This window comes from Lysobacter panacisoli (assembly GCF_009765165.1).
GTDB lineage: Bacteria > Pseudomonadota > Gammaproteobacteria > Xanthomonadales > Xanthomonadaceae > Lysobacter_J > Lysobacter_J panacisoli.
On sequence record NZ_VLNU01000001.1, the window covers coordinates 500,648 to 730,432 of the forward strand.

Below are 229,785 nucleotides of genomic sequence, written 5' to 3' on the forward strand. Positions count from 1 at the left end.
GCAGCGCTTCGACCTCGCCCTGCGCGTAGCTCAGATCCTTGGCGTCGGCGACGGTCATCGCGATCTGCATCACCGCGCCCGACGGCAGGCCCATCGCACCCATCAGGCGACGACGCGCGGTCTGCAGCGGCACCATCACCACGTCGTCCTGGTCCTGGCCGAAACCGCCCTGCCCCTTAGGCTTGAGCGTACCGACCACGGTGAACGGCACGCGGCCGAGGCGGATCGTCTGGCCGATGCCGGACTCTTCGCCGAACAGCGTGCGTCGCACCGTCTCGCCGAGGATCACCGACTTGGCGGCGCTGGTGTAGTCCTGCGCGTCGAAGCCGTCGCCGTTGGCGACGATCCAGCCGTTGATGTCGAAGAAGTCCGCCTGCACGCCCTGCCAGCTGGTCGATGCGTTGTTCTCCGCGTACACGACCTGGGTGTTGCCGCGCAGTGCGCCGGCGACGTACTGCACTTCCGGGATCTCCGCTCGGATCGCGTCGACGTCGCCCTCGTTGAGGGTGAAGAAGCTCGCCGAACTCATGCGCACGCCACCGCCGCCGGGACCGCGACCCGCGCCCGGACTGATGTCGAGGCGCTGCGAACCCAGGCCCGAAACCATCTTGTCGATTTCCTGCTGCGTGCCCTGGCCCACCGACACCATCACGATCACCGCGGCGATGCCGATGATCACGCCCAGCGAGGTCAGCGCGCTGCGCATCCAGTTGCCGCGCAGCGCGTAGACGGCGGTGCGCAGGATGTCGGAGAAGTTCATGCCGCGCCCTCCGCGTGCAGTTCGCCGTCACGCATCACGTAGATACGGTCGGCGTGCGCGGCGACGTCGGCGTCGTGGGTGATCAGCACGACCGTGTGATCCTCGTCGCGCAGGTGCTTGAACAGCGACAGGATCTCCTCCCCGGTGCGGCTGTCGAGCGCGCCGGTGGGTTCGTCGGCGAGCAGGATCGGCGGTCGGTTGATCAGCGCGCGCGCGATGGCGACGCGCTGCTGCTGGCCGCCGGAGAGTTCGGTGGGCCGATGCCCGACGCGCTCGCCCAGGCCCACCGCGACCAGCGCCTCGCGCGCACGATCGAGGCGTTCGTGTGGTGGCACGCGCGCATAGCCCAGCGGCATCGCGACGTTCTCCAGCGCGGTCATGCGCGGCAACAGGTTGAAGCCCTGGAAGACGAAGCCGATCTTGTCGCGCCGCAGGATCGCCAGCTCCTCGGGATCGAGCGTGGACACGTCCACCCCGTCGCACTCGTAGGTGCCGGCGGTGGGCGTGTCGAGGCAGCCGATCAGGTTCATCAGCGTGGACTTGCCCGAGCCCGACGGACCCATGATCGCGACGAATTCGCCGCGATCGATGCGCAGGTCGACGTCGCGCAAAGCCAACACTTCGGCTTCGGTGTGCGCCGAGTAGGTCTTGCACAGGCCGCGCGTGCGGATCACCGGCACCGCGATTTCGTTCGCCACGGCGGACACGCTCATTCCTTCGCCCGTTCGCCGGTGACCACTGCATCGCCCGGCTTGAGGTCGCCGCCGGAGATTTCGGTGCTGGTGCCGTCGCTGGCACCGATGCGCACCATCACGCGCTGCGCCTTGCCATCGACCAGCCGATACAGCGGCGCGCGCTTGGCGGTGAGCTGCGCCGACAGCGCGGCGTCCCATTGCTTCTTCTGCGCGTCGTCGAGCGTGGCGCGGAACGTGGCGAAATCTTCCTTCAGGCGTTCGGCCATGCGCTGGCGCATCTGTGCCTGCATGTTGCCCGCACCACTGCCTCCCATCACGACCATGCCGGGCGGACCGCCGCGACCACCGCCACCACCACCGCCGAACAGGCGATTGCCGCCGCCCTGCTGTGCGGCCTGGGCCTGGCGCGCTGCCTGGCGTGCGCGGATCGCTTCGGCCGCGGTGTCGAACGCGGCCTGCTGGTCGGCGTTCAACTTCAGCGTGGACGCGGTGCGTGCGAGGTCGTCGATCACGCCCGAGCCACCACGCGGACCGCCAGCCTGCGGCGTCGCATTGGCCGCAGCGTCGCCTTCATCGGCGGGCTTGTAGCGCAGCGCCGCGTTGGAAACCTTGAGCACGTCGTCGCGACGGCTGACTTCGATTTCGGCGTTGACCGTCAGTCCGGGCAGCAGCGTGCCGTCGCTGTTGTCCACGGTCACCACCACGGGGTATGTCACGACATTGCTCGTCGTCGTGGCCGACAGGCGAACCTGTTCGACCGTGCCGCGGAACTGGCGATCGGGGAAGGCATCGACGGTGAACGACACGTTCTGTCCCGTGCGCACCTGGCCGATGTCGGCCTCGTCCACCGCCAGTTCGATTTTCATCTTCGCCAGGTCTTCGGCGATGGTGAAAAGTTCCGGCGCCTGCAGGCTCGCGGCGACGGTCTGGCCGGGCTCGATGCTGCGCGTGAGCACGACGCCGTCGACCGGCGAGCGGATCACCGTGCGATCGAGATTGACCTGCGTGGTCAGCGTGGAGGCCGACTGCTGGCGGATCGAGGCCTGTGCCGCGTTGACCTGCGCGCGCGCCTGGTCGAGCGCGGCCTTGGCCAGATCGACGTCACTGCGCGCGACCAGCTGGCGCGCACCGAGATCGGCCTTGCGCTGGTAGTCGAGCTCGGCGTTGAGCAGTGTCGCCTGCGCCTGCGATAGCGATGCGCGCGCGCTGGCGATCTGCGCGTTGCCCTGCGCGATCTGCGCTTCGTAGGTCTTGGGATCGATGTGCGCGATCACCTGGCCCTTCTTGACCGGGTCGTTGTAGTCGACGAGCACGTCGGTGACCTGGCCGGAGACCTGGCTGCCGACGGTGACCGTGGAGATCGCGCTGAGCGTGCCGGTGGAGGAGATCGCCACGCGGATGTCGCCGCGCTCGACCGGCACCGTGCGGAACGCGCCGGATTCGACCGCGGCTTCGCGCTTGCGGTAGGCGTAGACGCCGCCCGCGGCGAGCACGAGCACGACGGCGGCGACGATGCCGTGGCGGATCCACGGCGTGGGCTTGCGGGGCGTGCGGGAGGCGGGGCGGGCTGCGCTCATGAGACTCGTTTGTAGGGTTATGCCGGCGCTAACGCACCGGCGGCGCCACGGTTGACAGCGTCGGCGCCGGATCGTTCAGTCGGCGCATCGTGTCACGGGGCCGTGGGCGGACCAAGGTCTGGATGCGGGATCGGCCGCAAGCGTCGCAGCGCGGCCCGACGCGGGACTCAGCGCGAGAAGCGGATCACCGCGGTGGTGCCCTGCCCCGGCGCGCTGGCCAGGCTCACCGGCCAGCCGAAGCGCTCGCCGAGCCGGCGCACGATCGACAACCCCATGCCCTTGCCGTCGCTTTCGGTGTGGTCACCGCGGAAGAACGGATCGAAGGCCTTGGCCAGGATTTCCGGCGACATGCCGATGCCGCTGTCGCGGATCACCACGCGGTCGGGCATCAGGCGCACGTCGATGTTGCCGCTTTCGGTGAAGCGCACCGCGTTGCCGAGCAGGTTGCTGACCATCACACGCAACACGTGCGGCGGCGCCACCAGACGCGGCGAGCCCTCGTCGTGCACGCTCAGTGTCACCGGACGATCGGCAAGCAGCGGACGCACGCGATCGACTTCGGCGGCGACGATGTCGCGTACCTCGAACTCCTCGCTCTGCGGTGCCACGTCGGCTTCGCGCGCGAGGATCAGGAAGGCCTCGATCACCGATTCCATGTCGCGGCCGGCCTGCTGGACGCGCGCCAGCGATCGCTGCGCGCGCGGGCTGTTGTCGGGATCGGCCAGCATCAGGTCGGTGGCGACGCGGATCACCGTCAGCGGCGTGCGCAGTTCGTGGCTCGCGTCGCGGGTGAAGTTGCGCTCGCGCTGGACGAAATCGCCCACGCGTTGCGACAAGCCGGTCAACGCACGCGAGAGTTTTCGCACTTCGTCGCCCGCGTCCGGCGGCAGGTGTGCGGGCGCGATGGCGCTGGCATCGGGGTCGCGCGGATCCCAGTGCGCGACCTGGTTGGCCAGCCAGGAGACCGGTGTCACCAGTCGCTTCGAGGTGCGATACGTCAGCCAGATCAGCACGCCGCTGGTCACCAGCGACAGCACCAGCGATACCAGCCCGGTCAGCAGCACCGACTGGTCGGCGAGCCACGCCGAGAACACCAGGTACAGCGTGCCCTGCGGGCGGCGGTCCACGTACACCAGCCGACCGCTGTCGCGCAGGCGTTGCACGCCGTTGCCGGTGACGCCGCGCAGCTCGTCCGGCAACGCGGGCCCAGCGACGCCGGGGATCACCACGTAGCTCGACATGGTCGAGCTGCTGGGCATGCGATGGTTCGGATCGCGGCCATAGGCGTCCCAGAAGGCACGTGCCTCCTGCTCGACCCGCTTCTCCACGACCTTCTGGCGCACGATGACGCCGGTGAGCAGGATGCCCACCGTGATCACGATGCTGCCGATCAGTGCTTGCGTGATGAAGGCAAGTTTGATCTTGCGCGGAAGTCCGTGCGCCATGATCTCGCGCACCGCCTAGTCCGGCGGCTGTGAAATGTCCGCAACCCGGTACCCCGCGCTTTGCACCGTATGCAGCAGTTGCTTGTCGAACGGCTTGTCGATCGTCTTGCGCAGGTTGTAGAGGTGGCTGCGCAACGTGTCCGAATCGGGCAGGCCGTTGCCCCAGATCTCGCGTTCGATTTCCTGGCGGCTGACCACGCGCGGCGATTCGCGCATCAGGATGGTGAGCAGGCGCAGGCCGATCGGCGAAAGTTGCAGCTCGCTGCCACCGCGGGTCACGCGCAGGCTGGCCGGATCGAGCACGAGGTCGGCGACCTTGAGCACCTCGCCGCCGACCTGGCGGCGTTCGCGACGGATCAGGGCGCGCAGGCGCGCTTCCAGTTCCTGGATCGCAAAGGGTTTGGTGAGGTAGTCGTCGGCGCCCGCCCCCAGGCCGGTGAGCTTCTCGTCGAGCGTGTCGCGCGCCGTGAGCATCAGCACCGGCGTCGACTTGCGCGCTTCCTCGCGCAGCTTCTTGCACAGCTCGACGCCATCCATGCGCGGCAGCATGAGGTCGAGCACGATCACGTCGTAGTTGTTTTCGGTCGCCAGGCGGTAGCCGTCGAGGCCATCGCTGGCGTAGTCCACCTCGAAGCCGCGTCCTTCGAGGTATTCGCCGACCATTTCCGAGATGTTGCGGTTGTCCTCGACAATGAGGACCAGCCCGCCGTCCCTAGTACTGGTGCCCTGCATGCAGACCTCCCAAGCTTCAGCTTTGTGAAGGCTGCCTAGGACCCCGTAGAGGTTCCGTGAAGGCCGCCGCTGGACCTGAACAAGCCCCTTTCCCTACCCGCGAACCGCGCCCATGCCCGTCGAACGCTTCTACCCGATCCTGCTGCTGCTCGGCTCCAACATCTTCATGACCTTCGCCTGGTACGGCCACCTGCGCTACAAGACGGCGCCGCTGGCGGTGGCGATCTTCGCCAGCTGGGGCATCGCCTTCTTCGAATACTGCCTGATGGTGCCGGCCAACCGCATGGGCAGCGCGGTGTATTCGGCCCCGCAGCTCAAGGGCATGCAGGAGGTCATCACGTTGCTGGTGTTCGCCGGCTTCTCCGCCTGGTACCTCGACCAGCCGCTGAAGTGGAACCACTGGGCCGGGTTCGCCCTGATCGTGGTCGCGGCGTGGCTGATCTTCCTCGACTGAGATCGCCTAGAACTTCAGCTTCCCGCTGAGGATGTCCTTGAACATCACCCAGTCGCCGGCGAACGAATAGAACGGGTACTTGAAGGTCGCCGGGCGGTTCTTCTCGAAGAAGAAGTGGCCGACCCAGGCGAAGCCGTAGCCGCACAGCAGCGCCGCCAGCAACCACCATGCGTTGCCGCGCGCGATCGCGACGGCGACCAGCACCAGCACGCCGCAGCTGCCGATGAAATGCAGACGCCGGCTGGTGCGATGGCTGTGTTCGCTGAGGTAGAACGGATAGAACTCGCGGAAGCTGGCGAAGCGTTTCATCGGTCTGTTCCCTCCGCCCCCATTGTGCCTGCGCGCAGGGCGCGCCGGCGATGCCGCGCGGCCGTCCGTCGGCACGCCGGACTCAGCCCTTCTCGGCCGCCTTGGCGCGATCCCACAGCCGGTCCTGCTCGTCCAGCGACAACGCCGACAGCGTGCCCCCCTCGGCATCGGCCAGCGCTTCCATCGCGCGGAAACGGCGTTCGAACTTGAGGTTGGCGCGACGCATCGCCGCGCCGACATCGACCTTCGCGTGCCGTGCCAGGTTGGCGCAGACGAACAGCACGTCGCCGATCTCGTCCTCGAGCCGGTCGCGCGCGCCCGCGTCGCCGGGATCGGCGTCGAGCGCGGCGAACTCCACGCGCACCTCGTCGATCTCCTCGTGCAGCTTGGCGATCACCGGCGTCACGTCGGGCCAGTCGAAGCCCACGCGCGCGGCGCGCTTCTGCAGCTTCACCGCACGCTGCCATTCGGGCAGACCGCGCGCGATGCCGGCCAGCGCGGAGCGATCCTCGTGCCCGTTGGCTTCGCGCTCGCGGCGCTTGTGTTCTTCCCACGCCACGGTCTGTGCCTGCGCGTCCTCGACCGCTTCCGTGGACGCGCCGAACACGTGCGGATGGCGGCGCACCATCTTGTCGCTGATCGCGGCGACCACGTCGCCGAATCCGAATGCGCCCTGCTCGCGCGCCATCTGCGCATGGAACACCACCTGCAACAGCAGGTCGCCCAGTTCGTCCTTCAGATCGTCCAGGTCGCCGCGGTCGATCGCGTCGGCGACCTCGTAGGCTTCCTCGATCGTGTACGGCGCAATGGTCGAAAAGTCCTGCTCCAGATCCCACGGGCAACCGCCCTGCGGATCGCGCAGGCGGGCCATGATCTGGAGCAGGCGGCCGATGTCGTGGTCGCTCATGGAATCGTCGGGTCCGTTGCGGTGTGCCGTCACGGCGTGTGCCAGTCGGTCTCGCCCATCCACTGCCGCCACGGCAGCGCCGTATCGCCCAGCGCGATGAAGTCGCCGTTGAGGATGCGGTCGCGCTGGTTGTAACGGAATGGGCGGCCGTGCGGGTCGAGCACCGCGCCGCCCGCACCTTCCAGCACGCATTGGCCGGCGGCGGTGTCCCATTCGCTGGTCGGACCGAAACGCGGGTACACGTCGAGCCCGCCGTCGGCGAGCCGGCAGAACTTCAGCGACGAGCCGAGCCCGACCGGTTCGGTCGCGCCCATGCGGTCGATGAAGGCCTGCGTGCGCGTATCGCGGTGCGAGCGGCTGGCGGCGACGCGCAGGGGCGCTGACGCCGGCGCGCGCACGCGCAGCGCGGTTTCGGTGCCGTTCTCGCGGCGGAATCCGCCGAGCGTCGCGCCGCCGTGCCAGAGCGTGCCGGTCACCGGCGCCTGCACGACGCCGAACACGGCCACGCCGTCCTCGATCAGCGCGATGTTCACGGTGAACTCGCCGTTGCGCTTGACGAACTCGCGCGTGCCGTCGAGCGGATCCACCAGCCACAGCCGCGACCATTGCCGGCGCTGTGCGGTCGACACCTCGTGCGCGGATTCCTCCGACAGCACCGGGATGTCCGGGGTGATGCGCGCCAGCCCATCGACGATGCAGCGGTGCGCGGCGAGGTCGGCGGCGGTGAGCGGCGAATCGTCGTCCTTGTGCTCGACCGCGAAGTCGCTGTCGTAGATGCCCAGGATCGCGGCCGCCGCGTCCTGCGCGAGGGCGATGACGTCTTCGCGGAGCGCGTGCGGGATCATGCCGGCTGCGTCCTCAGCCATTCGCGGGCGATGAACAGCGCGGCGATGCTGCGGCCTTCGGAGAAGTCCTCGCGCAGGATCAGCTGGTGCAGGTCGTCTAGCTTCCACGGCACCACTTCGAGCTCCTCCGGTTCGTCGCCGGGCAGGCGCTCGGGATACAGATCGCGTGCCAACACCAGGTGCGCCTGGTGGCTCATGTAGGTCGGCGCGAGCGTCAGCGCGCGCAGCACGGTGATGTCGCGCGCGCCGTAGCCGGCTTCTTCCTTCAGTTCGCGGTCGGCGGCCTGCTCCGGCGTTTCGCCCGCGTCGATGCGGCCCTTCACCAGGCCCAGCTCGTAACGATGAACGCCGGCTGCGTATTCCCGCACCAGCAGCACGGTGTCCGCGTCCAGCATCGGCACCACCACCACCGCGCCGTGGCCGCGGCCGTGCAGCCGCTCGTAGTGGCGGCGCTCGCCGTTGGCGAACTCCAGGTCGAGGCGTTCGAGCCGGTACGGGCCGGCGTCGTGCTCGGTGATGCGGTGGATCGTGGGCAGGCGACGGGACATGCACTATCCGGAAGGGGAGCGGCGGACCGGGCGACGGCGACCTGCGGGTCGCGGCGCACGGGCGGACGACGGTGCTGGGGCCTCGACCCGGCGATAATGGGCGGATGCAGCACTCCGATCCCCCGATGATAACGAACGTCGGCGTCGATGCAGACGCCTGGCGCGCGCGCGACCTCGACGTCCTCTGGCACCCGTGCACGCAGATGCGCGAGCACCTCGACGGCCACACCCTGCCCCTGCTCCCGGTCGCCCGCGGCGAAGGCGCGTGGCTCATAGGCCCGGACGGCCGGCGCACGCTGGACGCCATCAGCAGCTGGTGGACCAACCTGTTCGGCCACGCCGAGCCGCGCATCGCCGCCGCCATCGCCCGCCAGGCGAACACGCTGGAACACGTGATCCTCGCCGGCTGCTCGCATGCGCCGGCGGTGGAACTGGCCGAGCGGCTGCTCAAGATCGCGCCGCGCGAGATCGGCCGCGAACCGCTGGCCAAGGTCTTCTACGCCGACAACGGTTCGGCCGGCGTGGAAGTCGCACTGAAGATGGCCTTCCACTGGTTCCGCAATCGCGGCGTCGAGGGTCGCACCAAGTTCATCGCGCTCGACAACGGCTACCACGGCGAAACGCTGGGCGCGCTCGCGGTCGGCGACATCCCGCTGTATCGCCGCGTGTACGCGCCGCTGCTCGCCGAGGCGCTGTTCGCGCCCTCGCCCGATGCCTACCTGCGCGAACCCGGCGAAACCCCGGCCGATCGCGCACGCCGCGCCGCCGACGGCCTGCGCGAACTGCTCGAACGCCACGCCGGTGAAGTCTGCGCGCTGATCCTGGAGCCGCGCGTGCAGTGCGCCGGCGGCATGCGCATGCACGACCCGCTGTACCTGACGCTGGCACGCGAACTGTGCGACGAGCACGGCGTGTTCCTGATCGCCGACGAGATCGCCGTCGGCTTCGGCCGCACCGGCACGCTGTTCGCGAGCGAACAGTCGGCCGTGCAGCCGGACCTGATGTGCCTGTCGAAGGGACTCACCGGCGGCGCGCTGCCGCTGGCCGCGGTGCTGGCGACGCAGACCATCTACGACGGCTTCCTTGACGCCTCACGCGAGAAGGCCTTCCTGCATTCGCACAGCTACACCGGCAATCCGCTGGCGTGCGCGGCGGCACTGGCGTCGCTGGACATCCTCGAACGCGACGACGTCATCGTCCGCAATCGCAACACGTCCGCGCGGATGGCATCGCTCGCAGCGCCACTGATGGACCACCCGCATGTCGCCGACGTACGCCAGGCCGGCATGATCGTCGCGTTCGAACTCGCCCGCGACGGCCGCGCTCGCACGCCGTTCGATCCGTCCGAACGCATCGGCCTGCGCGCCTACCGTGCCGCCCTGCAGCGCGGCGTGCTGCTGCGTCCGCTCGGCGACGTGCTGTACTGGATGCCGCCGTACTGCATCGACGAGGACGCGCTGCAGCTGCTCGCGCGCACCACGCGCGAATCCATCGACCACGCCATCGCCGAGGCGAACGCATGCGCCTGACCCGCGTCCACGTCGAACAACCGCTGCGCGCCGGCAGCGAGACCGCCCTGCCCGAAAGCGCGGCCGCCCACCTCGTACGCGTGCTGCGCCTGGGCGTGGGCGATGCCTGCGTGCTGTTCAACGGCGACGGCCACGATTACGCCGCACGCATCGTCGCGGCGAACAAGCGCGAACTGCGCGTGGCCGTGGAGTCGGTCGCACCGGTCGAACGCGAATCGCCGCTGCAGCTGGTGTTGCTGCAGGGCGTCGCGCGCGGCGAGAAGATGGACCTGATCCTGCAGAAGGCGACCGAACTCGGCGCCGCCGCGTTCCATCCGTTGTGGTCGCAGCGCAGCGAGGTGAAGCTCGATGAAGCGCGCGCGGAAAAGCGCCTGGCGCACTGGCGCAGCGTGGTGTCGTCGGCCTGCGAACAGAGCGGCCGCGCGCAGGTACCGGCCGTCGCGGCACCGCTGTCGTTGACCGCGACGCTGGCCACGCTGCCCGCTGGCGGCCTGCGCCTGATCCTCGATCCGGAAGGCGAACTCGCCTTCGACACGCTCACGGTGGATGCGGACGCACCCGTGTACCTCGCCATCGGCCCGGAAGGCGGCTGGTCCGACCTCGACCGCGAACAGCTGCGCGCCGCGGGTTTCCGCGGCCTGCGCCTGGGCCCGCGCATCCTGCGCACCGAAACCGCGGGGCTCGCGGCGATCGCGGCGCTGCAGGCGAGGTTCGGCGACCTCGCCTGACGCGGCGTGCGCTCGTCCGTGAGGACGGATCGCTAGGCGGCCATGTCGAGGACGATTCGACCTTCGATCTCGCCCTTGTGCATGCGGGCGAAGATGTCGTTGATGTTCTCCAGCTTCTCGGCGGCAACGGTGGCCGCCACCTTGCCCTGCGCGGCGAACTCCAGCGATTCCTGCAGGTCCAGCCGGGTGCCGACGATCGAACCGCGCACCGTGATGCCGTTGAGCACGATGCCGAAGATGTCCAGCGGGAAGCTGCCCGGCGGCAGGCCCACCAGCGACATCGTGCCGCGACGCCGCAGCATTCCCAGCGCCTGCTCGAATGCCTTCGGCGACACCGCCGTGACCAGCGCGCCATGCGCCCCGCCGATCTCCTTCTTGAGGAACGCAGCCGGGTCGGTGGTGAGTGCGTTGACGGTGGCGGTGGCGCCCAGGCGCCGCGCGAAATCGAGCTTGTCGTCGTCCACGTCGACCGCGGCCACGTTCAGGCCCATCGCCTTCGCGTACTGCACCGCCATGTGGCCGAGGCCGCCGATGCCGGAGATCACCACCCAGTCGCCGGGACGGGTGTCGGTCATCTTCAGGCCCTTGTAGACGGTGACGCCGGCGCACAGCACCGGCGCGATCTCGACGAAGCCGATCCCCTTGGGCAGATGACCAACGTAGCCGGCGTCGGCCAGCGTGTACTGCGCGAAACCGCCATTGACCGAATAGCCGGTGTTGCGCTGCTGTTCGCACAACGTCTCCCAGCCGCCCAGGCAGTGTTCGCAATAGCCGCAGGCCGAATACAACCAGGGCACGCCGACGCGATCGCCCTCCTTGACGTGGCTGACGCCGGCACCGACCGCGACCACGTGGCCCACGCCTTCGTGGCCCGGAATGAACGGCGGCGACGGCTTTACCGGCCAGTCGCCTTCGGCCGCGTGCAGGTCGGTATGGCACACGCCACAGGCCTCGATCTTCACCAGCACGTCGCCGGGTCCGGGCTTCGGCACCGGGACTTCCTCAATCACCAGCGGCTTGCCGAATGCGCGCACCACCGCGGCCTTCATGGTCCTGTCCATGCTCGATCTCCTGTGGGAAGCCGGACGTCACGCCGCGCCGGAACGCGGCGGAAGACCGGCATCGTGCGACGCCGGCCATTCATGGGCGGTGAAGTGCGTGCCGCAGGCCCCAGCGGGGGCCCGGAGTCGAGTCAGATCTTGAAGTAGACCCGCCGCGCGTCGAGCACGCGCATCACGACCCACCACAGGGCGACGAAACACAGCGCATAGGCCAGCGACGGCAGGTACGGACCGAAGCGCGGCGTCATCCAGTCGGCGAAACCGTGGCGGTAGAGCGGTTCCAGCCAACCCGCGGCCGCGAGTGCGTAGAGCATGAATGCCGAACCCGCGTACGCGGCGATCGCGTTGACGCCGAACGCGCGGCCCAGCGCGGGCCAGCCGCGCCGGTCGATGAGCAGATGGAACGCGGCCAACACCCAGCACGCGATCCCGCCCGTCCACAGCACGTACGACGGCGTCCACAGGTTCTTGTTCAACGGCTGCCACCACGACCACGCCAGTCCCAGCGCCATCGCGATCGCACCGGCGATCCACAACGCGCGCACGTCGCCGCGGCGCAACCAGTCGCCCGCGCGCACGCCGAGCAGCGTCGTCGCGAGTGCACCGAGCGTGCTCACCAGGCCTTCGGGATCATGGCCGCGACCGCTCGCCGGATCGAGCTGGTACACGTGCGCGCCGAGCAACGCATGGTCGATGCGGCTGGCGAGGTTGACGAAGGGTTCGTAGGAGCCGCCGGCCGCGAGCAGTGCGGCATAGCCCAGCAGCAGCGCGGCGATCGCGACCCACTGCACGCGTGGCTTCGCATGCAGCGCGATCAGCCCCACCACCGCAAAGCACAGGCCGATGCGTTGCAGCACACCCATGACGCGGTAGTGCGGCAGATCGAACGCCCACAGTGCGCACAGGTGCAACAGCAGGCCAAGCCCGACGATGCGCGCGGCGCGCACCAGCACCGTGCGCGACAACAGATGGATGTCGTCGCCGCGCTCCACGCGCGGCGTCAGCGCCAGCGCGATCGACACGCCGACGATGAAGAGGAACATCGGGAAGATGAGGTCGGTCGGCGTGCAGCCGTGCCACTGCGCATGCAGCAGCGGCGCATACACATGCGACCAGTCGCCCGGGTTGTTGACCAGCAGCATGGCGGCGACGGTGACGCCGCGCAGGGCGTCGACGGAAGCGTATCGCGCCGCCGCGGGGCTCAAGCCGCCTGCGCCAGCGCGGCGCCGATCTGTTCTTCGATGGCGCCCAGGTCCGGCAGGAACGCCGCGTCCTCGTTGAGCAGCACGCGTGCCTGCACGCCGTTGGGCAGCGGATTGGTGTCTTCCACGACCATCAGCGCTTCGCGCGACACCGTCACCAGGCGCGGGAAGCCCTGGGTCAGCAGCGCGAAGTACGGTGCGCGCGCATTGCCGTTCAGCGCGCGCAGCACGACCACCTTGCTACCGAGGCCGCCGCGCTCGCTGGCCAGTCCGGCCAGACGCGCGAACGCGACCAGCGGGAGCTGCCAGCCGCGCCAGCGCATGCGGCCGAGCAGCCAGTCGGGTGCGCCGGCTACGAGGTCGGGTTCGGCGTACGACAGCACTTCGGCGATGGTGGCGTTGGGCAGCAGCAGGCGGCCGCCGGCGACCTGGATCAACACCCCGCGGATGTCGTTCTCGGTGCCCTGGGTCTGCTCGGAATTCGGATTAACCATCGTCGTGGTCCTATTCGGCGCGCCAGCGCGCGGCCAGGCGCGCGGCGAGGTCGGCCGGCTGGCCCGATTCGGCGCCGCGCGCGATCAGTTCGTTCGCGGCGGCGGCATCGTAGCAACCGTCCGGAGACTGGCCGGCCACCAGGGCGCCGGCCCAGGAATGGTTCATCGCCGCATCGACGCGCGATGCGTCGCTGCCGCTCAGCATCAGCACCGCCGAGTCGGCCGACGGCAGCGCGGCGAGCACGTCGCCATCGCCGTCGGTGAAGCGGATGCCCGACTCGGCGACGTTCACGCCGATCTCGTTGGGCAGGATGTAGATCGTGCCCGGCATCGCCATCAGGCCCGGCTCGGCCAGACGCACCTGCAGCGGAGTGGCGCGCTGCATCTGCGCGACGAGGCGGTCGTAGCGGCCGCCGTCGAGGCGCTGCTGCACGAGCACCGGGCGCGGGAAGCCTTCCGGCAGTCCGCCCAGCAGCTGGCGCACCGCGTCGGGTCCGCCGATGCCGGCGAGCACCAGCACCGCGCCGTCGATCTGCACGGCCGGGCGGTCTTCGACCAGCTCCATCGCGGAGATGCGGCGCTCCAGGTCGCCCAGATCGCGCTGGAAGCGATGGTCGGCGACGACGGGCTTGGCGATCTCGGTCGAAACCTCATCGGTGAACGACCAGTCCGGCGCACCGGGCGCGGCCTGTGCGTCGGATTGCGCTTCGATCGACTCGACCGCGGCGGCGCCTCCGTCGCTGGCCTGGAACACCAGGACCGGCGCGGCGGCATCCTCGACGATCACCGGCGCATCGCCCGGGGCCAGTTCGAAATCGAAACTGGATTCGAACGGCGCGACCGAAAGTTCGGCGGCGTCGGCGGCGAACATGCCCGAATCGTCGACCAGCGACATCTCGATGTCCGCCAGCGGCGCGGCGATCTCCACCGCCTCGATGCTGTCGAACGTCGCTTCCGCGGCGACCGGATCGAACGGGTTGTAAGTGGCTTCGTGCGTGAACTGCGTCTGCGGCGCGGCCTGCGCGATCGCAACCTCGACCGGGCGGGCTTCGACCGGCTTCACTTCGAATACCGGCGCGGGCGCGGCTTCGATCACCGGCGGCGCGGCAATCACCGGCGGCGGTGCGGGCGGCGCGGCAACGACCGGCGGCGGCGCAGGTGCGGCGACCACGGGCGGTGCTTCGTCGATCGGGGCGAGCGTCAGCGTGGACGGCGCGGCGGGAGTCGCAACAGCCACCGGCGCGGCGCCCGGCGGTGCCGGCGTTTCCGCATCCTCGGGCTCATGCCCGGGCGGCAGCACGTCGGCGTGGCCCTGCAACTTTGCGGCCAGGTGACGTACCCAGCGCGCCAGATCCCAGCCCTCGCGCGTGGCGGCGAGCGTGGCTTCTTCGTAGATCACTTCGACCGACGGATCGGCCAGTACCGGATCGAAGCGCTCGATGATGTCTTCGGTGACCGGATCCAGCGCGACCACGACGATCTGCGGCGCGGCCTGGCCGAGCGCGGACGGGTCCAGCACGGTCGGATCGGCTTCCAGCACCACGTTGGCGCCTGCGTCGGCCAGTGCCGAGCGCAGGCGTTCGCAGGCTGCGCCCGGTCGCGCCAGGAGTACCGCGCGACGCGAGGTCTCACTCATGCCGCGTCGCCCCCTGGGCGATGCCCAGCAGTTCGTAGACGTTGCGGATCAGTTCCGGCTCCTGGTACGGCTTGCCGAGGTAGCGCTCCACGCCGATCTCGAATGCGCGCTGGCGATGCTTGTCGCCGGTACGCGAGGTGATCATCACGATCGGCACGCCGCGCAGGCGCGCGTCGCCCTTCATCGCGGTGGCCAGCTCGTAACCGTCCATGCGCGGCATTTCGATGTCGAGCAGCATCAGGTCCGGCACGCGTTCGGCCATGCGTTCCAGCGCGTCGATGCCGTCCTTCGCGGTGAGCACCTCGAAGTTGTGGCGTTCGAGCACGCGGCCGGTGACCTTGCGCATCGTGACCGAGTCGTCGACCACCATGACCAGCGGCACGCGGCGCGTCTCGACCGGCGCTTCCGGCACGGCGACGTAATCGCGCGGCAGCAGTGCCTGGCGACGCACCAGCGGTGCGACGTCGAGGATCACCACGACGCGGCCGTCACCCATGATGGTGGCGCCGAAGATGCCCGGCACCGACGCGACCTGCGGACCGACCGGCTTCACCACGATTTCGCGGTTGCCTACGACCTGGTCGACGCACACCGCGGCGCGCAGGTCGCCCGAGCGGATCAGCAGCAGCGGCATCTGCAGGTGGCCTTCGGCCTTCGCGGTGCCGTGGCCGACCAGGGTGCCCAGGTCGTGTACCGCGTAGTCCTCGCCGCCGTAGCGGTAGGTCGCGTCGACCATGTCGAGGCGGTCGCGGGCGATGCGGCCCACGCCGCGCACCGAGGCGATCGGCACGGCGAAGGTGGTCTCGCCGATGCGCACGAACACCGCCTGCGTGACCGCGAGCGTCTGCGGCAGGCGCAGGGTGAACGTGACGCCCTTGCCCGGGACCGAGTGGATGTCGAGCGTGCCGCCGAGCTGGCGCACTTCCGAGGCGACCACGTCCATGCCCACGCCACGGCCGGCCAGTCGACTGACCGATTCGGCGGTGGAGAAGCCCGGCTCAAGGATCAGCGCATCGATCGCGGCGTCGGACAGCGTGACGCCGTCCGGCACCAGGCCGCGCTCATGGCCACGGCGCAGGATCGCGTCGCGGTTGAGGCCGGCACCGTCGTCGCCGACTTCCAGCACGACTTCCGAACCTTCGCGGCGCACCGCGATGCGGATCGTGCCTTCGTCGGTCTTGCCGGCCTTCTTGCGCTTGTCCGGCGTTTCCAGGCCGTGCGCGACGGCGTTGCGGAGCATGTGCTCCAGCGGCGCGGTCATGCGCTCGAGCACGTTGCGGTCGAGTTCGCCCTGGGTGCCGTCGAGCTTGAGCGCGACGTGCTTGCCCAGTTCGCCCGAGGCCTGGCGCACGACGCGGCGCAGGCGCGGCAGCAGGCCGTCGAACGGCACCATGCGCGTGCGCATGAGGCCTTCCTGCAGCTCCGAGCTCACGCGCGACTGTTGCAGCAGCAGCGTTTCGTACTGGCGCGTCAGGTCGTCCAGCGTGGTCTGCAGGCTGGTCTGGTCGGCAGCGGACTCGGAGAGCGCACGCGACAGCTGCTGCAGCGTGGAGAAGCGGTCGAGTTCGAGCGGATCGAACGCCTGCTCGCCGGTGTCGCCTTCGCGCTGGTAGCGCGCGACGATCTGCGCTTCGGTTTCGATCTCCAGTCGGCGCAGCTGGTCGCGCATACGCGTGTTGGTCGCCGCCATTTCGGCGATGGCGCCACGGAACGCACCCAGCTGCTGCTCCAGGCGGGCGCGGTAGATCGCGACCTCACCGGCGTAGTTGACGAGGCGGTCGAGCAGGTCGGCGCGGATACGCACCTGCTCCTGCGGCGCACGCACGCCGATGTCGTCGTCGTCGGCGACCGGCTGGTCGCTGATCGGCGCGGACAGCGGCTTGAGCTCGACGTGCGGCGCATCGGCGTCCGGCGTCGCGACCGGCGTCGGCTTGCTCGCCTGCACCGGCGCCGGCGCCGGCGTCGGTGCGGGCTTGGCGGCCAGCACGGCGGCGGTCAGCGTCGTGGTGCCGCGGGCGCGTGCGTCGAATTCGGCGATCAGCGCTTCCGGCATCGCGATCGCGCGGCGCTCGCCGACGCGGGTGACCATCGCGTGCAGGCGGTCGAAACCGCGTTCGAGCAGCGGCACGCCATCGCGGCCGAGTTCGCAGCGCAGTTCGACCACGGCTTCGAGCAGCGATTCCATCGCGTGGCCGAGTTCGCCCACGGCCATGATGCCGGCCATGCGCGCGCCACCCTTGATGGTGTGCAGGTCGCGCTGCAGGCCGACCAGCGGCTCGCGCTCCGTCGGCGCTTCGCGCAGCTGCGCGAGCAGGCCGTCGGAATGGTCGAGCAGGTCGCTGGCTTCCTCGACGAAGATGTCGACCAGTTCCGGATCGAGTTCGCTCAGGTCCAGCGCTTCGTCCGGATCGTCGGCGGCGGCCAGCGCGTGCGCGATGAGCGCGGCCACGGCCGGCTCCTGCGACTCCACGGCGGGTTCGTCGACGGCCACGGCTGCCGGTTCGATTTCCTCGACGTCGGGCAGATCGTTCGCGCTCGGCACGTCCGCGAAAGCGGCGTGGCCGATCGACGCTTCGATCGAGGCCTGCTGTTCGCGTGCGGTACGGTCGGCTTCGGCGTACTGCGCTTCGAGGCGTGCGTACTCCTGCTCTTCATCGGCCAGGCGCGCGGCTTCGAGGCGCTCGGCCTCGAGGCGTTCGGTCGCCAGACGCTCGGCTTCGAGCAGTTCGGCTTCGATGCGCTGCTGTTCGGCCAGCTGTGCGGCTGCGCGTTCGGCCTCGGCACGTTCGGCGGCGAGGCGCTCGGCTTCGCGGCGTTCCGCGTCGAGGCGTTCGGCTTCGGCACGTTCGGCGGCGAGGCGTTCGGCCTGCGCGCGTTCGGCGGCCAGACGTTCGGCTTCGGCGATCTCGGCCTGTACGCGTTCGGCTTCCAGGCGCTCGGATTCCAGACGCTCCGCTTCGAGGCGCTCGGCCTCGATGCGCGCGTCTTCCTCGCGCTTGAGCAGGGCGAGGCGTTCGATCTCGCGCTGTTCCTGCTCGAATGCGAAACGCTCGGCCTCCACGCGCGCAACGTCGACGTGTGCGGCGTTGGCGTGTTCGATCGCTTCGCGTTCGGCCTCGATACGGCGGGCTTCGGCGAGCTCGGCTTCGATGCGCGCGAACTGCGCGGCATCGTCGACCGCCGGGCCAACGTCGTCGGCCAGGCTGGTGAACTCGCTGAGGTCCATCGCCGCGAGCTGCGGCGCCGGTTCGACGTCGAGCTCGACCGGCAGCGGCTGGCGCGCATCGGGCAGGCTGTCGCGCAGAGCGCGCATGCGCTCGGCCAGGCCTTCGAAGGCCGGGATGCGCGGGGACGGCGTCTTCAGCGTGGCGAGCGTGCGGCGGATCGCGTCGGCGACGTCGGCCATCGCGGTCACGCCCTCGGCGCTGGCCGGCTGGCCGGACGCGAGCAGACGCTTGACGTAGACCTCGGTCGGACCGGTGATGTCGGTGATGACCGGCACTTCGGTCATCGCGAACGCGCCGTTGAGCGTGTGGAACGAACGCTGCAGGCCATCGTCGGCGTGGCGCGGCTGCGCCTGCGCGGCGGCGAGCCATTCCTCGATCGTGACCAGGTGGCCGCTGACCTCGGCGTCGAGGATCTCGAGCAGCACCGAATCGACCGACGCGGGCACGCCGTGGTCTTCGATCTCGAACACCGGCGCGATGTCGGCGACCGGCTCCGGTTCGGGCACGTCGTCGAAGTTGATTTCCTCGACTTCGATGCCGGTGTCGTCGAGCACGTCGAGGCTGACCGCTTCGAGCGTGATTTCCTCTTCGACCACCGGTGCGACCGGCGCGGCTTCGGCGACCGTCGCCTTCGGCGCGGGCACGTACTGCGTTTCGTCGCCTTCGGCGAGGCGATCGGCGTGGGCTTCCATCGCCGCCAGGTCGGCGGTGATGGCGCCTTCGTTGCGCAGAGCGGCGTGCAACTGCGGCAGTGCGGTGTAGGCATGGCCGACCAGCCCGATCACCGCCGGGCTGGCGGGACGGGTGCCATCGAGCACGCGGTTCAGCAGGTTCTCGATTTTCCAGCTGAATTCGCCCAGCGTCTTCGCGCCGACCAGGCGACCCGAACCCTTGAGCGTGTGGAAGACGCGGCGGATCGGACGCAGGCGCTCGCTGTCTTCCGGCGCCCCGTGCCACACGGGCAGCAGGTCGCCGAGGTGACGGATCTCTTCGTCGAGTTCCTCGAGGAACACCTCGCGGATTTCGTCGTCGATGTCGTCGCTGTGTTCGAAACCGCCGGCGGCGATCTGCGCGGGCGTGGTCGCCACGACCATCGGCGCGGGCGCCGGAGCCGCCGGTGCAACCGGAGCAACGGGCGCGGCCGGAGCCATCGACTCGGGCGCGCGGAACTCGACCACCGTGGTCGGCGCGCTCATATCGAACGGCGACTGCGGCGTCGCGCCGCCGAGCGTGATCTCGTCGGTCAGTTCGAAGTCCGGCACCTTGGCCAGGTCTTCGCGGCTGATCGGCGAGCTCGGCGCCATCGTGGCGGCGATGTCGAATTCCGGCAGCGGCCAGTAGCGCAGGGTTTCCAGGCTCTGGCGGGTGATGTCCAGGATGTTGTTGCGGTTCGGGCGCTGCTCGCGCAGTGCTTCGAGGTAGTACTCGAGGCTGGCGAGCGCGTCGGCCAGCGTGTCGAGCTGCTGGCCGTTGGGCACGCGCTTGCGGCCGATCAGTTCGACTTCGGTGTAGCGCTTGACGCCGGTGAGGTAGTCGGCCGGCTGCGGCAGTTCGAGCATGCGCAGCGCGCCGGCGACTTCGTCGAGCACGCGCGGCACTTCCGCCAGTTCGGCGTGGTCCCAGTTGGTCTCGACGAACGCGACGAACGCCTGGCGGGCGTCGCCGAAGTTGGCGATGGCCTCGCGCACCAGCACGTCGAGCACCTTGCGGGCCTCGCCGGCCAGCATTTCGTCTTCGGCGCGATCGTCGGGCAGGCCCAGGCGCGAGACCTGGTCGTCCAGCGACGCATCGACGTAGAGCAGCGCACCGGCGACGTCGAGCAGCGCGCCTTCGTCGGCCGGGCGCTTGCCCGAAACGATGTCGTGCATCGCGTCGCGCTGTTGCAGCACCACCGTGCGCGCGACACCCAGGCCCATCATGCCGAGCGTGTCGCTGACGCGACCGAGCGCTTCGACTTGCGGCTTGAGCTCGGCGACGTCGGTCTGGCCCGTGCGCAGGTGCAGGTCGAGCGCGTCCTTGACGCGCAGCAGGTCTTCCTTGATCGCCGCGGCGACGGTGTCGAGCAGCGCGCGATTGCGACCGCTGAGGCTGCCGCGGGCGTGTTCGAGTTCGGACTCGCTGGGCAGGTGCGCGGCGAGTTCGAAGGTGTGGCGCAGGTCGTCCAGCGCCGGATGGCGGCCGTCGCTGTGGGCGACGTGGTACAGCAGCTGGCGGGTCGGTTCCGCGGCCGGTTCGCCGCGGTGTGCGCCGAAGCCGTCGTCGGACAGCATCATGCGCGCTTCGCGCTCGACGCCACCGAAGGCCTGGCGCAGTGCGCGCGTGGGCGGCAACGCGCCGTCGCGCAGCGCGCCGGCGACCGAGGACGCCACCCACAGCATGCGGCGGACGGGTTCGAGTACGACTTCGCCGAGCAGTCCGTCGACCGCGGCGGCGAGCTTCTCGGGCTGGCCCGGCATGCCCTCTTCCGGCCAGTTGGCCAGGGCATCGCGCAGCGCCGACAGGTGCGCCGCCGAAGCGCCGCGCATCGGCGCGGAGCTGGGCAGGTGCGCCGGCAGCGGACGGTCGAGGTCCGGCGAGAACAGGACGCTTTCGTTGAGCCCCGCCTCGCCGCGCGTGGCGCGCAGCTCGTTGAGCAGCGGCAGCAACACGATCGGGATGTCGCGGTGGCCGCCCTGCAGGCGCTCCAGGTAGTCCGGCAGCAGCACGACGCCGCGCATCAGCGCAGCGCAGGCTTCGTCACGGTCGGTGACCTTGCCCTGCTGCAGCGCGATGGCCAGGCGCTCCATTTCCTCGGCGACCATCGCCGGGGCATAGAGCTCGACCATGCGCAGCGTGCCGTGCACCTGGTGCAGCTGTTCGGCGCACAGGCGCATGCGGCTGGTGTCGCCAGGATTCTCGGCGTACGCCTCGATCTCCTGTTGCGCCAGGCGCAGGGTCTCGTCCAGCTCGGGCTTGATCCAGCCGAGCGTGGTCGTATCGATGGCTTCGCGCATCACGGTCATCGTCCACCCCGCATGGGAACGAGGCGGCCCCGCTTACGGCGGCCGTTGGTGAAACTGTTCATGGCCCCTGTCCCGTCCGTGGTCAGGCCGGCAGCTTGAAGTCGGCGACCGAGCGGCGCAGGTCGGCCGCCAGCTGCGCCAGGTTTCCAATCGACGCGGCCGTCTGGTTCGCACCCTGCGAAGTCTGCGCGGTGATGGACTGGATGGTGTTCATCGTCGCGGTGATGTTCGATGCCGCGCTGGACTGCTGCTGCGCCGCGCTCGAGATGCCCTGAATGAGGTTCGACAGGTCCGACGACACCTTTTCGATCTCGCCCAGCGCGGTACCCGCGTCTTCGGCCAGTCGCGCACCGGCGACCACTTCCGACGTCGTCTGTTCCATCGAGGACACCGCTTCGTTGGTGTCGGACTGAATCGTCTGGACCAGCGTTTCGATTCGCTTCGTCGCGTTGGACGCGCGTTCTGCGAGTCGCTGCACTTCGTCGGCCACGACCGCGAAGCCGCGGCCCGCTTCACCCGCCGAGGCCGCCTGAATTGCGGCGTTCAGCGCGAGGATGTTCGTCTGTTCCGAGATGTCGTTGATCAGTTCCACGATCGAGCCGATTTCCTGCGACGACTCACCCAGTCGCTTGATTCGCTTCGAGGTTTCCTGGATCTGGTCGCGAATGCTGTCCATGCCCGCGATCGTCTGGCGCACGACGCCGGCGCCCTTGGTCGCGATCTGCACCGAGCGCTGCGCCACGTCCGCCGATTCGGCCGAGTTGCGCGACACCTGGTTGATAGACGCCGCGATTTCGCTGATACGGCTGGAAGCGGAGTTGATTTCCTGCGCCTGGTGTTCGGCGGCCTCGGCCAGGTGCATGGCAGTGGCCTGCGTTTCCTGCGCGCTGGCGGCGACCTGCACCGAGGTGTCGGTAATCGTCTGCACCAGGCTGCGCAGCTGTTCGACGGCGAAGTTGATCGAGTCCGCGATCGCGCCGGTCATGTCCTCGGTCACGGTCGCCTTTACGGTCAGGTCGCCTTCTGCGAGCGAACCCATTTCGTCCAGCAGGCGCATGATCGCCTCCTGGTTACGGTCGTTGAGTTCCTTCGTGGTCAGGTAGCGCTTCTTCTGCTGGCTGTTCAGCGAGAACACCAGGAAGACGATCGCGAGCAGCGCCACCAGGCCCGACGCGATACTGACCATGATGTGGCCGATCGGGTTGGTGCTGCGCACCGAGCCGAACGAGGTGAAGGCCTGGAACAGCGCCTGGCTGTCGGACAGCAGCTTGTTGGAACCGCCGGTGATCGACTCGGCCGCCGCCTGCGCGGCGAACAGGTTCTGCGAGGAGGACAGGATCGCGTCCAGGTCCTTCTTCATTTCCAGCCACAGCGTCTCGGCCTGGCCGAGTGCGGCCAGCGCGTTGCTGTTGCCCAGCGGGGTCACGCCGAACGCGGCGTCGCCCTTGCGCAGGCCGGTCAGCACGTTGCCGAACACCGCGGCGTCGCGGCCGAGCGCTTCACCGGCGAGCGCGGCGCCGCTGCCACCGGCGCGGATTTCCGTGATGCGGCGGGACATGGTTCCCGAGAGCACGACCTGGCGCAGGGCGATGTAGACCTGCGAGGACGGCGAGCCGGAGGCCGACATCGCGCGGACCAGTTCGTCCAGGCGCGCCTGCAGCTGCGGCACGCGGCTGGTGAAGCTGTCGGCGTTGCCCGCCAGGGCCAGCACCGCCTTCTCGCTCGCCAGCACCTGGTCGGCGCTCTTGCCGAGCGGGCCCCACGTGTCGGTGACGGTCTTGATCGGACCGGAGACGCCTGCCGTGTCGCCGAAGTTGGCGTTGAGCTGCTCGACGTCCTTCACGACCTGGTTGCGGGTTTCCTTGAACGCCGCGAACGAAGCCGCGTCGCCGCTCACCGCTTCCTGGCCCTGCACCGCGAGCTTCTGCGAGTTCACCTGCAGGTCCGAGGCCGAGGAGCTGGCGCCGCCGAGGCGTGCCGCCTTCCAGGTCGCGTAACCGGTGTTGAGACCGAAGATCAGCACCGACACGCCCAGCACGACCAGCCAGGTGTTGACGCCCAGACTGCGGCCCTTGCCGGCAGCGCTATCCATAACAGTGCTCATGGTTCGACCTCGGAAGTGGTGCTGATGCGATGCGGCATGTCGGAAGCCGCCTGGCGGAATTCGGGCGTGCGGGCCAGCCGGTCAAGGCTGAAGATGCCCCACGTGTGTGCATCGAGGCGGTACGCGCGCTCGACGAAATTTGCGTAACGACCCTGGGAGAGCGGCTCGACGGCGGCGTCGCCCTCCGCGTCCAGCTCGATGCGGTGCTGCTCGTGGAAGCTGCGCTGGCCGTAGAGCTCGTCGATCAGCACCGCCACGTCGCCGCCGGGCTGGCGGACGAGCAGGATGCGCTGGCTCTCGTGCAGGACGGTGCGCTCGCCCTCGAGGAACTGCTTGAGGTCGACGATCGGCAGGAGGTTGCCGCGGACGTTGGCCAGGCCGAGCAGCCAGGGCTGCGAGCCCGGCACTGTCGTGACCTGCGGCAGCGGCAGGATTTCCAGCACTTCGCCGAACCCCGACGCCAGCCTGCGCGCGCCGATGCGGTAACCCACGCCGCGCCACAGGCCGGGAGCGTCGAGCTGCTCGGGCAAGCCGACCACGTGCGCCAAGCTTCGGCGCTCGTAGTCCACCAGTACGTCGAAAGGCGACTGCAGCATCGGCGTGCCTTCCTCAGGCACCCAGCAGTGCGTTGATGCGGGCGATCAGCTCGTCTTCGCGCGGCGGCTTGACGATGTAGTCGCGGGCGCCCTGGCGCATGCCCCAGGCCTTGTCGGTGTCCATGCCCTTGGTGCTGACGATCAGCACCGGGATGGTGCTGGTGGCCGCATCGCGCGACAGCGCACGCGTGGCCTGGAAACCGTTCATGCCCGGGAGCACGACGTCCATCATCACCAGGTCGGGCTTCTCGCGCTTGCAGGTCTCGATACCGTCCTCGGCATTGCCCGAGGCCAGAACCTGGTGACCGTTGCGCTCGAGGAGCTGGGTCAGGACCGCCGTATCGGTCGGCGAATCCTCGATCAGAAGAATACGTGCCATTGCTTGCCCTACCCCCCGGTTCAGGCGTTTACGTGCGTGCGGATCGCGTCGAGCAGTTCTTCGCGTGTGAATGGTTTGGTGAGGTACTGCTCGGAGCCGACGATGCGTCCGCGGGCCTTGTCGAACAGGCCGTCCTTCGAGGACAGCATGATCACCGGCGTGCCCTTGAACAGGTGGTTGTTCTTGATCAGCGCGCACGTCTGATAACCATCCAGCCGCGGCATCATGATGTCCACGAAGATGATCTGTGGCTGTTGATCGGCGATCTTCGCCAGCGCTTCGAAGCCGTCGGTGGCGGTGACCACCTCGCAGCCTTCGCGCTTGAGCAACGTCTCGGCGGTTCGGCGGATGGTCTTGGAGTCGTCGATCACCATGACCTTGAGACCGCCGAGGCTGCCGTTGCGGACCTCGTCTAGCATTTTCGAATTCCCCCATGCGAATGCCGCGCGTTTGCAGGCACTTCGCCAGTCGTCTTTATTCCAAGCCTTGCCGAACCTGTCAAGCAGCGGCGTCTTTAGGCAAGCTGAATGCGTCGCGGCGGCGGCCGGGACCGACACCACGTCCGGGTCTGTCGCGGGGACCGGAGTTCCGGTCACTGGGCGAAGCTGGGCACGCACGTTGCATATACCTGATAAATGTAGGTTTTCCGAGGATCGGATCGCCAAGCCGGGACACCCGTTCCAGTCTCCCGGGGGCGTGGTCCGGGCCCTCTCCGGTCAGGATCGGCCGGTCCGATGACGCCCTCGCGACGAACCGCAGATTTCCGCCGATGGCTCCGGGCGGGGGCGACCTTGCCTGCTACCATCCCGCCATTCTTTCCCCCGCTGCCGCCATGCCGCTCGACATCGTCGTCGTGATGGACCCGATCGGGTCGATCAAGATCGCCAAGGACTCGACCTTCGCCATGCTGCTCGAAGCGCAGCGCCGCGGGCACCGGCTGCACTACGTGCGCCCCGGTGGACTCACGGTGCGCGATGGCAAAGCAGAGGCGCTGGTCGCTCCGTTGCAGGTGCGCGACGACAAGTCCGCCTGGTTCGAACTGGGCGAGTGGAACACGTTGCGCTTCGGTCCCGGCCAGGTCGTGCTGATGCGCAAGGACCCGCCGGTCGACAACGAATACATCCACGACACGCAGGTGCTCGGACTCGCGCAGGACGCGGGCGCGATGGTCGTCAACGATCCGCAGGGACTGCGCGACTACAACGAGAAACTCGCCGCGCTGCTGTTCCCGCAGTGCTGTCCGGCGACGGTGGTGAGTCGCGACGCGGCCACGCTGAAGGCTTTCGTCGCCGAACACGGCGAAGCGGTGCTGAAGCCGCTCGACGGCATGGGCGGACGTTCGATCTTCCGCGCGCGCGCCGGCGAACCCAACCTCAACGTGATCCTCGAAACGCTGACCCAGGGCGGCCACAGCCTGGCGATGGCGCAGCGCTACCTGCCCGAGATCAGCGAAGGCGACAAGCGCATCCTGCTGGTCGATGGCGAGCCGGTCGATTACTGCCTCGCGCGCATTCCGCAGGGCGACGAATTCCGCGGCAATCTCGCTGCAGGCGGTCGCGGCGAAGGTCGCCCGCTGAGCGAACGCGATCGCTGGATCGCCGCACAGGTCGGGCCTGAAATGAAGCGTCGCGGCATGCTGTTCGTCGGCCTCGACGTGATCGGCGACTACCTCACCGAAGTCAACGTCACCAGCCCGACCTGCATCCGCGAGATCGATGCGCAGTTCGGCATCAACATCGCCTCGATGCTGTTCGATGCGATCGAGTCGCGCATGGCCACGGCTGCGGCACGCAACGCATGAGTGCAGTCGTCGCGAACTACGAGGATGCGGGCAGCGGCCGCGTCAGTGCGACGTTCGTGCTGTCGCTGCTGGTGCACGGCATCCTGCTGCTCGGCCTGGGCTGGACGCTGGAGAAGGCCGCGCCGGTGCTGCCAACGCTGGACGTGATCCTCACCCAGACCACGACCGCACTGACGCCGCAGCAGGCGGATTTCCTCGCGCAAGCCAACAACCAGGGCGGCGGCGAACACGACAAGAGCACGCGTCCGCGCGAAGCGCAGTCGGGCCCGCTGCCGCAGGCGGCGACCGGCATTGCGCCGCGCGAACTGCGCGCGCAGTCGCCCGCGCCGCAACCCGCGCCGCAGGCGCGCGTGGTCGCGAGCACGCGCGGCGAGACGGTCACCGCCGCGCCGCGCACCACGCCGTCGCCGAGCGAGAAGCCGCTGCCGCGCGGACAGGAAAAGATCGATCGCGACATGGAGATGGCGCGCCTCGCCGCCGAGATCCACATGCGTTCGGAGCGCTACGCCAAGCGTCCGACGCGCAAGTTCGTCTCGGCGAGCACGCAGGAATACGTGTGGGCCGGCTACCTGCGCCAATGGGTGGACCGCGTCGAACGCGTGGGCAACCTCAACTATCCCGACGAAGCGCGTCGCCGTCGCCTCGCCGGCCAAGTGGTGATCAGCGTGGCGATCCGCCGCGACGGCACGGTCGAACGCGCGGACATCGTCAAGACCAGCGGCATCGCGCTGCTCGACGCCTCCGCGCTGCGCATCGCCAAGCTCGCCGAGCCCTACCCGCCGCTGCCACGCACCGAAGAAAACCCCGACGTGCTGCACGTGACGCGCACCTGGAACTTCCTGCCGGGCGGGCAGCTGGTCGACGACTGACGCGAACCGCGTCCTACTTGCGCGAGTCGCGCAACGCCTGTTGTTCGGCGATGGTCAGCGCCACGTTGTTGCGCAGGTACGCAGGTTCGACCTTCTCCGCCGCCACTGCCTCGCCGCGCGCGAAGGCCACCGTCGCCAGCCGCGCGACATCGGCGGCATGCGGCAGTTGCACCGCATCGATCGTCGCGAAGCGCGCGCCCAGGCGTCTGCGCAACGCGCCCTCGCCTGCATCGAACCCGGTGCCGACGCCGGTCCATCCATCGTTCGCGTCGGGCAATTCGACGGCATCGGGCGCCGTCACCACTTCGCTGGACAGCGCGCGCAACCCATCGGCCGTCGTTTCGTACGCGGCCGCGTACACCTCGCCCATGCGTGCGTCGATGGCGGCGAGGATGCGCGATTGCGTGCCCGGCACGACCGCACGCATCGCCAGCGCGGCGAGCGTGGACACCGGCACCACGGGGCGATCCAGGGCCAGCGCGATGCCCTGCGCCAGCGCGATCCCAAGGCGCACGCCGGTGAATGCGCCGGGACCGCGCCCGACCGCGATCGCGTCGAGCTGCGAACGCTTCACTCCCGCCTGCGCGAGCAGCTCGTCGGCCCACGGCAGCGCCAGTTCGGCGTGCCGGCGGGGCGCCAGCTCGAAGCGCTCGCGCACCTCGCCGTCGATCGACAACGCGACCGAGAGGGCTTCGGTGGAGGTTTCCAGGGCGAGCAGTTTCATGTCGGCGATTCTAATGGCGACGATTCTAGCGGCGTCTCCGCGTCGTCCGTGACGAAGAACGCCTGCACGTCCTCGATCCGCCGAGTCTTCGGCAGCGGCGGCAGCGAATTGAGGAACACGCTGCCGTAGGTCTTGCTGGTCAGGCGTGGATCGCACAGCACCAGCACGCCGCGATCGCTCTCGTTGCGGATCAGCCGGCCCGCGCCCTGCTTCAGCGCGATCACCGCCTGCGGCAGCTGTTCGTCGCGGAACGGGTTGCCGCCATTGCGGCGGATCGCATCCAGGCGCGCTTCGAAAACCGGATCGTCCGGCGCGGCGAAGGGCAGCTTGTCGATCACCACCACGCTGAGCGCATCGCCGGCGACGTCGACGCCTTCGCGGAAACTCGCCGCGCCCAGCAGCACGCCGTTGCCGGACGCGCGGAAGCGCTCCAGCAACACGGGGCGTGGCGCTTCGCCCTGCACGAACAACGGCCACGGCCCGTCCTTCAACAGCTCGGCCGCTTCGCGCAGTGCGCGGTGCGAGGCGAACAGCACGAAGGCGCGACCGTTGGATGCTTCGAGCACCGGGCGGATGCGCTCGACCATGCTCTCGTTGTAATGACGCACGACCGGATCCGGCAGGCCGCGCGGCAGATAGCACAGCGCCTGCGTTTCCCAGTCGAACGGACTGGGCACGAGCAGCGTGTGCGGCGGATCCTCGCCCTTCAGGTACAGGCCGAGCTTGATCGCGAAATGCTCGAAACGCCCACCCACGGCGAGCGTCGCCGAGGTGAATATCCACGCGGCCTGCGAACGCGCGCGGTGCTGCGCGAGCGGGCCGGCGACATCGAGCGGCGTGCGGCTGAGGCGGAAACCGCGCGCGGTGAGTTCGTACCAGAGCACGCTGCCGTCGTCGCGGCGCTTGCGCGGTTTCTCGTCCGTAGCCGCCTCGCCGGCGTCGTCGCCGGCATCGACTTCGGTGAAATCCGCGGCGAACTCATCCTCGGCTGCATCGCCCGGCGCACTGTCGTCGCGCCAGCGTTTGAGCCGCCCTTCGAACTCGACTGCGCGCGCCGCGCAGGCGTCGAAACCGGGCGATGCCGACGCATACGGCTGCACCGCGGCGTGAAGCTGGCGCAACGCGTGTTCGAGCGCGTCGAACGCGTCCTCGACTGCTGTTTCCTCGGCGCAGCGACGACGCGTGCCACGCACCGGCAGCTCGTCCATCGCCGCGCGCAGCGCACGCACGGCCTGCTCGAGCCCGCGCGCGGGATCCTGCACCGCCGCCAGCGCGGACGGGACCTGGCGGGATTCGGTCAGCGCATCGCGAGCCAGTTCGACCAGCGGGCGTGCACTCAATGCTTCGCCGAAGAACTGCGCGGCGAGTTCCGGCAACTGGTGCGCCTCGTCGACGACGAAGGCCTGCGCGCCGGGCAGGATTTCGCCGAAGCCTTCTTGCTTCAGTGCGAGGTCGGCGAGCAGCAGGTGGTGGTTCACCACCACCAGGTCCGCCGCCTGCGCACGCTGGCGCGCCTGCACGACGAAGCAGTCGGCGAAGAAGGGACACTCGCTGCCCAGGCAGTTCTCCGCGGTGCTGGTGACCATAGGCAACAGCGGCGAGTCCTCGGGCAACGCATCGAGTTCGGCCAGGTCGCCCATGCGCGTGCGGCCCGACCACGACACGATGCGCTGGAACTGCGCGGCCAGCTCGCGCGTCGCGAACGCGCCTTTGAAAAGATGCGGCTCGCCCTGCGCCTGGCGCATGCGGTAGTGGCACAGATAGTTGGCTCGCCCCTTGAGCAGCGCGGTCTTCAGGCCGATGCCGAGTGCATCGCGCACGCGCGGCAGGTCGCGGTGATAGAGCTGGTCCTGCAGCGCGCGCGTGCCGGTGGAGACGATGGTCTTCTTGCCCGACAACAGCGCCGGCACGAGGTAAGCGAAGGTCTTGCCGGTGCCGGTGCCGGCCTCGGCCAGCAGCGTGCCGCGACGATCGATCGCCTCGGCCACCGCCGCCGCCAGATCCTGCTGCGCCGGGCGCGAGGCGAACGACGGGATGTTGCGCGCGAGTTCGCCGCCCTGCGCGAGCGCTTCGCGACTGGCCTGGGCCAGCCGGCTGTCGCTCGGGTGGGTTTCGCTTGCCGATGGCGCCGCAGCTTGCATGGGGTCTCGATGTTGCCCGGGGATCGCATGCACCGCCCACGACCCAGCGATCACGGGAACCTTGCGGGACGGCTCGGGGCCGTCGCTGCGCACACGCGCCTATTCTAGGCCGCGCGCGCGCCGGGGATCGTCAGTAGCGCGGCGGCGCCGAGACGGTGCAGGCATCGCGGTCGCGGCGCGCGTCGGCGACGCCCTCGCCCGGCACCTCGATCGGGATCGGACGCGCCTGCCGCACCTGCGCGATCGTCTCCATGTGCCGGCGGCACAGCGGCCCGACCTTCGAACCGCGTTGCAGCGCCTGGCGGGCGTAGCGTTCGGCCTCGTCGAGCTGCTTCATCAGCAGCGCGGCCTCGGCGCGTTCCTGCAGCAGCGCCGGATCGTCCGGGTTGATCTGCAACGCGTGATCGAGCGCGGTGGCGGCCTGCGGGTACTGGCCTGCGCGTTCGAGCCGGTCGGCTTCCTCGCGCAGGTCCTCGACCTGCGGATCGCGGATCGGCTGCACGTCCAGCTCGCTGTTGGCAGCGCCGCCAGTGGCGCGGATGGCGGCCACGGCGGCAACCGCGTCGAACGTGGGCTGCGGCGTCGGCGGCGTGGTCGCGCACGCCGCCAGCAGGCCGAGAAGGCCCGTGGCGACGGTGATGCGTACTGCGTTCATAACGGGGTCTCTTGCTGCTGCGGTGCTTCCTCGCGCTGCGTTTCGGCGGACGTGTCGCCATCCTTGCGGCCGAAGCCGAACCACTCGCGCCAGCCGCCGCCTTCCTCTTCCACCGGTTCCGGCTGCGGGCACGGCGCATACGCCGGAGCGAAACCGGCGACGTACGGAAGACGACGCGCGCCGGCGCAGTCGGGATCGGTGGTGTTGGACGCAATCGTCCACTGCCAGTCCAGGCCCTTGCTGCCGACTTCCAGCGGCGCGCTGGGCAGGCGCGAGAAGATCCCCGACCACACGCGCATCGCACCGGTCGCGCCGTACAGGCCGGTTTCCTTGTTCTGGTCGTTGCCGACCCAGATCACCGCGAGGTGGTCGCCGGTCCAGCCGGCGAACCAGCTGTCGCGACCGTCGTTGGAGGTGCCGGTCTTGCCTGCGGGCGAGAGTCGGCCGAGTCCGTCCCGCACCAGCTGCGTGCCGGTGCCGTTGGACACCGCCTGCTGCAGCGCGATGGTGATCAGGCGCGCGGCGATGGCGTCGCCTTCCTGCGCCGGCGCGGGTTCCTTGTCGTAGCGGTTGAGCGCCTTGCCGTTGGCGTCGAGCACGCCGCGCACCGCGTGCAGCGGTTGGATCTCGCCGCCCGAGGCGAGGAACTGGTACAGCTGCGCCATCGCGTACGGGCTCTGGTCCATCGAGCCGAGGATCAGCGCCGGATTGGGTTCGGCCTCGATGCCGGCGAGCGTCTTGATCAGGCTGGCGATGCGCTCCGGATCGACCTGCATGCCCACGCGCACCGTGGCCTGGTTGTAGGACATCGCCAGCGCGTCGATCAGGCGCACCGTGCCGTGGCTGCGGCCGTCCGAATTGCCGGGATTCCAGCTTTTCTTCTTGCCCAGCTCGACGGTGACCGGCGAATCGTCGACCCACGTCCCCAGCGAATACTTGCCCGGCTGCGCCAGCGCGAGCAGGTACACGAACGGCTTGAGCAGCGAACCGACCGGGCGCTGCGCCTCGACGGCGCGATTGAAGCCGTGCTCGGCGACGCTGCGGCTGCCGACCACGGCGACGACCTCGCCGTTGTGCACATCGGTCACGACCAGGCCGGTCTGCAGCGGTGGGCGCCGCTTGCTGTCGAGACTCTTGAGCGTGCGCGCGACCGCGCCTTCGGCCATCGCCTGCGCCGACGGCGCCATGCCGCTCATCACGCTCAGGCCGGCGCCGGCGAGCGCGTCGGCCGGGTAATCGCGGGCGAGCTGGCGGCGCACAAGGTCGACATAAGCGGGGAAACGATTCGCGGCGGTGCTGCCCGGATCCTTCGTCACGCCCAGCGGCGCCTTGAGTGCGCGCTGGTACTCGGCGTCGTCGATCAGCTTCGTCTCGTGCATCTCGCCGAGCACGAAGTTGCGGCGCTCCAGCGCACGCTCGGGATTGCGGCGCGGATCGTAATAGGACGGGCCACGCACGATGCCGATCAGCAATGCGACCTGCTCGGTGCTCAGGTCGGACAGATCGCGGCCGAACCAGAACTCGCTGCCGGCGGCGACACCGTGGATCGCCTGCGCGCCACGCTGGCCGAGGTAGACCTGGTTGAGGTAGGCCTCAAGGATCGTGCCCTTGTCGTAGCGGGCCTCGATCAGCAGCGCGTAGAGGATCTCCTTGCCCTTGCGGGTGAAGGTCTGCTCGCGGCCGATGCCGAGCAGGCCGCTGCGCGCGAGCTGCTGGGTGAGCGTGCTCGCGCCCTGCTTGGCGCGGCCGGCGGTGACGTTCTTGAACGCGGCGCGGATCATGCCGGTCACGTCGATGCCGTGGTGGCTGTTGAAGTCGCGGTCCTCGACCGCCTGCAGGCCGGTGACCAGCAGTTCCGGCACTTCCTTCAGGCGCACCAGGCGGCGTTCTTCCTGCTTCTGGCCGTAGAGCGTGGCGATACGCGCCGGATCCAGGCGCGCGACCTTCAGCGTCTTCTTCTTCTCGTCGCGGATCGATGCGACCTTGCTGCCCGACAGCGCGACTTCGATGCGGCGCGGCGCGATCGCGCCGTCGACATCGTTGAAGCCGCGGCTGGAAATCAGCCAACGTCCACCGTTGCGCGAATACGTGCCCGGACGCACGCCGTCGCCGGCGTGGTAGGCGGCGGCGTCCAGTTCGGTCTTGAGCGTGGTCGCATCGAGGGTCAGGCCGGGGGCCAGCTCCAGCGGGCGGGCGTACACGCGCGTGGGGATCTGCCAGCGTAACTGGCCGAACCGCTCGCTGACCTCATGGTTCAGGTACAGCGTGTAGGGGATCAGGAATCCCAGGCCGAGCCCGACCGCGGCCAGCGCCCAGGTGACCAGGCGTCGCCGCCATTGCGGGGACTCACGATCGTCGGTGGTTTCGTCTTCGTCGTACTCGATCTGGGCCACGGGATGCGACAATCCGCTAGCGAATGCGCCGCAGTCTAGCGCAGCCGGCCGGCGCCTCCCGGCCACCGGGGCCGGAGGCGTGGTTCGCATTAGGGAGTTCCTTCAGCATGACGATGATCCGATGGGCCTGAGCTGGACCGAGCTGCGGTTTTTCTACGACCGGGGAACGGGACTGCTCAGGCGCGGCCTGACCAGCCTGCGCACCCGCGGCATCCAGGCCACCTGGCAGCGCGTGGCCCGCCAGTTCCACCGGGTCCCGGCGACCCAGCGACCGGACCTGTACCTGCTCCAGCCCGAACCCTTCGCCCCGTTCGCGGTGCCGTTCGCGCAGCAGCCGGTCGCCAGCATCGTCATCCCGGTCTACAACCAGTTCGCCCACACCCACGGCTGCCTGCGCGCACTCGCGGCGCATCCGCCGAAGGTCGCGGTGGAGATCATCGTCGTCGACGACGGTTCGTCCGACGAGACCGAAGCGTCGCTCGCCAACGTCGCGGGACTTCGCTACCACCGGCGCAAGCAGAACGGCGGCTTCATCGCCGCGTGCAACGACGGCGCATCGCTGTCGCGTGGCGACTACGTGGTGTTCCTCAACAACGACACCGTGCCGCAGCCGGGCTGGCTCGATGCGCTGCTCGACACCTTCGTCGAGCACACCGACGTCGGTCTCGCCGGCGCACAGCTGATCTATCCCGACGGTCGCCTGCAGGAAGCCGGCGGGATCGTGTTCTCCGACGGCAATGCGCACAACTACGGCCGTTTCGAGAGCCCGAACGATCCCCGCTACCGGCACGTGCGCGACGCCGACTATTGCTCCGGCGCCGCCATCGCGGTGCCGCGCGCGTTGTTCGAACGCCTCGGCGGTTTCGACACGCGTTACGCACCGGCGTATTTCGAGGACACCGACCTCGCCTTCGCCGTTCGCGCGGCCGGTCTGCGCACGCTGTACCAGCCGGCCTCGCGCGTGGTCCACCTGGAAGGCGTCACCGCCGGCACCAGCGTGGAGAGCGGCGTGAAGGCGTACCAGGTACGCAATCGCGCCACCTTCGCGGAAAAATGGCACGACGCGCTGCAGCGGCAATGGCCGCTCGACACGCGCCCGGACATCGCCGCCACGCCGGCGGATCGTCCGCGCGTGCTGGTGATCGACAGCGAGACGCCGCGCCCGGATCGCGATTCCGCGTCACTGCGCCTGGTCAACCTGATGCGCCTGCTACGCGATGAAGGCGCGCAGGTCAGCTTCATTCCCACCGACCTCAACCACGCCGGCCACGACACCGAGCGCCTGCAGGCGCTGGGCGTGGAAACCTGGTACGCGCCGTTCTTCGGCACTCCGGCGGCATGGATCCGCGAACACGGCGCGCGCTTCGACACGGTCGTGGTCTGCCGCCACTACGTCCTGCGTGAGTGGCTGCCACTGCTGCGCCGCCACGCGCCGCAGGCGAAGGTGGTGCTCGACACCATCGACCTGCACTACCTGCGGGAGCGCCGCGGTGCGGAGCTCGCCAACGACGCCTCGCTGATGCGCGCGTCGGAACGCACGCGCAAGCTGGAACTGGAGATGATCGCGCGCGCCGATGCAACGCTGGTGGTGAGCGAGGTCGAGCGCACGCTGCTCGCGCAGGATGCGCCGCAGGCGCGGGTCGAAGTCGTGTCCAACCTGCATCAGGTGAACGGACGCGGACATCCGTTCGCGCAGCGCCACGACCTGGTGTTCGTGGGCGGCTTCCGCCATCCACCCAATGCCGACGCGGTCCGCTGGTTCGCCACCGAGGTGTTCCCGCGCATCCGCGAACGTCTGCCGCAGGTGCGATTCCACTGCATCGGCGCGGAGCCGCCGCCGGACATCGCCGCGCTCGCGCAGCAGCCGGGCATCGAAGTACACGGCCACGTGCCCGACCTGGCGCCGTACATGGACGGTGCGCGCGTCGCCGTCGCGCCGCTGCGTTTCGGCGCGGGCGTGAAGGGCAAGGTCAACCTGAGCATGGCGCACGGGCAGCCGGTGGTCGCTACCGCCTGCGCAGTGGAAGGCATGCACCTGCGGAACGGCGAGGACGTGCTCGCGGTCGACGATGCCGAAGCGTTCGCCGATGCAGTGGTGCGCGCGTACTCGGACGAATCGCTGTGGCAGCGCCTGTCCGACAATGGCCTGGCCAACGTCGAACGCCATTTCTCGCTGGATGCCGCCCGCGACGTGGTCCGGCGCGTAGTGCTCGCGCGCGGCTGAGCCTCAGTTCGCCGCAGAGGCGGCGCGCAGCCGATCGGCGAACTCGCCCAATCCGATCGCCTGCGGATCGAGTTCGCGCGCCGCAGACAGCGCGGCCTGCGCGGCGTTGAGCTCGCCCGCGCCGAGGCGTTCGTCGCCGATCGCGATCCAGCGCTGCGCCAGACGACGACGCGCGTCGCGCAGTTCGGCGCTCTCGCCTTCGAGCGCGGCGCGCGCGTCGAGGCACTCGCGTGCTCGGCTGAGCCTGTTGCCACGCAGCTCGGTTTCGAAGCAGCGACGCGCCGCCGGCAGCAGGCGCGCCATCGCCATGCGCACCTTCGGATCCTGCGGCGACAGCGCCTGCGCCGCGCGCAGCTTGTCGAATGCACTCTCGCCCGGCGGCGTGAGCAGGTCGCCGCGCGACTCGGCTTCGGCCGCGTCGGCGAGCAGTTGCCGCGTGCGGCGTGCGCGCTCGCCCGCCGGCACGCGGCTGCCATAGCGCTGCTGGGTCTGGCGCGCCTGCACGAGGCGCTGCTCGGCGTCGGCGATGCCGGGCGCCTCCAGCGATACGGCGCGCGCATCGCGCAGTGCGGATTCGGCGTCGTCGAAACGGAAATCCGCCGCATAGCGCTGGCTGCGCTCGGCATAGGCGTTGGCGACGCGGATCAGTCCGCGCTCGGCCGCGGCATCGTCGGGCATCGCCGACAGCGCGGCGAGGTAGCCCGATACCGCTTCGGACAGGCGTCCGCGGCGCAGGTCGTTGTCGGCCTGCCCACGGCGCTGCTCGGCGACTCGGGTCAACGCGGCGAGCGCATCGGGCAGGTCGACGTGGCCGGGATCGGCAGCCTGCACGCGCCGGACCCGCGCCGACGCTTCGGCCAGATCACCGCGTTCGAGCGACGTGTGCGCCTGCTGCAGCAGGTCGGCCAGCGTGTCCTCGCGGCCTTCCAGCGCTTCGGTCCGGTTGGGTTCCAGCGCCAGCACGCGCTGGTAAAGCGGCAGCGCGGCGTTCTCGCCGTCGAGTCGTCCTTCCTGCCGGGCCTGCGCGGCCTGAGCGAGCAGCTTTCCGATGCCGGCATCGCCCGCCTCGCGTTCGCGCAGGCGCTTCTGCAGCGCATCGGTGCGCACGCGTGGCACGTCGAGTTCTCGCGCCAGCGCGACCAGCCGATGGGCGTCCGCGTAGCGGCGCGAGTCGATGGCCGCTTCGGCCTGCGCGATCGCGGCCTGGCCGACACGCACCAGTCCCTGCCGCGCCTCGCTGCGGTCGGGGTCGCGCGCCAGCGCCGCGGCGTACAGCTCGCGCGCGCCGCGGCCATCGGCGGAGGTCAGCTTTCCCTGCGCGAGTGCGCGCTCGGCATCGACCTGCAACTGCTGGGCCCGGGTTTCCGGCCACAGCAGGTCGGAGAGCGGTTCGCGCAGGAACAGCAGCAGGAGCCCGAGCAAACCGACCGCCACCGCACCGACGCCCCAGGCGATGCCGGAACGGGTATCGGCCGACATCGGCGGACGCTTGCCAGGACGACGCGGTTCCCTCCATTCGCCGCTGCCCGCCTCATCGCCGCCCCATGCCCCCATGCGCGGTTCGATGCGACCGTCGGACGGCGCACCGGTCGGCTCGCCGAACGGCTTGCCGGAATGGCGCAGGGATTCGAAGGGACGATGCTCGCGGGAAGTCACGTGCGCAGCATAGCGCCGTGCGCGTGACGCACGCTCGCGCGTTCAGCGCCGCTGTGCGTGTTCGACACCGGGAAGCGAGGCCAGCTTGCCCAGCAGGGTCGAAAGCTGGCCGTAGTCGCCCACGCGCAGCCGCAGGCGCAGGCGCACGCGCGCACCGTTGCGCTCGACGTCGCTGCGGATGCTCATGACGTGGGCGTTGCCCTGCGCGATCAGGTTGGTCACTTCCTTCAGCAGCCATTTACGATCGAGGGCGAGCACCTCAATGTCGACCTCGTAACCGCTGCCCGCGCGCCCCCATTCGACCGGCAGCACGCGCTGCGGCTGCGCCGCGGCCAGGCGCTCGAACGCGGTGCAGCCGGGGCGATGCACGCTCACGCCGCGACCACGCGTCAGGTAGCCCACGATCGGCTCGCCCGGCAGCGGCTGGCAGCAGCGTGCGAGCTGCACCAGCAGGTTGCCGACGCCTTCCACGGTGAAGTCGGCGCTGCGCTTGGGCACGCGACGCGGTGGCGGCGGCGTGGTGACGGTGGTGCTGGCTGCGGCCGAAGTGGCGGCGTGCGCGGCAGCGCGCTCGTGTTCGAGCAGTGCGCGCCCGACCTGGTGCGGGCCGATGTCGCCGAGCGCGACCTGCACGTACACCTCGCCGTCGTTGGCGAGATTGAACTTCTCGCGCGCCGGTGCGAGGTCGGCGCCGAGCAGGCCCAGGCGGCGCAGTTCCTTGTCGAGCAGCTCCTTGCCCGCCGCTTCGTTGCGCGTGCGGTCCAGCTTGTGGAACCACGCGCGCACCTTGTCGCGCGAGCGGCTGCTGGCGAGGAAACCGTTGGCGACAACCAGCCAGTCGCGGCGCGGTTCGCCGGTCTTGGCGGTCATGATCTCCACGCGGTCGCCGCTGCGCAGCTTGTGGTCGAGCGGCACGATCCTGCCGTCCACCTTCGCACCGCGGCAGCGATGACCGACCTCGGTGTGCACGTGGTAGGCGAAGTCCAGCGGCGTCGCGCCGGCGGGCAGGTCGATCACCTCGCCCTTGGGCGTGAGCACGTAGATGCGGTCCTCGACCAGTTCGGTGTCGAACTCGCCGGCCAGCGAGCCGTCCTCGCGGCCGGCCTCGGTGCCGCCTTCGAGCAGGCGGCGCATCCACGCGATCTTGCGGTCGAATGCGGCGTCGGCGCTCTGGCTGCCCGATTCCTTGTACTTCCAGTGCGCGGCCACGCCGAGTTCCGCCTGGCGATGCATCTCGTGCGTGCGGATCTGCACTTCCAGCGTCTTGCCTTCCGGGCCGATCACCGCGGTATGCAGCGAGCGGTAGTCGTTGCGCTTGGGCCGCGCGATGTAGTCGTCGAACTCACTCGGGATCGGCGTCCACGTCGCATGCACCACGCCCAGCGCGGCGTAGCAGTCGCCGAGCCCATCGACCAGCACGCGCACCGCGCGCAGGTCGTACAGCTCGCCGATCGGCACGTTCTTGCGCTGCATCTTCTTCCAGATGCTGTAGATGTGCTTCGGCCGCCCGGCGATTTCCGCCTTCAGGCCCTGCGCGTCCATCGCTTCGCGCAGCGTGCGCTTCACTTCCTCGATGTAGCGCTCGCGATCGCCGCGCTTCTCGTCGAGCAGGCGTGCGATCTGCTGGTAGGTCTGCGGTTCCAGGTAGCGGAACGCGAGGTCCTCCAGCTCCCACTTGAGCTGCCAGATGCCCAGCCGGTTGGCGAGCGGCGCGTGGATGTCGCGGGTGAGCATCGCCAGTTCGCGGCGCTCGTCCTCGGGCAAACGTTCGGCATGGCGCATGCGCGCGAGCTGGCGCGCGAGCAGGATCGGCACCACGCGCAGGTCGCGCACGATCGCCAGCAACAGGCGGCGCAGCCCTTCGTTGCCGGCTTGGCCGTGGCGTTCGGCGTGCAGCGCCCACACCTGTTCGGCGGCACGCTGGCCTTCGAGCAGCGGCGCGATCGACGGGAAGTCGCGTTCGACCATCGGCCGCAGCGTGGCCTCCCATTGCGGATGCGTGTGCAGCATGCCCGCCGCGACGGTATCGCCGTCGGCGCCGAGCATCGCCAGCGCGTCGAGCATGCTCGCGATGACGTCGGGCGGATCGCCCTGCGCGGTGTCCGCCGACGTATCGGCAGCCTGCTGCATCGCCCGGCGCAAGGAGGCCGGGACGCCGGTGGCGGCAGGATGCGCCAACACCTCGGGCAGCGGGAGGGACGGTGTTGCCATGTCGGTGGAACGATGAGCGACGCGGGGACGGTCTACACTAGCCCGCAACCGTCTGGAGGAACAGCGCATGCCCCCGATTCGCCTTCCCTCGTCCGCCCGCGTCGCCCTGCTCGCGCTGGTCCTGTTGCCGCTCGCCGGCACCGCGTGGGCCCAGCAGAAGATCGAACAGCAGATGACGCCGGAGCAGTTCCGCGCCACGGGCCTGGATCGGCTGTCGCCGGAACAGCTGGCGAACCTCAACGACTGGCTGCAGGGCAAACTGCAGCTGGAAACGGCGAAGGCGGTGGAAGTGGCCAAGCAGGAGCAGGCCGACGACCGTCGCGGCCTGTTCGAGCGCACCTCGAACGAACCGATCGCCGCCAAGCTCGACGGCGAATTCACCGGCTTCGGCCGCGGCCAGCGATTCACCCTCGACAACGGCCAGGTGTGGCAGCAGGTCGACGACGCATCGCTGACCATCGGCCGCGTGGCGAACCCGCAGGTGAAGCTGACGCCGGGCATCATCGGCGCGTCCTGGTATCTGTCGATCGACGGCTACAACACCCGCGCCAAGGTGCAGCGGGTCAAGTGACGCCATCCATGACGAGGAATAATCCGATGCGTTCGTTCGCCGCACTTCTCGCACTCGCGCTGCTGCTCGTCGCCTCCGTTGCAGGCGCGAAGCCGCCGTACGTGCCCCTTGAACAGCGGCTCACCGCCGAGCAGCTGCAGGCGACCGGACTGGACACGCTCTCTGCCGAACAGCTGCGCCTGCTCAACCAGTTGCTCAGCGAAGACCGTGAGAACGTGGCCAAGGCCGCGGTGGCCGAGCAGGCCGCCAACGACGTCGGCCTGCGCGAGAAGCGCACGCCGACGCAGTCCGTGACCGCGAACGTGCAGGGCGAAGTGAAAACGCTGGCGCGCGGCAGCACGATCACGCTCGACAACGGCCAGCGCTGGCGCGTGAACGAAGGCAGCCTTTACCTGCGCAAAGGACTGACCAATCCGCCGGTGGTGATCGAGCCGGGCTTCATGGGTGTGTGGTACCTGAAGCTCGACGGCCAGTCGCTCAAGGTCCAGCGCGTCGACTGACGCGCGGCTTCACGGTCTCAACGGCGCAGCTGCGACAGCCGCTGCGCCAGCTTCTTGGGCGAGACGCCGCCACGCGTGCCCAGTTCCTGCGCGAACAGCGACACGCGCAGTTCCTCCAGGTCCCAGCGCAGCGCCTGCCATTCGGGCACGTCTGCCTCGCCGGCACGCTGCGCCTGCGCGAGCGCATCGGCGAACGGTTTGAGTTCGAGCATGCGAGCCTGGTCGCGCACCGGATCGCGCAATGCGCGCTCGCCGCGTAGTGCCAGCGCCTTGAGGTAGCGCGGATACTCGCGCAGCGCGTCGGCGGGCACGTTGCGCAGGAACCCCGGCGGCGTGAGCGTGGCCAGGTGCGCACGCATGTCGTCGAGATTGCCACTGGCCCAGCCCATCAACGGCGATTCCAGCTTGGCGCGCGCCTCGGCGACGGCGGCGAGGATCGCCTCGGCCTGCCTGAGCCGCTCCATCGCATCGCCGAAGACCTGCTTGCCGATGGCCTCGCGACGCGCGGCGAAGGTATCCGCGTCGCGGACGTCGCCCAGCCCTTCGGCAGCGAGCGAGGCGAACGCGCCGTCGACGAGGTCCGCACGCAGGCGGTCGCCTTCCTTCAGCCCATCGGTGCGCGGCGCGGCCGCTTCGATCGAGGCATACAGCAGCCCCATCTTCGGCGTGACCGGCAGCTGCTTGCGCGCCTGCTTGAGCTTGTCGGCCAGCGCGATCGCGAGCAGGCGACGCACGCCGCGTGGATGCTCGCGACGCGCGACGTCGCGCTCGGCATGCACGCGCAACGACACGCTGCCGCCGTCGTCGTGCAGCGCCGGGTATGCGGGCACGCCGCCCGCACCGGGCACGGATTCGGGAATCGGCGACTCGGGGAACGTCGTCAAACCGCTCTGCGCGAGCCCGTCCGCCGCCTTCGCCGCGAACGCCACCGCCGCGCGTTCGCCGAACCGCAAACGCAGGTCGTCGAGATCGCGCGACTCGGCCAGCACGGTCTTCCCATCACGGTCGAACAGGCGCAGGTTCATGCGCAGGTGCGGTTCCAGTGCGGACTCGTCGAAGTCCGTGGCGCCTACCGCGACGCCGCCGAGTTTGTGCAGGAAGCGCGCAAGCTCGCCCGTGATCGCATCCGAAGACGATTGCGGATACGCCTCGAAGAACGCACGGGCGAAATCCGGCGCCGGCACGAAGTTGCGCCGCAAGGTCTTGGGCAGCGTCTTGATCAGCGCGGCCGCCTTGTCCAGCACGAAGCCCGGCGCGAGCCACGTCAGCCGCACCGGATCGAGCGCATTGAGCAGGTGCAGCGGCACCGCGACGGTCATGCCGTCGTCGCTCGAGCCGGGCTCGAAGCGGTACTTCACCGCAAGGCGTACGTTGCCCAGGGCGAGGTACGGCGGGAACCGCACCGCATCGCTCTCGTCGCCGACCATCAGGTCCGACAGCGACCATTCCAGTGTCGCCTTCTCGGCCGGCGGCAACTTGCCGTACCACGCATCCAGCGCCTGCGCGTTGTGCACGTGCGGTGGCAGACGGTCGAGGTACCACTGCGCCATCCAGTCCTCGTCCACGACCAGTCCGCTGCGACGCTGCTTGGCTTCTTCCTCGCGCGCCTTGGCCAGCACGGCGAGGTTGCGCGGCAGGAATGCGGCCCGCGTGTTGATCTCGCCGGTCACCAGCGCATCGCGCGCGAAGATCGCACGGCTTTCCTCGGGGAAAAGCGCGCCGTAGTGGACTGGCCGCTTCGGCGCGAGGACCAGTCCGAACAGGCTGATCTGCTCGCTCCCGAGCACGCGCCCCTGCGAACGCGACCAGTGCGGATCGTGTTGCCGGCGCGAGAGTAGGTGTGGCAGTTCGGCGATGGCCCAGTCGGGTTCGATCGCGGCATTGGTCAACGACCACACCCGCTCGGTGTCGAGCAGCGTCGCCGACAGTACCCACGGTGGCGGTTTCTTCGCCAGCGGCGAACCGGGGAAAAGCTGGTACTTGCGGCCACGCGGGCCGTCATAGCCCTTGTCGCTGCGCGTGCCGATCTGCGTCGGCAGGCCGGCGATCAACGCTTTGTGCAAGGTGGCGTAGGCGGACGTGTCGAGCACGCCGTGTTCGTTCGTCGCGGCGCGCGATTCCTTCCATTGCAGCTCCTCGCCCATCAGCTTGAGCTGGCGGTGGAGCTCGCGCCATTCGCGCATGCGCAGGAAGCCGAGGAAGCGTTTCTCGCACCATGCGCGCAGCTTCGACTGGGTGAGGTCTTCGTGCGCCGTCTGGTAGGCGTCCCACAGCTTGACGATGCCGACGAACTCGGACTTCGCATCGGCGAATTCGGCGTGTGCGTTGTCGGCCGCGGCGCGCTGGTCGGCGGGACGTTCGCGCGGGTCCTGGATACCGAGGAACGAGGCGATCACCAGCATCTCGCGCACCACGCCGTGCTGGTTGGCGGCGACCAGCATACGAGCGAGTTTCACGTCGACCGGCATGCGCGCCATCAGCTTGCCGACCGGCGTCATCCGGCGCTGCTCGTCGACCGCGCCGAGTTCGGACAACTGCTGCCAGCCATCGGCGATCGCACGCGGATCGGGCGGTTCGAGGAACGGGAATTCCTCGATCTGGCCCAGTCCCAGTGCGAGCATGCGCAGGATCACGCCGGCGAGTGCGGCGCGGCGGATCTCCGGATCGGTGTAGCGCGGACGCGATTCGAAATCCGCTTCGGAGTACAGGCGATAGCAGGTGCCTTCGCTGATGCGTCCGCAGCGGCCCTTGCGCTGGTCGGCGCTGGCCTGGCTGACCGGTTCGATGTGCAGGCGATCGAGCTTGCCGCGCGGGCTGTAGCGCTTCACGCGCGCCAGGCCGGGATCGACCACGTAACGGATGCGCGGCACCGTCAGCGACGTTTCGGCGACGTTGGTCGCCAGCACGATGCGGCGCTTCGGACCGGGATTGAACACGCGGTCCTGGTCGCGTACCGACAGCCGCGCGTATAGCGGCAGCACTTCGGTCTCGCGGTACTTGCGGCGTTCGAGTGAGAGGTGCGCATCGCGGATCTCGCGCTCGCCCGGCAGGAACACCAGCACGTCGCCGCGAGGATCCTCGCGGGTGATCTCGTCGCACGCGGCGACGATGCCATCGTTGATGGTGCGTTCGCCCGCGTCTTCGCTCTCGCCTTCGAGGGGGCGATAACGCACCGACACCGGATAGCCGCGGCCTTCCACGTTCACCACCGGCGCGCCGCCGAAGTGCGCGGCGAAGCGTTCGGTGTCGATCGTCGCCGAGGTGACGATGATCTTCAGGTCCTTGCGACGCTGCAGCAGCTGCTTGAGGTAGCCGAGCAGGAAGTCGATGTTGAGGCTGCGTTCGTGCGCCTCGTCGATGAGGATGGTGTCGTACTGCGAGAGCCAGCGATCGGACTGGATCTCGGCCAGCAGGATGCCGTCGGTCATGAACTTCACCGCGGTCTGCTCGCCGACGTTCTCGGTGAAGCGCACCTGGTAGCCGACCGCGCCGCCCATCGGGGTCTGCAGTTCTTCGGCCACGCGGCGCGCGACGGCGCGCGCGGCGATGCGGCGCGGCTGGGTGCAGCCGATCATGCCGGCGGCGCCGCGACCAGCGGCCAGGCACAGCTTGGGCAGCTGGGTGGTCTTGCCCGAACCGGTCTCGCCCGCAATGACCACCACCGGATGCGCACGGATCAGCTCGACGATCTCGTCGGCCTTTGCCGCAATGGGCAGGTTGGGATCGACCGGGGCCTGCGGCAGCGATGCACCGCGCGCCTCGCGCTGGGCGATGGAGGCGGTCAGCGCCTGCGAAAAGGCATCGCGGGCACGGGCATCGGCGGGCTTTCCGCTCCAGCGCGACCACAGTCCGTGCAGGCGGCCACGGTCCCGGCTCAACGCGCCGTCGATGGCGCGCCGGGCCTGGCGTAACGCATTGCTGACATCGGCCTGACTAGACTGCGCCGGGTCCATTGAGTTCATCGATCACACTGCAAGTCAAAAACCATTTCACATCGCGGTCGGCACGACCTATTGTCGCCGCAACGCCATGAGCGAAGGGAGAAACACCGATGGCCAAAGCCAAAGCCAAGAACGCCAAGTCCAAGGCCCCGCAGCAGCCTGCGGCCGGCCACCCGGGCATCGATATCGGGATCAGCGCGGGCGACCGCAAGAAGATCTCGGACGGCCTGTCGCGCTTCCTGTCCGACAGCTTCACCCTGTACCTGAAAACCCACAACTTCCACTGGAACATCACCGGGCCGATGTTCAACAGCCTGCACGTGATGTTCGAGGCCCAGTACACCGAGCAGTGGAACGCGCTGGACGAGACCGCCGAGCGTATCCGCGCCCTGGGCTTCAACGCGCCGGGCTCGTACGCGGAGTTCATCCGCCTGAGCTCGATCCCGGAGGAGCCCGGCCTGACCGAAGCGCCGGACTGGCGCGAGATGGTACGCCAGCTCACCGTCGGCAACGAAGCGGTGGCGCGCACGGCGCGCAAGGTGCTCAAGACCGCCGACGACGCCGGCGACGACCCGACCGTCGACCTGATGACCCAGCGCCTGCAGACCCATGAGAAGTACGCGTGGATGCTGCGCTCGCTGCTGGAGTGATCGTGGGCGCCTCCTGCGCGCCCCGAGGGATGTGAACACCGGACCCGGATCAGGCCCTGCCCGATCCGGGTTCTGCTTTTCAGGCGGAGCGTCGCGGGCTTCTCCGAAGGGCGTGCGCCACCCGCCCGTTACACTGTGCGCATGTCCGACCCCGCTCTCGATCTGCTCCGCCGCATCTTCGGCCACCCCGGATTCCGCGGCGAACAGGCCCAGATCGTCGAGCAGGTGACCAGCGGCGGCGACGCGCTGGTGCTGATGCCGACCGGCGGCGGCAAGTCGCTGTGCTACCAGCTGCCCGCGCTGCTGCGCGAGGGCTGCGGACTGGTGGTGTCGCCGCTGATCGCGCTCATGCAGGACCAGGTCGAAGGCCTGCGCCAGCTTGGCGTGCGCGCGGCCTACCTCAATTCCACGCTCGATGCGGCGTCCGCCGCGGACATCGAACGGCAACTGCTGGCCGGCGAGCTGGACCTGCTCTACGTCGCGCCCGAGCGCCTGCTGACCGCGCGCTTCCTGTCGCTGCTCGAACGTGCGCGCATCGCGCTGTTCGCGATCGACGAGGCGCATTGCGTCTCGCAGTGGGGTCACGATTTCCGCCCCGAATACCGCCAGCTCACCGTGCTGCACGAACGCTGGCCGGACATTCCGCGCATCGCCCTCACCGCCACCGCCGACGCGCCGACACGACGCGAAATCGCCGAGCGGCTGAACCTGGAGGATGCGCGCCAGTTCGTCAGCTCCTTCGATCGCCCCAACCTGCGCTATCGCGTGGTGCACAAGGACGGCGGCGGCGTGCGCCAGCTGCTGGATTTCCTGCACGGGCATCGGGGCGAGAGCGGCATCGTCTATGCGTTCTCGCGCAAACGCGTTGAGAGCGTGGCCGAACAACTGCAGGCATCGGGCATCGACGCCCTGCCCTACCACGCGGGCATGGACGCCTCCATACGCGCGGCGAACCAGCGGCGCTTCCTGCAACAGGACGGCATCGTGATGGTGGCGACCATCGCCTTCGGCATGGGCATCGACAAGCCGGACGTCCGCTTCGTCGCGCACGTCGACCTGCCCAAGTCGATCGAGGGTTACTACCAGGAAACCGGCCGTGCCGGACGCGACGGCGAGGCGGCCGAAGTCTGGCTGAGTTACGGCCTCGGCGACGTGGTGAACCTGCGCCAGCTGATCCAGCAGGGCGAGGCCGGTGAGGAACGCAAGCGACTGGAACTGGGCAAGCTCGACGCGCTGCTGGGCTATTGCGAATCGACCCAGTGCCGGCGCCAGGCGCTGCTGGGCTGGTTCGGCGAACCGCACGCCGGCGCCTGCGGGAACTGCGACAACTGCCTGGACCCGCCGCGCAGCTGGGACGGCACGGAAGCCGCGCGCAAGGCGTTGTCGTGCGTGTACCGCACCGGCCAGCGCTTCGGCGCGGGCCACATCATCGACGTGCTGCGCGGCGCGAGCACGGACAAGGTGCAGCAGTGGGGCCACGATCGCCTGAGCACCTGGGGCATCGGCAGCGACCTCGATGCGCAACAGTGGCGCGGCGTCTTCCGCCAGCTGGTCGCGTCGGGCCTGCTGGAAGCCGACGTCGAACACCACGGCGCGCTGCGCCTGACCGTCGCCAGCGGCCCGGTGCTGCGCGGCGAACGCGAACTGCGCTTCCGCCACGAAGCGCCCAAGCCGGCGCGCGGGCGCAAGTCGCGCGGCACGGCGAGCGCGTCCCTGCCCGACCTCGATCCCGATTCGCAGATCCGCTTCGACGCGCTGCGCGAGTGGCGGTCCACGACCGCGCGCGAACAGAACGTCCCGGCGTATGTGATCTTCCACGACAGCACGCTGCGCGCCATCGCGCAGGCCGCGCCCGAGGACCTGGACGAGCTGGGGCGCATTCCCGGCATCGGCGCGAGCAAGCTCGACCGCTACGGCGAAGCCGTCCTGCAGCACCTGTTCGACAACGCCTGAGGGCCCGGCACGGGCCCCTCGCGCCGTGGATACGCGTTCCGTCGTATAACCGCCAGAGCGCCACGTCAGGGTCGTGGAGGCCGAAATGGGCCTGTGCATCGAAGGAGGCTGCCTGTGCGGCGCGATCCGCTATCGCGCCACGGCGCCGCCTATCTCGCGGAGCATCTGCCATTGCCGCAGTTGCCGCCGCGCGGGTGGCGCGCCGTCCGTCGCATGGTCGACTTTCCACGTGAACAGCCTGGTCTTCTGCCAGGGCGTTCCGATGCGCTACCCGTCCTCGGAGGATGTGGTGCGCACCTTCTGCGGCAACTGCGGCACGCCGCTGAGCTATCGCCACGTCCTGGACACGGACACCATCGACATCACCACGGCCACGCTGGACGCACCGGAACAGTTTCCGCCGACGCGCGAAACCTGGATCGAGCACAAGCTGCCGTGGGAACGATTGAACGAATCGACGCGCCATTACCCGCGTGGCGGCGACGGCAACTGACACAGGAGCGTCACATGGATGCGGAGGTCTTCGAAGGCGGATGCCTGTGCGGCGCGATCCGTTACCGCGCGAGTGCGAGTCCAATGCGCGGCGTCATCTGCCACTGCGAGATGTGCCGGCGCCATTCGGGTGCACCGGCGCTGGCATTCGTGCACTTCCCCGTGGATGCGTTCGCATGGTTGCAGGGGGAGCCGTCGTGGTACCGCTCGTCAGTGAACGCCGAGCGTGGCTTCTGTGCGCAGTGCGGCAGCACGCTGGGCATGCGCGAAGCGGTGCTGGCCGACCGCGTACAGGTCAGCGCGGGCAGCCTGGACACACCGGACCGCGTGCGTATCGACGACCACGTGTGGACGCGCTCACGCATTGCGTGGTTCGACGTGGACGACGGACTGCCCCGGTTCGCGACCAGCAGCACGGCGGTTCCGAGTCGCGCGGCTGATCCGGAATAGACACGCGTCATAGGTCCGGTGCTGAGCGCGCCGTCAGAGTGAGCCGTGGTCGCGAGGTCGGATTCGTCTGATGGCCCGGTGCGGGTGACGGCGCAAGAATGCCGCGTTTGCCATTTCGTCCAACCGTCATGTCCTCCAGGTTCCCGGGGTTCCAGAAGGCCCTCATCATGGCCGTCGGTGTGCTGACTCTGTGCACGGCGGCCGTCGTCAGTTTCGCCTTCAGCAATCGCACCCGCGCATGCCTGGACGCGCCGCGGGCCGGCGACCTCTACATGGCTCGCATCAGCGCGCTGCGTCCGGGCGTGACAGCGACGTCGTATGCGCTGCTGCGAGTGGAGGAGGTGCGCGGCGATCGCATTGTTGCCCGCGCCTCGTCCGAGCGCTCGTCCAACAAGCGACGCATCTACCGGCAGCTGGACGAGGTGAAGCGCAAGGCGGCGGCGTTCGCGCCGTCCGATGTGTTCATGCTGCCCCGTGACGACTTGCGCGAATTGCACGACCGCGGCGTGATCCTGGTCGCGCGCCATCTGGACTCTTGACCTGACCAACGAATCGATTGCCGGAAGCATCGCCATGACACGAGAACACGAAGCCCTTCGGGGCACCGCGCTCTGGTTCACCATCGCCGCAATGGCGATCGCCATCGCCGTCGCCCGCCTGGTGTATGGCGGCGATGTGTCGCGGGCGATCCTCGTATGCGTGATATCGCTGTTCCCCGCCGCGTCGTACATGGCGCGCTGGTTGCGCCGTCGTAGTCTGCGGATCCAGAGACGCACCTGATCCCATCGGGGATCGCCTCACACCTGATGGCCCGATAGAGCGATGGAGCCGCGGCAATCGCGACGCGGTCGTAGGGAATGGCCTGGAGCGGTAGACGACGCGCCGTTTGCGGCCGATGATCCGCCGGTTCTATTCTCCTGTCAGTGCAGTGACCTGCTCGCAGCGCTGATGTCGAAGGAAATCGACGTGCCCGGACTGGCGCGCATGCCTGTCGATGACAACACCGCACCGAACGACGTGGCTCAGCGCAAGGCATAACCGCTGAGTCGCCAGACGCCGTCCGCGTCGTGCCGAAGCGTGATGAGCTCCTGCCCAGGCTGGCCGTCGCCGAAGGCGACATCGAATACCACGTTGACGTAATGGCCTGAGGGCAAGTCGCCCTTGCCATCACTGGCTCTGCGCTGGACCGATACCCATCGTCGGTGGCGAACGCCGCCCATCTCGCGCCGCTGTGCATCAACGCTCTCACCTAGGGCATCGGCGTGCGCGCATGCCAGTGCGGCCGGTGATGCGCGCTCCCACAGCGACATGGACTGCCCCCCGTCCATCGCCTCCAGGAGTTTCCATGCGGCGTTGATGAGGCGTGTGGCGTCTATTGCGTCGGGCATGGGAAAGGAAAGGTGGCCGGCCAGCGCCGGCTGTCAGTGACCCTGCCTGCAGCCCCCATCGTTCTTCACTGAAGCGAGAAAGCTCGCCCGCTCGAACTGCTGGAAGCCACGATCCGGATCGTCGGTACTGGCCGGCGCAGAGGAGGAATGAGTCGACGGAAGATCGCCCGAATGAGCGATGCTCCAAAGACATCAGGCGGATTCGCCGTCGAGGCAACGGTAAGCGATGGCACCGAGTACAGCCCCGAGAATGGGTGCCACCCAGAACAGCCACAGCTGCGACATCGCCGGCGCACCGGCCATGAAGGCGATACCGGTAGAACGGGCCGGATTGACCGAGGTATTCGTCACCGGAATGCTGATGAGGTGGATCAGCGTCAACGTGAGACCGATGGCCAACGGTGCAAAGCCCGCGGGCGCACGCGCATGCGTGGTGGCAAGGATCACGATCAGGAAGACCGCTGTGAGCACGGTTTCGATGAGGAATGCCGTCATCAGACCGTAACCACCGGGGGACATCGCATCGAAGCCATTGCTGGCAAACGTGCCCGGCGCGTTCGGATCGATGAAGAAGCCGGGCGCGCCGGAGGCGATCAGGTACAGCACATACGCGGCGAGGGTCGCACCAATCAACTGCGCGCCGATGTATGGCGCCAGGTCGCACGCCCGGAAGCGGCCACCAGCCCACAAACCGATGCTGACCGCCGGATTGAAGTGGCCACCGGAAATCGGACCCAGCGCATACGCACCGGTTACCACGGTCAGGCCGAATGCCAGCGAGACGCCCAGCAAACCGATGCCGAGCGGATTGCCGTCACCGCCGAACTTCGCCGCCAGGACTGCGCTGCCGCAACCGCCCAGTACCAGCCAGAACGTGCCGATGCACTCGGCCGCCATGCGTTTGATCACACTGCCCATTCCCGCTCCTTAGCGTCGTGCCGATGCAGCGGATCGACAGACCGCCGCTCAAAGGGCGTAATTCTTCGCGGGTAGACGAGATGGTGAAATCAGAGCATTCCGAGTTCAGGAAACGCGAATAGAGACAGAAGCGTCACATCGCGTTGGCCCGAAAATCATCGTTGGATGATTCCGATCGCCTGTCGAGTTTCTGAAATGGTGGGCCGTGATGGATTCGAACCATCGACCAGCGGATTAAAAGTCCGATGCTCTACCGACTGAGCTAACGGCCCACTTGGAGTCGCGCGTCCGCGATGCGGGCGCAGTCCCGGCGTTGCGCCGGGGCGTGCATTCTAGCGCAGGCCGCCGTGACGGTGCAGGCAGCGTGCCGTGGAGATTCAGGCGTAACGCGTGGGATCGGGGACGCCGGCGGCGGCGAAACCTTCGGCGCGCAGGCGGCAGGCGTCGCAACGGCCGCAGGCGCGGCCCTGATCGTCGGCCTTGTAGCAGGAGACGGTCTGCGCGAAGTCCACGCCCAGACGCACGCCTTCGCGCACGATGTCGGCCTTGCTCATGAACTGCAGCGGCGCGTGCACGCGCAGGCCCGCGCCTTCGACACCCGCCTTGGTGGCGAGATTGGCGAGCTTCTCGAACGCTTCGATGAACTCCGGACGGCAGTCGGGATAACCCGAGTAGTCGACGGCGTTGACGCCGCAGAATATGTCGTTCGCGCCCAGGACTTCGGCCCAGCCCAGCGCGATCGACAGCATGATGGTGTTACGCGCGGGGACGTAGGTGACGGGGATGGCGTCCTTGACCGCATCCTGTCCGACGGCGTGGCCGTCGTCATCGGTCGGCACGCTGATGCTTTCGTCGGTGAGCGCCGAGCCGCCGATGCTGCGCAGGTCGACGTTGACGGTCTTGTGCGCGACCGCGCCGAGCGAACGGGCAACGCGGTCGGCCGCTTCCAGCTCGGAGGTGTGGCGCTGGCCGTAGCGCACGCTGAGTGCATGCACGGCGTAACCCTGCGCGCGGGCGATGGCGACGACGACGGCGGAGTCCATCCCGCCCGATACCAGGACCACGGCATTCTTCATGTGTTTTCCCTCATGCGAGCCGGCTCAGCGGCCCGGCTCGTCGTTCCACAGGATCTTGTGCAGTTGCAGCTGGAAGCGCACCGGCAACTTGTCGGCGACGATCCAGTCGGCGAGGTCGCTCGGCTTGATCTGGGTAAAGCTGGGCGAGAACAGCACGTCGCAGACGCCGGTCAGGCGATGCTCGGCGACGATGCCCTTGGCCCAGTCGTAGTCCTCGCGCGAGCAGATGACGAACTTCACCTGGTCGCGCGGCGTGAGCAGCGGCAGGTTCGACCACAGGTTGCGGTGCACTTCCATCGAACCGGGCGTCTTGATGTCGAGCACGCGCGACACGCGCGGGTCGACGTCGGCGATGTCGATGGCACCGGAGGTTTCCAGCGAGACGTCGTAACCGGCATCGCACAGGCGCGCGAGCAGGCCGATGCAGCGCTTCTGCGCGAGCGGTTCGCCGCCGGTGACGCAGACGTGGCGGGCGCCGTGCGAGGCGACTTCGGCCAGGATGTCGTCGATCTGGCGCCACTCGCCACCGTGGAAGGCGTAGGCGGTGTCGCAATACTGGCAACGCAGCGGACAGCCGGTCAGGCGCACGAAGACGGTGGGCCAGCCGATGCTGTTGGCCTCGCCTTGCAGGGACAGGAAGATCTCGGTGATCCGCAGCCGTTCGGGCGACGCGGATGCCGCATCGAGGGGGACGGCGTTCATCCCGCCATTTTAGCGGATCGCGGCCGACGAGCGGCTCTAACGCGGCGGGCGTTAGCGCAGGCGGCCGAGTTGCAGGGCGTTGAGGCGATCGCTGGCCGAGCGGGCGGCATCGGTGCCGGGATAGCGGGTGGAGACGTCGGCGAGCGTGCGCTCGGCGGCCTCGACCTGCTTCAGGCCGATCTGCGACAGGCCGACCTTGAGCATCGCGCCCGGGGCCTTGTCATGGGTCGGGTAGCGGTCCAGCAGGGACTGGAACTGCACCTGAGCGAGCTGGTAGTTCTGGGTGACGTAGTAGCTCTCGCCCAGCCAGTACAGCGCGTTGGGCGTGTAGGTGCCTTCGGGGTAGGTCTCGATGAAGGCCTGGAACAGGCGCGAGGACTCGACGTAGTCGCCGCCCTTGAGCGCATTGAACGCGGTGTCGTACGCGGCGCGTTCGTCAGAATTCTTGGCCAGCGCGCCCTTGTCGCCGTAGACCGCCGGTGGGCGGTCCTTCGCGGAAGCCGATGGGCTGGCGGGCTTGGCCGGGGGCTTGGCAGCCGGAGCCGGGGCGGCGTTGGTGGCCGGCGGGGTCACCGGGGCGCCGCTTTCCAGACGATTGATGCGGCCGTCCAGGTCCAGGTACTGGGCCTTGGAGCTCTGCAGCAATTGCTGGTTCTGCTGTTGCAGTTCTTCGATCTGGGAACGCAGTGCCTGCACTTCGTTGCGAAGCTGGCTGACCTGGTTGAGCAGGTCGACGTTGCCCTGGTTGTTGGATGCCTGCTGCTCGAGCGCGGCGACGCGATCGGCCAGGCTGGCGCGTTGCGCGGCGGCGGGCGCGGCGGCCACGAGGGCCGCCGCGAACGCTGCTGCAAGTAGGGTCTTGCGGACCATCACAGCGAGTACCGTGACCGCTTACTTGGCGGTGTACACGATCTCGACGCGACGGTTCTTGGCCCAGCAATCCTCGTTCGAGTCGGTGCAGACCGGGCGCTCTTCGCCGTAGCTGGTCACGGTGATCTGGCTGCCCGAACCACCGTTGGCCTGGATGGCCGACGACACGGCGTTGCCGCGGCGCTCGCCCAGACCCAGGTTGTACTCGCGGCTGCCGCGCTCGTCGGCATTGCCTTCGAGGGTCATGCGCGAGGACGGACGGTCACGCAGGTACTTGGCGTGGCAGCCGACGATGGCCTGGAACTCCGGACGCAGGCTGTCCTGGTCGAAGTCGAAGTAGACGACGCGCTGACGCAGGCAAGCGTCGGTGTCGAGATCGTTCGGGCCATAGACGCCCGAGGTCGCGGGCTGTTCGACAGCCGGCGGCGGGGTGGTGGTGTCGGCCGGGGGAGCTTCTTCCTTGACCTTCTTCGAGCAGGCCACGGCTGCGGTGCAGAGCACGGCGGCGAGCAGGATGCGAGTGGTGTTATTCATGGTGTTCCTCGTCGTTACGGGCGTGGGACAGTACGGGGAAAAACAGCTAGTGCGATACACCGCTTTCGTTATATCAGCGCGGCAAACGGAACGGCCCCCAAGCCGGCTCACGCACGTCCCCATCAGCCAGCACCAGGCGCTGGCGCACCCGGGCATCGGACGAAACGGCGTAGAGCACGCCCCGGCGGCCCTCGCGCGCAGCATAAAGGATCATTGCGCCATTAGGGGCAAAGCTGGGCGATTCGTCGAGGGATCCCGGCGAAAGTGTGCTCCAGCGCGCAGCACCCAGCGTGCTGTCCATCAACGCGATGCGGTACGTGTTGCCTGCGCCCTGGGCGGTGGCGATCTTCTTGCCGTCGGCCGACACGCTGGCGGTGGCGTTGTAGCTGCCCTGGAATGTCACGCGCGTGGCGCTGCCGCCAGTGGACGGCACCGAGTAGATCTGCGGACGACCACCGCGGTCGGAGGTGAAGTAGATCGTGCCGCCGTCGGCGCTCCACGTCGGCTCGGTATCGATGCTGAAGTGGTTGGTGAGCTGGGTCAGCGCCTTGCTGCCCAGGTCCATCACGTAGATCTCCGGATTACCGCTACGCGAGAGCGTCAGCGCCAGCCTGCGACCGTCGGGCGAGAACGACGGCGCGCCGTTGATGCCGCGGTACTTGGCGATCAGCTCGCGGCTGCCGGACGTGATGTTCTGGATGTAGATCGAGGAGTTGCCGCCTTCGAAGCTGACATAAGCCAGTCGGCTGCCATCCGGGCTCCACGACGGCGACAGCAGCGGCTCGGGCGAGCGCACCACGGTCTGCGGATTGAAACCGTCGGAGTCGGCGACCATCAGCGCGTACTGCGCGCCCTTGCCGGTACCGGTGGCGGTGACGTAAGCGATGCGGGTGAAGAACGCGCCGCGGATGCCGGTGATCTTCTCGTACACCGCGTCGGAGATCTGGTGCGCGACGTCGCGCATCGCGTTGGCGCGCGCGGTCAGCGCGAAGCCGAGCAGGCGCTGCTGCTTGGCGACGTCGAGCAGTTCGTACTCGACGCGATAGCTGCCGGCGCCGGCATCGAGCACGCGACCGACCAGGAGATAGTCCTGGTTGAGCGCGCGCCAGGTCGGATAGTTGACCTCACCGCCGCGGGTGGGCTTCTCGACGATGTCGTTGAGCGGCAGAGGACGGAACTGGCCCGAGCGGGCGAGATCCGCGGTCACCACCTGCGAGACATCGGTCTGCGGCGCGGTCGCGCTGCCCTGATAGGGCATCGGCACGACCGTGATGGGAAGCGCCGCGGCATTGCCGCCGACGATGTCGATCTCGAGCCCCTGCTGGGCTGCGGCGGTCAGGGGCAGGAGGAAGGCGAGCGCGCAGGCCAGCCAGGCGAGAGGTCGTTTCATCGGCACTCCAGTCGGTCGGACGGTCAATCCGTTCAGCTTTGTAGTGTGAACAGCAGCAAGTGAACGCCGGCTCAAAGAAGCGGGCTCAGCGGTCCTGTGCGGTGAAATTCAGGGTCAGATTGCGGGAAAAAACCTGCTCGAAGCCGGCATATGGCAAAGGCTGGGCCTTGCGCACGGCGGCCTCGATCGAGCGCTGGCCCTGTTCGTCGTACGAGCACGGCGAGCCGACCTCCACGTCCATCACCTGCCCGCCCGGCAGCTGCCGGATCAGCAGCGTGCAGCGGGCGCCGAGCGGAATGCTCTCCGGGCGGGTCCACTTGGAGACGATCGCCTCCTGCAGCGCCGCGGCATAGCGGGCGCGCAGGCTGGCATCGACACCGTTGTTGCCCGGCGGCGGACTGGCATCGCTGGTGCTGCTGCCGGTCGCCTGGGTGGCGCGGGCGTCGGCGAGCTGGCGCAGCCGCTGTTCGGCCAGGTCGGCCTGGCGCGTGGCCTGGCTGACTTCGCGCGCGGCGGCTTCGCGCTTGCGGCGGATTTCGGCGAGCTTGCGGTCGCGCTCCTGCTGTTCAGCGGCGAGGCGGCGCTGCTGCTCGACTTCCTGCTGGCGCTTCTGCTCGGTCAGGTCGACCTGCTCCTGCTTGCGCTTGAGGTCCTGTTCCTTCTTCTCGTCGGCCGGCGTTGGCGTCGGCGCGTCGACCACGGCTTCCTGGTTCTCGCGATCCGGCACCGGGATGAAATCCTGCGGCGACTGCTGCGGCGGCGCGACCGCATCCTGCGGCGCAGGCTCGGGCAACGGCTGCGGCAGCGGCGCGACGTCCTCGGGTTCCGGCGGCGGCGTCACCGGCTCGGGACGGTTGCGCAGCGTGCGACGCATCGCCGGCGACAACGCGTTGGCGTCGATCAGCTCCGCGGTCACGGGCGAACCGGCCACGGAAATGGGCGCCGTCGCACGCGTCCACAGCAGTCCGACGAACATCGCCCCGAACAGCAGTGCATGCAGCAGCAACGCCCAGAAGAACGCCTGCGCGGTGTCGGCGCGCGTCTCCCGCATCAGCGACCGCCCTGCGTGGCCTGGTCGGGCTGGCTCATCAGGCCGACTTTCTTGACGTTGGCAGCCTGCAGCAGCACGAGGGCGTCCATCACGCGCTGGTAGTTGGCCTTGGCGTCGCCGGCGACGAACACCGCGGCGTTCGGGTTCTGCGCGACGATGCCGCGCACCTTCGCCTGCAACGTCTCGGCGGTGACCGCCTCGTTGCTGCCGGACTGGACGGTCAGGAAGTAATTACCTGATGCATCGACGCTGATGATGATCGGGTCCTTCTTCTCCTGGATCGACTTCGCGTTGGACTGCGGCAGGTCGATGTCCACGCCCAGGTTCAACAATGGCGCCGTGACCATGAAGATGATCAGCAGCACCAGCATCACGTCGATGTACGGAACGACGTTGATCTCGGCTTTGAGCTTGCGCTTGCGATGGCGACGCGCGGCGATACCGGCCATGGCCTTCCTCAGATTGCCCAGCGCGTCAGCGACCAGGGCGGCAGTTGAAGAGTCCGCACATGGATGTGCGGGTTCTTGCGAGGGACTCGCATTAAACCTCGTCGACCTGGCGCTGCAGGATCGACGAGAACTCTTCCGAGAACGCGTCGTAGCGCACGGCGATCCGCTCGACCTTGGTCGCGAAGCGGTTGTAGGCCCACACGGCCGGGATCGCGGCGAACAGGCCCATCGCGGTGGCGACCAGCGCTTCGGAGATGCCCGGCGCGACGGTGGCGATGGTCGCCTCCTTCATGTTGGCCAGGCCCTGGAACGAAATCATGATTCCCCACACCGTGCCGAACAGACCGACGTACGGACTGATCGAACCGACGTTGGCGAGGAATTCGAGGTTGTGCTCGAGCCCGTCGACCTCGCGCGAACCGGTCGCGCGCATGGCGCGCTGCGCGCCTTCCAACTGCATGCGGCTGTCGGAACCACGACGCTGGCGCAGGCGGCCGAACTCGCGGAAGCCCGCTTCGAAGATCGCCTCCAGGCCGCCGATGTCGCGATTGCGCTCGGTCGCGCCGGCGTAGAGCTTGGACAGCTCGGCGCCGGACCAGAAGCGTTCCTCGAACTGGTCGGCCTCGCGCGCGGCGCGGTCGAGCACGCGCTTCTTGCGGAAGATGATCACCCACGAGGCGATCGAACCGAACAGCAGCAACAGCATGACCAGCTGCACCGGGATGCTCGCGTGCAGGACCAGCTGCAGCAGGTTGAGGCTGTTGTTGTCGGCGGCCCCGGCGGCCAGCGCCTGCGTGGCCTGCGCCGCGGTGTTGGCGGCTTCTTCGGGCAGGGCTTCCACGGTCGTGGCCTGCAGCGCGGTCAGCAATGGCGTCATGCTTGGTTCTCCGTGCCCGTCGCGCGGGACTGTCTGGCTTGTTGCAAGTTGGAATTCTTCAGGTCACCGCGGCCGTTCGAGCGCCGGCCGTTCGAGGGCCTTCAGCTCGCCCAACAGCGGCGACGGGATCGGTCGCGGGCGGAACCCGCCGGCGTCCAGCGCCGCCACGCGCACCTGCGCGGTCAGCAGCAGCTCGTCGCCGCGGCGGATGGCCTGGGAGAACACCGCGCTGGCGCGGCGGCACTCCGTCAGCTCCGCGCTCACTTCCAGCGCATCGTCCAGTCGCGCCGGTTTGAGGAAGTCGAGCTGCATCGCACGCACTGCGAACACCAGATCGTGCTGCAGCCGCAGGAGTTCCTGGCCGTAGCCCTGGGCGCGCATCCATTCGGTGCGGGCGCGTTCCAGGAAGGCCAGGTACTGCGCGTGGTAGACCACCCCACCCGCGTCCGTATCTTCCCAATAGACGCGTGTCGGCCAACTGAACGTCGCCTCAACCGCCACGGTCAGACTCCTCGAAAAGCCCGCCGGTGGCGGCCTTGGGCTTGAGCCCGACGTGCCGGTAGGCCTTGGCCGTGGCCATGCGCCCGCGCGCGGTGCGGATCAGGTAGCCCTGCTGGATCAGGTAGGGCTCGATCACGTCCTCCAGCGTCCCGCGCTCCTCGCTGAGCGCGGCGGCGAGCGATTCCACGCCGACCGGGCCGCCATCGAAGGACTCGATGATGATGTTGATCAGGCGACGATCGAGTTCGTCGAAGCCTTCCGGATCGACCTTGAGCATCGCCATCGCCGCATCCGCGGTCTCGCGGGTGATGGCGCCATCGGCGCGCACCTGGGCGTAGTCGCGCACGCGGCGCAGGAGGCGGTTGGCGATGCGCGGCGTGCCGCGCGAACGGCGCGCGATCTCGGCCGCGCCCTCGGGTTCGCAGGCGATGCCGAGGATCTGCGCGGAGCGGCGCACGATCCGGGTCAACTCTTCCGCGTTGTAGAACTCCAGTCGCTGGACGATGCCGAAACGATCGCGCAGCGGCGCGGTCAGCAGGCCGGCGCGCGTGGTGGCGCCGATCAGCGTGAACGGCGGCAGGTCGAGCTTGATCGAGCGCGCGGCCGGGCCTTCGCCGATCATGATGTCGATCTGGTAGTCCTCCATCGCCGGATACAGCACTTCCTCGATCGCGGGCGAGAGGCGGTGGATCTCGTCGACGAACAGCACGTCGTGCGGCTGCAGATTGGTCAGCAACGCGGCCAGGTCGCCTGCCTTCTCGATCACCGGGCCCGAGGTCTGGCGCAGGTTCACGCCCAGCTCGTTGGCGATGACGTGGCTCAGCGTGGTCTTGCCCAGTCCGGGCGGGCCGAAGATCAGCACGTGATCGAGCGCCTCGCCACGGCCCTTGGCGGCCTCGATGTAGATCTTCATCTGCTCACGCACCGGCTGCTGGCCGAGGTACTCGTCCAGCCGCTTCGGGCGGATCGAGGCCTCGATGGCCTCGTCCTCGCGCGTGGCGCCGGCAGCGATGATGCGTTGATCGTTCATGGGCCTATGTTCGCACGCGCGCAGGGCCCTTCACAGCGACGCGCGGCACGCCCCGGCCGCGTCAGATCTCGACCTGCGCGCCCAGTTCCACCAGCCGGTTGCCCGGAATGCGGAAGAAACCCGTCGCCGGCGCGGCGTTGCGGTGCATGAATGCGAACAGGCGATCGCGCCAGATCGGCATGCCGCGGTGGCGGCTGGCCACCACGGTCTCGCGGCTGGCGAAGTACGTGGTGTCCATCGGGTCGAAATAGGTGCCACCGGCGTCGCACGAGCGCATCAGCGCCAGCGGGACGTCGGGCACTTCCATGAAGCCGAAGCGGATCAGCACGCGGTAGAAGTCGTCGCCGATGGCTTCGATCTTCAGGCGCTTTTCCTTCGGCGCGTACGGGATGTTCAACGTTTCCACGGTGAGGAACACGTTGCGCTCGTGCAGCACCTTATTGTGCTTGAGGTTGTGCAGCAACGCGTGCGGCACCACGCCCTTGTCGGCGGTCATGAAGATCGCCGTGCCCGGCACGCGCACCGGCGGCGCCAGCATCAGACCGGGCAGGAAGCTGTCGAGCTGGATGCCTTCCTTGCGCACTTCCTCATGCAGCAGCTCGCGACCGCGGCGCCACGTGCGCAGCAGGGTGAACACCACCACGCCCAGCAGCAGCGGGAACCATGCACCGTCGAAGAACTTGGCGCCGTTGGCGACCACGAAGCCCACGTCGACCGCGAAGAACACCAGGCACAGCGGCAGCACCCAGGTGCGCCAGCGCGGCCACAGCGCGCGCGCCACCAGCGCCAGCAGCAGGGTGTCGATCAGCATCGTCGCCGACACCGAGATGCCGTACGCCGTCGCCAGCGCGGTGGAGCTGCGGAACATCAGCACCACCACCAGCACGGTCACCATCAGCAGCCAGTTGATGTACGGGACGTAGATCTGGCCGATCGTCTCGTGCGAGGTGTGCTTGATCTGCATGCGCGGCAGGAAGCCCAGCTGCATCGCCTGTCGCGCCACCGAATACGCACCGGTGATGACCGCCTGCGAGGCGATCACCGCGGCCATCGTCGCCAGCACGATCATCGGGTACAGCGCCCACGGCGGTATGGCCTCGAAGAACGGGTTCTTCACCGCTTCCGGATGCGCCAGCACGAACGCGCCCTGCCCCAGATAGTTGAGCGTGAGGCACGGCAGGACCAGGAAATACCACGAGTGGCGGATCGGACGCGGGCCGAAGTGGCCCATGTCGGCGTACAGCGCCTCGCCACCGGTCACGGCCAGCACGACCACGCCGAGGATCGTCACCGACAGCAGGCCATGCTCGCCGAAGAAGCGCATGCCCCACATCGGGTTGAGCGCGCGGATCACCTCCGGCGCCTTGACGATGTTGTACAGGCCGATCAGCGCCAGCGAGGCGAACCACACCAGCATCACCGGGCCGAACACGCGGCCGACCTTCTCGGTGCCGAAGCGTTGCGCCAGGAACACCAGCACCAGGATCACCACCGACAGCGGCACGATGAAACGGTGCAGTCCCGGTGCGGCGACTTCCAGGCCTTCCACCGCGCCGAGCACGGTGATCGCCGGCGTGATCACGCTGTCGCCGAAGAACAGCGACGCGCCGAAGATGCCGAGGATGCCGACCACGTAGGCCGATCGCGATCCTTTGGCGAGCGTGCGCTGGGCCAGCGCCATCAGCGCCATGATGCCGCCCTCGCCCTGGTTGTCGGCGCGCATGATGATGGTCACGTACTTCAGCGTGACCACGATCATCAGCGCCCAGAACACCAGCGACAGCATGCCCAGCACCGTGGCCTGATCGACGACCATGCCCAGCTGCTTGGCGAAGTGCGGCGAGAACGCCTCCTTCAGCGTGTACAGCGGGCTCGTTCCGATATCGCCGAAGACGACGCCGATGGCGCCGACCATCAGGCCCGGCAGGCCTTGCTTGCCGTGCCCGCTATGGCCGTGGCCGGCGGGAGTGGAAGGAACGGAAGTGGACATGGATGCGTCTGCGAGGGGCCGCGCGGAGGCGGCCGTGGCTCAACGAAGCGCGGACTTTAGCGCTTTGCGGATGATGGCGGCGGCGTCGTCGCCGCTGGCGGTGGCCTCACGGGCCATGCGTACGGCCTCGGCCGGCTTGTAACCCAGCTGTTGCAAGGCGATGACCGCCTCGCTCTGCGGGTCGGGCGCTCCACCGGGACTGGAAAGAGTCGCACCGACACCGGCGAGGTCGGCCGCCCGGTCGCGCAGCTCCACGACCATGCGCTCGGCGGTCTTCTTGCCGATGCCGGGAATGCGCGTCAGCGCGGTGATGTCGCCGGCCTGGACCAGACGCGCGAACTCGTCCACCGACACGCCCGACAGCACCGCCAGCGCGATCTTCGCGCCGATGCCCGAGACCTTCTGCACGTCGCGGAACAGGCGGCGCTCGCCCTCGCGCAGGAAGCCGTACAGCGAAACGCTGTCTTCCTTCTGCGCGTAATGGGTGAACAGCGAGATCTCGCGACCGAGATCGGGCAGGTCGTAGAAGGTGCTCATCGGCGCTTCCAGCTCGTAGCCGACGCCGTTGACGTCCACGACGAGCCAGGGAGGCTGCTTGAGGACCAGGATTCCCTTCAAACGACCGATCATGCCCCGCGTCTCCGCAACAGATGGGTGGACAGCCCGGTTCGCGCCGCGGTGGCGCTCATGTGGGCATGGGTGAGTGCGACCGCGAGCGCATCCGCGGCATCGGCCTGCAACTTCACTTCGGGGAGGTTCAACAGCAGCCGCACCATGTGCTGGACCTGCTGCTTGTCGGCGGCACCGCGCCCGACGAGGGACTGCTTGATCACGCGCGGCGGGTACTCGCTGATGGGAATGCGCCGACGCACCACCGTCGCCAGGGCCGCGCCGCGGGCGTGGCCGAGCTTCAGCGCCGAGGTCGCCGACTTGTCCATGAAGACCGTCTCGATCGCGACCTGCTGCGGCTGCCATTCGTCCAGCAGCGCTTCCAGCCCTTCGCACAGCAGGCCCAGACGCGAAGGAAAGTCCTCCGCGTCGAGCAGCTTCAGCGCCTGCGCGTGCACGTAGGTGCAGCGCCCGTCGGCGGCGACGTCGATGACGCCGATGCCGGTGCGCTGGGAGCCAGGGTCGATACCCAGGATTCGGATCACGTGATCAGCCTACGCCATTCGCTCAGGCGTAGGCGTCCTCGCCGAGGTCGGCGTTGGAATACACGTTCTGGACGTCGTCCATGTCCTCCAGCCAGCGCAGCAGCTTGACCACCTGCTGCGCGGTCTCGCCGCTGACGGCGATGTCGTTGTCGGCGCGCAGGGTCACCTCGGCGATGTCCGCCTTGAGGCCGGCGGCGTCCATCGCGGCCTTGACCGCCTCGAACGCGTCCGGCGCGGTGACCACGTCGATCGCGCCGTCGTCGTAGACCACCACGTCGTCGGCGCCGGCATCGATGGCGAGCTCGGTGATCCTGTCCTCGTCCACGCCGGCCGCGAAGGACAGCACGCCGAGTTTCTTGAACATGAAGGACACCGAGCCGTCGGTGCCGAGGTTGCCGCCGAACTTGCCGAACGCGTGGCGCACGTCGGCCACGGTGCGGACCTTGTTGTCGGTCAGGCAGTCCACGATCACGGCCACGCCACCGGGGGCGTAGCCCTCGTAGCGGATTTCCTCGTAGCTGACGCCTTCCAGCTCGCCGGTGGCCTTCTTGATGGCGCGCTCGATCACGTCCTTGGACATGTTGACCGCGAGGCCCTTGTCGATCGCGGCGCGCAGGCGCGGATTGCCGTTGGGATCGCCGCCGCCGCTGCGCGCGGCCACGCCGATCTCACGGATCACCTTGGTGAAGATCTTGCCGCGCTGCGCGTCGACCGCGTTCTTGCGGGCCTCGATGGAAGGACCTCTGCCCATGATTCGTCCGGATGGAGCTTGTCGAAGCCGGCAATTTTACTCGATTGGACCGTTCGCGCCTGCCGGATCGAAACGGCCGTGTCGGAAGAACGAAACCGCCTGCCGGGCCACCTCCGGCGAGAGCAGCAGGCCGGTATGGCTGGTCGCGACGATGGTGTGGTCGGCCAGGCCCGGCAGACGTGTCTCGTCCACGGCCACGGTGCCGTCGTTGGCCCCGGCGAAACGGCCGAAATAGCGGCCCAGCCCGAGCGGCGTGCTGCCGGCGACCACGCCGACCTCGGCCGCGCCGTGCCACGGTCCGCAGCCCTGTCGCAGCAGATCGGCGCTGCGGCCCAGCGAAGCCGCACTCCAGGCGTATCCGGCCAAGCCCGCCGCCGCCCCGCTCCCGCACAGCGGCGAGCCGAGGCACACCACGCGGGACACCGGCAGATCTGGATTTCGTTCGAGCGCGGTAAGGGCGACCAGTCCGCCCAGGCTGTGCGCCAACAGATGGGCAGGACGGTCGCCCAGGTGGCGGGCCAGTCGCGGCACGGCCGCATCGGGTCCGCCAGCGACGGTGGCGTAGCCGAAGATTTCCGTCGCGAAGCCCACCGCGCGTAGACGCCGGGCCAGCCAATGCATCGACAACCGGGGCATCCACAGACCGTGGAGCAGGATCACGCGCTCATTCATGCGGCGATGTTGCCTCACTCGCACGCCGAACGGGATGCAGCGTCAGCGGGTCGGCGCGCGCCGCAGGATGAACTCGTGGTCGCGCGTGTCGCCGACGACGAAGTCGTACGCGCCGACGCGCTCGAAACCATGCCGCGCGTAGAAGCGCTGTGCGCCGAAGTTCTCGCTCCACACGCCGATCCACAGCGTGCGTGGGCCATCGCGTTCGAGCCACTGCATCGCGGCGTCGAACAGGCGTCCACCCCAACCACCGTTCTGGTGGCCGTGCAACACGTACAGGCGCTTGAGCTCACCGTCGCCGGGTTGCACCTCGTCATGCGGAAGGCTGCAGGCGCCGGCGGTGGCATAGCCCACCGCCGCGCCGTCGTCCTCGATCAGCCAGGTCGCGTAGCCGGCATCGGCCAGCAACTGCGCCCAGGCGTCGATCGCGTAGGCCTCCGCGAGGAAGGCCTGCAGATCCTGCGGCGGATACAGATGGCCGAAGGTCTGGGTGAAACATGCCACGGACAGCGCCGACAGCGTCGCGGCGTCGGCCGGCGAAGCGCGGCGCAGTTCCATGATTACTCGTCTTCCTCGACTTCCTCGTCGTCTTCCTCGGACTCCTCGTCCTCTTCGTATTCCTCGTCGTCCTCGCCTTCTTCCTCTTCCTCGTAGTCCTCTTCGCCGAAGTCCTCGCCGTCCCAGCGGAACTGGCCATCGGGCACGAAGGTCAGGGCCATCGCGGCGGGCGAGGTGCCCACGCGAACCAGCCAGCCGCCGAAGACGCGCGCGCGTTCGGTCACCAGGCCGGCATCGGCGCCTTCATTGGTTAGCTTTTCCCACTGCAGGGCAAACGTGTTCTCGGTCATTGCTTTGCTTTTCCTTTCGATCAAGCCTTGGGACGAACCATCACATGCACTTCCGCCAGCTGCGCGTCCGGCACCGGCGACGGCGCGCCGGTCATCAGGCACTGCGCAGTGGTGGTCTTGGGGAACGCGATCACGTCACGGATCGACTCCGTACCGGCCATCAGCGCGGCGATGCGGTCGATGCCGAACGCGATGCCGCCGTGCGGCGGCGCGCCGAAACGCAGCGCGTCGAGCAGGAAGCCGAACTTGCCTTCGGCCTCTTCCGCGCCGATGCCGAGCAGCTCGAACACCGCGCTCTGCATCGCCGAGCTGTGGATGCGGATCGAACCGCCGCCGATCTCGTTGCCGTTGAGCACCATGTCGTAGCCGCGCGACACCGCGGTCTTCGCGTTAGCGCGCAGGTCGGCGATGTCGTCCACCGCCGGCGCGGTGAAGGGGTGATGCAGGGCGACGTAGCGCTGGTCTTCGTCGTCCCACTCGAACATCGGGAAGTCGGTGACCCACAGCGGCGCCCAGCCTTCGGCGACCTGGCCCAGGTCCTTGCCCAGCTTCAGGCGCAGCGCGCCCATGAAATCGCTGGCCGACTTGTACGTGGCCGCACCGAAGAAGATCGCATCGCCCGTGGTCGCACCGGTGGCGGACACGATCGCCGCCAGCGTGGCGTCGTCGAGGAACTTGGCGATCGGCGAGTTGATGCCGTCGCGGCCCTTCGCCGCGTCCTCGACCTTCATCCACGCCAGGCCCTTGGCGCCGAACTTGGCGGCGTGGGCGGCGTAGTCGTCGATCTGCTTGCGGCTGAGCGTCGCCGCGCCCGGCACGCGCAGCGCAACGACGCGGCCATCCTCATGGTTGGCCCAGTCGGTGAAGACCTTGAACTCGCAAGCCTTCACCAGATCGGCGATGTCGGTGAACTCCATCGCGATGCGCAGGTCCGGCTTGTCCGAACCGTAGCGACGCATCGCTTCGGCGTAGGTCATGCGCGGGAACGGATTGGCCAGCTCGACGCCCATCACTTCGCGGAACACCGAGCGGATCATCTCCTCGGTCATGTCCTGCACGTCGCGCTCGGACACCCACGCGAACTCCATGTCGAGCTGGGTGAACTCCAGCTGGCGATCAGCGCGCAGCGCCTCGTCGCGGAAGCAGCGCGCGATCTGGTAGTAGCGGTCGAAGCCGGCCATCATCAGGATCTGCTTGAACAGCTGCGGCGACTGCGGCAGCGCGTAGAACTCGCCCGGATGCATGCGCGCCGGCACCAGGAAGTCGCGCGCGCCTTCCGGCGTGGCCTTGGTGAGGATCGGCGTCTCGATGTCCTGGAAACCGCGCGCGTCGAGATGGCGACGCAGCGCCTGCACCAGCTTGATGCGCGTGCGCATCTTGCGCTGCATTTCCGGCGTGCGCAGGTCGAGGTAGCGGTACTGCAACCGGATGTCCTCGCCCGGGTTCTCGTGGGCGTGGAACGGCAGCGGCTCGGCCTTGTTCAGCACCTCGATCTTCGTCGCGACCACTTCGACCTGGCCGGTCTTGATCTTGTTGTTGACCGACTCGCGCTTGCGCACCACGCCGGTGATGCGCAGGCAGTCCTCGTAACCCACCTGGGCGGCGGTCGCGAGCACGGCGGCATTGGCCTCGCCCGCGCCCAGCACCGGGTCGGTCGTCGGCTCGGCCACGATCTGGACGATGCCCTCGTGGTCGCGCAGGTCGATGAAGCACAGGCCGCCGAGGTTGCGGGCGACGTCGGCCCAGCCGCACAGGGTGACGGTCTGGCCGATCAGGGCCTCATCGACGAGGCCGCAGAAGTGGGTACGCATGGGGGCTCCGGAAATCGCAACGGTCCGGCTGTCGGGCCGGAGAACTGGGCATTCTAGCGAGCGCCCCGCCCCCTGCCCATGCGCACGACCGCGCGGGCAGACGCCGCCTTGACGGGCACGCGCCTATAAGAGCGCGAAGGGACCGCCCGATCCGCATGGCCGTCCCGCTGGAATGCCCGGAAGGGCGGCTGCGACCACGTCCGGAACCCGTCCGGAAGAAACCCGAAAAAAGTCCTCAAGTTTTCCTGCAGGCGGCCGATGCAGAGGCGAGACCCGGAAACCGGCGTTGCGCCGACCGCGGTCCCGATCTGAGTCCTGCGGCATCACGAGGAGATATCGGCACCATGACGGCACCCTTGAAGCACGCATCCTGGGGATTGAGCCTGGCCTTGCTGCTGTTGGCGGCAGGCCACAGCGAGGCGGTGCGCGCGGGGACGTCGTCGGGGCAGATGCGCGTGGGTTTGACCATCGTCGACCCGCAGCAGGCCGCCGAGCCGCTACCGGTTCCCGCCGAGCTCGATTTCCCGGCCTCGCCGCACGCATTGCTGTGCGACGCACAGGGCGGGGGTTACCGCGAATGCCGCACGCCGTTCCGCGGACCGGTCCAGCTGTCGCGCGAAACCGCCGGCACGCGCTGCGTGGAAAACCGCACCTGGGGCTGGCGCGAAGGCGCGGTCTGGGTGGATGGGGGCTGCGCCGCGGTGTTCATGCGCGCGGGCACCTGACCCCACTTACCCAATCCGGTCGATTCACGCCTTGGCCGGCGGATCGGCCTTCTTTTCCGCGGGCTTGCTCTCCGCCGGCTTGCTCTCGGCGGGCTTGGCCCCGCCGTCTCCGGCGAGATTGCGCTTCTTGTCGCCGTCCTTCTTGAAGTCGGTCTCGTACCAGCCGCCGCCGGAGAGGCGGAACTGCGGCGCGGTCACCTGGCGGCGCACCTGCGGCTCGCCGCACGCGGGGCACTGGACCGGATCGGCGTCGGACAACTTCTGCAGACGGTCGAAGGCGTGGCCGCAGGCGGCGCACTCGAAGGCGTAGATCGGCATGGCACGCGGGGGTTGCGAAGTCAGGCCGGCATTCTGGCGGCAAACCGCGCCATTTCAAGCAGCCGCCCGATCAGGCGCGTCGAGCAGGCGCGTTCAGCTGGCGCCCGACGCTCGCGACCCGCAGGATCCGACCTTCCAGCCGCGCACTACACTGCGCCCTCCCCCATCGGAGTCCGGCGCATGACCGATCTGCGCGCCTACCGCATCGACGCCTTCACCACGCAACGTGGACAGGGCAACGCCGCCGGCGTGGTCACCAACGCCCACGGACTGGACGAAGCGCACATGCAGGCGATCGCGCACCGGCTGGGATTTTCCGAAACCGCGTTCGTCCTGCCGGCACGCGCGGACGATCACGACCTGCACATCCGCTACTTCACGCCGTCGGTGGAAGTGCCGGTGTGCGGCCATGCCACGGTGGGCGCGCACTACGCGCTGGCACTCGAAGGCGCGTCGTCGGGCATGCGCCGCCAACTCACCGGCGCCGGGATCCAGCGCGTGGAAACCTCGCAACGCAACGGCGAGACGGTGGTTCGCATGCAGCAGAACCCGCCGACGTTCGCGCCGCCGCTGGCACCCGCGCTGGTGCGCGAACTCGCCGACACCCTCGGCCTTGCGGACGACGACTTCGATCCGCGCGGCCCGGTGCAGTTCGTCAGCACCGGCCACGGCAAGCTGCTGGTGCCGATCCGCAGCCGCACACGACTGCGCGCGCTGCATCCGGACATGCGCCGCCTCGCCGCACTGGACGAACGTGCGGGCACGCGCGGCTATTTCGTGTTCACCCTCGATACGGAACCCGGCGACGACGCACTCGCGCACGGCCGCATGTTCGCGCCGGGCATCGGCATCGACGAAGACCCGGTCACCGGCAACGCGAACGGCCCGCTTGGCGCGTATCTCGTGCGCCACGGATTGATCGCCATCGACGACACGCTGCTGCGTTTCCGCGCGCGCCAGCAGACGGGCGAGGGTCGCGGCGGATTCCTCGACGTGGAAGTGGACGTCGCGAACGGCGAACCGGTCGCCGTCGCGATCGAAGGTCGCGCCATGCTCGGCGAGCGCATCGCGCTGGACGCGGTCGCACCCGCCTGACGCGATGCGCGGGCGTCAGCTCCCGTCGTACAGCGCCAGCAACGCTTCTTCGGCTTCCGCGAGCTGCGCGGCGACCTGTTCGCGCTTGCGCGACAGTTCCGCCGCATCGGTGCCGCCACCGGCATAACGGTCGGGATCGGCGAGGTCCATGTCGATCGTGTGCAGTTTCGATTCCAGCTCGGCCACGCGCGCTTCGGCCTGCGAGAGCTTGTGCGCGTTGACCTTGGACGCCTTCGGCACGGGCTTCGCCGGCGCGGCGGCAACCGGCGCCTTCGGCTTGTCCGCGCTGTTGTCGCGCGCGCGCAGCCAGACCGCGTAGGCATCGAGGTCGCCGTCGAAGGGTTGCGCAACGCCGTCGGCGACGCGCCAGAAGCTGTCGCAGACAAGACCGATGAGATGTCGATCGTGGCTGACCAGCACGATGGCGCCTTCGAACACGCTCAGCGCCTCGGCCAGCGCCTCGCGCATGTCGAGGTCGAGGTGGTTGGTCGGTTCGTCGAGCAGCAGCACGTTCGGCTTGCGCCACGCGATCAGCGCCAGCGCCAGGCGCGCGCGTTCGCCACCGGAGAAGACGTCGACCTTCTCGAACGCTCGATCGCCCGGGAAGTTCCACTTGCCGAGGAAGTCGCGCAACTGCTGCGTTGCCACGCCGGGCGCGATGTCGGCCAGGTGGTCGATGGCCGTCGTGCCTTCACGCAGCGCCTCCACCGTGTGCTGCGCGAAGTAGCCGATGCGCAGGTCGGGATGGCCGCCACGTTCGCCGCTCAACAACGGCAATTCGCCGACCAGCGATTTCACCAGCGTCGATTTGCCGGCGCCGTTGGGTCCGAGCAGGGCGACGCGATCGCCGGCTTCGAGGATGAAGGCGATCTGGTGCAGCACGGTGTGGTCGCCATAGCCGCAATCGGCATGGGTAACGCGCAGCAACGCGTGCGGCAGCTTCGCCGGCGCCGGGAAATCGATGCGCAACGCACGCTCCACGCGCACCGCTTCGGTGTCGGCCATCTTGGCCAGGCGCTTGACCCGCGACTGCGCCTGCTTGGCCTTCGCCGCGCTGGCGCTGAAGCGGTCGATGAAGCTCTGCAGGTGCGCGCGCTCGGCCTGCACCTTCTCGTGCGTGATCTGCTGCAGGCGCAGGTGCTCGGCGCGCTGTCGCTCGAAGGCCGTGTAGTCGCCCGTGTAGAGCCGCGCCTTGCCGTCGTGCAGATGCAGCGTGTGGGTGGTGACTTCGTCGAGGAACTCGCGGTCGTGCGAGATCAGCAGCAGCGTGCCGGGATACTTCAGCAACCACTGCTCCAGCCACAGCACCGCGTCGAGGTCGAGGTGGTTGGTCGGTTCGTCGAGCAGCAGCAGATCGCTCGGCGTCATCAGCGCGCGCGCGAGGTTCAGGCGCACGCGCCAGCCGCCGGAGAATTCCTTGACCGCGCGTTCGTGCGTGTCCGGCGAGAAGCCCAGGCCGTGCATCAGCTTGCCGGCGCGCGCAGTGGCGTCGTAGCCGCCGAGCTCCTCCAGGCGATGGTGTGCTTCCGCCACCGCTTCCCAGTCCTCCCGCGCCATTGCGTCGCGCTCGGCGACGATGGCCGCGTGCACGGCCGCATCGCCCGACAGCACGAAATCCAGCGCAGGGTCATCCAATGCCGGCGTTTCCTGGGCGACGCTGGCGATGCGCACGCGCGTGGGCACGTCGATGTCGCCCTGGTCGGCCTCGACTTCGCCCTGGATCGCGGCGAACAACGAGGATTTGCCAGTGCCGTTGCGGCCGATCACGCCCAGGCGCCAGCCCGCATGCAGCGAGAGGTCGACGTTGGACAGCAGCAGGCGCTCGCCCCGGCGCAGGGCGAAATTGCGGAAAGAAATCACGATCGGGCCCGGAAAACGGCAAAACAGGCCGCGTAGTCTATCGGTTGTCGGTCCCTGCGCAGGCCCTGACCTGCGTTTTACGCGACCTGACGCAATCTGGCGCGACCGGCCCCCAGCCCGATCAAGGGTTGCATCGGCCACCCTCGGCCCACATCCTGAACAGGATCACCTCTGGAGAGCCGATGCATCACACGTCCCTGATCGCAATCCTGGTGGCCGGCTTCGTGCTGGCTTTCATCTTCGGCGCGTTGGCCCAGCGGCTGCGGTTGTCGCCGCTGGTGGGCTACCTGCTGGCCGGCGTCGTCGCCGGACCCTTCACACCCGGATTCGTCGGGGATCAGACGCTCGCACCGCAGTTGGCGGAGATCGGCGTCATCCTGTTGATGTTTGGCGTCGGCCTGCATTTCTCGATGCGGGATCTGCTTGCCGTGAAAGCCATCGCGCTGCCCGGCGCGGTGGCGCAGATCGCGCTGGCGACGGCACTCGGCTGGGGCATGGCGCTGCTGTTGGGCTGGTCGCACGGCGCGGGGCTGGTGTTCGGTCTGTCGCTGTCGGTCGCCAGTACCGTGGTGCTGCTGCGCGCACTGGAGGAACGGCGACTGGTGGAAACCGGGCGCGGCCGGATCGCGGTCGGCTGGCTGATCGTCGAAGACCTCGCGATGGTGCTGGCGCTGGTGCTGCTGCCTGCGCTCGCGGGCCTGCTCGGCGGCGGCGGCGAGGAAAGCAGTGCGGCCGAAGTCTGGGAGGCGTTGTTCAAGACCTTCGCCAAGGTCGGCGCGTTCGTCGCGCTGATGCTGATCGTCGGTCGTCGCGTCATCCCGTGGATCCTCGAACGCGTGGCCGGCACCGGTTCGCGCGAGCTGTTCACGCTGTGCGTGCTCGCCATCGCGCTGGGCGTGGCGTTCGGTTCGGCGGCGCTGTTCGACGTGTCGTTCGCGCTCGGTGCGTTCTTCGCCGGCATGCTGCTCAACGAATCGGAGTTCAGCCACCAGGCTGCGAACGAGACGCTGCCGCTGCGCGATGCGTTCGCGGTGCTGTTCTTCGTCTCGGTCGGCATGCTGTTCGATCCGATGATCCTGGTCGAGCGCCCGCTGCAGGTGCTGGCGACTTTCTTCATCATCGTGTTCGGCAAGTCGGTCGCGGCATACGCGATCGTGCGAGCGTTCGGCAAGCCCAATTCCACCGCGCTGCTGATCTCGGCCAGCCTGGCGCAGATCGGCGAGTTCTCCTTCATCCTCGCCGGCCTCGGCGTGAGCCTGGAAGTCCTGCCGAAAGAAGGCCAGGACCTGGTCCTGGCCGGCGCTCTGCTGTCGATCATCGTCAACCCGCTGCTGTTCGCGTGGCTCGACCGTCGCGAGGCGCGCGAGCAGGCCAATCGCGAACCGGCGCCCGAAGAGCACATCTACCCGCCGATCCCGCCGGACCTGCACGACCACGTGATCCAGATCGGCTATGGACGCGTCGGCAGCGAGCTCGGCCGCCTGTTGCGCGAGCGCGGCGTCGGCCTGGTCGTGATCGACGGCGAGGAAGACCTCGTCGCGCGGGCGCGCGCCGCCGGCATCCCGGCGATCCGCGGCAACGCCGCCAATGAGCGCGTGCTGCGCGAGGCCGCACCGGAGCGTGCGAACACGGTGATGCTCGCGATCCCGAATGCGCTGGAGGCCGGCGAGATCATCGCCAAGCTGCGCGAAATCAACCCGAAGCTGACCATCGTCGCGCGCGCCCACAGCGATGCCGAAGTGAAACACCTGCTCGATCACGGCGCGGACGGTGCGGTCATGGCCGAGCGCGAACTTGCCCACAGCCTCGCCGAGATGGTGATGGCGACGCCGACGTACCGCGGTTCGCGCCACCTGCCGCCAGCGACGGCCTGATCCGGAACCGCCATGAGCGAAAGCACTCCCGAAAGCGCCGCCCGCCTCTCCCCCATCGAAGCGCGCATCATCGCCAGCCTGGTCGAAAAGGAAGCGACCACGCCCGACGTGTATCCGTTGACGGTCAACGCGATCGTGCTGGCCTGCAACCAGAAGACCTCGCGCGAGCCGGTGATGCAGTTCGATCCCGGCGAAGTGGCGCACGCGCTGCGCCAGCTCGAAACGCGCGGCTGGGTGAAATCGCAGCACAGCGGCCGTTCCGAACGCTACGAACATCGCTTCGCCACCATGCTCGGCGTCACCCGCCCACAGGCGGCGCTGCTCGCGTTGCTGATGCTGCGCGGTCCGCAGACGGCGTACGAACTGCTCTCGCGCAGCGATCGCATGGCTCGCTTCGACGGCGCCGAAGACGTGCAGTACGCGCTGGAGCGACTGGCACAACGCGAACCGGCGCTGGTGCGCGAGTTGCCGCGCCAGAGCGGACAGCGCGAGACGCGCCATGCGCACCTGCTCAGCGGCGAACCGGCCTTGCCGCCGGCGAGCGCGGGCGCCGCAACGCCGCGCGCCGCCTCTTCCTCCGCACTGGAGGAACGCGTCGCGATGCTGGAAGCGCGCATCGCCGAGCTGGAAGCGCGGCTCGGGACGGCCGAACGAGACGCGTAGAAGACCTCGTCCCTCACGAGAAGGATGCGGCCGCCTCGCCCCTCTTCCGCCCTTCGGGCACCTTCTCCCGCGAGGGGAGAAGGGAGGAGCAACAGCAACAACAACAGCAACAATATCAGGCGGCGGCAGTGCTCCCCCTCTCCCCTTGCGGGAGAGGGACAGGCCGCCGCAGGCGGCCAGGGAGAGGGGGCACGCTACACGGCGACTTCAGTCCTTGCGGAACACCAGTTGCCCGCCGTCGGCGTCGACCCTGACCGTATCGCCGTTGGCGAACTCGCCGCCCAGGATCTTCTGCGCGAGCGGATTCTCCAGCTGCTGCTGGATCGCGCGCTTGAGCGGACGCGCGCCGTACACCGGATCGAAACCGACGTTGCCCAGCAACGTCAGCGCATCCTCGGACAGATCCAGCTTGAGGCCACGCTCGGACAGGCGCTTTTCCAGCCCACGGATCTGGATGCGCGCGATCTGGCGGATCTGCGCCTTGTCCAGCGGATGGAACACGACGATGTCGTCGAGCCGGTTGATGAACTCCGGACGGAAGTGCGTCTGCACTACGCCCATCACGGCGGCCTTCATCTGCAGGTAGGCCTGTGGCGAATCGTTGCCGGACCCGCTCCGATCGAACATTTCCTGGATCATCTGGCTGCCGAGGTTGCTCGTCATCACGATGACCGTGTTGCGGAAGTCCACCGTGCGGCCCTGGCCGTCGGTGAGGCGGCCGTCGTCGAGCACCTGCAACAGGATGTTGAACACATCCGGATGCGCCTTCTCCACTTCGTCCAGCAGGATCACGCTGTACGGACGACGACGCACGGCCTCGGTGAGATAACCGCCTTCCTCGTAGCCGACGTAGCCCGGAGGCGCGCCGACGAGTCGGCTCACCGAGTGCTTCTCCATGAACTCGCTCATGTCGATGCGCACCATCGCGTCGGATGAGTCGAACAGGAAATCGGCCAGCGCCTTGCACAGCTCGGTCTTGCCCACGCCGGTCGGGCCCAGGAACAGGAACGAACCGGACGGGCGGTTCGGGTCGGACAGGCCCGCGCGCGAACGGCGCACCGCATCGGACACGACCTTGATCGCCTCTTCCTGGCCGACCACGCGCACGTGCAGTTCGTCTTCCATGCGCAGCAGCTTCTCGCGCTCGCCTTCGAGCATCTTCGCGACCGGGATGCCGGTCCAACGCGCGACGACTTCGGCGATCTCCTCCGCCGTGACCTTGTCCTGCAGCAGCGTGAAGCCCTTGGTTTCGGCTTCCTGCGCGGCCTTGAGCTGCTTTTCCAGCTCCGGCAGGCGGCCGTACTGGATCTCGCTCATCTTCGCGAAATCCTGCCGGCGCTGCGCAGCTTCCAGTTCGAGCTTGGCCTGCTCGATCTGCTCCTTGATCTTCGTCGCGCCCTGCAGCGTGGCCTTCTCGGCCTTCCACACTTCCTCAAGGTCGTTGAACTCGCGTTCGAGCTTCGCGATCTCGGCTTCCAGGTCGGCCAGGCGCTGCTTCGATTCGGCGTCCTTCTCCTTCTTCAGCGCCTCGCGCTGGATCTTGAGCTGGATGAGGCGGCGTTCCTTTCGGTCCAGTTCTTCCGGCTTGGAGTCGATCTCCATGCGGATGCGCGAGGCCGCTTCGTCCATCAGATCGATGGCCTTGTCGGGCAACTGGCGGTCGCTGATGTAGCGGTGCGACAGCGTCGCCGCCGCGACGATCGCCGGATCGGTGATCTCCACGCCGTGGTGGACTGCGTACTTCTCCTTCAGGCCGCGCAGGATGGCGATGGTGTCCTCCACGCTCGGTTCGCCGACGAACACCTTCTGGAAGCGGCGTTCGAGTGCAGCGTCCTTCTCGATGTACTGGCGGTATTCGTCGAGCGTGGTCGCGCCGATGCAGTGCAGCTCGCCGCGCGCGAGTGCGGGCTTGAGCATGTTGCCCGCATCCATCGCGCCCTCGGCCTTGCCGGCGCCGACCATCGTGTGCAGTTCATCGATGAACAGGATGATCTGGCCTTCGTTCTTGGCCAGGTCGTTGAGCACCGCCTTGAGGCGTTCCTCGAACTCGCCGCGGAACTTCGCACCTGCGATCAGCGCGCCCATGTCGAGCGAGAGCACGCGCTTGCCGCGCAGGCCTTCGGGCACTTCCCCGTTGATGATGCGCTGGGCGAGGCCTTCGACGATCGCCGTCTTGCCCACGCCGGGTTCGCCGATCAGCACCGGGTTGTTCTTGGTGCGCCGCTGCAGCACCTGGATGGTGCGGCGGATCTCCTCGTCGCGGCCGATGACCGGATCGAGCTTGCCGTTCTCCGCACGCGCGGTGAGGTCGATGGTGTACTTCTCCAGCGCCTGGCGCTGGTCCTCGGCATTCTCGGATTGCACGCTCTCGCCTCCGCGGATCTTCTCGATCGCCGCTTCCAGTTTGCGCTTGTCGGCGCCGGCGGCCTTGAGCGCGCGTCCGAGTTCGCCGCTGTCGTCCAGTGCGGCCAGCACGAACAGCTCGCTGGCGATGAAGGCATCGCCGCGCTGCTGGGCCAGCTTGTCGGTCACGTTGAGCAGGCGCGCAAGGTCGTTGCCGACGCTGATCTGCCCGGCCTGGCCGGTAACCTTGGGCAGCTTCTCCAGCGCTTCGCCGAGGCGTTCGCGCAGCAGCGGCACGTTGACGCCGGCCTGCGCCAGCAACGGACGCGTGCTGCCGCCGCTCTGTTCGAGCAGCGCGGTCATCAGGTGCACGGGTTCGATCACGCTGTGGTCGCGGCCGATCGCGAGCGACTGCGCATCGGCCAGCGCCTGCTGGAAGCGCGAAGTCAGTTTGTCCATCCGCATGGGATTCCCTCTCGAAAGAATGGCGGCCACGTGATTACCGGCCGCAATGCGCACCAGATGCGGCCCGCGGGGCCGGGATTCAAGCGGGTTCTCGAGACGTCCACCTGATGCTGACACAGGCGTGTTCACAATGCGTGGATGCCCCTGCCATCCGCCCACCTGCCCGCTCCGCCGGCGGTCACGTCCGACTGGGCCCTGTTCCTGGACGTCGACGGCACCCTGCTCGACTTCGCCGACGCACCCGGCGACGTGGTCGTGCAGCCGGGCCTGGTCGACGTGCTCGCGGTCCTGCACGGCCGCCTCGACGGCGCACTGGCGCTGGTCAGCGGACGTAGGCTCGCGCAGCTGGATGAACTGTTCGCGCCCCTGCACCTGCCCGCCGCCGGACTGCATGGACTGGAGCGTCGCGACGACGGCCACGAGAGCCTGCATGCACGCCCGGTCGCACTCGACGCGGTGCTCGCGGCGGCGCGCTCGCTGGCGGCGAAGTTCCCCGGTGCGCGCGTGGAGGACAAGGGCGTCGCGCTCGCGCTGCACTGGCGCGGTTCACCGGCGGCGGAAGAGCCGTTGCACGAATTCGCGACGTCGGCATTGATCGATCTGCCCGGTTACCACCTGCAGCCCGGCAACCATGTCGTCGAACTTCGCCCCGACGGCGCGCACAAGGGCGAGGCGGTGCTGGAACTGATGACGCACGCGCCCTTCCACGGCCGTCGGCCGGTGTTCGTCGGCGACGACCTCACCGACGAGGCCGCCTTCAAGGCGGTCGGCAGCCACGGCGGCTTCGGCATCCTCGTCGGCGCACGACAACCCAGCGCCGCGCGCTACGCGCTGCACGATCCCGCCGCCGTGCGCGACTGGCTGGAAGAAGGCCTGTCGCTGGCGTGAGCCGCGACGCCCGATCCCGCCTTCCCAATGCAACAGGAGTACGGATGACCGCGAACAAGATCCTTCCTTCCAGCCTCGACCTGGGCCTGATCGGCAACGGCAGCGTGGCCGCGCTGGTGGATGCGCGCGCCCGCTTCGTGTGGGCGTGCGTGCCTGCGTTCGACGGCGATCCGACCTTCTGCGCACTGCTCTCGCCACGCGTGCACGAAGGCGGCGACTTCACGATCGAGCTGGAGGACTTCGCCTCTTCCGAGCAGGAATACATCACCAACACCGCGATGCTGCGCACCGTGCTCCGCGACAGTCACGGCAGTGCGGTGGAGATCGTCGACTTCGCCCCACGCTGGCACCAAAACGACCGCTTCTATCGTCCGGTGATGCTGATGCGGCGGCTGCGTCCGCTGGCCGGCACACCGCGTATCCGCATCCGCCTGCGGCCGTTGGCCGACTATGGCGCGACGCGCCCGGAGACCACCTGGGGCAGCAACCACATCCGCTACCTCGTACCGGATTTCACGCTGCGCATGACCAGCGACGTGCCGGTGCGGCTGGTGCGCGATTCACTGCCGTTCGTGCTCGATCGCGATGCCCACCTGGTACTCGGCCCGGACGAGACGCTGACCCAGTCGGTCGCCGGCTTCGTGCGCAACGCGGAGGAACAGACCCTCAACTACTGGCGCAACTGGGTGCGCAACCTGTCGATCCCACTGGAATGGCAGGAGGCGGTGATCCGCAGCGCGATCACGCTCAAGCTGTGCCAGTACGACGAGACCGGCGCGATCGTGGCCGCGATGACCACCTCGATCCCGGAAGCGCCGCACACCGTGCGCAACTGGGACTATCGCTACTGCTGGCTGCGCGATTCGGCCTTCGTGGTGCGCGCGCTCAACCGCCTCGGCGCGACGCGCACGATGGAGGAATACCTGCGCTACGTCGCCAACGTTGCGTCCACCGACGGCGGGCTGCAACCGCTGTACGGCATCGGCTACGAACGCCAGCTGGCCGAGTCGGAAGTCGAATCGCTGGCCGGCTACCGCGGCATGGGCCCGGTTCGGCGCGGCAACCTCGCCTGGCTGCAGAAGCAGCACGACGTGTACGGCAGCGTGGTACTCGCCTCGACCCAGCTGTTCTTCGACCAGCGCCTGATCCGCGTCGGCGATGCGTCGATCTTCGCCCGGCTGGAGCCGGTGGGCGAACTCGCCTATGCGCTGCACGACAAGCCCGACGCGGGCCTGTGGGAGTTCCGCGGGCGCGAGGAAGTGCATACGTATTCGAGCGTGATGTGCTGGGCGGCGTGCGACCGCCTCGCGCGCATCGCGGTGCACCTGCGCATGGCGCCGCAGGTGAAGAAGTGGCGCGAGCGCGCCGACGAGGTCCACGCACGCATCATCGCGCATGCCTACAACGAGGAACTGGGCCACTTCGTCGAGTCGCCGGACGGCAACCGTCTCGATGCTTCGCTGCTGCTGCTCGCGGACCTGGGCTTCGTACGCCCCGACGATCCGCGCTTCGTGCGCACTGTCGAGGCCATCGGCACCGGCCTCAAGCGCGGCGACGCGCTGTTCCGCTACATCGCGCCGGACGATTTCGGCGCGCCGGAAACCAGCTTCACCATCTGCACGTTCTGGTACATCGACGCACTGGCGGCGATCGGACGACAGGAAGAAGCGCGGATCCTGTTCGAACGCATCCTCGCCCGGCGCAATCCGCTCGGCTTGCTGTCGGAAGACCTGGAATTCGACGGTGGCGAAGCCTGGGGCAATTTCCCGCAGACGTACTCGCACGTGGGCCTGATCAATGCCGCGATGCGCCTGTCGCGTCCCTGGCAGGACGCAGCATGACGGTAACGGTACGGACACCGGAGGTGGCGGCATGAGCCGGCTGGTGGTGGTCTCCAATCGCGTCGCGGTGCCCGGCCTGAGCAGCGCCGGTGGCCTCGCGGTGGCGTTGCAGTCGGCGCTGGAGGAGACCGGCGGGCTGTGGTTCGGCTGGAGCGGCAAGATCGATCCGGAGGCATCCGGGCGCCTGCACGAAATAGATGCAGGCAACATCCGCTACGTCACTGTCGATCTGTCCAAGCGCGACCACGACGACTACTACAACGGGTTCGCCAACCGCACGCTCTGGCCGCTGCTGCACTTCCGCGTGGACCTGGTCGATTACAACCGCGTCACCTACGCCGCATACCGGCGCGTCAACGCGCTGTTCGCCGAGAAGCTCGCACCGATGCTGCGCGATGACGACCTCGTGTGGGTGCACGACTACCACCTCATCCCGATGGCGAAATTGCTGCGCGAGCTGGGCGTTTCGTGTCGGCTTGGGTTCTTCCTGCACGTGCCGATGCCGTCTTCCGACCTGCTCGCAGCGCTGCCGCAGCACGAGCGGTTGTTCGAAGGGCTGTCGTCGTACGACCTGATCGGCTTCCAGACCGAGCGCGACCTGGAGCGTTTCCAGGATTACGTGCGCCTGTTCGGCCGCGGCAAGGTGATCTCGCACGGCCATCTGGAAACGCGCAAGGGCGTGCGCCTGCGTGCGGGCGCGTTTCCGATCAGCATCGACACCGGACACATCGAAGCGCAGGCCGCCGCAGCGGTCGGCAAGCCCGGCGTGAAGCGTCTGGCGACGAGCCTGTCGGGCCGCGCGCTCGGCATCGGCGTCGATCGGCTCGATTACTCCAAGGGACTGCCCGAACGCTTCCGCGCGTTCGGCCGTTTCCTCAAGCGCCACCCTACGCACCGCGGCAAGCTCACTTACCTGCAGATCGCGCCGGTCTCACGCGGCGAGGTGCTCGAGTACCAGAACCTGCGCAGCGAACTGGAGCAGCTGTCCGGTCACATCAACGGCGCGCACGCCGAACCCGACTGGACGCCGGTGCGCTACGTCAATCGCAACTATCCGCACCCCACGCTCACCGGTTTCTACCGGCTGGCGCGGGTGGGCCTGGTCACGCCGCTGCGCGACGGCATGAACCTGGTGGCGAAGGAGTTCGTCGCCGCGCAGGACCCGGCCGATCCCGGCGTGCTGGTGCTGTCGACCTTCGCCGGTGCCGCGCGCGAACTCGACGCGGCGCTGCTGGTGAATCCGTACGACCTCGACGGCGTCGCCGACGCGATCGCCGCCGCGCTGGAGATGTCGCTGGAGGAACGGCGCGAACGCTGGCAGACGATGATGACGCTGCTGCGCACTCACGACATCACGGCGTGGCGGAAGGAATACCTGGCGGCGTTGCGCGATCCCGTGTAGTCGCCGGCGCGGGATCGAGCGGCCCGGGACGCCCGCGCCGCATTGGCATATGTCTTATCGCAGCAACGCACCGCGCCCGTGAGAATCCGGAGCGCTCTGGACACTCTTGTCCTGGCGCGCGCCGGTCTTTGCGACTTTCCCCCGAAGACGGAGACCGGCATCTAACCGTTGGAGGTTTCGATGTTGGATGCACTCATCCGCCAGGCGGCGGAACTCGGCATGGGCGACAAGGCGAAGCCCTTTGTCCGCTTTCTCGCGGATTCCATCTTCGATGAGAAGACCGGCGGCTTCGCCGGATTCCGTCACCGTTTCGAACAGGCCGGCCTCGGCAGCCTGCTGCAGTCCTGGATCGGCACGAAGCCGGGCGATAACGTGCTACAGCCCGATCAGTTCAGCGCCGGTTTCGGCCAGGAAGAAGGTCGCCGCATCGCGCGCCAACTCGGCGTTGCGCCCGCCGCCGTGAACATGGCCGGCGCGCAGGTCCTGCCCAAGCTCATCGGCCTGATCACCTCCGACGGTCGCGTGCCGACGTCGTTGCCCGCGCATGTGGGCGCACTCCTGCAAGGCGGCGAACGTCGCCAGGGATCGGGCTTCGCTTGGTTGAAATGGCTGGTCCTGGCCGGTCTGCTCGTCCTGTTGTTCCTGCTCCTGCGCAACTGCCATCGTTCGACGACTCCGGACGTTCCAAACGGTCCTGGAGACACCGCCTCGGCCGTGCAAACGTCCGTTGCCCAGACCGCTCCGCAGCTTCAGCTGGAAACGGCCGACGGCGGCGTCAAGGTGAGCGGCACGCTGGTCAGCGAAACGGAAAAGAGCCGCCTGTGGGATGCACTGACCGCGCAGTTCGGTGCCGACAAGGTGTCCGGCGACATCGTGCTCGACCCGCAGACGATGCCGGCCGGCTGGATGGACAAACTGATCGCCGCCCTGCCACAGCTCAAGGCTGATGGCCTCAAGTTCGGTTTCGATGGCGACAAGCTGTCGATCGATACGTCGGCCCTGCCCGAAGCGCAGCGTTTCGAGGTCAGCCAGCAGCTGCGCTCGCTGTTCGGCGGTTACGCCATCACCGGTCTGTGGGAACGCGCGACCGCCGCGCTGGCGAGCCTGAAGGCGGGCTTCAGCGCCGAGGATCTGGTGAAGGCGCTGAACCTGATGAACGTCTACTTCGACACCGGTTCCAACGCGATCACCGCCGACAGCATGGATGTCCTGCAGCGCGCCGCCGAGGCGATCAAGTCCGCGCCGTCGGGCTCGCGCATCGAAGTGGGCGGCCACAGCGACAACACCGGCAGCGCCGACATCAACCTGACCGTGAGCCAGAAGCGCGCGGACGCCGTCGTCGCCAAGCTCGTCGAGCTGGGGGTCGATCCGGCGATGCTGAGTGCGAAGGGTTACGGTCAGGACAAGCCGATCGCCGACAACACGACCGAAGAAGGCCGTGCGAAGAACCGCCGCATCGAGTTCACCGTGCTGAAGTGATCCGATCGTTCGTGGATCGCCCCACGAGGGCGATCCCGCAACGGGAAAGGCCGCGGGATCCGCGGCCTTTCCTTTTATCCGGTCGGTGGTCGATCAGACCCGCGCCGTCGGCTGCAGGATCTCCACCCAGTAGCCGTCCGGATCCTTGATGAAGGCGATGTTCTTCATGCGGCCGTCGGTGAGCCGTTTCTGGAACGCCACGCCGAGTTCCTCGAAACGCACGCACGCTGCTTCCACGTCGGGCACCGATACGCAGATATGGCCGAAGCCGCGTGGCTCGCCGTTGCCGTCGTGATAGGCGAAGGACGGATCGGACTCGGTGCCGTGGTTGTGGGTGAGTTCGAGCACGCCACGCTGGCTGAGCAGCCATTCGCCGCGCGCCGGCTCCTCGGCCGGGATCTGCGAGGGATCGTCGACGAGGACGAGGAAGTAGAGACTGAACTTCGCCTCGTCGAAGTCGCGGCGGCGCACGAGGGTGAAGCCGAGCACGCGCGTGTAGAAGTCCAGCGACTTCGCCACGTCCTTGACGCGCAGCATGGTGTGATTGAACACGAAGCCGAGGGTGGCGGCGTCGCGATCGGCGGTGACGCCGGGATTGGCGTTGAGTTCGGCTTGCAGGGACATGTTCGTCGTCACGCAGTGGGGTCGGTTATCGACATGCGGCCGGCCGCGCGCGGATCAATGCGCGGAGCCAGTGTCGGCGGGATTTCCGGCAGGATCGGCATGGCGTTGCAGCGACAACCCGGCCAGCAGCACCGCCAGCGCCACGTAGGCGCCGCAGAACTGCCACATGATGTTCTTCGCCAGCCCCTGCAGGGTCCACGGCAGGTAGATGCTGCCGCGCGGGTCCACCGAGTGGATGAAACCGAACAGGGTCAGCGCCGCGCCGACCAGCAATACCAGCGCGGCACGGCGGAAGCGCTGGTCGATCATCGCCACCAGCGCGCTCGACCAGATCATCGCGGTGATGATGAAGCCGTTGCCGAGCGTCACGATCGTCGCCAGGTCCGGCAGGCCGTGGCCATCGACACCGTTGTACAGCGCGGCGAAACGCGCCGGATCGATCCACGCCGGATTGCCGACCTTGATCACCAGCAGGTAGGCGATCGACGGTAGGAACGCCAGCGCTACCGCCAATGCATGCCGGCGCGGACTGTCGTGGAAAGCCTGCACGGTGATGTCCATGCCCACGTACACGATGATCGGCGCGAGCACCGCGATCGGCAACCACTGCACCAGTCCCGACACGTAGCCGAACACGCCACCGAGTCCGATGAACAGGCCAGTCAAGAGCGTGTAGCCCATGCGCGCGCCCATGTGCTTGTACGCGGGCTGGCCGATGTACGGCGTGGTCTGCGCGACACCGCCGCACAGGCCGGCGACGAGCGTGGAGACCGCTTCGGCGAGGAGCACATCGCGTGTGCGGTAATCATCGCCCGCGGCGCGCGCGCTCTCGCTGACGTTGATGCCGCCCACCACCATCAGCAGGCCGAACGGCAGCAGCAGCGGCAGGTACGGCACCGTGTAGGACAGGCCGTCGACGAAACCCAGCGTCGGCAGCGGCAACGTGAAACGCAGTGGTGTCGCGTCGGGAAGCTTGAAGCCCGGCGTGCCCAGACCCGCGAGGCCGAGACCGTAGTACAAAACCGTACCAACGATGAAAGCGAGCAGCACGCCCGGCATGCGGATCGGCAGCTTGCCCTTCGCCACCAGCACGTACATCAGCAAACCGAACGTGACGAAACCGACCACCGGCGAGCGCAGCGTCTCGATCAACGGAAGGAAGCCGAGCAACGCCAGCGCCGCACCGCCGATCGAGCCCAGCAACGCCGCGCGCGGCACCGCGCGCGTGATCGCGTCGCCGAAGAACGACAACACCAGCTTCAGCGTGCCCATCACCATCAGCGAGGCCATGCCGAGCTGCCACGTCGCGGTCGCGGCGGCCTGCTCATCCATGCCCTGCTGCTTGAACGCCACGAACGACGGCCCCAGCACCAGCAGCGCCATGCCGATGCTGGTCGGCGCATCCAGGCCGAGCGGCATCGCGGTCACGTCGTCGCTGCCCGTGCGCTGTGCGAGGCGGCGCGCCATCCAGGTGTAGATCAGGTTGCCGACCAGCACGCCCAGCGCAGTACCCGGGAACATCCGCGTGAACACCACCTCGGCGGGGAACTGGAAGATCCCGATCAGCGCGGCGGAGATGAAGCCGAGGATGGACAGGTTGTCCACCACCAGACCGAAAAAGCCGTTGATGTCGCCTGCGACGAACCAGCGGCGCTGCGGGGTTGCGGTCATCGACCGGTCTCCGGGAAGGAATGGGATGCGGACAGGCTGCCCGCGCAGGGCCTGAGCGTAGCGCAGCGGCGCCTGCGCAGGCAGCGGCCGGCGTGGGCCGCTGTGTTGCGGAGCGGTCTCAGAACGAGACGTCGACCGCCTGCCGCGCCCACAGCACGGACTCGTGCCCGCTCGCGCGCTTCCAGGCGGTGCGGATGGCGTCGATGTCGGCGCGGCGCGCGTCCGTGTTCTCGTGCAACACCACCAGCACCTTGCAGCGCTGGCGCACCAGGCGGTTGCCGTCGCGGAACCGCCATTGGCCGTAGCCGTCGAGCACGGTCAGTCCATCGGGAAAACGCGGCGTGACTTCGGCGTCGAGGAATGCGCGCCAGCGCGCGTCGTCGATGGTATCGCTGCCATCCTCGTTGCCTACCGCGAAGTACAGCTCGCTGCGCGCCCACGCGTTCGACTGCGCCGGCCGCGCAGGATCGCCCTGCATCGACGATGCGACCAGCGCACCACTGGCGCAGCCGGCGAGCAGCACGGCGACCGTGACGGCGAACATGCAATGACGTAACGAACGCATCGACGACCTCCGGCTCACGGCAGAAAACGCACCGCCTGCTGCGGCGTCGGCAGCAGGCACTGTTCGCGGCGACCGAACCAGCGATAGCGGTTGCGTGCGAGCAGGCGATACAAACCGTCGCGAACACTGCGCGGGAACAGCGCGAAGACCGCGGCGGCAAGACGCCAGGGACCGCCCAAACCGCGCAACACCTGCACGATCGCATCGGTGTCGGTCCACGCACGTCCGCCATCGATCAGCAGGAACGACACCGGATCGTCGGGATCCAGTCCGTGCGCATCCAGCAAACCGCGTCCGGTGTCGCCCTGCATCGCGGCGAAGCGATAGCGTCCACGCCGGTCGTGGCGTAGCAGGAAGCGCACCCAGCCGTTGCACAGCACGCACACGCCGTCGAACACGATCACTGCGTCGCTGCGAGGTGATTCATGCGACATCGAGCCACCCCCGGTAATGGACCAGCAGCCCGATCCACGGCAGGCGCGCGGCCACGTCGAAACGATAGCGCCCGTCGCGTTCGTACTCGCGCGCGGTGACGCCGTCGAACCAACGTAGCGGCAACGGCAGGCCGAGCGCGCGCACGCGCGCGACGCGCCAGACGATCGCAGGCCCGATCGCCAGCAGTTCGACGTCGAGGCGGAACGCGAACGTCACCAGCCCGAGGCGCTCGCACAGCAGTCCGTCGCGCACCCACAGGCGCGAGCGCATGGCGCGTCCGGCGAAATGCCGCGCCCAGCGTTCGCGATGGTGCGCGCCGTCGATCTCGACGCGGATCGCCCCCTTTCCGGCGCTGGGCAATCGCGTGGACCATGCACACAGTCGCGACAGGAACCCGCTCCCGCGCTCGACCTCGACCTTGCCGTGGTAGCGATGCGCGCCGCTGCGTTCGTGCAGCGCGCGTACCGTCGCGGGCAACGAGTCGAAACGCGCCGCGAGCAGCTGCCGGTAGAGCGGCTGCGGCGCGATGGCGCTCATGCCTGCGGTTCGATCCAGATCAACGAGGCCATGCGGCCGGTGCGCTGGTCGCGCCGGTGCGAGAAGAAGCGTTGCGGTTCGGAAATGGTGCACAGGCCGCCGCCGTGGATGCGCGACGGGGCCATGCCGGCGGCTTCGAGCCGGCGTCGTGCGAGCGCATACAGGTCCACGCGCCAGTGGCCCGGCCGCGTCGCGACGAACGCGCCCACCGCACCGGCATCGTGTGCTACGAAGGCATCGCGTACTTCCTCGCCGATCTCATAGGCCTGCGGTCCCGCTGCCGGCCCCATCCACGCGAGCACGCGATCAGGCGCGATACGCATCGCCGCGAGCGTGTTCTCCAGCACGCCGCCGGCGAGGCCGCGCCAGCCCGCGTGCGCGGCGCCGATCGCGCTAACGTCGTCCGCGCAAAACAGCACCGGCATGCAATCGGCGGTGAGGATCGCCAGCACCGTGCCCGGTGTCGATGTCACCGACGCATCGGCTTCGGCTTCCTGCGCGGTCGGCGTATCGAAGCTTGCGACGTCGACGCCGTGGACCTGGCGCAGCCAGCACGGCGGCGACGGCAGGCGGGCATGTTCCACCAGCAACGCGCGATTGCGCTCGACCGCCGCGGCGTCATCGCCCGCGCGCAGGCCGAGATTGAAATCGTCGAACGGCGGCGGCGACACGCCCAGTCCGTGGCGCAGCGTCGTGAACCCGTGCACGCCGTTCGGCGCGGGCCACGCGGCATCGATCCACGCCGCCGCCATGCCTCAGCGCTCCCGCTCGGCGGCGGCCGCACTGTCCTCGCGCAGGACGCGGACCAGGTGCTGCAGGTCCTGCGGCACCGGTGCGGTGCAGCGGACCGGCTCGCCGGTGACCGGATGGGCGAACTCCAGCGTCTCCGCGTGCAGCGCCTGGCGACGGAAACCGCGTAGCGTCTCGATGAGTTCCGCGGTCGCGCCGCGCGGCAACTTGAGCGGACCGCCGTACAGCGGATCGCCGATGATCGGGTGCTTGAGGTGCGCCATGTGCACGCGGATCTGGTGGGTGCGGCCGGTTTCCAGGCGGCATTCCAGCAGCGTGTGCGCGCGGAAGCGTTCGCGCAGGCGGTAATGCGTGACCGCGTCGCGACCGTCCTCGCGCACGGCCATGCGGATGCGGTCGCGCGGGTGGCGGTCGATCGGCGCATCGGCGGTGCCGCCCGACACCAGCGCGCCGACCACGACGGCCAGGTACTGGCGGTGGACCTCACGCGAGGAGAGTTGTTCGATCAGCGCGGTATGCGCCGGCAGCGTGCGGGCCACGACCATCACGCCGGACGTGTCCTTGTCGAGCCGGTGGACGATGCCGGCGCGCGGCAGGGTATTGAGCGAGGGGTCGCGGTGCAGCAGCGCATTGACCAGCGTGCCGGCCGGATTGCCCGCGCCCGGATGCACCACCAGGCCCGCGGGCTTGTTGATGACGAAGACATGCTCGTCCTCGTACAGCACGTCCAGCGCGATGTCTTCCGGCTCCGAGTGCGTCTGCACCTCGAGGGCGGCGTTGAGGGTCACCGTCTCGCCGCCGCGGACCGGATCGCGCGGGCGCACCTCGCGGCCGTCCAGGCGCGCGTCGCCGGACTTGATCCAGGCGGCCAGGCGCGAGCGCGAGAAATCCGGGAAAAGTTCCGCAAGGACGGCGTCGAAGCGACGGCCGGCGGCGTTGTCCGGGACGATGGCCTGGAGGGGGTTGTCGGGGCTTGGCGGGACGGAGGGCATCGGACGGGGAGGATTCAGGGCAGGCGCGTGGGGACTGCTATTATCCGGACTTCGTACCCTCGGCGCCCGTCACCTTCCCATGACCCTACGTTCCACCTCCTCGCGTGTGCTGGCCATCCTGCTGATCGTCGCCTTCGCCGGCGTGGGCTGCAGCCGAACCAAGAAGGACGCGGACGAGGGCGTGCCGGTCGAGCAGCTCTACGAGAAGGGCCACAAGTCGATGACCAACGGCAACTGGTCCGGCGCCGAGGCCACTTACAAGCGCCTGGTCGCCCAGTACCCGTACGGCCCGTATACCGAGCAGGCGCTGGTCGAGACGGCCTACGCCCAGTACAAGTCCGGCAAGCACGACGATGCGATCAGCAGCATCGACCGCTTCATCCGTACCTACCCGACCCACAAGAACACCGTCTACATGTACTACCTGCGCGGGCTGACCAACTCCAGCCGCGACACGGTGTTCCTGCAGCGCGTGTGGAGCCTGGACGCCAGCCGCCGCGATCTGGCGACCCCGCTGCAGGCGTTCAACGACTTCTCCATCGTCGCCGACCGCTACCCGACCAGCCGCTACGCCGAGGACGCGCGCAGCCGCATGCGCGGCCTGCGCGACATGTTCGCCCGCCACGAGCTGGACACCGCGCTGTACTACCTGCGCCGGACGGCCTATGTCGCCGCGGTGGAGCGCGCCAAGTTCCTGCTCGAAACCTACCCGCAGAGCCAGTACCAGAACGACGCCGTCGCCACTCTCGCCGTCGCCTACGAAGGCCTGGGCAACGAGGCGCTGGCCGCCGACGCCAAGCGCGTGCTGCAGCTCAACGATCCGAGCCATCCGTACCTGGCCGGCAAGTGGCCGGACTACCCGAGCAACTGGCGCAAGCTCAACCCGTTCGCGGGCGAGAAGTCGGCGCTGGACAACTGATCCGGGTTCGCACCACACCAACGAAAACGCCGCCTCCGGGCGGCGTTTTCATTTGCGGCGATGGTACGTGCGTCAGCCGCGGTAGCCGTTGCTGATCGGATAGCGCCGTTCGCGCCCGAACGCGCGACGCGACACTTTCGGGCCGGGCGCGGACTGGTGGCGCTTCCATTCGCTGATGCGCACCAGGCGCAGCACCTTGTCGACGGTAGCTGCGTCGAAACCCGCCGCGACGATTTCATCACGCGACTGTTCCTGGTCGACGTAGCGCAGCAGGATCGCATCGAGCACGTCGTACGGCGGCAGCGAATCCTGGTCCTTCTGGTTCTCGCGCAGCTCCGCCGACGGCGGACGATCGATCACGCCCTGCGGAACGACGCGGTCGCCCACGGTGTTGCGCCAGCGCGCCAGCGCGAACACCTCGGTCTTGTACAGGTCCTTCAGCGGCGCGTAGCCGCCGCACATGTCGCCGTAGATGGTGGCGTAGCCGACCGCGTACTCGCTCTTGTTGCCGGTGGTCAGCAGCAGTCCGCCGAACTTGTTGCTCATCGCCATCAGCAGCGCACCGCGCGTGCGCGACTGCAGGTTCTCTTCGGTGGTGTCGACCGGCAAGTCGCCGAAATGCTCGGACAGAGCGTCGAGATAACCCTGGAACGGCTTCTCGATCGGCAGCGTCAGCAGCTTCACGCCCTGCATGCGGCACTGTTCCTCGGCGAGGTCGTTCGACAGGTCCGCGGTGTAGCGCGAGGGCATGCGCACGGCGGTGACGTTGTCGGCGCCGATCGCGTCCACCGCGATCGCCATCACCAGCGACGAATCGATGCCGCCCGACAAGCCCAGCCAGATCTTGCGGAAGCCATTCTTGCGACAGTAGTCCTGGGTGCCGCGCACCACTGCGCGCCAGGCGAGCGCATCGCGGCTTTCGTCGCCGTCCTCCATCCACTGCACCGGTGCGAAGCGGCGCGAATCCGGATCGAAATCCACCACCAGCCACTGATCGGTGAACGCCGCCGCGGCCGGATGCACGGTGCCATCGCCATCGGCGACAACCGAACCGCCATCGAACACGAGCGCGTCCTGCCCGCCGACGACGTTGAGGTACACCAGGCCGACGCCGGTTTCCTGCACGCGCTGCGCCATCAGTGCATCGCGCTCGGCGTGCTTGTCGCGCTCGAACGGCGAGGCGTTCGGCACCAGCACCAGCTCGGCGCCCTTCGCGACCGTGCTCGCCAATGGTTCGGGGAACCACAGGTCTTCGCAGATGATCAGGCCGACCTGCACGCCGTCGACGTCGAACACGCAGTCCTCGCGGTCGGGATCGACGTCGAAGTAGCGTCGCTCATCGAACACCGCGTAGTTCGGCAGTTCGCGCTTGCGGTAGGTATGCGAGACGTGGCCGTCGCGCAGCACGCTGGCCGCGTTGTAGACGATGCTGCCGGCCGCCTGCGGCCAACCGACGACGGCGACGATGCCGCGCGTCGATGCAGCCAGGCGTTCGATCGCTGCTTCGCAATCGGCGAGGAAGCCGGGACGCAACAGCAGGTCTTCCGGCGGATAACCGCTGAGCGCGAGTTCCGGGAACAGCACGACGTCGGCGCCGTGTTCGTCGCGCGCCTGTTCGATCATGGCGGCGATGCGTTCGGCGTTCTCATGCACGGCGCCGACCGAGAAGTCGAACTGCGCCAGGGCGATGCGGAGGGGTTGGCTCATGGGGGGATGCACGTCCCTTCAGGCTTACCCCGCCAGTATCGGGCTTTGCCCGCGCGAGCGGAACCGGCGCGGGCCGAACGCTACGGTGCGGCGGGGGTAGCGCGGGCCTGCCAGCGCGCGGGATCGGCCAGATAGGCCCGCGCGAAGTGGCGAGCGGCGGTGGACGAGACGTGGTTGGCATCCCAGAACAGCGCGTATCCGTCGCGTGAAGCCGGACACGTCGTCGGGCCGCAGAAGAAGTCCGCAGGATTGACCAGTTCTACGTTGGGATGCTTGGCGGCGATGCGGCGGAACGTGGCCCACACACTCTTCGAGAGCTGTTCGTACTGTTCGCGCGACATCGCACAGCGCGCCTGCCCGACGTCGGCAAGGCACTTCGCGGCCGACGCCTCCAGCCGCGGCAACGGCCCCATCAGTACCACCTTCTTCGCGTAGGGCGCGACGGCGGCGACGGTCTGGTCGATGCCCGCCCCCACCGATTCCGGTGTCTGGTAACTCGTCGCCGCGTTCGTTCTCGGCTCGAACAGCAGGAGCCATCGCCCCGCGAGGATCACTTCGTCGGGACGGTGTTCGCGCACGTACGCCGTCGCCAGTGCGTTGAAGCGTCGACACGTGTCGCGGTGACGTGGAAATTCGGCGAGGCGCGTGTCGAAGTTGCCCAGCGGCGGACAGGCATCCAGCGTGAAACTCGCGGCACTCGTACCGGAAGCTGCCGCCACCGACCACGCGAACGGCTGCCATGCCAGCGCGTGCGAATCGCCCCACAGCACCACGCGCGGCGACGAACCCGGTTCGGAGTAGCAGTCGCTCGATTGCAGGCGTTGCACGTCCTTGCCCAGGCCGTAATGGCAGCGCTGCATGTTCTCGGGCTGGTCGAGGCCGGCCGTGCGTGGATCCTGCAGCGGTGCGGGCCGAGCGAGGACAAAGGTGAGCGCCAGCACCGCCGAGGCTGTCGCACCCACGATGACGGTCCGGCGCCTGCTGTCTTTTGCGGAGGCTGGACGGCGGAACGGCGTCTCGATGAAGCGGTAACTCAGGCATGCCAACACGACGGCCGCCGCGCATGCCCACAACCGATCGCCGGTCGAGGACTGCCACACCACTTCACGCTGGAACGCGAGCAGCGGCCAGTGCCACAGGTACAGCGAATAGGAAATCAGGCCGAAGAACACGGCCGGCCGCGTGCGCAGCAGGACGGATGCGCCACCAGGACGCTCCGCGTCGTGGATGCTCCACAGCAGCGCACCCGCGCCGAGTACGACCGGTGCGGCGCCCAGTCCCGGAAAATGCGTCGTACCCAGCGCGACCGAACCCAGGATCGCGCACAGGCCGAGCCACGACAGCGCAATGGCTGCTTGCGAACGCAGCGCGCCGCGCGGCGCGATCGCCACCAGCGCACCGATCGCGAATTCCCAGAAGCGCGCAGGCATCTGGAAGAACGCGATGGAGGGCCGCGATTGCATCCAGTATTCCGCGAGCGCCAGCGAGACGATGCTGCCGAGGACCAGCGCGATGCCCACACCGCGCACGCTGCTGCGTCGCAGTGCGAGGAGCAGCAGGCCCGGCAGCAGCAGGTAGAACTGTTCCTCCACGCCCAGCGACCACAGGTGCAGCAGCGGCACTTCTTCCGCCGGCGTGTCGAAATAGTTGCCCGTCGTGAACTGGAAGAAGAGGTTGCCGGCGAACAGCAGCGACGCTCCCGCCGACAGCATCAGCGCGCGCAATGCATTCGCGTCCAGCAATGCCGCGCCCATCGCGACAGTGGCGAGCACCACCGCGGTCAGCGCGGGCAACAGGCGACGCACGCGACGTGCGTAGAAGCCGACGAAATCCAGCGTGCCGGTCTGCCGGTGCTCGATCAGCAGCAGCGATGCGATCAGGTAGCCGGAGATGACGAAGAAGACGTCGACGCCGAGGAAGCCGCCCGGCAGCCACGACGGCTCGGCGTGGTAGAGCACCACCGACAGCACCGCCACGGCGCGCAGGCCGTCGATTTCGCGCTTGTATCCCAGAGCCGACATTCCCCCTCCCCAAGGGCCAAGATACAAAAACCCGCGCTTCGTTGCCGAAGCGCGGGTCTCGTTTCACATCCAGCGTTGGAGCGGGATCAGCCCTTGAGGCGCTTGGCGATCGCCGCGCCGAGGTCGCCCGGCGACTTCACCGTGGTGACACCGGCCTTCTCCATCGCGGCGAACTTGCCTTCCGCCGTGCCCGAGCCGCCCGAGGCGATCGCACCGGCGTGGCCCATGCGCTTGCCCTTCGGCGCGGAGGCGCCGGCGATGAAGCCGACGACCGGCTTGGTCACGTGCTTGGCGATGTACTCGGCCGCTTCTTCCTCGGCCGAACCGCCGATCTCGCCGACCATGATGATGCCTTGCGTCTGCGGATCGTTCTGGAACAGCTTCAGCGCGTCGATGAAGTTGGTACCGTTGATCGGGTCGCCGCCGATGCCGATGCAGGTCGACTGGCCAAGGCCCACGTCGGTGGTCTGCTTCACGGCTTCATACGTCAGCGTGCCCGAGCGCGACACGATGCCGATCTTGCCCGGCATGTGGATGTGGCCCGGCATGATGCCGATCTTGCACTCGCCCGGCGTGATCACGCCCGGGCAGTTCGGACCGACCAGTACGGTGTCCGGGTAGCCCTTGAGCACGTTCTTGGCGCGCAGCATGTCGAGCACCGGGATGCCCTCGGTGATGCACACGATGACCTTGATGCCGGCAGCGGCCGCTTCCATGATCGCGTCGGCCGCGAACGGCGGCGGGACGTAGATGACGGACGCGTCGGCGCCGGTGGTCTTCACGGCTTCGGCGACGGTGTTGAAGACCGGCAGGCCCAGGTGTTCAGTGCCACCCTTGCCCGGGGTCACGCCACCGACGACCTTGGTGCCGTACTCGAGCATCTGCTGCGCGTGGAAGGTGCCCTGCGAGCCGGTGAAGCCCTGCACGATCACCTTGGTGTTCTTGTTGATCAATACGCTCATGGTGTCGTGGGTCCTTACTTGCCGGCGACGGCCGCAACGGCCTTCTTCGCGCCGTCGTTGATGTCGTCGGCCGGAGTGATGGCCAGGCCCGAGTTCTTCAGCATTTCCTTGCCGGCTTCCACGTTGGTGCCTTCCAGGCGAACGATCACCGGCACCTTGACGTCGACTTCCTTCACCGCAGCGATGATGCCCTCGGCGATCATGTCGCAGCGGACGATGCCGCCGAAGATGTTCACGAAGATCGCCTTCACCTTGTCCGAGGACAGGATGAGCTTGAACGCCTCGGTCACGCGCTCCTTGGTGGCGCCGCCGCCGACGTCGAGGAAGTTCGCCGGCTCGCCGCCGTTGAGCTTGATCACGTCCATCGTCGCCATCGCCAGGCCGGCGCCGTTGACCATGCAGCCGATGTTGCCGTCCATCGTGACGTAGTTGAGGTCGTGCTGGCTGGCCAGCACCTCGGTCTCGTCTTCCTGGCGGATGTCGCGCATCGCCACCAGTTCCGGATGGCGGAACGAGGCGTTGTCGTCGGAATCGACCTTGCCGTCGAGCACGGCGAGGTCGCCGTTGGTGAGGATCGCCAGCGGGTTCAGTTCGACCAGCGCCAGGTCCTTCTCGTTGAACAGCTTGTACAGGCCCAGCATGATCTTGGTCAGCTGGCCGACCTGCTTGGCGTTCAGGCCCATCGCGAAGCCGAGGTCGCGGCATTCGAACGGCTGCAGGCCCTGCACGTAGTTCACGTGCAGCGCATGGATGGCTTCCGGCTTCTCGGCGGCCACCTGCTCGATGTCCATGCCGCCTTCGGCGGAGGCGATGAAGGTGATCGACTTGGTCGAGCGGTCGACCAGGATCGACAGGTACAGCTCCTTGGCGATGTCGGTGCCTTCGGAGATCAGGACCGAATCGATCGGCAGCTCGACGCCGGCGGTCTGGTAGGTCGCCATCTTCGTGCCGAGCATCCCGGTGGCGTACTGCTTCACCTCGTCGTACGACTTGGCAAGCTTGACGCCGCCGGCCTTGCCGCGACCGCCCGCGTGGATCTGCGCCTTGACGACCCACAGGTCGCCCGGGATGGCCTTGGCAGCGGCAACGGCTTCTTCCGGAGTGCGCGCCACGCGCCCGACCGGCACAGCGATGCCGTATTCGGCAAACAGTTGCTTTGCCTGATATTCGTGAAAATTCATGCGTCACCGAGGGGAGTGAAAAGAATCCCCGCGGCCGCTGCCGATCCGGGTGGAACCCGTTCGGCCGAGTGCGAGGGGGCCGTATTGTCGCCCATACAGGCGGCCCGGGCAAAACCGCCCCTGCCCGACCCGGCGCCGGCACGCCGGCTTTGCCGATGTGGGCGTCCGGCGTGCCCCATCCAGCGCCGCCGCGGGCGCCCGACTGGCGACAGACTCCCACGGCCGGCCATACTCGGCGGGCATCCAACCGCCGGGGTTCGCCGCTTGCCGTCCGTCCTCGCCCCGCTCGACGCCGCCGACGCCGACCGCGCGCTCCGCCGCGAACTCTATTTCTTCACGCTCTACCGCCTGTTCGAGGCGGCGCTGCTGGTGTTCTTCCTGTTCGGACCGGTGACCGGGCTGATCGAACCCCTCCGCCACGCGCTGCTGGCGCGCTCGATCGCGCTGTCGTACCTGTTCATCGCCGCGCTGCTGTTCGTCTTCGGGCGTACCGGCGACCTGCGGGCGCAGACCCTCACCGGGATCGCGGCGGACCTGTTCTTCGGCTTCCTCGCCATGCACACGATGCCGGCCGCCGGCACGGGTGTGGCGCTGATGCTGCTGTTCAACGTCGGCGCGGCCTCGCTGCTGCTGCCGCCGCGCTTCGGCTTCGGTGCGGCCGCGGTGGCGGTGGCCGGACTGTTCGGCGAGTACCTGTGGAGCCTGCTCGAGGCCGACGGCCCGTCGCGCACGCTGGCCGAGCCGATGATGTTCTCGGTCGGCTACATGGCCATCGCCACGCTGACCAGCATCCTCGGCCGGCAGATGCGCGAGAGCTACGACCTGGCCGAACGGCGCGGCGCCGAGGCCGCGCACCTGGGCGAGATCAACGAGCTGATCATCCGCCGCCTGCGCACCGGCGTGCTGCTGGTCGATCGCGGCGACCGCATCCGCCTGGCCAACGAGGCGGCGATGCTGCTGCTGGGCGACGCCGGGGAAAGCGTCGATCTGCATGGCCATCGCAGCCTGGCAGTGGCCGCGCCCGAACTGGCGCGCCGGCTCGAACGCTGGCGCCAGGACGGGACCCACCAGGACAGCCCGCTGCAGCTCGCGCCCGACCTGCCCGAAGTGGTGCCGCGCTTCACCCGCCTGCTGGCCGGCAGCGAGCAGGTGCTGATCTTCCTCGACGACACCTCGCTGCTCTCGCGCCATGCCGAGTCGATGACGCTGGCGACGCTGGGACGCTTTTCGGCGAGCCTCGCGCACGAGATCCGCAATCCGCTCGCGGCCATCAACTACGCGGTGCAGCTGCTGGAAGAATCCGACGACGTGCCGACCGCCGAGCGCCGGCTGCTGGAGATCATCCGCCAGCAGGGCATCCGCATGAACGGCATCGTCGAGAACGTGCTGGGTATGGCCCGGCGCGAACCGGCCAAGCCGGAGCACGTGGAGCTGATCGGCTTCTGCCGGCTGTTCGTCGAGGAATACCTGGAGAGCCATCCGCTCGACCTGGACACGCTGCGCAGCAGCGGCAACGTCGCGCGCCTGCCGGTGCTGATCGACCCGCGCCAGCTGCACCAGGTGCTGACCGTGCTGGTGCACAACGCGCTGACCTACGGACGCATGCCCGGCGAACCGGCGCGCGTGACGGTGCACGTGTACGCAGACGAATCGAGCCTGCCGTGCATCGACGTGCTCGACCGTGGACCGGGCATTCCCGAGTCGGTGGCCTCGCGTCTGTTCCGGCCGTTCTTCACCACGTCCAGCCACGGCACGGGACTCGGCCTGTACATCGCGCGCGAGCTGTGCCGCGCCAACCAGGCCACGCTGGACTACGTGCCGATGCCCGGCGGCGGCGGGTGCTTCCGCATCCGGCTGGTCGGCAGCCACACGCTGCTTGCTGCCTGAATGCGCAATTCGCACGCTTCTGCTTGGCGCTTCAGTCGACCTTAAGTTATCGTGAAGGCCGGAGGGAAGGATGGCCGAAACACGCAGTGCATTGGTGGTCGACGACGAACGCGACATTCGCGAACTCCTCGTCATGACCTTGGGCCGCATGGGCCTGCGATGCGACACCGCCTCCACGATCGGCGAAGCGCGCAGCCAGCTGTCGCGCAATCGCTATGATCTGTGCCTGACCGACATGCGCCTGCCGGACGGCTCGGGCATGGACCTGGTCGCGGAGATCAGCCAGAAGCATCCCGACACGCCGGTCGCGATGATCACCGCCTTCGGCAACGTCGAGGCCGCGGTGGAAGCGCTGAAGGCCGGCGCCTTCGATTTCGTCGCCAAGCCCGTGGACCTGGCCGTGCTGCGCGATCTGGTCCGGCACGCGCTCGACCTCAATGAAAGCCGCAAGGCGGGCAACCCGGCGCAGACCGACGCGGTCGCCGCACGCCTGTACGGCCAGTCGCCGGCGATGACGCAGCTGCGCCAGACCATCGGCAAGGTCGCGCGCAGCCAGGCGCCGGTCTACATCGTCGGCGAATCCGGCACCGGCAAGGAGCTGGTCGCGCGCACCATCCACGCCGAAGGCGCGCGCTCGACCGGTCCGTTCGTGCCCGTCAACTGCGGCGCGATCCCGGCCGAGCTGATGGAGAGCGAATTCTTCGGCCACAAGAAGGGCAGCTTCACCGGCGCCCACGCCGACAAGCCCGGCCTGTTCCAGACCGCCGACGGCGGCACGCTGTTCCTGGACGAAATCGCCGAGCTGCCGCTGGCGATGCAGGTCAAGCTGCTGCGCGCGATCCAGGAGAAGTCGATCCGCCCGGTCGGCGCCAACAGCGAAGTGCCGGTGGATGTGCGCATCCTCTCGGCCACGCACAAGGACCTGGGCGCGCTCGTCGCCGACGGCCGCTTCCGCCAGGACTTGTACTACCGCATCAACGTGATCGAACTGCGCGTGCCGCCGCTGCGCGAACGCCAGGACGATCTGCCCGGCCTCGCCGCCAAGGTGCTGCAACGCCTGGCGACCGCGCAGGGCCGTCCGGTTCCGCAGCTCAGCGCCGATGCACTCGAGACGCTGCGCAGCTACGGCTTCCCGGGCAATGTGCGCGAACTGGAGAACATCCTCGAACGCGCGCTCGCCCTGGCCGAAGGCGACAGCCTGACTGCAGACGATCTGCGCCTGCCGCGCCCCGCGCAGGCTTCCGCGCCGGCCGCCGCGCCGACTGCGACGACGACGCCGGCAGCGGCTTCGCAGACGGCGCCGCTCGCGGTGCCGGGCCAGCCGATGGTCGCGATCGATCCGCGCACGCTCAATCCGCGAGATACCGCCAGCAGCCCGCTGCCCTCGTACATCGAGGAGATCGAACGCGCCGCCATCCAGCAGGCACTGCAGGAAAACCGCTACAACAAGACGCGCACCGCGGCCGCACTCGGCATCACCTTCCGCGCGCTGCGCTACAAGCTCAAGAAGCTCGGCATCGACTGATGCACGCACGCGAGGTCGCACGCACGACCTCGCGTCCCTTCGCAGCAACTGCACCGCACCACACGCCGAGGTTCTGGCGAGCGTCGCGTTGGCCGGGATCACCGCCAGCGGAAACCGGACTTGAGTCACACCCCTGGGCAGCTTGCGCCCTGCGGGGTCGCCTGCCGGCGGATCGGGTCACAAAGCGCCCTGACCCCGGAATATCGCGGAAAGTGACACAAAAGGTCACTGATCGATGCCGCTGACAATTTGCGTCATGGGCGACCGGACCGGCTTCAGACATGGATCGTGATGTCATCTCCAGTTCAGCCACAACATGCCGGGCAAACAACATTGGCACGGCTTATGCGTGTACTTTACCGGCACGTGCAAGTGAGCACGGCTGCCCGAGGACCGGAAAGTCGGCCCACAGGCACGTGATGTCAAACACTCCTAGGGGAAACAAGATGAAGAAGCAGCAAGGCTTTACCCTGATCGAACTGATGATCGTGGTCGCGATCATCGCCATCCTGGCCGCCATCGCGCTGCCGGCTTACCAGGACTACGTGGCCCGTTCGCAGGTTTCGGAAGCCATGAGCCTGGCCTCGGGCGCCAAGACCGCCGTTGCCGAGAAGTACGGCGACACCGGCGATTTCTCGGGCATCGACAACGCCGCTGCCGGCCTGGCCGACGAAGCTTCGATCAACGGCAAGTACGTCGAGTCCGTGGCCGTTGCCGACGGCGTGATCACCGCTGAGTTCAGCGACTCTGCCAGCGCCAAGATCAACGCCGGCAACTTCACGCTGACCCCGGCCGACCAGGGTGGTTCGATCCGTTGGACCTGCGGTGGCTCGATCGACCCGAAGTACAAGCCGAGCAGCTGCCGCGACTAATCCTGCGGCCTGCTGTTGCAATCGCGAAGGGCCGCCTCGTGCGGCCCTTCGTTTTTTTACGGGGAAGCAAATGCTGCATCGAATCCGCACCACTGGCGCCGCCTGCCTGGCGCTGCTCGTCCTGGGACTGATCGCCTACTGGCCCGGACTGCACGGCGGCTTCATCTTCGACGACTTCCCCAACCTGGTCGCCGATCCCGACTGGAAGGTCCGCACGCTGGATCTCGTCGAATGGCGTCGTGCCGTGTTCAACGGCATCTCCAGCAGCGTCGGCCGTCCGCTGGCGATGCTGAGCTTCGCTCTCAACCACTATTTCACCGGACTGGACCCGTTCTGGCTCAAGGCCACGAACCTCGCGATCCATCTGGGCAACGCGTTGCTGGTGTTCTTCCTGTGCGTGCGCGTGTTCGCGCTTGCCGGGGCGTCCTCGGACCAGCGCCGTGTCGGCCGCTTTGCCGCCTTCATCGTCGCCGCGGCCTGGGCGGTGCATCCGCTGCAAGTCTCGAGCGTGCTGTACGTCGTCCAGCGCATGGAACTGGGCGCGCAGGGCTTCGTGTTGCTGGCGCTGCTGGCCTACCTGAAAGGCCGCGAGCGACAGATTGCTGGCCATCGCGGCTGGCCCTGGCTGGTCGCCACTGCCGCGGCCATGCTGGCCGGACTGGGCTTCAAGGAGTCCGCCCTGCTCGTTCCAGGCTATGCCTTCCTGCTCGAGCTGTGCGTCCTGCGTTTCCGCGGCGCCGGCGGCCAGCGTTCGCGTCTGTGGATGGGCGCGTATGCCGCCGGGATTGCCGTTGCGGGGATCGGATTCTTCGCCGTGCTTCTGCCGCACTACCTGGGCCCCCGGATATATGCGTACCGCGACTTCAGCCTCGTCGAGCGATTGCTGACGCAGGGCCCGGTCCTGACCACCTACCTCGGCCAGATCCTGCTGCCGTCACCGGACCGGCTGGTCTTCTACTACGACAACTACCCGATTTCGCGCGGCCTGCTCGATCCGCCGTGGACGCTGGCCGCCTTCGCCCTGCTCGGCGCGCTGCTGGCGATCGCCGCGCTCGCATGGCGGCGCTGGCCGCTGGTGACGCTGGGCATCGGCTGGTTCTTCCTGTCGCATGCGTTGACCAGCAATGTGGTGCCGCTGGAACTGGCGTTTGAGCACCGCAACTACCTTGCCCTGCTCGGCCTGCTGATCGCGCTGGTGCCGCCGCTGGCGTGGCTTTGCCGCAGCCTCAACACCGACGCTCGCGTATCGCTCGCATCACTGCCGGTGCTCGCGCTGCTGGCGCTGTGCCTGATCCAGAGCCACACCTGGGGCGACCCGATGCGGTTGGCCGTGGCTCTGTCGACGCGCAACATCGAGTCGCCACGCGCCTCGTACGAACTGGGCAAGCTGCTGCTCGAGGACGCGCGCAGCGACGTGAACGCGCCCTCGTGGTCGTTGGCCCGTCGCGAGTTCGAACACGCCGCGTCCTTGCCCAACAGTTCCCCGCTGGGGGAGCAGGCGCTGATCATCATGGACGGCCGCACGGACCAGGCCATTCCCAATGAGCGCTGGGAGTCGTTCCGCGCCAAGCTCGCACGGCGCCAAGCCGGACCTCACGAGCTGTCGGCGCTCAGGGGCGTCGTCGCCTGCCGCGTCCAGAAGAAGTGCAAGCTGGACGACCAGCAACTGCTGGATACCTTCGGCGTGGCCTTGCAGCGCAATCCGCGCTCCGGCCGCATCCACGCGGAGTACGCCAACTTCGCCTACAACGTGCTCGGCGACCGGCAACTTGCCGTTCGCGTCATGCGCGACGCCGTTCGTCTGGAACCCAACGAACCCGCGCTCCAGATCGGCCTGGCGAAGTTCTTGTTGGCATCAAGCTTGCATTCCAGTTCTCCAGGGGAAGTCGAGCGCCTGATCGCCGACGTGCAGTCCAGCAACCGCGACGGGCGCTGGGACAACGACCTTCGTGAGCTGGAACAGCTCCGGTCGTCCGGCACGATGGGCAGGCAAAGGAATCAATCCCTCGCTCCCGCCGGGGGCGGGGGCAAATAACAAGGAACCGGGGGATACGCCATGAAATCGCAGCAGCACGGCTTCACGTTGATCGAACTCATGATCGTGGTGGCCATCATCGCCATCCTCGCCGCGATCGCACTGCCCGCATACCAGGACTACGTGACGCGCGCACAGGTCTCCGAGGGCATCAGCCTGTCGACCGGCGCGAAGGTCGCCATCGCCACCTACTACGGCGACAACGCCCGGTTCCCCACCGACAACGAAGACGCCGGCATGGCCGACCCGGGCTCGATCAACGGCAAGTATGTCGAGTCCGTCACTGTCGATGACACGGGCACCATTTCCGTGCTCTTCAGCGGCTCGGCCAGCGCGAAGATCAGCGGCCAAACGCTTACCATGCAGGTCCACGACAACGACGGGAGCTTGAGCTGGGAATGCGGTGGGCTGCCGAACAACTACATGCCCGGTACTTGCCGCAACTGACGCGGCGCCTGCATCCAGCCCCTGACCGGGCGGGCGAAACATCGTCCGCCTGATGTTGCGCAGGTATATCCCGGCCGCCGGATCGCTGGCGGCCAATACGGCACTCGCCACGTTCTGGCAGCTGGTACGCGTCGGCGTCCAGCTGCTGTGGACCATCGTCATCGCACGCAGCCTGGGCATCGCCGATTACGGCCGGCTCGCGGGCATCGTCGGTTTCGCCGCGCTGCTGGCGACCTTCACCGGCATCGGTTTCGCCCTGCTCATGCTGCAGCAGGTGGCGCGCGAGCCGGAACGCCTCGGCGTCTACTGGCGCAAATCCTGGGTTTCCATCCTCGTGCTTGGCAGCGCGATATCACTGCTGTTCGCGGGCATCGGCCCGCTGCTGCTCGGCGGACATGCGTGGCTGTACCTGCTGGTCGGCGTGACCGAACTGATCTGTCTCCCGCTCACGATGGCGTGCAGCTACGCGTTCCAGGCGCATGCGCGCATGGGCGTGGCGAACCTGCTGTATGTCTTCATCCCCGCGGCCAACCTGATCGCCGGCCTGAGCTTCGCCGCGTCTGGCGTGACGCGCGACCTCGACCACTACATCGGCTTCCATGCCGTGTTCGCATCGATCGCCACCGCGGCGGCGTGCCTCGTCGTCGTGCGCCTGTTGCGACCGGCGTCCGCTTCGCTGGCCGTGTCGCGACATGAAACGAGCGAAGCCGCCGGCTTCTCGGTGATGCGACTGGCCGATAACGGGCTCAATGCGTTCGACAAGACGCTGGTCCTGCGCCTGGCCGGCACCGATATCGCCGGCGCCTACACCGCCGCGTTCCGCATCGTCACGGTGCTGACCCTGCCCGTCACCTCATTAGCAATGTCGGCCCTTCCACGTCTGTTCCGTGCCCACGGCCGTGATGAAGAGCACACATCGCGATTTGTGACCAAGTTGATGTTCCACACCATCGGCTTCGGACTGCTCTCCGCCGTCGCGATGTGGCTGTGCGCACCGGTACTGCCGTGGCTGCTCGGCCCCTCGTTCGCACCGGCCGTCGACGCCGCACGCTGGCTGTGCCTGTCGCCGCTGCTGTTCGGCCTGTGCTCGGTCGGATCCAGCGTCCTGCTGACCCGTGGACGCCGCAACCAGCGCATCCTCTCGCAGTGCGCCGGCATGGCGGCCATGATCGTGGCCGGCATTACACTGATGCCTCGCTACGGTCTCGCCGGCGCGACCCTCACGCTGCTGGTGGCGCAGGCCACCACGGCGGTGCTGGTCTGGTCGGCGGTACTGGCCAAACCTCGCTGATCCCCTTTCGTCACCGGTCGACTTTCATGGCACGAATCCCCACCCGCCCCGGCACGCAAGGGCAACCCGAGATCGACCGGGACGCCGTGCTCGCGTTCTTCGAGCAGCGCGCGGAGAAGATCGAACGCCTCGGGCCGGTGCGCGCGGTGATCTACCAGGACAAGCATCCCGACCTCGCCGAACACCGCGACATCGCGGAGAAACTCGCGATCGCACCGCTGCTGGCACTGGACGGACGCCAGCGCGTGGTCGACATCGGCTGCGGCACCGGCCGCTGGGCGCGCACGATCGCCGCCGAATGCGCGCACTACCACGGTTGCGATGCGAGCCGCGGGTTGGTCGAACACGCGCAACGCGCGCACGAAGACCTCGCACACGTGCGTTTCTCCGTCGCGCTCGCCGACCAGGTTTCGCTGTCCGCGCTGGATGAAACGATCCCGTTCGACCGGTTGCTGTGCTCGGGCGTGCTGATCTATCTCAACGACGACGAACTCGCCGCCGCGCTGGCCGCGTTCGGGTCGCTGATGGCGCCGGCATCGCGCATCGTGTTCCGCGAACCGATGGGCATGGGCGAACGGCTCACCATCCAGGACCACTACTCCGACGACATGGACCAGGTCTACAACGCGATCTACCGCACGCAGGACGAACTGGTCGAGGCGATGCGCGCACCGCTGCTGGAGCGCGGCTTCCGCATCGCCGGCAGCGGCGACGTCTACGCCGATGCCTCGCTGAACAACCGCGCCGAGACGCGGCAGCGCTGGCTGGTGCTGGAGCGCGACGCATGAGGACGGCCTACTGCTTCGACCTGGACGGCACCGTCACCACCACCGAGATCCTTCCTTCCATCGCGTCCGAAGCGGGCATCGCCGAAGAGATCGCAACGCTCACGCGGATCACGATGGACGGGCTGATCTCGTTCACCGATTCGATGCGCCTGCGCACGCTGATCCTCGGCCAGATCCCGGTGCCGCGCGTGCACGAGATCATCGCGCAGATCCCGTTGGACGCACACCTGCAGCGCTTCATCGCCGAACGTTCCGACGACTGCTTCATCGTCACCGGCAATCTCGACATCTGGATCCAGCCGCTGCTCGACCGGCTTGGCTGCCGTTCGTTCACGTCGAACGCGCGCCTCAACGGCAGCCGGCTCGTGCTCGATCACATCCTCGACAAGGGCGATGCGGTCAAGCGCATCCGTTCCGAGCTGGGTTTCGAACGCATCATCGCCGTCGGCGACGGCGCCAACGACGTCCCGATGCTGCGCGAAGCGGACATCGGCATGGCGTTCGGCGGCGTGCACAGCCCCACCGCATCGGCGGTCGGCGCGGCCGACTTCGTCGTACACAATGGAGAGGTGCTATGCAGCCTGTTGAAGGCGCTGTAATCGCCGCGGCGGGCCTGGGTTCGCGCCTCGGCCTCGGGCTGCCCAAGGCCATGCTCGAGATCGGCAACAAGACCATCCTCTCGCGCCTGATCGAAACCATCGAGCCGGTGGTGCCGCGCATCCACGTCGTCGTCGGCTACCGCGAGGAGCTGGTGATCGAGCACGTCGCGCGCTGGCATCGCAACGTTGTCATCGTGCGCAATCCCGACTACCGCACCACCAACACCGCGTGGAGCATGGCGATGGGCGCGCGCGGCATCCCGGGCAAGACGATCTTCATGGACGGCGACCTGGTGATCTCGCCCGAGTCGTTCTCGGCGTTCGTGGCGAAGGCCGCACGCACCGACGTGCTGGTCGGCGTGACCCGCGCCTCCAGCGAGCAGGCCGTATTCGTGCGGACGCATGCACGCAGCGCGGAGGACTTCGAGATCGACGAGTTCTCGCGCGAGGCGCGCTCTGAGTACGAGTGGGCCAATGTCGTGTCCGGGCCGTCGAACCTGATGGACAAGGTCAGCGGCTACGTGTACGAGCAGTTGCAGCCGCGCCTTCCGCTTCCCGCATTTGCGCTGGAGCTGTCGGAAGTCGATACCGCCGAAGACCTCGACCGTACGCGCGCGTTCACGCAGCGGCTGTCGGGCTGACGCATTCGGCGGGCCAACCCATGCACGACTCAGGCTCGCCGCATGACGCACCCGTGCGCGTGCTGTTCCTGTGCCAGCGCCCGGAGAGCTGGGTCAATGTACGCAGTGCGTGGCAGGCGATGCGCGACGATCCGCGCTTCGCTCCCGAACTGCTGGTGCTGCCGTACAACCACTCTTCGAAGGGCACGCAGCGCGCCAGCTGCTCCGCGATGCGTGTGCTCTTCGACGACCTTGGCCTGCCCTACCGCGATCCCGAACGCGACGGCTTCGAACTGCACGCGAACGCGTACGACATCGCGATCTTCAACGCGCCGTACGACCTGGAACGCCCACCGGCGTTCCACTTCGATCTCGTCGCGGCGAAGGTGCGGCACACGATCTACGTGCCCTACGGCCTCCCCGTCGGCGCGGGCGACAAGAACCGCAGCTACCAGTATGCGCAGCCGACGCAGATCCACGCGAGCAGCGTGATCGCGCGATCGCATTTCGAGAAAGCGCTGTACGCGCGGCACTGTCCCGCCGGCAGTGGCCACGTGCGTGTGCTCGGACTGCCGCGCATGGACGAACTGCATGGCATCGACCGCTTCGAAGTGGACCCCGCATTGCGCCAGGCGATCGGCGATCGCTTCACGGTGTTGTGGAACTCGCACTTCAGTTTCGGCCAACGCCACGCGAACGGGCTGTGCTATTCCAGTTTCGACGTGCTCGCGAGCGGTCTGTTCGGGTTTGCGGCCGACAATCCGGATATCGCGCTGGTATGGCGACCGCATCCGGGACTCTTCCCGGCGCTGTTCGACGAAGGCTTGCTGCAGCCGGACCGGCTCGCGCAGTTGCGCGACGAACTCGCCACGGCGGGCATCGTGCTCGACCAGCGCGCCGACCATCGCCATGCGTTCACCGCCTCGCACGTGCTGATGACCGATCCGGGCAGTTTCCTGATCGAGTATCTCGCCACCGGCAAGCCGCTCGCCTACCTGCACGCCGACGGCAGCGAGGGACTCAACGAGGAAGGCCTCGCCTTGCAGCGCGGAATCGATACCGTGCAGGACCCCGTCGATGCCGTGCGCTTCGTCGAACGCATGCGCCAGGCGCGCGGCACATCGCAGGAGCGATACCTGCATCTGCGCGAACGCTTCCTTCCGGGCATGGACGGCCATGCGGGCCGTCGTCTCGCCGATCACCTGCTCGACCTGATGCACGGCCGCGTGACGCAGGAACTTCCAGCACCCGCCGACGAAACGTCGATCGCGCGATTCGACGACCTCGACGAGGCCGCGTCTGTCCCGCCGGCTCGCAGGCTGGACGCAAGCCGCTACCCCACGCTCGCCGCGCTGTGCACAGAGCTTGATGCGCTGCACCGTCGCAAGCAGCAGCAACGTGCCGCACGCGGTGCCTGGCATGAAGCGAGCACATCGTTGCGGGCATCGTTGTCGGAAGCACTCAAGCGCCGCCCACGCCTGATGCGTCTGTTGCTTCGCGCGACCGGGCGCCTGTAGGGTCCGCGCATGACGCCCGAACGCATGTCGACGACGCCTTCGATCAGCGTGGTGATTCCGGTCTACCGCCGCGCCGCCCAGGCCTGCGCCACCATCGACGCGCTGCTCTCGCAGGCGCTACAGCAAAGCGACGTTGAAATCGTCGTCGTCGATGACGGTTCTGGCGACGGTACGGCGGAACGAATCGAAGCCACGTTCGGCAACCGCATCCGCCTGCTGCGCCTGGAGACGAACCGCGGACGCGCACAGGCACGCGGCCACGGCATCGCCCATTCGCGCGGCGAACGGATCGTGCTGATCGACTGCGACTGCGTGCCATCGACGCCGGACTACCTCGCGCGCTTGCGCGCGGCGCTCGACGACGGCGCCGTGGCGGCGACCGGGCCGATCCGTGGATTCGGTGACTCCTTCTGGGATCGCTACCAGCGTCTCGCATCGATGCGTCGCGCCGCGCAGGTTCGCGCGGGCGTCGGCGGCATCGGCAGCTCCGCAAACATGGCCTTCGTCAGGCGTGCGTACGAATCCTGCGGCGGCTTCGATTCGCGCTATCGGCACTACGGCTTCGAGGATCGCGATCTGCTGCTGCGGTTGTCCTCGCACGGCCGCGTGACATGGGTGCCGGAAGCAGAAGTCGCGCACATGGACGCACTGTCGATGGTCGAAGTCGGCGCCAAGATGCGCGAGGCCGGGCGCCACAGTGCGGCCATGTTCGAACGCGACCATCCGCAGGCTTACGTGGAGTCGGGCTACGCGACGCTCGATGCGCGGCGGCGTCCCGCGCTGCGTCCGCTGGCAGCGCTCAGCGCACCGCTGCTGTCGGGCCTTGCGCGCGCGGTCGATCGCATGACCGGATGGATGCTATTGCCGTTCGCCGTGCGTGCTCAGTTCGTGCGCATCGTCGGCGGCCTGCATTTCATGCAGGGGACGTGGCAGGCATCGCGCGACACCCGTCGCGACGAGCGCTGAGTCAGCGCATCGCTGAACGCAGCAGGTCGACGTAGCGCGCCGCGACCGCATCCCAGCCAAAACGCGCGACGAGCGTGGCACGTTGCGCCGGCGATATCGCATGAGTCGCCGGCGACGAGAGCACGTCGAGCACGCCGCGCGCGATCGCACCCGTGTCGCCAGGCATCACGCGCACGGCCGGTGTGCCATCCACCGCATCGCGCACGGTCGGCAGGTCGGAAACGACCACGGGACAGCCACAGGCCATCGCTTCGATCGTGACCAGCCCGAGGCCTTCCTGGTCGCCAGCGCGCAACTGCACCGACGGCGCGACCAGCACCGCAGCCCGACGGTAGTACGAAGGCAGCTCCGCCTGCGCGACCGGGCCAACGAAACGCACCTTGTCACCAAGCCCAAGGTCCTCGACCTGGGCACGCAACCGCGCCTCTTCCGGACCGAAGCCGACCACGGTGAGGAATGCATCGGGCCGTCGCGCGAGGATCGCCGGCATGGCATCGACGAGATGATGCAGACCCTTCACCTCCATAAGCCGGCCCACGAACAGGATCTCGTCGATGGAACGGGATTCGTCGCCGGGCACGAAGCGGGAGGTCATGTCCACACCCATCGGCGCGACATGGATCGGCGTGCGTTCACCGACCTGCGCGACGAGCGCATCGCGCATGCCGCGACTCACCACCGCCACGGCGGCGCTGGCGCCCACGACGAAACGGCGCATCGCGTCGAACACAGGCCCCTTCAGCGCGAACAGGTCCGACCCGTGCGAAGTAACGACAAGCGGGATGCGCCGCCACACCGTCCGGCGCAGGACCGCGCAGATCAGCCCCTGCGGCACCAGCCAGTGCGCGTGGATCGCGGCGACGCGACGTTGCCGCGTGATGCGCCATGCGGTCCACGCCTGCATCGCGAAGAAGCCGGGCAGCAGCGCGAACTTCCAGCGACTGCGGCGGAGATTGCCGACGATGCCACCGTCGTTCACCAGCGTTTCCGCGGCCGCCGGCGCGTAGCGGAAACGGTGCACGTCGACGCCGTCCATGCATTCGCGCGTCGCCGCACCGGGCGCGCTCGGCGCGACCACGACGACGTCGAAGTCGGCGGCGAGGCGGCGGCACAGTTCGTGGACGAAGCCGGGCTCGTGGTCGCCGACCCAGCGCGGATAGGTCGAGGTCAGCACGAGGAGCGTCGGCCGTTCGCCGGTCGGGCCGTCCTCAACGCGCGTCATGGCACCACGCCGGTCAGGGATCGCGACGGAACGTCAGCGCGGTGATCTGCTCCGACACCAGCCCGATCAGGAACACGATCACCGCCGCGCTGAAGAGCAGCACGCTCATGTTGGTGAAGCGGTGATAGACGAAGAACGTGTACGCGTAGTAGCCGCAGCCCAGCAGTGCGAACGTCAGCGAGGCCGGTACGAACAGCTTCAGCGGCGAGTACAGCGTCGCGATCTTGAAGATGATCAGCAGGAAGCGGATGCCGTCCTTGAGGGGACGGATGTGGCTGTTGCTACCCACGCGTCGCGCCACCGGGATCGGCACATAGGCCACCGGGTAGGCGCTGCGGAAGAACGCCATCGTGCTGGTGGTCGGATAGCTGAAGCCGTTGGGCAGCAGGTGCAGGAATTCGCGGAAACGCTCGGCACGGACCGCGCGGAAGCCGGAAGTCAGGTCGAGGATCGCGTGACCGGTCATCCAGCTCGCCAGCCGGTTGTAGAGCGCATTGGCAAAGCCGCGGTGCAGGTTGGCCTGGCCGGACCCGTCGCGGGCGCCCACGACCATGTCGTAGCCCTGCTCCAGCTTTTCCAGCAGCAGGCGGATGTGGGCCGGATCGTGCTGGCCGTCGGCATCCATGAATACGAGGATGTCGCCGCTGGCCGCGCGGGCGCCGCGCTTGATCGCCGCGCCATTGCCCATCGAGTACGGGGACGAGAGCACCCGGGCGCTATGCTCGGCGGCCACCGCGGCGGTGCGGTCGGTGGATCCGTCGTCCACCACGATGACTTCCGCCTGCGGCCATTGCGCGCGCAGCGCGGGCAGTGTCCGCACCAGCCCCTCGGCCTCGTTTTTTGCAGGCAGGACTACCGAAATTCGCATCTTTCCCCCTTTTTCACAGAGTAGGCGAAAAGGGGATCCCCCAGAAGGTGCAGGCGTCGCCGTTCCGCCTTAACAGGGCATGCGGCCACGGCCGAGTGCGCAAACGTGCGCCGCGTCCGCTCCAAGGCCGGAGGATTGCGGTACAGTCGAGACCGGGGAAATACAGGGGGTTACATGAGCACGGTCGCCACTGCCAATCTGGTGGGGATCACCGGCATTGCCCGGCGCTTGGTGCTGGACGGTGCGCTGGAGGACACGGTCGCCCGCCAGGCGCTGACCACGGCCACGGCGCAGAAGCAGCCCATCACCGCGTACCTGGCCGAAAAGCGCCTGGTCACGCCGGCGCAGCTGGCTGCGGCCAACTCGGTCGAATTCGGCGTGCCGCTGCTCGATGCCGCCGCCTTCGATCCGGCCCAGTCCGCGATCAAGCTGGTCAACGAAGCGCTGATCCGCAAACACACCGTGTTGCCGCTGTACAAGCGCGGCAACCGCCTGTTCATCGGCATCGCGGACCCGGCGAATTCGCAGGCGCTGGACGAGATCAAGTTCCAGACCAATTTCGCCATCGAGCCTATCCTGGTCGATGAGGACCGCCTGCGCCGCGCCATCGACCAGTGGCTCGAGGCCAGCGACAACCTCGCCGACACGATGGGCGACCAGGACGGTCTGGAGAATCTCGACGTCTCTGGCGGCGAGGATCTGTCCAACGACACCGGCGTTGACGTCAAGACCGACGACACCCCGGTGGTGAAGTTCGTCAACAAGGTGCTGGTGGACGCGATCCGCCGCGGCGCCTCGGACATCCACTTCGAACCCTACGAAACCGACTACCGCGTGCGCCTGCGCATCGACGGCCTGCTCAAGCAGGTGACGAAGGTGCCGCCGAACCTCTCCGCGCGCATCGCCGCGCGCCTGAAGGTGATGGCGCAGCTGGACATCGCCGAGAAACGCGTGCCGCAGGACGGCCGCATCAAGCTCAACATCTCCAAGACCAAGCAGGTCGACTTCCGCGTCAGCACCCTGCCCACGCTGTTCGGCGAGAAGGTGGTGCTGCGTATCCTCGACGGCTCGGCCGCGAAGCTGGGCATCGACAAGCTCGGCTACGAGGACGACCAGCGCACGCTCTACGAGGCGGCGCTGGCCAAGCCTTACGGCATGATCCTGGTGACCGGTCCCACCGGCTCGGGCAAGACGGTGTCGCTGTACACCGGCCTGAACATCCTCAACCAGGAGCAGCGCAACTGCTCCACGGTCGAGGACCCGGTCGAAATCCGCGTGCCCGGCATCAACCAGGTGCAGATGAACGCGAAGAAGGGCATGACCTTCGCCGCGGCGCTGCGCAGCTTCCTGCGACAGGACCCGGACGTGGTGATGGTCGGCGAAATCCGCGACCTGGAAACGGCCGAGATCGCGATCAAGGCCGCACAGACCGGCCACCTCGTGCTCTCCACGCTGCACACCAACGATGCTCCGCAGACCATCTCGCGTCTGATGAACATGGGCATCGCGCCGTACAACATCACCTCGTCGGTGACGCTGATCATCGCCCAGCGACTCGCGCGCCGCCTGCACGACTGCAAGCGCGAAGTGCACCTGCCGGAACACGCGCTCCTCGCCGAAGGCTTCACCCACGAGGAGATCGAGTCCGGGATGAAGATCTATGAGGCCGTCGGCTGTTCCGACTGCACCGAAGGCTACAAGGGCCGTACCGGCATCTACCAGGTGATGCCGATGACCGAGAAGATCCAGGCGATCGTGCTCGAGGGCGGCAACGCCCTGCAGATCGCCGAAGCCGCACTGGCGTCGGGCGTGCGCGACCTGCGCCAGTCCGCGCTGGTGAAGGTCAAGAACGGCGTCACCACCCTGGCCGAAATCAACCGCGTAACCAAGGACTAAACCATGTCCGCCACCCGCACCGCCGCCCGTCCCGCCAATCCCGTCCGTCGCGCCGACGCCCTCAACGTCTTCGTCTGGCAGGGCACGGACAAGCGCGGCAAGGTCATGAAGGGCGAACAGCAGGCGAAGAACGCCAACGCGCTGCGCGCCGAACTGCGCAAGCAGGGCATCCAGCCCAAGGTCGTCAAGCCCAAGACCAAGTCGATCTTCGGTGCCGCCGGCAAGCCGATCACCCCGCTCGAGATCGCGGTGTTCAGCCGCCAGATCGCGACGATGATGAAGTCCGGCGTACCGATCGTCGGCGCGATGGAGATCATCGCCAACGGCAACAAGAACCCGCGCATGTCGAAGCTGGTCAACACCGTGCGTGCCGACATCGAAAGCGGTTTGTCGCTGTACGAGGCGTTGAGCAGGCACCCGGTGCAGTTCGACGAGCTCTACCGCAACCTCGTCCGTGCCGGTGAAGCGGCCGGTGTGCTCGAGACCGTGCTCGACACGGTGGCGACGTACAAGGAAAACATCGAAGCCCTGAAGGGCAAGATCAAGAAGGCGATGTTCTACCCGGCGATGGTCGTCGCGGTGGCGCTGATCGTCAGCTCGATCCTGCTGATCTTCGTGGTGCCGCAGTTCGAGGAAGTGTTCAAGGGCTTCGGCGCCGACCTGCCCGCCTTCACCAAGCTCATCATCTCGGCCAGCGAATTCATGGTCGCGTACTGGTGGCTGGTGGGCGCGATCGTCGGCGGCACGATCACCGCATTCATCATGGCCAAGAAGCGCTCGGTCGCGTTCGCGCGCTTCCTCGACCGGATGCTGCTGAAGATCCCGGTCATCGGACAGATCATGCACAACTCCGCCATCGCCCGCTTCGCGCGCACGCTGGCGGTGACCTTCAAGGCGGGCGTGCCTCTGGTGGAGGCGCTGGACACGGTGGCCGGCGCGACCGGCAACGTGGTCTACGAAGACGCGGTGCGCAACATCCGCGACGACGTCGCGGTGGGCTACCCGGTCAACATGGCGATGAAGCAGGTCAACATCTTCCCGCACATGGTCACGCAGATGACCGCGATCGGCGAAGAAGCCGGTGCGCTGGATACCATGCTTTTCAAAGTCGCCGAGTTCTACGAGCAGGAAGTCAACAACGCGGTCGACGCACTGGCCAGCCTGCTGGAACCGCTGATCATGGTGTTCCTGGGCGTGATCGTCGGCGGCATGGTGGTGGCCATGTACCTGCCGATCTTCAAACTGGCCGCAGTGGTCTGACGCCGCCGCAGGATGCTTTAATTCCGCATGGCATTCCTCGATCAAAACCCCGCCATCGGTTTCCCGCTGGCGGCCGGATTCGGCCTGCTGGTCGGCAGCTTCCTCAACGTCGTCATCCTGCGGCTGCCCAAGCGCCTGGAATGGCAGTGGCGGCGCGACAGTCGCGAGGTGCTGGGCGAACCGGAGACCTACGACCCGCCACCGCCTGGCATCGTGGTGGAGCGGTCGCATTGTCCGCACTGCAAGCACCAGCTGTCGTGGTACGAGAACATCCCGGTGTTCAGCTACCTCGCGCTGCGCGGGAAATGCCGCAGCTGCAAGACGCCGATCTCGCCGCAGTACCCGCTGGTCGAGCTGCTGACGATGCTGCTCATGGTGGCGTGCGTGTGGCGTTTCGGCTTCGGCTGGCAGGGTTTCGGCGCGATCGTCTTCACCTGTTTCCTGATCGTGTTGTCGGGCATCGACCTGAAGACACAGCTGCTGCCGGACCAGCTCACCCTGCCGCTGATGTGGCTGGGCCTGATAGCGGCTTCCGACAACCTGTACTTCCCGGCCAAGCCGGCCCTGCTGGGCGCGGTCGCGGGCTATCTCAGCCTGTGGGTGGTGTGGTGGCTGTTCAAGCAGCTCACCGGCAAGGAAGGCATGGGCCACGGCGACTTCAAACTGCTTGCGGCCATCGGCGCGTGGACCGGCCTGAAGGGCATCCTGCCGACGATCCTGCTGTCGTCGGTGGTGGGCGCCATCGTCGGCTCGATCTGGCTGGCGGTGAAGGGTCGCGACCGCGCGACGCCGATTCCGTTCGGCCCCTACCTCGCCATCGCCGGCTGGATCGCCTTCTTCTGGGGCGACCGGATCATCGGCGCCTACATGCAGTATTCCGGCCTGAAGTGATTGTTCCGCGCCCGTGCGGCGCGGCTACCATGCCGGCATGAGCGAATTCATCATCGGCGTCACCGGCGGCGTGGCCTCTGGCAAGAGCGAAGTCACGCGCCGTTTCGAGGCACTGGGAATCGTCGTCGCCGATGCGGACCTGGCCGCGCGCGAAGCCGTCGCGCCCGGCTCGGAAGGACTGGCCGAGGTCGTCGCGCAATTCGGTCCGGACGTGCTCGCCGCCGACGGCGGCCTCGACCGAGCGGCGATGCGCCGCCACGTGTTCGGGAACGATGCCGAACGGCGCAGCCTCGAAGCCATCATCCATCCGCGCGTGCGCGCCGCGCTGCGCGATATCTGCGTGGCCGCGCCGGGTGCGTACGCCATCGCCGCGATCCCGCTGCTCGCCGAAGGCGGCGGCCGCGATGCCTATCCGTGGTTGTCGCGGATCCTCGTGGTCGACGTGCCGGCCGACGTGCAGCGCGCGCGGGTCATGGCCCGCGACCGCGTCGATGCGACGCTGGCGCAGCAGATGGTCGCCGCGCAGGCCACGCGCGACCAGCGCCTGGCCATCGCCGACGACATCGTCGTCAACACGGGCGCGATCGACGAACTCGACGCGCAGGTCGCGGCGTTGGACCGGCGTTACCGCGCCCTCGCCGCTTCGCACTGAGCCGGTACCGGTTCAGTCCGTCGGCCACAGCCCCCGGATCGCCGCGATGCCCTGCGCGCCGTGTGCGCGTGCCTCTTCGACATCGCCCGGCACCAGCCCGCCGATCGCGTAGATCGGCAGCGACACCGATTCGCGCAGCGCGGCGAACGCGTCCCAGCCGATTCCCGCGATGCCGGGGTGGCTCGGCGTCGGACGGATCGTGCCGAGCACGACGAAATCGCATCCCAGCGCCTGTGCGGCGCTCAGGTCGTCGCGGTCATGACAGGACGCGGCGAAGGGCACGTCGGCCGACAGCGGGCGTTCGCGCAACGCATGCAACCGCGCCGCGGGCATGTGCAGGCCGATGCCCAGTTCCTGTGCAAGGTCGAGGTCGGCGTTCACCAGCACATCGGCCCCGGCGTGCCGACACAGGCGCGCCGCAGCCTCGACGAGGATGCGCCAGCGCGAAGGATCCAGTCCGGGCGCGCGCAGGTGCACGCGGCGCACGCCGCTTTCCAGCGCCCTCGCGAGCCGGGCCAGCCATTCCGCGTCGTCCGCGCCCGGCATCGGCGTGACCAGGTAATGCGCCGGCTGCAGCAGCGCGGCTACCACCGGACGATCGGCCGGTGGCATCGCATAGCTCGGCAGCTTCTGCGGCGGCACCCACACCAGCGCCTGCCCTTCCCGGCCGCGCGCGTGGCCATGCCAGCTGGCGATGGTGCGCACGTCCAGACGCAGGCGCTTGTCGGGATAGGCCTGCGGCACGTTGATCAGCGGCGCGCCGATCTCGACGTCGATGCCGAGTTCTTCGTGGAGTTCGCGGGCGAGCGCCGCTTCGGCGGATTCGCCAGGCTCGCGCTTGCCGCCGGGGAATTCCCATAGCCCGGCAAGGTCGCGACCTTCGGTGCGTCGCGCCAGCAGGACGCGGCCACGCGCGTCGCGGATGACGCCGGCCACGACTTCCACCGTGCGCGATACCGCGGGCGGCGGCAGGACGGTCGAAGTCGGCAGCGGGGGTTCCGATGAAGCGGAGGGCATCAACGCGCCTCCGCTACGACGCACTCCCCGCGTGGCGGGGAGCGGCGTGGGCTGGTCGCTGGCTCAGGCCAGCTGCCCATGACAATGCTTGTACTTCTTGCCGCTGCCGCACGGGCAGGGATCGTTACGACCGACGTTGGCGAATGCATCGCCAGCCTGCGCGCGCACCTGCGCGGCTTCCTCGTCGGCGCCGAAACCGCCGGCGTCGGCATGCTGGAACTGCATCTGCCGCGCCTGCGCCTCGGCGGCGGCGCGCTCCTGCGCTTCCATCGCGGCGATCTCTTCCTCGCTGCGGATGCGCACGCGCGCCAGCAGGGTCACGACTTCGCGCTTGACCTTCTCCAGCATCTCGGAGAACAGCTCGAACGCTTCCTTCTTGTATTCCTGCTTCGGCTGCTTCTGCGCGTAGCCGCGCAGATGGATGCCCTGGCGCAGGTAGTCCATGCGCGCCAGGTGTTCCTTCCAGTTCTGGTCGAGCACGTTGAGCATGATGTGCTTCTCCAGCATGCGCATCGTCTCCGGGCCGAGCTGGCCCTCGCGCTGGCCGAAGTGCTCCTGCACCGCCTGCTGCACGCGCTCCTCGATGGTCTCCGCGTCCAGCTCGCCGGACTCCTTCGCCATCGCGACCAGCGGCATCTGCACGCCGAAGTCCTGTTCGAGCGCGGCTTCCAGGCCCGGCAGGTCCCACTGTTCGTCGATCGAGTTCGCCGGCACGAAACGCGCGACCGTGTCGGCCACCACGTCGCCGCGGATGCCGTCGACATTGTCCTGCACGCTGTCGGCGTCGAGCAGTTCGTCGCGCTGCGAGTAGATGACCTTGCGCTGGTCGTTGTTGACGTCGTCGAAGTCCAGCAGGTTCTTGCGGATGTCGAAGTTGTGGGCCTCGACCTTGCGCTGCGCGTTGGCGATCTGCTTGGTCACCAGCGGGCTTTCGATGATGTCATCTTCCTTCAGGCCCATGCGCGCCATCACGCGCTGTACCCAGTCGGCCGCGAAGATGCGCATCAGGTTGTCTTCGAGCGACAGGTAGAAGCGCGAGGAACCCGGGTCGCCCTGGCGACCGGCGCGGCCGCGCAGCTGGTTGTCGATACGGCGGCTCTCGTGGCGCTCGGTGCCGACGATGTGCAGGCCGCCGGCGGCCTTCACGGCTTCGTGCCGCGCCTGCCATTCGGACTTGAGGCGGGCCTTGGTGACTTCGTCGATCTCGGTGCCGTTCTTGGCCTCGAGTTCGGAGATCTCGCTTTCGAGCGAGCCGCCGAGCACGATGTCGGTACCGCGGCCGGCCATGTTGGTGGCGATGGTGATCGCGCCCGGACGACCGGCCTGCGCGACGATCTGCGCTTCGCGCTCGTGCTGCTTGGCGTTGAGCACTTCGTGGTGGATGCCGGCCTCGCGCAGCTGGTCGCTGAGCATCTCCGACACTTCGATCGACGTGGTGCCGACCAGCACCGGCTGCTTGCGCGCGTTGGCGTCTTTGATCTCGTTGATCACCGCGCGGTACTTGCCGTTGCGGTTGAGGAACACCGCGTCCGGGTGGTCCTTTCGCTGCACGGCCTTGTGGGTCGGGATCACGATCACTTCCAGGCCATAGATGCTCTGGAATTCGTAGGCCTCGGTGTCCGCCGTACCGGTCATGCCGGACAGCTTCTTGTACATGCGGAACAGGTTCTGGAAGGTGATGCTGGCCAGCGTCTGGTTCTCGCGCTGGACCGGAACGCCTTCCTTCGCTTCGACCGCCTGGTGCAGGCCGTCGGACCAGCGACGGCCCGGCAGCGTGCGGCCGGTGAACTCGTCGACGATCACCACCTCGCCGTCGCGGACGATGTAGTCCACGTCGCGCTGGTAGATGGCGTGCGCGCGCATGGCGGCGTTGAGGTGGTGGACGACGCTGAGGTTCTGCGCGCCGTACAGCGCGTCCTCGTCGCCCTGCAGGATGCCGGCCTGGCGCAGCAGCGCCTCGGCATGCTCCTGGCCGGACTCGGACAGGTGCACCTGCTTGCTCTTCTCGTCGACCCAGTAGTCGCCTTCACCGTCCTCGGTGGTCTGGCGTACCAGGTTCGGGACGATGCGGTTGACCTTGATGTACAGCTCCGGCGACTCGTCGGCCGGGCCGGAGATGATCAGCGGCGTGCGCGCTTCGTCGATCAGGATCGAGTCGACCTCGTCCACGATCGCGTAGTGCAGGCCGCGCTGGAAGCGGTCGTCCTTCGACAGCGCCATGTTGTCGCGCAGGTAGTCGAAGCCGAACTCGTTGTTGGTGCCGTAGGTGATGTCCGCGGCGTAGGCGGCGTGCTTGTCGCTGTGCGGCATGCCCGGGTAGACCACGCCGACGCTCAGGCCCAGCCAGTTGTACACGCGACCCATCCAGGCGGCGTCGCGGCGTGCCAGGTAGTCGTTCACGGTGACGACGTGGGTGCCCTTGCCTTCCAGCGCATTGAGGTAGACCGGCAGCGTCGCGACCAGGGTCTTGCCCTCGCCCGTGCGCATTTCCGCGATCTTGCCCAGGTGCAGGACCATGCCGCCGATCAGCTGCACGTCGTAATGGCGCATGCCCAGCACGCGCTTGCTGGCCTCGCGGCAGACCGCGAAGGCTTCCGGAAGGATCTTGTCCAGCGCCTCGCCGTCGGCAATGCGCTTCTGGAATTCGGGAGTCTTGGCCTGCAGCTGCTCGTCGGAGAGCTTCTGCATCTCCGGCTCGAGCGCGTTGATCTTGACGACGGTGCGTTGGAGTTGGCGCAGCAGGCGTTCGTTACGGCTGCCAAAAACGCGGGTAAGCAGGCTGTTGAGCATGTACGGGTCCGAAAGCGGAGACGGGAAGACCGGCAGGCAAGACGTGTTAAGAGTCCGCGTCCACCAGCAAGTTCCCCGAAGGAAGTCTGGCCGGCTCAAATGGAATCGGGGCGCCGTGCGCCCCGATCGAATCGAGCCTGAACTGTGGCCACGCCGATTGTAGCGTGGGGGCGAGCCGAGGTGCTTGCAAGCCGCAGGCTTGCACCTCGGCGAGCGCCCGGAGCCTACGGCGAAGGGCCGGGAGTGCGAGGCAATCCAGCGCCTGATACGCCTCAGCGCTCCGCGCTTGCATCTGGGTGGCGCCCGGAGCCTACGGCGCAGGGCCGGAAAAGCGATGCAATCCCGAACCAGACGGCTACCTACTTGCGGCGCTGGCCCGCGGAAGCCCCTCTACCCCGCCTTAAGCCCTACCAGCCCTCAGCCCTTGATCTGCATCTTCAACGGCGACTGCTGGCTGAGGAAATTGCGCGGATTGACGACGCGCCCGTTCTCCCAGACTTCGAAGTGCACGTGCGCGCCGGTCGAACGACCGGTCGAACCCGCCTTGGCGATCTCCTGGCCCGCGCGGACCAGCTCGCCGACCTTGTGGGTCAGACGCGAGTTGTGCGCGTAGCGGGTCACGTAGCCATTGCCGTGGTCGACTTCGATGACGTTGCCATAGCCCGAGCGGACGCCCGAGTAGCTGACCACGCCGTCGGCCACGGCCAGCACCGGATCGCCGACGTTGGCCTTGAAGTCGATGCCCTTGTGGTTGGCATGGCCGCCGTTGAACGGATCGGCGCGACCGCCGAAGCCGGAGGTGATGTAGCTGTTGGCGATCGGTTCGCGGCCCGGCACGGCGTTCATGTCGAGCTGGCGGTTGAACAGCAGCGATTCCAGCACCGAGAGCTGCTCGCCCGACGCCTGGAACTGCTCGCCCAGCGTGGCCATGCCCTCATCCAGCTCGGACTTGGTCATGTCGCGCACGGGACCGGCGCCACCGACGCCGACGGGCTTGTCGAAATCGAACTCGCCGTCCTGGAGCTGGCCGATGCGGGTCAGGCGCTCGCCGAGGGCGTTGAGGCGGTTGGCCTCGGCCTGGAGCTCGCCCATGCGGGCGGCCAGGGCGTTGATCTCACGCTGCGCGTCACGACGGGTCGTCTCGAGCGCGGCGGACTGATGATCGACCTTGCTGCGCAGCAGCGTGTTGTCGGCGAGGCCGACGCCGGCGCCAAGCGCCGTGCCGGTGCCCAGCAGCAGCGCGATCGCCAGCCCCGGACGCTGCGCGCCCCAGTAGCCTGCGCGCTGCAGCCAATGCGCCAGATGCGCGCGGGTTTTGTTTACGATGGTCGGATAGGTCATGTCTGATGTCTGATTCCAAGCCCAGGTCGCCCAAAGGCCACCCTTCGACTCCGAAAGCGGCGCTCGATGCGCTGCTGTCCGAGCCCGCTGGCGGTCCGATCCGTCGTGCCTTGTGGCTTGACGAGCTGGACCAACGGTTTCGCCCACTCCTGCCGCCGTCACTGGCCGCGCATGCGCGACTGGCCAACTACGAACGAGGCAGGCTCGTGTTTGTCGTCGATGCCCCGGTATGGCGTGCCAAGTTGCGGCTCGCTGCCCCTGAACTGCTCGACGCGGCCCGTTCCATCGGGCTGGATGCGGCTGAACTCATCGTCAAAACGACAACCCCGGTGACTGCCTCCCCGCAATCCGACCGGCAAGCCAAACCCATCTCCGCGACTGCTCTGCAAGCATTGCAAGCCGCGCTTGCGTCCTTGAAGGAACCGGACCCTTCCGGTTCCAAGGACACGCCCTGACATCTTCTGCGTCTCTGGCAAGCTCCTTGCCGCGGACCTCGATACGCCAGGGTCCGGGGCATGCTAAAGGGCTAACCCTTTGAAATTGTTAAAGGGTCAGAAAATTTCTGATAGAAATTCGTAAAAAAAACGTTAAGACGTCACGCGATGTTCACGTCTGTGACGCTGTCCCAATTCATGAAAACGCTTGCGGCACAAAGGCCGCGCCGCCAGATCAGGCGGTGGCGGGAATGCCGTAGGTGACCGGTGCCGGCGTTGTACCGGTTTCAGTGAAGGTCACTTCATCCCAGGCTGAACGCTCGGCAAGCAGCGCGCGCACGAGCTTGTTGTTGAGCGCGTGGCCGGACTTGTAGCCGACGTAGGTGCCGATGATCGGATGACCGGCGAGGTAAAGGTCACCCACCGCATCGAGGATCTTGTGGCGGACGAACTCGTCGGCGTAGCGCAGGCCGTCGTCGTTGAGCACGCGGAATTCGTCCAGGACGATGGCGTTGTCCATCGAACCGCCCAGGCCGAGGTTACGCTCGCGCATGTACTCCAGGTCGCGCATGAAGCCGAACGTGCGGGCGCGGCTGACTTCCTGGATGTAATTGGCGGTCGAGAATTCCACCACCGCGCGCGACTGCGACGCCGGGATCGCCGGGTGGTCGAACTGCACGGTGAAGTCGAGGCGGAAACCGTCGTAGGGCTCGAACCGCGCAACCTTGTCGCCGTCGCGTACTTCGACTGGATGCTTGATCCGGATGAAGCGCTTGGGCGCGTCCTGCTCGGCGATGCCGGCGGACTGCAGCAGGAACACGAACGGACCGGAGGAGCCGTCCATGATCGGCACTTCGGCCGCGGACAGTTCCACGTAGATGTTGTCGACGCCCAGGCCCGCGAGCGCGGACAGCAGGTGCTCGACCGTCTGGATCTTGGCCGGGCCGCAGCTCAGGCCGGTGCACAGGGTGGTCTCGGTGACCAGCTCGGCACTGGCCGGCACTTCCACGACGGGGTCGAGGTCGATGCGGCGGAACACGATGCCCGTATCGACAGGCGCCGGCCGCAGCGTGAGAAAGACCTTCTCGCCGCTGTGCAGGCCCACGCCGGTGGCGCGGATCACGTTCTTGAGGGTGCGCTGGCGCAGCATCGGGGAACCTGGGCGACCTGTCGTGCTATCTCGTGGGCTTATGTAGGTACGCGGACCGGCGGATGCAAACCGCCCGCCTGAACGGCCGGCAAGAATACCACCCGGCGGCCTGAATCATGACGGAAACAAGTCACGACTCGGGCCCGGAACCGCAAATCGGCCGGCCGGACCGCGCAAAGCGGGCCGACCGGCCCAAGGCCCGGAAACTCCGGGCGAAGGACGACGGATCACCCTGCCCCGTGGCGCGGGACAGGGCTTGGGACCGGCCTCCTCCCCGTGAAGAGAGAAGGCCCGGGGTTCAGTCCGCCTGACGGCGCAGGAACGCCGGGATGTCCAGGTAGCTGCTGTCGCTGCCGAAGTCGGCCACGGCCGGGCTCGCCGCCGGCTCCGGGGCGCGGCTGCCGGCGCTGCCGCGCAGGCTGGTGCCGAAGCCCGGACGCGCCGAGGGCACCTCGTCCATCGCCGAGAACTCCGGCTGGCCCGTGGTGGCGTTGCGCACCAGCGAGATCGGGGCGCGATGCGCCTCGCGTTCGTTGCCGCGCACCGACTGGCGGGCGACCGCACGGTTCAGGCCGGTGGCGACCACGGTCACGCGGACTTCGTCCTGCATGTCCGGATCGAGCACGGTGCCGATCACGACCGTCGCGTCCTCGGAAGCGAAGTTCTCGATCGTGCGGCCGACTTCGTCGAACTCGGCCATCGTGAAATCCGGACCGGCGGTGATGTTGACCAGGATGCCGTTGGCGCCGGACAGGTTCACGTCGTCCAGCAGCGGGTTCTGGATCGCCGCTTCCGCCGCGGCCTGCGCACGATCGTCGCCGCGCGCCGCGCCGGTGCCCATCATCGCCAGGCCCATCTCGCTCATCACGGTACGCACGTCGGCGAAGTCGACGTTGATCAGGCCCGGACGCACGATCAGGTCGGCAATGCCCTGCACCGCGCCGAGCAGCACGTCGTTGGCCGCGCGGAACGCCTGGATCATCGTGGCGTTGCGGCCCAGCACGGTGATCAGCTTCTCGTTGGGGATGGTGATCAGCGAGTCGCAGTGGTGGCTCAGTTCCTCGATGCCCTTGAGCGCCACCTGCATGCGGCGGCGGCCTTCGAACGGGAACGGCTTGGTGACCACGGCCACGGTCAGGATGCCCATCTCCTTGGCCAGCTGCGCCACGACCGGCGCGGCGCCGGTGCCGGTGCCGCCGCCCATGCCGGCGGTGATGAACACCATGTCGGCGCCGGTCAGCGCGTCCATGATGCGCTCACGATCTTCCAGCGCGGCCTGGCGACCGACTTCCGGATTCGCGCCCGCGCCCAGGCCCTTGGTCACGTTGCTGCCGAGCTGCAGCTGCAGCTTCGCGCCGCAGTTCTTGATGGCCTGCGCGTCGGTGTTGGCGGTGATGAACTCCACGCCGTCGACGTTGCCGCTGACCATGTGCGCCACGGCGTTGCCGCCGCCGCCACCCACGCCGATGACCTTGATCACCGCATTCGGGGCCATTTTTTCAACCAGTTCGAAATGTGCCATGTCGTCGTCCTCGTTATGTATTGCTAGTTATGTCGTGTGTCTTTCGAATCGCTGGTGTTGCCGAACCGCAAATACTTCGTCGTCGCCTCGCCTGCCCGCGTGATCCGGATTGCTTCTCCGGACCGTGAACCGGCGTCGGCCCGTGCCGCGTCGATTCCGTGAAACCCGTGGCGCGTCCCGTCATCAGAACTCGCCGCGATACCAGTTCTTGAGCTTGCTGAAGAAGCTGCCGGCGCGACCGGTCGGGATGACCGGGCGACGCGGGTGTTCGATCTGGCTGCCCATCAACAGCAGGCCGACGCCGGTGGCGTGCACCGGATTGCCGACCACTTCGCCCAGGCCGGTGACGTGCTGCGGAATGCCCACGCGCACCGGCATCTGCAGCATTTCCTCGGCGAGTTCGACCACGCCTTCCATCTTCGCGGCGCCGCCGGTCAGGACCATGCCAGCGCGCACGTGCTGCTCGAAACCGCTGCGGCGCAGTTCGGCCTGGATCATTTCGAAGATTTCCTCGTAGCGCGCCTGCACCGCCTGCGCGAGCGAGGCGCGCGGCATGCGCCGCGGCGGACGATCGCCGACGCTGGGCACTTGGATCGACTCTTCCGCGGTCGCCATCTGCGCCAGCGCGCAGGCGTAGCGCACCTTGATCTGCTCGGCTTCCGGCGTCGGCGTGCGCAGCATGTGCGCGATGTCTTCGGTGACCTTGTCGCCGGCGATCGGCAGGCTCGCGCTGTGCGCGATCGCACCGCCGACGAACACCGCGATGTCGGTCGTGCCCGCGCCGATGTCGACCAGCACCACGCCGAGCTCGCGCTCGTCGCTGGTCAGCACGGCCTGGCTGGACGCGAGTACGCTCAGGATCAGGTCGTCGACCTGCAACCCGCAACGCTGCACGCACTTGCTGATGTTGGCCGCGGCCGACTGCGCGCACACCACCAGGTGCGCGTGCACCTCCAGGCGCACGCCGGTCATGCCGACCGGATTGCGGATCCCTTCCTGCGAATCGTCGAGCACGTAGTCGCGCGGGATCGCGTGCAGGATCTTCTGGTCGGCCGGGATCGCCACCGCCTTCGCCGCGTCGAGCACGCGGTCGAGGTCGCCGTAGGTCACTTCGCCATCGCGGATCGGCGCGATGCCCTGCGAGTTGCGGCACTGCACGTGGTTGCCCGAGATCGATGCGTACACCGAGCGGATCTCGCAGCCGGCCATCAGCTCGGCTTCTTCGATGGCGCGCTGGATCGACTGCACGGTCGATTCGATGTCGACGACCACGCCGCGCTTGAGGCCGCGCGATTCGTGCGAGCCGATGCCGATCACCTCGATGGGGTTGCCCGGCGAGTACTCGCCGACCAGCGCCACCACCTTCGAGGTGCCGATGTCGAGGCCGACGATCAGCGACTTGTCACCCTTGCGATTCATGATTGTCCCTGCAGTTGTTGCGGCAGTGCCGCCGGCGCCGGCATCGGCGCCCACGTCAATGCAAACCCGTTGGTGTAGCGAAGGTCCGCGCGCTTGAGGACCTGCGCCTGCTGCGCCAGCAGCTGCGGCATCAGCCGCACGAAACGACCGAGCCGCGCGCGCGCTTCGCTGCGTCCGACCACGATCTGCGCGCCGTTGTCGAGCGCGAGCGTCCAGCTGCCGCGCGGATCGAGATCGACCTCGCGCACCGTCAGCCCGATCGGCGCGAACAGCTCGCGCGATTCGTTGTAGATCTCCACTACTTCGCCCGCGCGCGCCGGCGGACCGTCGAACTGCGGCAGGCCAGCGGGCACCTCGATGCCCTTGGCCGGGAACAGCCGGCCCTGGCGCGACAGCAGCTGGTCCTTGCCCCAGCGCGCGAACGGCTGGTGTTCGACCACCTTCACCTCGAGCACGTCGGGCCAGCGCTTGCGCACTTCCGCGTGTTCCACCCACGGCAGCTTCGACACCGCGTCCTGCGCCGCCGCCAGGTCCACCGCGAAGAAGCCGCGCTGCGCGTACGGCAGCAGCGTCTTCTGCAGCAGCGCGCCATCGACGCGCTCGAACTGGCCGGTGGCCTGCAGCTTCGTCAGCGGCCAATGGCGCGCGCCGACCCAGCCGTTGAGCACGGCGACGATCGGCAGCACCACCAGTGCCAGCGCGAGGATCCACCCGACGAGGCGAAGCATGGCGTTCACGCCACCGCACCCCCTTGCGCGAGGCTCGACTCGAGCACGCGCCAGCACACTTCCTCGAAAGGAATGCCGACCTGGCGCGCCGCCTTGGGCACCAGCGAATGGCTGGTCATGCCCGGCGCGGTGTTGACTTCGAGCAGATGGAACTTGCCACTGTTGCGGTCGCGCATGACGTCGACGCGACCCCAGCCGAAGCAGCCGGCGGCTTCGAACGCAGCCAGCGCGATGCGACGGATTTCATCCTCGTCGCTGCCCTGCAGGCCGGGGCACAGGTATTGCGTGTCCTCGGCGATGTACTTGGCGTTGTAGTCGTACCACTCGCCCTTGGGCACGATGCGGATCGACGGCAGCGCGTGGTGCGCACCGTCCGAACCGAGGATGCCGACGGTGAGCTCGTCGCCGACGATCATCTGTTCCATCAGCAGCTCGCCGGGATAGCGCGCGGCCAGTTCGACGGCGGCGTCGAGATCGGCATCGCTGAACACGCGCGAGACGCCGACGCTGGAACCTTCGCTGGACGGCTTCACGATCACCGGCAGGCCGAGTTCGCGCGCCGCTGCGTGCACGTCGTCGCCCTGGGCCAGGCGCACGTAGCGCGGCGTCGGCAGGCCCATGCTCAGCCACACCTGCTTGGTGCGGATCTTGTCCATGCTCAGCGCCGAACCGAGCACGCGCGAACCGGTGTACGGCACGCCGAGCGCTTCGCACAGGCCCTGCAGAACGCCGTCCTCGCCACCGCCCTTGTTGCCGTGGAGGATGTTGAACACGCGATCGACGCTGCCGGCGCGGATCGCATCGATCAGCGCTGGGATGCCATCGACCGCGAACGCGTCGACGCTGCGCGCGCGCAGCGCTTCGAGCACGTTGCGGCCGGAGTCCAGCGAGACTTCGCGCTCGGCGCTGGTGCCGCCCATCAGCACGGCGACGCGGCCGAACGCGGCCGGGTCTTCGACGCGGCACGGACCGATCTTCGTGGCAAGGGACTGCGCGCTCACTTCTTCTCTCCGTTGGAGCCGTTGAAACCGCCGCTCGCGATCTGCTGCGCGGCATAGCCGATGTCGCCCGCGCCCATCATCAGCAGCAGGTCGCCGTCGGCGAGGACGTCGGGCAGCACGGCGGACAGATCGCCCGCGCCGCCGACGACGATGGGATCGATGCGGCCGCGTGCGCGGATGGCGCGCGCCAGCGACTTCGCGTCGGCGCCCGCGATCGGCGCTTCGCCGGCCGGGTACACCTCAGTCAGTACCAGCACGTCGACTGTCGACAGCACCGCGGCGAACTCGTCGAACAGATCGCGCGTTCGGCTGTAGCGATGCGGCTGGAACGCCACCACCAGGCGCTTGTCGGGCCAGCCGCCACGTGCGGCGGCGAACACGGCTTCGAGTTCCTTCGGATGGTGGCCGTAGTCGTCGACCAGCTGCACCGTCGCGCCTTTCGGCGTGGTCGGGCTGGCGAGCAGGTTGAAGCGGCGACCGACGCCGGCGAAGTTCTGCAACGCACGCGCGATGGCGTCGGCGGCGACACCGAGCTGCCATGCGACCGAGGCCGCGGCCAGCGCGTTCTGCACGTTGTGGCGACCCGGCAGCGCGAGCGTGATCGGCGTGCGCGTGGCATCGGGCAGGCACAGCGTGAAGCGCATGGTCGGGCCGTGCTGCTGCACGTCTTCGGCGCGCACGTCGGCTTCTTCGCTGAAGCCGTAGGTCATCACGTGGCGCGGGGTCTTCTTCGCCAGCGCGGCGACCTCGGCATCGTCGATGCACAGCACCGCGAGACCGTAGAACGGCAGGCGGTGCATGAATTCCTCGAACGCCGCCTGCACCCGGGCGAAATCGCCGCCGTAGTTTTCCAGGTGATCGGCGTCGATGTTGGTGACGATGGCGATCTGCGGGTTCAGGCGCAGGAAACTGCCGTCGCTCTCATCGGCCTCGGCCACCAGCCACTCGCCTTTGCCCAGCCGCGCGTTCGCGCCGGCGGCGAGCAGCTGTCCGCCGATGACGAAGGTGGGATCGATTCCGCCTTCGCCGAGCACGCTCGCGGCGAGCGAGGTCGTGGTGGTCTTGCCGTGCGTGCCGGCTACTGCGATGCCGCGCTTGAAGCGCATCAGCTCGGCCAGCATTTCCGCGCGCGGCACCACCGGGATGCGCTGCGCATGCGCTTCCATCAGCTCCGGGTTGTCGGGCTTGATCGCGCTGGACACGACCACGCAGTCGGCACCGAGCACGTTGGCGGCCGCGTGGCCGCGCTGCACGACAACGCCGAGCGAGGCGAGACGGCGCGTCACCGCGTTGTCCGCGTTGTCGGAACCGGACACCTGGTAACCCAGCGTGCTCATCACTTCGGCGATACCGCTCATGCCGACGCCGCCGATGCCGACGAAGTGCACGCGCGGGAACGCCTTGGCGAGGTCGCCGGTGTGCTGCAGGCGGCGACGCAGGGCCGTACTCATTCGACTTGCTCCAGAACCAGTTGAGCGACGCGGTCGGCCGCGTCGGGCTTGGCGATCGCGCGCGCGGCCTGCGCCATCTGCAGCAGTGCGCCGCGCTCGCCGAGGATTTCGATGGTGGCCGACAGGCGATCGGCTAGATCCGCGCCCTGCCCTTGCGGGACCAGCTGCGCCGCGCCGCGATCGACGAGGTACTGCGCGTTCTTGGTCTGGTGGTCGTCCACCGCCTGCGGGAACGGCACCAGCACGCTGCCCACGCCGACTGCGCACAGCTCCGCCAGCGTCAGCGCGCCGGCGCGACAGATCACCAGATCGGCCCACGCGTAGGCGGCGGCCATGTCGGCAATGAACGGTTCGACCGATGCGTGCACGCCGGCCTGCGCGTACGCGCGCTCGGCTTCCTCGCGCAGCTTCTCGCCGCACTGGTGGCGCACGTCGCATTCGAGGCGGCCGCGCAGTCCGGCAACCGCCTTCGGTACGGACGTGTTGAGCGCGCGTGCGCCCTGGCTGCCGCCAAGCACCAGCACGCGCAGCGGGCCATTGCGTCCGGCGAAGCGCTGCGCCGGCGGCGCCACCGCCGAAATTTCCGCGCGCACCGGATTGCCCACCACTTCCTCGCGCAACGCAGGGAAGGTGTCCGGGAAACCGGTCAGCACGTGTCGCGCGAAGCGCGCGAGCACACGGTTGGTCAGGCCCGGCGCGCGGTTCTGCTCGTGCACGATCAGCGGAATGCCGGCGAGCCTGGCGGCGAGACCGCCGGGACCTGCGGCATAGCCACCGAAACTGATGACCGCGCGCGGCTGGCGCTCGCGCAGTGTCTGCAACGCTGCGCGCACCGCGCCGATCATGCGGAACGGCGTCGCGATCAGCGCACCGATCCCCTTGCCGCGCATGCCACGCACCACGATGGTGTCGATCGCGATGCCATGCTGCGGGACCAGGCGCGTTTCCATGCCGCCTTCGGCGCCGAGCCACAGCACCGGCACGCCGCGCTCGCGCAGCGAACGCGCCACGGCCAGTCCCGGAAAGATATGACCACCGGTGCCGCCGGCGAGGATCATCACCGGATGCAGATCGGAATCGGTCGTCGCATGCATCATGCGATCCTCCCGAGCGTCGGTTCCACGCGCTGCTGCAGGCGACTGGTGCCGCGCGTGGCCGGCTTGCGCGCGGCCAGCGGCGTCGGTGCGGGCGCGCTCGCCGCGGGCGCAGCCTGTGCGGTCGGCGACGGCGCATTCTCGTTGCGCACGCGCGCCACCTGGCGCTGCGCACGGTCGAGTTCGTACGACACGCGCAGCAGCAGGCCGAGCGCCGCGCAGGTCATGATCACGGACGAACCGCCGTAGGAAATCATCGGCAGGGTCAGGCCCTTGGTCGGCAACAGGCCGAGGTTCACGCCGATCGAGACGAAGCTCTGCAGGCTCATCCACAGCGCGATGCCGAATGCGCAGTAGCCCGCGAAGTGGCGGCGCATCTCCACGCACTTCAGGCCGACCCAGAACGCGCGACCGGCGAGGCCCGCGTACAGCGCGACCACGGCGCACACGCCGAGGAAGCCGAATTCCTCCGCGATCACCGCCATGATGAAGTCGGTGTGCGCTTCCGGCAGGTACGACAGCTTCTGCACCGACGCGCCGAGGCCCACGCCCAGCCATTCGCCGCGACCCACCGCCATCAGTGCGTTGGTGAGCTGGTAGCCGGTCTTGAACGGGTCCTGCCACGGATCGAGGAACGACGTCAGTCGGGTCACGCGATACGGTTCGGCGATGGCGATGATCGCCAGCACCGGCAGGCCGATCAGCACCGGGCCGAACATGCGCGGCATGTTGACGCCGCCCAGCACCAGCATGCCAGCGGTGATCGCCAGCAGCAGCGACGACGAACCGAAGTCGGGCTGCAACAGCAGCAGGCCGACGAGGCCGACGGCCACGCCGATCGGCTTGAGCATCGCGCCCCAGGTCGCGGTGACTTCCTCGCTGTAGCGCTTGAGATAACTGGCGAGCCAGACGATGTAGAGCAGCTTGACCGCTTCCACTGCCTGGAAGTTGGAGACGCCGAGGTTCAGCCAGCGGCGCGCGCCGTTTACCGTATGGCCCACGCCCGGCACGAACACCGCGATGAGCAGCACGAAGCACACCAGCAGCAGCCACTGGCTGTGCTGCTCGATGGTCTTGAGCTCGGTGCGCATCACCCAGATCGCCATCGCCACGCCGACCAGCAGGAACACGACGTGGCGGGTGAGGAAATAGAACGGACCGACGTCGTGTCCATCGGCGACGCCGATCGACGCCGAGCCGACCATCACCACGCCCAGGCATGCCAACGCGCACGAGATACCGAGCAGCCACGGGTCGAAGTGGCCGCCGATCGCGTCGAGTCGTGTTGCCTGGCGCGCGGAGTCGCTCATCAACGCACCTTGAGCGTGGCGAGGCCGACGAGGACGAGCACCACCGAGATGATCCAGAAGCGCACGATCACGCGCGGTTCCGGCCAGCCCTTGAGCTCGAAGTGGTGGTGGATCGGCGCCATCCGGAACACGCGCTTGCCGGTGAGCTTGAACGACGCGACCTGGATCATCACCGAGAGCGTCTCGATCACGAACAGGCCGCCCATCACCACCAGCACCAGTTCCTGGCGCACGATCACCGCGATGGTGCCGAGCACCGCGCCCAGGGCGAGCGCGCCGATGTCGCCCATGAACACCATCGCCGGATAGGTGTTGAACCAGAGAAAGCCCAGTCCCGCGCCGGCGATGGCAGCGCAGATGATCACCAGCTCACCCGCGCCCGGCACCTGCGGAATCTGCAGGTACTTGGAGAACTCGGCGTGGCCCGAGGCGTAGGCGAAGATGCCCAGCGCGCACGCGACCAGCACGGTCGGCATGATCGCCAGTCCGTCCAGGCCGTCGGTCAGGTTGACAGCGTTGGAGAAGCCGACGATCCAGAAGTAGGCGATGGCGACGAAGCCGATGCCCGCCAGCGGCAGCGCGATCGACTTGAAGAACGGCACATAGAACGTGGTCGCGGCCGGCACGTCGGCGAAGAACCACAGATACAGGCCGGCGCCGAGGCCGAAGATCGACTGCAACAGGTACTTCCAGCGCGACTTCAGGCCGTTCGGATCGCGGCGGACGATCTTGATCCAGTCGTCGTACCAGCCGATCGCGCCGAAGGCGAGCATCACCAGCAGCACGACCCACACGTACTTGTTGCGCAGGTCGCCCCACAGCAGCACCGACGCCATCACGGTGAGCAGGATCAGCGCCCCGCCCATCGTCGGCGTGCCGGCCTTGGAGAAGTGCGACTGCGGGCCGTCCTTGCGGATCGGCTGGCCGCCCTTGAGCTGTCCGAGCTTGCGGATGACCGCAGGTCCCCACCACAACGACAGCGCCAGCGCGGTCAGCGCGCTGAGGATGCCGCGGAAGGTGAGATAGCCGAACAGACCGAACAGGCTCTGCAGTTGTTCGAGCCAGCGCGTGAGTTCAAGCAGCATCGGTGTCCCCCTTGCCTTGCGGACGTGCGTTGTTCGGGGCGGACGCGGCCATCGCGCTGACGACGGCGTTCACGACCTTGTCCATCGCGCTGCCGCGCGACCCCTTCACCAGGACCCGCACTCCATCGCGCAGTTCGTTCTTCAATGTGTCGGCCAGTTCGGCGTGGCTGTCGTAATGGCGCGCGCCTTCGCCGAAGGCCTCCGTGGCCAGCGCGCTGTGTTCGCCCAGCGTGAACAGCCGCCGGATTCCCGCGCCGCGCGCGCGGCGCCCGGCCTCGGCGTGCATCGCATCGGCATCGACACCGAGTTCGCGCATGTCGCCCAGCACCAGCCATGCCTCGCCCGCTGTCGAGGCAAGCGTGTCGATGGCGGCAGCGAGCGAACCGGGGTTGGCGTTGTAGCTGTCGTCGATCAACACCGCGCCGTTGTCGAGGCGATGCGCGATCAGGCGGCCGGCGACCGGACGCGCGGCGTTCAGGCCTTCGGCCACCGCCTGCAGCGAAGCACCGGCATTGAGTGCCAGCGCGGCGGCGGCGAGCGCGTTGCGCACGTTGTGGCGACCCGGCAGCGCGAGCGCGACCTCGGCCTCGCCCTGCGGCGTGACCAGCACGAAGCGCGAACCGTCGTCGTGCGCCTGGATGTCGCGCGCGGTGATGTCGGCGCTGGCGTCCAGTCCGAAGCGGACCAGGCGGCGGCCGTGTGCGCGCTCGGCGAAGTACGGCGCGAATGCATCGTCGGCATTGATCACCGCGACACCGTCCTGCGGCAGTGCGTCGTAGATCGCAGCCTTGGTGTCGGCCACGCCGAGCAGGCTGCCCATGCGCTCCAGATGTCCCGGCGCGATGTTGTTCACCACCGACACGTCGGGACGGGCGATTGCGGTCAGGTACGCGATGTCGCCAGGCTTGCCGGCGCCCATCTCGTAGATCGCGAAGCGCAGGTCCTGCGGCGCGTCGATCACGGCCAGCGGCAGGCCGATCTCGTTGTTGCGGTTGCCGGGCGTCGCGTAGGTGTTGCCGACGCGCTTGAGGATGGTTTCGGTCAGCGACTTCACGCTGGTCTTGCCGTTGCTGCCGGTGATGGCGACGACGGTCTGGCTGCGTTCGCGCTGTAGCGCGGCGGCGTAATCGGCCAGCGCGCGCTCGGTGTCGGCGACGACCACCTGCGGGATCGCGGCATCGACTTCACGCGACACCAGCGCGGCGGCGACGCCGGCCTGCGCGGCCTTGCCGACGTGGTCGTGGCCGTCGAAACGTTCGCCCTTGAGTGCGACGAACAGCGCCGCGCCACCCGGCGGCAACGCGCGGGTGTCGGTGGCGATCGCATCGACCGTGCGGTCCTCGCCGTGCAGGCGGCCGCCGGTCATGCGCGCGATGTTGGACAGGCGCGTCGGCTTCATGGCCTGCGCCCCAGTGCCGCACCGGCAACCAGCGTGTCGTCGAAGGGGTGTTGCACGCCCTGGATGTCCTGGTAGGGCTCGTGGCCCTTGCCGGCCACCAGCACGATGTCGTCGGGTCCGGCCATCGCCACCGCCTGCGCGATCGCCGCGGCGCGGTCGCGCTGCACGATGACGCGTCCGGGATGCTCGAAGCCGGCCATGATGTCGGCGACGATGACGTCGCCGTCCTCGAAGCGCGGGTTGTCGTCGGTAACGACGACCACGTCGGCATGGCGCTCGGCGATCGCCGCCATCTGCGGACGCTTGCCGCGATCGCGATCGCCGCCGCAGCCGAACACGCAGATCAGCCGCGCCTGCACGTGCGCGCGCAGCGACGAGAGCGCCTGTTCCAGCGCGTCAGGCGTATGCGCGTAATCGATCACCACCAGAGGCGCCTTGCCGTCGCCGCCGAGGCGGTTCATGCGGCCGTGGATGGGTTGCAGCTGCGACAGCGTCTTCGCGACCTGCGCCGGCGTGTCGCCCAGCGCGATCAGCACACCGGCGACGGCGAGCAGGTTGTCGACGTTGAAGCGGCCCAGCAGCGGCGAGTTCACCGCGTGCGCCTGTCCATCCTTCTCCAGCTCGAAACCGATGCCGGCGTTGTCGAAGCGCAGGTTGCGCGCGTGCAACGTCGCCGCCGCGTCGCCGCGCGAGCTGACGCCGATCGCGCGGATGTCATCGCGCAGCGTGCCGATAAGCTCGCGACCGAACGCATCGTCGACGTTGATCACCGCCGCCTTCAGGCCCGGCCATGCGAACAGGCGCGCCTTGGCCGCGCCGTAGGTGGCCATGTCGCCGTGATAGTCGAGATGGTCGCGGGTGAGGTTGGTGAACACCGCGACATCGAAATGCACGCCATCGACGCGGCCCTGGTCGAGCGCGTGCGAGCTGGCTTCCATCGCGATCGCCTGCGCGCCGTCGTCGCGCATCGTCGCGAGGAGTTCGTGGGTCTGCAGCACCAGCGGCGTGGTGAATCCGGTCGGCACGACATGCCCGTACAGGCCCGCGCCGAGCGTGCCGACGCTGCCACTGACGATGCCGCGCGCGTGCCACGCCTGCGTGAGCAGTTGCACGGTCGAAGTCTTGCCGTTGGTGCCGGTCACGCCGACCACGTCGATAGTCGCAGTGGCGCGGCCGTGGAAGCGGTCGCCCATCTCGCCCAGGCGCGAGCGCAGACCGGGCACGGCGATGGCATCGGCCGGCGCCGGCAGGTCGTCCGGTGCGGGCGGCTCGAACAGGATCGCCGCCGCACCCGCGGCGCGCGCCTGATCGACGAACTTGAGTCCGTGCGCGCCGAAGCCGGCAATGGCGACGAAGCCGTAACCCGGCTTCACCGCGCGGCTGTCCAGCACCAGTCCGGTGATGGTGAGCTGCGGCGGAATGCCGGCGACGTCGGGCAGCAATTCGGCCAGCGGCATGAGGCGGCTCATCGCGCACCTCCCGGCGGCGAGACCAGGCCGGTGGACACCGGTACCGCGGCCGCGTGCGTCGGCGCAGGCAGCACGGCACCGGTGGGCTTGCCACCGTTGGCGCGTGCGCGCTTGGCTTCGGCTTCGGCCTGCGCGGCCATCCACGTGTCGATGTCGTCCGGCGCCACATCCATCAGGCGCAGCGCGCCTTCCATGACGCTCTTGAACACCGGACCGGACACGAAACCGCCAAAGTAGCCCTTGGCCGGATCGGGATCGTTGATCACCACCACGGTCGAGAAGCGCGGGTTCTGCACCGGCACGACGCCGGCGAAGAACGAGACGTAACGACGCGAATAGCCGCCGCTCTCGTTGAATTTGCGCGCGGTGCCGGTCTTGCCGGCGACGTGGTAGCCGAGGATCGCGGCCTGCGTGGCGGTGCCGCCGGTCTCGGTGACCGTCTGCATCATGCGCATGATCGTGCCGGCGTTGGCCGGATCGAGCACCTGCACCGGCTCGTGGCGTTCGCCCTTCACGAAGGTCGGCGTGATCAGCTTGCCGCCGTTGCCGAGCGCGGCGTAGGCCTGCGCGATCTGCAGCGGCGTCGCCGACAGGCCGTAGCCGTACGACATGGTCTGCTTGGTCGTACCGCTCCAGCGCGCGGGCGGCGCGAGCACGCCCGAGGATTCGCCGGGGAATCCGCTGTTGGTCTTGCGGCCGTAACCGAACTTCTTGAGGAACTCGTAGTACGTCTGGCTCGGGATCTTCGCGACGATCTTGGCCGCGCCGACGTTGGAGCTCTTGGTGATGACGCCGGTGGTGTCGAGCACGCCGTAATTGCGATGATCGGTCGTGCGGTAACGACCGTTCGGCATCCAGCCCGGGTTGGTGTCGAAGTGCGTATGCGGCGTGATCACGCCCGCTTCCAGCGCCGCGGCGACGGTCAGCGGCTTCATCGTCGAGCCGGGCTCGATCACGTCGGTCACCGCGCGATTGCGGTGCGTGTCGGGATTGCGCTCGCCGACGGCATTGGGATTGAAGGTCGGCAGGTTCGCCATCGCCAGCACTTCGCCGGTGGCGATGTCGAGCACCACCACCGAACCACTGCTGGCACCGGTGCGCTCGAGCGCGGTGCGCAGTTCGCGCGAGGCGAGGTACTGGATGCGGCGGTCGATGGTCAGCGTGAGGTCGTGACCGGGCTGCGCCGGCTTGACCAGGTCGACGCTTTCGACGATGCGACCCGCGCCATCGCGGATCACGCGCTTGGCGCCGGGCTGGCCGCGCAGCCATTCGTCGAACGCCAGCTCCAGGCCTTCGACGCCGAGGTCGTCGATGTTGGTGAAGCCCAGGATGTGCGCCATCGCTTCACCCTGCGGGTAAAAGCGGCGGAATTCGCGCTGCGAGAACACGCCCGGGACCTTGGTCGCGAGGATGCGCTTGGCTTCGTCCGGGTTGATGCGGCGCTTGAGGTAGACGAACTCCTTGCCGGCGCGCTGGCTGAGCTTGCGCGTGAGCGCGTCGGGCGACACACCCAGCGCCTTGGCCAGCTGCGGAATGCGCTCGGGACTCTTGAGCAGTTCCTGCGGATTGGCCCAGATCGACTCGACCGGCGTGGACACCGCGAGCGGCTCGCCGTTGCGGTCGGTAATCATGCCGCGCGAAGTCGGGATCGGGATCTCGCGCAGCGAACGCGCGTCGCCCTGCTGGCGATAGAAATCGTTGCTGATGACCTGCAGGTCCAGCGCGCGTCCGACCAGCGCGATCGAGCACAGGCCGAGCGCACCACCGACCAGGATCAGGCGATTGCGCAGGTGGAACGAAGCGCGCGAGCGGCCCTTGCCGGCCACGCGGTCGCGATCGGCGCCGAACTTCTCGCGCAGCGCGAGCACGAGGTCGAGCGGGCCGCTGCGGCCGCCGTTGCGCCCATTCTTCGACGGTGAATTCCGCGGGCCGTTCATGGACGGATCACCACGGTTTCGGCGCCTTCCGGGAACTTCATGCCCAGGCGATCGCGCGCGACCTGGTCGATGCGGTTGCTCTCCGCCCAGGTCGCCTGTTCCAGCTGCAGTCGGCCGAACTCGATGTTGAGTTCGTCGCGCGCGCGTTCGAGCCGGCTCAGCTGCACGAACAGCTGACGGTGTTCATGGCGCGCCTGCACGACGGCCAGCGCCGAGACGACGTTGGCCACCACGAGCACACTCAGCAGCAGGCGCATCACGCTCATGCGCGCGCCTCCCCAGCCGGGAATCGGGCCTGGGGAAGGGGGAATCGACGAAGAGCCGACTCATGGGACGCCTTCGTTTCCCGTCGTTCTCCGCGGCCCGTTGCCGGCTTGGCCGCTTCGGAGGCGTCGTCCGATCCGATCCTCGCTTCCCAGTTCCCGATTCCCAGCTTTTCCGCCACGCGCAGCACCGCGCTGCGGGCACGCGGGTTCGCCGCGGTTTCTTCCTCGGTCGCCTTCTGCGCCGAGCCGATCGCGCGCAGCGTGGGCGTGAAGGCCACTTCCACCGGCATGCGGCGGTTGGCCGGCGGCGCCTTGCTGTGGCGCGCGATGAACTGCTTGACGATGCGGTCTTCCAGCGAATGGAAGCTGATCACCGCGAGGCGGCCGCCCGGCTTCAGGCGCGCCATCGCGGCGTCGAGCCCGATTTCGAGGTCGGCCAGTTCACGGTTGATGAAGATGCGGATGCCCTGGAAGCTGCGCGTCGCGGGATGGATCTTCTGCTCGCCGCGCGGCACCACCGAAGCGATGAGGTCCGCCAGTTGCGCGGTGCGCTCGAGCGGCTGCTGTCCGCGACGCGCGACGATGGTGCGCGCGATCTTGCGGCTCATGCGCTCTTCGCCGTAGGTCCACAGCACGTCGGCGATCTCGCGCTCGTCGGCGCGGGCGAGCCACTGCGCCGCGCTTTCGCCGCTGTCGGGATCCATGCGCATGTCGAGCGGACCGTCCTTGCCGAAGCTGAAGCCGCGCTCGGCGACGTCGAGCTGCGGCGACGACACGCCCAGGTCGAACAGCACGCCGTCGAGGCCCTGCGCGGTCTCGTCCCAGTTCGCGAGGTCGGCGAAGCTGCCACGGAACACGGCGACGCGGGCGTCCTGCGCGAAATCGCGCATCGCCACCGCAATCGCTTCGGGATCCTTGTCCATGACCAGCAGCCGGCCTCCGGGGCCGAGTTGTTCGAGCACGCCGCGCGCGTGACCGCCACGCCCGAACGTGCCGTCCAGGTACGTTCCATTCCCGCGCACGTTCAGGCCGTCCAGCACCTGCGCGTACATCACGGGAAGGTGGCCGGAGAGCGCGCCGCGCCCCATGCCACCCACCGTCACAGCTGCAGGTCGAGCAGCTCCGCGCTCAGATCCTCGTCAGAGATCGTCTGACGGATCTGCGCGTGGTGCGCCTGCTCGCTCCACAGTTCGAACTTGTCGCCCATGCCCAGCAAGACGGCCTTCTTCTCGATGCCGACCGCAGCGCGGTGGCTGGCCGGGATGCTGATGCGCCCGTTGCCGTCGAGCTCGACGAACGCCGCGGCGCCGACGAGCTTGAGCTGCATGCTGCGGTTGACCGCCTTCGCCTTGGGCAGCGCATTGACCTGATCGCGCAGCCGTTCCCACACGGCCTGCGGATAGAGGTAGAGCGAGCCGGACTCGAAGGGGTTGTAGGTGATGACCAGGCGGTTTTCGCACTCGCGCGCGACGGCATCCCGGTAGACGGTGGGTACCGCCAGCCGGCCCTTGTCGTCGATCGTGATGGCGGTCTCGCCCTGGAACATTCCGCACCTGTTTGGGGCCGCCTCTACGGACGGCTTGGTCATGGAAAACCACAAAAAACCCGGTTTTCCCTCAGATGCCCACCTTAGGCACGCCCCACAGGGTTGTCAACAAGTTTCAGGACAGAAATTCACCTGTCGCATCAATGGCTTGCGAAGAACTTCACAGGTTTGTTCAAGACTTATCCACTAGCCTTTGTTTCGTCTCATTTTTTGAGACTGAGAGCCGTCCGCATCCAGCCTGTCCACAAGACAAAACGCCACGCCGGCCCGATGCTGCGCCGCAGCACCAACCTTGGCATTTGCGAAAGTGATCGAACTCCGTCGATCGATTGGCAAGCCCTAAGACCATCGCGCCTTCCCAGTCGCACATCGCTGAGGCCAGCCCCCTTTAGTAAAGGGGGCGCGGCGGCAGCCGCAGGGAATTGGAGGGCGTGAGCCCGGGGCCCAAAGTTTTGCATTCCGCAAAACTTTGGGGCGCTCTTTCCAGCCGCTGCGCGGCAGGAAAGAGCGCGGAGCCGGCCGATAAGCCGGGTTCTGTCGTGGACAGTCATTCCTCTAGGCGCAGCGTCGCCGCTACGCTCGAGCAACCTACCCGGAGACACCGCGGGCCGCGGCATTGCCTCCCTATTTGGTCTTGCTCCCGGTGGGGTTTGCCGTGCCGGTCCGTTGCCGGACTCGCGGTGCGCTCTTACCGCACCGTTTCACCCTTACCACGCACGTCTTGCGACGCCGTTCGGCGGTCTGCTCTCTGTTGCACTTTCCGTCGGCTCGCGCCGCCCAGGCGTTACCTGGCACCGTGCCCTGTGGAGCCCGGACTTTCCTCGGCATCCTTTCGGATGACGCGACTGCCTGGCCGACTCCGCGCCGGCATTCTACTGCTTCGCAGCGAATCGCCCCCAAAGTTTTGCTGAAGCAAAACTTCGGGCCCCGGCTCACGGCCCCCAATTCCCCCCCGGCTGGCGCCGCGCCCCCTTTACTAAAGGGGGCTCCTGCATTCGGTATGGATTCCGTCGGTTGGCGGCTTCTGCTTCCCGAAGCCGTCATTCCCGCGAAGGCGGGAATCCAGGTGTCCGACACATCACGGCACCCGCAGAGCGCCAGCTCTGGAGCCTCGTCGACGCTTACTCCTCCGCGCCGTACAGCGCCTTGCGCGGTGCGCCGCTGAGTTCGGCAGCGAGCTTCGCCGCCTGCGACGGCTTGAGGTATTCGGTGAGCTTCGCGTACAGGCGTCGGCCTTCGGCGATACTGGCGTCGGCGTCGTCGCCGGCGCCTTCGACGATCACCACGAATTCCCCTTTGCGCTGGTTCGCATCGGCGGTGACGCGCGCGTGCAGGCCACCGAGGGTGTCGTCGAGCACCGTCTCGAACAGCTTGGTGAGCTCGCGCGCGACCACCGCGCGACGGTCCGCGCCGAACGCTGCGACCAGGTCTTCCAGCGATTCCTCGATGCGATGCGCCGACTCGTAGAAGATCAGCGTGCGCGGTTCGCCGGCCAGTCGCGACAGGCGCTCGCGGCGCGCCGATGCCTTCGCCGGCAGGAAACCTTCGAATACGAAGCGGTCGCTGGGGACGCCGGCGACGCTCAGGGCGCTGATCGCAGCGCAGGCGCCGGGCACCGGCGAGACGCGGATGCCGGCCGCGCGCGCGGCGCGGACCAGGCGGAAACCGGGATCGCTCACCAGCGGCGTGCCCGCATCCGACACCAGCGCGAGCGATTCGCCGGCAAGCAATCGGGTTACCAGCTGCTGGGCCTGCGCATCCTCGTTGTGCTGGTGCAGGGCGAGCAGTGGCCGCTCCAGCCCGAAGTGGGCGAGCAATTGTCGCGTGTGGCGGGTGTCCTCCGCGCAGATCGCATGGACCGTTTTCAGCGTTTCCAGCGCGCGCGCCGACAGATCGCCGAGGTTGCCGATCGGCGTGGCGACGACGTGGAGGGTGCCGGGGGCCGGCGAAGCGCCTGGGTGGGACGTGTGCATCGTGCGTCTGCGGTGGGGCCGGGTAGAATCCTAACCGGTCCCTCAAAACGCCGCGTTGCGGCGCCTGCCTGCCGATGAGCCGAGCTTCGAACCGACCTGCGTTGAATTGGATGTTCGCTGCGGCCATCGGCGCCGCACTGCTCGGAGGCTGCGCGACGACGACGTCCTCGCGTACCGGCGCGGCGCAGGAAAGCCGCAACCCGACGATCCAGCAGGCGCGCGAACGCGCCCGCGCGGGCGCCACGCTGGCCGGAACCGAACGCGCCGCCAACGATCGCGAGATCGAACGCCTGCTGGCGACGCTCGACAACGCCACGCTCACGCGCGAGACCGCCGCGCTGCCGAAGGGCGATGCGCTCTACAACTACGCGGGCCAGGCGCTGCTGCGCCGCGGTTTGCCGCTGCCGCGTCCGTTCGATCGCACCGGCTGGAACTTCGACGCCGCCAACCGTCCGGCGGCCGACACCGATGGCTACCGCCCGCCGGTGAAACTGGCGGTGCTGTTGCCGATGTCGGGCTCGATCGCCGTGGCCGCCACGCCGGTGCGCGATGGCTTCCTCGCCGGCTACTACGGCGAAGCGCGACGCCGTCCGGACGTGAGCTTCTACGACACCGCCGGCACGCCCGGTGGCGCGCTCGCGGCGTACGACCGCGCCGCGACCGAAGGCAACGACTTCGTTGTCGGCCCGCTCGGCCGCGACGAGGTCAACGCGCTGTTCGCGCGCGGCACGCTGCCGGTGCCGGTGCTCGCGCTCAATCGTGGCGACGCCGCTCCGCCCGCCGGCAACGCGAGCTTCTCGCTGTCGCCGGAAGACGAAGGCATCGCCGCCGCGGAACACCTGCTCACCCTCGGCGCGCGTCGCGTGCTGGTGGTCGCCGCCACCGATGACACCCAGCAGCGCGCGGTTACCAGCCTGCGTGAGCGCCTGAACGAACGCGGCGCGCAGGTCACCGACGTCGCCGGCGAAGGCGTGTCCGATTTCGCGCCGTACGCACAGAAGGAAGGCGGCATCGACGCGGTATTCCTCGCGGTGAAGGGCAGCAGCGCACGCACGCTGATGCCGCGGCTCGCCCTCGCCGGACTCGGCGGCAAGCCGCGCGTGGCGACGTCGCAGCTGCTCTCGGGCACGGGCAAGCCAGAAGAGGACCGCATCCTCGACGGCATCGCCTTCCCGAGCGAAGTGTGGACGGCACGCGGCGTGCCCGGCCTGCCGCCAGCCAGCATCGCCGGCACCCAGCTCAACAGCGCCAAGGGTCCGGCCGCACGTCTGTTCGCGTTCGGCTACGACGCGTGGAAGATCGCCGCCTACCTGCCGCGCCTGGCGACCAGCGCCGAAGGTCGCGTCGACGGCGCGACCGGCACGCTGCGACTGGACGGTTTCGGCAACGTGCTGCGCACCCCGGCGTGGTCGACCTTCAGCGCCGGCGTTCCGATGCCGCTGCCGGATGCGGCGCGTCGCTGATCGCAATCCCGACCGTCGCGCGCGTGGCGCGGCGGTCGAAGCGGCGGCGCGGGCGCATCTGCTGCGCGAAGGACTGCGTGACGTTGCCGCCAATGCGAACTACCGTTTCGGCGAACTCGACCTGGTGATGCTCGACGGTGCCACGCTGGTGTTCGTCGAAGTGCGCTATCGCCGCGACGCACGCTTCGGCGGCGGTGCGGCATCGATCGACGCGCACAAGCGTCGCCGCATCGTCCAGGCTGCGCAGGCCTTCCTCGCACACCATCCGCACCATGCGCAGACGCCCTGCCGCTTCGACGTGGTCGAGGCCGACGGCGATCCAGGACAACCGACGCTGCGCTGGCTGCGCGACGCGTTCCGCGCCGACGACGTCTGACCGGGACTCATTCGCCCAACCCCGATCGCCACCGGTATGCGTTAATCCCCCCCGGCGCGGCGACGACCGCGAACGCTGTTCCACAACGGAAGGGGACGATCGATGCGAACCACGCTGCACGCGGGCCTGCTGGCCTGCGCCTTGATGGCCGTGCTGGGCGGCTGCTCCCGGCAGAAGATGGCCGACGAGGCCGCGGCGGACGCGGCCTCCCCCGCGATGGAAACCGCCGCCGGCGCGGCCGCACCGCCTGCGGAGGCGCCATCCGCCGCTGCGCCGTCGCCCGACGTGCAGGCGCAACTGCAATCGAGCGCGACCACGCAGGAACAGGGCGAGCGTCGTTTCATCCGTACCGCGTCGGCCGAATTCCGCGTGCGCGACGTCTACCGCTCGACGCTGGCGATCGAGGACCTCGTCGCGCGCCAGGGCGGCTTCGTCGCCAACAACCGCGTGCAGGCGCATGTCGACGACATACAGCTGCGACCGAGTGGCGACGGCAAGCTGGTCGAGCTGGCGACCTACACCGTGCGCGGGAACCTGCAGGTGCGCGTGCCCAGCGAGCGTACGCAGGCCTTCCTGCGCGAGCTCGCGGCGCAGGTCGAGTTCCTCGACAGCCGCCAGTTCGACGCTGTCGATGCGCAGTTCGACCTGCTGCGCCAGCGGCTCGCGTACGCGCGCCACCAGGACGCACAGCACGCACTTGGCGACGCAGCGGCACAACGCGGCAAGGCCGGCGAGAAGGTGGATGCGATCTCCGCACGCGCCGACGCACAGTCGCAGCGCGACGAAGCGACGATCGCCCGCGCCACGCTGGAGGATCGCATCGCCTTCGCCACCATCGACCTCGCGCTGTACCAGTCGCCGCAGGTGCGCCGTACGGAGCGCATGGATGTCGATGCGGTCGTGCGTCGCGACGGACCCGGCTTCTTCGCCCGTCTCGGCCACGCGTTGCGCGTGGGTTGGCACGGAAGCCTGGAGGTGGTGATCGCACTGTCGCGCCTGTGGATGCTGTGGCTCGTCGTACTGGCGGCGGTCCTCGTGGTGCGCGCGCGCCGACGCCTTCGCAAGAGCTGACATGCCGACCGTCTTCACGCACGCCATCGTGCCGCTCGCGGCCGGCATCGCGCTCGGTTCGGTGCGCGTGTCGCCGCGACTGGTGGCGGCGGGAATGATCGCGGCGATGCTGCCCGACGCGGACGTTCTCGCGTTCGCGGCGGGCATTCCCTACGCCGATTCGTTCGGCCATCGCGGCGCGAGCCATTCGTTCGCGTTCGCGATGCTGGTCGCGCTGTCTGGTGCGTTGGCGCACCGGCCATTACGCACGCGTCCTGGTGTCGCGGCGGCGTGGCTGTTCGCGTGTTGCGCATCGCATCCGTTGCTGGATGCGCTGACCAATGGCGGACTCGGCGTCGCGCTGTGGTGGCCACTGTCGGACGCGCGCTGGTTCGCGCCGTGGCGCCCGATCGCGGTGTCGCCCATCGGTGCCGGATTCTTCAGTGCGCGTGGCCTCGCCGTGATCCTGTCGGAACTGCGCTGGATCTGGCTGCCATGCGCACTCATGGCCGTGGTGGGCTTCGCCACGCGGCGGGCGGTATCCTCGCGCACATGAGCCTGCTGTCCCCTGCCCTCGCCTCCCGACTGCACGCGCTGCTCGGCGAAGGCTGGCGCACCGATCCCAGCGAACGCCTCGCCTACGCCTACGACAACTCGCGTCGGCACTCGCTGCCGGATGCGGTCGCGCTGCCGGCTACGCGCGAACAGGTCGTCGCGCTGGTGCGTGCCTGCCACGACGCGCGCGTGCCGGTGATCGCACGCGGACGCGGCACCAACACCACCGGCGCGGCGGTGCCGGTGGCGGGCGGCGTGGTGGTGTCATTCGAACGGATGAACCGCATCCTCGACATTCGTCCGGGCGATCGTTGCGCGGTCGTGGAGGCAGGCGTGCTCAATGGCGACCTGCAGTCCGCGCTGAAGCCGCATGGCCTGTTCTGGCCACCCGACCCGACCAGCGCCGCGTACAGCACGGTCGGTGGCAACCTCGCCTGCAACGCCGGCGGCCCGCGCGCGGTGAAGTACGGCGCCAGTCGCGACAACGTGCTCGCGCTGACCGCGGTCACCGGCACGGGCGAGCTGATCCATTGCGGCACCGCGACCACCAAGGGCGCGACCGGATACGACCTGCAACGCCTGCTGGTCGGCAGCGAAGGCACGCTGGCACTGATCGTCGAAGCCAGCCTGCGCCTGACGCCGATGCCGCAGGCGCGACGCGCATTGCGCGCGCTCTATCGCGACGTGTCCTCCGCGGCGCAGGCAGTCGCGCGGCTGATGGCGCAGCCGGTCACGCCGTCGATGCTCGAATTCATGGACGGCGACGCCGTGCGTCTGGCGCGCGACGTCGGCGGTGCGGACCTGCCACCGGAAGCCGGCGCGTTGCTGATGATCGAGGCGGACGGCGACGCACAGACGTTGCCGTTCGCGATCGAAGCACTGATGCGCGCCGCCGAAGGCGATGGTCTGGTGTCGCTCGACGACGCCGCCGACGAGGCATCGCGCGAGAAGCTGTGGGCCGCGCGCAAGGCGCTGTCGCCGTCGCTGCGGACGCTCGCGCCGGGCAAGATCAACGAGGACGTGGTGGTGCCGGTGTCGCGCATCCCGCAACTCGTCGATGGCGTGCAGTCGCTGTCGCGCGAATTCGCACTGCCGATCGTGTGCTTCGGCCATGCGGGCAACGGCAACCTGCACGTCAACCTGCTTTACCACCCCGAGGACGCTGCCGAGAACGCTCGCGCCCATGCCGCGATGGCGCGCGTGTTCGCACTGGCGCTGTCGCTGGGAGGCACGCTGTCGGGCGAGCACGGCATCGGCCTGGCCAAGCGCGAATTCATGCCGCAGGCCATCGATGCGCCGACGCTGGCGATGATGCGCGCGGTCAAGGCCGCGTTCGATCCGGCCGGCATCCTCAATCCGGGCAAGCTGCTGCCGGACTGAGCGCGCTCAGAGGAACTGGTCGAGCTTCTTCATCACCAGCATCATGCCGACCACCCAGCACAGGATGACCAGCAGCACTGCGCCCCAGTTGCTGCCAACTACGCCGCGCCGGCGGTTGATGAAGAACATGATCACGAGCAACACGACAGGCACGATGAAAAACAACGTGCCGACCAGCAATCTCGTGTGCGTATCCACGCGAATCCTCCGTACTCGATGGGTACTGCCGAGGGCGGCGATGTCCGTCCTCCCGGACGACCGCCGTCGAGCCGATCTTACGCCGGCTCAGGGTCGTTGCGCGAAGTGCTCGAAGCCCGGACGTGCCGGTTGCCATTCGCGGCCGTCGGCATCGATCGCCCGCACCTGCCCGCCCGCGACGACGCGACCGATGCGCGCCACTGGGGTCGCGGCATCACGCGCGGCGCGTTCGACCCCGTCGCGCGACTGCGGCGACGCGGTGAAGCACAGCTCGTAGTCGTCGCCACCGGTGGCCTGCAAGGCGCGCCGTGTCGGTTCGTCGAAGGCGATGCGCAGCGCGTCGGATGCGGGCAGGCGATCGACTTCGATCTCGATGCCGACGCCGCTTGCACGGCACACGTGCGCCACGTCGGCGAGCAGTCCGTCGGAAACATCGATGCAGGCATGCGCGACGTTGGCGAGCGTTCGACCGAGCGCGACACGCGGCATCGGGCGGTCCAGCCGCACGCGCAACGTGGCATCGCGCGATGCGCCTTCACGCCATTGCGCCAGCGCACCGGCGGCATCACCGGGGGTGCCGCTGATCCACACGTCGTCGCCGACGCGCGCCGCATCGCGACGCAACGCGCGGCCGGGTTCGACGAAGCCGTGCACGGTCACGCAGATCGACAGCGGCCCGCGCGTGGTGTCGCCGCCGACGAGGGTGACATCGTGCTGCGCGGCGAGCGCAAGGAAGCCGTCGAGGAACGCGTCCAGCCATGCCGCGTCGGCCTGCGGCAACGACAGCGACAACGTGCACCAGGCCGGCTCGGCGCCCATCGCGGCAAGATCGGAGAGGTTCACCGCCAGCGACTTCCAGCCGATGTCGGCGGGCGCGGTGTCGTCGGGGAAATGCACACCCGTGTTGAGCGTGTCGGTGGCCACGACCAGCTGCTTGCCCGCAGGTACCTGCAGCAGCGCGGCGTCGTCGCCGATGCCGAGGATCACGTCGGCGCGCGCGGCAACGCGGGCGCGGATGCGGTCGATCAGATCGAATTCGGCAGCGCCGCGAGGGATGTCGGACACAGGATCCTCCGGCGCGCGGGACGCGATGTGCCGCGGGCTCAGCGCGGCCGCGGCGCCTTTACTTCCACCGCGCGCCACGCGGCGGCCGCGTGATCGAGCACGCCGTTGACGTAGGTGTGGCCGTGCTCTGCGCCGAAGCGCTTCACCGACTCGATCGCCTCGTTGATGACCACGCGGTACGGCACGTCCGGGCGGTGGCGCAGCTCGTAGGCGGCGATGCGCAGCGCGGCGCGCTCGATCGCATCGACCTGGTCGATGTCGCGGTCGAGGAACGGCTTGAGCGCGTCGTCCAGGTCTTCGCAGTGTTGTTCGACACCGCGCACCAGGTCCTCGAAGTACTCGAGGTCCGCCTGTTCCTTGGCCTGTTCGTGCGCGAACTGCGCGATCACCTCGCGCGCGGCGGTGCCGGACATCTGCCAGGCGTAGACGGCCTGCAGCGCGCGACGACGCGCACGCGAGCGGGCGACCGGATCGATTCCATCGGGACGACGACGGTTCATGGCAGTTGTTCCAGCAGGTGGCTCATTTCCAATGCGGCCAGCGCCGCCTCCTCGCCCTTGTTGCCGTGGCTGCCGCCAGCGCGGGCCTCGGCATCCTCGTGGCGTTCCACCGCGAGCACGCCGTTGGCGACCGGCATGCCGTAATCCAGTGCGACCCGCATCAGGGCCTCGGAACATCCGTCGGCGACCTGTTCGTAATGGCGCGTATCGCCGCGTACCACGCATCCCAGCGCGACCACCGCCGCATGGCGGCCCGACTTGGCCAGCTGTGCGGCCACGACCGGGATCTCCCACGCGCCGGGCACCCGGATCACGTCCACCGCGTCCTCGGCCACGCCGTTGTCGGCGAAGGTCTTGCGGGCGCCGGCGACCAGCGTATCGGTGATGCGCGGGTTCCAGCGGCTGGCGATGATCGCGAAGCGCGCGCCCTGGGGGCTGCGCAGGTCGCCTTCGTAGTGGGTCATGGGGTGTTCTTCATAAGGCCGGGAAGTTTACCCGACGGGCGTCATGGCCCGGGTAAGCGAAGCGAACCCGGAGCCGTGCGGACCCGGGTGCGGAGGTGCTCAATGCGGCAGTTCGACGTACTCGACCACTTCCAGCCCGAAGCCAGCCAGGCCGATCTGCTTGCGCGGCGTGCCGAGCACGCGCAGGCGGCCCAGCCCGAGGTCGGCAAGGATCTGTCCGCCAGCACCGTTCCGGCGCCACTCGGCCAGGGCATGGGCGCGGGCCGACGGCGTTTCGTCCGGGTGCTGGGGCGCGCGGATCCGCGCCAGCAGGGCATCGGCATCGGCGTGGTCGGCCAGCAGGACCAGCGCACCACGATCCTCCGCGGCGATCATCCGAAGCACGTCGCCGACCGCGGGGCCGAAATCCGGGCGTCGCCAGTGCAGCGCGTCGGCCAGCGGGTTCTGCACGTGCACGCGCACCAGCGTCGGCGTGGCCGGATCGGCGTCGCCACGGCGCAGGGCGAAATGCAGCGCGTGGCTGAGTCGATCGCGGTAGGTGAAGAGCCGGAACGGGCCGTGCTCGGTCTGGATCTCGCGCTCGTCGACGCGCTCGACCGTGTGCTCGGTGGCGAGGCGGTAGCGGATGAGTTCCTCGATCGAGCCGATCTTGAGTCCGTGCTCGGCGGCGAACGCCTCCAGCTCCGGGCGGCGCGCCATGCTGCCGTCGGGATTGAGGATCTCCACCAGCACGCCGGCTGGCTCCAGCCCGGCGAGCAGCGCCAGGTCGGAAGCGGCTTCCGTATGGCCGGCACGGTTGAGCACGCCACCGGGCTGCGCCTGCAACGGGAAGATATGGCCGGGCTGCGAGAGGTCGCTCGCCGCCGCATCCGGGCGCACGGCGGTGCGCACGGTATGCGCGCGGTCGTAGGCACTGATGCCGGTGGTGACGCCCTCGGCGGCCTCGATGCTCACGGTGAAGTTGGTATGGTGCGGCGACGTGTTGTCGCGCACCATCGGCGGCAATCCGAGCTGGCGGCACCGTTCGCGCGTGAGCGACAGGCACACCAGGCCGCGCGCGTGCGTGACCATGAAGTTGATGTCCTGCGGACGCACGAGTTCTGCGGCCATGATCAGGTCGCCTTCGTTCTCGCGGTCTTCGTCGTCGACGATCACGACCATGCGGCCGTTGCGGATTTCTTCCAGCAGTTCGGGGATCGGGCTGAAGGGCATTGCGGTGGTCCGTGTCAGTGCGGTCAGGCGCGACCGGCGAGCAGGCGCTCGACGTAACGCGCGACGAGGTCGATCTCGAGGTTCACGGCATCGCCGACGCGCGTGTCGGCGAAGCGCGTGTTCGCGACGGTGTGCGGGATCAGTGCCACTTCGAAGCCGGCGTCATCGACTTCGTTGACGGTGAGGCTGACGCCGTCGACGCAGATCGATCCCTTCTTGGCGACGTAGCGCAGCAGTGACGCGGGCGCGGAAAAACGCCAGCGCTGGGCGCGTGCATCGGGGACGATGCCTTCGACGCGGCCGAGGCCATCGACGTGGCCGCTGACCAGATGCCCACCGAGGCGGTCGGTCGGACGCATCGCGCGCTCCAGGTTCACCGCGTCGCCCGGCTGCAACGCGCCGAGCGTGGTGAGCGAGAGGGTCTCGTTGGAGGCGTCGGCGGCGAAGCTCGTCGCGTCGAACGCGACCACCGTGAGGCACACGCCGTTGACGGCGATGCTCTCGCCCATCTGCACCGCGTCGAACGGCAGCGAGCCGACCTCGACGGTCAGGCGCACGTCGCCGCCGCGGCGCTCGGTGGTGGCGAGGCGGCCGACGCCTTCGATGATTCCGGTGAACATCAGCGCGCGCTCCGCCGCGACGGGCACGCGGAGAACAGGGCCTTTCTTGAGATTCCCGCACATGGATGTGCGGGCTGTTGCGGAGGGATCTGCATGTGAAACGTTTCCCGCATCCAAAGAACGAATGAGCGAAACGCCTCAAGGCATGAGGCAGGCCCACGGCGCGAGGCCGTGTGCGGCTGTCTTCTTTCATCCGGACTTTCCGGAATCCGCGCGATTGCACGGGTTCCGACCGTCGGCTCCGGCATTGGACCGGATCTGCTGACCTGCACCGTGGGGCGCAGCGCTCGCGGGCTCGCACGCCGGACCAGCCGTGCCTACCGCCGGTGGGGAATTCCACCCCGCCCTGAAGACGTCGTGTTGTGGTTGCCGGCGAACCGGCGCGGGAATTCTAGCATCCGGGTCCGGGCCGACCGGCCGGATGGACTGTTCCATGCCTGGCCCCGGAGGCCGGGGGAACAGCCCTCAGGGCTTGCGGCGCAGGTGCAGGAACAGCGGCCACTGGATCGTGCGGGCCTCGTCCGGATCGCCCCAGGCCGCGGCCAGCGCGGGCGCATAGTGCGCGACCGGGTCCACGCCCGTGTCGGCAGCGCAGCGCGCGACCGCCGACATGCTCGACAGGTAGCGCAGGAAATGCGCCAGCGACCACTCCATCTCCAGCCACATGGACGGCACCGGCAGCGCCGGGAACGGCCAGTCGTAGCCGGCGTAACGGGCGTCGATCTGCGCGCGCTCCGGCGGCCAGTACGGATCGATGCGGACGCGGAATTCCTCCACCACCTCGACCATCCCTTCCGGGGCGAGGAAATCCGCATAGCCCCACGCCGCCAGCACACCACCGGGCGTGAGCACGCGTGCGCATTCGGCGAAGAAGCGCGCGCGATCGAACCAGTGCAGCGCCTGCGCCACGGCCACGAGTTGCACGCTCGCACCGGCGAGTGCGGTGCGCTCGGCCGGTTCGACCACGAGCGCGACCTTGGCGTCGTCGCGGTCCGCAGCCCAGTGCCGGGCCAGCTGCTGCGCGCTCGGCTCGGTCGCATGGACGTGGGCGAAGCGCGCCGCGAGTCCGCGCGTGGCCTGGCCGCTGCCGCAACCGGGTTCCCACACGCGCGCCGTCGCGGGCACGACCGCGGCGATCGCGTCGAACAGTGCGTGGGGATATTCCGGCCGCGCCTGCGCGTAGGCCTCGGCCATGCCGGAGAAGTGATCCTTGAAGTTCGAGCCGCTCATGGGCGCGCCCTCACGCGTTGGATTCGGGTCTCAGCAGCAGGCGGACGTCCTGGCCCAGGTAGCGCGATTCGACGATCGACATGCGCAACTTCTGCGCCATCGTGTCGATCGACAGTCCGTCGAACATCGGCCGCGCACGTTCGCCCAGCAAGACCGGCGCGACGTACAGCAGTACCTCGTCGACCAGTCCCGCGCCGAGGAACGCACCGGCGAGCGTCGCGCCGGCTTCGAGCTGGATCTCGTTGACGCCGCGTTCGGCGAGCAGGCGCAGCACCGCATCGAGATCGAAGCGGCCTTCGCGCACCGGCACCGACGCCAGCTGCGCCTGGATACCGCGCGGCGGCTTCGCGTCGGGCGCATGGATGTAGAGCGTGGGCGCGTCGCCCTCGCGCACGCGGCCGCGCGCAACGGTGGCCAGGCCCGGATCGAGCACCACGCGCAGCGGCGCCACGAACGGCGTGTCGTCGCCCAGTCGCACGGTGAGCTGCGGATCGTCGGCGAGCACGGTGCCCGCACCGGTGACGATCGCGCCGGAGCGCGCGCGCCAGTGCTGCACGTCCATGCGCGACGCCTCGCCGCTGATCCACTTTGATTCGCCGTTGGCGAGCGCGCTGCGTCCGTCGAGGCTGGTCGCCAGCTTCACCCGCAGCCACGGGCGCCCGCGCTGCACGCGCGACAGGAAACCGCGGTTGAGCACGCGTGCCTGCGTTTCCATCAAACCCGATTCGACCGTGATGCCGGCAGCGCGCAGTCTCTCGAAACCGGCACCGTCGACCTGCGGGAACGGATCGCGCATCGCCGCGACCACGCGCGACACGCCGGCCGCGATCAGCGCATCCGCGCACGGACCGGTGCGGCCGGTATGCGCGCACGGTTCCAGCGTGACGTATGCGGTCGCGCCCTTCGCGCGTTCGCCCGCGGCGCGCAGTGCGAACACTTCCGCGTGCGGCTCACCCGCGCGCTGGTGCCAGCCTTCGCCGACGATCTCCTCGCCGTGCGCGATGACGCTGCCGACCATCGGATTGGGCTTGGTGGTGTACAGGCCGCGCTCGGCCAGGCGCAGCGCGTGCGCCATCATTGCGTGGTCGGTGGCGGTGAAAGCGGTCATCGGCTTCAGCGTTTCCGGTTGCGCGGCGCGGGCTCAGGCTCGCCGTCGAGCAGCGGCAGCTGGCCTTCGCCGGAGCTGTCGCTTTCCAGGCGATCGAGTTCCTCGCGGAAATCGGCCACGTCCTGGAACGCACGGTAGACCGAGGCGAAGCGCACGTAGGCGACGTGGTCGAGCTTGCGCAGCTCGGCCATGACGAAATCGCCGACGCGGCGCGAGGGCAGTTCGCGCTCGGCGGTCATGCGCAGGTGGTGGACGACGGCGCGCACCGAGGTTTCGATCTGCTCCTCCGACACCGGCCGCTTCTGCAGTGCGCGGTCGAAGCTGGCGCGCAGCTTGCGTGCGTCGAATGCTTCGCGACGACCGTCGCTCTTGATGATCAGCGGCAGCTTGAGTTCGATGGTTTCCAGCGTGGAAAAGCGCTCGCCGCAGGCCTCGCACACGCGGCGGCGGCGGATCGTGGCGCCGTCGTCGGACACGCGCGAATCGATCACGCGGGTGTCGTTGTGCTGGCAGAACGGACAATGCATGGTTCGCCTCTCAGCCTGCCCGTTGTCGGGCCGGGATCAACGCAGGGAGTAATCCAGCGGCACGAAGAACGCGATGCGCGTCGGCACGCCGGCGCAGGTCATCGGGGAAAAACGGATGCGCTCGACGGTCTCGACCGCGGCCTCGCCGAACGAGGCATCGGTCGCACACACCGCCTTCACCGTGTCGATCCCGCCGCGTTCGTCCAGCCGCACCAGCACGTGCGCCGATCCGTTGGCGAGCGTCGACACAGGCGAATTGCCGTGCGACGGAAGTTCCAGCTTGCCGGGTCCGTCGCAGCCTTCCGGCGGCTCCTGCCAGTCGTGGACCAGTCCTTCGACTTCCTCGGCCGAGAGCATCTGCACCGATCCCACCGTGCATGCACGGCTGGACTGGTCGAAGCGCGCGCCCAGCGCCAGCGCCGGATTGGCGGGCGTGGAGCTGAGCACGCGGACCTGTTCCGGCGCGTCGGCCGCGCGCGATGGCGCGACCGAGCACGATGTCACCAGCCACGTGGTCGCGACGAGCGCGACGGCGCGATACGGCATGCGCATCGATCAGCCGTAGACCGGGAACTTCTTGCACTGCGCCGTCACCTTGTCGCGCACGGCGGCGATGACGCTGTCGTCGTTCGGTGCATCGAGGACATCGCAGATCCAGTTGGCCAGTTCGACGCAGTCCGCTTCCAGGTAGCCACGCGTGGTCACCGCCGGGGTGCCGATGCGCAGGCCCGAGGTCACGAACGGCTTCTGCGGATCGTTGGGCACCGCGTTCTTGTTGACCGTGATGTGCGCCTTGCCGAGCGCGGCTTCCGCGTCCTTGCCGGTCACGCCCTTGCCGATCATGTCGATCAGCATCAGGTGGTTCTGCGTGCCGCCGGAGACGATCTTGTAGCCGCGCGCGATGATCGTCTTCGCCATCGCCTGCGCGTTCTTCACGACCTGCTGCTGGTAGGCGGTGAAGTCCGGCTCCAACGCTTCCTTGAAGGCCACCGCCTTGGCGGCGATGACGTGCATCAGCGGCCCGCCCTGGATGCCCGGGAAGACGATGCTCTGCAGCTTCTTCACCAGCTCCTCGGACGGATCCTTGGCCACGATGATGCCGCCGCGCGGGCCGCGCAGGGTCTTGTGCGTGGTCGAAGTGACGACGTGCGCGTGCGGCAGCGGGTTCGGGTACACGCCCGCGGCGACCAGGCCGGCGACGTGCGCCATGTCCACGAACAGGTACGCGCCGACCTTGTCGGCGATGGCGCGGAAGCGCGCCCAGTCGATCTGCTGCGAATACGCCGAGAAACCGGCCACGACCATCTTCGGCTTGTGCTCCAGCGCCAGCTTCTCGACTTCGTCGTAATCGATCAGGCCCTGGTCGTTCACGCCGTACTGGACGGCGTTGAACAGCTTGCCGGAGGCGTTGACCTTGGCGCCGTGGGTCAGATGGCCGCCGTGCGCCAGCGACATGCCCAGGATGGTGTCGCCCGGATTCAGCAGGGCGAAGTACACCGCCTGGTTGGCCTGCGAGCCCGAATGCGGCTGCACGTTGGCGTAATCGGCCCCGAACAGCTTCTTCAGCCGGTCGATCGCGAGCTGCTCGGCGATGTCCACGTATTCGCAGCCGCCGTAGTAGCGCTTGCCCGGGTAGCCCTCGGCGTACTTGTTGGTGAGCACGCTGCCCTGGGCCTCGAGCACGCGCGGCGAGGCGTAGTTTTCCGAGGCGATCAGCTCGACGTGATCCTCCTGGCGGCGCGCTTCGTTGGCGATGGCCTGGGCGAGTTCATCGTCGTAGCCGGCGATGCGGGCGGAGCTGGGGAACATTCGCGAACCTCGGTGACGGGGGTGATGGGGCCTGAAAAGCTGGCGCGGCCAGGCCGAAGATGGTAGCCCAGGCCTTAAAATGCGGCCAGCAAACCGCCGCGCGCGGGTCGCCGCCTCCGCCTTCCCCACCCCCACAGGGAATCCTCCGACCGATGAAATGGGTCTTCGTCCTGCTGTTCCTCGCCAGCGCGGTGTATGTGCACCGCCGTGGCCGGGTGCGGCACCGCCTGGGCCGGCAATTGCTGGACCACTCCACCTTCATGGCCCCGCTCAACGTGCTGATGTACGCGTTCTCGCGGGTCCCCACCACGCCGTTCATCGACGATCCGGCCCGGCATTTCCCGGAGCTGGAACCCCTGCGCGAGCAGTGGCCGCAGATCCGCGCCGAGGCCCTGCGCCTGCGCGAGATGCAGCAGATCAAGGCCGCCGACGGTTACACCGACGTGGGCTTCAACTCGTTCTTCCGGCGCGGCTGGAAGCGCTTCTACCTGAAGTGGTACGACGAGGCCCACCCCTCGGCGGCCGAGCTGTGCCCGCAGACCACGGCCCTGCTGCGCCGGATCCCGAGCGTGAAGGCGGCGATGTTCACCGAGCTGCCGCCCGGCAGCGAGCTGCGCCCGCATCGCGACCCCTACGCCGGCTCGCTGCGCCTGCACCTGGGCCTGGACACGCCCAACGACGACGGATGCTTCATCGAGGTCGACGGCCAGCGCTACAGCTGGCGCGACGGCCAGTGGACGATGTTCGACGAGACCTACATCCACAGCGCCCGCAACGACACCCAGGGCAACCGCGTCATCCTGTTCTGCGACGTCGAGCGTCCGCTGCGCTTCGCCCCGGTGCGGGCGCTGAACCGCTTCGTCGCGCGCCACCTGATCGCGGCCGGGGCCTCGCCCAACCAGGAAGGTGACCGCACCGGCGGCATCAACCGCCTGTTCAAGTACTTCTACGCCGTGCGCCTGAGGGCCAAGGCCCTGCGCGAGCGCAACCAGTCGCTGTATTACGGCCTGAAGTACGCCAGCGTCGCGCTGGCCGTCGCGTTCATCGTCTGGGTCTGAACAGCCGAAGCCTGCGGTCGTAGCCCGGGTAAGCGCAGCGCACCCGGGTAACAGGCTTCCGGAACCGCCCGGCCCCGGGTGCGCTGCGCTTACCCGGGCTACGCCTCTCGGCCGCCTGGCAACCTGAAGCCCGCCCGCCCCGCAGGCTGGGAAAGCCGCCCCGCGTCGGGGATAATTGGCGCTTCCGTCCGTCCGTCCTGGCCACTTCCGGCCGGATCGGGCGCGTCCCGGTTCCGGAGATCGCATGCAATACATCTACACCATGAACGGCGTCAGCAAGGTCGTGCCGCCGAAGCGTCAGATCATCAAGGACATCTCGCTGTCCTTCTTCCCCGGCGCGAAGATCGGCCTTCTGGGCCTGAACGGCGCGGGCAAGTCGACCGTGCTGAAGATCATGGCCGGTGTGGACACCGATTTCGTCGGCGAGGCCCGCCCGCAGCCCGGCATCAAGGTCGGCTACCTGCCGCAGGAACCGCAGCTGGACCCGGAAAAGACCGTGCGCGAAGCGGTCGAGGAAGGCGTCGGCGAAGTGCTCAACGCGCAGGCCGCGCTGGAAGCCGTGTACGCCGCCTATGCCGAGGAAGGCGCCGACTTCGACGCGCTCGCCAAGGAACAGGAACGCCTCGAGGCGATCCTCGCCGCCGGCGACGCGCACACGCTGGAGAACCAGCTGGAAATCGCTGCCGACGCGCTGCGCCTGCCGCCGTGGGACGCGACGATCGGCAAGCTCTCCGGCGGTGAGAAACGCCGCGTCGCACTGTGCCGCCTGCTGCTGCAGAAGCCGGACATGCTGCTGCTCGACGAACCGACCAACCACCTCGACGCCGAATCGGTCGAGTGGCTGGAGCAGTTCCTCGCGCGTTACACCGGCACCGTCGTCGCGGTCACCCACGATCGCTACTTCCTCGACAACGCCGCCGAGTGGATCCTCGAACTCGACCGCGGCCGTGGCATTCCGTGGAAGGGCAACTACACCGAGTGGCTGGTCCAGAAGGACGAGCGCCTCAAGCAGGAAGAGAACCAGGAGAAGTCGCGCCAGAAGGCCATCCAGAAGGAACTGGAATGGGCGCGCCAGAACGCCAAGGGCGGCCGCTCCAAGGGCAAGGCACGCCTTGCGCGCATCGAAGAGCTGCAGTCTGTCGATTACCAGAAGCGCCAGGAAACGAACGAGATCTTCATTCCGCCCGGCGAGCGCCTGGGCAACAAGGTCATCGAGTTCAAGAACGTCAGCAAGAAGTTCGGCGACCGCCTGCTCATCGACAACCTGAGCTTCTCGGTCCCGCCGGGCGCGATCGTCGGCATCATCGGCCCCAACGGCGCCGGCAAGTCGACGCTGTTCAAGATGATCACGGGCCAGGAAAAGCCGGACAGCGGCGAGATCGACATGGGCTCGACGGTGAAGCTCGCCTACGTCGACCAGAGCCGCGACAAGCTGGAAGGCAACCACAACGTCTTCCAGGAAGTCTCCGGCGGCCTGGACATCCTCAACATCAACGGCATCGAGATCCAGTCGCGCGCCTACATCGGTCGCTTCAACTTCAAGGGCCAGGACCAGCAGAAGCTGGTCGGCACGCTGTCGGGCGGTGAACGCGGTCGCCTGCACATGGCCAAGACCCTGCTGCAGGGCGGCAACGTGCTGCTGCTCGACGAACCGTCGAACGACCTGGACATCGAAACGCTGCGTGCGCTGGAAGACGCGCTGCTCGAGTTCCCCGGCAACACATTCGTCATTTCGCACGACCGCTGGTTCCTGGACCGCATCGCCACGCACATCCTCGCCTTCGAAGGCGACTCGCACGTGGAGTTCTTCCAGGGCAACTACCGCGAGTACGAGGAAGACAAGAAGCGTCGCCTCGGCGCGGAAGGCGCACAGCCGCACCGCCTGCGGTTCAAGGCGCTGAAGTAAGGCCGCACCGGACGCCCGCCGCAAGGCGGGCGTCGTCACGATTGGAACGAGGAATCCCGATGAGCTTCATGCAGGCACTGCGCACGCGCTGGTCCAACGCCGACTCCCTCGTCTGCGTGGGCCTCGATCCCGAGCCGGCGAAGTTCCCCGCGCGGTTCGCCAACGACGCCGACGCGGTGTTCGCCTTCTGCCGCGACATCGTCGATGCCACCGCGCCGTACGTGTGCGCGTTCAAGCCGCAGATCGCGCATTTCGCCGCGCTCGGTGCGGAAGACGCGCTGGCGCGGCTGATCGCGCACATCCACGCAGCGCATGCCGGCATCCCGGTGATCCTCGACAGCAAGCGCGGCGACATCGGCAGCACGGCGCAGCATTACGCGGCCGAAGCGTTCGACCGCTATCGCGCCGACGCGGTCACCGCCAATCCTTACCTCGGCCGCGATTCGGTGCAGCCGTTCCTCGACCGTGCCGATCGCGGCGTGGTCGTCCTGTGCCGCACGTCCAATCCGGGCGCGGGCGATCTGCAGGACCTCGTCGTCGACGGTCGTCCGCTGTACCAGCACGTCGCACACAAGGTCGCGCACGAATGGAATGGCCACGGCAACTGCTCGCTGGTCGTCGGCGCGACGTGGCCGGCGCAGCTGAAGGAAGTGCGCGCGATCGTCGGATCCGAGGTTCCGTTCCTCGTACCCGGCGTCGGCGCGCAGGGCGGCGATGTCGAGGCGGTCGTGACCAATGCGAAGACCGCCGATGGCACCGGCCTGATCGTCAGCAGCTCGCGCGCTGTGCTTTACGCGTCGAACGGCGACGACTTCGCGCAGGCGGCCGCGAACGCGGCTCGCGAGCTGCGGGACCAGATCAACCGGTACCGCTGAAGCGCGCGCTGGCGCGTCCCCGTGAGAGGGACAGGTGACGATAGCGAAGCGATGCTGTCATTCCCGCGAAGGCGGGAATCCAACACTCCGTCGCCTCACCCTTCGTCGACCTTGATGCACCCAGCTCGGATCCCCGCCTTCGCGGGGATGACGGCGGATCCTCACGCGACGACCTCACCGTGGCGACGATTCGACCGCACCGAGCGGACGTTAGGAATGCGACATGCCGCGTGAGCGGCATGCCTTACCCCAGGAACCCCAGCCTCGGCTGCGCGAAGTTCTCGATACCCGGGAAGATCGCGCCCACCTCGCCTGCCGGCAACCCGAACCACTGCGCGAGCGTCGCGCCCATCTGGTTGACCGAGATCGTCGGCACCATGCGTCCGCGTCCCACTGCCTGCGCGCCGTCGAGTTCGAGCAGCGGATAGCTGCCCCACACCTGTCCTCCACGCAGCGCACCGCCGTTCGCCGCTGCACCGCCCATCACCAGCTGCACGCCGCCCCAGCCGTGGTCGGTGCCGTTGCCGTTGCTGTTGAGCGTGCGACCGAAGTCGCTCATGGTGAACGCGGTGGTGTCGTTGAGTGCGCCGATCTCCGCCAGCGCCGCGCGGAATGCCGCGAGCGAATCGGCGAGCTGCTTGAGCAGCGCGGCATGTCCGTTCGCCGCCATCTGGTTCTGGTGCGTGTCGAAGCCGCCGAGGCTGCAGTAGTAGATCTGCCGGCGATGCCCGATGGACGCGGTGCGGCTGGCCTTGATCATCCGCGCCACCATGCGCAGCTGCGACGCCAGGCCGCCAGCCGGGAACTGCGTGACGATGTCGCCGCCGTTGGCGGGATTCAGCGCCACGCGCAGCGAATCGTTGAGGTTGATCGCGCTGTCGCCGATCACCGCGTACTGGTCCTGCAGGATCGGCTGGTACGACGCCTCGACCAGCGCACGCAGCGATTCGGCGCGGATGCGGTCGGCGTTGCTGCCATCGTTGCGGAAGCGGTTGATCGCCGCCGGACCGCCGGACGACATCGCGAACGGCAACGTCGTCTGCCCGAACTGGAACAGGTTGCTGCCGGCGATGGAGATCGACGGCGGCAACGCGCTCAGCGCGCCGGTGTTCGAAGCCTCCATCCGATCCGCGAGCAGGCCGCCCCAGCCGGTCGTGCCGTTGCGATTGGTGTGGCCGCGCATCCACAGCTTCTGCTGGTCGTTGTGCGAGTACAGGTACGGCGGCAGGCGCTTGAGCCGGCGCGTCACGTCGTCCTTGGTCAAGGGTTCGACGAGTGGGCCGATGTTGGCGAGGAACGCGAGTTCGCCCGCATCGAACAGCGGTTTCATCGCCGCGCAACCGGGATTCAGACCCCATGTCTTGCCCTGCGTGTCGGTGACGGGCACCAGCTGGTCGAGCGAATAGCCCAGGCCGAACGGGTTGGTCGTCGCGTCGTACACGCCACCGCGGCTGGTGAGGTAGGTCTGGTGCTCGCCACTGTCGTACGGCACCAGCATGTTGAACGAGTCGCTGCCGCCGAACAGGAAGATGCACACCAGCGCGCGATAGTCGTTGCCGGGCAGCGGTTCGGCGGCCATTGCACGGCCGACCAGTTCGAGCTGCGGCATCAATGCGTAGGCCGCGCCGCCTGCGACGATGGCCTGCACGCGGCGCAGGAAGTTGCGGCGGTCTTCGCGATGGGAACGGGTCATGGTCGCCTCCTAGCGCTGGATCGCGAATTCGGGGGACGCCAGTGCGATCAGCACCAGCGATTTGGCGCGGTTCGCCGAGGTCTCGTTGGCCGCGGCGAGGCGGTCGAGCATGCCCACCATTGCCTGCGTCGAAGTGCTGCCGAGCGTGCCGTAGAACATCAGCACGTTGACGTACTGGACCATGCCCGCGTGGTCGCGTGCGTCGGCCATCGTGGTCAGACGTGTGATGTCTAGCACCGGTGCGGCGGTGGTCGCGGTCGGCGCCGCGCCGGTGTAGTTCCACGTCATCGCCTCGTGCTGGTTGAGCGTGCCGAGGTAACTGGCTTCAGTGAGGATCTGGAATTCCGGCCCGAACAATCCCTGCACGCCGTTCGCGGCTGGCAGGCGGTAGTCGGGTTCGAAGAAATTGAAGACCGACGGCGCACGCTGCGAATCCTGCATCAGCGTGGATGTGAGGTCGCCCGCATTGGAGAAGGTGAAACGCACCTCGCCCATCGCGGTCGGCACGTAGCGCGCATCGAACGCGCGCCATAGCGTGGCGATCTTCACCAGCGGCTCGCGCGCCTTGCCGAAGCCCGCATCGGTCGGCGCCATGCGCGCTTCTGTGTCGAGCAGGATCGCGCGGATCACCTGGCCGAGGTTGCCGTTCGACGACGTCCACACATCGGCGATGCGCGACACGTAGGCCGGGCTCGGATTGCTGGTGACGAAGCGCTGGATCAGCTGGCGGCTGATGAACGGCGCGACGTTGCGATGCGCTGCGAGCGCGTCGAGCGTGCGGCGCAGGCTGTTGGTGCAGTTGTTGCCTTCGCTGACGATGACGCCACCGAAGATCTGCTTGGGCTGGTCGTCGTGGAACGTCGGATGGCATTCCATCGGCGCGAAGCTGGTGTTGTCGCCACGGCCGTACTGCGCATCCGTCTGTCCGGCGTACGTCCAGCCGGTGAACACGCGCGCCATCGCGCTGACCACCTGTTCGTCGTAGGTCGGCACGGTCTGGCCGCTGGCGTCGAGTACCGGGCTGAAGTCCTTGTTGCGCTCGACCAGGCCGATCGAGAACAGCTGCATCACCTCGCGTCCGTAGTTTTCGTCCGGCGTGATGTTGCGACGCGGATCGGCCTTGCGGTTGCCGACGTGGCTGAGGAAGTAGCCCATCGCCGGATGCAGGCTCACCTGCTCCAGCAGCGTGCGGTAACTGCCGAACGCGCCGCGTGCGAGTGTGTCCTGGTAATCGGCGATGCGGTTGACGGTCGCGTTGGAATCGGCGACTTCGCGATCGGACACCACGAAGATCTCGCTCAGCGCGAACGCCATGCGCAGGCGCAGCTGGTCGCGTCCGTTCGCGGCCTGCCACAGCCAGTAGTTGCGGCGATGCGCCGGCGTCGGCGTGGCGACGCCGTTGGTGACGAGCTGCTGCATGTGCGGCAGCACCAGCGTCGCCGGCGTACGCGTCGCATCCATCTGTTCGTCGAGCCAGCGGCGATAGCCGATCTGCCGCAGCCGCGCGATCTCCGCGGTGGTCGGGCCGAACGTCGCCTGCGTCAGGAAGCGCGCGGCATCCGCGTCGCTCTGCGGAATGTCCGGGTAAGGAGAAGGCGTGCCCGGCGCCGACGGTGTGCCGGTCGAAGGATCGCCGTCGCCGTCGTCTCCACCCCCACCGCCGCCGCACGCGGCAAGCACACACAATCCCAACGCGAGCCCGCCGGCCCGCAGCATCCGTCCGAAGTCCATGCGATCCCCCTTGCGCCGTGATCCACACGACGAGCGGCGCGCACGTTAGCAACTGCGGCAGCGCACAACCGGAGCCACGTCGCGGTTTCCGAAAAGCTGACCGTGACGCTCGTAGCAGCTTGTAAACGCAGGTCTTGCGGCGTCTGTCCGTTCGCGCCGGTCCACGCCGCGAGACGATTTCGCGCGGCGTCCCACGGGTAGCGCGGTACCCTGCGCGACGGCCGGCCCTCCCCCGCCGCCGGCCGGGAGTCCTCGATGCCGCAGCGCCTTTTCCAGCCCTTGTTCCGTCTGCGCGAGCACGGCACCGACGTACGCACGGAAGTGGTGGCCGGCATCACCACGTTCCTGACGATGTCCTACATCGTCTTCGTCAATCCGAGCATTCTCGGCAACACCGGCATGGATACCGGCGCGGTGTTCGTCGCGACCTGCCTTGCCGCGGCGATCGGCACGCTGGTGATGGCCTTCGCCGCGAACTACCCGGTTGGCATGGCGCCGGGCATGGGGCTCAACGCGTTCTTCGCCTTCACCGTGGTCGGCGCTATGGGCTACACGTGGCAACAGGCGCTCGGCGCGGTGTTCGTCTCGGGCGTGGTGTTCCTGCTGCTCACCGTCACCGGCGCGCGCGGATGGCTGATCGCCGGTATCCCGCATTCGCTGCGCAGCGCGATCACCGCCGGGATCGGCCTGTTCCTGGCGATCATCGCGTTGCAGAAGTCGGGCGTGATCGTCGGCAATCCCGACACGCTGGTCGCACTCGGCGACCTGCGCGAACACCAGCCGCTGCTCGCCGTCGCCGGCTTCCTGCTGATCGCGGTGCTCGAAGCATGGCGCGTGCGCGGTGCGATCCTGGTCGGCATCCTCGCCGTCACCGCGGTGTCGTTGATGCTCGGGCTGGTCGACTACCGCGGCATCGTCAGCCTCCCGCCGCCGCTGGCGCCCACGTTCCTGCAACTCGACATCGCCGGAGCGCTCGGCGGCGGTGCGGGCTTCTCGATCGCGGCGATGCTACACGTCGTGATCGTGTTCGTGCTGGTGGAAGTGTTCGATGCGACCGGCACGCTGATGGGCGTGGCGCGCCGCGCCGGGCTGCTGCCGCTGGACGATGCATCGCCCGCGCAGCAGAAGCGCTTCGGTCGCGCGCTGTTCGCCGACAGCACCGCGATCCTCGCCGGCTCGGTGCTTGGCACCAGCAGCACCACGGCGTACATCGAAAGCGCCTCGGGCGTGCAGGCCGGCGGGCGCACGGGACTGACCGCGCTGGTGATCGCGGCGCTGTTCCTGCTCGCGCTGCTGTTCTCGCCGCTGGCGGCGATGGTGCCGCCGTACGCGACCGCGCCGGCCCTGCTGTTCGTCGCCGGCCTGATGCTGCGCGAACTCGGCGACGTGCACTGGGACGACCTCACCGAAGCGATTCCCGCGGCGCTGTGCACGCTGGCGATGCCGTTCACCTACTCCATTGCGAATGGTCTTGCGTTCGGCTTCATCGCCTACGCCGTGCTCAAGCTGTGCACCGGCCGCGCGCGTGAAGCGCACGCGGCGGTATGGGTGGTGGCGGCGTTGTTCGTGCTGCGCTTTGCGCTGGCGTGAACCTCAGCCGATTCCCATCGCGGCGTACCGCTCAAGGATCTGGGCGCGCAATTCGTCAGGAAGACGCTCGTAGTCCTCACGACAGGCCCCGAAGCGCCACGTCGCACAACCCGACCGGTCACGCCCTTCCGCGATGGCCTTGAGGATCAGCAGCGTGCACGCAGTGAACTCTCGTTCGTGGCCGGTTTCGAGGCTGTTGGCGCACAGCTCGACAACCTCATAAGGAAACCAGTACTGGCTGACCTGCAGGACGCCGTGGTGTTCGAACACGAGTGCGTGCAGCGCCGCGAGATGCCTATCCGTGTCCTGTCCGTAGTCGCGCGAAGCGATGAACGCCAGCTCTGCGTCGTCCAGCGTCAGCCACAGCTCCGGCGAAGGCCCGGTCACCGCGCGCCCACTTTCGCCTTCAGATAAGCCAGCGGGAAACGCAGCCAGATCGCCGCGAACACCGCCGCGACCGTACCCGCGTCGCGGCGCGGTGCTTCGAACTTGCGGAAGTAACGCCACAGGCCGCGGTGCTTGTGCCATTCGACGAAGAATGGACGCGAACGGCTCGACACGCCGCGGACGTGGTGCACGCGCACGTGGTTGGCGACGGCGACGAGCGCACCGGATTCGCGCGCGCGACGGCACAGGTCGAGATCCTCGGCGTGCAGGCGATAACCTTCGTCGAATCCGTGCAGGCGGTCGAACAGCACGCGCGGCATCAGCATCAGGGCGCCGGAAATCGCTTCGACCTGCTGCAGCGCGCGCGAGTCGTCCGGCGCGACGTCCATCTTCGCCGGCTTCGCGCCGCCGAGTGCGGCGGACAGCATCGCGGCGAAATCGGGATCGCGGCGACGCGCGGCGCCGTCGCGCACGCCGTCGTCGTCGACCAGGTCCGCGCCGAGCAAGGCCTCGCCCTGCGGCGCGGCCAGCACGCGCAGGCGGGCGAGCGAGTCGCGTTCGACCAGGCAATCGGGATTGACGAAGGCCAGCCACGGCACGTCGGCGACGGCGTCGTTCGCGCCCTGGTTGCAGGCGACGCCGAAGCCGGGATTGTCCGGGTTGGCGATGAAGCGCACGCGCGCGTCGGCCGCGGCGTGGCGCTGCACGACGTCCAGCGTGCTGTCGTCGGAATTGTTGTCGACCACGCGGATCGCGGCGACGCCGTCGGCCGCGCGCAGGCGGCGCAGGCATTCGTCGATGGTTTCGCCACTGCGGTAGGTCACCACCACCGCGGCGATGCCGGTGGCGTCAGACGAAGAGATCACGTTGCGGTTCCGGAGGTCCGATGCTTTCGAAGAGGGCGGACAGCTGCGTGCGCGAGGCGCGCAGCGGGTCCTGCATGAGGTAGTTGGCCAGGCGCGGATGCCAGTCGGGCCAGCGCGCGGCGAGTGCGTCCATGTCGCCGTCGAGCGGCATGCCTTCGCTGTTTCGCGCGACGAACGCGGTATCGCACAGCACGTTGCGCCAGCCCAGGCCGGACAGGCGCAGCGAAAGATCGATCAATGCGGCGTACCACGACCCGTAACTACTGGCGTCGAGTCCGCCTGCGCGACGGCGCGCAGCGCCTCGCACGAGCACGGCGTGGGTCACCGCGGCCGGGAGTTCCGGATGAAGTGCAGGCATCTTCGCGGCGGCGCGCGCGAGGCGTTCCAGATCTACGGGCACGGGATCGATCTCGCCGATGCGCGGCCACGCCGCGGCTTCGCCGGCATTGCTCCACGGCGTCGCCGTTGCGATGGCGCCATCGCTGGCTAGACCGGCGACGAGGCGCGACAACCAGCCAGGCGCGGGCACCGCGTCGGGTGCGAGCACGGCCACGTCCACGTCGCCGCACGCGCTCAGCACCTCATCCAGGTGCGCGACTTCGCCGACGCTGCGCTGGCGACGCGTGTAATCGGCACGCAGCGAGGTGCTCGCGATCCATCGCTCGATGATCGCGTAGCCGCGCGGCCCGGCCTGCGCATCGTCGGCGAGCCACACCGGCGTGCCGGGCGCGGTCGCGCGGTCCAGCGCCGCCAGACAGGCATCGAGTGCCTCGTCGTCGCGTCCGACCGGGACGACGACGACGGGCGGGGTGGCCGTCGCTGGAATCACTGCTGTCCCGGTTGGCGCGGCTTGCGTTGCAGCGGTTCCATCGCGCGGAAACGGCGGGTGTACTCGTCGGTGAGGTCGCGCGCTTCCTGCGGGTTGCGCACGATCGTCGGCGTGAGCAGCACGATCACTTCGTTGCGGGTCTTGCTCGAACGCTGCGTGCCGAACAGGCCGCCGATCACCGGGATGCGGGCAAGGCCCGGGAAACCCGAGGAGCCGCGCTGCACGCCGTCGCTGATCAGGCCCGCGAGCATCACCGTGTCGCCACTCTGCACCGCGGCTTCGGTCTTGAGCTTGCGCGTGTCGATGCGCACGTTGCCGTTGGGATCGGCGGTGTCCGGGCTGCCGGGCGAACTGACTTCCTGCACGATGTCGAGGAACACCACGCCGTCCTTCGCCACGCGCGGACGCACTTTGAGGATGGTGCCGGTATCGAGGTACTGGACCTGGCTGTAGGTGTTGTCGGTGCCCGTGCCGGGGTTCACCGTGACCGAGGAGATCGGGATGCGGCTGCCGACGTTGAGCGTGGCTTCGGCGTTGTTGCGCACCATCACCGACGGCGTCTGCAGCAGCTGCAGGTCGGTGACCTGGTCGAGCGCGCTGATCACCGCGGCGGCATTGCGGCCGAGGAAGGTCCAGGCAAGTCCCGGAGGGTTGCCGGCGGCCGACTGGATGCTGCCGGCCAGCGTGCTCCAGGTAGTGCGACCGACCGCATCCGGCAGGCCGGCGTCGGTGACGGCGCGCTCGAAGTACCAGTTCACGCCGTACTGCAGGTCGCCCTTGAGCTGGACTTCGACCACCTGCGCTTCGATGTGCACCTGCATCGGCATCACGTCGAGGCGCTCGATCACGTCGCGGATCGACTTCCACGCCGACGGACTGCTGCGCACGATGATCGAATTGGTTTCCTCCACCGCCGACACGCCGACGCGGTCGCCGTCGACTTCCAGGGTGAGGCTGGAATTGCCGTTCTGTTGCTGGTTGAGCGAGAGCGAGCCACCGTTGCCGCTGCCGCCCCCGATGCCGCCATCGCTGCCGTTGCCGCTGGAGTCGTAGTTGCCCAGCGTGGCGACGCTGCCATCGCCGGAGTCCTTGAGTTCGACCGATTCCAGTCCAGGCATCAGCGATGGCGCGCCGTTGCCGCCACCGCCGCCGGAGCGTCCGTTGCCGAACACGTCGGCGAGGCGATCGGCGAGTTCGCGCGCCTTGATGTATTTCAGTTCGTACGAATACAGCTGCACGCTGCCGCCGGCCGCATCGATGCGGTCGAGCCACTGCTGGATGTCGTCGAGGTAGTTCGCCTGCGAGGTGATCACCAGCACCGCGTTGGCGCCTTCCAGCGGCATGAAGCGGAACATGCCCGCGACCGGCGACTTGCTCTGTTCGCCGAAGACTTTTTCCAGGTCAGCGACGACCTTGCTGGCCTTGCCCGACTGCAGCGGGAACACACCCACCGACATGCCGGAGAGCCAGTCGACGTCGAACACGTCGATGGTGCGCAGGTAGTTTTCCAGCTCCGAGCGGCTGCCGCCGACGGTGATGACGTTGCGCGAGTTGTCGACGTTGACGATGGCGTTGGGGCGCGCGTACGGCTTGAGGATCTTTTCCATCTCGGTGGCCGAGACGTACTTCAGAGGCACGGTGCGCACTTCGAAGCCGCGCGCGTTCGCGGCCGCGCCGGTGCGCGCGGCGACATTGCCGGCCAGCGCCTGGTCCGACGGCACGATGTTGTAGCGGCCGCCGCTGTAGACCAGCCGCGCGTTGTTCCAGCCCAGCACCATTTCCAGCAGGTTCAGCGCTTCGGCCGGACTGACCGGCTTGGGCGTCGCCAGCGTCACCGTGCCCTGCACGCCGGGCGCGATCACGTAGTTCTGGCCGAGCATGTCGCCGAGGATCGCCTTGACCACGGCGTGCAGCGATTCGCCTTCGAAGTTGAAGGTCGCCGTGCCCGAGGTCGCACCCAGTCCCGGCGGCGGCGCGGTCGCGGCACTGCGGTTGATGACCTGGCCGGTGCCGCGGCGGATCTGCGGACGCGCGTCGCCGCCGGATTCCGGCAGCGGCTGCTGCGTGGCATCGCCGGCGGTGGCCGCGGCGCCGGACTGCGGACCGGGCTGTCCGTCGCGACGCACGTTGGGGACCGGCGCGGTCGCGCACGACGCCAGCAGGCTGGCGATGGTGGCGGTGGCGATCGCCTGGACGGCGTAGCGGGGACGGGTCTTCGAGCGTGGCTTCATGCGGTCACTCTACGGAGTCTGGGCCGGGGGCTGCGCATTCTGCTGCCGCATCTGCGCGCGACGCGCTTCGATCCGCTTGCGGATCGCTTCCATCTGCGCTTCGGGGGTGAGGGGCGCGTTCTCGGCGGATTCGACCGGCGGAGGCGCGGGGGGAGCGGTATTGGCGTTGGTGTTGCTGGTACGGTTGCCGCTGGCGGCCGGTTTGATGGCGTTGGCCGCGCGTGGCGGCACATTTGCGGCCGGTGGCACGGCGGTAAAGCCGGGCGCGGCGCCAGGCACCGACGTGCCCACCGGCTGCGGTCCGCGCACGTTCGGACCCGTTGGCGCGGTGCCGACGGCGGTCGGCGGCTGCCCGCCCTGTCCGTCGAACACACGCAGCGTCATCTCGCGCCGGCCTTCCGCGCCTTCGAACACCGCACTGCGTGCATCCAGCGCAGTAAGGCGCCACGACGGATGCGATTCGGGCACCTCGCCGAGTTTCACCCGCACCGATTCGCTGCCATCGGCGGGCTGCAGGATCGCCATCTTCAGGCTCGGCGTGATCAACACGCTGGTGAGCAGATAGTCGAACGCGGTCTGCTCGCCCTCGCCGCCGCCCTGCCCCTGCAGGTAGAACGCCTTGGGCTGGCGGTCCTGCGAGAACAGCGGCCGCTGCCCGATCTGCGCGTACTGCGAGATCGGGCCCAGGCGTTCGGGCGGCGCCTGCCGCAGCGGCGGCAGCGGCCGCAGCAGGCTCGGATCGGGCTCCAGCGCCTGCGCATGCTTGCCCATGCCCAACACCGCGAGCAGCCAGGCCAGCACGGCCCAGCCGGCGATCGTCGCCAGCACCCAGGTACGCGGACCGGCTTCGTCAAGGCGCACGCGCCACCTCCGGGCCGGCCGGTGCGGGCCGCAGGTAGCCGTACAGGTCGAAGCTCACGTCGAGTCCGCCGTCGCCGGTGGGTTGCGCATTGCCCGGCAGGAAATAGCCACGCGAAGACAGAATGTTGAGGTTACCGACGAACAGTCGCGGCGTGCCGCTTTCGAGCGCGTACAGCACGCTGGACAGCTCCGGGCTGCCGCAGCGCAGGCGCACCTGCACGACGACGCGCGCGTAACGGTCGCGGCGTGGTTCGCTCAGCGGCGAGCGGTTGCTGATCGCGCAGCTGCGGTTGCCGGGACTTGCTTGCGCAACCACGGCTTCCAGTCGCTGCACGAGTCCGGCCGTAGCCAGTTCCGCGCTGCTTTCCGGGAGGAAGCCGGGACGGCGCGCCTGTTGCGCGCGCACTTGCGCCAGACGCTGCGCGACCTGCGGCGCCTGCTGCAGCTGCATGCGCTGGCGCAGCTCGCGCTGCTGCAACGTGTCGATGCGGTCGCTCGCTTCGAGCATCGGCACCGTCCACCACGGATGCACCAGCAGCAGGTAGGCCAGCGCGAGCGCACCGAGCAGGAGACCGAGCGCGAGCCAGCGGTCGCGTTCGATGCGCGGCGTGGCGAGGTCGGCGCGCGGCGGCGCGGCGGTCGCTTCAGGGACCATCGGCGTCCTCCGTGCGCGGCGCGGGTGCGGATGCGGGCGTCGTCGTGGCGACCGGCGGCAGTTCGGCGGTCAGGGTGAATCGATCGCGGCCACTGGCCGGATCAGGCATCAGCGCACCGGTCAACGAAGGCGAACGCCACAGCGGCGATCCCTGCAGGCGCTGCACCAGCGACGGTGCCTCGCGGCTGAGGCCGATCATCAGCACGTTGTTGTCTTCGATCGCCAGCTTTTCCAGATAGGTGCTGTCGGGCAGGCGACGGGTGAGTTCGTCCATCACCTCCACTGCGGTCGGCCGCTGCGCGCGTTCGCGATCGAGGAAGGCCTGGCCTTCGATCAGGTCGATCAGCGCCTGCCGCTGCGAAGCGGCTTCGCGCGCCTGCACGGCATGGCTGCGGATGCCTGCTTCGAATTCGTCCGCCGCGGCACGCCGGTTGAGCAGCAGTTGCCACATCGTCCCGGCGACGGCGATCAGCGCGATCGCGGCGAGCGCGAGGTTCCAGTAACGGAAGGGATCGCCATGACGACGGCGCTGCGCCGGCGGCAGCAGGTTCACGCCGAGCGGGATGCCGTTGTCGCCGCACAGGTCGATGCCGGACAGCGACTGCGCCAGTGGGCCCAGCGCCGTCTGCTGCGGTTCCAGGCGCTGGCGCGGGACCACCACGAGTTCGGCGTCGAGCATGCCGTCGCCGTCGCGGCGCGAGAGAACACGCGCGTCGAAGGCCACGCTGTCGAGGGTGAACGGCGTTTGCCGGTCGATCTCGAATCCGACCACGTCGCGCAGGCGATCGCCGGCGGCGGGCGGGAGGCTCAACCGGCGACGCAGGCCGGCGGCGGCGGGCAGCAACAGCCAGCGCGGCAGGTCGGCCAGGCGTGCGGGCAGAAGCGGTGCGAGCGGGTCCACGGGCGCGACGATCGCGTCCACCGATGGCAGCGCCGACAACGGCACGGTGCCAAGATCGCGCAGTTCGCCGCCTTGTTGCAGGCGCAACAGCACGGCGTCGCCTTCGACCTGCATGAGCAGGCGGCCGCGGTCGAAGCCCAGCACGCGGCGCACGCGCGCGGGCAGCCAGGCCGCCAGGTTGCGGCCCCACCACGTCAGGAATCCATCCGCACCCGGCGCCAGGCGCGCGCCGAGACGCCGCAGCCTGTCCTGCGCCCAGTCGGCTCCTGGCCGGCTCTCGCTCCGTGCATTCATCGCGGTGACGTTCCCTCCTCCCAGCGCAGCGGCAGGTATGCCATTCCCGGCAGTCCCCCTCCGCCCACGCGTACCACGGTCCGCAGCACCGACTCGCGACCATCGGCGAGGCGTGCGCGGCTGTCGATACTATAGGTGCCGCTGCCGGCCCCGGCCATTCCACCGACCGGCACGGCACCGTCGCCGGGGCGCATCGCATCGCCGGCGCCGCGCCGCTGGGCGACGATCTGCGCGCCGTCCATGCCCATCGCATCGAGCACCTCCGCCGACGCGAACGCCGGATCCGGACGCGAGCGACCGCTGAACACCGTCACGTGCGGCTCGATCTTCGCGTACACCGCCGGGGTCATGCCGATCACCTGCAGCAGTTCGGCCACACTTTCGAACTCCGCGTCCTTGGCCCCGTACGGGAGGCCGGCCGCGGCGTAGTCGGCATCCTCGCCGCCGCCGGCGGGCTGGGTCAGCGGATCGGGGTCGCGCCAGTCCTGGATCGCACCGGCCAGCCGATCGGCCTGCGACGGCTCCACGCCGGCGTTGCGGATCAGTGCGGCCAGCAGGGTCGCATCGGCCTGGTTGAGGTCGAGCTTGCCGTTCTCGTCGGTGACCCGGACTTCCACGTCCGCGCCGGCATAACGCCAGCGATAGGGACGACCGTCCGGTCGCCATTGCAGGCGCTGGTCGGGTAGTGCCACGCGCATCAGCGCGTAGTCGACGCCGGCGCGCGCCGCGTTGGCGGCGACCAGTCCGCGCACCTGCACGCGGCCCTGCAGGTTCTCGGTGCGCGCGGCCAGTGCGAAGCCGCCGACCAGCGCGGTCAGCAGCACGATCAGCCACAGCACCAGGATCAGCGCGATGCCGCGCGCACGTCGTGGGGATGTCGGCGCGATGCGGTTCATTGCGTCTGCACCGGAAGGTTGAACGCGCTGAACGCCGGCGCCAGCGGTGGCGCGACGACCAGCGGCGGCCATGCGACGCCGTCGCGATCGACCATCGTCACCTCGACCTGCAACGGCAGCTGTTCGCTGGTTTCCCAGCGTTCCTGCCACTCGCCCATGCGGCCGCGTTCGTCCAGCGCGCGGTAGCGGAAGCGCGCTTCGCGCAGGCCTTCGACCAGCAGCTCCGGCGGCCGCACCGGGCTCTCCTCGATGGTCTGGCCGGCCAGCACCATGTTCAGCGCCAGCGTCATGCGCACGCCGTCGCCGTCGTTTTCGACGACGAGATCGTGCAGGTACGGACCTCCGCGACCGAGATAGTCCGGAAGGTCGGACACGAAACGCATGCGCTCCGGCTCACCGACGAAGCGCATCGCCACCGCGCGTCCCTGGTCGAAGGCGAAGCCGACCGGCCGCGCCGCGGTCAGGCGGCGACGCAGGAATCCTTCGACCGCGCGCATGCGTTCGCTGCGCTCGGCCATCGCCTCGCCGCGCGTGGCGGTGCGCGTCGCCGCGCCGAGCGTGGCGAACGCCAGCGCGATGCCCGTCGCCAGCAGCACCGTCGCCAGCAACAGTTCGATCAGGGTGAAACCGCGCGCGGCGGCCTTCATGGCAACACCGCGGTCGCGTCCGCCGCGGCCATGCGCAACGTGCGCAGTTGCAGACGACGACCGGGAGCCGCATCGCCCCATTCCATCGCCAGCGTGACTTCGAACAGGCGCGGCCCGCCGACCGCGACCGGCTGTTGCGCGGCAGCGGTGGTGGCGTCGCGCCACGGTGCGATGCGCAGCTGCCAGCGGTAGCGGCCTTCCTCGAACTCGCCGTCCTGTTCGCCGGCGGCGAGCCGGCCGCCGACGCCGACCTGGTCCATCACCGACTGCGCGTACAACGCCGCGCGTCCGGCTTCGCCCGACCAGCGCACCTGCCGCGTCGCACCGGACAGGATGCCGAGCAACAACGTCAGCGCCGCGGCGAGCAGCGCGAACGCGACGATCACTTCGAGCAGCGTGTAGCCGCGCTGGCGACGACGCGCGCTCATCGCTTCGCCTCCGCGCGCCGCATCTTCACTTCACCAGTGAGCCAGGCGACGTCGATGTTCCATGCGGCACGACGCGCGCTCAACTGCACGCGGCCGCCGGTGCTGGCGCCGTCCTCGAAGAACACGATCGCGCCTTCGCCGCGTCGCGATTGCACTTCGCGCGCGCCGGTGAAGGTGATGCGCAGCGACGGCGGGATCTCGCCCGCGCGTCCGTTCGCGCCGCGCCAGCGATGCGTGGCCGGATCGATCTCGAAACGCTGCGGCTTGCCGGTGGCGATGGCGAGCGTGCGCGCCAGGCGCAGCTGCGCGGCGACGGTCTTCGCGTTCGCACGCAGCTGCATGCCCTGCATGCCGCCGCCGAATATCGCGAAACCCAACACCCCAAGCGCGGCGATCAGCGCGATCACCAGCAGCATTTCCAGCAACGATACGCCGCGGGCCCGGGATGGCATGGCGCTGGTTCCCTCGGGGCCCCGTCGCTTACTCGTACTTGATGTCCGCGTCGACGCTGGAGCCGCCGACCTTGCCGTCCTTGCCCAGGCTCACCAGGTCGAACGGACCGCCCTCGCCCGGCGCGCGGTATTCGATCGCATGGCCCCACGGATCCTTCAGTTCCACCGGCTTGGCGTACGGGCCAAGCCAGCCGTTCACGTCGCCCGGCTGGGTGACGAGTTCATCCAGCGAAGTCGGCAGGCGACCGGTGTCCATCTGGAACGACTCGACCTTGCCTGCGAGCGTCTGGATCTGCGCCTTGGCGATGTTGTAGTCGCCGCGGTCCTTGCCGCCCAGCACGCGGTTGCCGACGAAGGCCAACACCGCGCCGATCAGCACGATCACGATGATGATCTCGATCAGGCTCATGCCGCGCTGGCGGGCAGCGGACGGGGAGCGGGTCAGCGAACGGCGGTTGCGCATGGGGTGTCCTTGTCGGGGTGCGTCCGGGGGAAAGCGGATGTTTACCTGAAATCGGTTGCCATTGGGCTGACTGCGGCCGGCTGCGTTCAGTTCCGTGGGACGGCCATCTCGTTGCTTCACGGCGCCCGTCACCCGATCGACCCGGTCAGGTCGTAGATCGGCGCCAGCACCGAGATGATCACGATGCCCACGATCGCCGCCAGTACCACCGTCACCACCGGCACCAGCGCGGCGAGCATGCGGTCCAGCGCCAGCGAGGTTTCCTGCTCGAACGTCTCGGCGGTCTTCACCAGCATCGCCTCCAGCGCGCCGGATTCCTCGCCGACCTGGATCATCTGCACCGCCAGGCGCGGGAAACGCTTGCCGCGTCCCAGCGCCATCGACAGCGGCACGCCGTTCTTCACTTCTTCCGCGGCGGCATCGACGTCGGCCGACAGCACGCGGTTGTCGAGCACGTTGCGGCCGATGCCCATCGCGGTGATCAGCGGCACGCCGTTACGCACCAGCGTGCCCAGCGTGCGCGCCAGCCGCGCGGTCTCGATCTTCGCCACCAGCGAACCGGCCACGCCGCGGCGCAGCAGCCACGCGTCGAACGCTTCGCGGAATGCCGGATCGCGACGCTTGCGATCGAACCACCACAGCGCCAGCGCCGGCACCACCAGCAGCACGATCCACCAGTCGCGCACGAACAGGCCCACGCCCAGCACCATGCGCGTGAACAATGGCAGCGGTGCATCCAGGCTCTCGTACATCGTCGCGAACTGCGGCACCACGTAGCCCAGCAGGAACAACAGGCTCAGGCCGACCATGCACAGCAGGATGGCGGGATAGATCAGCGCGTTGACCACGCGACCCTGCAGTGCGCGCGCGCGTTCGAGGTAATCGGCCAGCCGCGCCAGCGTCTCGTGCAGGCTGCCGCCCGCTTCGCCGGCGCGCACCATGTTCACGTACAGGCGCGAGAACGTGCCGTGCTGGCGCTCCAGCGCCGTCGACAGCGAACTGCCGCCGCGCACCGCATCGCGGATGTCGCCGATGGTGCGCCGCGCGGCTTCGTCCTCGGGCAGTTCGAGCAGGATGCCCAGCGCGCGATCCAGCGGCTGCCCTGCACCGAGCAGCGTCGCCAGCTGCTGGGTGAACTGCACCAGCCGCGTGCCGGCGAACGGTTTCGCCCGGAACAGGCCCTTCCACACGGACGCACCGGACGCCTCGCTGGCGAGCTTGGCCTCGACCGGCAGATGGCCCTGCTCCTGCAATCGTGTCACCACTTCGCCGCTGCTCTGCGCCTCCATCTGGCCGTCGAGCAGCTCACCGCGCGGGTTGAGGGCTTTGTAGTGGTAGAGGGGCATGCGTTACGCGTCCTCGGTCACGCGCAGCACTTCCTCGATCGTCGTCTCGCCCGCGAGTGCCTTGGCGATGCCGTCCTCGTACATGGTGCGCATGCCCGCCTGGCGCGCGATCTGTTCGATCTCGCCCATGCCGGCGTGGCGCATCACCGCGCGCCGCAGGTCGTCGTTCATCACCAGGAATTCCATGATCGTGGTGCGACCGTGGTAACCGGTCGGCGCGATCGCCGACGGTGTCGGGCGGTACAGGTAGATGTCGCCCGTCGGCTGGTAGCGGCGCAGGCTGAACTTCTCGATCTCCTCGGGACTGGCGAGGTAGCGCTCCGCGTGCGTGCGCTCCAGCCGGCGCACCAGGCGCTGGGCGAGGATGCCGTTGATCGTCGACGTGAGCAGGTAATCCTCCACGCCCATGTCGAGCAGGCGCGTGATGCCGCCCGCCGCGTTGTTGGTGTGCAGCGTCGACAGCACGAGGTGGCCGGTGAGCGCGGACTGGATCGCGATGCGCGCGGTTTCCAGGTCGCGCATTTCGCCGATCATGATGATGTCCGGGTCCTGGCGCACGATGCTGCGCAGCGCATGGGAGAAATCGAGCCCGATCTGCGGCTTGGCCTGGATCTGGTTGATGCCTTCGATCTGGTATTCGACCGGATCCTCGACCGTGATGATCTTCACGTCGGGCGTGTTGAGCTTGCTCAATGCGGTGTACAGCGTGGTCGTCTTGCCAGAGCCGGTCGGGCCGGTCACCAGCAGGATGCCGTGCGGCTGGTCGAGCACGCGCTGGAACTGCGGAAGAAACACGTCTGTGAAACCCAGCCGCTTGAAATCGAACACCACCGTCTCGCGGTCGAGCAGTCGCATCACCACGCTCTCGCCGTGCGCGGTCGGCACGGTGCTCACGCGCAGGTCGAGTTCCTTGCCCTGCACGCGCAGCATGATGCGGCCGTCCTGCGGCAGGCGGCGTTCGGCGATGTTGAGCCGTGCCATGATCTTGATGCGGCTGATCACCGCAGCGGTGAGGTTCGCCGGCGGGCTTTCGCCTTCGGCGAGCACGCCGTCCACGCGATAGCGCACCTTCAGGCGGTTCTCGAACGGCTCGATGTGGATGTCGGATGCGCGCAGCTCGACCGCGCGCTGGATGATCAGATTGACCAGGCGGATGACCGGCGCTTCCGACGCCAGATCGCGCAGGTGTTCGACGTCGTCCAGGTCGCCGCCCGCACCTTCGCCTTCGGCGGTTTCGACGATCGCGCCCATCGCACTGCGGCCCTGGCCGTACCAGCGTTCGACGAGGTCGCCGATCTCCGAACGCAGCGCCACCGCCGGGCGCACGTCGCGGCCGGTCGCCAGGCGCAATGCGTCGAGCGTGTAGGCGTCCTGCGGATCGGCCATCAGCACGTCGACGGTCGTCTCGCTTTCGCCGACCGGACACACCGCGAACTGCTTCATGAAACGCGCCGACAACGCCACGCCTTCGGGCGGAAGCTCAGGTGCGTCCTTCACGCCGACCAGCGGCAGGCCCAACACCTCGGCGGCGGTTTCGGCGTGGTCGCGTTCGGACACCAGGCCCAGTCGCGCGAGCAGCGCGAGCAGGCTGCCGCCGGTTTCTTCCTGCAGGCGCCGGGCGCGCGCGAGGTCGGCGTCCTTCAGGCGACCCCGGGCCAGGAGCGCATCGACGATGCGTTCCTCGACTCCATCGCGGCTCGTGTCTTGGGCGACTGCGTTCACGTGGCTCCCGGTCGTTGCGACGTCTTCCGCGATGACCCGCCGACTTTAGCAGCTGTCGCTTGAAGGTCGCGATCCCGTCCCGGGAGCCATCACGGAACCATGACGGGGATTCTTGCCCATACCGCCTGCAGCGAACCGTGCCTATGCTGCGACCTCCAGACAGGGGGACCCGATGAGTAAGTACATCGTCACGGCCATGACGGCCGCGCTTCTCGCCATCAGCGCCGGCACCGTCCAAGCCGCGAAAAAAGAGGACCGCGTCGCCGTCGCGACGTACCACGGCAAATCGAAGCAGGACGCTGCGCGCGAACTGCTCACGATCGCCCGCGAACAGGCCGGCAAGGGCAGCTGGGAACAGATCGCGGTCGGCCGCGTGTATTACCTGGGCGGCTTCAAGGCCGAAGGTCAGGCGATCTTCGACGCGATCCTGGCCGGCAAGCACGAAGACAGCGATGTGTACCGCATCGCGCGTGTCTACAGCGAGGCCGGCGAATGGGCCAAGGCGGGGCCGTTGTTCCAGCGCTACATCCAGGCGACCGACGACGACGCCACGGGTCTGGCCGAAGTCGGTGCGCTGTACCTGCTGACCGGCGATCGCGATACCGCCGAGAAGCTGTTCGACCGATCGGTGGAGATCGAGCCCGAAGACCTGTGGTCGACGCTGCACATGGCGGGCGCGTATCTCAATGTGAAGCCGCAGGAATAGGCCTGTCTGGCAGGCGATTCGCGGACACCGGCCGTCCCGGCCGGTCGTTCGCTAGCCGCGCGGCAGTGCCGCGCAGGCAATGACTTCGATGAGGTGTCTGCTGCCATCCGTGGCGCGACACATTCGCTTCGGAATGCCCTGACCGGCCTTCCTGGCCGGTCGTTCGCTAGCCGCGCGGCAGTGCCGCGCAAGCGGCTCAGCTCACCCACACCCTTGCGTTGCGGAACATGCGCATCCACGGCGAGTCCTCGCCCCACTCGGCAGGCGCCCAGCTCATGTTCGCACTGCGCAGCGTGCGCTCCGGATGCGGCATAAGAATGGTGGCGCGGCCGTCGGCGCTGGTCAGGCCAGTGATGCCGTCCGGCGAGCCGTTCGGGTTGAGCGGATAGCGCGTGGCGACCTGGCCGTTGCCATCGACGTAACGCAGCGACACGTGCGCGGCGGACTGGTCGAGGTTGCTGTCGAATTCGGCGCGGCCTTCGCCGTGCGCGACCGCCACCGGCAGGCGCGATCCGGCCATGCCGCGGAAGAACAGCGACGGCGACTCGATCACTTCCAGCAGCCCCAAGCGCGCTTCGAACTGTTCGCTGCGGTTGCGCAGGAACTTCGGCCAGTGCTCGGCGCCGGGGATGATCGGCTTGAGCTGCGACAGCATCTGGCAGCCGTTGCACACACCCAGCGAGAAGCTGTCCTCGCGCGCGAAGAACGCCGCGAATGCATCGCGCAGCGCGCTGCGCTCCAGCACCGACGTCGCCCAACCGCGACCCGCACCGAGCACGTCGCCGTAGGAGAAACCACCGCACGCGGCGATGCCCTTGAACGCGGCCAGGTCGAAGCGGCCGGCGATCAGGTCGCTCATGTGCACGTCGACGGCTTCGAAGCCGGCGCGATCGAACGCTGCGGCCATCTCGATCTGGCCGTTCACGCCCTGCTCGCGCAGGATCGCGACCTTCGGCCGCACGCCGGTATTGATGAACGGCGCGGCGACGTCGTCGGAGGGATCGAAGGCGAGTTTGGGCTTCAGGCCCGGCGCGTTGAAATCGCGCGCGACCGTGCGCTCCTCGTCGGCGCCTTCGGGGTTGTCGCGCAGCTTCTGCAGCGCGTGCGTGGTGGACCACCATGCATCGAACAGTTCTTCCCAGCGCCACTCGACCAGGGTCTTGCCTTCGTCGCGCACGCGCACGGACGGCGCGGTCGTCGGCTTGGCGATGCGCTGCGCGCAGTCGATCAGGCCGTGGCGCGCGACCAGGTCGGCGAACTCGGCGCGGTCCTCGGCGGCGACCTGCACGATCGCACCGAGCTCCTCGTTGAACAGCGTGCGGAACGGATCGTCGCCCCAGCCATCGAGGTTGATGTCCAGACCGGTGCGCGAGCAGAACGCCATCTCGCACAGCGCGGCGAAGGCCCCGCCGTCGGAGCGGTCGTGGTAGGCCTTGATGACGCCGGCCTCGCGCGCGTCGCGGATGAGCTCGAAGAAATCGCGCAGGCGCTGCGGGTTGTCGAGGTCGGGAACGCCCAGCGTGCCGGCGAACGCGGGCAGCGATGCATCGCCATCGACCGCATCGGGATGGCACTGCGCCAGCACCGAACCGCCCAGGCGCTGCTTGCCCGCGCCCAGGCCGATCAGCCACAGCTCGGATTCTTCCTCGCGCGACAGCAGCGGCGTGAGCTGGCGGCGCAAGTCGACCACCGGCGCGAACGCGCTGACGATCAACGACACCGGCGAAACCGACTTCATGTGCACGTCGCCGGCCTTCCACTGCGCCTGCATCGACAGCGAATCCTTGCCGACCGGAATGCTCATTTCGAGTTCCGGGCACAGTTCCATGCCCACGGCCTTGACCGCGTCGAACAGGCGCGCGTCCTCGCCGGCGTGACCGGCGGCAGCCATCCAGTTGGCGGAGAGCTTGATGCGGTTGAGCGATTCCACCGGCGCGGCGCACAGGTTGGTGATCGCCTCGCCGACCGCCATGCGCGCGGCGGCGGCGGCATCGATCAGCGCCAGCGGCGTGCGCTCGCCGATCGACATCGCCTCGCCGACGTAACCGTCGAAACCGGCGAAGGTGATCGCGCAGTCGGCGAGCGGCAGCTGCCACGGACCGACCATCTGGTCGCGTGCGGTGAGGCCGCCGACGGTGCGATCGCCGATGGTGACCAGGAAGTTCTTCGAAGCGACCGACGGATGCGCCATCACACGCAGCGCGGCGTCGCGCAGCTCCAGACCTTCCCAGTCGAGCGCGGGCCACGGCGCGGCCGACGGCCGGCGCGCGTCGCGGTGCATCTTCGGCGGCTTGCCGAACAGCACGTCCATCGGGAAATCGATCGGCCAGTCGCGGCCTGGCTCGCGCGCGTTCTCGCGCGTCGCGCCGTAACCGACGACGAGGTGTTCCTCGGCAGTGGCATGGCCAACCACAGCGAACGGGCAGCGTTCGCGCGCGCAGATGTCGGCGAACTCCTGCACGCGATCGGCGGGCACGCCGAGCACGTAGCGTTCCTGCGATTCGTTGCACCACAACTGCATCGGCGACAGCGAGGGATCGTCGCTGGGCACCTTGGCGAGGTCGATCACGCCACCGAGGCCGGAGTCGTGCAGCAGTTCCGGGATCGCGTTGGACAGGCCACCGGCACCGACGTCGTGCGCGGTATGGATCGGATTGTCGAGGCCGCGCGCGACGCAACGGTCGAGCACTTCCTGGCAGCGACGCTCCATCTCCGGGTTGTCGCGTTGCACGCTGGCGAAATCGAGTTCCTCGTGGCTGTCGCCCGAGGCGACCGAGCTGGCCGCGCCGCCACCCAGGCCAATCAGCATCGCCGGGCCGCCGAGCACGACCACGGCGTCGCCCGGCTGCATGCCGAGCTTCTTGACCTGCGTGCGGTCGATCGCGCCGAGGCCACCGGCCAGCATGATCGGCTTGTCGTAGGCGCGCGTGTGAGCGCCTTCTTCCAGCTCGAAACTGCGGAAATAACCGGCGAGATTCGGACGGCCGAATTCGTTGTTGAACGCGGCCGCGCCGAGCGGGCCGTCGATCATGATTTCCAGCGCGGACGCCATGCGCGGATTGAGCGAGCGCTTGCGCTCCCACGGCTGCGGCAACGTCGGGATGCGCAGGTGCGAGACGCTGAAACCGCACAGACCCGCCTTCGGACGACCGCCGCGGCCGGTTGCGCCTTCGTCGCGGATCTCGCCGCCATTGCCGGTCGATGCGCCGGGGAACGGCGCGATCGCGGTCGGGTGGTTGTGCGTCTCGACCTTGATCGCGAACGCCGAATCCACTTCGGCTTCCGCGCGGTACGCGTGCGTGACCGGATCCGGGCGGAAGCGGCGGCTCGCATAACCTTCCACGACCGCCGCGTTGTCGCTGTACGCCGACAGCGTGTGCTCGGGCGTGGTCGCGTGGGTGTGCTTGATCATCTTGAACAGCGAGGTCGTCTGGTCGACGCCATCGATGGTCCACGATGCGTTGAAGATCTTGTGGCGGCAGTGCTCGGAGTTGGCCTGCGCGAACATCATCAGCTCGACGTCCGAGGGATCGCGGCCGAGCGCGGCGTAGCGTTCGCGCAGGTAGGCGATCTCGTCATCAGCAAGCGCCAGGCCCAGGCGCGCGTTCGCGGTTTCCAGGTCGGCCAGCGCAATGCGCTCGAGTTCGCCGCGCACCGGCACCGAGAACAGCGCGATGGCGTCTTCGCGCGCATCGAGCAGCGACTGCGTCATCGGGTCGTGCAGCACCTTCGCCAGCGCGCCCTGCGTCGGCGCATCGGACGGCCAACCGGCGAGGTCGAAACGAGTGCCGCGTTCGACGCGCTTGATCGGCAGTCCGGCGCCCTGCAGCAGCTCGGTGGACTTGCTCGCCCACGGCGAAAGCGTGCCCAGGCGCGGCGTGACGTAACGCGAGACAGCGCCGTCGGCGCGCGCGGCTTCGGCCATGTCCGCCTGCAGGATGCGGCGGAGCGCGTCGGCATCGGGGGCGGCCCCGGCCTGCGGCTCGACCCAGTAGGTGGGCCATGCGCCGAGGAGGCGGACAGACGGATGGAGGGCTTGCAGGCGGGCTTGGAGCCGTTCCAGGCGGAACGGCGACAGGGCGGATGCGCCCTCGAGGACGATCATGTCCGGGGAACCGTGCGACGTCGGGCCCGACATTGTACCCAAAGCGCCGCTTCACCCGCCCGGGACCGGCGCACGAGGTCCCGAAACGACGACGCCGCCCGAAGGCGGCGTCGTGGCGGCCGTTGGCGGCGGGGCTCAGGCGCCCGGGGCCTTGCCCGCGGTGCCGGCGGTCTGGGCCTGTTCGGCGGCCAGCTGGTCCAGCGCCTCACGCAGCTTCGCCGGCGGCAGGTAGCCACCCAGCTGCACGCCGCCCTCGGTGAGGATCATCGGCGTACCGGTCAGGCCAGCGCGCTGACCGATGTCGTACTGCTGGTTCACGCTGGTCTTGCAGCTGCGGGACGGCGGCGTGCGGTCGTTCTTGGCGTCGGTCAGCGCCTTGCGGCGATCCGGCGCGCACCACACCGCGACCATCTTCTTGTAGTCCTCGCTGCCGATGCCCATGCGCGGGAACGCCAGGTATTCGATGGCGATGCCCTGGCGGTTGTACTCGGCGATCTCGCTGTGCAGCTTGCGGCAATAGCCGCATTCCACGTCGGTGAATACCGCGACCGTGTACTTGGGCTTGGCCGGCGCGAACACGATGCGCTCGCTGACCGGGATGGCCTTCAGCAACTGCTGGCGCATCGCCGCCATCGAGTCCTCGCTGAGGTTCTTCTTGGCCGCGACGTCGAACAGCGCGCCGCCGGAGCCGGGCAGGAACAGGTAGCGCCCGTCGTCGCTGACGTAGACGACCTGGCCGGCGACGATCGCCTCACGGAAACCGGGCAGCGGCGCCGCACCGATGCGTTCGACCTCGACGCGCGGATTGAGCTGGCGCACGGCGTCGATGGCACGGGCGTCGGCGGTGCCGGGCTTGGGCTTGGGCGCGCTCATCGAGGGCGCGCTGGCGGCGGCGGGCGCCTGCGCGGCCGCGCCGCTGGGAGCCTGTGCGCAGGCGGAGAGACTGAGGGCGCCAAGCGCGGCGAGGAGAATTCGCTTCATCGGGAGTCCTGAAGGTGCGACCCGGAGGACGCTGGGGGATGGCCCGGATTGTGGCACGGGCGGCTCGGGCGGCCAGTGCTTTTGGTCAAGGATGGAACGGGACGGGCAGGCGGAGTACAGGGTTGGGGTGGGGGGGATTGGTATTGGTAGGCGGTTTGGTGGATGCAAAGGCCCCGCTTCTAGAACGCGACCTTTGCCATCCTTGGCGGCACGCGACCGGCTTCGGGTCGCCCTGCCCGACCATCCGTGGCCGGGCGTTCGGCAGACCGCGCGGCAGATGCCGCGCAAGCGGTCTACCTCACCCATCCTTGGCGGCACGCGACTGGCTTCGGATCGCCCTGACCGGCCATCCGTGGCCGGGCGTTCGGCAGACCGCGCGGCAGATGCCGCGCAAGCGGTCTACCTCACCCATCCTTGGCGGCACGCGACTGGCTTCGGATCGCCCTGACCGGCCATCCGTGGCCGGGCGTTCGGCAGACCGCGCGGCGGTGCCGCGCAAGCGGTCTACCTCACCCATCCCTAGCGATACGCGACCGGCTTCGGATCGCCCTGCCCGACCATCCGTGGCCGGGCGTTCGGCAGACCGCGCGGCGGTGCCGCGCAAAGGTCCGCTTCGACAACGCGACCTTTTCCATCCCTGGCGATACGCGACTGGCTTCGGGTCGCCCGGCCCGGCCATCCGTGGCCGGGCGTGAGGCGGCGCGCGAAGCTTCGCTTCGCAAGCGCGCCGCCTCACCCCCTCGGGTGGTGCTTCGAATGCAGCTGCTTGAGCTGTTCGCGTGCCACCAGGGTGTAGATCTGCGTGGTCGACAGGGAGCTGTGGCCGAGCAGCATCTGCAGCGCGCGCAGGTCGGCGCCGTGGTTGAGCAGGTGGGTGGCGAAGCTGTGGCGCAGGCCGTGCGGGCTGATGCGCGCGGGGTCGATGCCGGCCAATGCGGCGTAACGCTTCACCAGTTGCCAGAACTGCTGGCGCGTCGGCGCTTCGCCGGTCGTGGCGAGGAACAGCGGCGCCAGCGCGCGCTTGCCCGCGAGCAGCGGACGCGCCTGGGCGAGATAGCGTTCGAGCCAGTGTTGCGCCTCCTCTCCCAGCGGAACGAGGCGCTCCTTGCTGCCCTTGCCCATCACGCGCAGCACGCCCTGTCGCAGGTTGACCGCGGTCGAGGGCAGGTTCACCAGTTCGCTCACGCGCAGGCCGGCCGCGTACATCAGTTCGAGCATCGCGCGATCGCGCAGGCCCAATGGTGTGGCGACGTCGGGCGCGGCGAGCAGCGCGTCGATCTGGCTTTCCGCCAGCGCCTTGGGCAACGAGCGCGGCAGCTTCGGCGGTTCCAGCAGTGCGGTGGGATCGTCGCTGCGTTCGCCGCGTCGCACCAGCCATGCGTAGAGCGCGCGAAGCACTGATAGCAGCCGCGCGTTGCTGCGCGGCGAATAGCCCTGCTGCGCGCGCCAGGCCAGGTAGTCGAACAGACCCGCGCGGTCGATGCGTGCCAGCCCGCTGCGCCAGCGCGCGAGCAGTTCGAGGTCGCGCCGGTAGCTGTCGAGCGTGGCCTGGGCAAGGCCGTTTTCGGCCCAGATCGCATCGAGGAACGCGCCGATGAGGCGGGCGTCGCCATCGGCCAGTTCCGGCAAGGCCATCGCCACGACGCGGCGTTCCGCGGGAGTTCGTGCACTCATCGCGCGAGCTTAGCGGCTATCCTGATGCGATGGCATCGCCTTCTCCTTCCCGTCCCGCCGCACTGATCGGCTGGCGCGTGCTCGCGCTGGTCTACGACTTCTGGCCGGTGCTCGCACTGTGGATGGTGGCCTCGGCTGCCTTCACCTTCGCCTACACATGGAGCGGCCACGCGACGCGTGAGAACATTCCGCCATTCAGTGCGCTGCAGTGGGTTCTGTGGGTCGTGTGCTGGCTGATCACCGGTGCGTACGCGCTGCTGAGCTGGCGTCGCGGCGGGCAGACGCTGGGCATGCGTCCGTGGCGGTTGAAGCTCGTGTCGATCGACGGCGGCGCACCGTCGTGGCGCGCGCTCGCAATCCGTTACGCGATGGGAAGCGTGTCGCTCCTGCTCGCGGGACTGGGCTTCTGGTGGGCGTGGCTCGATCGCGATCGCATGACGTGGCATGACCGCGCGAGCGGGACGCGGATGGTGCGGTTGGAGAAGCGGTGAAGTCGTAGGGCTGCGCGGTATACGGCAGCGTGTGCTGGCGAGCGACAGTACTCGGCCTGCCGCGCGGCGATGCCGCAAGCGTGCCACTTCGACGTGGATTCGGCCGCCATCCCTGGCGTCACGTAACCGGCTTCGGGTCGCCCTGCCCGGCCATCCGTGGCCGGGCGTTCGGCCCGCCGCGCGGCGATGCCGCAAGCGTGCCACTTCGACGTGGATTCGACTGCCATCCCTGGCGTCACGTAGCCGGCTTCGGATCGCCCTGCCCGGCCATCCTTGACCGGGCGTTCGGCCCGCCGCGCGGCGATGCCGCGCAAGCGGCGAGCCTCACCCGCTCCGTTTCTTGAAGAGATACCCCGACACGCCCAGCATGATCACGGTCGGCAGCAGGTACGCGAGGCGATAGTCGAACTTGTACACCGCCGCGAGTTTCACGAACTGGGTCTGCAGCAGCCAGAAGCACAGCGCGAACACGATGCCGATGAACAACCGCTTGCCCATGCCGCCGCTGCGCAGCGTGCCGAACGCGAACGGCACCGCGGCCAGGCACAGCGCCAGTACGTTGACCGGATAGAACCAGCGTCCCCAGTAGTGCTCTTCGAATTCCGATGCATCCAGCCCGTTGCGTTCGCGGTAGTCGATCGCGTGGCGAAGATCGGCGGCGGACAGATAACGCGGGCGGTCGGAACCGCTGGTGAGCATGGTCTGGTCCAGGTGCGACCGCCATTCCATCGTCTCCAGCTTTTCCTGCTTCACCGAATCGGCGGTCAGCTGGTTGCGCGTCACGTCGCTCAGCGCCCACGCGCCGCCACGCCGCTGCGCCGACTTCGCGTGGATGATCTCGCGCAGGCTGCCGTCGGGCGCGACGAAATAGAGCGACACGCCCCGCAGTTCGAGCACGCGCTGGTCGCCGACCATGCGTTCCTGTCCGCTTTCGGCGTTGAGGATGGTCTCGCCGTCGCGCGCCCACAGGCCCTGCGTGTACTGCGGCACCACACGCCCGGCTTTCGCCGCCGACTTGATCATGTCGGCGCGCTGCTGCGTCCACGGCGCGATCCGCTCGCCGTTGAACACCATCAGTGCGGTGAGGAGAGCAAGCGCGCCGGCGACGGCCAGTCCGAGGCGACGCCGCGACAGGCCCAGCGCGCGCAGTGCGGTGAGTTCGGACGTGGCCGCCAGCTGGCCCAGCGCCATCAGAGAACCAATCACGGCCGCGTAAGGGAACAGGTAATACAGCCGTCGCGGCACGCTGAGCGCCATGTAGACGAAGGCTTCGGAGATGCCGTAGCGACCCTTGCCGATGTCGCCGAACTCGCTGACCAGGCCGAGCATCACGTCCAGCCCGCCCAGCACTGCCCAGGTCAGCGCGACCGTGCCGAGCACGACGCGGCCGACATAGACGTCGTGGATCTTCGGGAACGGCCTCATGCGGCGGCTCCGGCAACCGGCGCCGCTGGTTTCCTCGGCCGGCCAAGACGCCCGTCAGTGAAATACAGCCACAGCGCGATCGCCATCACCGGCACCACCAGCCACCACAGGCCCAGCGCGGGCGCGAGCTTGCCGTTTTCCAGCCAGCCACGGCCCGCGGTCATCAGGTTCTGCCCGATCAGATAGGACAGGAAGCCGACCACCACGCGCCCGTAGCGCGCCTGGCGCGGCATGCTGCGCGCCAGCGGCACGGCCATCAGCGCGAAGGCCAGCGCGAGCAGCGGCGGGGCGATGCGGAAATGCAGCTGAGCCTGGGCTTCGCGGCGCGGATCGCTGATCAGTTCGGTGGTCGGCAGCATCTCCGGATCGCGCGCGTCGAACTTCGCTTCCACCGCCGGCAGCAGGATTTCGTTGCGGGCGTAGGTGACGAGGCGGAAATCCTTGCCGCCTTCGAGCGGGCCTTCGAGCTGGTGACCCTCCTGCAGGGTCAGGTAACGGTTGCCACCCGGCTCGACCACCAGTTCGCCCTGGTTGGCGGTGACCACGTCGATGCGGCCCTTTTCGTTGTAGCGGTGCACGAACACCCGGCCCAGGTGGCTGCCATCCTTGGACATGCTGGCCACGTAGATCACGCCGTTGCCATTGGGAATGCCCGTGAACGTGCCCGGCTCCAGGCCGGCCAGGATCAGGTTCCGGTTGGCGTCGTTGATCATCTGCTTGGACACCCGGTCGGCCCACGGACCGAGCCAGAGCGAGCAGGCCGCGACCACGATCACCAGCGGTCCGACCACCGTCATCAGCGGGCGCAGCATCCGCCGCGGGCCAACACCTATCGAGGTGATGACCGGCATCTCCGAATCGCGGTACAGCCGGCCCACGCCGAGCATCAGGCCCAGCATCAGCGCCAGCGGCAGGATGATCGGGGTCCACTTGATGAGCACCAGGCCGAGCTGGATCAGCATCATCCCGGCCGGCACGCGGCCGCGCGCGATGTCCTGGAGGACGTCGGTGAAGGCGCCGCCGACGGTGACGATCAGCAGCACGACCAGCGTGGCCAGGATCGCCAGGGCGAATTCGCTGATGAGGTAGCGGTCCAGCTTGGGCATCGGTCGGGTTCGGTCGGCGTCGCGTCAGAGGGTACGGGATCGGCTGCGTGCGCCGCGTCGTCCGGGCCACGGCCGCAGCCGCATCCCGGCCCGTCGCGCCGGACCATCCGCTTGAACGAACACCCCCGGCACGCCCGTCGAGCGGCAGGGCGCCGGTGGCGGCCTGCTAGAATCGGGGGTTCGTCCGAGGGCGTGAGGCGGCTGCGCAAGGCGCGGCCCGAACGGGCAACGCGTGCATCGCAACCCCCTCACGACCGCTCGATTGTACGGAACTGCTTCTTCAATCTGCTTTGGGAATCTGTTGGATGGCCCTCGAATTCGACCTGAACCGCGACGCGCCCGCCGCCGCCCAGACTGACTGCATCGTCGTCGGCGCCTATGCCGACAACAGCCTGACGCCCGCGGCGAAGGCCCTCGACGAGGCCAGCGGCGGCCGCCTGCGCGCCCTCCTCGAACGCGGCGACGCCAGCGGCAAGACCGGCAAGACCGCACTGCTGCACGACCTGCCCGGCGTGACCGCGCCGCGCGTGCTGGTGATCGGCCTGGGCGATGCCGCCAAGTTCGGCGTGCCGCAGTACCTCAAGGCCGTGGGCGATGCCGCGCGCACGCTCAAGAGCGGCCCGATCGCGACCGCGCTGTTCACCCTGTCCGAAGTCGCCGTCGCTGGTCGCGACGCCGCCTGGAACATCCGCCAGGCCGTGATCGCCGCCGACCACGCCTGCTACCGCTACACCGCCACGCTCGGCACCGCGCGCAAGAAGGACGAGCCGGGCCTGCGCGCGCTCTCGATCACGGGCAACGACGCCCTCGCCCTCGCGCAGGGCCAGGCCATCGCCGCCGGCGTGCAGTTCTCGCGCGAGCTGGGCAACCTGCCGCCGAACATCTGCAACCCGGCCTACCTCGCCGCGCAGGCGCAGGAGTTCGCCGGCCGCTTCCCGACCGCCTCGTGCGAAGTGCTCGACGTGGCGCAGATGACCGAACTGGGCATGGGCTCGCTGCTGGCCGTCGGCCGCGGCTCGGCCAATCCGCCCAAGCTGATCGTCCTGAAGTACAGCAACGGCGGCGACGCCAAGCCCTATGTGCTGGTCGGCAAGGGCATCACCTTCGACACCGGCGGCATCAACCTCAAGACGCAGGGCGGCATCGAGGAGATGAAGTACGACATGTGCGGTGGCGCCACCGTCATGGGTACGTTCGTCGCGGCCGTGGGCATGCAGCTGCCGATCAACCTCGTCGTCGTGGTGCCGGCCGTGGAGAACATGCCCGACGCCGACGCCTACCGTCCTTCCGACGTGCTCACCAGCATGTCCGGCAAAACCATCGAAGTCGGCAACACCGACGCCGAGGGCCGCCTGATCCTGTGCGACGCACTGACCTACGCGCAGCGCTTCGAACCGCAGGCGCTGGTCGACGTGGCCACGCTCACCGGCGCCTGCATGGTCGCGCTGGGCAAGTTCGCCTCCGGCCTGATGAGCAAGCACGACGACCTCGCCGCGGAACTGCTGGACGCCGGCGAGAACGTGTTCGACCGCGCGTGGCGCCTGCCGCTGTGGGACGAGTACCAGACCCTGCTGGAATCCAGCTTCGCCGACGTCTACAACATCGGCGGCCGCTGGGCCGGCGCGATCACCGCCGGCTGCTTCCTCGCGCGCTTCGCCGAAGGCCAGCGCTGGGCGCACCTGGACATCGCCGGTTCCGCCTCCGACGAAGGCAAGCGCGGCATGGCCACCGGCCGTCCGGTTGGCCTGCTGAGCCAGTGGCTGCTGGACCGCGTGGCCTGACCGCGTGGCGCGCGCCGACTTCTACCTGATCCAGAAGGACCGGTTCCGCGAGGAACCGCTCCTGCTGGTGTGCGAACTGGCGCGCAAGGCGCACGACGCCAACCTGTGGACGCTGGTGCTGGCGCGCGACGACGAACAGGCGCAGCGGCTCGACGAGCTGCTGTGGGAATTCGACGCCGACGCCTACCTCCCGCACCAGGTGGCGGGCGACGAGGAGGACGAGCTGACGCCGATCCTCATCGCCACGCCCGACACCGACACGCCGATGCGCGCGCTGGTGATCAACCTGCGCGACGAACCCGTCGACGGCAGCTTCGATCGCGTGCTCGAAGTGGTACCTGCCGACGACTCCGCGCGCGGCCCGCTGCGCGAACGCTGGAAGCAGTACCAGTCGCGCGGGCTCGAGTTGAAGAAGTACGACATGTAAGTTCCTCACCGTCATTCCCGCGAGTGCGGGAATGCAGCGACTTCCATGCCGGACAGTTCGCGACGGAAACCAAGAATCCAGGCACTGGATAGTGCCGCCGTTCGGTGGCCCAAAAGCCCCCGAGTTCGCGGGAACCACGAGCAAGAAGCACGAACCATGACCGACACCCTCGCCTCCTCCTACGATCCCAAGCAGTTCGAAACCCGCCTGTACGAAGAGTGGGAGCGCAGTGGCGTATTCAAGCCGCGCGGCGAAGGCGAGCCGTACACCATCCTGCTGCCGCCGCCGAACGTCACCGGCACGCTGCACATGGGCCATGCGTTCCAGCACACGTTGCAGGATGCGCTGGTCCGCTACCACCGCATGCGCGGTTTCGATGCGCTGTGGCAGATGGGCACCGACCACGCAGGCATCGCCACCGAAATGGTGGTGGCGCGCAACCTCAGCCGCGATGGCGTCACCCGCGACGATCTCGGCCGCGACGGTTTCATCGCCAAGGTTTGGGAATGGAAGCAGCAGTCGGGCGACACCATCGAGCGGCAGATGCGCCGCCTGGGCACGTCCGGCGACTGGACGCGCAGCGTCTTCACGATGGACCCGATGGCCGCCGATGCCGTGGTCGAGGCGTTCGTGCGCCTGCACGAGCAGGGCCTGATCTACCGCGGCCAGCGCCTGGTCAACTGGGATCCGGTGCTGAAGACCGCGATCTCCGACCTGGAAGTGGTGAACGAAGAGGAAGACGGCTTCCTGTGGTCGATCAGCTACCCGCTGACCGACGGCAGCGGCGAGCTCGTCGTCGCCACCACGCGCCCGGAAACCATGCTCGGCGACGTCGCCGTGATGGTGCATCCGCAGGACGAGCGCTACACGCATCTGATCGGCAAGACCGTCACGCTGCCACTGAGCGGCCGCGAGATCCCGGTCATCGCCGACGATTACGTCGACCGCGAGTTCGGCACCGGCGTGGTCAAGGTCACGCCCGCGCACGACTTCAACGACTACGCCGTCGGCCAGCGCCACGGCCTGCCGCTGATCAACATCTTCACCCCGGTCGCGGCGGTCAACGACAACGCGCCTGAGAAGTACCGCGGCCTGGACCGCTACGAAGCGCGCAAGGTCGTGCTCGCCGACCTGGAGGCCGCAGGCCGCCTGGTCGAGGCCAAGCCGCACAAGTTGCAGGTGCCGCGCGGCGACCGCACCGGTCAGGTGATCGAGCCGTACCTCACCGACCAGTGGTTCGTGAAGATGGACGGCTTCGCCGCGCGTGGCCTTGAGCTGGCCGAGAAGGGCGACGTGAAGTTCGTCCCGCCGAACTGGATCAACACCTACCGCCACTGGATGGAGAACATCCAGGACTGGTGCATCAGCCGCCAGCTCTGGTGGGGCCACCGCATCCCGGCGTGGTACGACGACGACGGCCGCATCTTCGTCGGTCGCGACGAAGACGAAATCCGCGCAAAGCACGGCCTTGGCACCGAGGTGAACCTCTCGCAGGACAGCGACGTGCTGGAGACGTGGTTCTCCTCGGCACTGTGGCCGTTCTCGACGATGGGCTGGCCCAACCAGGCGCTGATGGACGAACGCGGCTTCGACCGTTACGTGCCGTCGAGCGTGCTCGTCACCGGCTTCGACATCATCTTCTTCTGGGTCGCGCGCATGATCATGGCGACCGACCATTTCACCGGTCGCGTGCCGTTCCGCGACATCTACATCACCGGCCTGATCCGCGACTCGCATGGCCAGAAGATGTCGAAGTCCAAGGGCAACGTGCTCGATCCGCTCGACCTGATCGACGGCATCTCGCTGGAAGAGCTGCTGGACAAGCGCACCAGCGGCCTGATGCAGCCGAAGATGGCCGAGAAGATCGAGAAGGCCACGCGCAAGGAATTCCCGCAGGGCATCCCCGCCTTCGGCGCGGACGCGCTGCGTTTCACCATCGCCGCGCTGGCCACGCACGGCCGCGACATCAAGTTCGACCTCGGCCGCGCCGAGGGCTACAAGAATTTCTGCAACAAGCTGTGGAACGCCACGCGCTTCGTGCTGATGAACACCGAGGGCGCGAGCTTCGCCGGTGCGCCGCAGCCGCGCACCGACGCCGAGCGCTGGATCCTCTCGCGCCTGGCGACCGTCGCTGCCGAGGCGGAAACGCACTTCGCCGCGTACCGCTTCGACCTGCTCTCGCAGGCGCTGTACGAGTTCGCCTGGAACGATTTCTGCGACTGGTTCGTCGAGCTCGCCAAGCCGGCCCTCAACGGCGACGATGCCGACGCCGCGCGCAGCACGCGCCACACGCTGCTGTACGTGCTCGAACGCCTGCTGTCGCTGCTGCATCCGCTGATTCCGTTCGTGACGGAAGAACTGTGGCTGCAGATCGCACTGAAGCTCGGCATCGCCGAGACGACGATCATGCTGCGCCCGTATCCGCAGGCGGCCGATTTCGCCGGCCAGGACTACGCGACGGCCGAAGCGGACGTGGAGTGGCTCAAGGAGATGGTCACCGTGCTGCGCAGGATCCGCAGCGAGCTCAACGTCGCGCCGTCGAAGACGGTGCCGCTGCTGGTCGCCGACTGCTCGGCCGCCGACCGCGAGCGCGTCGCGCGCTTCGATTCGCAGCTGCGCTTCCTCACGCGCCTGGACGGCATCGACGTGCTCGCCAGCGACGCGGATGCGCCGGCCGCGGCGACCGGCCTGGTCGGTGAACTCAAGCTGCTGGTGCCGCTGGAAGGACTGGTCGACCTGGACGCCGAACGCGTGCGCCTGGACAAGGAGATCAAGCGCGTCGACGGTGAGATCGCGAAGTGCCACAACAAGCTGGCGAGCGAGACCTTCGTCGCCAACGCGCCGGCCGCCGTGGTCGAACAGGAGCGCAAGCGACTGGCCGACTGGAACCTGCAGCGCGAGGCGCTGATAACGCAGCGCGCGAAGCTCGACTGAGGCTCCCCCTCTCCCTGGCCGCCTTCGGCGGCCTGTCCCTCTCCCGCAAGGGGAGAGGGAGGAGCGCGGGGCTACCGATCAGCTCCTCCCCCTGCAAGTGGACCGGGAGAAGCGCAGCTACTGAAGCATCGGGCTTTTCCTTCTCCCCTCGCGGCGACCGCAGGGAGTGCAGAGCTGAGAAGGTGCCCGAAGGGCGGAAGAGGGGACGCTTCACCCCTCCGGCGGCAACAACTCGATCGCCATCACCAGCGCATCCTCGCGTCCATCGCGTGCCGGGTAGTAACGCGGGCGACGACCGATCTCGTTGAAGCCTTCGGAGTGGTAGAGCGCGATCGCGCCATCGTTGGACGGGCGCACTTCCAGGAACACGCGCTCTGCGCCGCGGCCGCGTGCGATGTGGACCAGCGCACGCAGCAGGTGGCGGCCGTGCCCCCGCCCCTGGTACGACGGATCGATGCAGATGTTGAGCACGTGCGCCTCGCCGGCGGCGACGCTCATCAGGAAGTAACCGATGATCCGTCCGCCATGCTGCAGCACCCAGGCCGGATAATCGGCGCGCAGGCAGTCGCGGAAGATGCCGACCGTCCACGGGAATTCGTACGCGCGGATCTCGACCGCATGCACCGCGTCGAGGTCCTCCTCGCGCATGGGCCGCAACGCGCCGAAAGACGCACGCGCCCCGGTGTCGGCGGCCAGTGCGTTCACGGCACGCGTCCCTTGGCGCGCAGCGCACGCAGGCGCGGCCACAGCGCGCGCTTGGCGGCGGCGTTGCCGCGCAGCGCGGCGAGATCGATGTCGAGCGCGGCCAGCGCCGCGCCATCGCCTACGACGCGCTGCAACGCCTGCATCAGGCGATCTTCATGCGCGACGGAACGCGCCGGCGCCGGACGCCGTTCTTCGCGCACGGGCTTCGATGCTTCGCGCACGACAGCATCCCGCGCGGGTTCCGTGGCGGATGCATCGCCTTCGGCCGGCGCGAGCGACCACACCGCATGGCCCATCGCCTGCAGCCATTCGCGCTGCTGCGTGGTCCACAGGCCACTCATGAGGTCGCCTCGGACGGCGGGCGTCGCAACCGGCGCACGGCCGCGTACACCGGGCCGGACAACGCGTACAGCGCGCCGATGGCGAGCAGCACGCGTGGCGGATCGATGGCGACGGCGACCACGATCGCAAGCACGACGACGATCGCCAGGAAAGGTACGCGGTCGTGGCGCGGACCGCCGCCCTTGAAGCTGAAGTAACGCAGGCGGCTGACCATCAACAGTCCCGCGATCACGGTCACCGCGAGCGCGCCGTAGCGCAGCTGTTCGCCGCTGTAGCCCAGGTCGTGGCAGGTCCATACGAAGCTGGCCACCAGGCCCGCTGCCGCCGGGCTCGCAAGACCGATGAACCAGCGCTTGTCGACCTGGCCGACCTGCGAATTGAAGCGCGCCAGGCGCAGCGCCGCGCAGGCCGCGTAGAGGAATGCCGCGACCCAACCGATCTTGCCGGGGATCACGCCGTCCAGGAGCGTGCTCGACAGCGCCCAGTGGTACATCACCAGCGCCGGTGCGAGGCCGAAGCTCACCAGGTCCGCGAGCGAGTCGTACTGCACACCGAACTCGCTCTGGGTGTTGGTCAGTCGCGCGACGCGGCCGTCCAGTCCGTCGAGGATGCCGGCCACGAACACCGCGATGCAGGCATCGTCGAAACGCCCCTGGGTGGCGGCGATGATCGCGTAGAAGCCGGCGAACAGGCCGCCCGTGGTGAACAGGTTCGGCAACAGGTAGATGCCGCGTCCGCGCGGGCGCGGCGTCTGCTGGGTTTCGTCCATGTGGGGGCTGGTCGGCATGGCTGTTCGAGGGCGCGGGCGCCGGGACAGGACAGTGTAAGTCCAACCGCGCCGGATCGATTCCGGGGCATCCGCGCAAGCGCGACGCCCCGCCCGAGACAACGAGACCGGCGCCACATATGTCGACATCCGGTCGCGCGGCGCTTGCCTCGACGCCTGTGCGGTGCTGCAATCGGCCGAATTCCGCTGCTCCCGACCAGGACTCCGCATGTCGCCCAAGTCGTTCCGCCTGCTGCCCGGCGTCGTTGCCGGCCTGTGCCTGGTCCTCGCCACCCCGGCCTTCGCCCAGAAGGTCTACCAGTGGAAGGACGCCAAGGGCGTCACCCATTACTCCGACTCGCCGCCGCCGGACCAGGCCATCAAGGGCCGTGCGATGCCGGCCAACGGCGGCAAGGCGGCCGAGGAAGCCCCGGTCAAGCCCGTGGTCAACGCCAACTGCAGCAATGCGCGCAGCAACCTCGCCGTGCTTCAGGGCGGCACGCCGGTCGGCATCGACGAGGACAAGGACGGCAAGCCCGACCGCAACCTCACCGAGAGCGAGCGCGGCAACCGCACCGAGCTGGCACAGGCGCAGGTCAAGACCTACTGCGGCGGCTGATCCACCGCATCGCTCGCGGGCGCCGCACGTGGCGCCGCATCATTTCCCCGGCGCCGCAAGCGGCGCCCGCGCGGGTCCAGCCTGCGCCGCGCATGGCAGAATGGCCGCTTCCCTACGTCCGAAGCTCCGCCGATGCGCCTGTCGCAGTTCCATCTCCACACCAGCAAGGAAACTCCCGCCGAAGCCGAAATCATCAGTCACAAGCTGATGCTCAAGGCCGGCATGATCCGCAAGCTCGCCGCCGGCCTGTACACCTGGTCGCCGCTGGGCCTGCGCGTGCTGCGCAAGGTCGAGCGCGCCGTGCGCGAGGAGATGGAAGCTGCCGGCGCCATCGAAGTGCTGATGCCGTCGGTGCAGCCGAAGGAACTGTGGGAAGAGACCGGCCGCTGGGAGAAGTTCGGCGGCCAGCTGCTGAAGATGCAGGACCGCAAGGAAGCCTGGTACTGCTACGGCCCGACGCATGAGGAAGTCATCACCGACTTCGCTCGCCAGGAGCTGTCCAGCTACAAGCAGCTGCCGGTCAACTTCTTCCAGATCCAGACCAAGTTCCGCGACGAGATCCGCCCGCGCTTCGGCGTGATGCGTGCGCGCGAGTTCCTGATGAAGGACGCCTATTCGTTCCACGTCTCCGACGAGGACCTGGGCCGCGAGTACCGCAACATGTACGACGCCTACGGTCGTATCTTCACGCGCCTCGGCCTGACCTTCCGCGCGGTGTCGGCCGACAGCGGCGCCATCGGCGGCGCGGTCTCGCACGAGTTCCACGTGCTCGCCGATTCCGGCGAGGATGCGCTCGCCTTCTCGACCGGCTCGGACTACGCCGCCAACGTCGAGGCCGCCGTCGCTGCCGACCCCGCACCGCGCGCCGCCGCGGGCGAGTCGCTGCGCAAGATCGACACGCCGCACCAGAAGACCTGCGAGGACGTCGCCGCGCTGATGGGCATCGCCCTGCAGCGCACGGTGAAGTCGATCGCCGCGGTCGCCGAGGACGGCACGTTCGTGCTCGCGCTGGTGCGCGGCGACCATGCAGTCAACGAGATCAAGCTCGGCAAGGTCGCCGGCCTGGCCGGCTACCGCCTGGCCAACGAGGCCGAGATCCAGCAGTTCCTCGGCAGCGAACCGGGCTTCCTTGGCCCGCTCAATCCGCGCCAGCCGATCCGCGTCGTCGCCGATCGTGAAGTCGCGGCGATGGCCGACTTCGTCGTCGGCGCCAACGAGAAGGGCTTCCACCTCGCCGGCGTGAACTGGGGCCGCGACCTGCCCGAACCCGAGACTGTCGCCGACATCCGCAACGTCGTCGCCGGCGATCGCGCCGCCGACGGTGGCGAGATCGGCATCGCGCGCGGCATCGAAGTCGGCCATGTGTTCCAGCTCGGCCGCAAGTACGCCGAGGCGATGAAGCTCACCGTGCTCGACGCCAACGGCAAGGCCGCGGTGCCGGCGATGGGCTGCTACGGCATCGGCGTGTCGCGCATCGTCGCGGCCGCGATCGAGCAGAACCACGACGAGAACGGCATCGCCTGGCCGGAGGCGATGGCGCCGTGGCAGGCGGTGGTTTGCGTGATCAATCCCAAGGGCGATGCCGCCGTGGCCGAAGCCGCGCAGGCGCTGTACCGCGACCTCAACGCCGTCGGCATCGAGACCGCGCTGGACGATCGCGGCCTGCGTCCGGGCGCGATGTTCGCCGACATGGAACTGATCGGCATCCCGCATCGCATCGTGGTGTCCGAGCGCGGCCTGTCGGCCGGCACCTACGAGTACCGCCATCGTCGCGCGAGCGAGTCGGAGAACCTCGACCGCGCCGCGGTGCTGGCGAAATTCGGCCGGTAATCCGCGCGAAAACCCCTCTCCCACACGGAGAGGGGTCGGGTCCGACGCCCGCCTCGATTTACGCCGCACGAGCGCCGCGATTATGATCGGGATAATCCGCCGATTAATGGCCGCCATTTAGGGCCACATAATCCCCCGATAATCCCGCATCCCGGAGGCACCATGTCGATCAACCTCGATTCGCTGTCGGCGAAGGAACTCGACGCGCTGATCAACCAGGCCAAGAAGCGCAAGACGACCCTGAGCAAGCGCAAGCCGATCGCACAGGTGCGCAGCAAGCTGACCCAGCTGGCCCGGGCCGAGGGCTACAGCATCGCCGAACTGTTCGGTGGCGCGTCGGCAAGCAAGGCGGCTCCGGCGACCAGGGCACCGGCGCGGAAGGCACGCAAGGGCGGCTCCACCGCCAAAGTCGCGCCGAAGTACCGCAATCCGGCCAACCCGTCGGAAACCTGGGCCGGCCGCGGCAAGCAGCCGCGCTGGCTGTCCGCGTACACGAACGCGGGCCGCAAGCTCGAGGATTTCCTGATCCGGTGATCGGACAACCACGGACGCAATGAAAAACGCCGGCATTCGCCGGCGTTTTCGTTTTTCGCGACACAGCGGGCGATGGCTAGAGGTTCCGTCGCGCCGGCAGCAGCAGGTTGCCGAACAGCAATCCGGCGATCAGTGCGAGCAGGATGTTCAGCACCGCGAGCAATGCGGCCTGTCCGGCATCGACGTCCTGCTGCTGGATCAGCTGCAGCAGCCCGCGCAGGCTCACGCTGCCCGGCACCAGCATGATGATGCCGGGTACGCGCAGGATCGCGCCGGGACGGTTCCACCAGCGCGCGTACGCGTTGCCCGCGGCGGTCAGCACCAGCGCGGCGAGGAAGATGCCGGCCGGACTGCCGAAGGCATGGCCGCCGAAACGCGAGATCAGGTAGCCGGTCGCCGCGGCCGCCATCACTTTCGGATAGTCGCGGCGATGCGCGCGGAACAGCACCGCGAACGCGAACGCGGCCAGCGTCAACGCGCACCACTCCACCCATTCCGGCTGCGGACGGGAAGCGCGGATCTGTGGATCCAGACCGAGCAGGTCGGCCAGATACAGCGCGATCACGGTGCCGATCGCGAGCTTGAGCACCGTCGTCACCGCACCGGCGAAGCGCGCCGTTCCCGATACCAGATGCTGGCTGGTGAGTTCGTTGACCGCATTGGTCAGTGCCATGCCGGGCAGCAGCACGATCAGCGACGCGATGATCACCGTGTTCTGGTTCAACGGCGCGACGTACGCGGCAACCAGAAGCGTCACGCTGGCGGCGAACATCGCGGTCACCGCTTCCAGCGCTTCCTTGAAGCGCGGATGCGTCTCGGACCACTGCACCAGCAGGCCGATCAGCAGACCGTTGACGCCGGCCACGCCGATGTCCAGCCACGGCAGGCGCAGCACGCCGGCGATGCCGGTCGCGGCAAGGCCGTACGCCACCACCTGCATCGCGCGGAAGCGGCGCGTGGGCGGGCGGTCCAGCGCGCTCATCTGCGCGTGCGCCTCGGCCAGGCCGAGGCGGCCGGCCATCACGTCCTCGGCGATGCGGTCGGTCTCGGCCAGCCGGTACAGGTCGTTCTCGCCGGGCGGCAGGCGGATCACGCGCGTGGTGTCGCTCTCGCCCGGTGCGCGCGCCGGATCGGCGAAGGTCAGGATCAGGCCGGTCGGGTTCGACCAGGGTTCGCACTCCAGCCGCAGCTGTTGCGCGACCGCGCTGATCGCCCCTTCCAGGCGCTGCGCGGTCGTGCCGTAGGCGTGCAGACGCTCGGCCAGCTCGATCACGAAGTTGATGCGCGCGGCGTAGCTGGCGGCACTCAGGGGCGGCGGGTTCGACATCCGCGAAGCATCGCACGCGACCACACCGGACGGGAGCGACGGCCGCCACGGGACGCGAACCCGGCGCCGCGTACACGCCGATTTCTCGCAGGCCGGGATAGTCAGGTGCGGTATCCTCGCCACCGGGCCCCGGGTCCATTCGATGATCGAGTCCACCGCGCACCCGCCGCAGATCGCCACCGAAGGCCACGCGCCTTCGCGCGTCCGGCTGTCCGGCGCATGGACGCTGGACTACGCGGCGCACATCGGCGACGCCCTGTGCGAGGTACCCGAGACCGTCGAGTCGATCGACGCGACCGGCGTCGAACGGCTCGACTCCGTCGGCGTGCTGCAACTGCTGCGCTTCGCGCGGCGCCACGGCATCGACCTGTCGGTGTTCACCTTCCACGAGTCGCACCGCGCCCTGGTCTCGGCGATCGAGGACGTGGCCGACGACCGTCCGCGAAAGAAGCGCGAGTACGGCGTCAGTGCGGCGCTGGCGCGACTCGGCCGCGCCGTGCACAACAACTGGAAGGAAGCGCTCGCGCTGGTCGGGTTCCTCGGCGAGGCGCAGGTGAAGCTGCTGCGCATGTTCAAGGAGCCGGCGCGCTTCCGCCCCACCGCCACCGTGTACCACATGGAACAGGTCGGCCTCGACGCGGTGCCGCTGGTGGCGCTGCTGTGCTTCCTGGTCGGCGCGGTGGTCGCGTTCCTCGGCGCGAACATCCTGCGCGACTTCGGTGCGCAGATCTTCGTGGTCGAGCTGGTAAGCATCTCGTTCCTGCGCGAGTTCGCCGTGCTGCTCACCGCGATCGTGCTCGCCGGCCGCACCGCCAGCGCCTTCACCGCGCAGATCGGCGCGATGGTCAGCCGCGAGGAAGTCGATGCGATCCGCACGCTCGGCATGGATCCGATCGACCTGCTGGTGATCCCGCGCATGCTCGCGCTGCTGGTGATGCTGCCGCTGCTCACCTTCATCGCGATGGTGTTCGGCCTGCTCGGCGGCCTGACCGTCGGCGCCTACAGCCTCGACATCCCGCCGCAGCAATACCTGGCGCGCATGCACGAGACGATGGAGCTGCGTCATTTCCTGGTCGGGCTGGCGAAGGCGCCGGTCTTCGCGCTGCTGATCAGCCTGATCGGCTGCCTGGAAGGCCTGCAGGTCGAAGGCACGGCGCAGTCGGTCGGCGAACGCACGACGTCCAGCGTGGTGCAGTCGATCTCGATGGTGATCGTGCTCGATGCGTTCTTCGCGATCTGGTTCATGGAGATGAACGTCTGAACGCCGTCGCGCCCCTGCATCCCCTCCCCTGCGACACCACGCCTATCGTGCGCGTGCGCGGGCTGGTCAACCGCTTCGGCGAACAGGTCGTGCACGACGGCGTCGACCTCGAAGTGCGGCGCGGCGAGATCATCGGGATCGTCGGCGGTTCGGGCACGGGCAAGTCCGTGCTGATGCGTTCCATCCTCGGCCTGCGCGAACCCAACGCCGGCGAGATCGAAGTGCTGGGACTCAACGCCCGGACCGACGACGCGGTGCAGCGGCGCGCGATCGAACGCAACACGGGCGTGCTGTTCCAGGACGGCGCGCTGTTCTCGTCGCTGACCGTCGGCGAGAACGTGCAGGTGCCGCTGAAGGAGTACCACGGCGACCTGCCCGATTCGCTGCGCTACGAACTCGCGCTGCTCAAGATCAAGCTCGCCGGCCTGCCTGCGGATGCGCTCAACAAGCTGCCGTCGCAGCTCTCGGGCGGCATGCGCAAGCGCGCCGGCCTGGCGCGGGCGCTGGCGCTGGACCCGCCGCTGCTGTTCCTGGACGAACCCACTGCGGGACTGGACCCGATCGGTGCGGCCGCGTTCGACCGCCTGATCCGCACCCTGCAACAGGCGCTGGGGCTGACGGTGTTCCTCATCACACACGACCTCGACACGCTTTACGCTATCTGTGACCGCGTCGCCGTGCTGGCCGACCGCAAGGTGATCGTCTGCGCACCGCTGGCCGAGGTCGAGCGTTTCGATCACCCGTGGGTCCAGGACTACTTCCACGGTCCGCGTGCGCGCGCCGCACGCACCACCCTCGAGGCGGCAAGCTGACGTCATGGAAACCCGGGCCAACTACGTGCTGATCGGTGCGTTCACCATCGTGGTGACGCTGTTCCTGCTGCTCTTCGCACTGTGGGCGGCGAAGTATTCCTCCGAGAAGGAATGGCGCAATTACGCGGTGCTGTTCAACGAGCCCGTCACCGGCCTGACCGAAGGCGGCTCGGTGCAGTACAACGGCATCTCCGTGGGCACCGTGCAGAACCTGAGCCTGGCGCCGGACGATCCGCGCCGCGTGATCGCACTGCTGCGCCTGCAGGCCAGCACGCCGGTGCGCAGCGACACGCGCGCCAAGCTGTCGATCCAGGGCATCACCGGCAGTCCCTTCATCCAGCTCACCGGCGGCAGCCCGGGCAGCCCGATGCTGTCGGACGTGGACCGTCGCGAAGTCCCGGTGATCCAGACCGAAGCGTCCGCGTTGCAGAACATCGCCGACACCGCCAACCGTCTCGTCTCGCGCCTGGACCAGGTGCTCAGCGACGAGAACGTCAAACGCGTGTCCAACACGCTGGCGAACGTGGAAGCGATGACCGGTTCGATCGCCGGCCAGCGCGAGGACCTGCGCGCCCTGATCATCGCCGCGCGCGCGTCCAGCGAGAAGCTGTCGACCACGCTCGACAACACCAACCGCGCAGTCGAGAGCGTCGACCGCGAACTGGTCGCCAAACTGCCGGGGCTGATCGCCAAGCTCGACAGCACGCTGACGCGGCTGGATTCGGCAGCCAACAACGCCAACGGCCTGCTCAGCGACAACCGCACCGCGATCAACAGTTTCGCCAACGACGGCCTTGCCCAGCTCGGGCCGACGCTCGCTGAACTGCGTTCGCTCGTGCGCGACCTGCGCCGCATCAGCGATCGCCTCGACGGCAATCCCACGCGCTACCTGCTCGGTCGCGACGCCCCCAAGGAGTTCGAACCCGAATGACGACGCGCGCACGCACCTGGCTGGCCGCCGGCCTGACGATGGCCCTCGCCGGCTGTTCGATCCTCAGCGACAAGCCCAAGAGCACCAGCACGATCTACGCGCCCGATCCGCGCGTGCAGGCCGAACCGGGCTGGCCGAAGGTGGACTGGCAGCTCGCACTGTCGTCGCCGAGCGCATCGCGCCTGATCGACAGCCTGCGCATCGCGGTGCGTCCGACCCCGGGCGAACTGCAGGTGTATCGCGGCGCGCAGTGGGCGCGTCCGCCGTCGGACATGCTGCAGGACACCGTGCTGCGCACGCTGGAGGATTCCGGGCGCATCGCCGCGGTGGCGCGCCAGGGCGCGGGCATCAGCGCGGACTACCGACTGCTGCTCGACATCCGCCGCTTCGAATCGGATTACGTGCAGGGTTCCCCAGCGGCCACGATCGAGGTGAGCGCCAAGCTGCTGCACGTCGCCGACCAGAAGGTCGCCGCATCGAAGGTGTTCCTGCAGGCGCAGCCGGCAACGAGCACCGCCGTGGCCGACGTGGCGCAGGCATTTGAACAGTCGCTGGCCGGCATCGGTCGCGACATCGCCGGCTGGACGCTGGCCAGCGGCCAGACCTACCAGCAGTCCCGCCCCGCCGGCGCTCGCGACTGAGATCCCCTCAGCCGCGCAGGATGCGGCGGAACGTCAGGTTGATGCGCGGCCGCATCGGCCGGCTCGTGCGCGGCAGCGCGTGCCGGTAATTGCGCTGGGTCGCGCCCGACATCACCAGCAGGCTGCCGTGTGGCAGATCAAGCGCGAGGCGCTGTTCCGGCTGGTTCCGGTGCTTGAGCGCGAAACGGCGCGTCGCGCCAAGGCTGATCGAGGCAATGACGGGTTCCGGTCCGAGTTCGGGCTCCGCGTCGCTGTGCCAGCCCATCGCGTCGCTGCCGTCGCGGTACAGATTGGTCAACACACTGTTGAACGAAACGCCCAGCGCGTCCTGCAGGCGTTCGCGCACGGGCACGAGCGCCTCGGGCCAGGGATGCGGGGTGAAATCGGTGCCGGAATAGCGGTAACGGGCCTCGGGATCGCCGATCCAGCAGCTCAGGCGCGGCGAATCGACCTCGCGCCCGAAAAGACGGATGCGGTGCACTTCCCACGGCACCTGCGCGTGCAGCGCGGCGAGCAGCGCATCGGCCTCCAGCGGGCCGAGCCAGTGCGGATCGAAGCGCAATTCCGCGCCGGGCAGCGGGATGTCGGACAGGACCATACGCCACGCTAGCACGGCGTATTTGGCGCTTGCCGCGCAAAAACGCGACAATTCGCATTCGAATCAGCCAGCCACGCCGCGGAGCCGCCAGCATGAGCCAGTCCGATCCCAGCGCCATCGAACGCGACGTGATGGAGTACGACGTCGTCACCGTCGGCGCCGGTCCGGCCGGATTGTCGTTCGCGATCCGCCTGAAGCAGCTCAATCCGGAGATCTCGGTCTGCGTGATCGAGAAGGCTTCGACCATCGGCGCGCACATCCTGTCCGGCGCGGTGATCGAGCCCGGCCCGCTCGATGCGTTGCTGCCGAACTGGCGCGACAACCCGCCGCCGATCTGCGTGCCGGTGACGAAGGACGAGTTCTGGTTCCTGACCAAGAATGGTGGCCAGAAGCTGATGCTGCCGCCGGGCATGCACAACCACGGCAACGTGATCGTCAGCCTCGGCGCGATGTGCGCATGGCTCGCACCGCAGGCCGAAGCGCTGGGCGTGGAGATCTACCCCGGCTTCGCCGCGTCCGAGACGCTGCACGATGACAGCGGCGCCGTGATCGGTGTGCGCATCGGCGACATGGGCGTGGCCCGCGACGGTTCGCACAAACCCGGCTTCACTGCCGGCATCGACATCCGCGCCAAGGTCACCGTGCTCGCCGAAGGCGCGCGCGGTCACCTCACCAAGCGCTTGATCAAGCAGTTCAAGCTCGACGCCGACAGCGATCCGCAAGGCTATTCGATCGGCATCAAGGAGCTGTGGCAGGTGCCGGAAGACCGCGTCGAGCCCGGCAAGGTCGTGCACGCGATCGGCTGGCCGGCCGACAACAACACCTACGGCGGCAGCTTCCTGTACCACCTGGACAAGGGCCGCATCGCGCTGGGCTACGTCAGCGGCCTCGACTACAAGGATCCGGAATACAAGCCGTGGGAAGCCTTCCAGCAATGGAAGAACCACCCATCGGTGAAGCCGCTGCTCGAAGGCGGCAGCATCCTGTCGGCCGGCGCGCGCGCGATCGTCACCGGTGGCTGGCAATCGCTGCCGAAGCTGGAGATGCCCGGCGCGATCCTGATCGGCGATACCGCCGGCCTGCTCAACGTGCCCAAGATCAAGGGCACGCACCAGGCGATCCGTTCCGGCATGCTCGCCGCCGAACACCTGGTCGCCTCGCAGCTGTCGCCGCAGGGCTTCGATGCGAAGCTGCGTGCGTCCGAAGCGATGGCGGAGCTGAAGAAGATCCGCAACGTGAAGCCGGGCTTCAAGCGCGGCATGTGGTTCGGGCTGCTCAACGCCGCGTGGGAAACCATCACCTTCGGCCTGTCGCCGTGGACGCTGAAGAACAAGGCGGACTGGTCGTCGCTGGACAAGGTCGGCGAACACGAAGAGCCCAAGCGCGATTATGTCGACCGCACGCTCGCGCCGCGCGATCGCCTGCAGGGCGTTTATTACGCCGCGACCGAACACGACGAGGACCAGCCGGTGCACCTGAAGGTGCGCGACACGTCCATCTGCATCACGCGTTGCGCCGAGGAATACGACAACCCCTGCACGCGTTTCTGCCCGGCCGGCGTCTACGAGATCGTGCAGGACGAAGCCGGCAAGCGCCTGCAGATCAACGCCGCCAACTGCGTGCACTGCAAGACCTGCGACATCAAGGACCCGTACGAGATCATCGACTGGGTGACGCCGGAAGGCGGCTCGGGACCGAACTACCAGAACCTGTAACCGGCGCGACGCCGGCGGTCGTCAGCGCCGGGCGATGATCGCGATGCCTGCAGGATAGTCGAACGCGACCATCTCGCAACGCGTGAAACCTGCCTGCAGCACCATCGCCCAGGTATCGGCGCCAAACTCGGTGTGCACGATCAGGTCCGCTCCCGCCTGGCTCGGATCGCCGTGGTAGCTGGGGCCCAGTCCGGTGCGCAGGACGCTCATGCGCCCCATCACGATGGGCACGGTGAAGATCGCCGCGCCTCCGGGACGAAGTACGCGGAGAGTCTCGGCAAGCGCGAGCTGCGGATCCGGTACGTGCTCCAGCGTGTCCGAATGCACCACCGCGTCGAAGCTGGCGTCGTCGAACGCCATCGCCTGAAGGTCGACGTCCGGATAGCTCCCGAACACGTGTCCCGACAGGCGCCCCAGGCGCCAGTGCAGCGTGCCGGCTTCATTCACTTCGAGCAGGCGGATGGCAGGCGGCGCATCCAGCATGGCGTCGAGCGTGCCTTCGCGACCGAAGGCGATGCAAAGCGCCTTGCCCAGCGCGATCGACCGGATGTTGCATCCGCAGCGCTCGCAGACCGTGCCCTGCTGGCGGTTGACGTAGGCCACCTCGTCCGGCAAGAGCGCCCATTCGTCGACCAGTCCCTGCCAGAGCACATCCTGGTGGCGGTATCGATCTCCGCCGCAGACGGCGCAGGCGGGGATGGCATCGAGCGGCGCCAGCCGCTCGCGGGGCCTTGCGGGAACACGACTTTCGGGCATTTCGACAACGATCCGATCAGCGAACGGCGAATGCTACTGCACGGATGCTGCCGATACCATTTTCAGCGCTTGAACGGCACGCCCGTCTTCCCGCGCAGTTCATCCGCGGTGACATCGGGCGCGAGTTCGACCAGCGTCAGGCCGTCGGGCGTCACGTCCATCACGGCCAGCTCGGTGATGATGCGGTTGACCACGCCCACGCCGGTCAGCGGCAGCGTGCATTCGGGCAGGATCTTGTGTTCGCCGTTCTTCGCGGTGTGCTCCATCAGCACGACCACGCGCTTCACGCCGGCGACGAGGTCCATCGCACCGCCCATGCCCTTGACCATCTTGCCGGGCACCATCCAGTTGGCGAGGTCGCCGCTGGCGGTGACCTGCATCGCGCCGAGGATCGCCAGGTCGATGTGGCCGCCGCGGATCATCGCGAAGGAATCGTGGCTGCCGAAGTAGCTCGCGCCGGGACGCGCGGTCACGGTCTGCTTGCCGGCGTTGATGAGGTCGGCGTCGACTTCGGCTTCGGTCGGGAACGGGCCGATGCCGAGCAGGCCGTTCTCGCTCTGCAGCCACACGTCCATTCCGTCCGGAATGAAGTTGGCCACCAGCGTCGGCAGGCCGATGCCGAGGTTCACGTAGGCGCCGTCGGTGAGTTCGCGTGCGGCGCGCTGCGCCATCTGGTCGCGGGTCCAAGCCATGTCAGTGTCCTGTGTTCGTAAGGTCAGGTCGCGCGCACGGTGCGCTGCTCGATGCGCTTCTCGGGCGAAGCGTTGAGGACGATGCGGTCGACATAGATGCCCGGCAGGTGCACGTGGTCGGGATCGATCTCACCGATCTCCACCAGCTGCTCGACTTCGGCCACGCAGATCGCGCCGGCCATCGCGCACGCCGGATTGAAGTTGCGCGCGGTCTTGCGGAAGACGAGGTTGCCCGCCTTGTCGGCCTTCCACGCCTTGACCAGCGACACGTCGGCCTTGAGCGCGGTTTCCATCACGTAATGGTGGCCGTCGAACTCGCGCGTTTCCTTACCCTCGGCCACGATCGTGCCGTAACCGGTGCGGGTGAAGAACGCCGGGATGCCTGCGCCGCCGGCGCGCAGGCGCTCGGCCAGCGTGCCCTGCGGGTTGAATTCCAGTTCGAGTTCGCCCGACAGGAACTGGCGCTCGAATTCCTTGTTCTCGCCGACGTAGGACGAGATCATCTTCCTGATCTGCCGCGTCTCCAGCAGCAGGCCGAGGCCGAAGCCATCGACGCCGGCGTTGTTGGAAATCGCGGTCAGTCCCTTCGCGCCGCTGTCGCGCAGGGCGGCGATCAGCGCTTCGGGAATGCCGCACAGACCGAAGCCGCCGACGGCGAGCGTCTGTCCGTCGGAGATGATGCCTTCGAGCGCCTCGCGGGCGCCGGGATAGACCTTATTCCTGCGTGCGCCGGTTTGCGTCGCGGCCATGACGGACTCCAGTGTCGGATCTGCGCAATGTCCCGCAGTTTACCGTGGCGACGCACCGGAACCACCGTACCTTCGGGCATGGGGACCGACTAGACTGCGGCCATGACCCGCATCGCCCTCGTCACCGCGATCGCAGCCGCCGGACTGGACGACGACCTCGCACCGCTGCTGGATGCATGCGCCAAGGCCGGCATGGCCGTGCAGGTCCGTGCCTGGGACGATCCCACCGTCGGCTGGGGCCGTTTCGACGCCGCGATCCTGCGCTCGCCGTGGGACTACGTGCCGCGCCTTTCCGAGTTCCTGCAATGGTGCGAACGCGTTTCCGCGCAGACGCAGCTCGTGAATCCGTTGCCGGTGGTGCGCTGGAACACGGACAAGCACTACCTGGCCGAACTGGAAAGCCGAGGCGTACCGGTGGTCGCGACGCGCTTCGTCGAGCCCGACATGGAGCCGCTGCCGGCGTTGCAGGCGTTCCTCGCCGAACACGCCGATGCGGCCGAGTTCGTCGTGAAGCCCGCGGTCGGTGCGGGCTCGAAGGATGCGCAGCGCTATGCGCGTTCGCAGGAATTCGCCGCCGCCAACCACGTGGCGCGGCTGCTCGACGCCGATCGCAGCGCGATGCTGCAGCCGTACCTGGCCTCGGTGGATCGCGACGGCGAAACGGCGCTGATGTTCTTCGCCGGGCGCTTCAGCCACGCGATACGCAAGGGGCCGCTACTGCGCCCGGACGAAGGGCCCACATCGCACCTGTTCGCTGCCGAGGCGATCACGGCGCGCACGCCGCAGGCGGACGAGATCGCACTGGCGCAGCGCGTGATGCAGGCCGCGCACGAAGCGCTCGCACTGCCCGAACCGCTCGCCTACGCGCGCGTGGACCTCATCCGCGATGCGGACGGCACGCCGCGTCTGCTCGAACTGGAACTGTGCGAGCCCTCGCTGTTCTTCGCGCATTCCGCGGGAAGCGCCGAGCGCTTCGCCGCGGTGCTGGCGCAGGCGCTGCAACGCGCCCACGCCTGAGCGGCCTCACGAGCGGCCGTACACGTCCTCGAGACGGACGATGTCGTCCTCGCCGAGATAGCTGCCCGACTGCACTTCGATCAGCTCCACCGGCTCGATGCCGCGATTGCGCAGGCGATGCACGCTGCCCAGCGGGATGTAGGCGCTCTCGTTCTCGTGCAGGTCGAACACGCGGTCGTCGCACGTGACTTCGGCCACGCCCGACACGACGACCCAGTGTTCGGCGCGGTGCGCATGCTTCTGCAGGCTCAGCGCCGCGCCGGGCTTCACGACGATGCGCTTGACCTGGAAACGCGCACCGACACCGATCGAGTCGTAGCTGCCCCACGGGCGGTACACCTTGCGGTGGAACAGGTGCTCCTGGCGACCTGCCTGCTTGAGGCGATCGACCACGGCCTTCACGTCCTGCACGCGATCCTTGCGCGCGACCAGCGTCGCGTCGGCGGTGTCGACGATGACCAGGTCTTCCACGCCGATGGTCGCGATCATGCGGCGCTCCGATGCACGCACGAGGCTGTCGCGCGTATCGACCGCGATCACGTCGCCTTCGTAGCGGTTGCCGTCGTCGTCGCGTTCGGCGACGGACCACAGCGACGACCACGAACCGATGTCGCTCCAGCCGCAGCTCACCGGCACGACCGCGGCGCGATCGGTCTTTTCCATCACCGCGTAGTCGATGGAATCGCTCGGGCTGGCGGCGAACGCGTCGTGGTCGACGCGGATGAAATCGAGGTCGGTCTTCGACGCGGCCATCGCGTTGCGCGCGGCGGCGAGGATCACCGGCGCATGCGTCGCCAGTTCGTCGAGGTAACGCTGCGCGCGGAACAGGAACATGCCCGAGTTCCACGCATACGTGCCTTCGGCGACGTAGCGTTCGGCGGTGTCCTTGTCGGGCTTCTCGACGAAGCGTTCGACGCGGTAGCCGCCATCGCCCAGCGATTCGCCGCGCAGGATGTAGCCGTAGCCGGTTTCGGCGTATTCGGGGGTGATGCCGAAGGTCACCAGCCAACCCTGCCCGGCCAGGCCGGTGGCGGCCTCGACCGCGCCGCGGAACGCGGCTTCGTCGTCGATGAGGTGGTCGGCCGGCATCACCAGCAAGGTCGCGTCCGGATCGCGCGTGAGCGCATGCAACGCGGCCAGCGCGATCGCCGGCGCGGTGCTGCGCGCGGCCGGCTCCAGCAGGATGCCGCCGCTGGCGATCCGGATCGCCTGGAGCTGCTCGCCGACCATGAAGCGGTGGTCGTCGCTGCACACCGTGATCGGCGGCTGCGCGCCCGGCAGCTTGCTCGCGCGCAGAACGGTCTCCTGGTACAGCGAATGGTCGCCCATGAGCGCCAGGAACTGCTTGGGCTGGTTCTGCCGCGACAGCGGCCACAACCGGGTCCCGCTGCCGCCGCTGAGAATGACCGGATGAAGCATTTCGACTCCGTGGAGGATGAGCGCGCTGAAGGGTACCGGATCGGGTGAAGCCATTGACCCGACGGCGTCCGCGCTCCTGCGATTCCCCTTCCCTCCGGTTAACGCAATCCGGCGGCCGGAGCACCCGCCTCCCGGCCGGCCGGGCCACCACACGCCTGCGTAGGGAGCGCCTCTCGGCTAGAATTGGCGGCTCTCGGCCCGCAATCGGCCGCGCAACCATAGGAACCCCCGCACGATGAAGATCCTCGTCGGCTACAAGCGCGTGGTGGACTTCAATGTCCGCATCCAGGTCAAGCCGGACGGCTCCGGCGTGGTCACCGACGGCGTCAAGCTGTCGGCCAACCCGTTCGACGAAATCGCCCTGGAAGAGGCCCTGCGCCTGCGCGACAAGGGCATTGCGACCGAAGTCGTGGTCGCCACGATCGCCCCCGCCGATGCCCAGGCCCACCTGCGCAACGGCCTGGCAATGGGCGCCAACCGCGCCATCCACGTGGTCGCCGATGGGCCGATCCAGTCGCTGACCGCTGCCCGCGCCCTGCTCAAGCTGATCGAGAAGGAACAGCCGGACCTGGTCATCCTGGGCAAGCAGGCCATCGACGACGACGCCAGCCAGACCGGCCAGATGCTGGCCACGCTGTGGGGCCGTCCGCAGGCGACGTTCGCCTCGAAGCTGGAGATCGCCGACGGCAAGGCCACGGTGACCCGCGAAGTGGACGCCGGCCTGGAAACGCTGGAAGTCGACCTGCCGGCGGTGGTTACCACCGACCTGCGCCTCAATGAGCCGCGCTTCATCAAGCTGCCGGACATCATGAAGGCCAAGAGCAAGCCGCTGGAGACCATCGCGTTCGCCGACCTCGGCGTGGACGCAGGCGACACGCTCAAGACGACCCACTACGCCGCGCCGGTCAAGCGCAGCAAGGGCGTGATGGTGAAGGACGCGGCCGAACTGGTCGCCGCACTCAAGCAAAAGGGGCTGCTGTGATGAGCAAGGTTCTGATCGTCGCCGAACATCTGGACGGCAAGCTCAACGCCTCCACCGCCAAGTGCGTTTCCGCCGCGCAGGCGCTGAAGCCGGAGTCCATCGATATCGTTGTGCTGGCCGCCGATCCGGGCGCCATCGCCGCCGAGGCCGCGCAGATTGCCGGCGTCGCCAAGGTGCTGACCGTCGCCAACGCCGCCAATGCGAACGCCATCGCCCAGGTGCAGGCGCCGCAGGTGGCCAAGATCGCCGCCGGCTACAGCCACGTGTTCGGCCCCAGCACCACCTTCGGCAAGGACCTGATGCCCTGCGTCGCCGCGCTGCTCGGCGTCGCGCAGGTGTCGGACGTGATGGCGGTGGAAGCCAGCCACACCTTCAAGCGCCCGATCTATGCGGGCAACGCGATCATCACCGTCGAAGCCCCGGCCGACCACACCGTGGTCGCGACCGTGCGCACGGCCTCGTGGCCGGAAGCGGCGCGCGGCGGCAGTGCCGCGGTCGAAGCCGTGTCCGTCGATGCCGCCCTGCCGACTCACACCCGCTACCAGGGCCTGGCCGCCGGCAAGTCCGACCGCCCCGACCTTCAGAGCGCGCGTCGCGTGGTGTCGGGTGGCCGCGGTGTCGGCTCGGCCGACAACTTCAAGGTGATCTACGCGCTGGCCGACAAGCTCGGTGCCGCCGTCGGCGCATCGCGCGCGGCGGTCGATGCGGGCTACGTGCCGAACGAACTGCAGGTCGGCCAGACCGGCAAGATCATCGCGCCGGAGCTCTACATCGCCGTCGGCATTTCCGGCGCGATCCAGCACCTGACGGGCATCAAGGACGCCGGCACCATCGTCGCCATCAACAAGGACGGCGACGCGCCGATCTTCGAGATCGCCGACATCGGCCTGGTGGGGGATCTGTTCCAGCTGGTGCCGGAGCTCGAGAAGGCGCTCTGAGCCGGGTTTGATGCTTCAAGGCCGGGCGCTCAGCCGCCCGGCCAGCTGTTCCATTCAAGGCGAGGCCGTGCGGCGGCGTCGACATCGCCGCATGCATCGCCTCGCGGCATGTGCACCAGGCGCCTACCGACCACCACGAGCAACCGCGCATGCCTCTTCGGCTCGCATCTTTTCGACCGGCGTACGTGTTCTAATTTTGCAATTGGCCGCGTGAAACCGCGGCTGCGAAACGTCTGCGCAGTGCCACGGCATGCGCACTTACGAGCCCTCCGGAAGTCCCGATGAACATGGATGCCGCCATCTCCCCGTCCGCTGACGCCAGCCAGAACCCCTACCTGTCGGTCACGATCCCGATCTACAACGAGGAAGACAACATTCCGTTGCTCTACCAGCGCACCCGGGACGCGCTCGACGGTCTGAAGCACACCTGGGAACTCATCCTGGTCAACGACGGCAGCAAGGACCGCTCCACCGAGCGCCTGGACGAAGTGGCGGCAAGCGACGATCGCGTCCGCGTGATCCACCTGAGCCGGAATTTCGGACAGACCGCCGCATTGATGGCCGGACTGGACCATGCGCGCGGCGAGATCGTCATCCCGATGGACGGCGACCTGCAGAACGACCCGGCGGATATCGGCAAGCTCCTGTCCCGGCTCGACGAGGGCTATGACGTCGTCTCCGGCTGGCGCAAGGACCGCAAGGATGCGGCGATCAAGCGCAACCTGCCCAGCCGCATCGCCAACGACCTGATCTCGCACGTGTCCGGTGTACACCTGCACGACTACGGTTGCTCACTCAAGGCCTACCGCCGCAACGTGCTCGATGGCGTGAAGCTGTACGGCGAAATGCACCGCTTCGTGCCGATCTACGCGGCCTGGAATGGCGCGCGCGTGACCGAGATCGAGGTCACCCACCACCCGCGCATCCACGGTGAATCCAAGTACGGCCTGGAGCGCGTCATCAAGGTCGTGCTCGACCTGTTGGTGGTGAAGTTCCTGTTCAAGTATTCGGGCAAGCCGATCTACGTCTTCGGCGGATTCGGTATGGCGAGCATCGCGACTGCCGCACTGACCCTGCTGTGGGCGCTGGCGCTCAAGATCTTCGAAGGCGTCTCGTTCATCCTCACTCCGTTGCCGACGCTCGCTGTGATGCTGTTCGCCATCGGCATCCTCAGCATCCTCATGGGCCTGCTCGCGGAGATGCTCAACCGTACCTACCACGAATCGCAGGCGAAGCCCGTCTACCGGATCGGACGCATCGTCCAGGCGGGGCGCATCAGGGAAGGCAACTGACCGTGTGCGGCATCGCAGGGTTCGTCGGGACCGCCAACCCCGAAGCATTGAAGCGCATGACCGACCGGATCGCCCATCGCGGGCCGGACAGTGCGGGCTTCTTCTCGGACGACGAACAGCGCGTCCATCTCGCCCACCGTCGCCTGTCGATCCTCGACATCGCCGGCGGCTATCAGCCGATGCGTACGCTCGACGGGCGGACCAGCATCGTATTCAACGGCGAGATCTACAACTTCCGCGAACTGCGCATTGAGCTTGAGGGCCTGGGCGCGAGGTTCCAGAGCGACCACTCCGACACCGAAGTGCTGCTGCATGCCTGGCGACATTGGGGACCGCAGATGGTCCATCGCCTCAATGGCATGTGGGCGTTCGCACTCCACGACCGCGAACGCCGCCTCCTGTTCCTTTCGAAGGACCGATTCGGCAAGAAGCCTCTCTACTACCATGCCAGCGCGCAGGGTTTCGTGTTCGCGTCGGAGCTCACCGCACTGCGCGAGCACCCTGCGGTTCCGGCGACGCTGAGTGCGCGTGCGCTGCGCAAATACTTCGGCTACGGCTTCGTGCCAGCACCGCTGACGTTCCTCGAGAACGTGTACAAGCTGCCAGGCGGACACTCGCTGACGCTATCGCTCGACACATTGCAGCCGGTCGTCCAATGCTATTGGGAATACCAGCCCGAACCGTTCGACGAGCGCCCCGCGAATGCAGAGGAGCGTTGGCAGGAAGAACTCCGCGAACGCCTGGACGCCGCGGTCAAGCGGCGCCTGGTGGCGGATGTACCGGTCGGCAGCTTCCTGTCGGGTGGCATCGACTCCTCCACGATCTCCGCCCTCGCGATCCGACATGTGGGCCGCGAGCGCCTGAAGACGTTCTCGATCGGCTTCGACGAGGCGACCTTCGACGAGAGCGCGCACGCCCAGACTGTCGCGACGCACATCGGCGCCGAGCATCATCTCGAGCGGCTCTCCGTGCAGCGCGCGCTCGAGATCCTGCCCGATATCGCGGCACGACTGGACGAGCCGATCGCGGATTCGTCGATCCTCCCCACTTACCTGCTCTGCGAGCATGCGCGCAGGCATGTCACGGTCGCGATCGGCGGCGATGGCGCGGACGAACTGTTCGCCGGCTATGACCCGTTCGTCGCGCTGCGCTATGCCCGCTACTACGATGCCGTCATGCCGCGCCCGGTGCATCGCGCGGTATCGCTGGCGGTCTCGCGACTGCCCGTATCGCATCGCTACATGAGCCTGGATTTCCGCCTGAAGCGGACGTTGCGGGGCATGGACCATCCCAAGCACCTGCGCCTGCCGGTCTGGATGTCGCCGCTGGCACCGAGCGAACTCGCGGAACTCTTCGACGAGCCGATCGACCTCAACGACCTGTATTCCGAATCGATCGAAGCCTGGGATGGCTGCGCCAGTACCAACGACGTCGATCGCACCATCGCGTTCTACGTGAAGTTGTACCTGCAGGACGACATCCTGGTGAAGGTGGATCGCGCCAGCATGCTCCACTCGCTGGAAGTGCGCGCGCCCTTCCTCGACTGCGACCTCGTCGATTTCGCGCGACGACTGCCCGCGGACACGAAGCTGCGGGGCGGTACGACCAAGTGGATCCTCAAGCAGGTCGCCCGCTCCCTCCTGCCCGAGGAAATCGTCAATCGCCCCAAGCAGGGCTTTGGCGTACCGATCGGACAGTGGTTCCGCGACCAGAAGATCCCGTCTTGGCAGCCTCCCTTCGCGGGCGGCTCGGACTTCGATACGCGCAAGCGGCAGCTGCATGTCGCGGGCCGATCCGATGAGCGCGCCTACCTCTGGAGCGACTGGATCCTGGGCCATTCGCACCTTTGCCGGGCGTTGCCGCAATGAACCGGCTGTCCCGATGCGAATACGTCGCCTTGCGCCTCGTCCGCCGCTTCGTGTTCAACGAACGCACCGCGAACCGGTTGTCGCGCTGGCTGCCCTACTACCGCAGCAGCGTCAATGAGTCGGCTCCGGGCAACATCGTCGCCTCGTACGTCGACGCGCTGGCGCAGGCAGGTCATGGACTCAACGGTCTGCGTGTGGCCGAGATCGGTGCGGGGCGTACCAACGCCGTTGCGTACGGCCTCGCCGCGGCGGGCGCATCAAGCGTCGTCGCGATGGAACCTTTCGCCCCGTACGATCGCGAACTCGACCATGCGCTCATGCATCGCTTCGATGTCGCCGAAAGCACGGCGGCACGCGTCGCACGCGCGACGGGCTTCGACGAGATTCCCGATGGATCCGTCGACCTGCTGCTGTCCAATTCCGTGCTCGAGCACGTCACCGACCTCGGCACGTTCTTCCGCGACTGCCGACGCGTGCTTTCGCCGGATGGCGTCATGCTGCACCAGATCGACTACCGCGATCATTTCTTCAAGTATCCCTATGCGTTCCTGACGTTCCGGGATGACACCTGGCGGCGCTGGCTCGATCCGGGCGACCTGCCGCGATGGCGCCTCGATGACCATCTCGGCGCACTCTCGGCTGCCGGCTTCGATACTTCGATCGTGCGAAGCGAATCGCTTGCGCAGGACTTCGCACGCGTGCAGGACAGATTGACCGAACGCTTCGCGGCAATGGGCGAGCGTGCAGCGGTTTCGAGCGCCGTGCTGGTAGCGCGGTGCAGCCCATGAAGCTGGTCCTGGTCAACTACGAGTACCCTCCCCTCGGGGGCGGCGCCGGCAATGCGACCGCGTACCTCGCGCGCGCCCTGCACGCGCTGGGACATCGGGTTACCGTGGTGACTGGCGCCTATCGCGAGCTTGCAGGCGAGACGAGCGACGAGGGCGTTTCCCTGCTGAGGTTGCGCAGCCGCCGCGCGCGCGTGGACCGCGCTTCCCTCGTTGAAATGGCCAGCTACGTATGGCGGGCATGCTGGGTCGTCCCACGCCTGGCACGACGCATCGAGGCAGACGGGTGCATTGTCTTCTTCTCTGTGCCCTGCGGCCCCATCGGATGGCTTACCAAGCTGCTCTCCGGCACGCCATACGTCGTTGCGCTTCGCGGGGGCGACGTGCCTGGCACCGAAGCTGGACTGACATCCATCCAGCGATTCATCACTCCCGCGCGCCGGATGGTGCTGCGTGGCGCGTCCGCGGTTACGGCGAACTCACACGGCCTCGCGGCCCTGTCGCTTGCGGCGGATCCCATTGCGGTCCAGGTGATCGCCAATGGCGTGGACACCACTTTCTTCCACCCACCGGCCGTCCCCCCTGCGGATGAAGTGGTGCGACTCCTGTTCGCCGGTCGTTTCACGGAACAGAAGAACCTGTCGGTGCTGATCCGCGCGTTCGAGTCCGCCCGATCGCAGACACCATCGCTGCATCTGACGATGGTGGGAGACGGCCCGCTTCGCGACTCGCTTCAACGCGAGGCAAGGGAACTTGGCGTGGACTCCGCGATCACGTGGCGCGGTTGGCTCACCAAACCCGAGCTCGGCGCGCTGTATCGCGAGTCGCATGTGTTCGTGAATCCTTCGCTGTACGAGGGCATGCCCAACACGGTGCTCGAGGCAATGGCATCGGGACTTCCGGTCATCGCAAGCGGGGTCGCCGGCAATGACGAACTCGTCAAGCATGAACAGACCGGGCTACTGTTCGACCTTGCCGAACCGCAAGCACTGGTCGCCGCGATCTCGCGACTCGCCGCGGATGCACGCACGCGCGAGGTCCTGGGTTCCGCCGCGCGGCAAAGCATGCTGGACGGCTACAGCTGGGAAGCGACCGCCCGGCGCTATGCGGAATACTTCGAGAGCGGAGACCATCGATGACGCAGTCTGCATTCGACTTTGGCCAGAACTGGAAGGAGTTCTCGGAACAGGCGCTGACGGAAGAGCGATTCCAGCAGGCGCGCGCCGACTTTTCCAAGCTCATGGAAGGAATACCGCTGAAGGACCGGACGTTCATCGACATTGGCTTTGGGCAAGGCCTTTCCCTGCTTTGCGCGATCGAGCACGGTGCGAAAGTCCACGGCCTGGACATCAATCCCAAGTGCAGGGACGTGTTCGTCGCCAATCGTGAACGCCTGAACGTGGCTGGCGCCGACGCAGAGATTGCCGTCGGCTCGATCCTGGACGGACAGCCACTCGACGTCGTGCGCGCATGGCAGCCTGGCGGCTACGACGTCGTTCATTCGTGGGGCGTGCTGCACCACACGGGCCGCATGTGGCAGGCCATCGAGAACGCTGCCAGCCTCGTCCGACCGGGCGGCCACCTCGTGATCGCAATCTACAACCGCCATTGGAGTTCTCTCCCCTGGCTCGCGATCAAGCGCCTGTATGTCGCACTGCCAAAGGTGCTCCAGTCGCTCATGAACCGGCTTTTCGTGCCGGTGATCTACGTCGCGAAGCTGCTCGTCACCGGGCGCAATCCGTTGAAGATGGAGCGCGGCATGGACTTCTACTACAACGTCGTGGACTGGGTCGGCGGTTATCCGTACGAGTACGCGAGTCGCAACGAGATCGAAACGCACGCGAGCCGCCTCGGGTTCACGCCGGTGAACTTCACCAGGACCATCGTGCCGATCGGGTGCAACGAGTTCGTTTTCCGGAGGGATTCGTGAACGTCTGCGGTACTGCGCGGGATGCGCATGCGGCCTGAGGGAGTCGGCGTCATGCAGCGGCTGCTTCGGAGCACGCCCTTCCGGTTTGCGATCAAGATTGCGGCATCGCTGCTCTTGATCGCGCTCCTGTTCCGGAGCGCGCCGCCGAAGGAAGTGATGCTCGAACTCGGCCGCCTCCCGATTGGCGCGCTCGCCGCGGGCGCAGTGATCACGATGCTCTCCTGGCTGCTTTCCGCGGTCAGGCTGCAGCGCCTCATGCCGGAAGCCCGGATGGGCACGGTGGTGATGGTCACGCTCAGCTCGATGTTCTACAGCGTCATCCTGCCCGGCCAGGTTGCGGGCGAAGCGGTGAAGGCGTATCGACTGGGACGCACGCACGGCGCGCTGGGTCGCGCCGCGGCCGCCACCGTCCTCGACAAGCTGATCGCCATCCTCGCGCTGTTCGTGATCGCGACGCTGATGGCGCCCTTCGCGACAGGACTGCCCGTCCAGTTGCGCTGGCTCCTGCTGGCAGCCAGCGTGGCCCTGGGCCTGGCGCTGCTGTTGATGTTCGATCCGCGCTTCACGGGCCGGTGGAAGCGGGTCATCGCGACGATACGCTTCCAACGCCTTCGCGATGGCGCACTCAAACTGCTCGATACGGCTTCAGGCATTGCGCGGCGCCCACGGCCGCTGGCGGAGAACTTCGGCATGGCCGTTGTCTTCCACGCGTGCTGCATCGCCGTCCACCCGCTCATCGCGTCCCATCTCGGGATCGAGCTGTCGATCGCGAACTGGACCCTGGTTTACGCCTGCGTCGCACTCCTGCTGATCGTGCCGATCAGTTTCGCGGGACTGGGGCTGCGCGAGGGCGGATACGTGGGCCTGCTCGGCGTACTGGGCGTACCTGCAGACCGCGCACTTTCGCTTTCGCTGGTGTTCTTCGGCTATCTGCTGCTGGGTGCATTCCTGGGCTGGCTCGTCGAGCTGTTCGCCGACAAGCCGCCATCCGCCTGACCGCGAACCCGGTCAGGGGCAAGGGGGCATGACGCTGACGCGTCCGATCTCCTTGCCCTGCACGCCGTCCCGGAATATGAACTCCACGCCCTTCATCACCCACGGGCCGGTTTCGGCCGTGCCACTGTTGCCGCCCGCTACCCACAGCTGAGCAACGTCTCCACCTGGCGCCATCACTTCGATGGCAACCGGTCCAGGCGCACCCTTCCACGTGACTTTCGCGACCTGGTTGCGACTGCCGTAGCAGACCAGCTCCTCATCGACGCTCACGACCGCCAGCCCCTTGCCGGCCAGTGGAGACCTCATCGCGGGCGCACGCCCATCGCCCGGCCTGCTGCCGCCCACGACCTGCCAGACGACATAGTGGTCGTCCTGGTACGCGAGCTCCAGGGTGCCGCGTTCCTTGTTGGCGGCGATGTCGCGTCCAACCCGCAACTCGACCTCGTTGCGCATGGGACGCTTGGGCACGATCACGTACTCGACTCCAGCGGTCAGCAGGTAGCGCCCGAATGCATCCGGGGATGCGATCAGCGAGGGATTCTGCCAATCGAACGATTCCAGCACCTCGTACTGGACGGGCAGGAACCATCCCGAGGGCAGGCGATCGCTCACGCCGAATACCTCGAGTCCCACGACATGGGTGCCCGGAGACATCCCGCTGAAGAACTTCGCGACACCCTGAAGATGGGCTTCGGCGATTTCCCGCTTTCCGCGCGCGGCGTACTCGAAAGGCAACCGGGTCATCACCGCGTCGAACGGGCGGGTGCCATACCCCCACGCACCGGTAATGAATGAGATTCCAAGCCCGCAGACGAAGAACGGGAGCAACGCAACTTCCAGGAAACGGCGCGGCTGATCGTGCAGTTTGTTCACCAGTACCACGCCCCAGAGCGTGAGGCAGGTGATGGGCACGATGAAATAGTTGCCATCGCCTCCCGCCAGCATGCGCAGGCCGAACATGGTCGCGAAGAACCCCGCACCCACGAACAGCAGCGGCCATGACGCGATGTCGGCGGTACGCCTACGCGAAGTCGCGCCGCCCAGCAGCAGGAATGCCAGCGGCAGGAAGATCCAGACGTTCCCGATCCAGGTGATGATCAGGTGCAGGAAACGCGCGGGGTCGAACAGGATGCCCCACATGCCATCGACCAGCGGCAGCCGCTGGATGTCGTCCTTCATTGCCAGCAGCAAGCCCGCTGGTGCGTCCGCACGGAGCCCCAGGGCCAGCTGCAGTTCGACGGCCACGTTGGGCGCCACCAGCAGCACACCGGAATTGTGGAACGTCCGTCCCAGGCTCGCAGCAATGAGGATGGCCGCAATGGCGAAGATCCAGAACCCCTTGCCCTTCAGACCTGCCAGACCGCCGTCGGTGCGCCACCGCGCGACGAGCGCGTAGCCGTAAAGCATGAGCAGGAGCGCCGCATAGGGCACGCTCGACAGTCGGCTCTGCGTTCCCAGGCCAATGGCTGCCAGACCGATCCAGAACCACTGCGAACCATTGCCGCGGCGATACTTGACGAGGCCCAGCACGCCCATCATCAGGAGCCATGCAGCGAACGCATCGCCCTTGGCCGTCATCGCGATGTTCGCAAGTGCGGGCATGGAACAGACCAGCGCCGTTCCGATCAGACGCAAGGTGGGGCTGACGCCGTATTCGCGCAGGATCGCCACCAGCGTGAACGCGATCAGCGACCAGCTCACTATGCCCAGGCCGAAGATCAACGAGACGCTGCCCAGCCCGGCGAAGGGCAACGCGAGCGCCTCGTACACCTTCGGGTAGTAATGGACGAGCCAGACCATCTCCTGCGACGCGAACAGGCTGCCATCGCCGACGAGGACTTTCTCGGACTGCAGGCCATACCAGGCGGAGTCGAAGTCCACCCACACGGAGGACTTGGCGAACAGCGCCATGAAGAAGGTCGCCAATCCCGCCACGATCCAGCGGTCGATCAGTCGCCGAGTAGGCATGAAGCGCCACACCAGTGTGACCAGGCGTGGCCCCCGATAGAACAGGAGCACGCCACCGAGGACGGCAATCGCGATCAACCTGATCGCGCCAACCGACCCCAGTCCCAGCGCCGAGCAGGTCCAGATGACGAGCGACCACACCACCAGGCCGAACATTCCGGCTACGAGAAGGGAGGTCGGACGCAGCGACTGCGGGCCCACGATCCGTTCCAGGGCCGTCCTTCCCAGCGCGAAGATCGCTTCCACATACAGGACCACCAGGGCGACGGACAGGTCGACGCCGTGTCGTCGGCCATACAACCAAGCCGCACCCAGCCCGAGCAGGAGTCCGTGGCGTCGATCAGGCAGCGAGAGCGCACCGAAGAGCAGCGCCCACAGCAGCAGCACTTCAAGCCCGCCCTGGCGGAACTCCAGCTGCTGGATGTGCCAGTCGAACGGCCCCTTGTCGACCAGCGAGTCCAGCGGTGCAAGAAGGAACCACACTGCAAGCAGCGCAGCCGCTGTCATGCCGACCAGCATCGGCCCCGAAATCCGCACTTTCGTCATCATCGCACCGCGGTCAATGTCCAGAGCGAGCCCATCAGGCCCACGCCCGGATTCCAAGGGAGGACCATGTCGACCTTGGTAAAGCCCGCGGCGCGCGTTGCCTCGAGCAGGTCCCAGCCGAAATGGTAATAGCAAAGGATGCCAGAACCCGCGGCCGGATCACCGTGGTACTCCGGCGGCTGCAGGTGCGTGACGGTGCCGTTGCTCGATACGGTCGCCCGGACCAGCGTCTCCGGAAACCCGGCAACGAATGGAGCCGTGAGCAGCGGACGTGGCGCTCGCACAAGCCGCACCATCCGTGCCACAGATCGTCGACCGCCAGCTTTGGCAGCGCCTGTTCGAACTGCCCGCGTCGATCATAGCGATCGCTGGCGGCCGCCATTTCCTGCCAGCGCGTGTAGCTGTCGAAGTGCTCGTCCGTCGTAGGCCCGATATCGTCGCTGCCCACGCACGCGTTCGCTTGTCCGTGTCGAGCCATGCCAACTCCTTGACGTTGCCCCGACCCTCGGCTTCGTTCAAGCCGGGGAAAGAAGTCCATCCCTCACGCGAGCCCGACCCGTTACGCGGTCAGGCCGTCCGGACGCAGGCCTCTGGCGAGAGACCACGCGAGTACTGCCGCTGCGGCGGTTCCGACAGCGTAAGCGCCGCGAACATGTGGGTCGGCTTGAGCCTGCCATCCGCGAAGCCAGCCTCGTCGAGCTGGTGGATGCGATCGATGAACGCACGATCCCACTCGGCATCAGCATTGAAATTGTGGCCGAACGCGCGGTCGATGAACGGGTCGATGACGTTGGCGAACCCAATGAACTTGTAGAACTCGAATCGCTCCAGCAAGGTCGGAAGGATGTCCTGCGCGCGGATCCCCTCGAAACCTTCGTCGGAACAGTCCCAGTTCTCGTATGTCTCTTCGTGCCGCGACAGGAGGCGGTTGTACCGGTACTCCGTCGGCATCTCCTGCCAGAAGCGTTGCACGTCATCCAGGGCTTCCGGCCAGCGCATGTGCCCGTTGCGACCGATGATGTCGCTGATGACGAACATCCCGGTGGGATGCAGGGCACGACGGACCTCGTCGAACAAGTCTTCCAGCGCCATGACGTGATGCAGGGACTGGGACGCCATGACACCGTCGTAGCGTCCGTCGGCGCGCCAGCGATTGAAGTCGCCTTCGACGAAGCCCACGTTGGACTGGACGCCTTCGGCCTTGGCCAGTTCGCGACCGCGCGCAAGCATGTGGGTATTGAGGTCCAGGCACTCGATCACGAAGCCGTCCAGCCCCTTCTGCCTCAGCAGCTTGGCCACCCGGACCTCGGTGTCGCAGTTGCCGGCGCCGATGCTGATGAATCGCGGCCGATCCGTACCGGTACGGACCGCGCTTTCATGAAGGTGGTTGGCAAACCACTCGTCCGGATGCCGAACGTCGAACTCCTCCACCATCGGCCGCAAGTAGGTGTGCGACCAGTAGTGGAAGATCGGCGGCAACGCATTCACGTCAGCCATGTCCTTGTATCGCGCATGTTCCTGCGCGAGTTTCGCGCGATACGCCGAAGTCCCCGCCATGCCGGAAGTCTTGCGCGCAGCGAGCAGATCGAAGATCGAACGAAGGGGATTCACCACTTTCTCCAGTCAGTAGGCCAGGGCGCTTTCACGGCCCAGAATGTACATGACCTCGCCCATCGCCGGATCCGTGAGGAGCTGGCGATTCTCGGCAGGCGCCGTCCAGATGCGATCGCGGACCGTTCCCGAGGTCTTGGGGCCGGGTTTCTCGACCACGAATGCCCAGGTCTTGCCGGGCACGGGATGCACGACGAAGCCTTCCTTCTCGAAGACTTTCCGTGCCGCGGTGACGGACCAGGAGGTGATGTGGCCGCGGCCGTAGGGATCGAGGTAGCCGGGGTCTTCCTTGCGGACGTATTCGGTCAGTCCTGTGTTGAACAGGAACAACGAACCGGGAACCGAACTGGCCGCGAGGGCCGAGGCGAGGTTGGCGGCCATCGCCGGGGTGAGGTGTTCGATCACCTCGATGCACACGCCGCACTCGAAAGGCATGCCGACATCGCGCAGGTCAGCACGCAGGTAATTCGGATGACTCGTGCAGTAACCGTCCGCGGGCGGGAACTTCTCGACACCGAAGAAGCGGTCGCGGTGCGACGGCAGGTAAGTCGACATCGCGTCCAGGAGGTAGCCCGGACCGGTGCCCACATCGATGAAGCGGTTGACCGGGATGCGGCAATACAGGATCGCTTCCGCCGCGCGGGCGAGCGACGACCCGAACGAACGCTCACGGGCCGATGCCAGTTCGTTCTGCCAGTACTCGGCGTCGTAGCGGCGCAGCGGTTCGCCTGCGTCGACGCTGCGAAGGAGTTCAGGGTCGGCGAAGATGAAGTCGCACGAGGAGCACGAGAAGTAATCCACGCCTTGAATTTCCCCGTGACGCGACGGAGTCGCGCCGCACAGAGGGCAATTCGCCGACGCTTTCGCTCGCGCCCGCTTAAATCCGAACATCCGTTGCTCCCTTAGGTGATGCAAAGTACTTCCGCAAAATGTGTTCCGCTTCGCCAAGCGAGCGCACCGTGCCCGGCGCCGGGTCACCGTCGCCTTCCAACAGCAGGTTCAATCCCACGCCTGCCGAGCGTCCCGCCTGCACGTCCCAGCTTTTGTCGCCGAGGAGCGCGGATTCGCCCAGGGCGATGCCGTACCGCCGCGCCGCCTCAAGGATCATACCCGGCGCTGGTTTCCGGCATTCGCACGTCCGTGCCTGGGGATCGACGGCGTCCGGATGGTGCGGGCAGTAGCAGGTCGCATGCAGGGCGGCGCCTCGCGCCTTGAATTCCCCATGTACCCAGCGGGTGTATGCCAGGAACTGCTGGTCGTCGTAATAGCCCCGCGCGATGCCTGCCTGGTTCGTCACCACCACGACCAGGCATCCCGCGTCGATCGCCATGCGCGACAGTTCGAAGATGCCGGGCATCCACTGTGTGTCCTCGCCGCGATGCACGTAACCGTGGTCGACGTTGATGATGCCGTCCCGGTCGAGGAACAACGCGCGACGCGGCGCGGCCAGTTCCTGCAGTACGCGGGGCGTGATGTCGTCCTCGAAGACGCCGCAGCCGGGTACGCTCACGTTCACCCCGCCACGACGGTCTGCGCGCGCGCGTAATCTTCCGGCACGCCGATGTCGATGAAGTCGCGGGTATCGGTGAAGGCGGCGACCTGTCCTTCCAGCGCCCACGGCAGCAGTACCCGTTCCTCGAACGAATACGACTCGTCGGCCGGAAGCCTTGAAAGACCCTCGCCAGTGATGAAGTAGCTGCCGGCGTTGATCAGACCCTCCCCCTGCCCGCCCTTCTCGCGGAACGCGCTCACCTTTCCGTCGCTGACTTCCACCGCTCCATAGCGGCCGACGTCATCCACGCGAGCGAGTGCGATGCCCATGCGCGCATCGGCGCGACGGGTAGCGGCTTCGAGCCCGGCAGGTGCGTAGCGCAGGAAGGTGTCCCCATTCGCCAGGTGCACACCGCCGTCGCCCAGCACATGGCCGGCAGCCTGGCGGATCGCACCGCCGGTGCCCAGCGGCTCTTCTTCGTGCGAGTACACGATCTCCATGCCGGACCAGCGAGAGCCTATCGCCGAACGGATCTGCTCGGCGCGGAAGCCGGTCGCCAGGATCGCGCGGCGCATGCCGGCGGCGGCGTAGGCATCCAGCTGGTAGGCAAGGAACGGCCTCGACCGGATCGGGGCCAGCGGCTTGGGCAGGTCCGCGACCACGGCGCGCAAGCGCGTGCCCATGCCCCCGACGAGGAGGATGACCTCGTCCGCCGTCACTTCGGGAAAACCTCGGACTCGATCAGCGCGCACAGCAGGTGGCCGATGAACTCGTGCCCTTCCTGGATGCGCGGGGTTTCGGTCGACGGCACGCGGAAGCAGACTTCGCAGCGGTCGACCATGTCTCCGCCGGTCGCCCCGGTAAAGCCGATGACGCGCACGCCCTTCTCCTCGCACGCGTCGAGCGCGCGCAGGATGTTCTTCGAGCGGCCGGAGGTGGAGATGGCGACGAACACGTCGCCCTTCTGCCCCAGCGCTTCGATCTGGCGCGCGAAGGTGTAGTCGTAGCCGTAATCGTTGCCGATCGCGGTGAGGATCGACGTGTCGGTCGTGAGCGCGATCGCTGGCAGGCCCGGACGGTCGTAGTAGAAGCGACTGACCAGCTCGCCGGCCCAGTGCTGCGCGTCGGCGGCGCTGCCGCCATTGCCTGCGAAGAGGATCTTCCTGCCCTCGCGCAGCGCGCCGACGCAGATCGCCACGGCCTGGCCGATCTGCTCGCGCAGACCGTCGTCGGCAGCCATGCGCTGGAAATTGTCGAGCGACTTGCCGAACTCGGCGCGAATGAAGTCGTTTATCCGAGTTTCCATGCGGAAGCTCCGTTCGAAGTGAAATGAGTGTCGTACACGGTGCCACCGGCGCCGCCCAGAGCGCGCACCAGTCCCACGCGCTGCGCGGGATCGCACAGGAACATCATGAAGCCGCCACCGCCCGCGCCCGACACCTTGGTCGCGTGCGCACCGTTGCGGAAAGCCAGCGCTTCGATCTCGTCGATCATGGGATTGGTGATGCTGGAGGCACTCTGCTTCTTGGCCTGCCAGCCCGACTGCATGACCGAAGCCAGGCGCAGGAAATCGCCGCGCAGCAGCGCTTCCTTCATCTGCGTGGCCTCCTGCTTGAGGCGGTGCATGGCGTCGAGCGAGTCGCTGCGTCCATCGCGGATATTGCGCGACTGTTCGTCGATGATCTTCGCCGAGGCGCGGGACACGCCGGTGAAGTACAGCACCAGGCTGGATTCCAGCTCCGACCAGATCCATTCCTTGATGCGAAGCGGATTCACCACGACGCGGTCGTTGTCGTAGAACTCCATGAAATTGAAGCCGCCGAATGCCGCCGCGTACTGGTCCTGCTTGCCGCCGGCCAGCCCCAGGTCGTTGCGTTCGATGCGGTACGCGAGCTGCGCGATCTCGTACTCGCCCAGCGCCAGCCCGAAGTACTCCGCGAACACCGTCACGAGTGCGACCACCATCGTCGATGAGGAGCCCAGGCCCGAACCGGGGGGCGCATCGGAGCTGGTGCGCACGCGCAGCGGCGGCGCGCGACCACCCAGGTAATCCTGCACGACGCGGCGATACACACCCTTCATCAACTGCAGCGGACCGGGCGCGATATCCACGCCGTCCGGCGCCATCGTCTGGCTGGCGTCCGCGTCCATCGCGAAGAACTCGGCCTGGCCGCTGGGCGACGGATCGAGTGTGGCGTATGCGTACTTGTCGATGGTCACGTTCATGACGTAACCGCCGTGCAGGTCGCAGAACGGCGAGACGTCGGTGCCGCCACCGGCAAGGCCGAGGCGCAGGGGCGCGCGTGCACGCACGATCATGGGCGGTTTCCTTCTGCCAGACCGAGGGAATCCAGCAATGTCTTCGCCATTGCGCCGCGGGAGAACGACCCCTCCGCGTAGTCCGCGCCCGCACGTGCCAGCTCCAGCCAGCGCGCGTCGTCGAGCAGCAGCGAGACGATCGCGCTGGCAAGCGGCGCCGGGGTGTCGTGTATCTCGCACACCCGGTCGACACCGGGCAACCCCTGCGCTCCCACCGAAGTGGTGACCAGCGGAAGTCCCTGCTGCAATGCTTCGACCACCTTGCTCTTGACCCCGGCGCCGAAGCGCAGCGGCACGACGGCCACTCGCGCACCGCGATAGCGGCGCATCAGCTCGGCATCATCGACGTAGCCGGTGACCTCGACCTGTGCGCTCGCCAGTGCCTTCACTTCGTCGGTCGGGTTGGAACCCACGAGCGCGAGTCGTACGGACGGATGATGTTCCCATACCAGCGGCATGACTTCGCCGACCAGCCATTTCGCCGCGTCGACATTGGGCGGATGACCGAAGCCGGCCACGAAGAGCAGATCGCGGCGGCCATCGGTGCTGGTTGGCACGACGAATTCACCGAATGCATACGGCGTGATCGCGCGCGCGTCGATGCCCGGTTCCAGGCTACGCGCATCGTCGGCTTCGCACTGCGACGGATACAGGACGACATCCGCCTTGCGCCACAGCGCGCGCTCCAACTTCTCGACGCGCGCGGCCTCCGCATCGTTGCTTTCGCCGTCCGCCCCGGACATGCGCCTTTCCAGCTGCATGCGCCGGAAGTGCAGGTCATGCCCGTAGTACACCACGCGCGCACGGGTCTTTTCCCGCACCACGCCGAGGAACTTCTCGGCCACGTGTGGACGCGACAGCAGCACTGCATCGAGATCCTGGCCTATTTCGCCGAGGTAGTCCTCGAAGTTGCCGATCCACTGCGCGCCGTAGACGACCTCGACGCCCTTCTTCTGCAGGGCCTGCGTGTAGCTGGCGTCGTAATGCAGATTGTCGGGCCACAGTTTCACGACGCAGCCTGCCTCGAGCAGGCGGTCGATGAAGGCGACCATCGTGCGCGAGCCGGCATCTCGGTCCGGCTGCGGCACGTAGTGATCGACCACCAGCACCACCGGCCGGTCGAAGGCACGATCGCGCGCGCGCACGACGTGCTCGCCGTTGGCGAAATGGCGCGACAGCTCCTGGCCCCAACGCTGCGCGAACTTGCCTTGGTTGATCGGCTGGTAGGCCTTCACGCCGCTGGCGGTGTCCGTGCCGTGCGAAACGCCTTCGTGGTGGACCACCTGCGCGAACGGCGTGTAGTAGGTCTCGCGCCCGCTCGCACGCACCTTGAACGCCAGGTCCGAATCCTCGCAATACGCGGGAACATAAAGCGGGTCGAAGCCGCCGAACTCGCGGAAGAGCCCGGTCGGCAGCAGCAGGCACGCTCCGGAGCAGTAGTCCACGCGACGCACGTAATTGAACTGCGGCGCGTCGGGATCCTGCAGGCGCCCGTAGTTCCATGCCGACGCGTCCTTCCACAGGATGCCACCGGCTTCCTGCAGGCGCCCGTCGGGGTACACCAGCTTCGCGCCGACCATGCCCGCGTCGGAATGCTGGTCGAACACCTCCAGAATCGCATCCATCCAACCCGACGCCACTTCGGTGTCGTTGTTGAGGAAGCACAGGTAGCGACCTCGCGCCAGTTCGGCCGCACGATTGCACGAGCGGATGAAGCCGAGGTTTTCAGGCCACACGTGGTAACGGAGGCCGGGGATCTGCTTGAGTTCGTGGATGCGCTGGTCGCCCGAGGCGTCCTCGGCGACGATGACCTCGTACGGAACCGTGGTATGGGCAGCGATCGACTTCAGACACGCCAACGTGTGTTCGAGCTGGCCATAGGTCGGAATGACGATGGAGACCAGCGGCTGCGCGGGCTCCTCGAACGCCAGCATTTCCAGCACGGGCTGGGGATCGCGCATGATCTCGTCCAGGCTCGTCTGGATCGGCGTCCTGTGCTGGGAGCGCTTCATCAGGAAACGCCTGACGGGATCCCGCAGCGGTTGCAGATACGGGCTGTCGGCGAGACCGGACTTGCGCAGGGCCTCCGCCACGCCGCGCCAGTCGCCTCGCGCGAGGCGTGCGGCGAAGCGCAGCGGCTTGGTGATGCGCCACGAGTGGGACTGGGTCATCAGCGAAATCGTGGCTTCCAGTTCGGACACACGCGAATTCAACTTCTGTTCGCGATTGCGTTCGTACTTGGCCACCGTACTGCCATTGGCCAGCATGCGCGTCAGCTTCGCCGCGCGCTTGGCCAGTTCGACATGCTGCTGGCTCAGCACCAGATAGCGCTGTTTGGCGCGGTCGGCGTCGAGAGTGAGATCGCGTATCTGTTCGTCGCGATAGGCGCTGCCCGCCATCGCGTCCTCAAGCTGGCTCCGCAGCGCCTGCCCTTCCTTGTCTAGGCTCACCGCCCACACGGAGCGCTCGTCGAACTCGCGATGCAGCGATTGGTACTTGCGACGCAGGTCCTCGAGTTCCTTGTCCAGCCCGACGGCCCAGCGCGCGATGCCCTCGTGCTGCGCGGACAGATCGACGCGATCGTCGGAGAACACCGACGCGGGCATCCTTGCGATCGACTGCTCCGACTGTGCGCACACCGCCAGGAAATACACCGCATCCCCGCCCGCGGCGGTGCGGTACTCCACATCGCCCTCCCCGACAGCGCACGCCTGGTAGTCGTCGCGCGATCCATCCAGGGGCAGTACGGCGGAGGCGGAAAGGATCCGCTGCCCGTAGTAGCTGACTGCAGGGAAGTAGCGATGCAGCAGGTCGTCCAGCTCATCGAAGTAGAGTTCCTTGACGTGGAACTCATTGACGAAATTGCGGCGATCGGAATAGATCGCCTTGTTCGGCGATGAAATGATCAGGACGCCATCGGGCTTCAGCACGCGGCGGATCTGCGCGAGCATCTCGTCCTGTTCGTGCAGATGTTCCAGCGTCTCGAAGGACACCACGGCGTCGAAGCTAGCGTCCTCGAACGGCAGCGCGGTCGCGCTCGCCTGCTCGAACGACAGGTTTCCGATGTCGCCGTACGCGGCCCGCGCATGCGCCACCGCCTCGCCGGAAATATCGACGCCCACGACCTGCGCTGCGCTGCGTGCCAGCAGCGCGGAGCCATAGCCTTCGCCACACGCGACGTCGAGGACCTTGAGGCCCTTCAATACCGGACTGCACCATCCGTAACGGTGCCAATGTTCCATGCTCAGCTCGCCCACTTCGGTGGGCAGGAAGCGTTCGCCGGTGAAGTCCATCAGACACCCCCTTCGTTGGCGACCGCGATCTCCAGCATGGGCAAGCCCATGAGGCCGAAGCTGATCGTGTCGTCCAGCGCCCGGAACTCGAGCGCATCGTGAATCCAGTGCTGCTGGGTATGCTCAAGCTGACTGCCGGATGCGACAGCCACGTCGATCATGTAGGAGCCCGCCGGAAGGATCGGCATACGGAAGCGGAACCGGCTCTTCAGCACCTCGCCTGCCCGCCCCTTCGGGGGATTCTTCACGTACGCCAGGTACGTGTTGTCGCCGAACAGGCGCTGGCCGAGACGATCCTTGACGTAGAAGCCCACGATGACCTGGTCCAGCGCGTTGCGCAGGCGAACCCTGATCGACAGGTCCACGACCTCGCCGCCATCGAGCACATGCAGCATGCGTCCATCCGTGGCGCGCAACTCCACGCCTTCGATGACCGCCTGCTGCACTCCGAACTGCGCACCGACACTATCGGGATCGAACTGGAAGATCTGCATGCGCGGAAGCGCATGGGCTTCGCGCAGCGCATCCTCGCGGAAGTCGGGCAGGCTCGCCGCGTGCGCACTTTCTTCCTGCTTGCTGGATCGCTTCGCGGCCACGACGACGAACTCCTGCTCGCCGGACTGCGCGCGCTCGGCGATGTGTTGCTCGGCCATGTAACGCTCGACCACGTCCTGCGCGTCCGCGACCATGCGCGGCCGGCCGTTCTCAAGCCACAGCGCCCGGGCGCACAGGTTGGTCACCGCAGCTGCGTCGTGGCTCACGAACAGCAGCGTGCCGCGCTTCTGGAAGTCGCGCAGGAATCGCATGCACTTCTGCGAGAAGAATGCGTCGCCGACCGCGAGCGCCTCGTCGACGATCAGGACGTCGGCATCGACGTGCGCGATCACCGCGAAAGCGAGGCGGACGACCATGCCGCTGGAATAGCTGCGCACCGGCTGGTCGATGAACTCGCCGATGTCGGCGAACGCGAGGATGTCGGCGATGCGCGCGTCGATCTGCTGGCGCGAAAGGCCGAGGATCGTGGCATTCAGGTAGACGTTCTCGCGACCGGTGAATTCCGGATTGAAGCCGCTGCCCAGTTCGAGCAGCGCCGCGACACGGCCGTGGACCTGAATTTCGCCCTCGGTCGGCGTCAGCGTGCCGGCGATCATCTGCAACAGCGTCGATTTGCCCGATCCGTTGCGACCGATGATGCCGACGGTCTCTCCGCGACGGACTTCCAGGTCGATGCCGCGTAGCGCCCAGAATTCGCGGAAGAACGACTTGCGCTTGCCGAGCAGTCCCTGCCACAGGCGGTGTGCCGGACTGTCGTACATGCGGTACGACTTGCCGACGCCGCGGACTGAAATGACGACGCGGTCGTCGCCGTCCTCCGGCATCTGGTGGGTTGCGGGTTCAGAGGACATCGGCAAATCCACGGCGCATTCTCTGGAACAGGCTATGACCGGCGAACGCGACGACCAGCGCCACGGCGCTGTAGAGCGCGAGCCCCAGCCAATCGGGCAGGCGGCCCCAGATGACCACTTCGCGGGCCTGGTTGATGATGAACGTGAGCGGGTTCATCAGAAACACCCAGCGGTACTTCTCGGGAATCGAGTCCAGCGGAATGATCGCCGACGACAGGAACAGCATCGCCGTCGCGACCACGCCCATGACCTGGTTGATGTCGCGCAGGAAGACGCCAAGCGCGGACACGAACCAGCCGATGCCTACGGTCAGCACGATCAGCGGCAGCACGACCAGCGGCAACAACAGGCTGGTTGCATGGATCTGCCCCTTGAACGCCAGCTGCAACGCCAGCAGCACGACGGTATTCATGGCCAGGTGGAACAGCGCCGACAGCGTCATGCTCCAGACCAGGATGTCCAGCGGGAAGACCACGCGCTTGACGTAGTTCGTGTTGGCGACGATCAGCTGCGGCGATCGCGTCAGGCATTCGGCGAAGAATCCATGAATGGTCAGGCCCGCGAACAGGATCAGCGCGAACTCACCCGTCGATCCGCTCGTCCCCGGCCATCGGCTCTTCATGACGAAGCCGAAGGCCAGCGTATAGACGAGCAGCATCAGGAACGGACTGATCAACGACCACAGCAGACCGAAGCTGGCACCGCGATAACGACCCAGAATCTCGCGACGGGTGAGCTCGTAGACCAGCGATCGGTTCTTGCCTACTACCGAGAGGATACTCATCGCGTACCGTCGGGCTCCGATCCGGATTCCAGCGCGTGGTCGAGATCAGCCTTGAGGTCCGCAAGATCCTCGATGCCCACGCTCAACCTGACCAGGTTGCCCGTGATGCCGAGCTGCGCACGCCGCTCCTCCGGCACCGACGCATGGGTCATGATCGCGGGGTGGTTGATCAGGCTCTCGACGCCGCCGAGCGATTCGGCGGTGGTGAAGTAGTGGCAGCGCTCCATCATCCGGCGCGCGGCGGCTTCGCCGCCCTTGACGTAGATGCTGACCATGCCGCCGAAACCGTGCATCTGGCGCTTGGCCAGTTCGTGCTGCGGATGCGAGGTCAGACCCGGATACAGCACCTTCTCGATCGCCGGATGCGTCTGCAGCCATTCGGCGAGTGCCTGCGCGTTCTCGCAGTGCGCCTTCATGCGCAGGTGCAGCGTCTTCAGGCCGCGAAGGGCGAGGAAGCTGTCGAACGGCCCCTGCACGCCGCCGATGGCGTTCTGCAGGAAGGCCATGCGGTCGGCGATCTCGGCGTCGTCGCCAACCACCGCCATGCCGCCGACGATGTCGGAGTGGCCGTTGAGGTACTTGGTCGCCGAGTGCATGACGATGTGCGCGCCCAGTTCGAGCGGGCGCTGCAGGATCGGCGAGCTGAAGGTGTTGTCGACCACGACGATCAGCCCGCGCTTGCGCGCGATGGCGGCGATCTGGGCGATGTCGACGAGCTTGAGCAGCGGGTTGGTCGGGGTTTCGATCCAGACCATCTTCGTTTCGGGGCGGATCGCCGCCTCGAAGGCCGCCGCGTCGCTGAGGTCGACCCAGCTGAAGTCCAGCCCGGCGGAACGGCGGCGGACGCGCTCGAACAGGCGGTAGGTGCCGCCGTAGACGTCGTCCATCGCGATGACGTGGCTGCCGGAGTCCAGCAGCTCCAGGATGGTCGAGGTGGCCGCCAGACCCGAGGCGAACGCGAAACCGCGGGTACCGCCTTCCAGGCCGGCCACGCAGCGCTCGTAGGCGAAGCGGGTCGGGTTGTGGCTGCGCGAATACTCGAACCCCTGGTGCACGCCTGGGCTGCTCTGGGCGTAGGTCGAGGTCGCGTAGATCGGCGTCATGACCGCACCCGTGCTCGGGTCCGGCGATTGTCCGGCGTGGATCGCGAGAGTTCCCAGACCGGGCTTCTTCGCCCCGCCGTCGGCGTGATTTTCAGTCATTGCGTCCTTCCGTTTCGCCTGCGTGTTCCGCCTGCATGGCGGCCGCCGATTCTAGCACCGCACCATGCCGCGGCCGGGTCGCCGCGGGCCTGAAAACAAAGCGTTCCGAGCCGCACCGAACGCGACCTGAACACCATGACCGGCAGGGCCCGGAACGGTCCGCTCCGACGCCCCGCACTGGTCGCCGGCGCGCTACTGCACGCGGCGGCGCAGGTAGTTCAGCAGGTCGATGCGGGTGATCAGTCCCAGGAACTTCTCGCCGGCCATCACGATGGCGACATGGCCCCGGTCGAACACCGGCAGCAGCGCCTCGATCGGCGAGCTGACGTCGATCTTGTCGAGCTTGCTCACCATCGCGGTCGAGACCGGATCGCGGAAGCGGCTCTCGTCGCCGTAGACATGCAGCAGGACGTCGCTTTCGTCGACGATGCCGACGATGTTGTCGCCGTCCATCACCGGCAGCTGCGAGACGTCGTACAGCTTCATGCGCTGGTAGGCGGTGACGAGCAGGTCGTTCGGGCCGACGACCACCGTGTCGCGCTGCGAGAACGGACGCAGGATCAGGTCGCGCAGGTCGCCACTGGACTGGCGTGCGAGGAAGCCGTTGTCGAGCATCCAGAAATCGTTGTACATCTTCGACAGGTACTTGTTGCCTGTGTCGGGCACCAGCGTCAGCACCTTCTTCGGCGTGGTCTGCTCGCGGCAGTACTTGAGCGCGGCGGCCAGCAGCGTGCCGGTCGAGGAACCGCCGAGGATGCCTTCCTTCTCAAGCAGCTCGCGCGCGGTGAGAAAGCTTTCCTTGTCGGTGACGGCGTAGGCCTTCTTGACGCGGGTGAAGTCGGAAATCGGCGGCAGGAAATCCTCGCCGATGCCTTCCACCATCCAGCTCGCGGACTTCTCGCTGATCGTGCCGCGGTTGATGTATTCCTCGAGGATCGAACCAACCGGGTCGGCGAGGATCAGCTCGGTGTGCGGCGAGTGCTTCTCGAAGCAGCGCGACAGGCCGGTCATCGTGCCGGAGCTGCCGCAGCCGAACACGATCGCGTCGACACCACCGACTTCGGCCATCTGCTCGAGGATTTCCGGACCCGTTCCGAACTCGTGCGCGGCCGGGTTGTCGGGGTTGCCGAACTGGTTGATGAAGTACGCGCCGGGCGTTTCGCGGGCGAGGCGTTCGGCCAGGTCCTGGTAGTAATCCGGGTGGCCCTTGGCGACATCCGAACGCGTCAGCACGACCTGCGCGCCCATCGCCTTGAGGTTGAAGATCTTCTCGCGGCTCATCTTGTCCGGCACGACGAGGATCAGCTTGTAGCCCTTCTGCTGCGCGACCAGCGCCAGGCCGATGCCGGTGTTGCCGGCGGTGCCTTCGACCAGCGTGTCGCCGGGCTGGATCTTCCCGGCCTTCTCGGCCGCTTCGATCATCGACAGGCCGATGCGGTCCTTGATGGACCCGCCCGGGTTCTGGGCTTCCAGCTTGAGGTAGAGCTCGCAGACGCCGGTGTCCAGGCGCTGGGCCTTGATGATCGGCGTGGCGCCGATCAGTTCGAGTACGGATTGATGGATGCTCATCCGGCCAGTGTAAG

The 229,785-nt window shown here is 68.1% G+C and carries 203 protein-coding genes, 1 tRNA gene, 1 other RNA gene, 1 pseudogene and 1 riboswitch (1 of these 207 running past the window's edge); of the genes and pseudogenes, 70 read left to right on the forward strand and 136 right to left on the reverse strand.

What is annotated here, in order from left to right:
* The 5 genes from FOF45_RS02575 to FOF45_RS02595 all read right to left on the reverse strand — a co-directional run.
* A protein-coding gene (locus FOF45_RS02575; RefSeq protein ID WP_158982462.1) for an ABC transporter permease crosses the window boundary here: on the reverse strand, positions 1-760 show its 5' portion. It extends 482 nt beyond the left edge of the window; 760 of the gene's 1,242 nt are visible here — the first part of the coding sequence; it begins with the start codon at positions 758-760; its stop codon lies beyond the left edge, outside the window.
* Entirely contained in the window at positions 757-1,473 is a 717-nt protein-coding gene (locus tag FOF45_RS02580; RefSeq protein WP_158982463.1) for an ABC transporter ATP-binding protein, read from the reverse strand. The genes FOF45_RS02575 and FOF45_RS02580 overlap by 4 nt, the downstream gene beginning before the upstream one ends.
* Positions 1,470-3,032, reverse strand: a complete 1,563-nt coding sequence (locus FOF45_RS02585; RefSeq protein ID WP_158982464.1) for an efflux RND transporter periplasmic adaptor subunit — start codon at positions 3,030-3,032, stop codon at positions 1,470-1,472. Before FOF45_RS02585 ends, FOF45_RS02580 begins: the two co-directional genes overlap by 4 nt.
* Before the next feature lie 167 nt (positions 3,033-3,199).
* The gene (locus FOF45_RS02590) at positions 3,200-4,489 is read right to left on the reverse strand and encodes a sensor histidine kinase (protein ID WP_233264031.1); all 1,290 of its coding nucleotides are present in this window, start codon (positions 4,487-4,489) and stop codon (positions 3,200-3,202) included.
* 3 nt (positions 4,490-4,492) lie between these two features.
* On the reverse strand, positions 4,493-5,209 hold the full coding sequence (locus tag FOF45_RS02595) for a response regulator transcription factor (RefSeq protein WP_158982465.1): 717 nt from the start codon (positions 5,207-5,209) through the stop codon (positions 4,493-4,495).
* Positions 5,210-5,321: 112 nt separating this feature from the next.
* Between FOF45_RS02595 and FOF45_RS02600 the strand changes: the two genes are divergently transcribed.
* Complete coding sequence (locus FOF45_RS02600) at positions 5,322-5,663, forward strand: DMT family protein (RefSeq protein ID WP_158982466.1); 342 nt, start codon at positions 5,322-5,324, stop codon at positions 5,661-5,663.
* Positions 5,664-5,669: 6 nt separating this feature from the next.
* Here the strand turns inward: FOF45_RS02600 and FOF45_RS02605 are convergent, their stop codons facing one another.
* The 4 genes from FOF45_RS02605 to nudE form a co-directional block, all read right to left on the reverse strand.
* On the reverse strand, positions 5,670-5,972 hold the full coding sequence (locus FOF45_RS02605) for an Mpo1-like protein (protein ID WP_158982467.1): 303 nt from the start codon (positions 5,970-5,972) through the stop codon (positions 5,670-5,672).
* Between the two features lie 82 nt (positions 5,973-6,054).
* Entirely contained in the window at positions 6,055-6,879 is an 825-nt protein-coding gene (mazG, locus tag FOF45_RS02610) for a nucleoside triphosphate pyrophosphohydrolase (protein ID WP_158982468.1), read from the reverse strand.
* Between the two features lie 29 nt (positions 6,880-6,908).
* Positions 6,909-7,745 carry a 3'(2'),5'-bisphosphate nucleotidase CysQ gene (cysQ, locus tag FOF45_RS02615; RefSeq protein WP_233264032.1) on the reverse strand — a complete coding sequence of 279 codons (837 nt, stop codon included), beginning with the start codon at positions 7,743-7,745 and terminating at the stop codon, positions 6,909-6,911.
* Positions 7,721-8,272, reverse strand: a complete 552-nt coding sequence (gene nudE, locus FOF45_RS02620) for an ADP compounds hydrolase NudE (RefSeq protein ID WP_158982469.1) — start codon at positions 8,270-8,272, stop codon at positions 7,721-7,723. Before nudE ends, cysQ begins: the two co-directional genes overlap by 25 nt.
* Before the next feature lie 125 nt (positions 8,273-8,397).
* Here nudE and bioA point away from each other — a divergent pair, with 125 nt between their 5' ends.
* Both bioA and FOF45_RS02630 read left to right on the forward strand, forming a co-directional pair.
* Complete coding sequence (gene bioA, locus FOF45_RS02625; protein ID WP_158982470.1) at positions 8,398-9,801, forward strand: adenosylmethionine--8-amino-7-oxononanoate transaminase; 1,404 nt, start codon at positions 8,398-8,400, stop codon at positions 9,799-9,801.
* A complete protein-coding gene (locus FOF45_RS02630; protein WP_158982471.1) occupies positions 9,792-10,529 on the forward strand; it encodes a 16S rRNA (uracil(1498)-N(3))-methyltransferase in 738 nt (245 codons plus the stop codon). Before bioA ends, FOF45_RS02630 begins: the two co-directional genes overlap by 10 nt.
* Before the next feature lie 32 nt (positions 10,530-10,561).
* Here FOF45_RS02630 and adhP read toward each other — a convergent pair whose 3' ends face one another.
* The 9 genes from adhP to pilG form a co-directional block, all read right to left on the reverse strand.
* A complete protein-coding gene (adhP, locus tag FOF45_RS02635; protein ID WP_158982472.1) occupies positions 10,562-11,590 on the reverse strand; it encodes an alcohol dehydrogenase AdhP in 1,029 nt (342 codons plus the stop codon).
* A gap of 131 nt (positions 11,591-11,721) precedes the next feature.
* Positions 11,722-12,795 (reverse strand): acyltransferase family protein, encoded by a 1,074-nt coding sequence (locus tag FOF45_RS02640; RefSeq protein WP_158982473.1) that lies wholly within the window; start codon positions 12,793-12,795, stop codon positions 11,722-11,724.
* Entirely contained in the window at positions 12,792-13,286 is a 495-nt protein-coding gene (locus FOF45_RS02645) for a chemotaxis protein CheW (protein ID WP_158982474.1), read from the reverse strand. The genes FOF45_RS02640 and FOF45_RS02645 overlap by 4 nt, the downstream gene beginning before the upstream one ends.
* A 10-nt stretch (positions 13,287-13,296) precedes the next feature.
* Positions 13,297-14,922: a chemotaxis protein CheB gene (locus FOF45_RS02650; RefSeq protein ID WP_158982475.1), complete on the reverse strand. Its 1,626-nt coding sequence runs from the start codon at positions 14,920-14,922 to the stop codon at positions 13,297-13,299.
* Positions 14,915-21,151, reverse strand: coding sequence for an Hpt domain-containing protein (locus FOF45_RS02655; RefSeq protein ID WP_199244419.1), 6,237 nt, complete (start codon positions 21,149-21,151; stop codon positions 14,915-14,917). Before FOF45_RS02655 ends, FOF45_RS02650 begins: the two co-directional genes overlap by 8 nt.
* An 82-nt stretch (positions 21,152-21,233) precedes the next feature.
* Positions 21,234-23,255 carry a methyl-accepting chemotaxis protein gene (locus FOF45_RS02660; RefSeq protein ID WP_158982476.1) on the reverse strand — a complete coding sequence of 674 codons (2,022 nt, stop codon included), beginning with the start codon at positions 23,253-23,255 and terminating at the stop codon, positions 21,234-21,236.
* Positions 23,252-23,848, reverse strand: a complete 597-nt coding sequence (locus tag FOF45_RS02665; protein WP_199244530.1) for a chemotaxis protein CheW — start codon at positions 23,846-23,848, stop codon at positions 23,252-23,254. Before FOF45_RS02665 ends, FOF45_RS02660 begins: the two co-directional genes overlap by 4 nt.
* 16 nt (positions 23,849-23,864) lie before the next feature.
* Entirely contained in the window at positions 23,865-24,230 is a 366-nt protein-coding gene (locus FOF45_RS02670; RefSeq protein WP_158982478.1) for a response regulator, read from the reverse strand.
* A 20-nt stretch (positions 24,231-24,250) separates the two neighbouring features.
* Positions 24,251-24,649, reverse strand: a complete 399-nt coding sequence (gene pilG, locus FOF45_RS02675) for a twitching motility response regulator PilG (protein WP_115843698.1) — start codon at positions 24,647-24,649, stop codon at positions 24,251-24,253.
* A 413-nt stretch (positions 24,650-25,062) separates the two neighbouring features.
* On the opposite strand from pilG, the gene gshB reads away from it, so the two are divergent.
* Positions 25,063-26,031 (forward strand): glutathione synthase, encoded by a 969-nt coding sequence (gshB, locus tag FOF45_RS02680; RefSeq protein WP_158982479.1) that lies wholly within the window; start codon positions 25,063-25,065, stop codon positions 26,029-26,031.
* Positions 26,028-26,900 carry an energy transducer TonB gene (locus tag FOF45_RS02685; protein ID WP_158982480.1) on the forward strand — a complete coding sequence of 291 codons (873 nt, stop codon included), beginning with the start codon at positions 26,028-26,030 and terminating at the stop codon, positions 26,898-26,900. Before gshB ends, FOF45_RS02685 begins: the two co-directional genes overlap by 4 nt.
* A gap of 13 nt (positions 26,901-26,913) precedes the next feature.
* On the opposite strand, the gene tsaB is transcribed toward FOF45_RS02685, so the two are convergent.
* The 4 genes from tsaB to mrcB all read right to left on the reverse strand — a co-directional run bounded on the left by tsaB (position 26,914) and on the right by mrcB (position 32,813).
* Positions 26,914-27,624, reverse strand: coding sequence for a tRNA (adenosine(37)-N6)-threonylcarbamoyltransferase complex dimerization subunit type 1 TsaB (gene tsaB / locus FOF45_RS02690; RefSeq protein WP_158982481.1), 711 nt, complete (start codon positions 27,622-27,624; stop codon positions 26,914-26,916).
* Positions 27,621-29,765 carry a DNA repair helicase YoaA gene (yoaA, locus tag FOF45_RS02695; RefSeq protein ID WP_158982482.1) on the reverse strand — a complete coding sequence of 715 codons (2,145 nt, stop codon included), beginning with the start codon at positions 29,763-29,765 and terminating at the stop codon, positions 27,621-27,623. Before yoaA ends, tsaB begins: the two co-directional genes overlap by 4 nt.
* Positions 29,766-29,895: 130 nt before the next feature.
* Positions 29,896-30,420 (reverse strand): tetratricopeptide repeat protein, encoded by a 525-nt coding sequence (locus tag FOF45_RS02700; protein ID WP_158982483.1) that lies wholly within the window; start codon positions 30,418-30,420, stop codon positions 29,896-29,898.
* A complete protein-coding gene (mrcB, locus tag FOF45_RS02705; RefSeq protein ID WP_233264033.1) occupies positions 30,417-32,813 on the reverse strand; it encodes a penicillin-binding protein 1B in 2,397 nt (798 codons plus the stop codon). The genes FOF45_RS02700 and mrcB overlap by 4 nt, the downstream gene beginning before the upstream one ends.
* Positions 32,814-32,934: 121 nt before the next feature.
* On the opposite strand from mrcB, the gene FOF45_RS02710 reads away from it, so the two are divergent.
* Positions 32,935-35,037: a glycosyltransferase gene (locus FOF45_RS02710; protein WP_158982485.1), complete on the forward strand. Its 2,103-nt coding sequence runs from the start codon at positions 32,935-32,937 to the stop codon at positions 35,035-35,037.
* Between the two features lie 3 nt (positions 35,038-35,040).
* On the opposite strand, the gene FOF45_RS02715 is transcribed toward FOF45_RS02710, so the two are convergent.
* Both FOF45_RS02715 and FOF45_RS02720 read right to left on the reverse strand, forming a co-directional pair.
* Positions 35,041-36,693, reverse strand: coding sequence for a tetratricopeptide repeat protein (locus tag FOF45_RS02715; protein WP_233264034.1), 1,653 nt, complete (start codon positions 36,691-36,693; stop codon positions 35,041-35,043).
* A 42-nt stretch (positions 36,694-36,735) separates the two neighbouring features.
* Positions 36,736-38,904, reverse strand: a complete 2,169-nt coding sequence (locus tag FOF45_RS02720) for a RelA/SpoT family protein (protein ID WP_158982486.1) — start codon at positions 38,902-38,904, stop codon at positions 36,736-36,738.
* Between the two features lie 67 nt (positions 38,905-38,971).
* Between FOF45_RS02720 and FOF45_RS02725 the strand changes: the two genes are divergently transcribed.
* Together FOF45_RS02725 and FOF45_RS02730 are read left to right on the forward strand one after the other, a co-directional pair.
* Positions 38,972-39,475, forward strand: a complete 504-nt coding sequence (locus tag FOF45_RS02725) for a hypothetical protein (RefSeq protein WP_158982487.1) — start codon at positions 38,972-38,974, stop codon at positions 39,473-39,475.
* Between the two features lie 26 nt (positions 39,476-39,501).
* Positions 39,502-39,975, forward strand: a complete 474-nt coding sequence (locus FOF45_RS02730) for a hypothetical protein (RefSeq protein ID WP_158982488.1) — start codon at positions 39,502-39,504, stop codon at positions 39,973-39,975.
* Positions 39,976-39,992: 17 nt separating this feature from the next.
* Here FOF45_RS02730 and hrpA read toward each other — a convergent pair whose 3' ends face one another.
* Entirely contained in the window at positions 39,993-43,937 is a 3,945-nt protein-coding gene (hrpA, locus tag FOF45_RS02735; protein WP_158982489.1) for an ATP-dependent RNA helicase HrpA, read from the reverse strand.
* Between the two features lie 89 nt (positions 43,938-44,026).
* Between hrpA and FOF45_RS02740 the strand changes: the two genes are divergently transcribed.
* The 6 genes from FOF45_RS02740 (at position 44,027) to FOF45_RS02765 (ending at position 48,241) form a co-directional block, all read left to right on the forward strand.
* Positions 44,027-44,566, forward strand: coding sequence for a Dps family protein (locus FOF45_RS02740; RefSeq protein ID WP_158982490.1), 540 nt, complete (start codon positions 44,027-44,029; stop codon positions 44,564-44,566).
* A 141-nt stretch (positions 44,567-44,707) separates the two neighbouring features.
* Complete coding sequence (gene recQ, locus FOF45_RS02745) at positions 44,708-46,519, forward strand: DNA helicase RecQ (RefSeq protein WP_158982491.1); 1,812 nt, start codon at positions 44,708-44,710, stop codon at positions 46,517-46,519.
* A gap of 85 nt (positions 46,520-46,604) precedes the next feature.
* The gene (locus FOF45_RS02750) at positions 46,605-47,012 is read left to right on the forward strand and encodes a GFA family protein (RefSeq protein WP_158982492.1); all 408 of its coding nucleotides are present in this window, start codon (positions 46,605-46,607) and stop codon (positions 47,010-47,012) included.
* 14 nt (positions 47,013-47,026) lie between these two features.
* Positions 47,027-47,461, forward strand: a complete 435-nt coding sequence (locus tag FOF45_RS02755; protein ID WP_158982493.1) for a GFA family protein — start codon at positions 47,027-47,029, stop codon at positions 47,459-47,461.
* Positions 47,462-47,589: 128 nt separating this feature from the next.
* A complete protein-coding gene (locus tag FOF45_RS02760; protein WP_158982494.1) occupies positions 47,590-48,000 on the forward strand; it encodes a hypothetical protein in 411 nt (136 codons plus the stop codon).
* Positions 48,001-48,034: 34 nt separating this feature from the next.
* Positions 48,035-48,241, forward strand: a complete 207-nt coding sequence (locus FOF45_RS02765; RefSeq protein ID WP_158982495.1) for a hypothetical protein — start codon at positions 48,035-48,037, stop codon at positions 48,239-48,241.
* 242 nt (positions 48,242-48,483) lie between these two features.
* Here FOF45_RS02765 and FOF45_RS02770 read toward each other — a convergent pair whose 3' ends face one another.
* The 21 genes from FOF45_RS02770 to aspS all read right to left on the reverse strand — a co-directional run bounded on the left by FOF45_RS02770 (position 48,484) and on the right by aspS (position 65,473).
* Positions 48,484-48,849, reverse strand: coding sequence for a DUF4019 domain-containing protein (locus tag FOF45_RS02770; protein ID WP_158982496.1), 366 nt, complete (start codon positions 48,847-48,849; stop codon positions 48,484-48,486).
* 192 nt (positions 48,850-49,041) lie between these two features.
* Complete coding sequence (gene aqpZ, locus FOF45_RS02775; protein WP_199244420.1) at positions 49,042-49,767, reverse strand: aquaporin Z; 726 nt, start codon at positions 49,765-49,767, stop codon at positions 49,042-49,044.
* 196 nt (positions 49,768-49,963) lie between these two features.
* Positions 49,964-50,039 (reverse strand) — tRNA-Lys (locus tag FOF45_RS02780).
* 105 nt (positions 50,040-50,144) lie between these two features.
* The gene (gene queC / locus FOF45_RS02785) at positions 50,145-50,843 is read right to left on the reverse strand and encodes a 7-cyano-7-deazaguanine synthase QueC (RefSeq protein ID WP_158982497.1); all 699 of its coding nucleotides are present in this window, start codon (positions 50,841-50,843) and stop codon (positions 50,145-50,147) included.
* A 24-nt stretch (positions 50,844-50,867) separates the two neighbouring features.
* Complete coding sequence (gene queE / locus FOF45_RS02790) at positions 50,868-51,545, reverse strand: 7-carboxy-7-deazaguanine synthase QueE (protein ID WP_158982498.1); 678 nt, start codon at positions 51,543-51,545, stop codon at positions 50,868-50,870.
* Positions 51,546-51,596: 51 nt separating this feature from the next.
* Positions 51,597-52,415 (reverse strand): tol-pal system protein YbgF, encoded by an 819-nt coding sequence (gene ybgF, locus FOF45_RS02795; RefSeq protein WP_158982499.1) that lies wholly within the window; start codon positions 52,413-52,415, stop codon positions 51,597-51,599.
* 21 nt (positions 52,416-52,436) lie between these two features.
* Positions 52,437-52,949: a peptidoglycan-associated lipoprotein Pal gene (gene pal / locus FOF45_RS02800; RefSeq protein WP_158982500.1), complete on the reverse strand. Its 513-nt coding sequence runs from the start codon at positions 52,947-52,949 to the stop codon at positions 52,437-52,439.
* Positions 52,950-53,022: 73 nt separating this feature from the next.
* Positions 53,023-54,339, reverse strand: a complete 1,317-nt coding sequence (gene tolB, locus FOF45_RS02805) for a Tol-Pal system beta propeller repeat protein TolB (protein ID WP_158982501.1) — start codon at positions 54,337-54,339, stop codon at positions 53,023-53,025.
* A gap of 85 nt (positions 54,340-54,424) precedes the next feature.
* Positions 54,425-55,390, reverse strand: a complete 966-nt coding sequence (locus FOF45_RS02810; protein ID WP_158982502.1) for a cell envelope integrity TolA family protein — start codon at positions 55,388-55,390, stop codon at positions 54,425-54,427.
* The gene (tolR, locus tag FOF45_RS02815) at positions 55,390-55,839 is read right to left on the reverse strand and encodes a protein TolR (protein WP_158982503.1); all 450 of its coding nucleotides are present in this window, start codon (positions 55,837-55,839) and stop codon (positions 55,390-55,392) included. The genes FOF45_RS02810 and tolR overlap by 1 nt, the downstream gene beginning before the upstream one ends.
* Positions 55,840-55,930: 91 nt before the next feature.
* On the reverse strand, positions 55,931-56,716 hold the full coding sequence (gene tolQ, locus FOF45_RS02820) for a protein TolQ (RefSeq protein WP_158982504.1): 786 nt from the start codon (positions 56,714-56,716) through the stop codon (positions 55,931-55,933).
* Between the two features lie 63 nt (positions 56,717-56,779).
* Positions 56,780-57,223, reverse strand: a complete 444-nt coding sequence (ybgC, locus tag FOF45_RS02825; protein WP_158987161.1) for a tol-pal system-associated acyl-CoA thioesterase — start codon at positions 57,221-57,223, stop codon at positions 56,780-56,782.
* A complete protein-coding gene (gene ruvB, locus FOF45_RS02830; RefSeq protein ID WP_158982505.1) occupies positions 57,207-58,247 on the reverse strand; it encodes a Holliday junction branch migration DNA helicase RuvB in 1,041 nt (346 codons plus the stop codon). Before ruvB ends, ybgC begins: the two co-directional genes overlap by 17 nt.
* A 61-nt stretch (positions 58,248-58,308) precedes the next feature.
* Entirely contained in the window at positions 58,309-60,237 is a 1,929-nt protein-coding gene (locus FOF45_RS02835; protein WP_158982506.1) for a KUP/HAK/KT family potassium transporter, read from the reverse strand.
* Between the two features lie 39 nt (positions 60,238-60,276).
* Positions 60,277-60,867, reverse strand: a complete 591-nt coding sequence (gene ruvA, locus FOF45_RS02840) for a Holliday junction branch migration protein RuvA (RefSeq protein WP_158982507.1) — start codon at positions 60,865-60,867, stop codon at positions 60,277-60,279.
* Entirely contained in the window at positions 60,864-61,391 is a 528-nt protein-coding gene (ruvC, locus tag FOF45_RS02845) for a crossover junction endodeoxyribonuclease RuvC (protein WP_158982508.1), read from the reverse strand. Before ruvC ends, ruvA begins: the two co-directional genes overlap by 4 nt.
* A 22-nt stretch (positions 61,392-61,413) precedes the next feature.
* Positions 61,414-62,142 carry a YebC/PmpR family DNA-binding transcriptional regulator gene (locus tag FOF45_RS02850; RefSeq protein ID WP_158982509.1) on the reverse strand — a complete coding sequence of 243 codons (729 nt, stop codon included), beginning with the start codon at positions 62,140-62,142 and terminating at the stop codon, positions 61,414-61,416.
* A gap of 36 nt (positions 62,143-62,178) precedes the next feature.
* On the reverse strand, positions 62,179-62,814 hold the full coding sequence (locus tag FOF45_RS02855; RefSeq protein WP_158982510.1) for a lipase family alpha/beta hydrolase: 636 nt from the start codon (positions 62,812-62,814) through the stop codon (positions 62,179-62,181).
* Between the two features lie 42 nt (positions 62,815-62,856).
* Entirely contained in the window at positions 62,857-63,375 is a 519-nt protein-coding gene (locus FOF45_RS02860) for a GNAT family N-acetyltransferase (protein WP_199244531.1), read from the reverse strand.
* On the reverse strand, positions 63,375-63,662 hold the full coding sequence (locus tag FOF45_RS02865) for a DNA primase (protein WP_158982512.1): 288 nt from the start codon (positions 63,660-63,662) through the stop codon (positions 63,375-63,377). Before FOF45_RS02865 ends, FOF45_RS02860 begins: the two co-directional genes overlap by 1 nt.
* 20 nt (positions 63,663-63,682) lie before the next feature.
* A complete protein-coding gene (aspS, locus tag FOF45_RS02870) occupies positions 63,683-65,473 on the reverse strand; it encodes an aspartate--tRNA ligase (RefSeq protein WP_158982513.1) in 1,791 nt (596 codons plus the stop codon).
* 344 nt (positions 65,474-65,817) lie between these two features.
* Between aspS and FOF45_RS02875 the strand changes: the two genes are divergently transcribed.
* Positions 65,818-66,198 carry a DUF3011 domain-containing protein gene (locus FOF45_RS02875; RefSeq protein WP_158982514.1) on the forward strand — a complete coding sequence of 127 codons (381 nt, stop codon included), beginning with the start codon at positions 65,818-65,820 and terminating at the stop codon, positions 66,196-66,198.
* Between the two features lie 24 nt (positions 66,199-66,222).
* Here FOF45_RS02875 and FOF45_RS02880 read toward each other — a convergent pair whose 3' ends face one another.
* Positions 66,223-66,516: an FmdB family zinc ribbon protein gene (locus tag FOF45_RS02880; protein ID WP_158982515.1), complete on the reverse strand. Its 294-nt coding sequence runs from the start codon at positions 66,514-66,516 to the stop codon at positions 66,223-66,225.
* Positions 66,517-66,696: 180 nt separating this feature from the next.
* Between FOF45_RS02880 and FOF45_RS02885 the strand changes: the two genes are divergently transcribed.
* A complete protein-coding gene (locus FOF45_RS02885; protein WP_158982516.1) occupies positions 66,697-67,611 on the forward strand; it encodes a PhzF family phenazine biosynthesis isomerase in 915 nt (304 codons plus the stop codon).
* A 15-nt stretch (positions 67,612-67,626) separates the two neighbouring features.
* On the opposite strand, the gene FOF45_RS02890 is transcribed toward FOF45_RS02885, so the two are convergent.
* Positions 67,627-69,471, reverse strand: a complete 1,845-nt coding sequence (locus FOF45_RS02890) for an ABC-F family ATP-binding cassette domain-containing protein (protein WP_199244422.1) — start codon at positions 69,469-69,471, stop codon at positions 67,627-67,629.
* Positions 69,472-69,653: 182 nt separating this feature from the next.
* On the opposite strand from FOF45_RS02890, the gene ybaL reads away from it, so the two are divergent.
* Positions 69,654-71,345, forward strand: coding sequence for a YbaL family putative K(+) efflux transporter (gene ybaL, locus FOF45_RS02895; protein WP_158982517.1), 1,692 nt, complete (start codon positions 69,654-69,656; stop codon positions 71,343-71,345).
* A gap of 12 nt (positions 71,346-71,357) precedes the next feature.
* On the forward strand, positions 71,358-72,008 hold the full coding sequence (locus tag FOF45_RS02900; RefSeq protein ID WP_158982518.1) for a YceH family protein: 651 nt from the start codon (positions 71,358-71,360) through the stop codon (positions 72,006-72,008).
* Positions 72,009-72,215: 207 nt separating this feature from the next.
* On the opposite strand, the gene clpB is transcribed toward FOF45_RS02900, so the two are convergent.
* On the reverse strand, positions 72,216-74,816 hold the full coding sequence (gene clpB, locus FOF45_RS02905) for an ATP-dependent chaperone ClpB (RefSeq protein ID WP_158982519.1): 2,601 nt from the start codon (positions 74,814-74,816) through the stop codon (positions 72,216-72,218).
* A gap of 138 nt (positions 74,817-74,954) precedes the next feature.
* Between clpB and otsB the strand changes: the two genes are divergently transcribed.
* The 4 genes from otsB to FOF45_RS02925 all read left to right on the forward strand — a co-directional run bounded on the left by otsB (position 74,955) and on the right by FOF45_RS02925 (position 80,426).
* Positions 74,955-75,704, forward strand: coding sequence for a trehalose-phosphatase (gene otsB / locus FOF45_RS02910; RefSeq protein WP_158982520.1), 750 nt, complete (start codon positions 74,955-74,957; stop codon positions 75,702-75,704).
* Between the two features lie 44 nt (positions 75,705-75,748).
* Positions 75,749-77,545 (forward strand): glycoside hydrolase family 15 protein, encoded by a 1,797-nt coding sequence (locus FOF45_RS02915; RefSeq protein ID WP_158982521.1) that lies wholly within the window; start codon positions 75,749-75,751, stop codon positions 77,543-77,545.
* A 31-nt stretch (positions 77,546-77,576) separates the two neighbouring features.
* Positions 77,577-78,947 (forward strand): alpha,alpha-trehalose-phosphate synthase (UDP-forming), encoded by a 1,371-nt coding sequence (gene otsA, locus FOF45_RS02920; RefSeq protein WP_158982522.1) that lies wholly within the window; start codon positions 77,577-77,579, stop codon positions 78,945-78,947.
* A 180-nt stretch (positions 78,948-79,127) separates the two neighbouring features.
* A complete protein-coding gene (locus tag FOF45_RS02925) occupies positions 79,128-80,426 on the forward strand; it encodes an OmpA family protein (RefSeq protein ID WP_158982523.1) in 1,299 nt (432 codons plus the stop codon).
* Between the two features lie 93 nt (positions 80,427-80,519).
* On the opposite strand, the gene gloA is transcribed toward FOF45_RS02925, so the two are convergent.
* The 7 genes from gloA to rluD form a co-directional block, all read right to left on the reverse strand.
* Positions 80,520-81,050, reverse strand: coding sequence for a lactoylglutathione lyase (gene gloA / locus FOF45_RS02930; RefSeq protein ID WP_158982524.1), 531 nt, complete (start codon positions 81,048-81,050; stop codon positions 80,520-80,522).
* Positions 81,051-81,104: 54 nt separating this feature from the next.
* On the reverse strand, positions 81,105-82,721 hold the full coding sequence (locus FOF45_RS02935; protein WP_158982525.1) for a SulP family inorganic anion transporter: 1,617 nt from the start codon (positions 82,719-82,721) through the stop codon (positions 81,105-81,107).
* Between the two features lie 118 nt (positions 82,722-82,839).
* On the reverse strand, positions 82,840-83,286 hold the full coding sequence (locus FOF45_RS02940; protein WP_158982526.1) for a DUF3574 domain-containing protein: 447 nt from the start codon (positions 83,284-83,286) through the stop codon (positions 82,840-82,842).
* Between the two features lie 14 nt (positions 83,287-83,300).
* Positions 83,301-83,720: a thiol-disulfide oxidoreductase DCC family protein gene (locus tag FOF45_RS02945; protein ID WP_158982527.1), complete on the reverse strand. Its 420-nt coding sequence runs from the start codon at positions 83,718-83,720 to the stop codon at positions 83,301-83,303.
* Positions 83,710-84,258, reverse strand: coding sequence for a DUF4166 domain-containing protein (locus tag FOF45_RS02950; protein WP_158982528.1), 549 nt, complete (start codon positions 84,256-84,258; stop codon positions 83,710-83,712). The genes FOF45_RS02945 and FOF45_RS02950 overlap by 11 nt, the downstream gene beginning before the upstream one ends.
* Positions 84,255-85,010: a peptidoglycan editing factor PgeF gene (gene pgeF, locus FOF45_RS02955; RefSeq protein ID WP_158982529.1), complete on the reverse strand. Its 756-nt coding sequence runs from the start codon at positions 85,008-85,010 to the stop codon at positions 84,255-84,257. Before pgeF ends, FOF45_RS02950 begins: the two co-directional genes overlap by 4 nt.
* A gap of 3 nt (positions 85,011-85,013) precedes the next feature.
* On the reverse strand, positions 85,014-86,000 hold the full coding sequence (rluD, locus tag FOF45_RS02960; protein WP_158982530.1) for a 23S rRNA pseudouridine(1911/1915/1917) synthase RluD: 987 nt from the start codon (positions 85,998-86,000) through the stop codon (positions 85,014-85,016).
* Positions 86,001-86,079: 79 nt separating this feature from the next.
* On the opposite strand from rluD, the gene FOF45_RS02965 reads away from it, so the two are divergent.
* A complete protein-coding gene (locus tag FOF45_RS02965; protein ID WP_158982531.1) occupies positions 86,080-86,919 on the forward strand; it encodes an outer membrane protein assembly factor BamD in 840 nt (279 codons plus the stop codon).
* A gap of 72 nt (positions 86,920-86,991) precedes the next feature.
* On the opposite strand, the gene FOF45_RS02970 is transcribed toward FOF45_RS02965, so the two are convergent.
* From FOF45_RS02970 to sucC, 4 genes are all read right to left on the reverse strand, one after another.
* Positions 86,992-88,626, reverse strand: a complete 1,635-nt coding sequence (locus FOF45_RS02970; protein ID WP_158982532.1) for an NAD+ synthase — start codon at positions 88,624-88,626, stop codon at positions 86,992-86,994.
* Positions 88,627-88,706: 80 nt separating this feature from the next.
* On the reverse strand, positions 88,707-90,647 hold the full coding sequence (locus FOF45_RS02975; RefSeq protein ID WP_158982533.1) for an acyltransferase family protein: 1,941 nt from the start codon (positions 90,645-90,647) through the stop codon (positions 88,707-88,709).
* A gap of 86 nt (positions 90,648-90,733) precedes the next feature.
* Positions 90,734-91,609, reverse strand: coding sequence for a succinate--CoA ligase subunit alpha (gene sucD / locus FOF45_RS02980; protein WP_158982534.1), 876 nt, complete (start codon positions 91,607-91,609; stop codon positions 90,734-90,736).
* Between the two features lie 14 nt (positions 91,610-91,623).
* Positions 91,624-92,790: an ADP-forming succinate--CoA ligase subunit beta gene (gene sucC / locus FOF45_RS02985; RefSeq protein ID WP_158982535.1), complete on the reverse strand. Its 1,167-nt coding sequence runs from the start codon at positions 92,788-92,790 to the stop codon at positions 91,624-91,626.
* A 264-nt stretch (positions 92,791-93,054) separates the two neighbouring features.
* Here sucC and FOF45_RS02990 point away from each other — a divergent pair, with 264 nt between their 5' ends.
* From FOF45_RS02990 to FOF45_RS03040, 11 genes are all read left to right on the forward strand, one after another.
* Positions 93,055-94,677, forward strand: a complete 1,623-nt coding sequence (locus tag FOF45_RS02990) for a sensor histidine kinase (protein WP_158982536.1) — start codon at positions 93,055-93,057, stop codon at positions 94,675-94,677.
* 70 nt (positions 94,678-94,747) lie between these two features.
* Complete coding sequence (locus FOF45_RS02995; RefSeq protein WP_158982537.1) at positions 94,748-96,202, forward strand: sigma-54-dependent transcriptional regulator; 1,455 nt, start codon at positions 94,748-94,750, stop codon at positions 96,200-96,202.
* Between the two features lie 446 nt (positions 96,203-96,648).
* Positions 96,649-97,074, forward strand: coding sequence for a pilin (locus FOF45_RS03000; RefSeq protein WP_158982538.1), 426 nt, complete (start codon positions 96,649-96,651; stop codon positions 97,072-97,074).
* A gap of 70 nt (positions 97,075-97,144) precedes the next feature.
* Complete coding sequence (locus tag FOF45_RS03005) at positions 97,145-99,109, forward strand: tetratricopeptide repeat protein (RefSeq protein WP_158982539.1); 1,965 nt, start codon at positions 97,145-97,147, stop codon at positions 99,107-99,109.
* Between the two features lie 21 nt (positions 99,110-99,130).
* A complete protein-coding gene (locus tag FOF45_RS18235; RefSeq protein WP_158982540.1) occupies positions 99,131-99,556 on the forward strand; it encodes a pilin in 426 nt (141 codons plus the stop codon).
* A gap of 52 nt (positions 99,557-99,608) precedes the next feature.
* Complete coding sequence (locus FOF45_RS03015) at positions 99,609-100,847, forward strand: lipopolysaccharide biosynthesis protein (RefSeq protein ID WP_158982541.1); 1,239 nt, start codon at positions 99,609-99,611, stop codon at positions 100,845-100,847.
* A 26-nt stretch (positions 100,848-100,873) separates the two neighbouring features.
* On the forward strand, positions 100,874-101,635 hold the full coding sequence (locus FOF45_RS03020; protein WP_158982542.1) for a class I SAM-dependent methyltransferase: 762 nt from the start codon (positions 100,874-100,876) through the stop codon (positions 101,633-101,635).
* A complete protein-coding gene (locus FOF45_RS03025) occupies positions 101,632-102,234 on the forward strand; it encodes an HAD-IB family phosphatase (protein ID WP_158982543.1) in 603 nt (200 codons plus the stop codon). Before FOF45_RS03020 ends, FOF45_RS03025 begins: the two co-directional genes overlap by 4 nt.
* Entirely contained in the window at positions 102,210-102,875 is a 666-nt protein-coding gene (locus tag FOF45_RS03030; RefSeq protein WP_158982544.1) for an NTP transferase domain-containing protein, read from the forward strand. Before FOF45_RS03025 ends, FOF45_RS03030 begins: the two co-directional genes overlap by 25 nt.
* A 20-nt stretch (positions 102,876-102,895) precedes the next feature.
* A complete protein-coding gene (locus FOF45_RS03035; RefSeq protein WP_158982545.1) occupies positions 102,896-104,371 on the forward strand; it encodes a hypothetical protein in 1,476 nt (491 codons plus the stop codon).
* A gap of 9 nt (positions 104,372-104,380) precedes the next feature.
* Positions 104,381-105,337 carry a glycosyltransferase family 2 protein gene (locus FOF45_RS03040; protein ID WP_158982546.1) on the forward strand — a complete coding sequence of 319 codons (957 nt, stop codon included), beginning with the start codon at positions 104,381-104,383 and terminating at the stop codon, positions 105,335-105,337.
* Position 105,338: 1 nt separating this feature from the next.
* On the opposite strand, the gene FOF45_RS03045 is transcribed toward FOF45_RS03040, so the two are convergent.
* The gene (locus tag FOF45_RS03045) at positions 105,339-106,559 is read right to left on the reverse strand and encodes a glycosyltransferase (RefSeq protein ID WP_158982547.1); all 1,221 of its coding nucleotides are present in this window, start codon (positions 106,557-106,559) and stop codon (positions 105,339-105,341) included.
* Between the two features lie 13 nt (positions 106,560-106,572).
* Positions 106,573-107,427 (reverse strand): glycosyltransferase family 2 protein, encoded by an 855-nt coding sequence (locus FOF45_RS03050; protein WP_158982548.1) that lies wholly within the window; start codon positions 107,425-107,427, stop codon positions 106,573-106,575.
* A 174-nt stretch (positions 107,428-107,601) separates the two neighbouring features.
* On the opposite strand from FOF45_RS03050, the gene pilB reads away from it, so the two are divergent.
* The 4 genes from pilB to coaE are packed head-to-tail and all read left to right on the forward strand — an operon-like array spanning position 107,602 to position 112,126.
* Positions 107,602-109,323, forward strand: a complete 1,722-nt coding sequence (gene pilB, locus FOF45_RS03055; RefSeq protein ID WP_158982549.1) for a type IV-A pilus assembly ATPase PilB — start codon at positions 107,602-107,604, stop codon at positions 109,321-109,323.
* Between the two features lie 3 nt (positions 109,324-109,326).
* Positions 109,327-110,583 (forward strand): type II secretion system F family protein, encoded by a 1,257-nt coding sequence (locus FOF45_RS03060; protein WP_158982550.1) that lies wholly within the window; start codon positions 109,327-109,329, stop codon positions 110,581-110,583.
* 27 nt (positions 110,584-110,610) lie between these two features.
* Positions 110,611-111,474: a prepilin peptidase gene (locus tag FOF45_RS03065; RefSeq protein WP_158982551.1), complete on the forward strand. Its 864-nt coding sequence runs from the start codon at positions 110,611-110,613 to the stop codon at positions 111,472-111,474.
* A gap of 37 nt (positions 111,475-111,511) precedes the next feature.
* Positions 111,512-112,126, forward strand: coding sequence for a dephospho-CoA kinase (coaE, locus tag FOF45_RS03070; RefSeq protein WP_158982552.1), 615 nt, complete (start codon positions 111,512-111,514; stop codon positions 112,124-112,126).
* Positions 112,127-112,138: 12 nt separating this feature from the next.
* On the opposite strand, the gene FOF45_RS03075 is transcribed toward coaE, so the two are convergent.
* The 3 genes from FOF45_RS03075 to FOF45_RS03085 all read right to left on the reverse strand — a co-directional run bounded on the left by FOF45_RS03075 (position 112,139) and on the right by FOF45_RS03085 (position 117,274).
* On the reverse strand, positions 112,139-113,143 hold the full coding sequence (locus FOF45_RS03075) for a Nudix family hydrolase (protein ID WP_158982553.1): 1,005 nt from the start codon (positions 113,141-113,143) through the stop codon (positions 112,139-112,141).
* Positions 113,144-113,206: 63 nt separating this feature from the next.
* The gene (gene secA / locus FOF45_RS03080; protein WP_158982554.1) at positions 113,207-115,933 is read right to left on the reverse strand and encodes a preprotein translocase subunit SecA; all 2,727 of its coding nucleotides are present in this window, start codon (positions 115,931-115,933) and stop codon (positions 113,207-113,209) included.
* Between the two features lie 417 nt (positions 115,934-116,350).
* Positions 116,351-117,274: a M23 family metallopeptidase gene (locus tag FOF45_RS03085; protein WP_158982555.1), complete on the reverse strand. Its 924-nt coding sequence runs from the start codon at positions 117,272-117,274 to the stop codon at positions 116,351-116,353.
* A gap of 5 nt (positions 117,275-117,279) precedes the next feature.
* On the opposite strand from FOF45_RS03085, the gene FOF45_RS03090 reads away from it, so the two are divergent.
* Complete coding sequence (locus tag FOF45_RS03090; RefSeq protein WP_425481879.1) at positions 117,280-117,729, forward strand: DciA family protein; 450 nt, start codon at positions 117,280-117,282, stop codon at positions 117,727-117,729.
* A 214-nt stretch (positions 117,730-117,943) separates the two neighbouring features.
* On the opposite strand, the gene lpxC is transcribed toward FOF45_RS03090, so the two are convergent.
* The 17 genes from lpxC to rsmI all read right to left on the reverse strand — a co-directional run bounded on the left by lpxC (position 117,944) and on the right by rsmI (position 137,058).
* Positions 117,944-118,858, reverse strand: a complete 915-nt coding sequence (gene lpxC / locus FOF45_RS03095; RefSeq protein WP_158982556.1) for a UDP-3-O-acyl-N-acetylglucosamine deacetylase — start codon at positions 118,856-118,858, stop codon at positions 117,944-117,946.
* A 298-nt stretch (positions 118,859-119,156) separates the two neighbouring features.
* Positions 119,157-120,380 carry a cell division protein FtsZ gene (gene ftsZ, locus FOF45_RS03100; protein ID WP_158982557.1) on the reverse strand — a complete coding sequence of 408 codons (1,224 nt, stop codon included), beginning with the start codon at positions 120,378-120,380 and terminating at the stop codon, positions 119,157-119,159.
* Between the two features lie 183 nt (positions 120,381-120,563).
* Positions 120,564-121,799, reverse strand: a complete 1,236-nt coding sequence (gene ftsA / locus FOF45_RS03105) for a cell division protein FtsA (RefSeq protein ID WP_158982558.1) — start codon at positions 121,797-121,799, stop codon at positions 120,564-120,566.
* Positions 121,796-122,536, reverse strand: a complete 741-nt coding sequence (locus FOF45_RS03110) for a cell division protein FtsQ/DivIB (RefSeq protein WP_158982559.1) — start codon at positions 122,534-122,536, stop codon at positions 121,796-121,798. Before FOF45_RS03110 ends, ftsA begins: the two co-directional genes overlap by 4 nt.
* The gene (locus tag FOF45_RS03115; protein ID WP_267902659.1) at positions 122,533-123,501 is read right to left on the reverse strand and encodes a D-alanine--D-alanine ligase; all 969 of its coding nucleotides are present in this window, start codon (positions 123,499-123,501) and stop codon (positions 122,533-122,535) included. The genes FOF45_RS03110 and FOF45_RS03115 overlap by 4 nt, the downstream gene beginning before the upstream one ends.
* Before the next feature lie 23 nt (positions 123,502-123,524).
* A complete protein-coding gene (gene murC, locus FOF45_RS03120) occupies positions 123,525-124,967 on the reverse strand; it encodes a UDP-N-acetylmuramate--L-alanine ligase (protein WP_158987169.1) in 1,443 nt (480 codons plus the stop codon).
* 8 nt (positions 124,968-124,975) lie between these two features.
* Positions 124,976-126,073: an undecaprenyldiphospho-muramoylpentapeptide beta-N-acetylglucosaminyltransferase gene (murG, locus tag FOF45_RS03125; RefSeq protein WP_158982560.1), complete on the reverse strand. Its 1,098-nt coding sequence runs from the start codon at positions 126,071-126,073 to the stop codon at positions 124,976-124,978.
* Positions 126,073-127,383 (reverse strand): putative lipid II flippase FtsW, encoded by a 1,311-nt coding sequence (ftsW, locus tag FOF45_RS03130; RefSeq protein ID WP_158982561.1) that lies wholly within the window; start codon positions 127,381-127,383, stop codon positions 126,073-126,075. The genes murG and ftsW overlap by 1 nt, the downstream gene beginning before the upstream one ends.
* Entirely contained in the window at positions 127,383-128,468 is a 1,086-nt protein-coding gene (gene mraY / locus FOF45_RS03135; RefSeq protein WP_158982562.1) for a phospho-N-acetylmuramoyl-pentapeptide-transferase, read from the reverse strand. Before mraY ends, ftsW begins: the two co-directional genes overlap by 1 nt.
* Entirely contained in the window at positions 128,458-129,867 is a 1,410-nt protein-coding gene (locus FOF45_RS03140; RefSeq protein ID WP_158982563.1) for a UDP-N-acetylmuramoyl-tripeptide--D-alanyl-D-alanine ligase, read from the reverse strand. Before FOF45_RS03140 ends, mraY begins: the two co-directional genes overlap by 11 nt.
* The gene (locus FOF45_RS03145; protein WP_158987171.1) at positions 129,864-131,324 is read right to left on the reverse strand and encodes a UDP-N-acetylmuramoyl-L-alanyl-D-glutamate--2,6-diaminopimelate ligase; all 1,461 of its coding nucleotides are present in this window, start codon (positions 131,322-131,324) and stop codon (positions 129,864-129,866) included. Before FOF45_RS03145 ends, FOF45_RS03140 begins: the two co-directional genes overlap by 4 nt.
* An 8-nt stretch (positions 131,325-131,332) precedes the next feature.
* Positions 131,333-133,273, reverse strand: a complete 1,941-nt coding sequence (locus FOF45_RS03150) for a peptidoglycan D,D-transpeptidase FtsI family protein (RefSeq protein WP_158982564.1) — start codon at positions 133,271-133,273, stop codon at positions 131,333-131,335.
* On the reverse strand, positions 133,270-133,533 hold the full coding sequence (gene ftsL, locus FOF45_RS03155; protein ID WP_158987173.1) for a cell division protein FtsL: 264 nt from the start codon (positions 133,531-133,533) through the stop codon (positions 133,270-133,272). Before ftsL ends, FOF45_RS03150 begins: the two co-directional genes overlap by 4 nt.
* A 2-nt stretch (positions 133,534-133,535) precedes the next feature.
* Entirely contained in the window at positions 133,536-134,627 is a 1,092-nt protein-coding gene (gene rsmH, locus FOF45_RS03160) for a 16S rRNA (cytosine(1402)-N(4))-methyltransferase RsmH (protein ID WP_158982565.1), read from the reverse strand.
* Between the two features lie 11 nt (positions 134,628-134,638).
* Complete coding sequence (gene mraZ, locus FOF45_RS03165; protein ID WP_158982566.1) at positions 134,639-135,085, reverse strand: division/cell wall cluster transcriptional repressor MraZ; 447 nt, start codon at positions 135,083-135,085, stop codon at positions 134,639-134,641.
* A gap of 507 nt (positions 135,086-135,592) precedes the next feature.
* An RNA gene (gene rnpB, locus FOF45_RS03170) (RNase P RNA component class A) lies at positions 135,593-135,946 on the reverse strand.
* Positions 135,947-136,206: 260 nt separating this feature from the next.
* Complete coding sequence (rsmI, locus tag FOF45_RS03175) at positions 136,207-137,058, reverse strand: 16S rRNA (cytidine(1402)-2'-O)-methyltransferase (RefSeq protein ID WP_158982567.1); 852 nt, start codon at positions 137,056-137,058, stop codon at positions 136,207-136,209.
* Positions 137,059-137,237: 179 nt separating this feature from the next.
* On the opposite strand from rsmI, the pseudogene FOF45_RS03180 reads away from it, so the two are divergent.
* The 5 genes and pseudogenes from FOF45_RS03180 to FOF45_RS03200 form a co-directional block, all read left to right on the forward strand.
* A pseudogene (locus tag FOF45_RS03180) lies at positions 137,238-138,521 on the forward strand (penicillin-binding protein activator); the annotation flags it as partial.
* On the forward strand, positions 138,505-138,897 hold the full coding sequence (locus FOF45_RS03185; protein WP_158982569.1) for a YraN family protein: 393 nt from the start codon (positions 138,505-138,507) through the stop codon (positions 138,895-138,897). The pseudogene FOF45_RS03180 and the gene FOF45_RS03185, both read left to right, overlap by 17 nt.
* A 102-nt stretch (positions 138,898-138,999) precedes the next feature.
* Positions 139,000-139,968 carry a DUF4349 domain-containing protein gene (locus FOF45_RS03190; protein ID WP_158982570.1) on the forward strand — a complete coding sequence of 323 codons (969 nt, stop codon included), beginning with the start codon at positions 139,000-139,002 and terminating at the stop codon, positions 139,966-139,968.
* Between the two features lies 1 nt (position 139,969).
* Positions 139,970-140,503, forward strand: a complete 534-nt coding sequence (locus FOF45_RS03195; RefSeq protein ID WP_158982571.1) for a metal-dependent hydrolase — start codon at positions 139,970-139,972, stop codon at positions 140,501-140,503.
* On the forward strand, positions 140,500-141,882 hold the full coding sequence (locus FOF45_RS03200) for an FAD-binding oxidoreductase (RefSeq protein ID WP_158982572.1): 1,383 nt from the start codon (positions 140,500-140,502) through the stop codon (positions 141,880-141,882). The genes FOF45_RS03195 and FOF45_RS03200 overlap by 4 nt, the downstream gene beginning before the upstream one ends.
* A gap of 6 nt (positions 141,883-141,888) precedes the next feature.
* Here the strand turns inward: FOF45_RS03200 and FOF45_RS03205 are convergent, their stop codons facing one another.
* The 11 genes from FOF45_RS03205 to glyA form a co-directional block, all read right to left on the reverse strand.
* Positions 141,889-142,080: a hypothetical protein gene (locus FOF45_RS03205; RefSeq protein ID WP_158982573.1), complete on the reverse strand. Its 192-nt coding sequence runs from the start codon at positions 142,078-142,080 to the stop codon at positions 141,889-141,891.
* An 87-nt stretch (positions 142,081-142,167) separates the two neighbouring features.
* Positions 142,168-143,136 carry a thiamine-phosphate kinase gene (gene thiL, locus FOF45_RS03210; protein WP_158987175.1) on the reverse strand — a complete coding sequence of 323 codons (969 nt, stop codon included), beginning with the start codon at positions 143,134-143,136 and terminating at the stop codon, positions 142,168-142,170.
* Positions 143,137-143,183: 47 nt separating this feature from the next.
* Positions 143,184-143,645, reverse strand: a complete 462-nt coding sequence (nusB, locus tag FOF45_RS03215; RefSeq protein WP_158982574.1) for a transcription antitermination factor NusB — start codon at positions 143,643-143,645, stop codon at positions 143,184-143,186.
* Positions 143,642-144,109, reverse strand: a complete 468-nt coding sequence (gene ribH / locus FOF45_RS03220; RefSeq protein ID WP_158982575.1) for a 6,7-dimethyl-8-ribityllumazine synthase — start codon at positions 144,107-144,109, stop codon at positions 143,642-143,644. The genes nusB and ribH overlap by 4 nt, the downstream gene beginning before the upstream one ends.
* Before the next feature lie 99 nt (positions 144,110-144,208).
* Positions 144,209-145,321: a 3,4-dihydroxy-2-butanone-4-phosphate synthase gene (ribB, locus tag FOF45_RS03225; RefSeq protein WP_158982576.1), complete on the reverse strand. Its 1,113-nt coding sequence runs from the start codon at positions 145,319-145,321 to the stop codon at positions 144,209-144,211.
* A 23-nt stretch (positions 145,322-145,344) separates the two neighbouring features.
* Positions 145,345-145,941 carry a riboflavin synthase gene (locus tag FOF45_RS03230; RefSeq protein WP_158982577.1) on the reverse strand — a complete coding sequence of 199 codons (597 nt, stop codon included), beginning with the start codon at positions 145,939-145,941 and terminating at the stop codon, positions 145,345-145,347.
* 177 nt (positions 145,942-146,118) lie between these two features.
* Positions 146,119-146,299: riboswitch (FMN riboswitch) on the reverse strand.
* Between the two features lie 107 nt (positions 146,300-146,406).
* Entirely contained in the window at positions 146,407-147,171 is a 765-nt protein-coding gene (locus tag FOF45_RS03235) for a class I SAM-dependent methyltransferase (protein WP_158982578.1), read from the reverse strand.
* A gap of 10 nt (positions 147,172-147,181) precedes the next feature.
* Positions 147,182-148,279 (reverse strand): bifunctional diaminohydroxyphosphoribosylaminopyrimidine deaminase/5-amino-6-(5-phosphoribosylamino)uracil reductase RibD, encoded by a 1,098-nt coding sequence (gene ribD, locus FOF45_RS03240; protein WP_158982579.1) that lies wholly within the window; start codon positions 148,277-148,279, stop codon positions 147,182-147,184.
* A gap of 5 nt (positions 148,280-148,284) precedes the next feature.
* On the reverse strand, positions 148,285-148,806 hold the full coding sequence (nrdR, locus tag FOF45_RS03245) for a transcriptional regulator NrdR (RefSeq protein ID WP_158982580.1): 522 nt from the start codon (positions 148,804-148,806) through the stop codon (positions 148,285-148,287).
* 36 nt (positions 148,807-148,842) lie between these two features.
* A complete protein-coding gene (locus tag FOF45_RS03250) occupies positions 148,843-149,352 on the reverse strand; it encodes an energy transducer TonB family protein (protein ID WP_158982581.1) in 510 nt (169 codons plus the stop codon).
* A gap of 9 nt (positions 149,353-149,361) precedes the next feature.
* A complete protein-coding gene (glyA, locus tag FOF45_RS03255; protein ID WP_158982582.1) occupies positions 149,362-150,615 on the reverse strand; it encodes a serine hydroxymethyltransferase in 1,254 nt (417 codons plus the stop codon).
* 152 nt (positions 150,616-150,767) lie between these two features.
* On the opposite strand from glyA, the gene lpxO reads away from it, so the two are divergent.
* The 3 genes from lpxO (at position 150,768) to pyrF (ending at position 154,454) form a co-directional block, all read left to right on the forward strand.
* Positions 150,768-151,673 carry a lipid A hydroxylase LpxO gene (gene lpxO / locus FOF45_RS03260; protein ID WP_158982583.1) on the forward strand — a complete coding sequence of 302 codons (906 nt, stop codon included), beginning with the start codon at positions 150,768-150,770 and terminating at the stop codon, positions 151,671-151,673.
* Positions 151,674-151,917: 244 nt separating this feature from the next.
* Complete coding sequence (gene ettA, locus FOF45_RS03265) at positions 151,918-153,579, forward strand: energy-dependent translational throttle protein EttA (protein ID WP_158982584.1); 1,662 nt, start codon at positions 151,918-151,920, stop codon at positions 153,577-153,579.
* 59 nt (positions 153,580-153,638) lie between these two features.
* Entirely contained in the window at positions 153,639-154,454 is an 816-nt protein-coding gene (gene pyrF, locus FOF45_RS03270; protein WP_158982585.1) for an orotidine-5'-phosphate decarboxylase, read from the forward strand.
* Positions 154,455-154,698: 244 nt separating this feature from the next.
* Here pyrF and FOF45_RS03275 read toward each other — a convergent pair whose 3' ends face one another.
* Both FOF45_RS03275 and FOF45_RS03280 read right to left on the reverse strand, forming a co-directional pair.
* Positions 154,699-156,147: a DUF1501 domain-containing protein gene (locus tag FOF45_RS03275; protein ID WP_158982586.1), complete on the reverse strand. Its 1,449-nt coding sequence runs from the start codon at positions 156,145-156,147 to the stop codon at positions 154,699-154,701.
* 9 nt (positions 156,148-156,156) lie between these two features.
* The gene (locus tag FOF45_RS03280) at positions 156,157-157,878 is read right to left on the reverse strand and encodes a DUF1800 domain-containing protein (protein ID WP_158982587.1); all 1,722 of its coding nucleotides are present in this window, start codon (positions 157,876-157,878) and stop codon (positions 156,157-156,159) included.
* A gap of 255 nt (positions 157,879-158,133) precedes the next feature.
* Between FOF45_RS03280 and FOF45_RS03285 the strand changes: the two genes are divergently transcribed.
* Positions 158,134-159,468 carry an NCS2 family permease gene (locus FOF45_RS03285; protein ID WP_158982588.1) on the forward strand — a complete coding sequence of 445 codons (1,335 nt, stop codon included), beginning with the start codon at positions 158,134-158,136 and terminating at the stop codon, positions 159,466-159,468.
* Between the two features lie 3 nt (positions 159,469-159,471).
* On the opposite strand, the gene FOF45_RS03290 is transcribed toward FOF45_RS03285, so the two are convergent.
* The 14 genes from FOF45_RS03290 to gspE all read right to left on the reverse strand — a co-directional run bounded on the left by FOF45_RS03290 (position 159,472) and on the right by gspE (position 172,446).
* Positions 159,472-159,855 carry a hypothetical protein gene (locus FOF45_RS03290; protein WP_158982589.1) on the reverse strand — a complete coding sequence of 128 codons (384 nt, stop codon included), beginning with the start codon at positions 159,853-159,855 and terminating at the stop codon, positions 159,472-159,474.
* Complete coding sequence (locus FOF45_RS03295) at positions 159,852-160,718, reverse strand: glycosyltransferase family 2 protein (RefSeq protein WP_233264197.1); 867 nt, start codon at positions 160,716-160,718, stop codon at positions 159,852-159,854. Before FOF45_RS03295 ends, FOF45_RS03290 begins: the two co-directional genes overlap by 4 nt.
* On the reverse strand, positions 160,705-161,547 hold the full coding sequence (locus FOF45_RS03300) for a glycosyltransferase family 2 protein (RefSeq protein ID WP_158987179.1): 843 nt from the start codon (positions 161,545-161,547) through the stop codon (positions 160,705-160,707). The genes FOF45_RS03295 and FOF45_RS03300 overlap by 14 nt, the downstream gene beginning before the upstream one ends.
* On the reverse strand, positions 161,547-163,781 hold the full coding sequence (gspD, locus tag FOF45_RS03305) for a type II secretion system secretin GspD (protein ID WP_158982590.1): 2,235 nt from the start codon (positions 163,779-163,781) through the stop codon (positions 161,547-161,549). The genes FOF45_RS03300 and gspD overlap by 1 nt, the downstream gene beginning before the upstream one ends.
* Before the next feature lie 9 nt (positions 163,782-163,790).
* Positions 163,791-164,642 (reverse strand): general secretion pathway protein GspN, encoded by an 852-nt coding sequence (locus FOF45_RS03310; RefSeq protein ID WP_158982591.1) that lies wholly within the window; start codon positions 164,640-164,642, stop codon positions 163,791-163,793.
* Complete coding sequence (gene gspM, locus FOF45_RS03315; RefSeq protein ID WP_158982592.1) at positions 164,632-165,297, reverse strand: type II secretion system protein GspM; 666 nt, start codon at positions 165,295-165,297, stop codon at positions 164,632-164,634. The genes FOF45_RS03310 and gspM overlap by 11 nt, the downstream gene beginning before the upstream one ends.
* Entirely contained in the window at positions 165,287-166,492 is a 1,206-nt protein-coding gene (locus tag FOF45_RS03320) for a PilN domain-containing protein (protein ID WP_158982593.1), read from the reverse strand. The genes gspM and FOF45_RS03320 overlap by 11 nt, the downstream gene beginning before the upstream one ends.
* Positions 166,489-167,388, reverse strand: a complete 900-nt coding sequence (locus FOF45_RS03325; protein WP_158982594.1) for a type II secretion system minor pseudopilin — start codon at positions 167,386-167,388, stop codon at positions 166,489-166,491. Before FOF45_RS03325 ends, FOF45_RS03320 begins: the two co-directional genes overlap by 4 nt.
* The gene (locus FOF45_RS03330; RefSeq protein WP_158982595.1) at positions 167,385-168,035 is read right to left on the reverse strand and encodes a prepilin-type N-terminal cleavage/methylation domain-containing protein; all 651 of its coding nucleotides are present in this window, start codon (positions 168,033-168,035) and stop codon (positions 167,385-167,387) included. Before FOF45_RS03330 ends, FOF45_RS03325 begins: the two co-directional genes overlap by 4 nt.
* On the reverse strand, positions 168,032-168,463 hold the full coding sequence (gene xpsI / locus FOF45_RS03335; protein WP_158982596.1) for a type II secretion system protein XpsI: 432 nt from the start codon (positions 168,461-168,463) through the stop codon (positions 168,032-168,034). The genes FOF45_RS03330 and xpsI overlap by 4 nt, the downstream gene beginning before the upstream one ends.
* Positions 168,460-168,915: a type II secretion system protein XpsH gene (gene xpsH, locus FOF45_RS03340; protein WP_158982597.1), complete on the reverse strand. Its 456-nt coding sequence runs from the start codon at positions 168,913-168,915 to the stop codon at positions 168,460-168,462. Before xpsH ends, xpsI begins: the two co-directional genes overlap by 4 nt.
* 28 nt (positions 168,916-168,943) lie before the next feature.
* Positions 168,944-169,378 carry a type II secretion system major pseudopilin GspG gene (gene gspG / locus FOF45_RS03345; RefSeq protein WP_158982598.1) on the reverse strand — a complete coding sequence of 145 codons (435 nt, stop codon included), beginning with the start codon at positions 169,376-169,378 and terminating at the stop codon, positions 168,944-168,946.
* A 128-nt stretch (positions 169,379-169,506) separates the two neighbouring features.
* Entirely contained in the window at positions 169,507-170,724 is a 1,218-nt protein-coding gene (gene xpsF / locus FOF45_RS03350; RefSeq protein ID WP_158982599.1) for a type II secretion system protein XpsF, read from the reverse strand.
* A 3-nt stretch (positions 170,725-170,727) separates the two neighbouring features.
* On the reverse strand, positions 170,728-172,446 hold the full coding sequence (gspE, locus tag FOF45_RS03355; RefSeq protein WP_158982600.1) for a type II secretion system ATPase GspE: 1,719 nt from the start codon (positions 172,444-172,446) through the stop codon (positions 170,728-170,730).
* Positions 172,447-172,618: 172 nt separating this feature from the next.
* On the opposite strand from gspE, the gene FOF45_RS03360 reads away from it, so the two are divergent.
* The gene (locus FOF45_RS03360; protein WP_158982601.1) at positions 172,619-173,152 is read left to right on the forward strand and encodes a tetratricopeptide repeat protein; all 534 of its coding nucleotides are present in this window, start codon (positions 172,619-172,621) and stop codon (positions 173,150-173,152) included.
* A 196-nt stretch (positions 173,153-173,348) separates the two neighbouring features.
* Here the strand turns inward: FOF45_RS03360 and purL are convergent, their stop codons facing one another.
* The 3 genes from purL to xerD form a co-directional block, all read right to left on the reverse strand.
* Entirely contained in the window at positions 173,349-177,257 is a 3,909-nt protein-coding gene (purL, locus tag FOF45_RS03365) for a phosphoribosylformylglycinamidine synthase (RefSeq protein ID WP_158982602.1), read from the reverse strand.
* 135 nt (positions 177,258-177,392) lie between these two features.
* Positions 177,393-178,238: a DsbC family protein gene (locus tag FOF45_RS03370; RefSeq protein ID WP_158982603.1), complete on the reverse strand. Its 846-nt coding sequence runs from the start codon at positions 178,236-178,238 to the stop codon at positions 177,393-177,395.
* A gap of 732 nt (positions 178,239-178,970) precedes the next feature.
* On the reverse strand, positions 178,971-179,912 hold the full coding sequence (gene xerD / locus FOF45_RS03375) for a site-specific tyrosine recombinase XerD (protein WP_158982604.1): 942 nt from the start codon (positions 179,910-179,912) through the stop codon (positions 178,971-178,973).
* A gap of 29 nt (positions 179,913-179,941) precedes the next feature.
* Here xerD and FOF45_RS03380 point away from each other — a divergent pair, with 29 nt between their 5' ends.
* Positions 179,942-180,403 (forward strand): RDD family protein, encoded by a 462-nt coding sequence (locus FOF45_RS03380; protein WP_158982605.1) that lies wholly within the window; start codon positions 179,942-179,944, stop codon positions 180,401-180,403.
* A 324-nt stretch (positions 180,404-180,727) separates the two neighbouring features.
* Here the strand turns inward: FOF45_RS03380 and lptG are convergent, their stop codons facing one another.
* On the reverse strand, positions 180,728-181,828 hold the full coding sequence (gene lptG / locus FOF45_RS03385) for an LPS export ABC transporter permease LptG (RefSeq protein WP_158982606.1): 1,101 nt from the start codon (positions 181,826-181,828) through the stop codon (positions 180,728-180,730).
* On the reverse strand, positions 181,825-182,934 hold the full coding sequence (gene lptF, locus FOF45_RS03390) for an LPS export ABC transporter permease LptF (protein WP_158982607.1): 1,110 nt from the start codon (positions 182,932-182,934) through the stop codon (positions 181,825-181,827). The genes lptG and lptF overlap by 4 nt, the downstream gene beginning before the upstream one ends.
* Positions 182,935-183,239: 305 nt before the next feature.
* On the opposite strand from lptF, the gene FOF45_RS03395 reads away from it, so the two are divergent.
* The 3 genes from FOF45_RS03395 to FOF45_RS03405 all read left to right on the forward strand — a co-directional run bounded on the left by FOF45_RS03395 (position 183,240) and on the right by FOF45_RS03405 (position 188,076).
* Positions 183,240-184,715, forward strand: a complete 1,476-nt coding sequence (locus tag FOF45_RS03395; protein WP_158982608.1) for a leucyl aminopeptidase — start codon at positions 183,240-183,242, stop codon at positions 184,713-184,715.
* Between the two features lie 4 nt (positions 184,716-184,719).
* Complete coding sequence (locus FOF45_RS03400; RefSeq protein ID WP_158982609.1) at positions 184,720-185,142, forward strand: DNA polymerase III subunit chi; 423 nt, start codon at positions 184,720-184,722, stop codon at positions 185,140-185,142.
* Between the two features lie 156 nt (positions 185,143-185,298).
* Positions 185,299-188,076, forward strand: a complete 2,778-nt coding sequence (locus tag FOF45_RS03405) for a valine--tRNA ligase (RefSeq protein ID WP_158982610.1) — start codon at positions 185,299-185,301, stop codon at positions 188,074-188,076.
* 210 nt (positions 188,077-188,286) lie between these two features.
* Here the strand turns inward: FOF45_RS03405 and rimI are convergent, their stop codons facing one another.
* From rimI to pssA, 3 genes are read right to left on the reverse strand one after another with little or no spacing between them, the layout of a single operon-like run.
* Complete coding sequence (gene rimI, locus FOF45_RS03410; protein WP_158987181.1) at positions 188,287-188,724, reverse strand: ribosomal protein S18-alanine N-acetyltransferase; 438 nt, start codon at positions 188,722-188,724, stop codon at positions 188,287-188,289.
* 53 nt (positions 188,725-188,777) lie between these two features.
* Entirely contained in the window at positions 188,778-189,122 is a 345-nt protein-coding gene (locus tag FOF45_RS03415) for a hypothetical protein (RefSeq protein WP_158982611.1), read from the reverse strand.
* The gene (gene pssA / locus FOF45_RS03420) at positions 189,119-189,892 is read right to left on the reverse strand and encodes a CDP-diacylglycerol--serine O-phosphatidyltransferase (protein WP_158987183.1); all 774 of its coding nucleotides are present in this window, start codon (positions 189,890-189,892) and stop codon (positions 189,119-189,121) included. Before pssA ends, FOF45_RS03415 begins: the two co-directional genes overlap by 4 nt.
* 226 nt (positions 189,893-190,118) lie before the next feature.
* Between pssA and FOF45_RS03425 the strand changes: the two genes are divergently transcribed.
* The 3 genes from FOF45_RS03425 to FOF45_RS03435 all read left to right on the forward strand — a co-directional run bounded on the left by FOF45_RS03425 (position 190,119) and on the right by FOF45_RS03435 (position 192,872).
* The gene (locus tag FOF45_RS03425; RefSeq protein ID WP_158982612.1) at positions 190,119-190,508 is read left to right on the forward strand and encodes a DUF4124 domain-containing protein; all 390 of its coding nucleotides are present in this window, start codon (positions 190,119-190,121) and stop codon (positions 190,506-190,508) included.
* A gap of 132 nt (positions 190,509-190,640) precedes the next feature.
* Entirely contained in the window at positions 190,641-192,338 is a 1,698-nt protein-coding gene (locus FOF45_RS03430) for a proline--tRNA ligase (RefSeq protein ID WP_158982613.1), read from the forward strand.
* Between the two features lie 162 nt (positions 192,339-192,500).
* Positions 192,501-192,872: an H-NS histone family protein gene (locus FOF45_RS03435; protein WP_158982614.1), complete on the forward strand. Its 372-nt coding sequence runs from the start codon at positions 192,501-192,503 to the stop codon at positions 192,870-192,872.
* A gap of 76 nt (positions 192,873-192,948) precedes the next feature.
* Here the strand turns inward: FOF45_RS03435 and FOF45_RS03440 are convergent, their stop codons facing one another.
* The gene (locus FOF45_RS03440) at positions 192,949-194,199 is read right to left on the reverse strand and encodes a threonine/serine exporter family protein (protein ID WP_158982615.1); all 1,251 of its coding nucleotides are present in this window, start codon (positions 194,197-194,199) and stop codon (positions 192,949-192,951) included.
* Positions 194,200-194,341: 142 nt separating this feature from the next.
* Here FOF45_RS03440 and FOF45_RS03445 point away from each other — a divergent pair, with 142 nt between their 5' ends.
* The 4 genes from FOF45_RS03445 to FOF45_RS03460 are packed head-to-tail and all read left to right on the forward strand — an operon-like array spanning position 194,342 to position 197,844.
* Positions 194,342-195,460, forward strand: coding sequence for an ABC transporter permease (locus FOF45_RS03445; RefSeq protein ID WP_158982616.1), 1,119 nt, complete (start codon positions 194,342-194,344; stop codon positions 195,458-195,460).
* On the forward strand, positions 195,457-196,272 hold the full coding sequence (locus FOF45_RS03450; protein WP_158987185.1) for an ABC transporter ATP-binding protein: 816 nt from the start codon (positions 195,457-195,459) through the stop codon (positions 196,270-196,272). Before FOF45_RS03445 ends, FOF45_RS03450 begins: the two co-directional genes overlap by 4 nt.
* A gap of 4 nt (positions 196,273-196,276) precedes the next feature.
* Positions 196,277-197,203, forward strand: coding sequence for an MlaD family protein (locus FOF45_RS03455; RefSeq protein ID WP_158982617.1), 927 nt, complete (start codon positions 196,277-196,279; stop codon positions 197,201-197,203).
* Positions 197,200-197,844: an ABC-type transport auxiliary lipoprotein family protein gene (locus FOF45_RS03460; protein WP_158982618.1), complete on the forward strand. Its 645-nt coding sequence runs from the start codon at positions 197,200-197,202 to the stop codon at positions 197,842-197,844. Before FOF45_RS03455 ends, FOF45_RS03460 begins: the two co-directional genes overlap by 4 nt.
* Before the next feature lie 7 nt (positions 197,845-197,851).
* On the opposite strand, the gene FOF45_RS03465 is transcribed toward FOF45_RS03460, so the two are convergent.
* Positions 197,852-198,442, reverse strand: a complete 591-nt coding sequence (locus tag FOF45_RS03465; protein WP_158987187.1) for an alpha-ketoglutarate-dependent dioxygenase AlkB family protein — start codon at positions 198,440-198,442, stop codon at positions 197,852-197,854.
* Positions 198,443-198,534: 92 nt separating this feature from the next.
* Here FOF45_RS03465 and FOF45_RS03470 point away from each other — a divergent pair, with 92 nt between their 5' ends.
* Complete coding sequence (locus FOF45_RS03470) at positions 198,535-200,157, forward strand: electron transfer flavoprotein-ubiquinone oxidoreductase (RefSeq protein WP_158982619.1); 1,623 nt, start codon at positions 198,535-198,537, stop codon at positions 200,155-200,157.
* Between the two features lie 21 nt (positions 200,158-200,178).
* Here the strand turns inward: FOF45_RS03470 and FOF45_RS03475 are convergent, their stop codons facing one another.
* The 3 genes from FOF45_RS03475 to FOF45_RS03485 form a co-directional block, all read right to left on the reverse strand.
* A complete protein-coding gene (locus FOF45_RS03475; protein ID WP_158982620.1) occupies positions 200,179-200,913 on the reverse strand; it encodes a class I SAM-dependent methyltransferase in 735 nt (244 codons plus the stop codon).
* Between the two features lie 62 nt (positions 200,914-200,975).
* The gene (locus FOF45_RS03480) at positions 200,976-201,605 is read right to left on the reverse strand and encodes a CoA transferase subunit B (RefSeq protein ID WP_158982621.1); all 630 of its coding nucleotides are present in this window, start codon (positions 201,603-201,605) and stop codon (positions 200,976-200,978) included.
* A gap of 23 nt (positions 201,606-201,628) precedes the next feature.
* Positions 201,629-202,354, reverse strand: coding sequence for a CoA transferase subunit A (locus tag FOF45_RS03485; RefSeq protein WP_158982622.1), 726 nt, complete (start codon positions 202,352-202,354; stop codon positions 201,629-201,631).
* 102 nt (positions 202,355-202,456) lie between these two features.
* Here FOF45_RS03485 and FOF45_RS03490 point away from each other — a divergent pair, with 102 nt between their 5' ends.
* Positions 202,457-203,371 carry an ATP-grasp domain-containing protein gene (locus FOF45_RS03490; protein WP_158982623.1) on the forward strand — a complete coding sequence of 305 codons (915 nt, stop codon included), beginning with the start codon at positions 202,457-202,459 and terminating at the stop codon, positions 203,369-203,371.
* 6 nt (positions 203,372-203,377) lie between these two features.
* On the opposite strand, the gene FOF45_RS03495 is transcribed toward FOF45_RS03490, so the two are convergent.
* A complete protein-coding gene (locus FOF45_RS03495) occupies positions 203,378-204,790 on the reverse strand; it encodes a mannose-1-phosphate guanylyltransferase/mannose-6-phosphate isomerase (RefSeq protein ID WP_158982624.1) in 1,413 nt (470 codons plus the stop codon).
* Positions 204,791-205,025: 235 nt separating this feature from the next.
* Between FOF45_RS03495 and FOF45_RS03500 the strand changes: the two genes are divergently transcribed.
* From FOF45_RS03500 to FOF45_RS03535, 8 genes are all read left to right on the forward strand, one after another.
* Positions 205,026-205,772: an electron transfer flavoprotein subunit beta/FixA family protein gene (locus FOF45_RS03500; protein WP_158982625.1), complete on the forward strand. Its 747-nt coding sequence runs from the start codon at positions 205,026-205,028 to the stop codon at positions 205,770-205,772.
* Complete coding sequence (locus FOF45_RS03505) at positions 205,772-206,710, forward strand: electron transfer flavoprotein subunit alpha/FixB family protein (protein ID WP_158982626.1); 939 nt, start codon at positions 205,772-205,774, stop codon at positions 206,708-206,710. Before FOF45_RS03500 ends, FOF45_RS03505 begins: the two co-directional genes overlap by 1 nt.
* Positions 206,711-206,991: 281 nt before the next feature.
* Complete coding sequence (locus FOF45_RS03510; RefSeq protein ID WP_233264035.1) at positions 206,992-208,002, forward strand: glycosyltransferase family 2 protein; 1,011 nt, start codon at positions 206,992-206,994, stop codon at positions 208,000-208,002.
* Positions 208,003-208,004: 2 nt separating this feature from the next.
* The gene (gene asnB / locus FOF45_RS03515; protein WP_158987191.1) at positions 208,005-209,870 is read left to right on the forward strand and encodes an asparagine synthase (glutamine-hydrolyzing); all 1,866 of its coding nucleotides are present in this window, start codon (positions 208,005-208,007) and stop codon (positions 209,868-209,870) included.
* A 29-nt stretch (positions 209,871-209,899) separates the two neighbouring features.
* Complete coding sequence (locus FOF45_RS03520) at positions 209,900-210,658, forward strand: methyltransferase domain-containing protein (protein ID WP_158982627.1); 759 nt, start codon at positions 209,900-209,902, stop codon at positions 210,656-210,658.
* Entirely contained in the window at positions 210,655-211,794 is a 1,140-nt protein-coding gene (locus FOF45_RS03525) for a glycosyltransferase family 4 protein (RefSeq protein ID WP_158982628.1), read from the forward strand. Before FOF45_RS03520 ends, FOF45_RS03525 begins: the two co-directional genes overlap by 4 nt.
* Positions 211,791-212,585 carry a class I SAM-dependent methyltransferase gene (locus FOF45_RS03530; protein WP_158982629.1) on the forward strand — a complete coding sequence of 265 codons (795 nt, stop codon included), beginning with the start codon at positions 211,791-211,793 and terminating at the stop codon, positions 212,583-212,585. Before FOF45_RS03525 ends, FOF45_RS03530 begins: the two co-directional genes overlap by 4 nt.
* A 51-nt stretch (positions 212,586-212,636) precedes the next feature.
* Positions 212,637-213,581: a lysylphosphatidylglycerol synthase transmembrane domain-containing protein gene (locus FOF45_RS03535; protein WP_158982630.1), complete on the forward strand. Its 945-nt coding sequence runs from the start codon at positions 212,637-212,639 to the stop codon at positions 213,579-213,581.
* 12 nt (positions 213,582-213,593) lie between these two features.
* Here the strand turns inward: FOF45_RS03535 and FOF45_RS03540 are convergent, their stop codons facing one another.
* The 13 genes from FOF45_RS03540 to FOF45_RS03600 form a co-directional block, all read right to left on the reverse strand.
* Positions 213,594-216,098, reverse strand: coding sequence for a hypothetical protein (locus FOF45_RS03540; protein WP_158982631.1), 2,505 nt, complete (start codon positions 216,096-216,098; stop codon positions 213,594-213,596).
* Positions 216,095-216,379, reverse strand: coding sequence for a hypothetical protein (locus tag FOF45_RS03545; protein WP_158982632.1), 285 nt, complete (start codon positions 216,377-216,379; stop codon positions 216,095-216,097). Before FOF45_RS03545 ends, FOF45_RS03540 begins: the two co-directional genes overlap by 4 nt.
* 283 nt (positions 216,380-216,662) lie before the next feature.
* Positions 216,663-217,583: a class I SAM-dependent methyltransferase gene (locus FOF45_RS03550; RefSeq protein WP_158982633.1), complete on the reverse strand. Its 921-nt coding sequence runs from the start codon at positions 217,581-217,583 to the stop codon at positions 216,663-216,665.
* A 135-nt stretch (positions 217,584-217,718) separates the two neighbouring features.
* A complete protein-coding gene (locus tag FOF45_RS03555; protein WP_233264037.1) occupies positions 217,719-218,654 on the reverse strand; it encodes a methyltransferase domain-containing protein in 936 nt (311 codons plus the stop codon).
* Positions 218,584-219,216, reverse strand: a complete 633-nt coding sequence (locus FOF45_RS03560; protein WP_158982635.1) for a D-glycero-alpha-D-manno-heptose-1,7-bisphosphate 7-phosphatase — start codon at positions 219,214-219,216, stop codon at positions 218,584-218,586. The genes FOF45_RS03555 and FOF45_RS03560 overlap by 71 nt, the downstream gene beginning before the upstream one ends.
* A 2-nt stretch (positions 219,217-219,218) precedes the next feature.
* The gene (locus FOF45_RS03565) at positions 219,219-219,950 is read right to left on the reverse strand and encodes a sugar phosphate nucleotidyltransferase (protein WP_325063842.1); all 732 of its coding nucleotides are present in this window, start codon (positions 219,948-219,950) and stop codon (positions 219,219-219,221) included.
* The gene (locus tag FOF45_RS03570; protein WP_325063843.1) at positions 219,914-220,504 is read right to left on the reverse strand and encodes a D-sedoheptulose-7-phosphate isomerase; all 591 of its coding nucleotides are present in this window, start codon (positions 220,502-220,504) and stop codon (positions 219,914-219,916) included. Before FOF45_RS03570 ends, FOF45_RS03565 begins: the two co-directional genes overlap by 37 nt.
* Complete coding sequence (locus FOF45_RS03575) at positions 220,489-221,517, reverse strand: GHMP family kinase ATP-binding protein (RefSeq protein WP_158982637.1); 1,029 nt, start codon at positions 221,515-221,517, stop codon at positions 220,489-220,491. The genes FOF45_RS03570 and FOF45_RS03575 overlap by 16 nt, the downstream gene beginning before the upstream one ends.
* Entirely contained in the window at positions 221,514-224,810 is a 3,297-nt protein-coding gene (locus tag FOF45_RS03580) for a methyltransferase domain-containing protein (protein ID WP_233264038.1), read from the reverse strand. The genes FOF45_RS03575 and FOF45_RS03580 overlap by 4 nt, the downstream gene beginning before the upstream one ends.
* Positions 224,810-226,216 (reverse strand): ABC transporter ATP-binding protein, encoded by a 1,407-nt coding sequence (locus FOF45_RS03585; protein ID WP_158982638.1) that lies wholly within the window; start codon positions 226,214-226,216, stop codon positions 224,810-224,812. The genes FOF45_RS03580 and FOF45_RS03585 overlap by 1 nt, the downstream gene beginning before the upstream one ends.
* A complete protein-coding gene (locus tag FOF45_RS03590; protein ID WP_158982639.1) occupies positions 226,206-227,000 on the reverse strand; it encodes an ABC transporter permease in 795 nt (264 codons plus the stop codon). The genes FOF45_RS03585 and FOF45_RS03590 overlap by 11 nt, the downstream gene beginning before the upstream one ends.
* Entirely contained in the window at positions 226,997-228,202 is a 1,206-nt protein-coding gene (locus tag FOF45_RS03595; RefSeq protein ID WP_158982640.1) for a cystathionine gamma-synthase, read from the reverse strand. The genes FOF45_RS03590 and FOF45_RS03595 overlap by 4 nt, the downstream gene beginning before the upstream one ends.
* Positions 228,203-228,394: 192 nt before the next feature.
* The gene (locus FOF45_RS03600) at positions 228,395-229,771 is read right to left on the reverse strand and encodes a pyridoxal-phosphate dependent enzyme (protein ID WP_158982641.1); all 1,377 of its coding nucleotides are present in this window, start codon (positions 229,769-229,771) and stop codon (positions 228,395-228,397) included.
* Positions 229,772-229,785 lie beyond the last annotated feature (14 nt).

Bases quoted from the DNA above. Each gene is read 5' to 3' on its own strand.
- FOF45_RS02580 (WP_158982463.1), bottom strand. From the start codon at position 1,473: ATGAGCGTGTCCGCCGTGGCGAACGAAATCGCGGTGCCGGTGATCCGC.
- FOF45_RS02585 (WP_158982464.1), bottom strand. From the start codon at position 3,032: ATGAGCGCAGCCCGCCCCGCCTCCCGCACGCCCCGCAAGCCCACGCCG.
- FOF45_RS02595 (WP_158982465.1), bottom strand. From the start codon at position 5,209: ATGCAGGGCACCAGTACTAGGGACGGCGGGCTGGTCCTCATTGTCGAG.
- FOF45_RS02600 (WP_158982466.1), top strand. From the start codon at position 5,322: ATGCCCGTCGAACGCTTCTACCCGATCCTGCTGCTGCTCGGCTCCAAC.
- FOF45_RS02605 (WP_158982467.1), bottom strand. From the start codon at position 5,972: ATGAAACGCTTCGCCAGCTTCCGCGAGTTCTATCCGTTCTACCTCAGC.
- mazG (WP_158982468.1), bottom strand. From the start codon at position 6,879: ATGAGCGACCACGACATCGGCCGCCTGCTCCAGATCATGGCCCGCCTG.
- cysQ (WP_233264032.1), bottom strand. From the start codon at position 7,745: ATGGCTGAGGACGCAGCCGGCATGATCCCGCACGCGCTCCGCGAAGAC.
- nudE (WP_158982469.1), bottom strand. From the start codon at position 8,272: ATGTCCCGTCGCCTGCCCACGATCCACCGCATCACCGAGCACGACGCC.
- bioA (WP_158982470.1), top strand. From the start codon at position 8,398: ATGATAACGAACGTCGGCGTCGATGCAGACGCCTGGCGCGCGCGCGAC.
- FOF45_RS02630 (WP_158982471.1), top strand. From the start codon at position 9,792: ATGCGCCTGACCCGCGTCCACGTCGAACAACCGCTGCGCGCCGGCAGC.
- adhP (WP_158982472.1), bottom strand. From the start codon at position 11,590: ATGGACAGGACCATGAAGGCCGCGGTGGTGCGCGCATTCGGCAAGCCG.
- FOF45_RS02645 (WP_158982474.1), bottom strand. From the start codon at position 13,286: ATGGTTAATCCGAATTCCGAGCAGACCCAGGGCACCGAGAACGACATC.
- FOF45_RS02650 (WP_158982475.1), bottom strand. From the start codon at position 14,922: ATGAGTGAGACCTCGCGTCGCGCGGTACTCCTGGCGCGACCGGGCGCA.
- FOF45_RS02655 (WP_199244419.1), bottom strand. From the start codon at position 21,151: ATGACCGTGATGCGCGAAGCCATCGATACGACCACGCTCGGCTGGATC.
- FOF45_RS02660 (WP_158982476.1), bottom strand. From the start codon at position 23,255: ATGAGCACTGTTATGGATAGCGCTGCCGGCAAGGGCCGCAGTCTGGGC.
- FOF45_RS02670 (WP_158982478.1), bottom strand. From the start codon at position 24,230: ATGGCACGTATTCTTCTGATCGAGGATTCGCCGACCGATACGGCGGTC.
- pilG (WP_115843698.1), bottom strand. From the start codon at position 24,649: ATGCTAGACGAGGTCCGCAACGGCAGCCTCGGCGGTCTCAAGGTCATG.
- gshB (WP_158982479.1), top strand. From the start codon at position 25,063: ATGCCGCTCGACATCGTCGTCGTGATGGACCCGATCGGGTCGATCAAG.
- FOF45_RS02685 (WP_158982480.1), top strand. From the start codon at position 26,028: ATGAGTGCAGTCGTCGCGAACTACGAGGATGCGGGCAGCGGCCGCGTC.
- tsaB (WP_158982481.1), bottom strand. From the start codon at position 27,624: ATGAAACTGCTCGCCCTGGAAACCTCCACCGAAGCCCTCTCGGTCGCG.
- yoaA (WP_158982482.1), bottom strand. From the start codon at position 29,765: ATGCAAGCTGCGGCGCCATCGGCAAGCGAAACCCACCCGAGCGACAGC.
- FOF45_RS02700 (WP_158982483.1), bottom strand. From the start codon at position 30,420: ATGAACGCAGTACGCATCACCGTCGCCACGGGCCTTCTCGGCCTGCTG.
- FOF45_RS02710 (WP_158982485.1), top strand. From the start codon at position 32,935: ATGGGCCTGAGCTGGACCGAGCTGCGGTTTTTCTACGACCGGGGAACG.
- FOF45_RS02720 (WP_158982486.1), bottom strand. From the start codon at position 38,904: ATGGCAACACCGTCCCTCCCGCTGCCCGAGGTGTTGGCGCATCCTGCC.
- FOF45_RS02725 (WP_158982487.1), top strand. From the start codon at position 38,972: ATGCCCCCGATTCGCCTTCCCTCGTCCGCCCGCGTCGCCCTGCTCGCG.
- FOF45_RS02730 (WP_158982488.1), top strand. From the start codon at position 39,502: ATGCGTTCGTTCGCCGCACTTCTCGCACTCGCGCTGCTGCTCGTCGCC.
- hrpA (WP_158982489.1), bottom strand. From the start codon at position 43,937: ATGAACTCAATGGACCCGGCGCAGTCTAGTCAGGCCGATGTCAGCAAT.
- FOF45_RS02740 (WP_158982490.1), top strand. From the start codon at position 44,027: ATGGCCAAAGCCAAAGCCAAGAACGCCAAGTCCAAGGCCCCGCAGCAG.
- recQ (WP_158982491.1), top strand. From the start codon at position 44,708: ATGTCCGACCCCGCTCTCGATCTGCTCCGCCGCATCTTCGGCCACCCC.
- FOF45_RS02750 (WP_158982492.1), top strand. From the start codon at position 46,605: ATGGGCCTGTGCATCGAAGGAGGCTGCCTGTGCGGCGCGATCCGCTAT.
- FOF45_RS02755 (WP_158982493.1), top strand. From the start codon at position 47,027: ATGGATGCGGAGGTCTTCGAAGGCGGATGCCTGTGCGGCGCGATCCGT.
- FOF45_RS02760 (WP_158982494.1), top strand. From the start codon at position 47,590: ATGTCCTCCAGGTTCCCGGGGTTCCAGAAGGCCCTCATCATGGCCGTC.
- FOF45_RS02765 (WP_158982495.1), top strand. From the start codon at position 48,035: ATGACACGAGAACACGAAGCCCTTCGGGGCACCGCGCTCTGGTTCACC.
- FOF45_RS02770 (WP_158982496.1), bottom strand. From the start codon at position 48,849: ATGCCCGACGCAATAGACGCCACACGCCTCATCAACGCCGCATGGAAA.
- aqpZ (WP_199244420.1), bottom strand. From the start codon at position 49,767: ATGGGCAGTGTGATCAAACGCATGGCGGCCGAGTGCATCGGCACGTTC.
- queC (WP_158982497.1), bottom strand. From the start codon at position 50,843: ATGAAGAATGCCGTGGTCCTGGTATCGGGCGGGATGGACTCCGCCGTC.
- queE (WP_158982498.1), bottom strand. From the start codon at position 51,545: ATGAACGCCGTCCCCCTCGATGCGGCATCCGCGTCGCCCGAACGGCTG.
- ybgF (WP_158982499.1), bottom strand. From the start codon at position 52,415: ATGGTCCGCAAGACCCTACTTGCAGCAGCGTTCGCGGCGGCCCTCGTG.
- pal (WP_158982500.1), bottom strand. From the start codon at position 52,949: ATGAATAACACCACTCGCATCCTGCTCGCCGCCGTGCTCTGCACCGCA.
- tolB (WP_158982501.1), bottom strand. From the start codon at position 54,339: ATGAAACGACCTCTCGCCTGGCTGGCCTGCGCGCTCGCCTTCCTCCTG.
- FOF45_RS02810 (WP_158982502.1), bottom strand. From the start codon at position 55,390: ATGCGGGAGACGCGCGCCGACACCGCGCAGGCGTTCTTCTGGGCGTTG.
- tolR (WP_158982503.1), bottom strand. From the start codon at position 55,839: ATGGCCGGTATCGCCGCGCGTCGCCATCGCAAGCGCAAGCTCAAAGCC.
- tolQ (WP_158982504.1), bottom strand. From the start codon at position 56,716: ATGACGCCATTGCTGACCGCGCTGCAGGCCACGACCGTGGAAGCCCTG.
- ruvB (WP_158982505.1), bottom strand. From the start codon at position 58,247: ATGAACGATCAACGCATCATCGCTGCCGGCGCCACGCGCGAGGACGAG.
- FOF45_RS02835 (WP_158982506.1), bottom strand. From the start codon at position 60,237: ATGTCCACTTCCGTTCCTTCCACTCCCGCCGGCCACGGCCATAGCGGG.
- ruvA (WP_158982507.1), bottom strand. From the start codon at position 60,867: ATGATCGGTCGTTTGAAGGGAATCCTGGTCCTCAAGCAGCCTCCCTGG.
- FOF45_RS02850 (WP_158982509.1), bottom strand. From the start codon at position 62,142: ATGGGCAGAGGTCCTTCCATCGAGGCCCGCAAGAACGCGGTCGACGCG.
- FOF45_RS02855 (WP_158982510.1), bottom strand. From the start codon at position 62,814: ATGAATGAGCGCGTGATCCTGCTCCACGGTCTGTGGATGCCCCGGTTG.
- FOF45_RS02865 (WP_158982512.1), bottom strand. From the start codon at position 63,662: ATGACCGAGAACACGTTTGCCCTGCAGTGGGAAAAGCTAACCAATGAA.
- aspS (WP_158982513.1), bottom strand. From the start codon at position 65,473: ATGCGTACCCACTTCTGCGGCCTCGTCGATGAGGCCCTGATCGGCCAG.
- FOF45_RS02875 (WP_158982514.1), top strand. From the start codon at position 65,818: ATGACGGCACCCTTGAAGCACGCATCCTGGGGATTGAGCCTGGCCTTG.
- FOF45_RS02880 (WP_158982515.1), bottom strand. From the start codon at position 66,516: ATGCCGATCTACGCCTTCGAGTGCGCCGCCTGCGGCCACGCCTTCGAC.
- FOF45_RS02885 (WP_158982516.1), top strand. From the start codon at position 66,697: ATGACCGATCTGCGCGCCTACCGCATCGACGCCTTCACCACGCAACGT.
- ybaL (WP_158982517.1), top strand. From the start codon at position 69,654: ATGCATCACACGTCCCTGATCGCAATCCTGGTGGCCGGCTTCGTGCTG.
- FOF45_RS02900 (WP_158982518.1), top strand. From the start codon at position 71,358: ATGAGCGAAAGCACTCCCGAAAGCGCCGCCCGCCTCTCCCCCATCGAA.
- clpB (WP_158982519.1), bottom strand. From the start codon at position 74,816: ATGCGGATGGACAAACTGACTTCGCGCTTCCAGCAGGCGCTGGCCGAT.
- otsB (WP_158982520.1), top strand. From the start codon at position 74,955: ATGCCCCTGCCATCCGCCCACCTGCCCGCTCCGCCGGCGGTCACGTCC.
- FOF45_RS02915 (WP_158982521.1), top strand. From the start codon at position 75,749: ATGACCGCGAACAAGATCCTTCCTTCCAGCCTCGACCTGGGCCTGATC.
- otsA (WP_158982522.1), top strand. From the start codon at position 77,577: ATGAGCCGGCTGGTGGTGGTCTCCAATCGCGTCGCGGTGCCCGGCCTG.
- FOF45_RS02925 (WP_158982523.1), top strand. From the start codon at position 79,128: ATGTTGGATGCACTCATCCGCCAGGCGGCGGAACTCGGCATGGGCGAC.
- gloA (WP_158982524.1), bottom strand. From the start codon at position 81,050: ATGTCCCTGCAAGCCGAACTCAACGCCAATCCCGGCGTCACCGCCGAT.
- FOF45_RS02935 (WP_158982525.1), bottom strand. From the start codon at position 82,721: ATGACCGCAACCCCGCAGCGCCGCTGGTTCGTCGCAGGCGACATCAAC.
- FOF45_RS02940 (WP_158982526.1), bottom strand. From the start codon at position 83,286: ATGCGTTCGTTACGTCATTGCATGTTCGCCGTCACGGTCGCCGTGCTG.
- FOF45_RS02945 (WP_158982527.1), bottom strand. From the start codon at position 83,720: ATGTCGCATGAATCACCTCGCAGCGACGCAGTGATCGTGTTCGACGGC.
- FOF45_RS02950 (WP_158982528.1), bottom strand. From the start codon at position 84,258: ATGAGCGCCATCGCGCCGCAGCCGCTCTACCGGCAGCTGCTCGCGGCG.
- pgeF (WP_158982529.1), bottom strand. From the start codon at position 85,010: ATGGCGGCGGCGTGGATCGATGCCGCGTGGCCCGCGCCGAACGGCGTG.
- rluD (WP_158982530.1), bottom strand. From the start codon at position 86,000: ATGCCCTCCGTCCCGCCAAGCCCCGACAACCCCCTCCAGGCCATCGTC.
- FOF45_RS02965 (WP_158982531.1), top strand. From the start codon at position 86,080: ATGACCCTACGTTCCACCTCCTCGCGTGTGCTGGCCATCCTGCTGATC.
- FOF45_RS02970 (WP_158982532.1), bottom strand. From the start codon at position 88,626: ATGAGCCAACCCCTCCGCATCGCCCTGGCGCAGTTCGACTTCTCGGTC.
- FOF45_RS02975 (WP_158982533.1), bottom strand. From the start codon at position 90,647: ATGTCGGCTCTGGGATACAAGCGCGAAATCGACGGCCTGCGCGCCGTG.
- sucD (WP_158982534.1), bottom strand. From the start codon at position 91,609: ATGAGCGTATTGATCAACAAGAACACCAAGGTGATCGTGCAGGGCTTC.
- sucC (WP_158982535.1), bottom strand. From the start codon at position 92,790: ATGAATTTTCACGAATATCAGGCAAAGCAACTGTTTGCCGAATACGGC.
- FOF45_RS02995 (WP_158982537.1), top strand. From the start codon at position 94,748: ATGGCCGAAACACGCAGTGCATTGGTGGTCGACGACGAACGCGACATT.
- FOF45_RS03000 (WP_158982538.1), top strand. From the start codon at position 96,649: ATGAAGAAGCAGCAAGGCTTTACCCTGATCGAACTGATGATCGTGGTC.
- FOF45_RS03005 (WP_158982539.1), top strand. From the start codon at position 97,145: ATGCTGCATCGAATCCGCACCACTGGCGCCGCCTGCCTGGCGCTGCTC.
- FOF45_RS18235 (WP_158982540.1), top strand. From the start codon at position 99,131: ATGAAATCGCAGCAGCACGGCTTCACGTTGATCGAACTCATGATCGTG.
- FOF45_RS03015 (WP_158982541.1), top strand. From the start codon at position 99,609: ATGTTGCGCAGGTATATCCCGGCCGCCGGATCGCTGGCGGCCAATACG.
- FOF45_RS03020 (WP_158982542.1), top strand. From the start codon at position 100,874: ATGGCACGAATCCCCACCCGCCCCGGCACGCAAGGGCAACCCGAGATC.
- FOF45_RS03025 (WP_158982543.1), top strand. From the start codon at position 101,632: ATGAGGACGGCCTACTGCTTCGACCTGGACGGCACCGTCACCACCACC.
- FOF45_RS03030 (WP_158982544.1), top strand. From the start codon at position 102,210: ATGCAGCCTGTTGAAGGCGCTGTAATCGCCGCGGCGGGCCTGGGTTCG.
- FOF45_RS03035 (WP_158982545.1), top strand. From the start codon at position 102,896: ATGCACGACTCAGGCTCGCCGCATGACGCACCCGTGCGCGTGCTGTTC.
- FOF45_RS03040 (WP_158982546.1), top strand. From the start codon at position 104,381: ATGACGCCCGAACGCATGTCGACGACGCCTTCGATCAGCGTGGTGATT.
- FOF45_RS03045 (WP_158982547.1), bottom strand. From the start codon at position 106,559: ATGACGCGCGTTGAGGACGGCCCGACCGGCGAACGGCCGACGCTCCTC.
- FOF45_RS03050 (WP_158982548.1), bottom strand. From the start codon at position 107,427: ATGCGAATTTCGGTAGTCCTGCCTGCAAAAAACGAGGCCGAGGGGCTG.
- pilB (WP_158982549.1), top strand. From the start codon at position 107,602: ATGAGCACGGTCGCCACTGCCAATCTGGTGGGGATCACCGGCATTGCC.
- FOF45_RS03060 (WP_158982550.1), top strand. From the start codon at position 109,327: ATGTCCGCCACCCGCACCGCCGCCCGTCCCGCCAATCCCGTCCGTCGC.
- FOF45_RS03065 (WP_158982551.1), top strand. From the start codon at position 110,611: ATGGCATTCCTCGATCAAAACCCCGCCATCGGTTTCCCGCTGGCGGCC.
- coaE (WP_158982552.1), top strand. From the start codon at position 111,512: ATGAGCGAATTCATCATCGGCGTCACCGGCGGCGTGGCCTCTGGCAAG.
- FOF45_RS03075 (WP_158982553.1), bottom strand. From the start codon at position 113,143: ATGCCCTCCGCTTCATCGGAACCCCCGCTGCCGACTTCGACCGTCCTG.
- secA (WP_158982554.1), bottom strand. From the start codon at position 115,933: ATGCTCAACAGCCTGCTTACCCGCGTTTTTGGCAGCCGTAACGAACGC.
- FOF45_RS03085 (WP_158982555.1), bottom strand. From the start codon at position 117,274: ATGACCTATCCGACCATCGTAAACAAAACCCGCGCGCATCTGGCGCAT.
- FOF45_RS03090 (WP_425481879.1), top strand. From the start codon at position 117,280: ATGTCTGATTCCAAGCCCAGGTCGCCCAAAGGCCACCCTTCGACTCCG.
- lpxC (WP_158982556.1), bottom strand. From the start codon at position 118,858: ATGCTGCGCCAGCGCACCCTCAAGAACGTGATCCGCGCCACCGGCGTG.
- ftsZ (WP_158982557.1), bottom strand. From the start codon at position 120,380: ATGGCACATTTCGAACTGGTTGAAAAAATGGCCCCGAATGCGGTGATC.
- ftsA (WP_158982558.1), bottom strand. From the start codon at position 121,799: ATGAATCGCAAGGGTGACAAGTCGCTGATCGTCGGCCTCGACATCGGC.
- murG (WP_158982560.1), bottom strand. From the start codon at position 126,073: ATGCATGCGACGACCGATTCCGATCTGCATCCGGTGATGATCCTCGCC.
- ftsW (WP_158982561.1), bottom strand. From the start codon at position 127,383: ATGAGCGACTCCGCGCGCCAGGCAACACGACTCGACGCGATCGGCGGC.
- mraY (WP_158982562.1), bottom strand. From the start codon at position 128,468: ATGCTGCTTGAACTCACGCGCTGGCTCGAACAACTGCAGAGCCTGTTC.
- FOF45_RS03140 (WP_158982563.1), bottom strand. From the start codon at position 129,867: ATGAAGCCGACGCGCCTGTCCAACATCGCGCGCATGACCGGCGGCCGC.
- FOF45_RS03145 (WP_158987171.1), bottom strand. From the start codon at position 131,324: ATGCCGCTGGCCGAATTGCTGCCCGACGTCGCCGGCATTCCGCCGCAG.
- FOF45_RS03150 (WP_158982564.1), bottom strand. From the start codon at position 133,273: ATGAACGGCCCGCGGAATTCACCGTCGAAGAATGGGCGCAACGGCGGC.
- rsmH (WP_158982565.1), bottom strand. From the start codon at position 134,627: ATGGGGCGCGGCGCGCTCTCCGGCCACCTTCCCGTGATGTACGCGCAG.
- mraZ (WP_158982566.1), bottom strand. From the start codon at position 135,085: ATGTTCCAGGGCGAGACCGCCATCACGATCGACGACAAGGGCCGGCTG.
- rsmI (WP_158982567.1), bottom strand. From the start codon at position 137,058: ATGCACACGTCCCACCCAGGCGCTTCGCCGGCCCCCGGCACCCTCCAC.
- FOF45_RS03185 (WP_158982569.1), top strand. From the start codon at position 138,505: ATGCGGCGCGTCGCTGATCGCAATCCCGACCGTCGCGCGCGTGGCGCG.
- FOF45_RS03190 (WP_158982570.1), top strand. From the start codon at position 139,000: ATGCGAACCACGCTGCACGCGGGCCTGCTGGCCTGCGCCTTGATGGCC.
- FOF45_RS03195 (WP_158982571.1), top strand. From the start codon at position 139,970: ATGCCGACCGTCTTCACGCACGCCATCGTGCCGCTCGCGGCCGGCATC.
- FOF45_RS03200 (WP_158982572.1), top strand. From the start codon at position 140,500: ATGAGCCTGCTGTCCCCTGCCCTCGCCTCCCGACTGCACGCGCTGCTC.
- nusB (WP_158982574.1), bottom strand. From the start codon at position 143,645: ATGAACCGTCGTCGTCCCGATGGAATCGATCCGGTCGCCCGCTCGCGT.
- ribH (WP_158982575.1), bottom strand. From the start codon at position 144,109: ATGACCCACTACGAAGGCGACCTGCGCAGCCCCCAGGGCGCGCGCTTC.
- ribB (WP_158982576.1), bottom strand. From the start codon at position 145,321: ATGCCCTTCAGCCCGATCCCCGAACTGCTGGAAGAAATCCGCAACGGC.
- FOF45_RS03230 (WP_158982577.1), bottom strand. From the start codon at position 145,941: ATGTTCACCGGAATCATCGAAGGCGTCGGCCGCCTCGCCACCACCGAG.
- FOF45_RS03235 (WP_158982578.1), bottom strand. From the start codon at position 147,171: ATGAGCGGCTCGAACTTCAAGGATCACTTCTCCGGCATGGCCGAGGCC.
- ribD (WP_158982579.1), bottom strand. From the start codon at position 148,279: ATGACCGCTTTCACCGCCACCGACCACGCAATGATGGCGCACGCGCTG.
- nrdR (WP_158982580.1), bottom strand. From the start codon at position 148,806: ATGCATTGTCCGTTCTGCCAGCACAACGACACCCGCGTGATCGATTCG.
- FOF45_RS03250 (WP_158982581.1), bottom strand. From the start codon at position 149,352: ATGCCGTATCGCGCCGTCGCGCTCGTCGCGACCACGTGGCTGGTGACA.
- glyA (WP_158982582.1), bottom strand. From the start codon at position 150,615: ATGTTCCCCAGCTCCGCCCGCATCGCCGGCTACGACGATGAACTCGCC.
- lpxO (WP_158982583.1), top strand. From the start codon at position 150,768: ATGAAATGGGTCTTCGTCCTGCTGTTCCTCGCCAGCGCGGTGTATGTG.
- ettA (WP_158982584.1), top strand. From the start codon at position 151,918: ATGCAATACATCTACACCATGAACGGCGTCAGCAAGGTCGTGCCGCCG.
- pyrF (WP_158982585.1), top strand. From the start codon at position 153,639: ATGAGCTTCATGCAGGCACTGCGCACGCGCTGGTCCAACGCCGACTCC.
- FOF45_RS03275 (WP_158982586.1), bottom strand. From the start codon at position 156,147: ATGACCCGTTCCCATCGCGAAGACCGCCGCAACTTCCTGCGCCGCGTG.
- FOF45_RS03280 (WP_158982587.1), bottom strand. From the start codon at position 157,878: ATGGACTTCGGACGGATGCTGCGGGCCGGCGGGCTCGCGTTGGGATTG.
- FOF45_RS03285 (WP_158982588.1), top strand. From the start codon at position 158,134: ATGCCGCAGCGCCTTTTCCAGCCCTTGTTCCGTCTGCGCGAGCACGGC.
- gspD (WP_158982590.1), bottom strand. From the start codon at position 163,781: ATGAAGCCACGCTCGAAGACCCGTCCCCGCTACGCCGTCCAGGCGATC.
- gspM (WP_158982592.1), bottom strand. From the start codon at position 165,297: ATGGTCCCTGAAGCGACCGCCGCGCCGCCGCGCGCCGACCTCGCCACG.
- FOF45_RS03320 (WP_158982593.1), bottom strand. From the start codon at position 166,492: ATGAATGCACGGAGCGAGAGCCGGCCAGGAGCCGACTGGGCGCAGGAC.
- FOF45_RS03325 (WP_158982594.1), bottom strand. From the start codon at position 167,388: ATGAACCGCATCGCGCCGACATCCCCACGACGTGCGCGCGGCATCGCG.
- FOF45_RS03330 (WP_158982595.1), bottom strand. From the start codon at position 168,035: ATGAAGGCCGCCGCGCGCGGTTTCACCCTGATCGAACTGTTGCTGGCG.
- xpsI (WP_158982596.1), bottom strand. From the start codon at position 168,463: ATGAGCGCGCGTCGTCGCCAGCGCGGCTACACGCTGCTCGAAGTGATC.
- xpsH (WP_158982597.1), bottom strand. From the start codon at position 168,915: ATGCCATCCCGGGCCCGCGGCGTATCGTTGCTGGAAATGCTGCTGGTG.
- gspG (WP_158982598.1), bottom strand. From the start codon at position 169,378: ATGCGCAACCGCCGTTCGCTGACCCGCTCCCCGTCCGCTGCCCGCCAG.
- xpsF (WP_158982599.1), bottom strand. From the start codon at position 170,724: ATGCCCCTCTACCACTACAAAGCCCTCAACCCGCGCGGTGAGCTGCTC.
- FOF45_RS03360 (WP_158982601.1), top strand. From the start codon at position 172,619: ATGAGTAAGTACATCGTCACGGCCATGACGGCCGCGCTTCTCGCCATC.
- purL (WP_158982602.1), bottom strand. From the start codon at position 177,257: ATGATCGTCCTCGAGGGCGCATCCGCCCTGTCGCCGTTCCGCCTGGAA.
- FOF45_RS03370 (WP_158982603.1), bottom strand. From the start codon at position 178,238: ATGAAGCGAATTCTCCTCGCCGCGCTTGGCGCCCTCAGTCTCTCCGCC.
- xerD (WP_158982604.1), bottom strand. From the start codon at position 179,912: ATGAGTGCACGAACTCCCGCGGAACGCCGCGTCGTGGCGATGGCCTTG.
- FOF45_RS03380 (WP_158982605.1), top strand. From the start codon at position 179,942: ATGGCATCGCCTTCTCCTTCCCGTCCCGCCGCACTGATCGGCTGGCGC.
- lptG (WP_158982606.1), bottom strand. From the start codon at position 181,828: ATGAGGCCGTTCCCGAAGATCCACGACGTCTATGTCGGCCGCGTCGTG.
- lptF (WP_158982607.1), bottom strand. From the start codon at position 182,934: ATGCCCAAGCTGGACCGCTACCTCATCAGCGAATTCGCCCTGGCGATC.
- FOF45_RS03395 (WP_158982608.1), top strand. From the start codon at position 183,240: ATGGCCCTCGAATTCGACCTGAACCGCGACGCGCCCGCCGCCGCCCAG.
- FOF45_RS03405 (WP_158982610.1), top strand. From the start codon at position 185,299: ATGACCGACACCCTCGCCTCCTCCTACGATCCCAAGCAGTTCGAAACC.
- rimI (WP_158987181.1), bottom strand. From the start codon at position 188,724: ATGCGCGAGGAGGACCTCGACGCGGTGCATGCGGTCGAGATCCGCGCG.
- FOF45_RS03415 (WP_158982611.1), bottom strand. From the start codon at position 189,122: ATGAGTGGCCTGTGGACCACGCAGCAGCGCGAATGGCTGCAGGCGATG.
- pssA (WP_158987183.1), bottom strand. From the start codon at position 189,892: ATGGACGAAACCCAGCAGACGCCGCGCCCGCGCGGACGCGGCATCTAC.
- FOF45_RS03425 (WP_158982612.1), top strand. From the start codon at position 190,119: ATGTCGCCCAAGTCGTTCCGCCTGCTGCCCGGCGTCGTTGCCGGCCTG.
- FOF45_RS03430 (WP_158982613.1), top strand. From the start codon at position 190,641: ATGCGCCTGTCGCAGTTCCATCTCCACACCAGCAAGGAAACTCCCGCC.
- FOF45_RS03435 (WP_158982614.1), top strand. From the start codon at position 192,501: ATGTCGATCAACCTCGATTCGCTGTCGGCGAAGGAACTCGACGCGCTG.
- FOF45_RS03440 (WP_158982615.1), bottom strand. From the start codon at position 194,199: ATGTCGAACCCGCCGCCCCTGAGTGCCGCCAGCTACGCCGCGCGCATC.
- FOF45_RS03445 (WP_158982616.1), top strand. From the start codon at position 194,342: ATGATCGAGTCCACCGCGCACCCGCCGCAGATCGCCACCGAAGGCCAC.
- FOF45_RS03455 (WP_158982617.1), top strand. From the start codon at position 196,277: ATGGAAACCCGGGCCAACTACGTGCTGATCGGTGCGTTCACCATCGTG.
- FOF45_RS03460 (WP_158982618.1), top strand. From the start codon at position 197,200: ATGACGACGCGCGCACGCACCTGGCTGGCCGCCGGCCTGACGATGGCC.
- FOF45_RS03465 (WP_158987187.1), bottom strand. From the start codon at position 198,442: ATGGTCCTGTCCGACATCCCGCTGCCCGGCGCGGAATTGCGCTTCGAT.
- FOF45_RS03470 (WP_158982619.1), top strand. From the start codon at position 198,535: ATGAGCCAGTCCGATCCCAGCGCCATCGAACGCGACGTGATGGAGTAC.
- FOF45_RS03475 (WP_158982620.1), bottom strand. From the start codon at position 200,913: ATGCCCGAAAGTCGTGTTCCCGCAAGGCCCCGCGAGCGGCTGGCGCCG.
- FOF45_RS03480 (WP_158982621.1), bottom strand. From the start codon at position 201,605: ATGGCTTGGACCCGCGACCAGATGGCGCAGCGCGCCGCACGCGAACTC.
- FOF45_RS03485 (WP_158982622.1), bottom strand. From the start codon at position 202,354: ATGGCCGCGACGCAAACCGGCGCACGCAGGAATAAGGTCTATCCCGGC.
- FOF45_RS03490 (WP_158982623.1), top strand. From the start codon at position 202,457: ATGACCCGCATCGCCCTCGTCACCGCGATCGCAGCCGCCGGACTGGAC.
- FOF45_RS03495 (WP_158982624.1), bottom strand. From the start codon at position 204,790: ATGCTTCATCCGGTCATTCTCAGCGGCGGCAGCGGGACCCGGTTGTGG.
- FOF45_RS03500 (WP_158982625.1), top strand. From the start codon at position 205,026: ATGAAGATCCTCGTCGGCTACAAGCGCGTGGTGGACTTCAATGTCCGC.
- FOF45_RS03505 (WP_158982626.1), top strand. From the start codon at position 205,772: ATGAGCAAGGTTCTGATCGTCGCCGAACATCTGGACGGCAAGCTCAAC.
- FOF45_RS03510 (WP_233264035.1), top strand. From the start codon at position 206,992: ATGAACATGGATGCCGCCATCTCCCCGTCCGCTGACGCCAGCCAGAAC.
- FOF45_RS03525 (WP_158982628.1), top strand. From the start codon at position 210,655: ATGAAGCTGGTCCTGGTCAACTACGAGTACCCTCCCCTCGGGGGCGGC.
- FOF45_RS03530 (WP_158982629.1), top strand. From the start codon at position 211,791: ATGACGCAGTCTGCATTCGACTTTGGCCAGAACTGGAAGGAGTTCTCG.
- FOF45_RS03535 (WP_158982630.1), top strand. From the start codon at position 212,637: ATGCAGCGGCTGCTTCGGAGCACGCCCTTCCGGTTTGCGATCAAGATT.
- FOF45_RS03540 (WP_158982631.1), bottom strand. From the start codon at position 216,098: ATGATGACGAAAGTGCGGATTTCGGGGCCGATGCTGGTCGGCATGACA.
- FOF45_RS03570 (WP_325063843.1), bottom strand. From the start codon at position 220,504: ATGGAAACTCGGATAAACGACTTCATTCGCGCCGAGTTCGGCAAGTCG.
- FOF45_RS03575 (WP_158982637.1), bottom strand. From the start codon at position 221,517: ATGATCGTGCGTGCACGCGCGCCCCTGCGCCTCGGCCTTGCCGGTGGC.
- FOF45_RS03580 (WP_233264038.1), bottom strand. From the start codon at position 224,810: ATGGACTTCACCGGCGAACGCTTCCTGCCCACCGAAGTGGGCGAGCTG.
- FOF45_RS03585 (WP_158982638.1), bottom strand. From the start codon at position 226,216: ATGTCCTCTGAACCCGCAACCCACCAGATGCCGGAGGACGGCGACGAC.
- FOF45_RS03590 (WP_158982639.1), bottom strand. From the start codon at position 227,000: ATGAGTATCCTCTCGGTAGTAGGCAAGAACCGATCGCTGGTCTACGAG.
- FOF45_RS03595 (WP_158982640.1), bottom strand. From the start codon at position 228,202: ATGACTGAAAATCACGCCGACGGCGGGGCGAAGAAGCCCGGTCTGGGA.
- FOF45_RS03600 (WP_158982641.1), bottom strand. From the start codon at position 229,771: ATGAGCATCCATCAATCCGTACTCGAACTGATCGGCGCCACGCCGATC.